Source organism: Novosphingobium sp. BL-A-41-Hi4A-0G (genome assembly GCF_055521735.1).
Genome location: NZ_CM145501.1, coordinates 1391570 through 1619658 on the forward strand (window position 1 = coordinate 1391570; position 228089 = coordinate 1619658).

At 63.4% G+C, this 228089-nt stretch carries 208 protein-coding genes, 1 pseudogene and 1 riboswitch (2 of these 210 running past the window's edge); of the genes and pseudogenes, 92 read left to right on the plus strand and 117 right to left on the minus strand.

Annotation, left to right across the window (positions count from 1 at the left end):
* Positions 1–965: the 5' portion of a DNA methyltransferase gene (locus ACZ1JX_RS06820; protein WP_465125997.1), read on the minus strand. 178 nt of this gene lie to the left of the window's left edge; only the first 965 of its 1143 coding nucleotides appear in the window; the start codon lies at positions 963–965; its stop codon lies off the left edge, out of view.
* Positions 966–1172: 207 nt separating this feature from the next.
* Positions 1173–1763 (minus strand): ribonuclease HII, encoded by a 591-nt coding sequence (locus ACZ1JX_RS06825; RefSeq protein WP_465125998.1) that lies wholly within the window; start codon positions 1761–1763, stop codon positions 1173–1175.
* 49 nt (positions 1764–1812) lie between these two features.
* On the opposite strand from ACZ1JX_RS06825, the gene ACZ1JX_RS06830 reads away from it, so the two are divergent.
* Complete coding sequence (locus tag ACZ1JX_RS06830) at positions 1813–2934, plus strand: PQQ-dependent sugar dehydrogenase (protein ID WP_465125999.1); 1122 nt, start codon at positions 1813–1815, stop codon at positions 2932–2934.
* On the opposite strand, the gene ACZ1JX_RS06835 is transcribed toward ACZ1JX_RS06830, so the two are convergent.
* Positions 2931–5114 carry a S8 family serine peptidase gene (locus ACZ1JX_RS06835; protein WP_465126000.1) on the minus strand — a complete coding sequence of 728 codons (2184 nt, stop codon included), beginning with the start codon at positions 5112–5114 and terminating at the stop codon, positions 2931–2933. The genes ACZ1JX_RS06830 and ACZ1JX_RS06835 overlap by 4 nt on opposite strands.
* A gap of 245 nt (positions 5115–5359) precedes the next feature.
* On the opposite strand from ACZ1JX_RS06835, the gene ACZ1JX_RS06840 reads away from it, so the two are divergent.
* From ACZ1JX_RS06840 to ACZ1JX_RS06890, 11 genes are all read left to right on the plus strand, one after another.
* Positions 5360–6049, plus strand: a complete 690-nt coding sequence (locus tag ACZ1JX_RS06840; RefSeq protein WP_465126001.1) for a pyrimidine 5'-nucleotidase — start codon at positions 5360–5362, stop codon at positions 6047–6049.
* 46 nt (positions 6050–6095) lie between these two features.
* Positions 6096–6932: a 2,3,4,5-tetrahydropyridine-2,6-dicarboxylate N-succinyltransferase gene (gene dapD / locus ACZ1JX_RS06845; RefSeq protein WP_465126002.1), complete on the plus strand. Its 837-nt coding sequence runs from the start codon at positions 6096–6098 to the stop codon at positions 6930–6932.
* Positions 6933–7042: 110 nt separating this feature from the next.
* On the plus strand, positions 7043–7201 hold the full coding sequence (locus ACZ1JX_RS06850) for a hypothetical protein (protein ID WP_465126003.1): 159 nt from the start codon (positions 7043–7045) through the stop codon (positions 7199–7201).
* A 25-nt stretch (positions 7202–7226) separates the two neighbouring features.
* Positions 7227–7586 carry a hypothetical protein gene (locus ACZ1JX_RS06855; protein ID WP_465126004.1) on the plus strand — a complete coding sequence of 120 codons (360 nt, stop codon included), beginning with the start codon at positions 7227–7229 and terminating at the stop codon, positions 7584–7586.
* Between the two features lie 35 nt (positions 7587–7621).
* The gene (locus ACZ1JX_RS06860) at positions 7622–8053 is read left to right on the plus strand and encodes a cupin domain-containing protein (RefSeq protein ID WP_465126005.1); all 432 of its coding nucleotides are present in this window, start codon (positions 7622–7624) and stop codon (positions 8051–8053) included.
* Positions 8050–8454 (plus strand): DoxX family protein, encoded by a 405-nt coding sequence (locus tag ACZ1JX_RS06865; protein ID WP_465126006.1) that lies wholly within the window; start codon positions 8050–8052, stop codon positions 8452–8454. Before ACZ1JX_RS06860 ends, ACZ1JX_RS06865 begins: the two co-directional genes overlap by 4 nt.
* A 4-nt stretch (positions 8455–8458) precedes the next feature.
* A complete protein-coding gene (locus ACZ1JX_RS06870; RefSeq protein WP_465126007.1) occupies positions 8459–9208 on the plus strand; it encodes a sulfite exporter TauE/SafE family protein in 750 nt (249 codons plus the stop codon).
* Between the two features lie 52 nt (positions 9209–9260).
* The gene (locus tag ACZ1JX_RS06875) at positions 9261–9563 is read left to right on the plus strand and encodes an alkylphosphonate utilization protein (protein WP_465126008.1); all 303 of its coding nucleotides are present in this window, start codon (positions 9261–9263) and stop codon (positions 9561–9563) included.
* A 260-nt stretch (positions 9564–9823) separates the two neighbouring features.
* Positions 9824–10114, plus strand: a complete 291-nt coding sequence (locus ACZ1JX_RS06880) for a hypothetical protein (protein ID WP_465126009.1) — start codon at positions 9824–9826, stop codon at positions 10112–10114.
* 207 nt (positions 10115–10321) lie between these two features.
* Positions 10322–10636: a hypothetical protein gene (locus ACZ1JX_RS06885; protein ID WP_465126010.1), complete on the plus strand. Its 315-nt coding sequence runs from the start codon at positions 10322–10324 to the stop codon at positions 10634–10636.
* 53 nt (positions 10637–10689) lie between these two features.
* Positions 10690–11082 carry a hypothetical protein gene (locus ACZ1JX_RS06890; RefSeq protein WP_465126011.1) on the plus strand — a complete coding sequence of 131 codons (393 nt, stop codon included), beginning with the start codon at positions 10690–10692 and terminating at the stop codon, positions 11080–11082.
* Here the strand turns inward: ACZ1JX_RS06890 and ACZ1JX_RS06895 are convergent.
* From ACZ1JX_RS06895 to ACZ1JX_RS06905, 3 genes are all read right to left on the minus strand, one after another.
* Complete coding sequence (locus ACZ1JX_RS06895) at positions 11060–11467, minus strand: hypothetical protein (protein ID WP_465126012.1); 408 nt, start codon at positions 11465–11467, stop codon at positions 11060–11062. The genes ACZ1JX_RS06890 and ACZ1JX_RS06895 overlap by 23 nt on opposite strands.
* A 50-nt stretch (positions 11468–11517) precedes the next feature.
* Positions 11518–11913, minus strand: coding sequence for a YybH family protein (locus ACZ1JX_RS06900; protein WP_465126013.1), 396 nt, complete (start codon positions 11911–11913; stop codon positions 11518–11520).
* A 75-nt stretch (positions 11914–11988) separates the two neighbouring features.
* A complete protein-coding gene (locus tag ACZ1JX_RS06905; protein WP_144906949.1) occupies positions 11989–12195 on the minus strand; it encodes a cold-shock protein in 207 nt (68 codons plus the stop codon).
* 246 nt (positions 12196–12441) lie between these two features.
* On the opposite strand from ACZ1JX_RS06905, the gene ACZ1JX_RS06910 reads away from it, so the two are divergent.
* Complete coding sequence (locus ACZ1JX_RS06910) at positions 12442–12909, plus strand: YaiI/YqxD family protein (RefSeq protein WP_465126014.1); 468 nt, start codon at positions 12442–12444, stop codon at positions 12907–12909.
* Positions 12910–12975: 66 nt separating this feature from the next.
* On the plus strand, positions 12976–13110 hold the full coding sequence (locus ACZ1JX_RS06915) for a hypothetical protein (RefSeq protein WP_465126015.1): 135 nt from the start codon (positions 12976–12978) through the stop codon (positions 13108–13110).
* Positions 13111–13152: 42 nt separating this feature from the next.
* Here ACZ1JX_RS06915 and ACZ1JX_RS06920 read toward each other — a convergent pair whose 3' ends face one another.
* Entirely contained in the window at positions 13153–13635 is a 483-nt protein-coding gene (locus ACZ1JX_RS06920) for a glycine zipper 2TM domain-containing protein (RefSeq protein WP_465126016.1), read from the minus strand.
* A gap of 140 nt (positions 13636–13775) precedes the next feature.
* On the opposite strand from ACZ1JX_RS06920, the gene ACZ1JX_RS06925 reads away from it, so the two are divergent.
* The gene (locus ACZ1JX_RS06925) at positions 13776–14270 is read left to right on the plus strand and encodes a hypothetical protein (RefSeq protein WP_465126017.1); all 495 of its coding nucleotides are present in this window, start codon (positions 13776–13778) and stop codon (positions 14268–14270) included.
* 69 nt (positions 14271–14339) lie between these two features.
* Here the strand turns inward: ACZ1JX_RS06925 and thiC are convergent, their stop codons facing one another.
* On the minus strand, positions 14340–16223 hold the full coding sequence (gene thiC / locus ACZ1JX_RS06930; RefSeq protein ID WP_465126018.1) for a phosphomethylpyrimidine synthase ThiC: 1884 nt from the start codon (positions 16221–16223) through the stop codon (positions 14340–14342).
* Positions 16224–16272: 49 nt separating this feature from the next.
* Positions 16273–16380, minus strand: a riboswitch (TPP riboswitch).
* Between the two features lie 15 nt (positions 16381–16395).
* Between thiC and ACZ1JX_RS06935 the strand changes: the two genes are divergently transcribed.
* Complete coding sequence (locus ACZ1JX_RS06935; RefSeq protein ID WP_465126374.1) at positions 16396–16815, plus strand: hypothetical protein; 420 nt, start codon at positions 16396–16398, stop codon at positions 16813–16815.
* Here the strand turns inward: ACZ1JX_RS06935 and ACZ1JX_RS06940 are convergent, their stop codons facing one another.
* From ACZ1JX_RS06940 to ACZ1JX_RS06950, 3 genes are all read right to left on the minus strand, one after another.
* Complete coding sequence (locus ACZ1JX_RS06940; RefSeq protein ID WP_465126019.1) at positions 16816–18987, minus strand: hypothetical protein; 2172 nt, start codon at positions 18985–18987, stop codon at positions 16816–16818.
* 504 nt (positions 18988–19491) lie between these two features.
* Positions 19492–21015, minus strand: a complete 1524-nt coding sequence (locus tag ACZ1JX_RS06945; RefSeq protein WP_465126020.1) for a flavin-containing monooxygenase — start codon at positions 21013–21015, stop codon at positions 19492–19494.
* Positions 21016–21155: 140 nt separating this feature from the next.
* Positions 21156–21749, minus strand: a complete 594-nt coding sequence (locus tag ACZ1JX_RS06950) for a DUF2585 domain-containing protein (protein ID WP_465126021.1) — start codon at positions 21747–21749, stop codon at positions 21156–21158.
* Positions 21750–21847: 98 nt separating this feature from the next.
* Between ACZ1JX_RS06950 and crtY the strand changes: the two genes are divergently transcribed.
* From crtY to ACZ1JX_RS06980, 6 genes are all read left to right on the plus strand, one after another.
* Entirely contained in the window at positions 21848–23044 is a 1197-nt protein-coding gene (gene crtY / locus ACZ1JX_RS06955; RefSeq protein WP_465126022.1) for a lycopene beta-cyclase CrtY, read from the plus strand.
* Positions 23041–24519: a phytoene desaturase gene (locus ACZ1JX_RS06960; RefSeq protein ID WP_465126023.1), complete on the plus strand. Its 1479-nt coding sequence runs from the start codon at positions 23041–23043 to the stop codon at positions 24517–24519. Before crtY ends, ACZ1JX_RS06960 begins: the two co-directional genes overlap by 4 nt.
* Entirely contained in the window at positions 24516–25097 is a 582-nt protein-coding gene (locus ACZ1JX_RS06965; protein ID WP_465126024.1) for an LOG family protein, read from the plus strand. Before ACZ1JX_RS06960 ends, ACZ1JX_RS06965 begins: the two co-directional genes overlap by 4 nt.
* A 4-nt stretch (positions 25098–25101) precedes the next feature.
* Complete coding sequence (locus ACZ1JX_RS06970) at positions 25102–26085, plus strand: phytoene/squalene synthase family protein (protein ID WP_465126025.1); 984 nt, start codon at positions 25102–25104, stop codon at positions 26083–26085.
* A 77-nt stretch (positions 26086–26162) separates the two neighbouring features.
* Complete coding sequence (locus ACZ1JX_RS06975) at positions 26163–27008, plus strand: cytochrome b/b6 domain-containing protein (protein ID WP_465126026.1); 846 nt, start codon at positions 26163–26165, stop codon at positions 27006–27008.
* Positions 27005–27754: a molybdopterin-binding protein gene (locus ACZ1JX_RS06980; protein WP_465126027.1), complete on the plus strand. Its 750-nt coding sequence runs from the start codon at positions 27005–27007 to the stop codon at positions 27752–27754. Before ACZ1JX_RS06975 ends, ACZ1JX_RS06980 begins: the two co-directional genes overlap by 4 nt.
* Here the strand turns inward: ACZ1JX_RS06980 and ACZ1JX_RS06985 are convergent.
* The 3 genes from ACZ1JX_RS06985 to pgi form a co-directional block, all read right to left on the minus strand.
* Positions 27751–28767, minus strand: a complete 1017-nt coding sequence (locus ACZ1JX_RS06985; RefSeq protein ID WP_465126028.1) for an NAD-dependent epimerase/dehydratase family protein — start codon at positions 28765–28767, stop codon at positions 27751–27753. The two genes, ACZ1JX_RS06980 and ACZ1JX_RS06985, sit on opposite strands and share 4 nt — an antisense overlap.
* Before the next feature lie 174 nt (positions 28768–28941).
* Positions 28942–30324, minus strand: a complete 1383-nt coding sequence (gorA, locus tag ACZ1JX_RS06990; RefSeq protein ID WP_465126029.1) for a glutathione-disulfide reductase — start codon at positions 30322–30324, stop codon at positions 28942–28944.
* Positions 30325–30412: 88 nt separating this feature from the next.
* Complete coding sequence (pgi, locus tag ACZ1JX_RS06995) at positions 30413–31936, minus strand: glucose-6-phosphate isomerase (RefSeq protein WP_465126030.1); 1524 nt, start codon at positions 31934–31936, stop codon at positions 30413–30415.
* Between the two features lie 156 nt (positions 31937–32092).
* Here pgi and lepB point away from each other — a divergent pair, with 156 nt between their 5' ends.
* From lepB to ACZ1JX_RS07020, 5 genes are all read left to right on the plus strand, one after another.
* The gene (lepB, locus tag ACZ1JX_RS07000; protein WP_465126375.1) at positions 32093–32956 is read left to right on the plus strand and encodes a signal peptidase I; all 864 of its coding nucleotides are present in this window, start codon (positions 32093–32095) and stop codon (positions 32954–32956) included.
* Positions 32911–33627, plus strand: coding sequence for a ribonuclease III (gene rnc / locus ACZ1JX_RS07005; RefSeq protein ID WP_465126376.1), 717 nt, complete (start codon positions 32911–32913; stop codon positions 33625–33627). The genes lepB and rnc overlap by 46 nt, the downstream gene beginning before the upstream one ends.
* A gap of 66 nt (positions 33628–33693) precedes the next feature.
* Entirely contained in the window at positions 33694–34599 is a 906-nt protein-coding gene (gene era / locus ACZ1JX_RS07010; RefSeq protein ID WP_465126031.1) for a GTPase Era, read from the plus strand.
* Positions 34587–35417 carry an SGNH/GDSL hydrolase family protein gene (locus ACZ1JX_RS07015; protein ID WP_465126032.1) on the plus strand — a complete coding sequence of 277 codons (831 nt, stop codon included), beginning with the start codon at positions 34587–34589 and terminating at the stop codon, positions 35415–35417. The genes era and ACZ1JX_RS07015 overlap by 13 nt, the downstream gene beginning before the upstream one ends.
* Before the next feature lie 183 nt (positions 35418–35600).
* The gene (locus tag ACZ1JX_RS07020) at positions 35601–37187 is read left to right on the plus strand and encodes an ArnT family glycosyltransferase (RefSeq protein WP_465126033.1); all 1587 of its coding nucleotides are present in this window, start codon (positions 35601–35603) and stop codon (positions 37185–37187) included.
* Here the strand turns inward: ACZ1JX_RS07020 and topA are convergent.
* The 3 genes from topA to plsY all read right to left on the minus strand — a co-directional run bounded on the left by topA (position 37171) and on the right by plsY (position 41528).
* Complete coding sequence (gene topA / locus ACZ1JX_RS07025) at positions 37171–39747, minus strand: type I DNA topoisomerase (protein WP_465126034.1); 2577 nt, start codon at positions 39745–39747, stop codon at positions 37171–37173. The genes ACZ1JX_RS07020 and topA overlap by 17 nt on opposite strands.
* 87 nt (positions 39748–39834) lie before the next feature.
* Positions 39835–40950 (minus strand): DNA-processing protein DprA, encoded by a 1116-nt coding sequence (gene dprA / locus ACZ1JX_RS07030; protein ID WP_465126035.1) that lies wholly within the window; start codon positions 40948–40950, stop codon positions 39835–39837.
* Positions 40947–41528 carry a glycerol-3-phosphate 1-O-acyltransferase PlsY gene (plsY, locus tag ACZ1JX_RS07035; protein WP_465126036.1) on the minus strand — a complete coding sequence of 194 codons (582 nt, stop codon included), beginning with the start codon at positions 41526–41528 and terminating at the stop codon, positions 40947–40949. The genes dprA and plsY overlap by 4 nt, the downstream gene beginning before the upstream one ends.
* 82 nt (positions 41529–41610) lie before the next feature.
* Here plsY and murI point away from each other — a divergent pair, with 82 nt between their 5' ends.
* The 4 genes from murI to ACZ1JX_RS07055 all read left to right on the plus strand — a co-directional run bounded on the left by murI (position 41611) and on the right by ACZ1JX_RS07055 (position 45550).
* A complete protein-coding gene (murI, locus tag ACZ1JX_RS07040) occupies positions 41611–42423 on the plus strand; it encodes a glutamate racemase (protein ID WP_465126037.1) in 813 nt (270 codons plus the stop codon).
* A 43-nt stretch (positions 42424–42466) separates the two neighbouring features.
* Positions 42467–43387, plus strand: coding sequence for an MBL fold metallo-hydrolase (locus tag ACZ1JX_RS07045; RefSeq protein WP_465126038.1), 921 nt, complete (start codon positions 42467–42469; stop codon positions 43385–43387).
* Positions 43388–43527: 140 nt separating this feature from the next.
* The gene (gene hemA, locus ACZ1JX_RS07050) at positions 43528–44748 is read left to right on the plus strand and encodes a 5-aminolevulinate synthase (RefSeq protein ID WP_465126039.1); all 1221 of its coding nucleotides are present in this window, start codon (positions 43528–43530) and stop codon (positions 44746–44748) included.
* Between the two features lie 121 nt (positions 44749–44869).
* Entirely contained in the window at positions 44870–45550 is a 681-nt protein-coding gene (locus ACZ1JX_RS07055) for a nitroreductase (RefSeq protein ID WP_465126040.1), read from the plus strand.
* 66 nt (positions 45551–45616) lie between these two features.
* Here ACZ1JX_RS07055 and ACZ1JX_RS07060 read toward each other — a convergent pair whose 3' ends face one another.
* The 5 genes from ACZ1JX_RS07060 to ACZ1JX_RS07080 form a co-directional block, all read right to left on the minus strand.
* Positions 45617–46840 (minus strand): type III PLP-dependent enzyme, encoded by a 1224-nt coding sequence (locus ACZ1JX_RS07060; protein WP_465126041.1) that lies wholly within the window; start codon positions 46838–46840, stop codon positions 45617–45619.
* Between the two features lie 171 nt (positions 46841–47011).
* Positions 47012–48238 (minus strand): serine hydrolase domain-containing protein, encoded by a 1227-nt coding sequence (locus ACZ1JX_RS07065; RefSeq protein WP_465126042.1) that lies wholly within the window; start codon positions 48236–48238, stop codon positions 47012–47014.
* A gap of 41 nt (positions 48239–48279) precedes the next feature.
* Complete coding sequence (locus ACZ1JX_RS07070) at positions 48280–49479, minus strand: carboxynorspermidine decarboxylase (RefSeq protein WP_465126043.1); 1200 nt, start codon at positions 49477–49479, stop codon at positions 48280–48282.
* Between the two features lie 58 nt (positions 49480–49537).
* Positions 49538–49927 carry a GxxExxY protein gene (locus ACZ1JX_RS07075; protein ID WP_465126044.1) on the minus strand — a complete coding sequence of 130 codons (390 nt, stop codon included), beginning with the start codon at positions 49925–49927 and terminating at the stop codon, positions 49538–49540.
* A gap of 54 nt (positions 49928–49981) precedes the next feature.
* Positions 49982–51187: a saccharopine dehydrogenase family protein gene (locus ACZ1JX_RS07080; RefSeq protein ID WP_465126045.1), complete on the minus strand. Its 1206-nt coding sequence runs from the start codon at positions 51185–51187 to the stop codon at positions 49982–49984.
* Between the two features lie 78 nt (positions 51188–51265).
* On the opposite strand from ACZ1JX_RS07080, the gene ACZ1JX_RS07085 reads away from it, so the two are divergent.
* From ACZ1JX_RS07085 to ACZ1JX_RS07105, 5 genes are all read left to right on the plus strand, one after another.
* Positions 51266–52255, plus strand: coding sequence for a threonine ammonia-lyase (locus ACZ1JX_RS07085; RefSeq protein ID WP_465126046.1), 990 nt, complete (start codon positions 51266–51268; stop codon positions 52253–52255).
* Positions 52256–52420: 165 nt separating this feature from the next.
* Complete coding sequence (locus ACZ1JX_RS07090) at positions 52421–53578, plus strand: BtaA family protein (protein ID WP_465126047.1); 1158 nt, start codon at positions 52421–52423, stop codon at positions 53576–53578.
* A 2-nt stretch (positions 53579–53580) separates the two neighbouring features.
* Complete coding sequence (locus tag ACZ1JX_RS07095; RefSeq protein ID WP_465126048.1) at positions 53581–54225, plus strand: class I SAM-dependent methyltransferase; 645 nt, start codon at positions 53581–53583, stop codon at positions 54223–54225.
* A 62-nt stretch (positions 54226–54287) separates the two neighbouring features.
* A complete protein-coding gene (locus ACZ1JX_RS07100) occupies positions 54288–54719 on the plus strand; it encodes an MAPEG family protein (RefSeq protein ID WP_465126049.1) in 432 nt (143 codons plus the stop codon).
* Between the two features lie 27 nt (positions 54720–54746).
* Positions 54747–55181, plus strand: a complete 435-nt coding sequence (locus ACZ1JX_RS07105; RefSeq protein WP_465126050.1) for an MAPEG family protein — start codon at positions 54747–54749, stop codon at positions 55179–55181.
* A 68-nt stretch (positions 55182–55249) separates the two neighbouring features.
* Here the strand turns inward: ACZ1JX_RS07105 and ACZ1JX_RS07110 are convergent, their stop codons facing one another.
* From ACZ1JX_RS07110 to ACZ1JX_RS07140, 7 genes are all read right to left on the minus strand, one after another.
* Positions 55250–56455 (minus strand): class I SAM-dependent RNA methyltransferase, encoded by a 1206-nt coding sequence (locus ACZ1JX_RS07110; protein ID WP_465126051.1) that lies wholly within the window; start codon positions 56453–56455, stop codon positions 55250–55252.
* A complete protein-coding gene (locus ACZ1JX_RS07115; protein WP_465126052.1) occupies positions 56452–57897 on the minus strand; it encodes an NAD(P)H-hydrate epimerase in 1446 nt (481 codons plus the stop codon). The genes ACZ1JX_RS07110 and ACZ1JX_RS07115 overlap by 4 nt, the downstream gene beginning before the upstream one ends.
* On the minus strand, positions 57881–58237 hold the full coding sequence (locus tag ACZ1JX_RS07120; RefSeq protein ID WP_465126053.1) for a hypothetical protein: 357 nt from the start codon (positions 58235–58237) through the stop codon (positions 57881–57883). The genes ACZ1JX_RS07115 and ACZ1JX_RS07120 overlap by 17 nt, the downstream gene beginning before the upstream one ends.
* Positions 58237–60084 carry a dihydroxy-acid dehydratase gene (gene ilvD, locus ACZ1JX_RS07125; RefSeq protein ID WP_465126054.1) on the minus strand — a complete coding sequence of 616 codons (1848 nt, stop codon included), beginning with the start codon at positions 60082–60084 and terminating at the stop codon, positions 58237–58239. Before ilvD ends, ACZ1JX_RS07120 begins: the two co-directional genes overlap by 1 nt.
* Positions 60085–60218: 134 nt before the next feature.
* Positions 60219–60941: an N-formylglutamate amidohydrolase gene (locus ACZ1JX_RS07130; RefSeq protein WP_465126055.1), complete on the minus strand. Its 723-nt coding sequence runs from the start codon at positions 60939–60941 to the stop codon at positions 60219–60221.
* On the minus strand, positions 60938–61741 hold the full coding sequence (locus tag ACZ1JX_RS07135; protein ID WP_465126056.1) for a 4-(cytidine 5'-diphospho)-2-C-methyl-D-erythritol kinase: 804 nt from the start codon (positions 61739–61741) through the stop codon (positions 60938–60940). The genes ACZ1JX_RS07130 and ACZ1JX_RS07135 overlap by 4 nt, the downstream gene beginning before the upstream one ends.
* A 69-nt stretch (positions 61742–61810) precedes the next feature.
* A complete protein-coding gene (locus ACZ1JX_RS07140; protein ID WP_465126057.1) occupies positions 61811–63460 on the minus strand; it encodes an electron transfer flavoprotein-ubiquinone oxidoreductase in 1650 nt (549 codons plus the stop codon).
* Between the two features lie 129 nt (positions 63461–63589).
* Here ACZ1JX_RS07140 and ACZ1JX_RS07145 point away from each other — a divergent pair, with 129 nt between their 5' ends.
* The 4 genes from ACZ1JX_RS07145 to ACZ1JX_RS07160 are packed head-to-tail and all read left to right on the plus strand — an operon-like array spanning position 63590 to position 67784.
* Complete coding sequence (locus ACZ1JX_RS07145) at positions 63590–64363, plus strand: uracil-DNA glycosylase family protein (RefSeq protein WP_465126058.1); 774 nt, start codon at positions 63590–63592, stop codon at positions 64361–64363.
* Positions 64339–66135 carry a lytic transglycosylase domain-containing protein gene (locus ACZ1JX_RS07150; protein WP_465126059.1) on the plus strand — a complete coding sequence of 599 codons (1797 nt, stop codon included), beginning with the start codon at positions 64339–64341 and terminating at the stop codon, positions 66133–66135. The genes ACZ1JX_RS07145 and ACZ1JX_RS07150 overlap by 25 nt, the downstream gene beginning before the upstream one ends.
* The gene (gene moaB, locus ACZ1JX_RS07155; protein ID WP_465126060.1) at positions 66125–66652 is read left to right on the plus strand and encodes a molybdenum cofactor biosynthesis protein B; all 528 of its coding nucleotides are present in this window, start codon (positions 66125–66127) and stop codon (positions 66650–66652) included. Before ACZ1JX_RS07150 ends, moaB begins: the two co-directional genes overlap by 11 nt.
* A gap of 52 nt (positions 66653–66704) precedes the next feature.
* Positions 66705–67784 carry a PA0069 family radical SAM protein gene (locus ACZ1JX_RS07160; protein ID WP_465126061.1) on the plus strand — a complete coding sequence of 360 codons (1080 nt, stop codon included), beginning with the start codon at positions 66705–66707 and terminating at the stop codon, positions 67782–67784.
* A gap of 955 nt (positions 67785–68739) precedes the next feature.
* On the opposite strand, the gene ACZ1JX_RS07165 is transcribed toward ACZ1JX_RS07160, so the two are convergent.
* The 9 genes from ACZ1JX_RS07165 to ACZ1JX_RS07205 form a co-directional block, all read right to left on the minus strand.
* Positions 68740–69153, minus strand: a complete 414-nt coding sequence (locus tag ACZ1JX_RS07165) for a DUF1330 domain-containing protein (RefSeq protein ID WP_465126062.1) — start codon at positions 69151–69153, stop codon at positions 68740–68742.
* A 2-nt stretch (positions 69154–69155) separates the two neighbouring features.
* Positions 69156–70772 carry a long-chain fatty acid--CoA ligase gene (locus ACZ1JX_RS07170; RefSeq protein WP_465126063.1) on the minus strand — a complete coding sequence of 539 codons (1617 nt, stop codon included), beginning with the start codon at positions 70770–70772 and terminating at the stop codon, positions 69156–69158.
* 20 nt (positions 70773–70792) lie between these two features.
* A complete protein-coding gene (gene dnaE / locus ACZ1JX_RS07175; RefSeq protein ID WP_465126064.1) occupies positions 70793–74383 on the minus strand; it encodes a DNA polymerase III subunit alpha in 3591 nt (1196 codons plus the stop codon).
* A gap of 73 nt (positions 74384–74456) precedes the next feature.
* Entirely contained in the window at positions 74457–74945 is a 489-nt protein-coding gene (locus ACZ1JX_RS07180; protein WP_465126065.1) for a glutathione peroxidase, read from the minus strand.
* On the minus strand, positions 74942–75175 hold the full coding sequence (locus tag ACZ1JX_RS07185) for a hypothetical protein (RefSeq protein ID WP_465126066.1): 234 nt from the start codon (positions 75173–75175) through the stop codon (positions 74942–74944). The genes ACZ1JX_RS07180 and ACZ1JX_RS07185 overlap by 4 nt, the downstream gene beginning before the upstream one ends.
* A 73-nt stretch (positions 75176–75248) precedes the next feature.
* Positions 75249–75512: a hypothetical protein gene (locus ACZ1JX_RS07190; protein ID WP_465126067.1), complete on the minus strand. Its 264-nt coding sequence runs from the start codon at positions 75510–75512 to the stop codon at positions 75249–75251.
* 50 nt (positions 75513–75562) lie between these two features.
* Complete coding sequence (locus ACZ1JX_RS07195) at positions 75563–76237, minus strand: ABC transporter ATP-binding protein (RefSeq protein ID WP_465126068.1); 675 nt, start codon at positions 76235–76237, stop codon at positions 75563–75565.
* Positions 76230–77471, minus strand: coding sequence for a lipoprotein-releasing ABC transporter permease subunit (locus tag ACZ1JX_RS07200; RefSeq protein WP_465126069.1), 1242 nt, complete (start codon positions 77469–77471; stop codon positions 76230–76232). Before ACZ1JX_RS07200 ends, ACZ1JX_RS07195 begins: the two co-directional genes overlap by 8 nt.
* Positions 77472–77589: 118 nt before the next feature.
* On the minus strand, positions 77590–78528 hold the full coding sequence (locus tag ACZ1JX_RS07205; RefSeq protein WP_465126070.1) for an MASE1 domain-containing protein: 939 nt from the start codon (positions 78526–78528) through the stop codon (positions 77590–77592).
* A 266-nt stretch (positions 78529–78794) separates the two neighbouring features.
* Between ACZ1JX_RS07205 and purF the strand changes: the two genes are divergently transcribed.
* From purF to ACZ1JX_RS07220, 3 genes are all read left to right on the plus strand, one after another.
* Complete coding sequence (gene purF / locus ACZ1JX_RS07210) at positions 78795–80285, plus strand: amidophosphoribosyltransferase (protein ID WP_465126071.1); 1491 nt, start codon at positions 78795–78797, stop codon at positions 80283–80285.
* A 1-nt stretch (position 80286) separates the two neighbouring features.
* Complete coding sequence (locus ACZ1JX_RS07215) at positions 80287–80994, plus strand: SDR family NAD(P)-dependent oxidoreductase (protein ID WP_465126072.1); 708 nt, start codon at positions 80287–80289, stop codon at positions 80992–80994.
* 92 nt (positions 80995–81086) lie between these two features.
* The gene (locus ACZ1JX_RS07220; RefSeq protein ID WP_465126073.1) at positions 81087–81440 is read left to right on the plus strand and encodes a PilZ domain-containing protein; all 354 of its coding nucleotides are present in this window, start codon (positions 81087–81089) and stop codon (positions 81438–81440) included.
* Position 81441: 1 nt separating this feature from the next.
* On the opposite strand, the gene ACZ1JX_RS07225 is transcribed toward ACZ1JX_RS07220, so the two are convergent.
* A complete protein-coding gene (locus tag ACZ1JX_RS07225) occupies positions 81442–82710 on the minus strand; it encodes a class I SAM-dependent methyltransferase (protein ID WP_465126074.1) in 1269 nt (422 codons plus the stop codon).
* A gap of 37 nt (positions 82711–82747) precedes the next feature.
* Positions 82748–84127 carry a cryptochrome/photolyase family protein gene (locus ACZ1JX_RS07230; RefSeq protein WP_465126075.1) on the minus strand — a complete coding sequence of 460 codons (1380 nt, stop codon included), beginning with the start codon at positions 84125–84127 and terminating at the stop codon, positions 82748–82750.
* Positions 84128–84199: 72 nt separating this feature from the next.
* Between ACZ1JX_RS07230 and ACZ1JX_RS07235 the strand changes: the two genes are divergently transcribed.
* Complete coding sequence (locus tag ACZ1JX_RS07235; RefSeq protein ID WP_465126076.1) at positions 84200–84949, plus strand: phosphatase PAP2 family protein; 750 nt, start codon at positions 84200–84202, stop codon at positions 84947–84949.
* On the opposite strand, the gene ACZ1JX_RS07240 is transcribed toward ACZ1JX_RS07235, so the two are convergent.
* The 3 genes from ACZ1JX_RS07240 to ACZ1JX_RS07250 all read right to left on the minus strand — a co-directional run bounded on the left by ACZ1JX_RS07240 (position 84946) and on the right by ACZ1JX_RS07250 (position 88916).
* Positions 84946–85884, minus strand: a complete 939-nt coding sequence (locus ACZ1JX_RS07240; protein ID WP_465126077.1) for a metal-dependent hydrolase — start codon at positions 85882–85884, stop codon at positions 84946–84948. The genes ACZ1JX_RS07235 and ACZ1JX_RS07240 overlap by 4 nt on opposite strands.
* A gap of 84 nt (positions 85885–85968) precedes the next feature.
* Positions 85969–87021, minus strand: a complete 1053-nt coding sequence (locus ACZ1JX_RS07245) for a 2-oxoacid:ferredoxin oxidoreductase subunit beta (RefSeq protein WP_465126078.1) — start codon at positions 87019–87021, stop codon at positions 85969–85971.
* An 11-nt stretch (positions 87022–87032) separates the two neighbouring features.
* Entirely contained in the window at positions 87033–88916 is a 1884-nt protein-coding gene (locus tag ACZ1JX_RS07250; RefSeq protein ID WP_465126079.1) for a 2-oxoacid:acceptor oxidoreductase subunit alpha, read from the minus strand.
* Positions 88917–89119: 203 nt separating this feature from the next.
* Here ACZ1JX_RS07250 and ACZ1JX_RS07255 point away from each other — a divergent pair, with 203 nt between their 5' ends.
* A complete protein-coding gene (locus ACZ1JX_RS07255) occupies positions 89120–90073 on the plus strand; it encodes an alpha/beta hydrolase (protein WP_465126080.1) in 954 nt (317 codons plus the stop codon).
* Positions 90070–90561 (plus strand): RNA pyrophosphohydrolase, encoded by a 492-nt coding sequence (locus ACZ1JX_RS07260; RefSeq protein ID WP_465126081.1) that lies wholly within the window; start codon positions 90070–90072, stop codon positions 90559–90561. The genes ACZ1JX_RS07255 and ACZ1JX_RS07260 overlap by 4 nt, the downstream gene beginning before the upstream one ends.
* 92 nt (positions 90562–90653) lie before the next feature.
* On the opposite strand, the gene ACZ1JX_RS07265 is transcribed toward ACZ1JX_RS07260, so the two are convergent.
* From ACZ1JX_RS07265 to ACZ1JX_RS07285, 5 genes are all read right to left on the minus strand, one after another.
* Positions 90654–91160, minus strand: a complete 507-nt coding sequence (locus ACZ1JX_RS07265; RefSeq protein WP_465126082.1) for a tetratricopeptide repeat protein — start codon at positions 91158–91160, stop codon at positions 90654–90656.
* Between the two features lie 66 nt (positions 91161–91226).
* Positions 91227–92414: an RsmB/NOP family class I SAM-dependent RNA methyltransferase gene (locus ACZ1JX_RS07270; RefSeq protein ID WP_465126083.1), complete on the minus strand. Its 1188-nt coding sequence runs from the start codon at positions 92412–92414 to the stop codon at positions 91227–91229.
* A gap of 10 nt (positions 92415–92424) precedes the next feature.
* On the minus strand, positions 92425–93882 hold the full coding sequence (gene guaB / locus ACZ1JX_RS07275; protein ID WP_465126084.1) for an IMP dehydrogenase: 1458 nt from the start codon (positions 93880–93882) through the stop codon (positions 92425–92427).
* 70 nt (positions 93883–93952) lie between these two features.
* A complete protein-coding gene (locus ACZ1JX_RS07280; protein ID WP_465126085.1) occupies positions 93953–95464 on the minus strand; it encodes a M28 family metallopeptidase in 1512 nt (503 codons plus the stop codon).
* Positions 95465–95612: 148 nt separating this feature from the next.
* Positions 95613–96398, minus strand: a complete 786-nt coding sequence (locus tag ACZ1JX_RS07285) for a 3-hydroxybutyrate dehydrogenase (protein WP_465126086.1) — start codon at positions 96396–96398, stop codon at positions 95613–95615.
* 93 nt (positions 96399–96491) lie between these two features.
* Here ACZ1JX_RS07285 and ypfJ point away from each other — a divergent pair, with 93 nt between their 5' ends.
* Complete coding sequence (ypfJ, locus tag ACZ1JX_RS07290) at positions 96492–97349, plus strand: KPN_02809 family neutral zinc metallopeptidase (RefSeq protein ID WP_465126087.1); 858 nt, start codon at positions 96492–96494, stop codon at positions 97347–97349.
* 157 nt (positions 97350–97506) lie between these two features.
* Positions 97507–98100 carry a hypothetical protein gene (locus tag ACZ1JX_RS07295; protein ID WP_465126088.1) on the plus strand — a complete coding sequence of 198 codons (594 nt, stop codon included), beginning with the start codon at positions 97507–97509 and terminating at the stop codon, positions 98098–98100.
* 9 nt (positions 98101–98109) lie between these two features.
* Here ACZ1JX_RS07295 and ACZ1JX_RS07300 read toward each other — a convergent pair whose 3' ends face one another.
* The 4 genes from ACZ1JX_RS07300 to sdhC form a co-directional block, all read right to left on the minus strand.
* The gene (locus tag ACZ1JX_RS07300) at positions 98110–98820 is read right to left on the minus strand and encodes a hypothetical protein (protein WP_465126089.1); all 711 of its coding nucleotides are present in this window, start codon (positions 98818–98820) and stop codon (positions 98110–98112) included.
* 123 nt (positions 98821–98943) lie between these two features.
* Positions 98944–100755, minus strand: a complete 1812-nt coding sequence (sdhA, locus tag ACZ1JX_RS07305) for a succinate dehydrogenase flavoprotein subunit (protein WP_465126090.1) — start codon at positions 100753–100755, stop codon at positions 98944–98946.
* 3 nt (positions 100756–100758) lie between these two features.
* Positions 100759–101142, minus strand: coding sequence for a succinate dehydrogenase, hydrophobic membrane anchor protein (sdhD, locus tag ACZ1JX_RS07310; RefSeq protein WP_465126091.1), 384 nt, complete (start codon positions 101140–101142; stop codon positions 100759–100761).
* Positions 101143–101180: 38 nt separating this feature from the next.
* Entirely contained in the window at positions 101181–101606 is a 426-nt protein-coding gene (gene sdhC, locus ACZ1JX_RS07315) for a succinate dehydrogenase, cytochrome b556 subunit (RefSeq protein ID WP_465126092.1), read from the minus strand.
* A gap of 156 nt (positions 101607–101762) precedes the next feature.
* Here sdhC and bla point away from each other — a divergent pair, with 156 nt between their 5' ends.
* The 3 genes from bla to ACZ1JX_RS07330 all read left to right on the plus strand — a co-directional run bounded on the left by bla (position 101763) and on the right by ACZ1JX_RS07330 (position 104453).
* Entirely contained in the window at positions 101763–102623 is an 861-nt protein-coding gene (gene bla / locus ACZ1JX_RS07320; protein ID WP_465126093.1) for a subclass B3 metallo-beta-lactamase, read from the plus strand.
* 10 nt (positions 102624–102633) lie between these two features.
* Entirely contained in the window at positions 102634–103590 is a 957-nt protein-coding gene (locus tag ACZ1JX_RS07325; protein WP_465126094.1) for a 50S ribosomal protein L11 methyltransferase, read from the plus strand.
* A 65-nt stretch (positions 103591–103655) separates the two neighbouring features.
* Positions 103656–104453 (plus strand): enoyl-CoA hydratase/isomerase family protein, encoded by a 798-nt coding sequence (locus ACZ1JX_RS07330; protein WP_465126095.1) that lies wholly within the window; start codon positions 103656–103658, stop codon positions 104451–104453.
* On the opposite strand, the gene ACZ1JX_RS07335 is transcribed toward ACZ1JX_RS07330, so the two are convergent.
* From ACZ1JX_RS07335 to recN, 5 genes are read right to left on the minus strand one after another with little or no spacing between them, the layout of a single operon-like run.
* Complete coding sequence (locus ACZ1JX_RS07335; RefSeq protein WP_465126096.1) at positions 104438–104941, minus strand: CinA family protein; 504 nt, start codon at positions 104939–104941, stop codon at positions 104438–104440. The genes ACZ1JX_RS07330 and ACZ1JX_RS07335 overlap by 16 nt on opposite strands.
* A gap of 4 nt (positions 104942–104945) precedes the next feature.
* Entirely contained in the window at positions 104946–107012 is a 2067-nt protein-coding gene (ligA, locus tag ACZ1JX_RS07340; protein ID WP_465126097.1) for an NAD-dependent DNA ligase LigA, read from the minus strand.
* Positions 107009–107716: a GNAT family N-acetyltransferase gene (locus tag ACZ1JX_RS07345; protein WP_465126098.1), complete on the minus strand. Its 708-nt coding sequence runs from the start codon at positions 107714–107716 to the stop codon at positions 107009–107011. Before ACZ1JX_RS07345 ends, ligA begins: the two co-directional genes overlap by 4 nt.
* The gene (locus ACZ1JX_RS07350) at positions 107703–108086 is read right to left on the minus strand and encodes a putative quinol monooxygenase (RefSeq protein WP_465126099.1); all 384 of its coding nucleotides are present in this window, start codon (positions 108084–108086) and stop codon (positions 107703–107705) included. The genes ACZ1JX_RS07345 and ACZ1JX_RS07350 overlap by 14 nt, the downstream gene beginning before the upstream one ends.
* A complete protein-coding gene (gene recN / locus ACZ1JX_RS07355) occupies positions 108083–109747 on the minus strand; it encodes a DNA repair protein RecN (RefSeq protein ID WP_465126100.1) in 1665 nt (554 codons plus the stop codon). Before recN ends, ACZ1JX_RS07350 begins: the two co-directional genes overlap by 4 nt.
* A 147-nt stretch (positions 109748–109894) precedes the next feature.
* Here recN and ACZ1JX_RS07360 point away from each other — a divergent pair, with 147 nt between their 5' ends.
* From ACZ1JX_RS07360 to ACZ1JX_RS07370, 3 genes are all read left to right on the plus strand, one after another.
* Positions 109895–110806: a UDP-2,3-diacylglucosamine diphosphatase gene (locus tag ACZ1JX_RS07360; RefSeq protein WP_465126101.1), complete on the plus strand. Its 912-nt coding sequence runs from the start codon at positions 109895–109897 to the stop codon at positions 110804–110806.
* On the plus strand, positions 110803–111867 hold the full coding sequence (locus tag ACZ1JX_RS07365; protein WP_465126102.1) for a glycosyltransferase family 4 protein: 1065 nt from the start codon (positions 110803–110805) through the stop codon (positions 111865–111867). The genes ACZ1JX_RS07360 and ACZ1JX_RS07365 overlap by 4 nt, the downstream gene beginning before the upstream one ends.
* 89 nt (positions 111868–111956) lie before the next feature.
* Positions 111957–112913, plus strand: coding sequence for a DUF481 domain-containing protein (locus ACZ1JX_RS07370; protein ID WP_465126103.1), 957 nt, complete (start codon positions 111957–111959; stop codon positions 112911–112913).
* A 10-nt stretch (positions 112914–112923) separates the two neighbouring features.
* Here the strand turns inward: ACZ1JX_RS07370 and ACZ1JX_RS07375 are convergent, their stop codons facing one another.
* The 8 genes from ACZ1JX_RS07375 to ACZ1JX_RS07410 all read right to left on the minus strand — a co-directional run bounded on the left by ACZ1JX_RS07375 (position 112924) and on the right by ACZ1JX_RS07410 (position 123512).
* Positions 112924–113730, minus strand: coding sequence for an outer membrane protein assembly factor BamD (locus ACZ1JX_RS07375; RefSeq protein WP_465126104.1), 807 nt, complete (start codon positions 113728–113730; stop codon positions 112924–112926).
* Between the two features lie 51 nt (positions 113731–113781).
* Entirely contained in the window at positions 113782–114216 is a 435-nt protein-coding gene (locus ACZ1JX_RS07380) for an RrF2 family transcriptional regulator (RefSeq protein WP_465126105.1), read from the minus strand.
* 402 nt (positions 114217–114618) lie between these two features.
* Positions 114619–118011: a glycosyl hydrolase gene (locus ACZ1JX_RS07385; protein WP_465126106.1), complete on the minus strand. Its 3393-nt coding sequence runs from the start codon at positions 118009–118011 to the stop codon at positions 114619–114621.
* A gap of 35 nt (positions 118012–118046) precedes the next feature.
* The gene (locus ACZ1JX_RS07390) at positions 118047–119336 is read right to left on the minus strand and encodes a sugar isomerase (protein ID WP_465126107.1); all 1290 of its coding nucleotides are present in this window, start codon (positions 119334–119336) and stop codon (positions 118047–118049) included.
* Positions 119333–120256: an alpha/beta hydrolase gene (locus ACZ1JX_RS07395; protein ID WP_465126108.1), complete on the minus strand. Its 924-nt coding sequence runs from the start codon at positions 120254–120256 to the stop codon at positions 119333–119335. Before ACZ1JX_RS07395 ends, ACZ1JX_RS07390 begins: the two co-directional genes overlap by 4 nt.
* Positions 120257–120279: 23 nt before the next feature.
* Positions 120280–122388, minus strand: coding sequence for a bifunctional rhamnulose-1-phosphate aldolase/short-chain dehydrogenase (locus ACZ1JX_RS07400; RefSeq protein WP_465126109.1), 2109 nt, complete (start codon positions 122386–122388; stop codon positions 120280–120282).
* Positions 122389–122562: 174 nt separating this feature from the next.
* Entirely contained in the window at positions 122563–122976 is a 414-nt protein-coding gene (locus ACZ1JX_RS07405) for a c-type cytochrome (RefSeq protein ID WP_465126110.1), read from the minus strand.
* Positions 122977–123017: 41 nt separating this feature from the next.
* Positions 123018–123512 carry a MarR family winged helix-turn-helix transcriptional regulator gene (locus ACZ1JX_RS07410; protein WP_465126111.1) on the minus strand — a complete coding sequence of 165 codons (495 nt, stop codon included), beginning with the start codon at positions 123510–123512 and terminating at the stop codon, positions 123018–123020.
* Positions 123513–123705: 193 nt separating this feature from the next.
* Between ACZ1JX_RS07410 and ACZ1JX_RS07415 the strand changes: the two genes are divergently transcribed.
* On the plus strand, positions 123706–124242 hold the full coding sequence (locus ACZ1JX_RS07415) for a DUF3237 domain-containing protein (protein ID WP_465126112.1): 537 nt from the start codon (positions 123706–123708) through the stop codon (positions 124240–124242).
* Between the two features lie 4 nt (positions 124243–124246).
* Here the strand turns inward: ACZ1JX_RS07415 and ACZ1JX_RS07420 are convergent, their stop codons facing one another.
* From ACZ1JX_RS07420 to ACZ1JX_RS07440, 5 genes are all read right to left on the minus strand, one after another.
* Positions 124247–125713, minus strand: a complete 1467-nt coding sequence (locus ACZ1JX_RS07420) for a helicase HerA domain-containing protein (protein WP_465126113.1) — start codon at positions 125711–125713, stop codon at positions 124247–124249.
* Between the two features lie 74 nt (positions 125714–125787).
* A complete protein-coding gene (locus ACZ1JX_RS07425; RefSeq protein ID WP_465126114.1) occupies positions 125788–127719 on the minus strand; it encodes a glycoside hydrolase family 3 protein in 1932 nt (643 codons plus the stop codon).
* Positions 127720–127888: 169 nt separating this feature from the next.
* Entirely contained in the window at positions 127889–129448 is a 1560-nt protein-coding gene (ahpF, locus tag ACZ1JX_RS07430) for an alkyl hydroperoxide reductase subunit F (RefSeq protein WP_465126115.1), read from the minus strand.
* 178 nt (positions 129449–129626) lie between these two features.
* On the minus strand, positions 129627–130190 hold the full coding sequence (ahpC, locus tag ACZ1JX_RS07435) for an alkyl hydroperoxide reductase subunit C (protein ID WP_465126116.1): 564 nt from the start codon (positions 130188–130190) through the stop codon (positions 129627–129629).
* A gap of 4 nt (positions 130191–130194) precedes the next feature.
* Complete coding sequence (locus tag ACZ1JX_RS07440) at positions 130195–130512, minus strand: hypothetical protein (RefSeq protein WP_465126117.1); 318 nt, start codon at positions 130510–130512, stop codon at positions 130195–130197.
* A 20-nt stretch (positions 130513–130532) separates the two neighbouring features.
* Here ACZ1JX_RS07440 and ACZ1JX_RS07445 point away from each other — a divergent pair, with 20 nt between their 5' ends.
* The 6 genes and pseudogenes from ACZ1JX_RS07445 (at position 130533) to ACZ1JX_RS07470 (ending at position 135691) form a co-directional block, all read left to right on the plus strand.
* Complete coding sequence (locus tag ACZ1JX_RS07445) at positions 130533–131672, plus strand: HlyD family secretion protein (RefSeq protein WP_465126118.1); 1140 nt, start codon at positions 130533–130535, stop codon at positions 131670–131672.
* A 14-nt stretch (positions 131673–131686) separates the two neighbouring features.
* A complete protein-coding gene (locus ACZ1JX_RS07450) occupies positions 131687–133258 on the plus strand; it encodes a DHA2 family efflux MFS transporter permease subunit (RefSeq protein ID WP_465126119.1) in 1572 nt (523 codons plus the stop codon).
* Complete coding sequence (locus ACZ1JX_RS07455; protein ID WP_465126120.1) at positions 133258–134715, plus strand: efflux transporter outer membrane subunit; 1458 nt, start codon at positions 133258–133260, stop codon at positions 134713–134715. The genes ACZ1JX_RS07450 and ACZ1JX_RS07455 overlap by 1 nt, the downstream gene beginning before the upstream one ends.
* Before the next feature lie 93 nt (positions 134716–134808).
* Positions 134809–134988 (plus strand): hypothetical protein, encoded by a 180-nt coding sequence (locus tag ACZ1JX_RS07460; protein ID WP_465126121.1) that lies wholly within the window; start codon positions 134809–134811, stop codon positions 134986–134988.
* Positions 134939–135175, plus strand: a pseudogene (locus tag ACZ1JX_RS07465) (TetR family transcriptional regulator); the annotation flags it as partial. The gene ACZ1JX_RS07460 and the pseudogene ACZ1JX_RS07465, both read left to right, overlap by 50 nt.
* Before the next feature lie 153 nt (positions 135176–135328).
* A complete protein-coding gene (locus ACZ1JX_RS07470) occupies positions 135329–135691 on the plus strand; it encodes a hypothetical protein (RefSeq protein WP_465126463.1) in 363 nt (120 codons plus the stop codon).
* Here ACZ1JX_RS07470 and ACZ1JX_RS07475 read toward each other — a convergent pair.
* Entirely contained in the window at positions 135660–136925 is a 1266-nt protein-coding gene (locus ACZ1JX_RS07475; protein ID WP_465126122.1) for a YceI family protein, read from the minus strand. The genes ACZ1JX_RS07470 and ACZ1JX_RS07475 overlap by 32 nt on opposite strands.
* 121 nt (positions 136926–137046) lie before the next feature.
* Here ACZ1JX_RS07475 and ACZ1JX_RS07480 point away from each other — a divergent pair, with 121 nt between their 5' ends.
* A complete protein-coding gene (locus ACZ1JX_RS07480) occupies positions 137047–137880 on the plus strand; it encodes a TIGR00266 family protein (RefSeq protein WP_465126123.1) in 834 nt (277 codons plus the stop codon).
* A gap of 72 nt (positions 137881–137952) precedes the next feature.
* Here ACZ1JX_RS07480 and ACZ1JX_RS07485 read toward each other — a convergent pair whose 3' ends face one another.
* From ACZ1JX_RS07485 to ACZ1JX_RS07510, 6 genes are all read right to left on the minus strand, one after another.
* Positions 137953–140487, minus strand: a complete 2535-nt coding sequence (locus tag ACZ1JX_RS07485; RefSeq protein WP_465126124.1) for a TonB-dependent receptor — start codon at positions 140485–140487, stop codon at positions 137953–137955.
* Positions 140488–140578: 91 nt separating this feature from the next.
* Positions 140579–140776, minus strand: a complete 198-nt coding sequence (locus ACZ1JX_RS07490; RefSeq protein WP_465126377.1) for a YezD family protein — start codon at positions 140774–140776, stop codon at positions 140579–140581.
* A 317-nt stretch (positions 140777–141093) separates the two neighbouring features.
* A complete protein-coding gene (locus ACZ1JX_RS07495) occupies positions 141094–141303 on the minus strand; it encodes a hypothetical protein (RefSeq protein ID WP_465126125.1) in 210 nt (69 codons plus the stop codon).
* Positions 141304–141751: 448 nt separating this feature from the next.
* Entirely contained in the window at positions 141752–142819 is a 1068-nt protein-coding gene (locus ACZ1JX_RS07500) for a phosphotransferase (RefSeq protein WP_465126126.1), read from the minus strand.
* Positions 142819–144012 carry an acyl-CoA dehydrogenase family protein gene (locus ACZ1JX_RS07505; RefSeq protein WP_465126127.1) on the minus strand — a complete coding sequence of 398 codons (1194 nt, stop codon included), beginning with the start codon at positions 144010–144012 and terminating at the stop codon, positions 142819–142821. The genes ACZ1JX_RS07500 and ACZ1JX_RS07505 overlap by 1 nt, the downstream gene beginning before the upstream one ends.
* 39 nt (positions 144013–144051) lie before the next feature.
* A complete protein-coding gene (locus ACZ1JX_RS07510) occupies positions 144052–144813 on the minus strand; it encodes an SDR family NAD(P)-dependent oxidoreductase (protein WP_465126128.1) in 762 nt (253 codons plus the stop codon).
* Between the two features lie 183 nt (positions 144814–144996).
* Between ACZ1JX_RS07510 and ACZ1JX_RS07515 the strand changes: the two genes are divergently transcribed.
* Positions 144997–145611: a TetR/AcrR family transcriptional regulator gene (locus ACZ1JX_RS07515; protein ID WP_465126129.1), complete on the plus strand. Its 615-nt coding sequence runs from the start codon at positions 144997–144999 to the stop codon at positions 145609–145611.
* On the opposite strand, the gene ACZ1JX_RS07520 is transcribed toward ACZ1JX_RS07515, so the two are convergent.
* From ACZ1JX_RS07520 to ACZ1JX_RS07545, 6 genes are all read right to left on the minus strand, one after another.
* Complete coding sequence (locus tag ACZ1JX_RS07520; protein WP_465126130.1) at positions 145612–146133, minus strand: c-type cytochrome; 522 nt, start codon at positions 146131–146133, stop codon at positions 145612–145614.
* Positions 146134–146144: 11 nt separating this feature from the next.
* The gene (locus tag ACZ1JX_RS07525) at positions 146145–146687 is read right to left on the minus strand and encodes a methylamine dehydrogenase light chain (protein WP_465126131.1); all 543 of its coding nucleotides are present in this window, start codon (positions 146685–146687) and stop codon (positions 146145–146147) included.
* 37 nt (positions 146688–146724) lie between these two features.
* Positions 146725–147330, minus strand: coding sequence for a thioredoxin domain-containing protein (locus ACZ1JX_RS07530; RefSeq protein WP_465126132.1), 606 nt, complete (start codon positions 147328–147330; stop codon positions 146725–146727).
* On the minus strand, positions 147327–147899 hold the full coding sequence (locus ACZ1JX_RS07535; protein ID WP_465126133.1) for a MauE/DoxX family redox-associated membrane protein: 573 nt from the start codon (positions 147897–147899) through the stop codon (positions 147327–147329). The genes ACZ1JX_RS07530 and ACZ1JX_RS07535 overlap by 4 nt, the downstream gene beginning before the upstream one ends.
* Positions 147896–149071, minus strand: a complete 1176-nt coding sequence (locus ACZ1JX_RS07540; protein ID WP_465126134.1) for an amine dehydrogenase large subunit — start codon at positions 149069–149071, stop codon at positions 147896–147898. Before ACZ1JX_RS07540 ends, ACZ1JX_RS07535 begins: the two co-directional genes overlap by 4 nt.
* An 89-nt stretch (positions 149072–149160) precedes the next feature.
* Positions 149161–149841, minus strand: coding sequence for a TetR/AcrR family transcriptional regulator (locus tag ACZ1JX_RS07545; protein WP_465126135.1), 681 nt, complete (start codon positions 149839–149841; stop codon positions 149161–149163).
* A 184-nt stretch (positions 149842–150025) separates the two neighbouring features.
* Between ACZ1JX_RS07545 and ACZ1JX_RS07550 the strand changes: the two genes are divergently transcribed.
* Genes ACZ1JX_RS07550 through ACZ1JX_RS07565 form a run of 4 tightly spaced genes read left to right on the plus strand, consistent with a single transcriptional unit; the run spans position 150026 to position 154220 of the window.
* Positions 150026–150502, plus strand: coding sequence for a (2Fe-2S)-binding protein (locus ACZ1JX_RS07550; protein ID WP_465126136.1), 477 nt, complete (start codon positions 150026–150028; stop codon positions 150500–150502).
* Positions 150499–152661: a xanthine dehydrogenase family protein molybdopterin-binding subunit gene (locus tag ACZ1JX_RS07555; protein WP_465126137.1), complete on the plus strand. Its 2163-nt coding sequence runs from the start codon at positions 150499–150501 to the stop codon at positions 152659–152661. The genes ACZ1JX_RS07550 and ACZ1JX_RS07555 overlap by 4 nt, the downstream gene beginning before the upstream one ends.
* A gap of 10 nt (positions 152662–152671) precedes the next feature.
* Positions 152672–153649 carry an XdhC family protein gene (locus tag ACZ1JX_RS07560; protein WP_465126138.1) on the plus strand — a complete coding sequence of 326 codons (978 nt, stop codon included), beginning with the start codon at positions 152672–152674 and terminating at the stop codon, positions 153647–153649.
* A gap of 10 nt (positions 153650–153659) precedes the next feature.
* Positions 153660–154220 carry a nucleotidyltransferase family protein gene (locus ACZ1JX_RS07565; RefSeq protein ID WP_465126139.1) on the plus strand — a complete coding sequence of 187 codons (561 nt, stop codon included), beginning with the start codon at positions 153660–153662 and terminating at the stop codon, positions 154218–154220.
* Here ACZ1JX_RS07565 and ACZ1JX_RS07570 read toward each other — a convergent pair.
* From ACZ1JX_RS07570 to ACZ1JX_RS07580, 3 genes are all read right to left on the minus strand, one after another.
* Positions 154208–156337, minus strand: a complete 2130-nt coding sequence (locus ACZ1JX_RS07570) for a penicillin acylase family protein (RefSeq protein WP_465126140.1) — start codon at positions 156335–156337, stop codon at positions 154208–154210. The genes ACZ1JX_RS07565 and ACZ1JX_RS07570 overlap by 13 nt on opposite strands.
* A gap of 73 nt (positions 156338–156410) precedes the next feature.
* Positions 156411–157340, minus strand: a complete 930-nt coding sequence (locus ACZ1JX_RS07575; RefSeq protein WP_465126141.1) for a response regulator — start codon at positions 157338–157340, stop codon at positions 156411–156413.
* On the minus strand, positions 157330–160692 hold the full coding sequence (locus ACZ1JX_RS07580; RefSeq protein ID WP_465126142.1) for a hybrid sensor histidine kinase/response regulator: 3363 nt from the start codon (positions 160690–160692) through the stop codon (positions 157330–157332). Before ACZ1JX_RS07580 ends, ACZ1JX_RS07575 begins: the two co-directional genes overlap by 11 nt.
* A 369-nt stretch (positions 160693–161061) precedes the next feature.
* Here ACZ1JX_RS07580 and ACZ1JX_RS07585 point away from each other — a divergent pair, with 369 nt between their 5' ends.
* Entirely contained in the window at positions 161062–163509 is a 2448-nt protein-coding gene (locus tag ACZ1JX_RS07585) for a TonB-dependent receptor (protein WP_465126143.1), read from the plus strand.
* Positions 163510–163750: 241 nt separating this feature from the next.
* Here the strand turns inward: ACZ1JX_RS07585 and ACZ1JX_RS07590 are convergent, their stop codons facing one another.
* Positions 163751–165313 carry a tetratricopeptide repeat-containing sulfotransferase family protein gene (locus ACZ1JX_RS07590; protein WP_465126144.1) on the minus strand — a complete coding sequence of 521 codons (1563 nt, stop codon included), beginning with the start codon at positions 165311–165313 and terminating at the stop codon, positions 163751–163753.
* A 124-nt stretch (positions 165314–165437) separates the two neighbouring features.
* Here ACZ1JX_RS07590 and ACZ1JX_RS07595 point away from each other — a divergent pair, with 124 nt between their 5' ends.
* Genes ACZ1JX_RS07595 through fumC form a run of 3 tightly spaced genes read left to right on the plus strand, consistent with a single transcriptional unit; the run spans position 165438 to position 167430 of the window.
* A complete protein-coding gene (locus tag ACZ1JX_RS07595; protein ID WP_465126145.1) occupies positions 165438–165626 on the plus strand; it encodes a DUF3008 family protein in 189 nt (62 codons plus the stop codon).
* 3 nt (positions 165627–165629) lie between these two features.
* Positions 165630–166040, plus strand: coding sequence for a low affinity iron permease family protein (locus tag ACZ1JX_RS07600; RefSeq protein WP_465126146.1), 411 nt, complete (start codon positions 165630–165632; stop codon positions 166038–166040).
* Between the two features lie 13 nt (positions 166041–166053).
* Positions 166054–167430 (plus strand): class II fumarate hydratase, encoded by a 1377-nt coding sequence (gene fumC, locus ACZ1JX_RS07605; RefSeq protein ID WP_465126147.1) that lies wholly within the window; start codon positions 166054–166056, stop codon positions 167428–167430.
* Between the two features lie 10 nt (positions 167431–167440).
* Here fumC and ligD read toward each other — a convergent pair whose 3' ends face one another.
* Positions 167441–169963: a DNA ligase D gene (gene ligD, locus ACZ1JX_RS07610; RefSeq protein WP_465126148.1), complete on the minus strand. Its 2523-nt coding sequence runs from the start codon at positions 169961–169963 to the stop codon at positions 167441–167443.
* Positions 169964–169966: 3 nt separating this feature from the next.
* The gene (gene ku / locus ACZ1JX_RS07615; RefSeq protein WP_465126149.1) at positions 169967–170818 is read right to left on the minus strand and encodes a non-homologous end joining protein Ku; all 852 of its coding nucleotides are present in this window, start codon (positions 170816–170818) and stop codon (positions 169967–169969) included.
* A gap of 279 nt (positions 170819–171097) precedes the next feature.
* Between ku and ACZ1JX_RS07620 the strand changes: the two genes are divergently transcribed.
* Positions 171098–171727 (plus strand): hypothetical protein, encoded by a 630-nt coding sequence (locus ACZ1JX_RS07620; RefSeq protein ID WP_465126150.1) that lies wholly within the window; start codon positions 171098–171100, stop codon positions 171725–171727.
* On the opposite strand, the gene ACZ1JX_RS07625 is transcribed toward ACZ1JX_RS07620, so the two are convergent.
* The 10 genes from ACZ1JX_RS07625 to ACZ1JX_RS07670 all read right to left on the minus strand — a co-directional run bounded on the left by ACZ1JX_RS07625 (position 171717) and on the right by ACZ1JX_RS07670 (position 181910).
* Positions 171717–172766, minus strand: a complete 1050-nt coding sequence (locus tag ACZ1JX_RS07625; RefSeq protein ID WP_465126151.1) for a hypothetical protein — start codon at positions 172764–172766, stop codon at positions 171717–171719. The genes ACZ1JX_RS07620 and ACZ1JX_RS07625 overlap by 11 nt on opposite strands.
* A gap of 88 nt (positions 172767–172854) precedes the next feature.
* Complete coding sequence (locus ACZ1JX_RS07630; RefSeq protein ID WP_465126152.1) at positions 172855–174480, minus strand: AMP-binding protein; 1626 nt, start codon at positions 174478–174480, stop codon at positions 172855–172857.
* Positions 174477–175880: an aldehyde dehydrogenase family protein gene (locus tag ACZ1JX_RS07635; protein WP_465126153.1), complete on the minus strand. Its 1404-nt coding sequence runs from the start codon at positions 175878–175880 to the stop codon at positions 174477–174479. Before ACZ1JX_RS07635 ends, ACZ1JX_RS07630 begins: the two co-directional genes overlap by 4 nt.
* 43 nt (positions 175881–175923) lie before the next feature.
* Positions 175924–178131 (minus strand): TonB-dependent receptor, encoded by a 2208-nt coding sequence (locus tag ACZ1JX_RS07640; protein WP_465126154.1) that lies wholly within the window; start codon positions 178129–178131, stop codon positions 175924–175926.
* A gap of 28 nt (positions 178132–178159) precedes the next feature.
* On the minus strand, positions 178160–178633 hold the full coding sequence (locus tag ACZ1JX_RS07645) for a cytochrome C (RefSeq protein WP_465126155.1): 474 nt from the start codon (positions 178631–178633) through the stop codon (positions 178160–178162).
* The gene (locus ACZ1JX_RS07650; protein ID WP_465126156.1) at positions 178630–179088 is read right to left on the minus strand and encodes a c-type cytochrome; all 459 of its coding nucleotides are present in this window, start codon (positions 179086–179088) and stop codon (positions 178630–178632) included. The genes ACZ1JX_RS07645 and ACZ1JX_RS07650 overlap by 4 nt, the downstream gene beginning before the upstream one ends.
* The gene (locus ACZ1JX_RS07655) at positions 179085–179642 is read right to left on the minus strand and encodes a methylamine dehydrogenase light chain (protein WP_465126157.1); all 558 of its coding nucleotides are present in this window, start codon (positions 179640–179642) and stop codon (positions 179085–179087) included. Before ACZ1JX_RS07655 ends, ACZ1JX_RS07650 begins: the two co-directional genes overlap by 4 nt.
* A 3-nt stretch (positions 179643–179645) precedes the next feature.
* On the minus strand, positions 179646–180233 hold the full coding sequence (locus ACZ1JX_RS07660) for a thioredoxin fold domain-containing protein (RefSeq protein ID WP_465126158.1): 588 nt from the start codon (positions 180231–180233) through the stop codon (positions 179646–179648).
* On the minus strand, positions 180233–180718 hold the full coding sequence (locus tag ACZ1JX_RS07665) for a MauE/DoxX family redox-associated membrane protein (protein ID WP_465126159.1): 486 nt from the start codon (positions 180716–180718) through the stop codon (positions 180233–180235). Before ACZ1JX_RS07665 ends, ACZ1JX_RS07660 begins: the two co-directional genes overlap by 1 nt.
* A gap of 1 nt (position 180719) precedes the next feature.
* Entirely contained in the window at positions 180720–181910 is a 1191-nt protein-coding gene (locus tag ACZ1JX_RS07670; RefSeq protein ID WP_465126160.1) for an amine dehydrogenase large subunit, read from the minus strand.
* A gap of 150 nt (positions 181911–182060) precedes the next feature.
* Between ACZ1JX_RS07670 and ACZ1JX_RS07675 the strand changes: the two genes are divergently transcribed.
* A complete protein-coding gene (locus ACZ1JX_RS07675) occupies positions 182061–182768 on the plus strand; it encodes a TetR/AcrR family transcriptional regulator (protein WP_465126161.1) in 708 nt (235 codons plus the stop codon).
* Here ACZ1JX_RS07675 and ACZ1JX_RS07680 read toward each other — a convergent pair.
* Complete coding sequence (locus ACZ1JX_RS07680) at positions 182722–183192, minus strand: Lrp/AsnC family transcriptional regulator (RefSeq protein WP_465126162.1); 471 nt, start codon at positions 183190–183192, stop codon at positions 182722–182724. The genes ACZ1JX_RS07675 and ACZ1JX_RS07680 overlap by 47 nt on opposite strands.
* A 142-nt stretch (positions 183193–183334) precedes the next feature.
* On the opposite strand from ACZ1JX_RS07680, the gene ald reads away from it, so the two are divergent.
* A complete protein-coding gene (gene ald, locus ACZ1JX_RS07685; RefSeq protein ID WP_465126163.1) occupies positions 183335–184450 on the plus strand; it encodes an alanine dehydrogenase in 1116 nt (371 codons plus the stop codon).
* Here the strand turns inward: ald and ACZ1JX_RS07690 are convergent, their stop codons facing one another.
* From ACZ1JX_RS07690 to mdlC, 3 genes are read right to left on the minus strand one after another with little or no spacing between them, the layout of a single operon-like run.
* On the minus strand, positions 184451–184939 hold the full coding sequence (locus ACZ1JX_RS07690) for an aromatic-ring-hydroxylating dioxygenase subunit beta (RefSeq protein ID WP_465126164.1): 489 nt from the start codon (positions 184937–184939) through the stop codon (positions 184451–184453). It lies immediately after the preceding gene.
* Positions 184936–186279 (minus strand): aromatic ring-hydroxylating oxygenase subunit alpha, encoded by a 1344-nt coding sequence (locus ACZ1JX_RS07695; protein ID WP_465126165.1) that lies wholly within the window; start codon positions 186277–186279, stop codon positions 184936–184938. Before ACZ1JX_RS07695 ends, ACZ1JX_RS07690 begins: the two co-directional genes overlap by 4 nt.
* Positions 186276–187832 (minus strand): benzoylformate decarboxylase, encoded by a 1557-nt coding sequence (gene mdlC / locus ACZ1JX_RS07700; RefSeq protein ID WP_465126166.1) that lies wholly within the window; start codon positions 187830–187832, stop codon positions 186276–186278. The genes ACZ1JX_RS07695 and mdlC overlap by 4 nt, the downstream gene beginning before the upstream one ends.
* Positions 187833–187863: 31 nt before the next feature.
* On the opposite strand from mdlC, the gene ACZ1JX_RS07705 reads away from it, so the two are divergent.
* Together ACZ1JX_RS07705 and ACZ1JX_RS07710 are read left to right on the plus strand one after the other, a co-directional pair.
* Positions 187864–188826: a LysR family transcriptional regulator gene (locus tag ACZ1JX_RS07705; protein ID WP_465126167.1), complete on the plus strand. Its 963-nt coding sequence runs from the start codon at positions 187864–187866 to the stop codon at positions 188824–188826.
* A 62-nt stretch (positions 188827–188888) separates the two neighbouring features.
* Positions 188889–189803 (plus strand): ketopantoate reductase family protein, encoded by a 915-nt coding sequence (locus ACZ1JX_RS07710; RefSeq protein WP_465126168.1) that lies wholly within the window; start codon positions 188889–188891, stop codon positions 189801–189803.
* A gap of 34 nt (positions 189804–189837) precedes the next feature.
* On the opposite strand, the gene ACZ1JX_RS07715 is transcribed toward ACZ1JX_RS07710, so the two are convergent.
* Together ACZ1JX_RS07715 and ACZ1JX_RS07720 are read right to left on the minus strand one after the other, a co-directional pair.
* Positions 189838–192411 carry a TonB-dependent receptor gene (locus tag ACZ1JX_RS07715; protein WP_465126169.1) on the minus strand — a complete coding sequence of 858 codons (2574 nt, stop codon included), beginning with the start codon at positions 192409–192411 and terminating at the stop codon, positions 189838–189840.
* 111 nt (positions 192412–192522) lie between these two features.
* Positions 192523–194151, minus strand: a complete 1629-nt coding sequence (locus ACZ1JX_RS07720; protein WP_465126170.1) for a sulfotransferase family protein — start codon at positions 194149–194151, stop codon at positions 192523–192525.
* A gap of 58 nt (positions 194152–194209) precedes the next feature.
* Here ACZ1JX_RS07720 and ACZ1JX_RS07725 point away from each other — a divergent pair, with 58 nt between their 5' ends.
* Positions 194210–195514 (plus strand): amino acid permease, encoded by a 1305-nt coding sequence (locus ACZ1JX_RS07725; RefSeq protein ID WP_465126171.1) that lies wholly within the window; start codon positions 194210–194212, stop codon positions 195512–195514.
* Here the strand turns inward: ACZ1JX_RS07725 and ACZ1JX_RS07730 are convergent.
* Both ACZ1JX_RS07730 and ACZ1JX_RS07735 read right to left on the minus strand, forming a co-directional pair.
* Entirely contained in the window at positions 195468–197069 is a 1602-nt protein-coding gene (locus ACZ1JX_RS07730; protein ID WP_465126172.1) for a phytoene desaturase family protein, read from the minus strand. The two genes, ACZ1JX_RS07725 and ACZ1JX_RS07730, sit on opposite strands and share 47 nt — an antisense overlap.
* Positions 197070–197096: 27 nt before the next feature.
* Positions 197097–198296 carry an aromatic ring-hydroxylating oxygenase subunit alpha gene (locus ACZ1JX_RS07735; RefSeq protein WP_465126173.1) on the minus strand — a complete coding sequence of 400 codons (1200 nt, stop codon included), beginning with the start codon at positions 198294–198296 and terminating at the stop codon, positions 197097–197099.
* A gap of 61 nt (positions 198297–198357) precedes the next feature.
* Between ACZ1JX_RS07735 and ACZ1JX_RS07740 the strand changes: the two genes are divergently transcribed.
* A complete protein-coding gene (locus ACZ1JX_RS07740; protein ID WP_465126174.1) occupies positions 198358–198963 on the plus strand; it encodes a TetR family transcriptional regulator C-terminal domain-containing protein in 606 nt (201 codons plus the stop codon).
* Here ACZ1JX_RS07740 and ACZ1JX_RS07745 read toward each other — a convergent pair.
* From ACZ1JX_RS07745 to ACZ1JX_RS07760, 4 genes are all read right to left on the minus strand, one after another.
* Positions 198953–200350 carry a M20/M25/M40 family metallo-hydrolase gene (locus tag ACZ1JX_RS07745; protein WP_465126175.1) on the minus strand — a complete coding sequence of 466 codons (1398 nt, stop codon included), beginning with the start codon at positions 200348–200350 and terminating at the stop codon, positions 198953–198955. The two genes, ACZ1JX_RS07740 and ACZ1JX_RS07745, sit on opposite strands and share 11 nt — an antisense overlap.
* A 136-nt stretch (positions 200351–200486) precedes the next feature.
* Positions 200487–201341, minus strand: coding sequence for a p-hydroxycinnamoyl CoA hydratase/lyase (locus tag ACZ1JX_RS07750; RefSeq protein ID WP_465126176.1), 855 nt, complete (start codon positions 201339–201341; stop codon positions 200487–200489).
* Between the two features lie 47 nt (positions 201342–201388).
* Positions 201389–202789 (minus strand): aldehyde dehydrogenase, encoded by a 1401-nt coding sequence (locus tag ACZ1JX_RS07755; RefSeq protein ID WP_465126177.1) that lies wholly within the window; start codon positions 202787–202789, stop codon positions 201389–201391.
* Between the two features lie 385 nt (positions 202790–203174).
* Positions 203175–204155, minus strand: a complete 981-nt coding sequence (locus tag ACZ1JX_RS07760) for an NADPH:quinone oxidoreductase family protein (RefSeq protein WP_465126378.1) — start codon at positions 204153–204155, stop codon at positions 203175–203177.
* 467 nt (positions 204156–204622) lie between these two features.
* Here ACZ1JX_RS07760 and ACZ1JX_RS07765 point away from each other — a divergent pair, with 467 nt between their 5' ends.
* Positions 204623–204937 (plus strand): UrcA family protein, encoded by a 315-nt coding sequence (locus ACZ1JX_RS07765; protein WP_465126178.1) that lies wholly within the window; start codon positions 204623–204625, stop codon positions 204935–204937.
* Between the two features lie 120 nt (positions 204938–205057).
* Here ACZ1JX_RS07765 and ACZ1JX_RS07770 read toward each other — a convergent pair whose 3' ends face one another.
* From ACZ1JX_RS07770 to ACZ1JX_RS07780, 3 genes are all read right to left on the minus strand, one after another.
* Positions 205058–205975, minus strand: a complete 918-nt coding sequence (locus tag ACZ1JX_RS07770) for a response regulator (protein WP_465126179.1) — start codon at positions 205973–205975, stop codon at positions 205058–205060.
* Positions 205962–207407, minus strand: coding sequence for an ATP-binding response regulator (locus ACZ1JX_RS07775; protein ID WP_465126180.1), 1446 nt, complete (start codon positions 207405–207407; stop codon positions 205962–205964). The genes ACZ1JX_RS07770 and ACZ1JX_RS07775 overlap by 14 nt, the downstream gene beginning before the upstream one ends.
* 165 nt (positions 207408–207572) lie before the next feature.
* Complete coding sequence (locus tag ACZ1JX_RS07780; RefSeq protein ID WP_465126181.1) at positions 207573–207776, minus strand: hypothetical protein; 204 nt, start codon at positions 207774–207776, stop codon at positions 207573–207575.
* A gap of 225 nt (positions 207777–208001) precedes the next feature.
* On the opposite strand from ACZ1JX_RS07780, the gene ACZ1JX_RS07785 reads away from it, so the two are divergent.
* From ACZ1JX_RS07785 to glgX, 7 genes are all read left to right on the plus strand, one after another.
* Positions 208002–208541 carry a cytochrome b gene (locus ACZ1JX_RS07785; protein WP_465126182.1) on the plus strand — a complete coding sequence of 180 codons (540 nt, stop codon included), beginning with the start codon at positions 208002–208004 and terminating at the stop codon, positions 208539–208541.
* A 319-nt stretch (positions 208542–208860) separates the two neighbouring features.
* On the plus strand, positions 208861–211272 hold the full coding sequence (locus ACZ1JX_RS07790) for a glycogen/starch/alpha-glucan phosphorylase (RefSeq protein ID WP_465126183.1): 2412 nt from the start codon (positions 208861–208863) through the stop codon (positions 211270–211272).
* An 8-nt stretch (positions 211273–211280) separates the two neighbouring features.
* A complete protein-coding gene (glgB, locus tag ACZ1JX_RS07795; protein WP_465126184.1) occupies positions 211281–213446 on the plus strand; it encodes a 1,4-alpha-glucan branching protein GlgB in 2166 nt (721 codons plus the stop codon).
* A 22-nt stretch (positions 213447–213468) separates the two neighbouring features.
* Positions 213469–214728, plus strand: coding sequence for a glucose-1-phosphate adenylyltransferase (glgC, locus tag ACZ1JX_RS07800; protein WP_465126185.1), 1260 nt, complete (start codon positions 213469–213471; stop codon positions 214726–214728).
* Positions 214725–216203: a glycogen synthase GlgA gene (gene glgA, locus ACZ1JX_RS07805; RefSeq protein WP_465126186.1), complete on the plus strand. Its 1479-nt coding sequence runs from the start codon at positions 214725–214727 to the stop codon at positions 216201–216203. The genes glgC and glgA overlap by 4 nt, the downstream gene beginning before the upstream one ends.
* Positions 216200–217828: an alpha-D-glucose phosphate-specific phosphoglucomutase gene (locus ACZ1JX_RS07810; protein WP_465126187.1), complete on the plus strand. Its 1629-nt coding sequence runs from the start codon at positions 216200–216202 to the stop codon at positions 217826–217828. The genes glgA and ACZ1JX_RS07810 overlap by 4 nt, the downstream gene beginning before the upstream one ends.
* Positions 217825–219642 (plus strand): glycogen debranching protein GlgX, encoded by a 1818-nt coding sequence (gene glgX / locus ACZ1JX_RS07815; RefSeq protein ID WP_465126188.1) that lies wholly within the window; start codon positions 217825–217827, stop codon positions 219640–219642. Before ACZ1JX_RS07810 ends, glgX begins: the two co-directional genes overlap by 4 nt.
* On the opposite strand, the gene ACZ1JX_RS07820 is transcribed toward glgX, so the two are convergent.
* Both ACZ1JX_RS07820 and ACZ1JX_RS07825 read right to left on the minus strand, forming a co-directional pair.
* The gene (locus ACZ1JX_RS07820; protein ID WP_465126189.1) at positions 219595–220245 is read right to left on the minus strand and encodes an RBBP9/YdeN family alpha/beta hydrolase; all 651 of its coding nucleotides are present in this window, start codon (positions 220243–220245) and stop codon (positions 219595–219597) included. The genes glgX and ACZ1JX_RS07820 overlap by 48 nt on opposite strands.
* A gap of 115 nt (positions 220246–220360) precedes the next feature.
* On the minus strand, positions 220361–221257 hold the full coding sequence (locus ACZ1JX_RS07825; RefSeq protein ID WP_465126190.1) for a helix-turn-helix domain-containing protein: 897 nt from the start codon (positions 221255–221257) through the stop codon (positions 220361–220363).
* A 108-nt stretch (positions 221258–221365) separates the two neighbouring features.
* Here ACZ1JX_RS07825 and ACZ1JX_RS07830 point away from each other — a divergent pair, with 108 nt between their 5' ends.
* On the plus strand, positions 221366–222556 hold the full coding sequence (locus ACZ1JX_RS07830) for a cytochrome P450 (RefSeq protein WP_465126191.1): 1191 nt from the start codon (positions 221366–221368) through the stop codon (positions 222554–222556).
* Between the two features lie 160 nt (positions 222557–222716).
* Complete coding sequence (locus ACZ1JX_RS07835) at positions 222717–223319, plus strand: murein L,D-transpeptidase catalytic domain family protein (protein ID WP_465126192.1); 603 nt, start codon at positions 222717–222719, stop codon at positions 223317–223319.
* Here ACZ1JX_RS07835 and ACZ1JX_RS07840 read toward each other — a convergent pair.
* Positions 223312–224172, minus strand: coding sequence for a LysR family transcriptional regulator (locus ACZ1JX_RS07840; protein ID WP_465126193.1), 861 nt, complete (start codon positions 224170–224172; stop codon positions 223312–223314). The two genes, ACZ1JX_RS07835 and ACZ1JX_RS07840, sit on opposite strands and share 8 nt — an antisense overlap.
* Positions 224173–224270: 98 nt before the next feature.
* On the opposite strand from ACZ1JX_RS07840, the gene ACZ1JX_RS07845 reads away from it, so the two are divergent.
* The 4 genes in view from ACZ1JX_RS07845 to ACZ1JX_RS07860 are tightly spaced (at most 33 nt apart) and all read left to right on the plus strand, a layout consistent with a single transcriptional unit that may run on beyond the window.
* A complete protein-coding gene (locus tag ACZ1JX_RS07845) occupies positions 224271–225434 on the plus strand; it encodes an isovaleryl-CoA dehydrogenase (protein ID WP_465126379.1) in 1164 nt (387 codons plus the stop codon).
* 33 nt (positions 225435–225467) lie between these two features.
* On the plus strand, positions 225468–226466 hold the full coding sequence (locus ACZ1JX_RS07850) for an alpha/beta hydrolase (RefSeq protein WP_465126194.1): 999 nt from the start codon (positions 225468–225470) through the stop codon (positions 226464–226466).
* On the plus strand, positions 226463–228064 hold the full coding sequence (locus ACZ1JX_RS07855) for a carboxyl transferase domain-containing protein (protein ID WP_465126195.1): 1602 nt from the start codon (positions 226463–226465) through the stop codon (positions 228062–228064). Before ACZ1JX_RS07850 ends, ACZ1JX_RS07855 begins: the two co-directional genes overlap by 4 nt.
* Positions 228065–228069: 5 nt before the next feature.
* Positions 228070–228089, plus strand: partial view of a nuclear transport factor 2 family protein gene (locus tag ACZ1JX_RS07860; protein ID WP_465126196.1) — the start only. It continues 451 nt past the right edge of the window; 20 of the gene's 471 nt are visible here — the first part of the coding sequence; its start codon is at positions 228070–228072; its stop codon lies off the right edge, out of view.

Below are 228089 nucleotides of genomic sequence, written 5' to 3' on the forward strand. Positions count from 1 at the left end.
ACGGTCGCGGTGAAACGACCCTTCTTCGCCGTCAGACGCGTGCCGGGAGCCAGATAACCGCTCTCCACCAGCGCCCCGAAGGCGACCTTGGGAGCAGAGCGCTTCGACTGCATCGTCACCAGCGAGGACTCGTCCAGCGGCAGTGCCAGCTCGATGCGCTCCAGAGCGACCTCAATGTAGTCGTCCTCGCGCTCGCAGCCGATCCAGTCACGGCCGAGGCGCTTGGCCACAGCACCTGTCGTGCCGGTGCCGAAGAATGGATCGAGCACCACGTCGCCCTTGTTCGTCGTCGCCAGCATCACGCGATAGAGTAGCGCCTCGGGCTTCTGCGTGGGGTGCGCCTTGGTGCCGTTGCGGCGGAGGCGTTCGGGGCCGGAGCAGATCGGCAGCACCCAGTCCGAACGCATCTGCAGCTCGTCGTTCAGCGTCTTCATCGCGCGATAGTTGAATGTGTATTTCGACTTCTCGCTCTTCGACGCCCAGATCAGCGTCTCGTGCGCGTTGGTGAAGCGCGTGCCCTTGAAGTTGGGCATCGGGTTGGCCTTACGCCAGATGATGTCGTTGAGGATCCAGAACCCCAGATCCTGCAGGATCGTGCCGACGCGGAAAATGTTGTGGTAGCTGCCGATCACCCAGATCGAGCCATCGGGCTTGAGCAACCGGCGGGCCTCGGTCAGCCACTCGCGGGTGAACTGGTCATAGACGGCAAAGCTGGAGAACTTGTCCCAGTCGTTGGTCACTGCATCAACATGACTGCCATCGGGGCGCGCTAGATCGCCGCCAAGTTGCAGGTTGTAGGGCGGATCGGCAAAGATCATGTCGATCGAGGCATCGGGCAGCTTGCGCATTTCCGAAATGCAGTCACCACGCAGGATCTGGTTCACCGGCAGCGCAACATCCGCCTTCAGCACCTTTGCCGGTGCCGCGCGCAGAGCCTTCGCCCGTTCCTTGACTGCAACTGCCATATCTAGTCCCTGACCCCTTGTGGATAAGGGCACCGTTTGAGTCATCACGGACTCGCCGTCAAGCCGCGACTCGCCGGAATACGGCGAGTCGCGTGGGGTGCGGGATGAGAACGAAACGAGTCTATTTCGACATGTTGAGTCTCGTGATGCCACCCGGACTCAACATCTAGTGGTGTGCCTGTACGGACTCACCGGCAAATTTTTTCGTCAGAGCAACTGCAACTGCGCCACCGGAGCGAAACTGCGACGGTGCAGCGGGGTCGGTCCATGCTCGCGCAGGGCCGCCAGATGCTCGGGCGTGCCATACCCGGCATTGCGCTCCCAGCCATAATGCGGATGCGCCAGCGCCGCCTCGCGCATGATCCGGTCGCGGTGCTCCTTGGCGATGATCGAGGCCGCCGAGATGCAGGGCTCCAGCGCGTCCCCGCCAACGATCGGTCGCGCGGGCCAGCACCACTCCGGTCGTCGCCCGTGCGGTGTCAGGTTGCCGTCTACCAGCACCTCGCCCACGGCCTCGTCGTGCGTGATCTGTTCGCACAGCGCCTGCACGGCAAGCGTCATTGCCAGCATCGTCGCGCCGAAGATGTTGAGCCGGTCGATCTCCTCGGGCTCGACCACGCCCACCGCCCAGCGGCAGCGCCGCTTGATCTTCTCTTCCAGTTCCGCCCGACGCGCCGCGCTCAGCTTCTTGGAGTCATCCAGCCCCGAAGGTCGCGGCTTGCACAGCACCACCGCCGCCGCCACCACCGGCCCCGCCAAAGGCCCACGCCCCGCCTCGTCCACGCCGATGGTGACCATGGACGAAAAGGAGGTGGCACAACTGGCGTTCAGAGGCATTGTGGGCTGCATGACGAATCCGATCCTGCGCTCGCTATCGCCTCTCGCCCTGCTCCTCGCAAGCTGTTCCGCCCAAGGAGCCGATCCGGACGAGGCGGGGCTAGCGGTGACCGACGTCGCCACTTTCGACGAGCCCTGGGCGATGACCTTCCTGCCCGGCACCAATCAGGCGCTGATCACCGAAAAGAAGGGCAAGCTCAAGCTCTGGACCGAAGGCACCGACAAGACCGTCGACATCTCGGGCACCCCCTCCGTCGACTATGGCGGACAGGGTGGCTTCGGCGATGTCGTCGCCGCGCCCGATTTTGCGCAGAGCGGCATGGTCTATCTCAGCTGGGCCGAAGCGGGCCAGAACGACACGCGCGGCGCGGTCGTTGCGCGGGCCAGGCTGGTCATGGGCGATGCCCCCCGCCTCGAAGGCCTAAGCGTGATCTGGCGGCAGTTCCCCAAGGTCACCGGGCGGGGCCACTATTCGCACCGCATCGCCTTCTCACCCGACGGCAAATACCTGTTCATCTCCTCGGGCGAGCGGCAGAAATTCACCCCTGCCCAAGACCTGAACGCAAACCTCGGCAAGGTCATCCGCCTGCTGCCTGACGGCACCCCTGCCCCCGGCAACCCGTTCGAAAGCAAGGGCGGCGTTTCGGCGCAGGTCTGGTCCTACGGCCACCGCAACCTGCTCGGCCTCACCTTCTCGCCCGATGGCCGCCTGTGGGACATCGAACACGGCCCTGCTGGCGGTGACGAGATCAACCATGTGGAACCTGGCAAGAACTACGGCTGGCCGCTGGTGTCGGACGGCGATCACTACGACGGGAAGCCGATCCCCCGCAACAAGACCCGCCCCGACCTCGCCCAGCCCGCCATCAGCTGGAACCCTGTCATCGCGCCGGGCGACATGATCTTCTACACCGGCAAGGCCTTCCCCAAGTGGCAAGGCCAGGCCCTGATCGCTGCATTAGGTGCAGGCGGCATCGTCCGCGTGAAGATCGACGGCGAGAAAGCCACCGAACTCGAACGCATAGACCTCGGCAACCGCATCCGCGAGATTGAGCAAGCGCCGGACGGGACTGTGTACGTGTTGGAGGATGGTGAGGGAGCGAAGTTGCGGCATGTGGTGCCGAAGTCCTAGAACCCCCGCGACCACCGCACCGCAAACCCGCCATCATCTGCCGCACCGGCAAAATGCCCCGGCTCCTTGCGGAAGAACACGCTGGCCGAGGCATCGCCGCCCCACAACGCTGTCACCCACATCAGTTCGGCATCAAGCTCGCGGCCTCTTGGCGCCAACGACAGGGGCGTCCGGGAGAACTCTGCGCGTTGCGTGGCATAGTCCCACACCACTGGCAGGTTCAGTTGCAGCCCGCCCTTCTCGATCCGCATCGGCTGGGCGAGCCGGAACGCCAACCTGTCGCCATCGCGAAACACATCGCGGTGGGAGACATCGAAAGACCACGACGAAGAGACCAGTCTTGACCCCGAAAGCACCACGGCCCCGGTGTCCAGACGCGACAGACCGAGGTTGCCCGACGCTCCGATCGTGATGTTTCGTGCCGGTCTCCAATCGATGGCGGTGGATACTGTCGCGGTTGTTGCACCGCCTCCTCCCAGCGCATCGGCAAACCGCGCACCAAGCACCGTGTTGTCTTCACGCATCAGGTCGAGGCCGAAGCGCCAGCCAAAAGCGCGCTGCGCTCCACCGTCGATCATCACACCGACCCGTCGCATCCAGTCCGTCCGACGCTCGCGCAAGGGATCGTTGCGCAACAGGACGCTGCGCTCACCGGAAATCGTCAGACCCACACTGCCAAGGCCCAGGCCATCCAGTCGATACCGCGTGGCCAGTGCGGTCTCAGGACGTGCAAGAACGCCATCGTTCATGCCCGCCACGACGAACGGCAGGTTATCGCGCCCTTGCAGCTGCGAAACCAGATTGTCCGCAGCGATCCTCCATCCGACCGCAAGATCGAGCGACCGGCCAAGACGCGCGACGGCGGACGTCGCCAGAACCCGCGCGCGTTCCCCCTCGCCCGCTGCCAATCGCAATGGCACCACACCGAAACGACGGTCCACGGAGAATGCCATCGACACTCCCGGTGCCCCGATGGTGACTGGACGTTGCCCCCCTGCAAGCGCCTCATAAAGCGGCAGGCGTTGGCGTGAAACCCGAAGACCCGTAGCAAGATCAAGACTGTAGGCCCGGCCGTAGCTATCCAGCATCACTGTGCCGAGCGAAGCCCCGGTCAGTGCGTCACCCATCGCCCCGCTGCTCGTGCCAGAAAGGCTGTCAAGCGACACCGCCACCTGCGTGCCCGCAAGCCCTGTCGATCCCTGCGGCGAAAAGGCCCGCGCAATGTCGAGAATGCCGCGCCCATATGTCGCATCCGTCCCCGCCGGCCCTGCATCGCGCGCGGTGCGCAGCAGCAGGTCGACGATCTGTGTTCCGGTCAGGTTCGGAAAGGCCTGAGCCAGCAAAGCCACCGCGCCCGAAACCTGCGGCGCGGCAAAGCTCGTCCCGTTGACGACGGTCACGAACGTCCCTTGCGCATTGGTCGTCGTCTTGATCGTGCTGCCCTCATAGACGCAGCAGATTTCCTCGCCCTGTGCCATCAGCACCGATGCCGCAGACGCGCCCGCCTTGTTGCTGAAGTCCGAGGCAAGACCGCTCGAATTAACCGAGCCAACCACGATCACATTGCTGCTGCCCGCCTGCAGCACCGACACGGCAAAAGGATCGGGATTGTTGGGATCGACCGCCGGGTCCGTACTCTTGCCCTCGTTCCCTGCCGAAACGATCACGACCACGCCCGCCGATGCTGCCCTGCCCACGGCAGCCCGCAAGGTCGCGTTGCCTGGATCGCCGCCCAGCGAAAGATTGATCACCCGCGCTCCCGCGCCCACCGCCGCGTCGATGCCTGCAGCGATGTTCTCGTCCGAGAATGTGCAGCCATCGCTCCCGGTGCAGCTGCCCGGCGTATCGGCCCGCAACATCTGCACCGTCGCGTTCCACGCGATGCCCATCATCCCCGAATTGTTGCGCGCAGCGGCAGCCGTCAGGGCAACCTGCGTGCCATGGTCGTCATCCGCATTAAACAGCCCCCGCGTGCCTGCCACGTCGCGCGAGGCCGACGAGATGCGCCCCGCGAACTCGGTATTGGCGGTATTGATGCCGGAATCGACGATTGCAATGGTCGTCCCCGCGCCGTTCGCCCCGGCCTGCCAGGCCGTTACCGCTCCGTGCAGCGAAGGTCCGTCTGACCGCCGGAACTCGGCCGTATCGAAACTGGTCGCACTGGGCGTTGGCGTCGGCACCGGTGCGGGGGTCGGAGTTGGAGTTGGAGTTGGAGTGGGCGCAGGCACTGGTGTCGGCGTACTCGAAACACCTCCACCGCCCCCACACCCTGTCAGCACAACGGCAAGCGACACTATCGCGGCATGACCAACCCAGCGAATTCTCGACATCACCGCACCTTGGCTTCGGTAGCTTTGCTCAAGTCTTGCTGATAACCCCGCCATCGTAAATGCCGAATGACACAGGTCCGGACTGGAATACGCAAATGCCCTTCGACCCCCAAATCGTCGATTGCTGGATCTTCGATCTCGACAACACGCTTTACCCGCCCTCCACCCGCCTGTTCGATCAGATCGACCTGCGCATGGGCCTGTTCATCCAGCAACTGCTCGGCTGTGACGAGATCGAGGCGCGGCGCGTCCAGAAGCTCTACTTCCACGATCACGGCACCACGCTGTCGGGCCTGATGCACTACCACGCGACCGACCCGCACGAGTTCCTCGGCTTCGTCCACGATATCGACATGGCACCCCTGGCTGCCGCCCCGCGCCTTTCCGAAAGGCTCGCCGCCCTGCCCGGCCGCAAGATACTCTTCACCAACGGCGACGATGCCTATGCTGCCAAGGTGCTGGCCGCGCTGGATCTTTCAGACAGCTTCGATGGTATGTGGGACATCCATGCAATGGCCTACAAACCCAAGCCCGAGCCTTCGGCCTACACCAGCATGGTCGAAGCCTTCGGCATCACGCCCGAAACCTCCGTGTTCGTCGAAGACATGGCCCGCAACCTCGCCCCCGCCAAGGCGCTCGGCATGCAGACGGTCTGGCTCGACCTTGCGACGGACTGGGGCGATCGCGCCAAGGACGACGCCGCGATTGACGTGGTCACCGACGACGTGGTCGCGTGGCTCGATCATACGATTGCAAGCCTTGCCGATCAGGCATCGCTGGGCTAGTCGCCACGCAATTTTGTTCCATACCGATCCCGCACGGAGAAACGCCATGACTGAACAGCTGCAGGCTGCCATCGAAGCCGCCTGGGAAGACCGCGCCAATGTCACCCCGGCCAGTGATGCCGTGCGCGAGGTGGTCGAGGCCGCGCTCGAACTGCTCGACAGCGGCAAGGCCCGCGCCGCCGAGAAGGTGAACGGAGAATGGCGCGTCAACCAGTGGCTCAAGAAGGCCGTGCTGCTCTCGTTCCGTCTGAACGACAATGCCGTGATCGAGGCCGGTTCGGGCGGCGCTCCTGCCTTCGACAAGGTGCCTTCGAAATTCGCCGGCTGGGACGATGCCCGGTTCCGCGATGCAGGTTTCCGGGTCGTCCCCGGTGCCGTCGCACGCAAGGGCGCGCACATCGCCAAGGGCGTCGTCCTGATGCCGAGCTTCGTCAACATCGGCGCCTTCGTCGATGAAGGTACGATGGTCGATACCTGGGCCACCGTCGGCTCCTGCGCCCAAATCGGCAAGAACGTCCACATCTCGGGCGGTGCCGGCATTGGCGGCGTGCTCGAACCGCTGCAGGCAGGCCCGGTCATCATTGAGGACGGCGCTTTCATCGGCGCGCGTTCGGAAGTGGCCGAGGGCGTGATCGTCGGCGAAGGCGCAGTGCTGTCGATGGGCGTGTACCTCGGCGCTTCGACCAAGATCGTCGACCGCGCGACCGGCGAGGTCCACATCGGTCGCGTGCCGCCCTACGCCGTAGTCGTCCCGGGTGCGATGCCCGGCAAGCCGCTGCCAGACGGCACCCCCGGCCCCTCGCTTTACTGCGCTGTGATCGTCAAGACGGTCGACGCGCAGACCCGCAGCAAGACCGGAATCAACGAACTGCTGCGCGACTGATCGAGACCTGAGAACATCTGATCCGGTCCTGTCCATCTGGGCAGGACCGGAACGAGGCGCGTCTCTGCGCGTAGAGTCGGCAAGCACGGTTCTACCGAAGGAGAAACGCCATGGAACGTCACGGCGAAGAGACGCATATCACCACCGAGGAAGCGCGTGGTGGCACCGGCCTCAACGTGATGCGCTGGGTCCTGCTGATCAGCCTGCTCTTGGCGATCGGCGCATTGACAATGATCTGGGTGACAGGGGCACTTACCACGCCCCAATAGAAGTCTGCCCACTGAAGCCTTGTGGATGGATATGACGGTCGGCTGGAAACTCGATGCCCAATGCCGCGAGGATCTGCTGGCCGTCTATCCGCCGCGCTATACCCGTACCGTCGCCGATCACGTCACCCTGTCGGTATCCGGCACGGAAGCTCCGCAGCCTGTCGAGGAAGCATTCATCATCGGCCATGCAGACGATGGATCGGGCGTGGAAGCCTTCATTGTCGCCATTGCAGGATCGACTGCGCGCCCGGACGGCGGAACCTGGCACGTCACCTGGTCGCTCGCCGAAGGGCGTGCCGCGCGGGAAAGCAATGACGTGATCGCCCAGGGAGATTGGACCTCTGTCCCGGCCACCGCCCTTTCCCTTCATCCTGCGCTCTGGTGATTGACACGCCCCGGCCCGGCGGCAATCGTCCGGCAATGTCCGCCGCTCAAGACCTCATCGCCCAGCTAGGCCTGTCGCCCCATCCCGAGGGTGGCTGGTATCGCGAAACATGGCGCGCTCCTGCCGCTGCGGGTGCACGCCCTTCCAGCACGGCCATCCTCTTTCTGCTCGGCACTGGCGATCGCTCCCACTGGCATACGGTTGACGCGGACGAAATCTGGATCTGGCAAGGCGGAGATCCCGTTGCCCTGCAACTCTCGCCAGACGCCGGCACAGCTTCCCGGACCATCATTCTGGGCCCTAGGAGCAGCCACAGCTTGCAGGCAGTCGTCCCGACAGGCCAATGGCAGGCAGCATCCACTGTCGAGGGGCCGCACGGCTACGCTCTCGTGTCCTGCGTTGTCGCCCCCGGCTTTGATTTCTCGGGCTTCGTTCTGGCCCCACCGGGGTGGGAGCCTGGCGCATGACCCGCTCGGTCCTGCGCTGGGTGCTTGCCCTGTTCTACTTTGCGGCGGGCGTGATCCATATCGTCGCACCTGCCCCCTTCCTCACAATCATGCCCGCGTGGGTGCCTGCTCCCGAAGCCACCGTGCTGTGGACCGGCATCGCCGAACTTCTCGGGGCCATCGGTCTCGCCCAGCCCTTTTCCGCCCCGTTGCGCCGCGCCGCCGCTGTCGGGCTTGCCGCCTATGCGGTCTGCGTCTTCCCCGCAAATATCCACCATTTCGCGCTCGATATGGCCAAGGTCGATCACGGTGCGGGTCTTGCCTATCACGTGCCTCGCATGTTCGCGCAGCCGCTGCTGGTGTGGCTGGCCTTGTGGACAGGCGGCGTCACCGAGTGGCCATGGAAAAAGCGAGCCAGCTGACCCCATGCTCCTGTCCGATCCTGCAACGCTTGCCGCCTGCGTCGCGGCCGTCATCCTCGTCGGCATGGCCAAAGGCGGCTTCTCGGGCCTTGGCGCCTTGGGAACGCCGGTTGCCGCACTGGTCCTACCTCCGTCGACAGCCGCAGCAATCCTCCTGCCCATCCTGATCGTGCAGGACGTTGTCAGCGTGTGGTCGTTCCGCCATGCCTGGGACCGCTGGATTGTCGCCTGGATGCTGCCCGGCGCGTTCCTTGGTGTCGCGGCAGGATGGGCCATCGCGGCGAGCATTGACGAAAAGGCGCTGATGGGCGTGCTCGGCGGCATAACCCTGCTGTTCGGCGCCTACCGCCTCTGGGTTGAACGCGGCAACCGTGTCGTAGCAGCGTCCACTTCACCCGGTTGGGTCGGAGCGCTGTTCGGCGTGGCGACGGGCTTCACCAGCCAGGTCGCCCACGCTGGTGGCCCTCCGTTCCAGATGTGGGTCACGCCGCGCAAGCTGCCGCACCTCACATATGCCGGAACCAACGCGATCCTCTTTGCCGCGATTAACTGGCTCAAGGTGCCGAGCTACATTCTGCTGGGTGCATTCACCCACGAAGTCGTGATAACGGCCGCACTGCTTGTCCCGCTGGCGATCGCCACCACGCTGGTCTCGGTTCGCGTGGTCAAGGTCCTGCGCCCGGAACGTTTCTACACGATAATCTATCTGCTCATGGTCCTGCTCGGCGGAAAGCTGATCCTCGATTCCCTGTAGGACTGGTCAATCCCTGCGCGACCTGCCACGGCAATCAGCAAAGGAGATGATCATGAGCGACGACGATTACGTCTATGACGAAGACAGCGGCGAATGGATGCCCGCATCCGAACTGGCCGCCAAGCGCACTGCCGAGAGCACTGTCGAAGTCCGCGATGCGGTTGGCAACATCCTCGCCGATGGCGATCAGGTGACGCTGATCAAGGATCTCGAGGTCAAGGGCGCTGGCCAGACGCTCAAGCAGGGCACGCTTATCAAGTCGATCCGCCTGACCGGCGATCCACAGGAGATCGACTGCAAGTACCCCGGCATCAAAGGCCTTGTCCTGCGCGCAGAGTTTGTCCGCAAGCGCTGATTCCCGCACATCGATTGTGCACTGCCAGACGCCAATCCGACTCAAACCTCAGCGCATGACTACGTATGTTTGGGCAGGCCGGAATCCGGCACAGCAAATCATCATATTGAATCTAAACCGAAAGAGTGACGATTGCAAAACATGCAACCAGGGCTCCGGCAAATACAATTGCGGCGCTGCACACGATTTGTATGCTGCAACGCAACAAGATAAGGGTGCTGCTGAAGGCAATCTTTCCTTATCTTCCAGGAGACATTGCCATGTTCAAGACTATCCTCGCCGCCGCCGCTGCCGTGCTCGTCGCCACCCCCGTGTTCGCTGCCGAACCTGAAACCGGCTCGTTCACCTATCAGGGCGTGAAGTACGACTACACCGCCGAACAGCAGGGCGACGTCAAGGTTCTCAAGGGTGCTGCCTATGCCGGCAAGGTGCCTTTCGAACTGAAGGTCACCAAGCGCTCGGTCACCGGCCGCTTCAACGGTCGCCCGGTCGCCTTCGACGTCAAGGACGTCAAGAAGATCACGAGCAAGGCCGCTGCCAGCAACGATTGACTGCCCCGCAACACGGGACTGCCCACCAATCTGGCTCGTAAGGGCCAGTTGGCGAGCAGCGCCTCACCCGTGAACCGCGCCAGCTTCGCGCTGAACCGGTAGTCTCGAAAAGGGCGCTTCCCTCGCGGAGGCGCCCTTTTTCGCGTCGCTAACGCTGCAATAAGGATTTCCCCTTAAACTCCTTGGCGGACATTGAGGGAGGACAGGATGTTTGCCATTGCACGCGCCGTTGCGCGCCGCCCGTTGCCAGCGCTCTGCGTGGTCGGGGTAATCGGATTTCTTGCATTCGGGCAGACGCCCGAGAAAAAGCCCACTGACCCGTGGGGTTCTGCCCCTGCGGCGGCCGAAGCTGACGCCACGGCGAAGGACTCTGTGCTGGCCAAGGCCGTCGACAGCGCTGCCGACTACGTCGAAAAGGCCGACAGCACCGGGACGGTAGCCAAAGTCCGCGGCACGGTGGAAACTACCGCCAGCGGCCTGGACAACTCCGCAAACGAAGTGGCCAAAGCCACCGGGAACTGATCCGCGAGCTCCGGCTTTCCTCTGCATGACGGGGGAACGTCGGAGACTACGCGATGGAGCCGAACAGGATTGCAGCGCTGTTGCTCGTCGCAGGCGGCGCGATTGGTCTGGCCTGCGCCAACCTTGTGCCAACCCGTGCGGTATCGGCTCCTGCATCGTATCCTTCGGCCTCGGCCGACGACTATCCCGAGATTACCGCTGTCTCGTACGAGAACATCCCCGTCCCGGTCGCGCCAATCATCCGCCGCGGGCCCATGCAGCTTGCATCGTGGGAGAAGCCCTGGCTCGAACCGCCACCGCTCCCGCCTGAAACAGCTTACCCTCGTGCCGAAGACGACGATGCGAACGCAGACCTGTCGCCTGCGGACGACCTCGATCAGTATGAAGACGCTGAACTGGTCGACGAGCCTGTGGAAATGGCGATCACCCTCGCGGGCCACCCATGACGCGCACATCGAGCCCGCTTCCGACAGCCTTGGCATCATGCGCCGCGATGACTTCCTCAAGTCTGGTCGCAATCGCGTCATCATCAGCGCTACCATCCACAGGGTAACGCGCGATCACCATGCCATCGGCAACGCTGGTCACGCAGATGTAGCGAATGGTCGAGCGGGCAGCCAGCTCGTCAAGATCCACGCCGTCGGCAAGCCGCCACGATTTGCCCCCATGCGACCGGATCGGACGCAGGCAATGCCGACAGATCGAATGCAGGGCACCATCTTCCTCGCGCGACCTTTGCGCGACCGGCAAATGAATGCGCGTGTACCAGCATTGCGTCAGCGTATTCGATGTGGCGGGGCGGATGAGCATGCCACCACCATGACCGTTCATGGTTGGTAACCCGTCAAATGCGCCTTACGCAAAAGAACGAGGGGCCTAGGTCAGGCCAGCGTAACGAAAATCTCCGCCACCAGCACCCACAGCCCACCCGACTGCCGCCATTTGGCCGCAAATGTTCCGGACGCAAGTTCGGTTTCCGTTCCCTCGATAATGCCACGCCAGCGCCCATGCTCCATGGCAATCGGCTCGACGGGAGAGGCAACGACCGTTTCGGTGCTGCGGGTGTAGATGGTTCGTGGCCGAGCGCTGAATTCGCGCTTCCAGGCCTGAAGCTGGGCCTTGCGCCCGGCAATCACCGCACTGTCCGTACCGGTGACAAGGACCGCATCGGGGCCGAGGATCTGCCCGATAACGGGAAGGTCCGCCTCTGCCAGCGCGCGGTTGAACGCGGCGCGGCGGAGGCGGACCTGAAGTTCGGCGTCAGCGACTGTAGACATTCCAGCGCAATGGCAGATGCCATGCGATCTGAAAACCGTTCAGCCGACTGAAGCCTTGCAATCCGTACCGATCAATCAGGCCGAAGCGAGATTGACAGCCGAAGCCTTGCCATTGCGGCCGGTTTCGACTTCGTAGCTAAGGCGCTGGTCCTTATCGAGGCTCGACATGCCGGCAGCCTGAACGGCCGAGATGTGAACGAAGCTGTCCGCGCCGCCGTTGTCAGGCTGGATGAAGCCATAGCCCTTTTCGGTGTTGAAAAACTTTACGGTGCCTACTGGCATGGGATGTCCTTTCAGGAACGATTGTTGCCCGGCAGCGAAAGTGCAGCCGGGCCGTGCGTCAAAATCGTCAATTGAAAGGAAATCGTCGTCGAAGGCCTCGCCTTGGCCGAAGCGCCAGCGTGGTAGTCAATACCGAAGTCCGTCGCAAAATTCGACGTCAGCGGCGCTGTTGTAGCACCCCGGTCCTGCTTTGGCGAACGTAATCGGATGGTGGCCCTCGTGGCGTCCCGAAGCTATGGCACCTGCATGAGCGAAGAGCCCCCCGAAACGCCGCACATTCTGGTCGATGGCGATGCCTGCCCGGTGAAGGAAGAAATCTACAAAGTCGCCTACCGCCGCAACGTTGCGGTGACGGTCGTCAGCAATTCCCCGTTCCGCGTCCCCGTCCATCCGCTCGTCCGCCGCGTCGTCGTCAGCGACGGGTTTGACGCAGCCGATGACTGGATTGCCGAGGCAGCCGGCCAAAAGACCGTCGTCATCACCGCCGACATTCTGCTCGCAGACCGCAGCCTCAAGGCAGGAGCAACGGTCCTTTCTCCTGCAGGCAAGCCCTTCACCACCAGTTCCATCGGCAGCCAGATCGCAACCCGGGCGATCATGGCCGACCTGCGCGCCGGAGGAGACATCATCGGCGGCCCCGCCCCTTTTTCGAAGACAGACCGCTCCCGCTTCCTCTCTGCTCTGGACGAAGCGCTGGCCCGCCTCGCACGTTAAAGTTCGCTATTGCACTCCAATGCGCCTAGCCCGGACCCCGGGCTACCGCCCGAATGGAGAACGATAATGGCGAAGAGCCAGAAAAAGTCGAACCGAGAGGCTCGCAAACCCAAGGCCGAAAAGCCCAAGAAACTCAACGCCTCCAACCCGTCGCAAAAGCCCGGCGTGGTCGCAGGCCTAGACAACATCAGGAACACCTGACGGACAGGTGGGCTCCACAAGGGAGCCCACCGTTCCCTTTATTCAGCGGCAGCGCACGTTACTGCGGTTGTCGCGGTTGTTGCGATTGCCACTGTGAATGGCAGCACCGATCGCCGCCCCGCCTATTGCACCGATGATCGCGCCGAGCGGCTTGCTGTCGCCCTCTGCGATGAGCGCACCAGCGGCCGCACCACCCAGACCGCCGATGATCAACCCGGTCGAACCGTCCGAGCGACGGCAATAGTACCGTCCGTCGCGCCCTCGATAGACCCGGTCATCGTAGGAAAGCTGGCGCTCGCGATAGCGCCCGTTCTCGCGGTAGTACCGATCCGCCTCATACCGGCCATAGCGCGGGTCAGGGTTGTTGTAGTCGTACCGCCCATAGCGGTCGGAATACCCGCGATCGTAATAGCCCCACTCGTCCGAACCGTCGGCATATCCCGGCCGGTCATAATAGCCATTGCTCGTGCAAGCCCCGGTCAGCGTCGCCGCTGCCAGAGCCGAAATCATGAGGGCCTTTTTCATTGCGCGTTCCCATGTGCTGAAAGGCACGATGAGCCGCGCCATGTCATGATGGCAATCGTCTCGCGCGGGGGATGTTCCCGCCTGCTCTGCGAGCGCAGCGACCTTGCTCGTCCGCAGGGTGTGCAATAACATTGCGCCCGATGGCATTCTTGTCTTTCCGCACCCGCCTCCGCGCGTTCCAGACCATGCGCTGCGATCCCCCAGACCCGGGCTTCATCGCCGATCTCGAATTCCTGGAGAATCGCGACCTTGATCTCTCGGTGCGGCTGGGTGCGATGCTCGGATTCAACGCCTTGCTTATCACCATCGGCACTCATCCGATTTCGGCCAGCCCCGGCGCACCCCTCTCGCTTGATGCGCCCAGCCAGCCCGGCTTCGTTCTGGCGAACCTTGCCGCGCTGATGCCGCTCGTGATCTCATGCGCGCTGGCCCTGCGCGCGATGCTTCTAGGCGAAGAGTTCGACGCCGATGGGCTGGAAGGAGATACGGCGCTCCGCCAGCGCCTCTTTGCCACCTTCGTGCGTTCGATCGATGCCCAGGCGCGGCTGCTCTATCACGCCGTACGCTGGACACTTGCAGGCGGCGTGCTCAACCTGGTGCTGTGGGCGGCGATCCTCTACGCCAAGATGCACTGAAGCCGGATCGCACGAGGCGATCCGGCTTCATGGGGGTGATGACCGGCGCAGATAACCGCGCCGGCATAATCAATCGTGCTCACGCCCGCCTGCGCCGATGTAGAGCTCGCGGCCCATCTCGTCGTACTTAGCGCTCATGGCCTTCATGCCGGCTTCGGCTTCTGCCTCGTCAGCAGCCACGAACGTTTCGAACGGCTGGTTCTGCTTGGCGGCGAATTCGCGCACTTCCTGGCTGATCTTCATCGAGCAGAACTTCGGCCCGCACATCGAGCAGAAGTGCGCCGACTTGGCACCCTCCGCCGGAAGCGTCTGGTCGTGGTACTGCTCGGCGGTATCGGGATCGAGCGAGAGGTTGAACTGATCGCGCCAGCGGAACTCGAAGCGCGCCTTGCTCAGCGCATCATCGCGCACCTGCGCTGCCGGGTGCCCCTTGGCAAGGTCGGCCGCATGGGCCGCCAGCTTGTACGTCACCACACCGACCTTCACGTCATCGCGATCGGGCAGACCGAGGTGCTCCTTGGGCGTGACGTAGCAGAGCATCGCCGTGCCGTACCAGCCGATCTGCGCCGCGCCGATGCCGCTGGTGATGTGATCGTAGCCCGGCGCGATGTCCGTCACGAGCGGCCCGAGCGTGTAGAACGGTGCTTCGCCGCAGGCTTCGAGCTGCTTGGTCATGTTCTCCTTGATCTTGTGCATCGGCACGTGGCCGGGGCCTTCGATCATCACCTGAACGTCCTGCGCCCACGCCCGCTTGGTCAGCTCGCCCAGCGTGTAGAGTTCGGCGAATTGCGCTTCGTCGTTGGCGTCGTAGATCGAGCCGGGACGCAGGCCATCGCCCAGCGAATAGGCCACGTCATAGGCCTTCATGATCTCGGTGATCTCGTCGAACCGTTCATAGAGGAACGATTCCTTGTGATGCGCCAGGCACCACTTGGCCATGATCGACCCGCCACGGCTGACGATGCCGGTCATGCGCTTGGCCGCAAGCGGAATGTAGGGCAGGCGCACGCCCGCATGGATCGTGAAGTAATCGACGCCCTGCTCGGCCTGTTCGATCAGCGTATCGCGGAACACTTCCCAGGTCAGGTCTTCGGCCACGCCGCCGACCTTCTCCAGCGCCTGGTAGATCGGCACCGTACCGATCGGCACCGGCGAGTTGCGCAGGATCCATTCGCGCGTGTCGTGGATGTTGCGGCCCGTCGAAAGGTCCATCACGGTGTCCGCGCCCCAGCGGATCGACCAGACCATCTTGTCGACTTCGCTGGCAACGTCCGATGCCACCGCCGAGTTGCCGATATTGGCGTTGATCTTCACCAGGAAATTGCGCCCGATCGCCATCGGCTCGCTCTCGGGGTGGTTGATGTTCGAAGGAATGATCGCGCGGCCGCGCGCCACTTCGTCGCGCACGAACTCGGGCGTCACGTAATCGGGGATCGAGGCGCCCCAGTCCTGTCCGTCACGGATCAGCGCTTCCCTGGCCTGCTTGCGACCAAGGTTCTCGCGGATCGCAACGTATTCCATCTCGGGCGTAATGATGCCCTTGCGGGCGTAGTGCATCTGGCTGACGTTCTGTCCGGACTTGGCGCGCAGCGGACGCTTCACCACGTTGGGGAATGCCGGCACGCCTGCCGAACGATCCGGCCCCTTCAAGCCATTGTCCTCGGGCTTCGTTTCGCGCCCGTCGTATTCCTCCACGTCGCCGCGCGCCAGGATCCAGTCACGGCGCAGCTTGGGCAGACCCGCAGCAATGTCGATTGCCACGCGCGTATCGGTGTAGGGACCCGACGTGTCATAGACCCGCACCGGCGGCTCGCCACTCGAAGGCTCGAGCGAAATCTCGCGCATCGCCACGCGCACGTCCGGGAAGCGCAGGCTTTCGACATGGATCTTGCGGCTGCCACGGATCGGCCCGGTGGTAACGCCGATTTCCAGCTTGGAGTTGATGTCGGCCATTGAAGCGCTCCTCTGGTGGACGGTCCGGGAGCGCGTGTGCCGTAGCCGAGGCCTGCGGCACTGCCCTTCCCTCCGCCCGTGCTAACGGGTTCAGGTTCGACGGGTCGGGCTGCGTGACCAGCCCCTCTCAGCCACACTGGCTCCCCGGGGTATGACGTTCTTTTAGAGCGGTATTCGGCAATGGGCAACCGGCTACGACATCCGCTTCCCGTTCTTCGACAATCCCGCGCTCACCGCTGATGCCGACAACCGCCCTCCGCCGCTGTTCAAGCGCATCATGAAGCCTGAAGTGCCCGACCTCTTCTACGTCGGCCTCGCCCAACCGCTGCCGACGTTGGTCAACTTCGCCGAACAACAGTCCAAGCTCGTCGCCGCCTACCTCGCAGGGACATATGCTCCATCGCCGTCCACCGAAATGCACCGCGTGATCGCAAAGGAGGAAGCCTACTATACCGGCCAATACTACGCCGCCCGCAGCCACACGATCCAGCTCGATTTCGATCACTACAAGCGTGCTCTGGCAAAGGAACTCGCCAAGGGAGCCAAGCGCGCCAGGGCAAAGGCAGGCGCTGCCCGGTCCCAGCCACGCTGATCACCTCGCAACCGCACCTGGCACATCGAGGTCCGCTCTTCTGCGCCCCTTTGCATCCCACGCGAGGCAAGGTCGGCTAAGCGACGACAGCAGAGCGCCAGCTGGTGTGAAGTCTCCAGCCGCTTCCCTCGGCCAGATCTCATCTTCCGTCCCACCCATCGTGGTTCCGCTTGCACCCGCTGGCGGTGAAGTCATCGCAAAGAGATGATTGTTCGCAATTCTGATGTGCTCATTCGGCGCCCCTCTCCAGGTCACACTTGGTGCGACGTTATTGGCAAACAGGCAGTAATCGTCGATCTCCATCCCGTCTTCTGTCCTGAAGGCCCAGGCCTGCGTCATCGAGTTGTGGGCGAATACGAGATGGGACTTCCGCCCGGATCGCGCGATCTGGCTCGCGATGTAGTCCTTGCGACTATACTGACCGAAGACCTTCTTGGCTGCGAAGCTGTTGTTGACGAACACGAAATCCCGGGCCTGTGCGGGTGATGAAACAAAGAAGCATTGCCCCACAAACTCACGCACGACGTTGTCGGTGACGATGACATTTTCCTCGATGCCCTCGAAGAGATGCTGCCAGAAGTCCGCATGCAGATCGAGCATGGTAACAACTTGCAGAGTGACGCCTTTCACGTTCGTCGGCCCGAATGCGGTCCCTTTCATACCGTTCAACGAACACATCGTCGCCCTGCGGGTGTTGTTCTGAAGCGAGGCGGCAAAGCCGGGAATCCCGTTGAGCCAGTCCACCACCGCCGAACAAGGTGTGATGCGACCAGCAGCCTTGGTGACCTCAAACGTGCTCACCACCGCATCGTTGACGCGGGCCGTAAAAGTCCGCGTGGCCGCATCCGAGTAATCGGAAAGTTCGATCGTCGCGGATGCCGCTTCGCCGCTGTAGGAAACGGTGAAAGCAGGTACGTCCTTTGCCCAAACCGCGCATTGATCGAAATTCTCGACCAGATTGCCGATCACACACCGCGCATCGGTGAAGGCATCGCCAAGTCCGTCGGATAGCCTACACCCACGCGCCAGGCTCGCGCCAACTGCCATGTTCGGCAGACTGCTGATGTCACACTCGGTAAACCAGGGATTGTTGCGGGCGACGCCATAAGGCTTCGGTCCAAGCGTTTCCGGATTGCAGTATGCCGACCCGCCGCTCACCATGATCGTCATGCCATCGAACCAGTGCTGGTTACCCCGGCCCTCCTGGTGGATGATCTCCATATCGCGATGGTCGATGGTGATGTTGCGTCCGCGGAAGTGCAATCCGTCGTAACCCGTTCGCGGCGCGCCGGGAACGTACGATGTAGCCTTGATCGTGACAGGAACGCTCGCCTCGATCGTCGCATAGCCCTTGGCGCTGGTGTAGCGTGTTCCTATGGCCTCCAGCGTGTAATCGTCACGCTGTTCTACCAGCAGGATGCGTGGCCGGTGAGCCCCCTTGCTGGCGGCGTAAGCAAGCGCGTTCCGGATGGAACTGTACCGCGATCCCGCGATCTCCGGTTGCGACGGAGCAATCGTCACCTCAAGATCATGCAAATTCTGCGATGGCATGAACAGGTAGGGGCCCATGACCCGGTTCTGCATTGTCGCGTCGCGTGGAATGGCCTCGAAGAACAGATTGGCATCACCATGCCTGCCATCGTGCTTCAACCGTACCCACCACCCCAGATACTTGACCAGTCGGCCGTTCGCATCGTCGAACGTTTGGTACGAAGGCTGACCGATCTCGACCTTGTTGCCTTCATAATGAACGATGACCGACCGGATTCCGAGATTCTCCAGCATCGAGCCGCCATCATTGGCAAATGCGGATACGCCGACCAGCACGCTGTCCGTATAAGCCTGGTTCGGCGGAACAATCAGGCGCATGGCTGGCTTGGCAGTCAGCCGGACCGGATCTGTCGGCGCGGACGCAAAACCCGATCCGGCAGTGCCGGTCCAGCCCTGTGCAGGCCAGAGCCCGTCGATGCTCGCTGCAGACTGCGTTGCAATCGCCTGCGGTTGCTGCGTCGGTGTCGGAGTAGGCAGCAGGACCGGAGTGTTGCCGCTCGTACCGCCGCCGCCACATGCGGACAGCATCACGGTCATCGAAACCCCGGTCAGAAACGACCTCCGACTGAAATTCTTGTCAACCGTGGGAAGAGAACGACTATAAACCAGGCGATCAAACACAAATTGCAATCCCGCAACACCCTGAAAACACAAGGCGAATGCAGTGATTTGCTGACGGTTTGATAGATCGTTTTTGGTCTAAGTATATGTCTTATAGAGTAATATTTGGGGTCACAGCGGGATGCGGAGAAATTTCTTTCAGATCGCTTAATACCGCGAGACGTTCGCAGTTATTTTTACAAGGAAAGTTTCAGTGCCGTAAGCATACGGAGATTTCTGCAGTGACCCGCGCCTGAACGCCCCTTGTGCTCACCGCAGCGCTTCCGTCATAAAAATGACAGGCAGTAGAAATCCCCCACGCCGCCGCATCGGTACGAAGCGAATCATTCGCTGCCGCGACCACGGAATCCTCTAGGAAACGCCTGCAGCCCCAATGCCGCCGCACTGAAACGCTTCCAGGGTCAGGAGCCACGACGCCGTCTCGCGCAAGAGACATCCGATGAGCCAAAGGCTCACCAACATTACTCCCGATAACGCCGCCTTTGCCAGAGCGGTACGTTGCTCCTACTCCGCCGCCTCCGCCAGCGGCGCATCCCGCCGTACCCCATCATAGACGAACTCCTGCCCGTCCAGATCGATCGCCGGAAACGCCTCGCGCTCCAGCCAGTAGTTCTGGTTGTGCCGCCAGACGTCGTTGGACCCGCGCCGTGGCAGCTTGTCCATGTCGCGCATCAAGTAGCCGGGATTGAAGTTGTCCTCCTCGATCCACGGCAGCACCTCCATGCCGGCGTCCTCGTCGCGGAAAGCCACTTCCACCTTCTTCGCACCGCGCGCGTCCATGTGGTTGAGCAGGTGACAGACGAAATCGGCCATCATGTCCACGCGCAGGGTCCAGCTTGCCCGGAAGTAGCCGAAGACCCAGGCCATGTTGGGAACGCCGGTGAACATCATGCCGCGATAGGTCACCGTCTCGCCCCAGTTGACCGCCTGGCCGTCCACTTCGAACGGAATGTCGCCCAGAACCTTCAGCCGGAATCCGGTGCAGGCCATGATGATGTCCGCCTCGATCAGTTCGCCCGAACTCGTCAGCACGCCCTTGTCGGTGAACCGGTCGATCGTGTCGGTCACCACCGAGGCGTTCCCCGCCACGACATGCTTGAACAAATCGCCGTCCGGCAGTTGCGCAAGCCGCTGCTGCCACACGCGATAGCGCGGGGTGAAGTGCGGTTCGAACTGGAAATCCTCGCCAACATAGCCGCGGATCAGCGCGCGCAGGTCCTCGGCCATGGCCTCGGGCTCTTCCCGGCTGCGGCGGTCCATTTCGTAGAAGTTGTGGATGTAGTCCTGCCGAACCACCCGGTGGATGGTGGGCTCGTCGATCCCGATCGTGCGCAGCCGCTCGGCCAGTTCGCTGACATTGGGTGCGCAGTAGAACCATGTGGGCGAGCGTTGCAGCATCGTCACCTTGGCGCCCTGATCGCACAGCGCCGGGACCACCGTCGCCGCCGTCGCCCCCGATCCGATCACCAGAACGCGCTTGCCCGCAACGTCGGTCGCCGGGTCCCATAGCTGGGCGTGGACGAACAGGCCCTTGAAGTCCTGCGTACCCTGCCACTCCTTGGGAATGTAGGGCACCTGATGGTCGTAGTAGCCCTGGCACATCCACAGGAACCCGGCGGTGAAGGTGATTGTCGCGCCGTCCTTCGTCCGCGCATCGAGCGTCCAGCGGTTCGTCCTGCTGTCAAACTTCGCGCTCGTGATCGTGTGGCCATAGCGGATGTGCCGGTCGATCCCGCCTTCCTCGATCACCTCGCCCATGTAGTCGAGGATCGCCTGCCCGCTGGCGATCGGCGTGCCGACCCAGGGCTTGAAGCGATAGCCGAAGGTATAGAGGTCGGAGTCCGAACGCACGCCGGGATACTTGTGCGTTTCCCACGTGCCGCCAAAGGTGTCCTTGGCCTCGATGATCGCATAAGTCTTGCCCGGACACTGCTCCTGCAGGTGCCATGCCGAGCCTATCCCGGATATGCCTGCGCCGACGATCAAAACGTCAAAGTCGCCGCCCGATGCTGCCTGTTCGCTCATCATGCCTCTCCATGGTCTGACGCCATATGCGGCCGTTTTCGGCTCGTCCTAGAAAGTGACATTGATCGGTATCAACTTGCAACCGGGTGCGCCCTTTCATGAGGCGTTCGGTCAAGAAAATGAAACGCTTGGGGCATGCGTGCTCAACCGCCAGCCTGCCACTCCCGCACCGCGTCGAGCGGCCATGCGAGCATCAGCACGTTGAGTGCCAGATTGTCGCGGATCATAGCCAGCGTGAACAGCTCGAAGGCGATCGCCATCACCACCGTCACCATCGCCGGCGCCCTGCTCGCAAATACGAAGCCCAGCGCCATGAAGGCCATGTCGCAGAACGAGTTCAGCACGCTGTCGCCCGAATAGCCCCACGAGATCGTCACCGCGCGGTAGCGGTCGATGATGATTGGCGAGTTCTCGAGAATCTCCCACGATCCTTCGACCAGCACCGCCAGCGCCAGCGCCCATGTCGGCGAGATCGCCTTGAACCCCGCCCGCTGCCACAACAGATGCGCCGCGCCATAGAACAGGAAGCCGTGGATCACGTGGCTGAAGCTGTACCAGTCGGAGATCTGCTGGCTGTTCTCGGCCGATTCCACCACGCCCTGCCACAGCCGGATCGTCCCGCACGGGCAGATCGGCGGACGGTGCATCCCCAGCAGGATCACCACGATCCCCAGCGCCACGCCCAGCGCCGCAATCGCGCCTGCGCGCCCTGGCCGCAACGTCACCAATCCCGTCATTCGCTCCCCCTCAAATCCATGCCCTTTCTGACGGGTGAACCTGACAGTCACAAGCCCATGGTTGCACCGGCAACTGCATGGCCCTAAGCGCTTGTCCCATGAAAGTGCGGCAGTGTGACATCGCGATCCTTGGTGGCGGCCTTGCCGGCGGCCTCGTCGCATTGGCGCTGCGCCGGGCCCATCCCGAACTGTCGCTGCTGCTGGTCGAACAGGGCGAGGAGATCGGCGGCAACCACGTCTGGTCGTTCTTCGGCACCGATGTCGGCAAGGCCGGGCGCGACCTGCTCGACGGCATGATCATCGCCGCCTGGCCGGAATACACCGTCCACTTCCCCCGCTTCGAACGGCGGCTGAAGACCAGCTACTACTCGATCAATTCCGCCCGCTTCGACAGGATCGTGCGCGAACGCCTGGGCAATGATGCGATACTCACCGGAGTCCGGGCACTCGCCTGCAGTTCCACCAACGTCACGCTTTCCAACGGCACCCGGATTGAGGCTGGCGCGGTGATCGACGCCCGCGGCTTGCGCAGCGTCTCGGACCTTACCGGCGGCTGGCAGAAATTCGTCGGCCGCCGCTTCCGCCTCTCCGCCCCGCACGGTCTCGACGCCCCCATCGTCAAGGACGCCACGGTCGAGCAGATCGACGGCTATCGCTTCGTCTATTCGCTCCCCTTCGCAGTCGACGAGATCTTCGTCGAGGACACCTACTATTCCGATGGCCCCGCCCTTGATGCCGACGCTATCCGCGCCCGCATCGATGCCTATGTCGCCGCGAAGGGCTGGCTGGTCGCCGAAGTGCTCGAGGAAGAGCAAGGCGTCCTCCCCGTTGTCGCAGGCGGAGATTTCGAAGCGTTCTGGCGTGCAAGCGGTGGCCCGGTCGCCCGCGCAGGTGTACGTGCCGGGCTGTTCCAGGCCGTCACCAGCTATTCGCTGCCCGAAGCCGTGAAATACGCCCTCGCCCTCGCCCGCCAGCAGGACCTTTCCGGCGAAGCCCTCGCCCGGTTCAGCGAAGACTGGTCGCGCAAGCACTGGGCCCACTCTGCCTACCTTCGCCAGCTTTCCGCCCTGCTGTTTGCAGGCGCTGAGCCGGACAAGCGCTACCGCGTGCTCGAACGCTTCTACAGCCTCAGTCACGGGCTGATCGAGCGGTTCTACGCCGGCAAGAGCACTGTTTTCGACAAGGCCCGCATCCTTGCTGGCAAGCCACCGCTGCCAATTACCCGCGCGCTGGGCGTATTGACCGGGCTGGGCGCCCGCCCCCAACCCCTCTCGCATTCAGGAAACTTACGATGAAGCGCGCTTGCGTAATCGGCTCCGGCTTCGGCGGTCTTGCCCTCGCCATCCGCCTCCAATCGGGCGGCATCCAAACCACCGTGATCGAAGCGCGCGACAAGCCCGGCGGCCGCGCGTATCACTGGGTCAAGGACGGCTTCACCTTCGACGCGGGCCCCACCGTTGTCACCGATCCCGCCTGCTTCGAAGAACTCTGGGCGCTCTCTGGCCACCACATGGCCGAAGACGTCGAACTCATGCCGGTAACGCCGTTCTACCGCCTCAACTGGCCCGACGGCACCAACTTCGACTATTCGAACGACGAAGCCCAGCTCCGCGCCGAGATCGCCAAGCTCAATCCGGCCGACGTCGCCGGGTATGACGAGTTTCTGCGATATTCCGCCGGGGTTTACGAGGAAGGCTACGTCAAGCTCGGCTCGGTCCCGTTCCTCGATTTCGCCAGCATGATCAAGGCCGCCCCCGCCCTTGCCCGCTATCAGGCATGGCGCTCGGTCTATTCGATGGTCTCGAGCTACGTGAAGGACGAGCGCCTGCGCCAGGCCTTCAGCTTCCACACGCTGCTCGTTGGCGGCAATCCGATGAACACCAGCGCGATCTACGCCCTGATCCACAAGCTGGAAAAGGACAGCGGCGTCTGGTGGACCAAGGGAGGCACCAACAAGCTCATCGAAGGCATGCTCACCCACTTCCAGCGCCTCGGCGGCGAAGTGCGGATCGGCGATCCGGTCACCCACATCGAAACGCTCGGCACGCGGGTAACCGGCGTCACCACCAAGAGCGGCTGGTCGGCGAAGTTCGACGCAGTCGCCTCGAACGGGGACATCATCCATTCCTACCGCGATCTGATGCCTGACAATCCACATGCACAACGCCGCGCAAAGTCTCTTGCCAAAAAGAAATTTTCCCCCGGCTTGTTCGTCGTGCACTTTGGCGTTGAAGGCACCTGGCCCGGAATCCCGCACCACATGATCCTGTTCGGCCCGCGCTACAAGGGCCTGCTGGACGACATCTACAAGCACGGCGTCCTGCCGGAAGACTTCTCGATCTATCTCCACCACCCGACCGTGACCGATCCGTCCGTGGCGCCTGAAGGCATGAGCACGTTCTACGCGCTCGTCCCCGTCGCCAACATGGGCAAGCTCCCGGTCGATTGGGACGAGATCGGCCCGATCCTCGAAAAGCGGGTGCTGGACGAAGTCGGCCGTCGCCTGATCCCGGACATCCATTCGCGTATCGTAACGAAGTTCCACTACGCCCCGGATGACTTCAAGGCTGATCTTTCCGCCCATCTCGGCAGCGCCTTCAGCCTCGAACCGCTGCTCACGCAGAGCGCATGGTTCCGCGCGCACAACCGTGACGATACGATCTCGAACATGTATCTGGTCGGCGCCGGCACCCATCCGGGCGCTGGCCTTCCCGGCGTGGTCGGCTCAGCCAAGGCCACCGCGAAGCTGATGCTGGAGGACCTTGCTTGAAACGCCTTGCCGTCTATTGCGGCTCCGCCTCGCCTGCCGATACCCGTTACGTAACCCTTGCCCGTGAGATCGGCGCCGAACTCGCCCGGCGCGGCATCGGCGTCGTCTATGGCGGCGGCAAGCTCGGCCTGATGGGCGCGGTCGCCTATGGCGCGCTCGATGCCGGTGGCGAGGTTATCGGGGTAATCCCCGAAGCACTGGTCAACAGCGAAGTCGCCAACCCGGACTGCACCGAACTTCATGTCGTCCCCGGCATGCATGAGCGCAAGAAGGCCTTCACCGACCTCTCCGACGGCTTCCTAACCATCCCCGGCGGCGTCGGCACGATGGACGAGCTGTGGGAAGCGGTCAGCTGGGCGCAACTGGGCTATCACGCCAAGCCGGTGGGCCTGCTCAACGCCTTCGGCTTCTACGATCACCTGCTCGCCTTCAACCGCCACATGATCGACGTCGGCTTCATCCGTGAAGCCCACGCCGGGATCATCATTGCCGAGCCGGACCTTGATCTGCTGCTGGCGCGCATGGCAGCGCACGTCCCACACAAGCCGATCTTCGCGATGAAGGCGGACGATCTGTAACGGCATGCTTGATCGCAAGGCACTCGTTACTAACGCCCGCACGTCGATCCTGAAGGGCTCGAAGAGCTTCGCTCTCGCCAGCCACCTGTTCGACCGTGAGACCCGCGAGCGCGTCTGGCTGCTCTACGCATGGTGCCGCCGCTGCGACGACATCGTCGACGCGCAAGACCACGGCGGCGCGCTCGGCGATCAGGCGGGTGCCTACGAACGGCTTGCTCTGGTGCGCGAGAAGACCGCCTTGGCCTTTGCCGGCAAGGAGAGCGGAGACCCGGCATTCGACGCCTTGGGCCTCGTCGCCCGCGAAACCGGCCTCACGCTCGACATGGCCCGCGCCGTGATCGACGGTTTCGCCCTCGACGCCGCCGAATGGCAGCCACACAGCGAAGCCGATCTGATGCGCTACTGCTGGCACGTCGCAGGGGCCGTCGGCGTGATGATGGCCGTGGTCATGGGCGTCTCGCCCGATGACGAGGACACGCTCGACCGCGCCTGCGACCTCGGCCTCGCCTTCCAGCTCGCCAACATCGCCCGCGATATCGAGGAGGATGACGCCGCCGACCGTTGCTACATCCCGCTTGACTGGCTCTCCGAGGAAGACATCCCGCCCGGCGAGCAAATGAAACCGCACTACCGCCCCGCGCTCACTCGCCTGATCGCACGCATGTGCGAAACCGCCGAGATCCATGAGTGCTCCGCCCGCATCGGCGCGTCCCGGCTCAAGGGCCGCCAGCGCTGGGCCATCCTCGCTGCCGCTGGCATCTACGGCGAAATCGCCCGCGAAGTCGCCCGCCTTGGCGAGCACGCCTGGGACCACCGCACCGCCGTTAGTAACGCCCGCAAACTCGGCTTCGTCAGCAAGGCCGCATGGGCCGCGATGCGCCCGGTCCCGCGTTCCTGCATAGCCAAGGCGAGCATGCGCCGCTTCAACCGCGCAGACCTGATCGCGCTCGCCGCGCGCCAGCCTGCGGGTCATCCCTCCAACGCATAAGTCATATCGCTCTGCAGGTCCCTTGCTTCCCGCGCTGACTGTGGCACTCTCGCGCCAGGACAGGAGCAAAACCCGCCGTGGAAGCTGCAAGCTCTATCGTTACGTCACAGGATGACGCCCCCCCGGAAACCAGCCCGCTCGTCTACCGAACCCGCCTGCCGGTGCGCATCTGGCATTGGGTCAACGCCATCACGATCTTCGTCATGCTGATGAGCGGGGCGACGATCTTCAACGCCCATCCGCGGCTCTATTGGGGCAAGTACGGTGCCACCTTCGAAACCCCATGGTTCGAAATCGGGCGCCAAGGCCAGCAGGGTTTCCTTCGCCTCGGGAGCTTGCAGATCGACACCACCGGCTTCCTCGGCCTGACCGAGCATTCGACAAAGGCGTTTCCTCCGCTGGTCACGATTCCCAATTATTACAGCTTGGCCGAAGGTCGCCAATGGCACTTCTTCTTCGCGTGGGTGCTCGTTCTCTCGATCATCGCTTTTGTCATTTATGGAATTATTTCCAAACATTTGACACGTGATCTTGCGCTTTCACGTGAAGAATGGAAACCCTCGCACCTGTGGCATGACATCAAGGAACATGCCCGCCTGCGTTTTCCCACTGGCGAAGCGGCAAAGGCCTACAACCCCTTGCAGAAGATCGCCTACCTCGGCGTGATCTTCATGCTGATCCCGTTGGTCGTGCTTACTGGCATGACGATGTCGCCCATGCTCAACGCCGCGTTCCCGTGGTTGCTGGACATCTTCGGCGGCAGGCAATCAGCGCGCTCGATACATTTCCTTTGTGCATCAGGCTTTTTAGCCTTCATCTTCATCCATCTCCTCATGGTCGTGCTGGCGGGTCCCTTCAACGAACTACGCTCAATCATCACGGGCTGGTATCGCCTGCCCGCAGCACGGGAGGACAAGGCATGACCATTCTCACCCGCCGCACCGCGCTTGTTGGCGCAAGCGGCCTGCTGCTGGCCGGTTGCGAGAAGATCACGACTTCGCCCACCGTGCGCAAGGTGCTGACACTGGGCGAAAAAGCCAATCTTTCAGGGCAACGCCTGGTAACAGACCGCAACGCGCTGGCACCTGAGTTCACCCGCGCCGACATCTCGCCAAAGTTCCGCATGAACGGCAACCGCATGCCTACCTCGGCGGAATATCAGGCGCTCATGGCCAATGGGTTCGCCGACTGGAAGCTCGAGATCGGCGGAAAGGTCGCCCGCCCGTTCAGCCTGACCCTCGCCCAACTCAAAGCCGCACCGCAGCGAACGCAGATCACGCGCCACGATTGCGTCGAAGGGTGGAGCGCCATCGGCGAATGGACCGGCGTCCCCCTCGCCCTGCTCCTGCGGCAGGCACAGGTTTCCTCATCAGCTCAATACATTGTCTTCCATTGTGCAGACGACTTCTCAGGTAATCCCTATTACGAAAGCATCGACCTGATCGATGCTCTCCACCCGCAAACGATCCTCGCCCACACCATGAATGGCCAGCCCCTGCCCGTAGGCCACGGCGCCCCGATCCGCCTGCGAGTCGAACGCGCACTCGGCTACAAGCAGGCCAAGTACGTGATGAAGATTGAGGCGGTCGAAACTTTGGCCGGCATCTACGGCGGCGGTGGCGGTTACTGGGAGGACCACTCCGGCTACCAGTGGTTCGCCGGCATCTAGACCTTCACCACGCCCCGCTCGATCAGGCTCCGCGCGCAATCGAGGATCGAATCCTCCACCGGACGCATCGTCCACCCAAGCCGCGCCTGCGCATGGGCGGAACTGGCCCCACGCACATTCCCGAGTTCTCCGGTCACCTGCCGGATCACAGGATTGAACAGCGCCACAGTTCTGACCAGCCAGTCGGGCAACCGCCGTGTCGGCACCTTGCGAGCCTGTAGCCCCATGTTTGCCTTAAGCACTTGCGCCACATCGATAATCTTGAGGAACGGCCCCGACGCAATGAAGCGTTCGCCCGCCAGACCCGGTGTTGTCAGTGCACGGAAATGCAGATCCGCAACGTCACGCACGTCAACCAGCCCAAAGCCAATGTCCGGACACCCCGGCAACGCACCCGACAGAAGCTGGTTAACCACTTCAATCGAAGGCGAAAAATCGCTCGACCAGACCGGCCCTAGCACCGCCGCCGGATTGACCGAGACGAATTCCATCGCCCCGCCCTCAGCCGCCACCCACTCCCGCGCTGCGCGTTCGGCAATGGTCTTGGACTTCACGTAAGCGTAAACGTCTGATCCGTTTAGATTTGTCCAGTCCTTCTCGGTGAACTCAAACGTCCCCTTGCCATGGCCATAGGCAATCGCGGCGACCGAGGAAGTCTGGACGAAGCGCGTCACCCCGGCATCGCGGGCATAATGTAACGCGCGCAACACACCTTCCCGTGCCGGAACAATGAGTTCGTCCTCATGCTTGGGTGCAGTCGTGGTGAAGGGCGAGGCCACGTGAGCGACATGGCTGCACCCTGCCATCGCCTCGGCCCACCCGGCATCGGTGGTCAGGTCGGCGGCGAAAAAGCGCAGGGTTTCAGCGGTTCCACCGAGCAGAGGCCGCAGTTCGGCTTCGCGCTTAGCCGAGCGGACGGTGGCGTGGACGGTCCAGCCCTCGGCCAGAAGCTGCCGGATCAGGTATCCGGCGATGTAACCGCTGCCACCTGTAACAAGGACCTTGCCTGCCATTGTTCACGCCTCCCACCCGTTCATTATCGGAGAAGGATAGCGTGAGTAACGAGCGGCACCAAACGCCTTCGTCAGTATGGCTCCGGCAGGGCGTTTGCCTGCGGGAGTTGGGGGGGAGTCAGGGGGGAGTTGCCGGTTTGCCTCGGAGAGTTGGAAACCGGCAATTTTTCCCGATTATCGCATCAAAACAAGCTCTTCGGCCATCGACGGGTGCAATGCGACCGTCGCATCGAAGTCTGCCTTGGTCAGCCCCGCCTTCACCGCAATCGCCGCCGCCTGCAGGATCTCAGGGCTGTCAGGGCCGATCATATGGATGCCCAACACCTTCTCGGTCGAAGCATCGACGATCATCTTGTAAAGCCCGCGCTCGGGCCGGTGGCCGAAGATGTTCTTCATCGGGCGGAAGTCGGACGAGTAGACCTTGATGTTGCTGCCAAATGCCTGACGCGCTTGGCTTTCCGTCAGGCCAACGCCCGCGAGAGGCGGCTGCGAGAACACCGCGCTGGGGATGCAATCGTAGCTGACCGAGGTGTCCTTGCCGCCAAACACGCGGTCGGCAAAAGCCTGACCCTCGCGGATGGCGATGGGGGTAAGTTGCACGCGGTTCGTTACGTCACCGACGGCGTAGATGCTGTCGCACGCGGTCTTGCCGTGATCGTTGACCGGGATCTCGCCCGCAGAACCCAATGAAATCCCTGCGTTTTCAAGCCCCAGGCCATCCGTCTTGGGCCGCCGCCCCGTCGCCACCAGCACCACATCGGCATGGAGCGGATCCGGCTGCTTGCCAAGGAAGACGTCCAACGAACCATCGTCCCGCTTCTCGACGCGGTCGAACGGGCAGTTGAACTTGTATTCGATCCCGCGCGCCATCGTGATCTGCAGCAGGCGATCGCGCAGGGATTCATCGTAGCCCCGCAGGATCGTCTCGCTGCGGTTGACCACCGTTACGTGACAGCCCAGCGCGTTGAAAATCCCTGCAAATTCCATCGCGATATAGCCCGCACCGGAGATGACCACGCGCTTGGGCAGGCTTTCGAGATGGAACACCTCGTTCGACGTGATGCAGTGCTCGCTACCCTGAAATTCGGGCATGACCGGCCAAGCGCCGGTGGCGATGAGGATGTACTTCGCGCTGATCTCGCGCCCCGAGGCAAGGCGTACAAGGTTCGGCCCGGCAACGGTCGCACGCTCGAGGAAGCGCTCTACCTTGTTGTTTTCCAACGTGTTCGTGTAGGCGCTATTGAGCCTGTCGACATCCTTGAGGACCGCGTCACGTAACGTCGGCCAGTCGAAGGTCATCTTCTCGACCGTCCAGCCATAGTTGGCCGCGTCCTGCAGTTCCTCGGCAAAATGCGAACCATAGACCAGCAGCTTCTTGGGCACGCAGCCCCGGATCACGCAAGTCCCGCCGACCCGGTACTCCTCGGCCACGGCTACCCGCGCCCCATGGCTCGCCGCAATGCGGCTGGCCCGCACGCCGCCTGACCCTGCGCCAATCACGAAGAGATCGTAGTCGAAGTCCTTCCCGGAAACCTGCCCAGATACCTGCTCAGCCATATGCGCTCCTTGTCTCAGGCGAGCATATGGCCTCTGGTCCGCGCCAAGACCAGAGGCATTCCCTGCAATAGTCCGTTACGCGAAAGGTTCAGCCACCGATGCCCGCCGCCGCGAGCAGTGCCTCGGTCGAAGGGTCGAAGCCCTCGCCGCCGCCAGCCTCGATCTGCTTGGCGATGGCCTTGCCGAGTTCCACGCCGAACTGGTCGAACGGGTTGATGCCGAGCATCGCCGCCGAGACGAACGTGCGGTGTTCGTGAAAGGCGATCAAAGCGCCGAGCGTGGCGGGATTCAGATCCTCGCACAGGATCGTCGCCGATGGACGGTCGCCCGGATAGGCCCGCGCGCCATCGTCGGACGCCTTGCCCGCCATCAGCGCTGCCCCTTGCGCAAAGCAGTTCGACAACAGGATTTCGTGATGAGCCGGGTCAAGATCGTGCCCCTGCGTCTTCACCGCAAGGAAATCGACCGGGATCAGATGCGTGCCCTGGTGCAACAGCTGGAACACCGCGTGCTGGGCATCGGTGCCGACCCCGCCCCAAGTCACCGGAGCGCTGGCGCGGGTCAGCGGCGAGCCATCGGCCAGCACGCGCTTGCCGTTGGATTCCATCTCGAGCTGCTGGAGATAGTCGGGCAGCAGCTTCAAACGCTCGTCATAGGCGAAAACCGCGCGCGACTGGCAACCGCGCACTTGTGTGTAATAGAGATCGGCAAAGGCGGCGCGGACGATGACGTTCTCGGCAAAGTCCACGTCGATGAAGTGACGGTCGATCGCGGCGGCACCATCGAGAAACTCGGCAAAGCCCTGCCAGCCCAGCGCCATGGCGACGGGAAAGCCGATCGACGACCACAGCGAATAGCGCCCGCCAACGGTTTCCGAAAACGGCAGAATGCGGGTTTCATCGACGCCCCATTCCACCGCCTTGTCTGGCGCGGCAGTGAGCGCGATGACCTGGCCGTAGGGATCGGTCACCCCGCCTTCACGCAGCCATTCGAGTGCGGAATGGGCGTTGGTCAGGGTTTCAGTCGTAGTGAAAGTCTTGGAGGCGAGCGCGATCAGCGTGGTCTTCGGATCGCAGGCTTTCATCGCCGCTTCAAGCGCGCAGCCGTCGATGTTCGAGACGACATGGACGGCGACTTTCGCTCCGTCGCGGGTCAGTGCGTCGATGGCGAGCGCGGGGCCGAGCGCCGAGCCGCCGATGCCGATGTGGATCAGGCTCTTCACCTCACCCAGCGCGCCTTCGTGGATTGCCTCGACCAGCATCTGCATGCGGGCGTGGAGCGCTTCGGCTTCCTCAACGCTGGTGTCCTTGCCAATGCCTCGCTCGGCGGTGTGCTCGGCCGCGCGGCCTTCGGTGTTGTTGATCTTTTCGCCCGAGATCAGCGCATCACGGCGCCCTTCCAAGTCCATCGCTGCCGCCACAGCGCCCAGCAAGGCGTCGACTTCGGGTGAAAGGTGCGTCTTGGACCAGTCGAAGATCACCGGGCCGCCGGGCAACTCTAGCGTGGTGGAATAGCGCGAAAGACGCGAACTGTCGGCGAACAGCTCTTTCAGGGTCGGCTTGGGCAGACCTTCGAGTGCGGTCCAATACTGCTTTGCCTCGCTTGCGGACATGTCCAACCTCTTCCTTTCGCAACTGCGTAATCGCTCTAATGCCCGCCCGAGCGCGTCTCGCCAAGCGCGCTGTTCATCGACCGGCAAGCTGCGCAGACGTATTTCAGCCACTGTATTAGACAAACAACACACTTGACGAAGGGGCCTGCTGGCAACATGACCGCGACGATGAACGACACGCCCGACGCCAGCAGCCCGACGCCAGCGGATCAAGCCGCCCCCGCTTCTCCCGCAAGGAAGGAAAAGAAGGAGGACAGCTTCCCGGTCTTCCTGATCAAGCTGGTGCTGGTCGTGGCGATCTTTCGCAGCTTCATCTTCTCGCCGTTCAACATCCCGTCGGAATCGATGCTGCCGCGGCTTGAGAACGGCGACTACCTGCTCGCCGCAAAATGGCCGTTCGGCTACAGCAGCTACTCGCTGCCGTTCAGCGCACCGCTGTTGCCAAAGCGCATTTTCGCCAGCCAGCCCGAGCGCGGCGACGTGGTGATCTTCAAGGCCCCGCCGGGCAACGATATCGACTATATCAAGCGCGTGATCGGCCTGCCGGGTGACACGGTGCAGATGATCGGCGGCGTGCTCCACCTGAATGGCAAGGCCGTACCCAAGGTTAAGGTCGAGGATTTCGTCATCCCCGTCAGCCCGAACACCGATTGCCTTTCGATCGAGTTCGCGGTGACCGAGGCCGATGGCAGCCAGACCTGCCATTACCCGCAGTACCGCGAAACGCTGCCCTCGGGCAAAAGCTACAATGTCCTTGATATGGGCCAGCGGGCGGTTGACGATACCGCGCCGGTGATCGTGCCCGAGGGCCATCTGTTCATGATGGGCGACAACCGCGACAACTCGATGGACAGCCGCTTCCCGGCGATGGAAGGCGGCGGCATCGGGCTGGTGCCACAGGACAACCTCGTGGGCCGCGCGACGATCATGATGTGGTCGACCGATGGCAGCGCCAACTGGTTCCTGCCGTGGACCTGGTTCACCGCAGCGCGCTGGAACCGGATCGGGGGCACGTTCTGAGCGCGCTTTCCGCAGAGACAACCGCGTTCCTGACGCAGATCACCGGCTCTGCGCCCGCGCGGCCTGATTTGTGGGCAGAGGCGCTGACGCATGGCTCGATGGGCGAGGCGCGCGATTACCAGCGCCTCGAGTTTCTGGGTGACCGGGTGCTTGGGCTGGTGATCGCTGACTGGCTGCACGAGAAGAGCGATGCCGCCGAAGGCAAGCTTTCGCAGCGGCTCAACGCGCTGGTCAGCCGCGAGACCTGTGCCGATGTGGCACGGACGATTGCGCTCGCTCCCCACATCCGCCTTGGCAAGCAGGCGCGGGATGATGGCGGCGCACAGAGCGACAATATCCTGGGCGATGTGATGGAAGCACTCATCGGCGCGCTGTTCGTTGAACGCGGCTTCGATGCTGCGCGTGATTTTGTGCGCAAGGTGTGGGACAAGCCGATGGCTTCGGGCACCGGGCAGCGCAAGCATCCCAAGGCTGCGCTGCAGGAATGGGCGGCAGGCAACCGGCGCAAGCCTCCGGTCTATACCCTCGTCGCACGAGAGGGGCCGGACCATGCGGCCAAGTTCACCGTTTCGGTTGAAGTGAAAGGCGTCGGCGATGCCAGGGCGACCGGATCGAGCAAGCAGGAAGCCGAGACGGCGGCCGCGCGCGCCTTCATGCAGGCATTTGGCTGACGCGAAACTGGCGGCTGGGGCGCAATTCGCCTAAGGTGGCCGCAACTTTCAAAAAGAATTGGAATAATGACCGAAAAATGTGGCCTCGTGGCCGTTCTTGGCGCCCCGAACGCCGGCAAGTCGACCCTCGTCAACGCGCTGGTCGGACAGAAGGTGGCGATCGTCTCGCCCAAGGCGCAAACCACGCGCGCGCGCCTGATGGGCATCGCGCTGGAAGACGTGGGAGAGGACAAGGCGCAGATCATCCTTGCCGATACCCCCGGCCTGTTCGAGCCCAAGCGCCGGCTGGACCGCGCCATGGTCAGTGCCGCTTGGGACGGTGCGCACGAAGCGGACGCGATCCTGCTGGTGGTCGATGCCCGCAAGAAGAAGCGCGACTATCTCGAGCCGATCCTCGAAACGCTGAAGGAGCGGCCCGAGCGCAAGCTGCTGGTGCTCAACAAGGTCGACTCGACGCCCAAGGAACCGCTGCTGGTCATGGCTGAGGCCCTGACGCAGGAGGCGGCGTTTGACGAGGTGTTCTTCGTCTCGGCCCTCACCGGCGATGGCGTGCCCGAACTCAAGCAGCGCCTTGCCGCTCTCATGCCGGAAAGCGCATGGCACTATCCCGAGGATCAGGTGTCCGATGCCAGCGAGCGGCTGATGGCGGCGGAAATCACCCGCGAACAGCTCTACCGCCAGCTTCATGACGAACTGCCCTATGACAGCACGGTGCGCCCGGAAAAATACATCCAGCGCAAGGACGGCTCGGTCGAGATCCACCAGCAGATCGTGATCACCCGCGAAACGCAGCGGGCCATCGTGCTCGGCAAGGGCGGTGCGCGGATCAAGGCTATCGGCGAGGCGGCCCGCAAGGAACTGGCGCAGTTGCTCGAAACCAAGGTGCACCTGTTCCTCCACGTAAAGGTGGACGAGCGCTGGGCCGATGCCAAAGAAATCTACGAGGAAATCGGGCTGGAATGGGTGAAGTGAGGTTGCGCGCGGCACTGCTCGTTCTGGCCACACTGCTGGCCACGCCTGCACTGGCCAAGCCTGCGCCCGTACCCGAAGGCGCGCGTTACGTGGCGCTCGGCAGTTCCTTTGCCGCTGGGCCTGGCGTCGGTCCGAATACGCCGGGCACGCCGCCGCGCTGCGGGCGCGGAACGTTGAACTATCCGAACCTGCTCGCGGCCAGGCTCAAGCTTTCGCTCACCGACGCGACCTGTAGCGGCGCGACGACCGAGCACGTGCTGGGCCCCTGGAACGAGGTCCCGCCGCAGATCGAAAGCGTGACCGCAGACGCGCGGCTGGTGACGATCACCATCGGCGGGAACGATGTGAACTTCGTCGGCAATATCTTTGCCGCCGCCTGCGAGAAGATGGCGACGCCCGACCCGCGCTGCCAGAAGTGGCGCGAGATCAGCGAGGCTGAATGGAAGGGCGACGAGGAGCGCATGCGCAAGATCGTGCGTGAGGTTCGCCTGCGCGCGCCCGATGCGCGGATCGTGTTCGTCGATTACATCACCGTCCTGCCGCCTAAGGGCGCGTGCGCCGCCGTTCCGATCTCTGAAGAGCGGATGGCCTACAGCCGGGGGGTGGCAAAGCGGCTGGCAAAACTGACTGCCAAGATCGCGCGGACGGAGAAGGCCGAGGTATTCCGCTTCTCCGCACTTTCGAAGACCCACGCTCCATGCTCGGACGAACCGTGGAGCAATGGCCTGACAGCGCCGCAGGGCGACGGCATCCCGGTTCACCCCAATCGGGCAGGTCACGAGGCTGCGGCGACCGCCCTCGCCAAGTATCTATCGTAATCTCAGAAACATAAACTTCTGACGGGCGCTTGCGCGCCACGCTCCGTCGCAAGGGCGGCCCAGTTCGCGCGCGCGCGCGGAACCCGACATCAAAGGTTCAAGTTGCGCCCCTAGTCGGGTCGCGAAGGGTCCGGGCGGTTCGCCCGTTAACATCCCGGGTGCCATGATGGACGGAGCGCGGGAATGAGCGATAGCGGCGGCGTGTTGACAGTGGGCGCCGTGCGCCCGGCCACCGACCAGACTCTCCGGCCATTTCAGCCCCTCCCCGTTCCGGCTTCGATTAGCCGGACGCTGATGGAGGCGCTGGCCTTTCTGTTCCTGTTCCTCGCCACCCGCAGCTTCCTGTTCGGGAACCCTGTCGTCCACATCGACGAACAGTTCTACCTGTTCGTGGCCGAGAGGATGCGCGAGGGGGCCGTGCCCTATGTCGACATCTGGGATCGCAAGCCGATCGGCCTGTTCCTGATCTATGAAGCGCTGGCCGCCCTGCCTTTCGACCCGGTCATCGCCTACCAGATGGGATCGGCACTTTCAGCCACGCTGACGGCGCTGGTGATCAGCCGCCTCGCCCGCGAGATCGCCTCGCCCACAGCCGCATCGCAGGCGGGCGCGGCCTATCTCCTGTTCATGCCGATCTTCAATGCCGGGATGGGACAGGCTCCGGTGTTCTACAACCTGCCGGTCGCGCTGGCGGCGCTGGTCGTGGTCGAAGCGTTCAAGCGACAAGAGGCGCCGGGGCTGGTCTGGCGCGGCTGCGTGGCCATGCTGCTGCTCGGCCTTGCCATCCAGATCAAGTACACCGTGATCTTCGAGGGCGCTGCCTTTGGCCTGATGCTGCTATCGCGCGGATTTGCCGACGTCTGGACCTATCGCAAGCTCGGTGCGGCCGCAGCCTTGTGGATCGGCGTGGCCCTCCTGCCGACGGTCGCGGCGCTCCTCTGGTACGTGGGGATCGGGCAGGCCGATGCCTTCGTCTATGCCAACTTCGTCTCGGTGTTCGAGCGCGGGTCGGACGGCTGGAAATCGTACTGGCGGCTGACCAAGGAAGTCGCCGTGATGATCCCGTTCTGGCTGGCGATCTTCCGTGCGCCGCGCAAGTTCGATACCTCGGGCGGAACCCACCCCGCATCGCTGCGCGTGATCCGGCTGTGGGCCATTGCCGCCTGCATCGGCTTCCTGATCTTCGGCACCTGGTACGACCACTACGTTTCGCCGCTGCTGGTGCCGCTGTCAGTCCTTGCCGCACCGGCGCTGGCACGGGTCCGCGATGGCGAGCGCTGGTACGGCAGGCTCTTGCTGGGGTTCGGCGCCATCGCCGGTCTCGCAGTGATGATGTACCAGTACAACCAGCACGGTTCGACGCGCCAGTACGAGGCGATGAACGCCGCCATCGCGCAGGAAATGCGCGGCGGCTGCCTGTTCATCTACGAAGGCGAGATGGCATTCTACCGCACGACCCACAGTTGCCTGCCGACGACGCGCATCTTCCCCAACCACCTCAACACGTATGTCGAAGCTCCGGCAATCGGCGTGGATGCAACGGCGGAAACGGCACGAGTGCTTGCCTCGCGGCCGACGGTGATCGTGATGCGGGGCAAGAAGTTCAACCTCTACCTGCCCAACATGGACACGCGCCGCATGATCAAGGCCGCCCTGGCCCGCGACTACGAGCGTTACGCGGCGGTCCCGCTCGGCAACAAGGAATACTGGCTCTACCGGCTGCGCAAGCCCGCAACCGGTAGAGCCCCGCTCCTTAATCCTCGGCCTTAGTCGCCTTCTTGGCCGGAGCCTTCTTTGCGGCAGGCTTCTTGGCTGCGGCCTTCTTTGGTGCGGCTTTCTTTGCCGGAGCCTTCTTCTTGCCCTTCGCGGGCGCCTTTGCGGCACGCTCATCGATCAGGACGATGGCTTCTTCGAGCGTCAGCGCCTCGGGCTGCTTGTCCTTGGGCAGGGTGGCGTTGGTGGTGCCATCGGTGACGTAGGGACCATAACGGCCAGCCATGAGCTTGATCTCGCCGCCCGATGTGGGATGCGCGCCGAAAACCTTGAGCGGTTCAGCGGCGGTGCGACTGCCGCGCGCGCCTGCCCCCGCCGCTGCAGCAGCAAGGTGCATGACGGCGGCGTTCATGCCGGTTTCGAACACTTCCGCAGTCGAGCGCAGTCGCGCGTATTTGCCGTCATGGGCAAGGTAAGGACCGTAGCGGCCAATGCTGGCGGTGATCGGCTTGCCGCTTTCAGGATGCGCGCCAACCTCGCGTGGAAGCGAAAGCAGTTTGAGCGCCCATTCGAGATCGAGTTCGGCAATGTCCTTAGGGATCGAAGCGCGCTTGGCTTCCTTGCCTTCGCCCAGCTGGATGTAGGGGCCGAACCGCCCCGCCTTGCGCACGACCTCGAGGCCCGTCACCGGGTCCTTGCCGAGAACGCCATCTTCCGCGCCATCGCCCTCTGCCCCACCGGGCTGGGCGAACTTGCGGGTGTACTTGCACTCGGGATAGTTCGAGCAGGCAACGAACGCGCCATAACGGCCACCACGCAGTGACAGGCGGCCTGCCTCGCACTTGGGGCACAGGCGCGGATCGGTGCCATCCTCGCGCGGCGGGAACAGGTAGTCGGAGAGGAACTCGTCAAGTTCGGCAGTGACCTCGCTCGGCTTCTTCTCCATGACCTCGTCGGACTTGGGCTTGAAATCGCGCCAGAACGCGGCGAGCACCTTCTTCCATTCGGCGCGCCCGCCCGAAACGTCATCGAGTTCCTCCTCCATCCCGGCGGTGAACTGATAGGCGACGTAGCGCGAGAAAAATCGTTCGAGAAACGAAGTGAGAAGTCGGCCCGATTCTTCTGCTAAGAAACGGTTTTTCTCGGTTCGAACGTAACTCCGATCCTTGAGCACCTGCAAGGTCGAGGCATACGTCGAAGGACGGCCAATGCCGAGTTCCTCAAGCCGCTTGACCAGGCTCGCTTCCGAATAGCGCGGCGGCGGCTGGGTGAAGTGCTGCGTCGCATCGACGCCGCGCTTGGCCGGCGTATCGCCGGTCTTCATGTCCGGCAGCAGGCTTGCATCCTCGTCGTCGCCATCGGCCTTCTGGTCACGTCCTTCCTCATAGACGGCAAGAAAGCCGGGGAACTTCACGACTTGCCCTGTGGCGCGTAGCTCGTGCTTGCCAGTGCCATCACGCAGGGTCACGCTGGTGCGCTCGATGTTCGCAGACGCCATCTGGCTTGCCATCGCGCGCTTGTAGATCAGGTCATAGAGCCGCGCTTCGTCCGCCGAACCATAACGGTCCTTGCTGAAATCCGTAGGCCGGATAGCTTCATGCGCTTCCTGAGCATTCTTCGCCTTCGTCTCGTAATGACGCGGTTTTTCCGGAAGATAGTGCCCGTCATAGCGGTCCGAAATCGCTTTGCGCGCGGCCGAAATGGCGCTCGGATCCATCTGCACGCCATCGGTACGCATGTAGGTGATCGCGCCTGCCTCGTAGAGCGTCTGCGCCACCCGCATCGTGTGGCTGGCCGAGAAGCCGAGCTTGCGCGCTGCTTCCTGTTGCAGCGTCGAGGTGGTGAACGGCGGATAGGGATTGCGGCGGGTCGGCTTGGTCTCGACCTCCTCGACGCGGAAGGTGCCCGCTTCGACCACGGCCTTGGCCTTCGTCGCCGCGCCTTCGTCGCCCAGCGTCAGCTTGTCGAGCTTCTGGCCATCGAACTTTACCAGGCGCGCGGCAAACTCAGTGCCGCCCTGTTCAAGCCGGGCAATGACCGACCAGTATTCCTGGGCCCGGAACGCCTCGATCTCGCGCTCACGCTCGACGATCAGGCGCAGCGCGACCGACTGCACGCGCCCTGCCGACTTGGCTCCCGGAAGCTTGCGCCAGAGGACCGGCGAGAGGGTGAAGCCGAACAGGTAATCGAGCGCGCGGCGGGCGAGATAGGCATCGATCAGGTCCTGATCCAGCTCGCGCGGACGCTTCATCGCGTCGGTCACCGTCTGCTTGGTGATCGCGTTGAAGGTGACGCGCTCAACTTCCTTAGGAAGTGCCTTACGTTTCCTGAGCAACTCCCTGACATGCCAGGAAATTGCCTCACCTTCGCGATCAGGGTCAGTCGCGAGAATCAGACGATCGGCGTCCTTGGCCGCATCGGTGATCGCCTTCACGCGGGACTGCTTGTCGCCGTACAGTTCCCAGTCCATCGCGAAGTCCTCGTCCGGGCGGACAGAGCCGTCCTTCACGGGCAGGTCGCGGATGTGACCATAGGAGGCGAGCACCTTGTAGCCGGGGCCAAGATACTTCTCGATGGTCTTGGCCTTGGCCGGAGATTCTACGATGACAAGCTGCATGATCTGAAAAAGCAGTCCTTACGTGTACGTGTGCGCGAGGGTGGGGACTACCGGACAGGTTCGTCAAGCGGCAGCGTGGGCAGTCATTCAGGATTGGAGGCTGACGCGCCCTCCTGCATGACGCTGCAAGTGCCCTGCAAGTTCCATCTCCAGCAAGGCCATCTGCACCGCACCCGCGCTCGCACCGCTTTGCCGGATCAGTTCGTCGACGCCGATCGGCGCAAGCGTGAGCAATCCGGCAATGTCCGCCGGGTTTTCCTCGATCTCCGGTGCCCAGGAATGCTGGCCCTCGCGGAAGCTGGACCGGGGCTGGCCTTCGAAGCCGAGCAGCAGTTCGATCACGTCCTCAGGCGACTGCACGAGGATCGCCCCGTCGCGGATCAGCTGGTTGCAGCCGTGCGAGCGACTGTCGAGCGGGGAGCCGGGAATGGCCATAACCTCGCGCCCTGCCTCAGCGGCAAGCCGCGCAGTGATCAGCGAGCCTGACTTGGGCGCGGCCTCTACCACCAGAGTCCCGGTCGCCAGACCTGCAATGATGCGGTTGCGATGCGGGAAGTGGCGGGCGAGCGGTTCTGTGCCCGGTGGCATTTCGGCGATGAGCAGGCCTTCGCAAGCCACCTGCTCCTGCAGCTCGGCATTCTCGGGCGGGTAGCTGATGTCGATGCCGCTGGCGATCACGCCTACTGTGCCTCCGCCCTCAGCCATGCCCGCCAATGCACCGCGATGGGCGGCTGCATCGATCCCACGCGCCAGACCGGAAATGACCGCATAGCCCCTGGCGCTCAGCGCCGTCGCGAAATCGCGCGAGAGCTTCACCGCCGCTGCCGAAGCATTGCGGGCACCCACCACCGCTACCGAAGGCCGCGACAGCAGGCTGACGTCGCCCCGCACGGTCAGGATCGGCGGCGGGCTTTCCAGCGCGGCAAGGAGCGCCGGATAGTCCGGTCCGTCATGAAACAGATAGCGCGCGCCAGCCTTGCGGACTGCGGCAATCTCGCTCTCGATCCGCTCGACCGTCGCAGGGCGATAGGGCGCACCGCCTCGGGCGGCGAGATCAGGCAGTGCTTCGAGCGCTGCCTCCGCCGTGCCGAAGCGTCGCAGCAACTGATTGTAGCTGACCGGGCCGATGTTGGGCGAGCGCAGCAGCCGGATACGGGCGAAAGCCTCCCCCCGCGAAAGCGTGGCCTGCGCCGCCTCGCTCACTTCTTGCTGCCGACCCTGGGTTCGGTCCCGGCGCGCAGACGGCCGATGTTCTCGCGATGGAGGAAAACGACCAAGAGGGCGAGGAGAGCGAGAACCGGCACGTAGGCGGTGTAACCCAGCAGAAGCGCGGCAATCGGAGCCGCGACGGCGGCACTCATGCCGCCCAGCGACGAGATACGGCTGGCGAACAGCACACCCAGCCAGACGACCGCGTAGGCAAGGCCGATGGGCCAGGCGAGGCCGAGCGAGATCCCCATCATCGTGGCAACGCCCTTCCCGCCCTTGAACCTGAGCCAGACCGGGAAGCAGTGGCCGAGCACCGCGGCGAGCGCAGCAAGCGGCTCAGCCGAGGGCCAGAAGTGCCGGGCGATCAGCACGGCCGCGATTCCCTTGCCCATGTCCAACAGCAGCGTGGCCGCAGCGACGCCCTTCTTGCCGGTGCGCAGGACATTGGTTGCGCCGATGTTGCCCGAACCGATCGCACGCAGATCGCCTCCTCCGGTCAACCGGGTTAGGATCAGGCCGAAGGGCACGGAGCCGAGCAGATAGCCGACGAGCAGGGGCAATAGCGTTTCCACAGAACGCTCATATCCTCACACGGCACAAAAGCGAAAGAGGCCACTTCCCATTTTGCTGCCATTCCCGATACAAGCACCGGCAATGACCGACAGCCACCCGTCCGATCCTGCCGCCCCGCTTCTGCTGTTCGATTCGGGCGTGGGCGGACTTTCGGTCCTGTGCAAGGTGCGCGCAGTGCTGCCGCAGGCGCCGGTGATCTATGTCGCCGACAATGCCGGGCTTCCCTATGGCGAAAAGACCGAGGCCCAGATCGCGGCGCGTGTTTCCGGGCTACTGGGACGACTGACCGAACGACTGCGCCCGCGCCTCGTCTGCATCGCCTGCAACACCGCCTCGACCATTGCGCTGGCATCCGTGCGCGAAGTGCTCGAAGTGCCAATCGTCGGCACGGTTCCGGCAATCAAGCCTGCCGCTGCAATGACCAGGACCGGTGTGATCGGCCTCCTCGGCACGGCTGCGACGATCCGGCAGAGCTACGTCGACCGGCTCGAGGCCGAGTTCGCATCGGGCAAGACCCTGCTCCGCCACGGCGCGCCCGAACTCGTCGCCGCCGCCGAGGCCAAGCTGCGCGGCGAAGCGGTGGACCCTGCCGTCTATGCCCGCGCGGCACAGGCCCTGCGTGACATGCCCGGCGGCGAGCGTATCGACACTGTGGTCCTTGCCTGCACCCACTTTCCGCTGGTCCAGGACGAACTGGCCAAGGCGTTTGGTCCGGGCGTCGCCTTCATCGACGGGTCGGACGGGATCGCCCGGCGCATCGCCCACCTCACGCAAGGCCAGCCCAGGCGGCGCGAGCAGCCCGACCTTGCACTTTTCACCCGTGGGGGCGCGGAGATCGACCAGTTGCGACCGGCACTGGCCGAGCACAGGCTGGACCGGGTAGAGGTATTCTGACGATGAAGATGCTAACGGTGGAGATGGTAACGGGGGCCTTCGCGTGAGTCGCTTTTCCAAGGTCTTGATCGTCCTGCTGCTGGTGCTGGGTCTTGCCTACTACTGGCTGCTGGTGAATGCCGGTCCCTCGAACGTTCCGGCGCGAAAGTTCGATCTGGCCGTGCTGAGGCAGGCAGCGGAAGCGATTCCGGGCGACAAGCCGACCGCGATCACCTTCGCGCCCGTCGCCACGCGCTATGTTCCCGGTGCGGCGCTCGCGGCGGGGACCGGTTTGCGGACCGTGACATCCGGGGTCTTCGCGTGGAAGCTGACAACGCCGGGCGGCGGGATCGTGATCGATCCGGGCCTGTCGCGCACAGATGCGCTGGCGATGGGCTTCCGGCACTATGACGACAATGCCCGCAAGCTGGTCGATCGCTGGATGGACCAGGCGGAACTGATCCTGCTGACACACGCCCACATCGACCACGTCGGGTCTTTCCTCGATCATCCGCGTTTCGAGGAGATCGTCGACAAGGCCGTGATCACGCCGGGAATGCTCGGCAATATCAACTCGCTGTGGCGCGAGAATGCCCGGCTGATCAGCGAACCGCGCGAGCTCAAGCCGATCGAGGCCGTGGCGCCCGGCGTCGTGCTGATCCAGACGCCGGGGCACACGCCGGCTTCGGAGATGATCTACGTGCGGCTGGCATCGGGCCGCGAGTACATCTTTGCAGGCGACACCGCTTCGCTCTCGGCCAATGCCGAGATCCCGACGCCGCGCTCCCGCCTGCTGGCGGACTGGATGGCACCTGAAGACCGGCCTGCCGTGATCGGCTGGCTGAAGGGCCTGAAGGCCTTGAAAGAGCAGCACAAGGACCTCGTGATCCTGCCATCGCACGATGTCGACTGGACCATCTTCAACGCGCCGAAGAACGGCCTGACCCCCGCCCCCGAACTCATTCCTGCCCGAAAGGCCGAATAGCTCCGACTTTCGGGCAGTTACCCCAAATCCTGCTGGCAAAGCGAAAACAACAGGCGTAGAAGCCGCCCATTCGCCGGAGGGCCCAACGGGATCGGGCTCCCAAGGACGGAAACGTCCTTGTTGCAGGAAGGAGCGGCGGGGTGAATTACGATCAGGTTTTCGATTCTGCCATCGAGCGCTTGCACTCCGAAGGCCGCTACCGCGTTTTCATCGACATCCTGCGCAACAAGGGGGCCTACCCCAACGCGCGCTGCTTTGCCGGACACAACGGGCCCAAGCCGATCACGGTGTGGTGCTCGAACGATTACCTTGCGATGGGCCAGCACCCCAAGGTCATCGCCGCCATGGAAGAGGCGCTGCACAACGTCGGCGCGGGCTCGGGCGGCACGCGCAACATCGGCGGCAACACGCACTACCATATCCAGCTTGAGGAAGAGCTGGCCGACCTGCACGGCAAGGAAGGCGCGCTCCTGTTCACCAGCGGTTACGTCTCCAACGACGCCACGCTGTCCACGCTCGCCAAGATCCTGCCCGGCTGCGTGATCTTTTCGGACGAGCTGAACCACGCCTCGATGATTGCGGGCATCCGCAATTCGGGCGCGGAAAAGAAGGTGTTCCGCCACAACGACGTCGAGCATCTTGAAGAACTGCTCGCCGAGACCGATCCGAACGTGCCGAAGCTGATCGCGTTCGAAAGCGTCTATTCGATGGACGGCGACGTCGCCCCGATCCACGCCTTCTGCGACCTTGCCGAGAAGTACAACGCGCTGACCTACATCGACGAGGTTCACGCGGTCGGCATGTACGGCCCGCGCGGCGGTGGCATCACCGATCGTGACGAAGCGGCGCACCGCATCGACATCATCGAGGGTACGCTGGGCAAGGCGTTCGGCGTCATGGGCGGCTACATCGCGGCCGATCGCAAGATCATCGACGTGATCCGCTCCTACGCCCCCGGGTTCATCTTCACCACCTCGCTCTCGCCGGTGCTGGTCGCAGGCGTGCTCGCCTCGGTCCGTCACCTCAAGGGATCGAGCGAGGAGCGCGAAGGCCAGCAGGCGGCGGCCACCTACCTGAAGAAGGCTTTCGCTGACGCAGGCCTGCCGGTCATGCCCTCGACCACGCACATCGTGCCGCTGATGGTGGGCGACCCGGTCCGCGCCAAGAAGATCGCCGACATTCTGCTCGCCGAGTACGGCGTCTATGTGCAGCCGATCAACTTCCCGACCGTGCCGCGCGGCACAGAGCGTCTGCGCTTCACTCCCGGCCCCTCGCACACCCAACCGATGATGGACGAGTTGACCGAGGCGCTGGTGGAAATCTGGCAGCGCATGGAACTGGAACTGCGCAAGGCGGCGTAAGACCCGTTGCCGCCAACCAAAGAGCCCTCCCCTGATCCGGGAGGGCTTTTCGTTGGCGTCGGCGTTGCCTTTCCCAGAACGGACGCTAATCTTAACCGGACAGTTAAATCCGGGAGAGTTCATGCCTGCGCAGACGTACGACGAAGTGGTCCTTGGTCGCCGCTCGATCCGTGGCTATCTGGATAAGCCCGTCCCGCGTGCGCTGATCGAGGAGGTTCTGATCCTCGCCATCCGCTCGCCGACCTCGATGAACACGCAGCCCTGGCACTTCCACGTCATCACCGGCGAACCGCTCGACCGCATCCGCAGGGGCAACACCGAGCGCATCCTTGCGGGCGAACCCGACAGCCGCGAGTTCCGGCGAGGCGAGCCGTTTGGCGGGGTCCACCGCGAGCGGCAGGTTGAAGTCGCCAAGCAGCTGTTCGGCGCCATGGGCATCGCCCGCGACGACGCGCCTGCCCGTCAGGACTGGGTCCTGCGCGGCTTCCGCCAGTTCGACGCCCCGGTCTGCGTAATCGTGACCTATGACCGCGAGCTCGCTGGCAGCGACGACACGGCATTCGACTGCGGCGCCGTAACAACTGCACTCGTCAACGCGGCATGGTCGCGCGGGCTTGGCTGCGTGATCAACTCGCAAGGAATCATGCAATCTCCGGTCGTGCGCGAACACGCCGGCATCCCTGACGATCAGGTAATCATGAAGGCCGTAGCTCTCGGATGGCCCGACCCGGACTTCCCCGCCAACGCCGTCATCAGCACCCGCAAGAGTGTGAACGAGGCGGCACGGTTCGTGGGATTCTAAAAGCCCTACGAGAAAGGCCCCACCTTCCGGCAGGGCCTTCTCCAATTCAGTCAGCCGCAGCAAAAATCAGCGCAGCGAAACCACGTTGTCCGAAACGCGCGGATCGCGGCGGTCGCCACGGTACTGGCTTGCCATCGGTTCGTCCGAGACTTCGAACACTTCAGTAGCGCCAAAGCCGTTGAACGCGGTCTTCATCGCCGCGCCATAGGCGCCGAGCATGCCGATCTCGATGTAGTCACCCACCTTCACGTCCACCGGCAGTTCGAACGGGCCTTCCATGTGGTCCATGTCGTCGCAGGTCGGGCCGTAGAAGCTGAACGGCTCCAGCTCGATCTCGGTCTCGACGTCGTTGGCCACCTCGTCACGCAGCACGCGCACCGGGAAGCGCCAGCCAACGTGGGCCGCATCGAACAGCGCGCCATAGGCACCGTCGTTGATGTACAGCTCGGTCCCGCGGCGGCGTTCGACGCGCACGATCATCGAGTTGTATTCCGCGCACAGAGCCCGGCCCGGCTCGCACCACAGTTCGGCCGAGTACGATACCGGCAGCGATTCATAGGTGCGATCGATCACGCCGAAGTAGTCTTCGAGCGGCGGCGGTTCCATGCCTGGGTAGATCGACGGGAAGCCGCCACCCACATCGATGATGTCGACGAGGACCGAAGCATCGACGATGGCGGCACGCACGCGCTCGAGCGCCTGGACATAGGCGTGCGGGCTCATCGACTGGCTGCCGACGTGGAAGCAAACGCCGAGCGAGTCTGCCACCTGACGGGTCGCCTGAAGCAGTTCTGCTGCATTCGCCAGATCGCAGCCGAACTTCGACGCGAGGCTCAGCTCCGAATACTCCGACGAGACCCGCAGGCGCACACACAGCGTCAGGTCTTCGGGCACGTTACCATCGGCGTCGGCTGTTGCCGCCTTGATCTTCTCCAGCTCCTCGATCGAATCGAGGCTGAACACGCGCACGCCATAGGTGTGATAGGCTTCGCGGATCGCTGACGGTGCCTTCACCGGGTGCATGAAGCACAGCACCGCCTCAGGCAGCGTTTCGCGCACCAGACGGACTTCAGCGATCGAGGCGACGTCGTAATGCGTAACGCCCGAATCCCACAGGATGCGGATCAGGTCTGCCGACGGATTCGCTTTCACCGCATAGAGCGACTTGCCCGGAAACTTCTCGACGAAGAATCGGGCAGCGCGCGCTGCGGCGTGCGGACGGTTCAAAATGGCGGGTTGTTCAGGCGCGGAGGCGCGAACTACAGCCAGTGCGTCAGGATGATGGTGCAACTCAAGGGACCCCCAAACGGAACGTTGAACGAAGCTGCCTTGCGGTTTGGAAGTCCCCATGGGGCAGCGAGAGGGGGGTAATAAGGCCCTGTGTCTGAATCTCAAGTGAAAATAACGCCGGTCAAAACAACTGTCAGGAAAATGAAACAATTCCAAAGGGTCTCAAAGATTTCAGCACTTTAGTGCATCGGCAAGTGCAGCCCACGCGGGCAAGGAAAGCGGGTCGTTTGCGCCGTTAGCCGCCGTGGGATGCGATGCGAATCGTGCAACGGTCATTTCAGCCGCCGGATCGACCCAAACGGTCTGCCCGTGGATGCCCCTGCCGGAGAAGCAACCGCGGTTGTTGTTGCTGATCCACCACTGGCTGCCATAGCTCCAGCCGGGCAGTTGCGGATAGCGATTGCGGTCGAAATGCGCGGGGTCCCCGCCGTGGGTTGCGCGCTGCGCCACGCTCTCGGGAATGACGCCAAGCCCGCCCAGCCGCATCGCCTCGCCAAAGCGCGCCAAGTCCTCAAGCCGCAGGTTCAGGCCGCCACCAGCAAAGGCGGTGCCTGCCTGATCCACGATCAGATCGGCATCGCCCAGCATGCCCAGCGGCTGCCACAGCCGTTCGCTCAGCACATCGGCGAAATGCTTGCCCTCGATCCGCGAGATCATCCACGCCAGAACCTCTGTGTTCGGCGTACGGTAGGTGAAGCCCACACCATGCTTCCCAGCCTTGCCGATGGTCGGCAGGTACGAGCACAAGTCGATCGGCCCTGCATAGTCATCCGGCCTCGGCGTCAGGCCCAGAGCGGCACTGTAAGCACCGATACCCGAGTTGGGATCGGCATAGTCCTCCGAGAAATCGAGCGCCGTGGTCATGTCGAGCACCTGCCGCACGGTCGCGTCGCCAAAGCCGCTGCCGATCAGTTCCGGCAGGTAGTCCGACGCCAGCGCAGCCGGGTCCAGCCTGCCCTCCTCGACAAGCATTTCGGCAATCGTGCCGACGAAGCTCTTGGTGACCGAGAACGCAATGTGCCGCGTCTCCGGCCGGGTCACGCCGAACCAGCGCTCGAACACCACCTTGCCGCGATGGAGGACGAGGATGCCGTCGGTAAAGGCCTGCGTCAGCGATTGCTCGAGCGTGACGGGCGCATCCGCATTCAGCGGCACGAACGAAACCTGCCCAAGATCATCGCGCAGATCCCGCTCGAACGGCACGCCCTGCCCCGATGCCGCAACCCGGCGCGAGGGCACGAACTGGCGCATGTTGGAGTAGGACCAGCGGATCATCGGAAAACGCATGTGATCCGCGCGCGAGGCGAGCAGCAGGCGGTCGGCAGGCGGCGGGTTGCCTTCCATCCAGCCCATGCGCACCGGATCGCTGGTCATCCCATCGAGCACTTCCCCCGCCATTGCACTCTCCCGCCTACATCTTTGTCAGCAGGCAGCATGCATCAGGAAAGACGGTCGCGGAAGTCCTCGTAAGTGAAACCCTTCACCTTCTCGAGGCGGTCGCTCTCGCTGTCCCACAGCCAGATCGAAGGCAGCGGCACGCCGTTGAAGGTCGTCGTCTTGACCATCGAGTAATGCGCCTGATCGAGGAAGGCAAAGCGTGTGCCCGGCTCGGCCAGCCCCGGCTTGCGATAATCGCCGATGACGTCCCCTGCCAGGCACGAAGGGCCGCCCAGACGGACCGGAGCCTCGCCCTCCCCGCCGTCCTCGTACTCGTCGATCGGCTGCTCGCCCAGCATGGCCGGGCGATAGGGCGCCTCAATCACGTCGGGCATGTGGCATGTCGCGGAGATATCGGTGATGCCAAGCTGCATGCCGTTCCAGTGCGTATCGAGCACGGTGCCCACCAGAATGCCCGCGTCCAGCGCCACGGCCTCGCCCGGCTCCAGATAGATCTCGCAGCCGGTGCGCGCCTTCACGTCGCGCAGGAACGCCACCAGATCATCGCGCTGGTAATCGGCGCGGGTGATGTGATGGCCGCCGCCGAAATTCAGCCACTTGAGCTGCCCGAAGTACGGAGCGATGTGGGCTTCGAGTGCTTGCCAGGTGCGCTGGAGCGGCTCGAAGTCCTGCTCGCACAGCGTATGGAAGTGCAAGCCTGAAACACCGTCGAGATGCTCCGCCGTTAGTTGGTCCACCGGAAACCCGAGACGCGAATGCGGCGCGCAAGGGTCATAGCGCGGCACCTCGCCCTCGGCATGGAGCGGGTTGATACGGAGGCCGATGTCGAACGCCTCGCCCGCAGCCCGCGCCGCCGCAATCTCACCGGCAAACCGCGAATGCTGTCCCGGAGAATTGAAGATCACATGGTCGGAAAGCCGCAGGATTTCAGGCAGATCCTGCGCCTTGTAAGCCGCACAATAGGTCGCGATCTCGCCCGAATAGTGCCCGGCTGCCAGCTTGGCTTCCCACAAGCCGGACGTGCAAACCCCGTCGAGATACTCCCCGACAATCGGCGCGACCTTCCACATCGAAAACGCCTTGAGGGCCGCCAGCACCTTGATCCCGGCCCGGTCCCGCACGTCGGCCAGCACCGCCAGATTGGCTCGCAGCTTTGCAGAATCGACGACAAAGGCAGGGCTATCCACCCGCCCAAGATCAAACTGCACAAAAGCGTCCGGATCGCCCGCTCTGGTTTCCATATTGATACCTCGTTTGGTTCACGCAGAGACGCGGAGAAAGAAGAAGAGGCGCAGAGAGTTAGTCAGGTTTGTAATCGTTGACCACTCTTCGGATGCCGTCCTTCAGGGTAGCCTCGGAGAAATTGAGAAGCAGCCCGACGGGCTGCTTCAGCAATCTCAGATAAGTCAGCAACTGCTTCGCGTGAGCCTTGCTCAATTGCTCCACAGCCTTGATCTCAAGCACCAATCTTTCGTCTATCAGCATGTCGATCTTGAACGCGGGATCGTATGTAACTCCATCGAAGATGGCTTTCACCTGCACCTGCCGCTCGACCTTGATCCCCTGCTGCCGCAACCGCCCCGTCAACACGGATTCATAGACGGCTTCATACAATCCGGGGCCAAGCTCCCTGTGAATGGCAATAGCCTCCGCAAGGACGATCGAGCACAACTCGTCAATCGAAAGCACGGCCCCCTCCGCGTCTCTATTCTCTTCTCCGCGTCTCTGCGTGAAACAGAAAGATCAAAACGCCAGCGGCCCCGCCAGTTCCTTCACCTGCCACGGCAACCCGTGCTTGTTCAGCATGTCCATGTAGGGATCGGGATCGAACTGTTCCATGTTGAACACGCCCTCGCCCGACCAGATGCCCTGTACCATCATCGCTGCGCCGATCATGGCGGGCACACCGGTGGTGTAGCTCACCGCCTGGTTGCCGGTCTCGCGATAGGCGTCCTCGTGGTCACAGATGTTGTAGATGTAGAAGGTCTTCTCTTCCCCATCCTTCAGGCCGGTCGCAATGTCGCCGATGTTGGTCTTGCCCTTGGTCGTGGGACCAAGCGAGGCCGGCTCCGGCAGCACGGCTTTCAGGAACTGCAGGGGGATGATTTCCTGTCCGTTGTAGATCACCGGGTCGATCCGGGTCATGCCCACGTTCTGCAGCACGGTGAGGTGCGTGATATAGGCGTCGCCGAAGGTCATCCAGAAACGGATGCGCTCGATCTCGGGCAGGTGATGCGCGAGGCTTTCGAGTTCCTCGTGGTACATCAGGTAAATGTTCTTCGGGCCGACTTCCTCGAAGTCGAACTGCTGGCGGATGGTCAGCGCGGGCGTCTCCACCCACTCACCGTTCAGGTAATGGCGCGCAGGCGCAGTCACTTCGCGGATGTTGATTTCCGGGTTGAAGTTGGTGGCAAAGTGCTGGCCATGATCGCCGCCGTTGCAATCGAGAATGTCGAGTGTGCGGATCGTGTCGAGCTTGTGCTTCTTCAGCCAGGTGGCGAAGACGCTGGTCACGCCCGGATCGAAGCCCGAGCCCAGCAGCGCCATCAGGCCTGCTTCCTTGAACTTGTCCTGATAGGCCCACTGCCACGAATATTCGAACTTGGCCTCGTCGATCGGCTCGTAGTTTGCAGTGTCCATGTAGTTGACGCCCGCGGCAAGGCAGGCATCCATGATGTTGAGGTCCTGATAGGGCAGCGCGAGGTTGACCACGAGGACCGGCTTGACCTCGTTGATCAGCGCGGTCGTCGCAGCCACATCGTCCGCGTCGATCTGGTAGGTGTCGATAGCAACGCCGGTGCGCTCCTTCACCGAAGCGGCAATCGCGTCGCACTTGGACTTGGTGCGGCTTGCGAGCGCAATGCCGGTGAAGATGTCGGAATTCATCGCCATCTTGTGGACTGCGACCGAGCCGACGCCGCCTGCGCCGATGACGAGAACTTTTGCCATGATAACTCCAAGTGTCTTTTTGCGCCCCGCTGCGATGCTGCGCAGGACATTCATGGGCAGCGCCTTTAGAGTAGTGGCATGACAAACCCAAGTCCTTCTGTCGCCAAGCGCCTGCCTACACGGGAAGGCGTGCTGCGCGCGGCAGACAAGATCGCACAGTTGCTGCCGCAAACACCCGTTCTCCCGCTGGAACTGCCCAATGGCGCGATGGTCTGGTGCAAGGCCGAAAGCCTGCAGCCCGTTGGCGCCTTCAAGATTCGCGGAGCCTGGCACCGCCTGACCGACCTTGACGAAGACGAGCGGGCCCGAGGCGTGGTCGCGGTATCGAGCGGCAATCATGCGCAAGGAGTCGCCTGGGCGGCGCGCAGGCTGGGCATAGCCGCGAAGATCGTCATGCCGAACGACGCGCCTGCGGTGAAGCTTGCCGCGACCCGTGCGCTGGGTGCCGAAGTGGTACTATACGATCGGCCCGGGGGAGAGGACCGCGACGAAGTGGCCCTTCGTCTGACGTCCGCAAGCGGCGCAACGCTCGTTCACGCCTATGGCGATCCGTGGGTGATCGAAGGACAGGGCAGCACCGGCATCGAACTGGCAGCGCAGATGGAATGCCTTGCCGGTAGCCCGCCCACCCGCGTCGTCACCCCATGCGGCGGCGGCGGACTCGCGTCGGGCCTCGCACTGGCGCTGCCCGACGCGCGGATCGTGCCGATAGAACCCGAAGGCTGGGACGATGTGGCTCGCAGCCTTGCATCGGGCGCAATCCAGCGGGTGGCCGCCGATGCGCCCAAGACTGCCTGCGATGCCCTGCAGACGCCTGCGACCTTTCCCATCAACTTTGCCGTCATGGCATCGCGCGGCTTGCAGGGCCTCAGCGTTTCCGAGGCCGAAGTTCGTGCTGCGCAACGCTATGCTTTTGCCAAATTGCGGCTGGTAGTGGAACCGGGCGGCGCGGCAGGACTGGCCGCAATTCTTGCCGGAAAGGTTGCCACTGACGGCGACACTGCAGTGATCCTGTCGGGCGGCAATGTCGATCCTGCAGCCTTTGCTGCGGTGATTTCAGAGGGTTGAGCGCGCGTCTTACAGCTTGCGGACAATCCGCGGTCAACTGCCACACAGACGCAATGGTCACGTTCTAGCCGCACTCCCGAACAGTCTTCTTCGGGGATCTTGCCAATGCTGGAACGTGCCCGTTCCCATCCGATCACACGCTCCGTTGTCCGCCGGGGCTCCGGCATGGCCAACCGCGTGCTCGACCATGCCTTTGCGCTCGCGTTCCGTGGTCTTGTCTATGCGCAGATCTGGGAAGACCCCGACGTCGATATGACGGCGCTGCAGATCCGGCCCGACAGCCGCATCATCGCCATCGCCAGCGGCGGCTGCAACGTCCTGTCCTATCTCACGGCAAATCCCGAAGCGATCACGGCGGTCGATCTCAACACCGCCCACATAGCGCTCAACAAGCTCAAGCTCGCCTCGGCACAGCACCTGCCCGATCACGCGCACTTCCGCCGCTTCTTTGCCGAAGCCGACAGCGCCGCCAACATCGCCGCCTATCGCACCTACGTTCTGCCACACCTCGACGAAACGACGCGCCGCTATTGGGAAGGTCGTGACCTGTCCGGCCGCCGTCGTATCAGTGGCTTCACCAGCAACATCTACAAGCGCGGGCTGCTCGGCAACTTCATCGGCGTCGCACACCTCCTCGCCCGCCTCTACAAGATCGATCTTTCAGCGATCCTCGCCGCGCGCGACATTGCCGAGCAGCGCCGAGTGTTCGAGCGCGAAATGGCTCCGGTATTCGACAAGCGCTTCGTGCGCTGGCTGACCGACCAGCCCGCCTCGCTGTTCGGCCTCGGCATCCCGCCTGCCCAGTTCGAAGCCCTTGCCGGGAACGAGCCGATGGCCGAAGTCCTGCGCCGCCGTCTGGAAAAGCTCGCCTGCGATTTTCCGGTAGAGGACAACTACTTTGCCTGGCAGGCCTTCGGACGTGGTTATGGCCGAGGCGACCGCTCCCCGCTGCCGCCCTATCTGCAAGCCGCTAACTGGCAAACCGTGCGCGAGCGGGCAAACCGCATTGACGTGCGCCACGCCAACCTGACCGAGCACCTCACCGCCCAGCCCGCTGCCTCGCTCGATCGTTATGTCCTGCTCGATGCACAGGACTGGATGACCGACGACCAGTTGAATGCGCTGTGGACGCAGATCACCCGAACCGCCCGTCCCGGCGCACGCGTCCTGTTCCGCACTGCCGCCGAACCGAGCCTCTTGCCCGGTCGCGTGAACGAGGCACTGCTCTCCCGTTGGCGTTATGACGAGGCCCTGTCTACGGATTGCACGGCGCAGGATCGCTCGTCGATCTACGGCGGCGTCCACCTTTACGAACTGGCCTGAAAATGGCTTCTGCCGCCTCACACTCTGCACATGGTGCGCTGATGGATGCCGTCTATCGCCACCAGAAGCACATCTACGACGCAACCCGGAAGTATTACCTGTTCGGACGCGATGGCCTGATTGCAGGCTTGGACGCGGCCCCGGGCAAGGCTGTGCTGGAAGTGGGCTGCGGAACGGGACGCAACCTCGCCTGCATTGCCCGCCAATGGCCGGGTGCGCACCTGTATGGCCTGGACATTTCCGATGAGATGCTCACTGTCGCGCATAAGCGGCTCGCAGGCAGCTGCGCCCTTGCGCACGGCGATGCGACGGATTTCGATGCCGCTGCCCTGTTCGGCAGGGCCTCGTTCGATCGCGTGGTCATTTCCTATGCTCTCTCGATGATCCCGCAGTGGCAGCAGACCCTGGAACATGCTGCCAGCCTGCTTGCCCCCGGCGGTTCAATTCACATCGTGGATTTCGGCGACTTTGACGGCCTCCCGCGTCCGCTTGCCCAGCTGATGCACGCTTGGCTCGCGCGGTTCCACGTCACGCCCCGTGCCGATCTTGCCACCTTCGCAACACGGATCGCGGCCGAGCGCCAGCTTGGCCAGCGCACCTTGCGGGGACGCTACGGCTACTTCCGCCGGATCACGCTGCGACGATAAGTTGCAATTGACAATCCAAGAGACACCTTTCACTCTCCCGAAAATCTCGGGGGAGATCTCAAATGATGGCGCAAATCCTGACGCCCGCAGCCGTGCTCGTGCTGTGGTCGATCGTAATGCTTTTCTGGATGGCGGGCACCCGGCTGCCTGCACTCAAGCAACTGGGCGGACTTGGCAGGGCCAAGCCTGGCGGGCGCGGACAGGACCTTGACGGTGTGCTGCCTGACGAGGTCAACTGGAAGGCACACAATTACGCGCACCTGATGGAACAGCCGACGCTGTTCTACGCCACGGTGATAATCCTTGCGATCATGGGGGCTGGCCGTCTCGATGTGGCGCTGGCGTGGTCCTATGTCGGCCTGCGCATCGTGCATTCGATCTGGCAGTCCACGGTGAACCGTGTGCCTGTGCGCTTTACCTTGTTCCTGCTGTCGACGGTGTGCCTCACGATGCTGGCGCTGCGGGCACTGGGAGCCACGCTTGGCCAGGTCTGAGTTTCAAAAAAGAAGGGGGAGAATGCCATGACGATTGCCAAGATCCTGCAGCCCGCCGTCGCCCTGATGGCGTGGACCATGGTCATGTGGCTGTGGATGTATGCCACGCGCATCCCGGCGATGAACGCCGCCAAGCTCGATCCTGACAGCCTGGCCCGCGATCCGTCGAAGACGCTTGACGATATCCTGCCGGCGAACATCCAGTGGAAGGCGCACAACTACAACCACCTCCACGAAGCGCCGACGCTGTTCTACGCGGTATGCCTTGTGCTGGCCGTCGCGGGCATGGGGAACGGGACGAGCGCAACGGTGGCCTGGGCCTATGTCGGCCTGCGCGTCATCCACTCGCTGGTACAGGCGACCGTGAACAAGGTCATGGTTCGCTTCATCCTGTTCTCGCTGTCGAGCGTCGCACTTATGGCGTTGATCTACCACGCCGCTCGCGTGGTCTTCGCGGCCTGATCGCTGCATACAGACACCTTGCGCCCCCGCGAAGGCGGGGGCGCAAGGTGTTGTTACCAAACGCTGATTCAATCCCGCGTAAACAGGCTCGCCAGTTCTACATGCGTCGACCAGCGGAACTGGCCAACCGGCCGCAGCTCCGCCAGCCTGTAGCCGCCCGTGATCAGCTTCACCGCATCGCGAGCCCAGCTCGCCGGGTTGCAGCTGATGTAAACCACGCGCGCTACCTTGCTCAGCCCGATCTGCTCCACCTGCTCCTGTGCCCCGGCGCGCGGAGGATCGAGCAGGACGCCTGCGAAACGATCCAGTTCCTCCACTCGCAGCGGATTGCGGAACAGATCGCGGTGCAACGCATGGACCGGCCGCCCGTTCATCCGCGCCGCAGCCTGACAAGCCATGAAGGAATCGCGCGCAGCCTCGACTGCCAGTACCTTGGTCTGCGGCCCTGCCAGTGCGAAAGCGAACGTGCCAAGGCCCGAAAACAGGTCCGCGACCGTCGCGGCTCCAGCCAGCCACTCCCGCGACGCGCCGACCAGTTCAGCCTCACCATCAAGAGTCGCTTGCAGGAAAGCCCCCGGCGGCAACGAAACCGGCGTCTGCCCGAGCGTCACGGTTACCGGCTCAGGCTCCCACAAACCTTCAGGCCCATAGCCTGAATCGAGCGTCAGCCGAGCCAGGCCGTTTTCGCGAGCAAAATCGAGCAGGGCTTCGGTTTTGGCGAGCCCTTCGGCCGCTATGCCCTTCAGGCTCACCGAAACGCCCTGATCTGCCAGCGCCATTTCGATATCGACGTTGAGCTTGCGCTCGCCCCAGCCTTCGAGCAGCCGACGCAGCGGCTGGACCAGCGCAAACAGCGGCGGCGCGAGCACATGGCATTCGCGCATGTCGACAATCTTGTGCGAACCCTGCTCGCGAAAGCCGATGACCACCCGCTTGCCGATCGCCTGCGCATGAAGCGTGGCGCGGCGCCGCGAATGGGGCGGGGAAACGTGCGCAGGCTTGGCGGGAACCTCGGCAATGTCCTGCCCCTTGGCCGCACCGACCACGCGGTCGAACACGTAATCGGTCAGCGCACTTTCTGACAGGTGTTGCAACTGGCACCCGCCGCAGGCCGGGAAGTGGCGGCAGGGCGGATCGACATGGTTCGGCCCATGCACCAGCGTGCCATCGGCCTGCAGCATGTCGCCCGGAGCGGCCAGCGCGGCGTACCTGCCATCGGCGGTCGCGCCTTCTCCCTTGGCGGCAACGCGCACGATCAGACCGGCATCACTCATTCAAGACATTCCTTCAACGCCGCTTGCACGGCATGGGCCAGCTCACCGGCCGTAAACGCAGCCCCGCACAGGCGGGCCGCTTCGGCGTGGAGCCATAGGCCTTCTTCCGCCGCGCGCAAGGCTTGCCCCAAGTCTTGGCCCAAGGTTTGGCCCAAGGTTTGGCAATGCGTGGCAAGCCGACTGGCAATGGCCCCGGCCAGCACGTCCCCGGTCCCCGCAACCGAAAGCCACGAAGACGCGCGGGGGGCGACGACCGCGCTTCCATCGGGCGCGGCAATCACCGTATCCGGCCCCTTCAGCACGACCACTGCGCCTGAAACCCGGGCCAGAGCCAACGCCCGCTCCCGCCGCAATCCTTCACCAGAAAGCCCGAACGCCCGCTCCAGCGCCGCCATCTCGCCCTCGTGCGGCGTCAGAACGGTCGGCGACGATCCCAGTATTGCCGGGCGCAGCAATACCAGCGCATCGGCGTCGATCACACTCGGCAGCCCTGCGTGAAGCACCCTCGTCAGCAACCGAGCCGCCTGATCGGACCGCCCAAGCCCCGGTCCCACAAGCAACGCAGCCACGCGCGGATCGCCGAGCATTGCCGCAACGTCGCCGGTCACCACCAACTCCGGCGGAACGTTCGAGGGCGCATCCGGCGCGACGAGCTTCACGTACCCCGCCCCCGCCCTCAATGCAGCGGTCGCCGCCAGCAGGCTTGCACCGGGCATCTCTCCTGCCACGATCCCCAGCATTCCGCGCCGGTACTTGTGCGCATCGGCCGCAGGTGCCGCCACCCTCGGTCTGGCCAAAACCCGCGCCGCCCCCGGCACGGCAGCCACACCGATATCGACCAGCCTCAACGCCCCCATCGACACACAAGCGGACATGGCAAAGTGCGCATGCTTCCACGCACCCAGCGCCACGGTCATTGTCCACTCTGGAAGACCAGCATTGAGCGCAGCGCCGCTGTCGCTCTCGATGCCGCTCGGAAGGTCTATCGCAATGCAATGCCGATGCCGCCCGGCCAGCGCGCAGAGCAGGCCGAACAGGTCCTCCGGCAGAGCCCGCGTCAGCCCGCTGCCGAACAGACAATCGACGAAGACATCACCCGACGGCACGCCATCCGCCCCGACAATCGCGCCGCGATACAACGCCTTGGCATTGCGTGCCGCATCGGTCGCAGGCGCCCGCGCCTCGACCACCTGCACCGTATTGCCATGTTCGCGAAGGTATTCGGCGATGACCCAGCCATCGCCACCATTGTTGCCCGGCCCGCACAGCACGGTGACCGAACCGCCGCCCGCGATCCGCCGCACCCACTCGGCAGCGCCGCGCCCGGCCACCTGCATCAGCGCGTCGACACTCGTGCCCGCCGCAATCAGCGCCTCCTCCGCCTCGCGCATCTGCGCCACGGTAAGGACTTGCGAAAGCACGGCGTCACGGCTGCGGGGCATCGTCCTTCATCCTTGCCGGAAAGCGGTAGCGGTCCCCCGCCACCGAAACTTCGAGCACGCCTTGCGACGACCACTGCGCGGTCGCCTCATCGGCACCATCAGCCGATACCACGCCGCGCCCGTCGTCGACCATCTCGAACCGGCGGAAGCCCCCGGCCTTGTGCCGCACGGTCAGGAAGCGCTTGTCGCCCACGCGCGAGTCCTCGACGAAGCATTCGGGCAGGAACTTTGCCGAACCTCCCACCGCGCAATCGATCACGCGGCCCTTGGGCGCTTCCTCGGCCTTCGAACAGGCCGCCAGCGCCACACAAAACAGCAACGCTGGCAGGCCCGCTCGCATCAGTCGATGCCAAGCTGCTTGAGATCGCGCACCGCGCCACGCGCCGCGCTGGTGGTCATCGCGGCGTATGCCTTGAGCGCGGTCGAAACCACGCGCGGACGCTCCTGCGCAGGCTTCCAGCCCTTGGCGTCCTGCGCCGCACGACGGTGTGAAAGTTCCTCGTCGCTCACCGCGAGGTGGATGGTGCGATTGGGAATGTCGATCTCGATCACGTCGCCGTTCTCGACCAGCCCGATCTCGCCCCCCTCGGCTGCTTCCGGCGAGGCATGGCCGATCGACAGGCCCGAGGTGCCGCCCGAGAAGCGCCCGTCGGTCAGCAGCGCGCAAGCTGCGCCCAGCCCCTTCGACTTGAGGTAGCTCGTTGGATAGAGCATTTCCTGCATGCCCGGACCGCCCTTGGGCCCTTCATAGCGGATCACCACCACGTCACCGGCTACGACCTGCCCGGTGAGGATCGCGGTCACCGCCGCATCCTGGCTTTCATAGACCTTGGCTGGGCCGGTGAACTTGAGGATCTTGTCGTCCACGCCTGCCGTCTTCACGATGCAGCCATCGCGCGCGATGTTGCCGTAAAGCACGGCAAGCCCGCCGTCCTTGCTGAAGGCGTGCTCTGCCGAACGGATCACGCCGGTCTCGCGGTCGAGGTCCAGTTCCTTCCAGCGTCGGTCCTGCGAGAACGCGACCTGCGTAGGCACGCCGCCCGGTGCCGCCTTGAAGAATTCCTGCACGCTTGGCGAAGTCGTCCGCTTGATGTCCCAGCGATCCAGCGCCTCGGCCAGCGTGCGGCTGTGCACGGTCGGCAGGTGCGTGTGGATCAAACCTGCACGATCCAGCTCGCCAAGGATCGCATAGATCCCGCCCGCGCGGTGGACATCTTCCATGTGCACGTCCGACTTAGCCGGAGCGACCTTGGACAGGCACGGCACGCGGCGGCTCAGCCGGTCGATGTCGGACATCGTGAAGTTCACGCCCGCTTCGTGCGCAGCGGCCAGCAGGTGCAGCACGGTGTTGGTCGACCCGCCCATTGCAATATCGAGGCACACCGCGTTCTCGAAGGCATCGAAGCTGGCGATCGAGCGCGGCAGGACGCTGGCATCGTCCTCCTCGTAATAGCGCTTGCACAGATCCACCGCGAGGCGCCCCGCTTCGAGGAACAGGCGCTTGCGATCGGCATGGGTTGCCAGAGTCGAGCCATTGCCCGGAAGCGACAGGCCCAGTGCCTCGGTCAGGCAGTTCATCGAGTTTGCGGTGAACATTCCCGAGCAAGAACCGCAGGTCGGACAGGCCGAACGCTCGATCGCGGTCACTTCCTCGTCGGTGTACTTCTCATCCGCAGCGGCAACCATCGCGTCTACCAGATCGAGCGCGTGCTCCTTGCCATTGAGAATCACCTTGCCGGCTTCCATCGGCCCGCCTGAGACGAACACCACCGGAATGTTGATCCGCATTGCCGCCATCAGCATGCCCGGCGTGATCTTGTCGCAGTTGGAGATGCAGACCATCGCGTCGGCGCAGTGCGCGTTGACCATGTACTCGACGCTGTCGGCGATCAGGTCGCGGCTCGGCAGCGAATAGAGCATGCCGTCGTGGCCCATGGCGATGCCGTCATCGACCGCGATGGTGTTGAATTCCTTGGCGACCCCGCCCGCAGCCTCGATCTCGCGCGCGACCATCTGGCCAAGGTCCTTGAGGTGGACATGGCCCGGCACGAACTGCGTGAACGAGTTGACCACCGCGATGATCGGCTTGCCGAAATCCTCGTCCTTCATCCCCGTTGCGCGCCACAATCCGCGCGCGCCGGCCATGTTGCGGCCGTGGGTGGTGGTGCGTGAACGATACGGGGGCATGGTGTGAACTCCGGTCAGGGAATCAGTTTTTGTGGGCGACTTGGGATCGTTCCCTAGCCCACGGAATCGGCCGCTGTCGAAAGTATTAATTACAACTATGCCAGTAATCCCGACGCCCGAAACGCCCGGAAAACCTAGCTGATTGCAACGGCAACCTGATTGGCGATCCGCGCCAGCCGCTCGGCCCACTCGGCCTGCCCGTCCGGGTGCCCGATCAAGTCCTGACGCACCTCGATGCCGAGGTAGGGCCGACCATCGGCTTCGGCATGGCGGTTCATCGTCGCATTCAGCAGCCTGCCCGAATAAGGCAACTGGTCCCCTACGCACAGGCCCTCTGCCTCAAGCAGCGCAATGGCAATCCGCGCCGCCCGGTCATCCTCGTTGTAAAGCACGCCCACGTGCCACGGCCGGGGCTCGTCGCTCGAAGCCAGTTGCGGCGTAAAGCTATGCAATGAAACGATAAGTGACTGCGGAACGTCCGCCAGAAGATCCGCCAGCGCATCGTGATAGGGCCGGAAGAAGCGCGCCAGTCGCGCCTCATGGCCTGCATGGTCGAGCGCATTGCCGGGAATTGCGTGCCCGTCGCTCGCAATCGGCACCACGGTCGGCAGATGCTCGTCACGGTTGAAATCGCACACAAGCCGGCTCACCCCGCCCTGAAACGCCGCGATGCCCGGCCGCTGTGCCATCAACGCGCCCACTTCGGCCACGCCAATGTCCACCGCAATGTGCTGGCTCAGCAATTCAGGCGCGATGCCCAGATCAATGTCATCGGGAACGAGGTTCGAGGCATGATCGGAAACGACCAGAATGCCCCCGAACCGCGGGTTGCCAATGATCCGATAGGCCTCGCTCACCGCAACGCTCCAGCCAAAGTCCACCACCCGGCAAGCATGGCCGCCTGCGCTGCATCACGCTCCTCCACGCTGTCATAGAGGGCAAAACAGGTTGCCCCCGAACCTGACATACGCGTCAGCCAAGCACCCGTTTGCGCCAGAGCTTCCAGCACTTCACCTATTTCTGACACAAGCGTCAGCGCCGGAGCTTCAAGGTCGTTGCGCCCGAAAAGCGCTATTTCCCTGAGGTTGGCGCCCTCCATCGGCCCGCGATCGACCCCGTCCCAGGCCTTGAACACCGGCCCTGTCGCCAGTGGAATGCACGGATTGACCAGCAGCACCGGGGTTCCCGCCAGATCGTTGGCAATCGGCTCAAGTTCGGTCCCGGTCCCCCGCCCGATGCAGGCCACGCTCTCGACGCAAGCCGGAACATCGGCACCAAGCTCTGCTGCACGTGCATGCCAATCCTCCGGCAAACCATGGCTGTCCCGAACCATCCGGAAGATCGCCCCGGCATCCGCCGACCCACCGCCAAGCCCCGCCGCCACCGGCAGGTTCTTCTCCAGCGTCACCGCCCAGCCCGGCCCATGCGGCAAGGATTGCAAGGCCTTGGCCACGATGTTCCCAAACGGATCGTCCAACGCCCCACCGAACTCGCCGACAACGCGCAGCGAGTCCGCCGACGCTGGCGAAACGCTCAGCTCATCCCCCGCATCCACGAAGGCAAACAGCGTCTCCAGCTCATGATACCCGTCATCACGTCGCCGCCGCACATGCAGCGCAAGGTTGATCTTGGCGTAGGCTGTCTCTCGCAAGGTCATACCCTTCCCTGAAACGGAAGAAGCGCCGGAGCAAGCCCCGGCGCCTCCTGATATCGTTGCCCGTTCAAGTTACATATTCGGATAGTTCGGCCCGCCGCCACCTTCGGGAGTCACCCATTCGATGTTCTGGGTCATGTCCTTGATATCGCAGGTCTTGCAGTGGACACAGTTCTGCGCGTTGATCTGGAGGCGCGGGTTGCCTTCTTCCACGCCCACGTACTCATAGACCCCCGCCGGGCAATAGCGCTGCTCAGGCCCTGCGTAGAGCGGCAGGTTGATCCGCGTCGGCACCGTCGGGTCCTTCAGCACGAGATGGCTCGGCTGGTCTTCCTCGTGGTTGGTGTAGGAGAACGAGACGCTGGTCAGACGGTCGAAGGTGATCACGCCATCGGGCTTGGGGTACGCGATCGGCTTGAACAGGTCGGCGCGCTGCGTGGCCTCGGCGTCCTTGTGGTGCTTCATCGGCTTCCAGATGCCGAAGCCGCCGATTGTGCGCAGCCACATGTCCGCGCCCGCCAGCACCGTGCCCAGCTCGCCGCCGAACTTGGCGACCAGCGGCTGCGCGTTCTGGACCTTCTTGAGCTCCTTGGCGATCCAGCTTTCACGGACGGCCGAGTCATACTCGACCATGTCGTCCTTCTCGCGGCCCGCAGCGATGGCCGCCGCGATCGACTCCGCCGCCAGCATCCCGCTCTTCATCGCGGTGTGGCTGCCCTTGATGCGCGGCACGTTGACGAAGCCCGCCGAGCAGCCGATCAGCGCGCCACCGGGGAACGACAGGCGCGGCACCGACTGCCAGCCACCCTCGTTGATCGCACGCGCGCCGTAGGACACGCGGCGGCCGCCTTCCAGAATCGCGCGGATTTCCGGATGCTGCTTCCAGCGCTGGAATTCCTCGAACGGATAGACATAGGGGTTGGCGTAATCGAGCGCGGTGACGAAGCCCAGTGCCACCTGGTTGTTGGCCTGGTGGTAGAGGAACCCGCCGCCCCACGAATTCGATTCCGAAAGCGGCCAGCCTTGCGTGTGGATCACGCGGCCCGGAACGTGCTTTTCGGGATCGATGTCCCACAGTTCCTTGATGCCGATGCCATAGACCTGCGGCTGGCAATCGCGCTCGAGATCGAAGTGCGCCTTAAGCCGCTTGGTCAGGTGCCCGCGCGCGCCTTCGGCAAACAGCGTGTACTTGGCGTGGAGTTCCATGCCGGGCTGGTAGTCGGGCTTCTTGGAGCCGTCCTTGGCAATGCCCATGTCGCCGGTGGCAACGCCCATCACCGCGCCGTTCTCATCGAACAGCACTTCCGCTGCCGGGAAGCCGGGGAAGATCTCGACGCCCAGTTCCATCGCCTGCTCGGAAAGCCAGCGGCACAAGTTGCCAAGGCTGCCGGTGTAGTTGCCCTCGTTCGACATGAACGGAGGCATCGGCCAGTGCGGGACGGACATCTTGCCCTTCTTCGACAGGACCCAGTGCCAGTTGTCCGTCACCGGCACTTCGGCCATCGGGCAGCCCTGCGTGCGCCATTCGGGCAGCAGCTCGTCCAGCGCCTTGGGATCGACGACCGCGCCCGAGAGAATGTGCGCGCCGATCTCCGAGCCCTTTTCGAGCACGCAGACCGAGATTTCCGGGTTGACCTGCTTCAACCGGATCGAGGCCGCCAGCCCCGCAGGTCCGCCGCCGACGATAACGACGTCATACGGCATCGATTCCCGTTCGCTCATGCCCCGATAACTCCCGACTTTATGCCAATTGCGCGTTTGAATTCGCATTGTGCCTTGAAAGAGCCTACCGGCAAGGTCAAGACCACAAATCGGACTGCGAGGAAGCACAGGTTGCCTGATAGCGCCAACATGCATGACACTGGCCTCGGCACTGACATGGGCCCTGCCCTTACGGCAGCGCTGGCGTGGTGGCGCGATGCCGGCGTCGATCACGCATTCATAGATGATCCGCAGGATTGGCTGGCACAGGCCCGGCAGGAGTCCCCTCCCCCCGCCCCTGCACCGATGAAACCCTTGCGCGAACTCGCCGCAGAACGCAGCGATTCGCCGGTCATCGTGAAAGTCGCGGATCGCAGCGGATGGCCGCAGGACCTTGCCGCATTTGCCGACTGGTGGCTCACCGAACCCGCCCTCGCGCCTGCAGGCCTCAAGCGTCTGGTGCCCACAGGGCCTGCCAATGCTTCGCTGATGATCCTCGTACCGATGCCCTCGGCTGACGATGGCGATGCTCTGCTGACGGGACGCGCAGGCAAGTTGCTTGATGCGATGCTCGGCGCGATGGGCATAGACCGGGCGCAGACTTACCTCGCCTCCGCCCTTCCAGCCCACCTGCCGATGCCCGATTGGGAGACCCTGCGCGCCGCCGGGCTGGGCGAGGTGCTGCTGCATCACATCGCTCTCGCGCGGCCTAGGCGGCTGCTGATCCTGGGCGGATCCGGCATTTCAGCGCTTCTCGGCCACGACCCGCCGAATTTGGCTCAAAGTTTACGGGCAATTAATCAAGAAGGGCCACCACTCCCTGCGCTGCCGGCGTGGGATCTCGAAGCCATGCTGCAACGCCCTGCCCTCAAGGCAGGTTTGTGGAGCCGCTGGCTCGAATGGACGGGGACCGAAACGATTTGAAGCTGGCTCACGCCACCAAGTACACGCTGCTGGCTTTTGCGACTTCGGTTGCAGCGCTCTCGGCTGTGCCCGCGCAGGCGAACAGCGCAGCGGTCGACTATTTTCGCGGCCGCGCCGATCGCACCGCCGTACCCTCGCTGCTCAGCCAGGATGACCGGAGCTACTACAAGAGCCTGTTTTCCGAGATCGAGCGTGAGGACTGGACGCAAGTGCAGGCCCTCTTCGCCCAGCGCACAGACGGACCGCTGCACACGGTTGCCCGCGCGCAATACATTCTCGCGGCCACTTCGCCCAAGGCCGAACTCGCGCCGATCACCGACGTCCTGAACAAGGCGCCAGACCTGCCATGGGCTGAACAGCTTGGCCGTCTCGCCCTCAAGCGCGGCGCAACCGAGCTACCCAGCCTGCCGCAAGCGCAGCGCCTCATGGCTCTGCCCAACGTCTCGAAGCGTATCCGTCCCCGCTCGATCGATGACGGCACGATGCCCGCCAGCGTCGCCGCTGCAATTCAGGACCGCATCAAGTTCGACGATCCCGTCGGCGCCCGCGTGCTGCTGGATGGCGTCGACGCCACGCTCTCGTCCGACGCCCGGGCCGAATGGCGCCAGAAGATCGGCTGGGCCTTCTATATCGAGAACGACGACGCCACCGCACGCGCCATCGCGCTGACCGCCGCCGAAGGAACGGGGCCTTGGGTCTCCGAAGCCTACTGGACTGCGGGCCTTGCCAGCTGGCGCCTGGGCGATTGCGTCGCGGCGGCCGACGCGTTCGAGAAGACCGCAGGCTTGGCGCAGAACGACGAACTGGCCTCTGCCGCGCATTACTGGGCAAGCCGCGCGTGGCTGCGCTGCCGCAAGCCCGAGAAGGTATCCGCGTCGCTGCGCAATGCCGCCCGCTTCCGCGAGACGCTCTACGGCATGATGGCCTCCGAAGCGCTCGGCCTGCGCGAAAGCGCGCCGCCGGTCGCCCCCGATTTCTCGCTGGCTGACTGGCAGCAGCTGCGCGACGTGCCCAACATCCGCACCGCCGTGCAGCTTGCCGAGATTGGCGAGGACGGCCTTGCCGACGAAGTGCTGCGCCATCAGGCCCGCATTGGCGCGCCCGGCCAGTATGCCCCGCTCTCGCGCCTCGCCCGCGATCTCGGTCTGCCCTCAACCCAGCTGTGGATGGCCTACAACGCCCCGTCAGGCGCCCGTCCGGATGAAGCCGCGCGCTTCCCGGCGCCGAAGTGGACCCCGGCAACCGGCTGGAAGGTCGACCCAGCGCTGCTCTTTGCGCACTCGCTGCAGGAATCGAACTTCCGCACTGCTGTCACCAGCCCTGCAGGTGCGAAGGGACTCATGCAGGTCCGACCCGGCACTGCCAAGGACATGGCCCGCTTAGAGCCACTGATGGCAGGGCGCGATCGACAGCTCGACCTGCCCGACGTCAACCTCGCTTTCGGCCAGCAATACCTTCAGCAACTGCGGGATTCCGATGCGACGCAAGGCCTCCTGCCGAAGGTCATGGCGGCGTACAATGCCGGACCTCTGCCCATCGCGCGCTGGAACACCGAAATCCGCGGCGGCAACGACCCGCTGCTGTGGATGGAATCGATCCCTTACTGGGAAACGCGCGGCTACGTTTCGATCGTGATGCGCAACTACTGGATGTATGAGAAGCAGGCTGGTGGCCCGTCCGAAAGCCGCCTCGGCCTCGTCCAGGGCCTATGGCCGAAGTTCCCCGGCCTGACCGGTGCAGAAAACATAAGGATCGCCTCGCGTGGCAATTGATACTTCGCGCGAGTTCAAGCCGATCAACATCGCCCTGCTCACCGTTTCCGATACGCGTGGGCCCTCCGAGGACACCTCGGGCGATATCCTTGCCGAACGCATCAAGGCCAAGGGCCACAAGCTCGCCGCCCGCGCCATCGAAAAGGACGATGCCGACCGCATCGTCAGCCGCCTCAACAACTGGATCGATGACCGCACGGTCGATGCCGTGGTCATCACCGGCGGCACCGGCCTGACGGGACGCGACGTCACCCCCGAAGCGCTCGACCGGGTAAAGACCCGCGAGATCCCCGGCTTCGGCGAACTGTTCCGCTGGCTCTCCTTCAAGACCATCGGCACCAGCACGATCCAGTCCCGCGCCTGCGCTGTCGTCGCCCGCGGCACCTACATCTTCGCCCTGCCCGGATCGAACGGCGCGGTGAAGGACGGCTGGGACGGCATCCTCGACGAACAACTCGACAGCCGCAACCGCCCGTGCAACTTCGTGGAACTCATGCCGAGGCTGCTGGAAAAGTAGGCTTTTCCCAAGCCCACTTGCATTTCTGTTCCACTTATGTTCCAATCTCACCATGGCAGTCCATGGCAGAGGCGCGCAATCGGCAAGTGTCCCCACCCGCTTCGGCCTCGCCACGCGCGAGGCTGACGGCGACTGGCTCGACGCGCGCGAGGATATCGACGGCCCCGGCCCAAAGCTGCGCACGACGGTAACCGAGGAACACCCCCGCGCCATCCTCACCTTCAACCGCTCGCCCGACATTCCGTTCGACCGTTCGGTAAACGCCTATCGCGGCTGCGAGCATGGCTGCGTCTATTGCTACGCCCGCCCCACCCACGCATACCACGACCTGTCACCCGGCCTCGATTTCGAAACGAAGCTCTTCGCCAAACCCGATGCGGCCAGACTCCTGCGCGAAACCCTCGCCAAGCCCGGATACAAACCCGCGCCCATAGCCATGGGCACCAACACAGATCCTTATCAGCCGATAGAAGCCCGCTACCGCATCACGCGAGAGGTGCTGGAACTCTGCCTCGAACTGCGGCACCCGGTCACGATCACCACCAAATCGGCCCGCGTGCTGGATGATGTCGATCTGCTGACAGAACTCGCCCGCCACCACCTCACCGCCGTCGGAATCTCCGTAACGAGCCTCGACCCGCGCCTGTCCGGGCTGCTCGAACCGCGCGCTTCCTCACCTGTCAAGCGGCTGGAGGCATTGGAGAAACTGGTCGCAGCAGGCGTGCCAACGCACGTCTCAGTTGCGCCGGTAATCCCTGCGATCACCGACGAATTCATGGAAGGCATTCTCGAAGAGGCGGCGAGGCGCGGCGTGCGCTCGGCCAGCTGGATCATGCTGCGCCTTCCCCACGAAGTCGCCCCGCTGTTCCGCGAGTGGCTGGACACCCGCTTCCCCGACCGCGCTTCGAAGGTCATGGCCATCGTCCAGGCAGTGCGCGGCGGGAAGGACAATGACGCGCAATTCTTCACCCGCATGAAGCCGAACGGCATCTGGGCCGACCTCATCCGCACCCGCTTCCGCATAGCATGCCGCAAACACGCCATCGGCAAGGCCCACGTCGATCTCGACTGCTCGCAGTTTCGCAAGCCCAGCCCGAACGGCCAGCTGGACCTGTTCGCTCCCACCACCTAACCCAACGATCACGTCGCCCCGGGCGTGACCCGGGGCTGGGCTTTTCTTCTGCGCTCCGCTTGAAGCCAAAAAGCCGGGTCCCGTATCAAGTCCGCGACGACGACAAATGAGCGGGTGCGTTCTACGCGGTTACGCGAGCAAGCACCCAACTCAGTCGTCTTCCCCGCACCCCTTCGTCATTCCCGCGCAGGCGGGAATCCAGCGACAAACAACCCCGTCGCCCCGCGACGACATTTCTTGCGCCATCTGGACCCGCCTGCGCGGGAATGACGAGAGAGGGGGTGGGGAGCGACGACGCGTGCTGCGTTCCATCTTGACAAAACGAACCATATAGGTTATACGCCCCGCCCACAGGTCAGGAGAGGGCAAAAGGCCAACCCGCTCCTCTCCCTTCGGAGGTCAGGCTGTTTGCCGAAGCCTCCGGCGCGATCGGTGCGGCAGGTGCGCGTGGGTTCAATGCGGGGCGTTAAGCCCAAGACCCACCGGGCAAACCCTGTCGTGACCCAAGGACAGACAGGACAACCCAAGGCTGATAGCACGGCGCCGAACCCTGAGCGACGCTGCGGATGCGGAACCCGCCATGATTGTGCGACAGTGTCAGCACAAACGACAGGTTCTTTTCACGCAGCCGCTTGCCAGAAGCCAAGGCAGCACGCGAGCCGCTGCCAAGGCTTCGTCCTTTCACATATGTCCGCCCTCAGGCTGAGCCGACAAGGGGTCCGGAACCGCCCCCCGGCCACTCGCAACCGGTCCCGCGCCCTCCCCGCGCGTGCCACGACGGCACCGCACCGGTCGCGCGATCTGTGCCTTCCCCCGGCGTTACCGTCCGCACTCGCCAGCGGATCATCCCTCATATCGCGTGTCCGCGATGCCCAGCCCCAGCTGCTTGACTTGCGGTGCCGAGGGCGAGGCTAGTCGCAGCGAGGGGACACCCCGTTGCCAAGCCACAGAAAGGCTAAGTCCCCCGAAACCGAATCAACCGGCTGTTCGCCACCGCCGCCGTCCGGTGCGGCAAGGCATCGCGCGCATAGGCCTCATCCTTCACCATCGCGAAGAACGCTCCTGCATCGGGGTAGCCCATGACGAACGCCTCGTCCCACTCCCCTTGAGGGCCAGTGACGACACATTCCATCGGCGCATGCCAGACCATCGCCGCGCCGAAATCCTTCACTAGCGCCTGAAACGCGTCCTTGTAGATCGCGTAAGCTTCGCGCCCGGTCAGGCCCTTGCCATGGTTGGGATGACCTTCCGGATACTCGGCCAGTTCGCGGAACTTGATCAGGTTGAGCATGTGCAGCGGCGTATCGCGTGGTAGCGACTTGAACACATCGAAGTTCTCGCGGCTCGGATCGATATAGACTTCGGACATGCTCAAGCCACCTTGTCCCACGCGAAAGTGCGAAACTGGTCGCGCAGGTCCTTCTTGCTGATCTTGCCGGTGCCGGTGTGCGGGATCTGGTCGACGAAGACCACCGCGTCAGGCACCCACCACTTGGCGACATGACTCGCGAGGAACCCGCGAATCTCGTCCTGAGACACGTCCTTGCCCGGCTTCTTCACCACCACCAGCAGCGGCCGCTCGTCCCACTTGGGATGATAGACGCCGATCGCCGCCGCCTCTGCCACCGCCGGGTGCCCGATCGCAGCGTTCTCCAACTCGACCGAACTGATCCACTCACCGCCCGACTTGATCACGTCCTTGGTCCGGTCGGTCAGTTGCAGGGTGCCATCGCCATGGATCACGCCAACGTCACCCGTATCGAACCACTGTCCCGCCACGACCGCATCGGCCTCGGCCTTGAAGTAGCGCTTGATCACCCAGGGCCCGCGCACCTGCAATGCTCCCGCCGTCACGCCATCGCGCGGCAGGACCTTGTCCGGATCATCGAGATCGACGCAGCGGATCTCCACCCCGAACGGCGGACGCCCCTGCATCGCCTTGACCGTCACCTGCTCGTCGAAGTCCAACTCGTCCCAGTTCCACGTCTCGGCCCCGGTGGTGCCGATGGGCGAGGTTTCGGTCATGCCCCAGGCATGGGCGACGCGGCAGCCTGCGCGCATGAAACGCTCGATCATTGCGCGCGGCATGGCAGAGCCGCCGGTGACGATGGTCTGCAGGCTCGCCGGAATCTCGCCGCCGTTGTGCGCGTCGACATGCTGGAGCAAAGCCAGCCAGACCGTCGGCACGCCGGCCGAGCAGGTCACCTTCTCGCGGTTCATCAGCTCGCACAGCACCGCGCCATCGTTCACCGCCGAATAGACGAACTTCGCCCCCGCCGCCGCGCCCGCCCATGGCAGGCCCCAGCTTGCAGCGTGGAACATCGGCACGATCGGCAACATGACCGAGCGACAATCCATGCCAAACACCGGCGGGCTGATCGCGCTCAGCGCATGCAACATGGTCGAGCGGTGCTCGTAGAGCACGCCCTTGGGATTGCCGGTGGTGCCGCTGGTGTAGCAGAGCATGCACGGATCGCGCTCGTCCCCGTCGTGCCACTCGGTCTGGCCATCCTCGCCGCCAATCCACTCCTCGAAGTGCAAGGCAGGCTCGCTGCTGTCGAAGCAGATATAATGCTCGACCGTCGGCCAACGCGGCTTCATCCGCTCCACGATCGGCGCCCACTGCTTGTCGAACAGCATCACCCGATCTTCGGCGTGATTGACGATGTAATCGAGCTGATCGTCGAACAGCCGCGGGTTGAGAGTGTGAAGAATACCGCCGACGCCTACTGCGCCGTACCACGAGACGAGATGCCGGTGATGGTTCATCGCCAGCGTGGCGATCCGGTCGCCCGGCTGCACGCCCAGTTTGCGCAAGGCCTGCGTCATCCGCAGCGCGTCGTGGCGGATGCCCGCCCAGTTTGTCCGGGTCTCGCTGCCATCGGCCCAGCGGCTGACGATTTCGCGCTCCGAATGCTCGCGCGCGGCGTGGTCTATCAGATGTGTGACCCGCAGCTTCCAGTCCTGCATCGCGCCCAGTTGCTGCATCGCTCTCTCCGTTCGTTTTCTTATTCGACGAGCCGCAGATGCCTTTCCGGTCTTGCGGTCAGCGCCACATTGGCAAGTCCATCTATGGGAATCAATCGTTCGATTAAGTCGCTGTCCAGTTTAAAATCATTGCCGAGCCTGACGAGTGGCTCCTTCGGCCCGCCGGTGCGCAGCCGCGCCAGGACTTCGCCCTTGCCGCCGGGTTCGCGCGGCAGCAGCATCGCAAGTTCGGAAATCGCCTCAGGCTTGCTGACGTCGAGCTTCAACTGCATCCGCGAGGCACTCGTCACCGATGCCAGCGGACGCGCCCCGCGCACCGTCACGCGCGGCGCTTCGTCGGGATTGGGCCGGTCCAGCTCGACGTTGAGCAGTACGCAAGTGCCATCGCGCGCCCACTGCTGGAACGGCTCGACCAGGCTCTCCTCGAAGCACGAGGCCGAGAACAGGCCCGAACTGTCGGAGAAGTCGGCCATGACGAAGTCCTTGCCCTTCTTCGTCTTGCGCTTCTGCACGTTCTCCACCAGCGCCGCCATGACCGCGCCCGAGCGCCCGCCCGGCTCGCCGCTGCTGGTCATCAGGCTGCCATAGGAGCGCGCGCCATTGGCCGAGGCGACCGCGCGATATTCCTCCACCGGATGCGCCGCGAAATAGAACCCGAAGTTCTCCCGCTCCGCCGCCATCTGGTCGGCCCGGCTCCACGGCTTGGTCTCGGCAAGGCGCGTCGCGGGCGTGGCGTGATCGTCCCCGCCGAACAACCCGCCCTGCCCCGACGTGCGCGATCGCGCGGCCTCGTCCGCCACCGCCATCAGCAGTTCGGCATTGGCGATCACCTGGGCGCGGTTCGGTTCGAGGCAATCGAGTGCCCCGCCCGCCGCCAGCGCTTCCAGCTGCCGTCGGTTCATCGATCCCGCCGGAATGCGCCTGAACAGATCGTCAAGCGAGGCATAGGGCCCGTTCGCCTCGCGCTCCTCGACGATCTGCTCCATCGCCTTCTCGCCCACGTTGCGCAGGCCCGCCAGCGCATAGCGCACGGCAAAGCCGTCCTGCGTCCGCTCGACGGTGAACTCGGCCTCGGAATGGTTGATGTCCGGCCCGGCCAGCGCCACCCCGTTGCGACGCATGTCGTCAACGAAGACCGAGAGCTTTTCCGACTGGTGCATGTCGAAGCACATCGATGCCGCATAGAATTCGTGCGGATAGTGCGTCTTCAGCCACGCCGTCTGGTACGCCAGCAGCGCATAGGCCGCAGCGTGGCTCTTGTTGAAACCATAGCCCGCGAACTTGTCGATCAAGTCGAACAACTCGTTGGCCTTGGCCGCCGGAATGTCGGACACGGTCTTGCAACCATCGACAAAGCGCTGGCGCTGCGCGTCCATCTCGGCCTGAACCTTCTTGCCCATCGCGCGGCGCAGCAGGTCGGCATCGCCCAGCGAATAACCCGCCAGGATCTGCGCGGCCTGCATGACCTGTTCCTGATAGACGAAGATCCCGTAGGTCTCGGCCAGGATGCCCGCCAGCTTCTCGTGCGGATACTCGATGCTTTCGAGGCCATTTTTGCGCCGCCCGAACAGCGGGATGTTGTCCATCGGGCCGGGACGGTAGAGCGAGACGAGCGCGATGATGTCGCCGAAGTTGGTCGGCTTCACCGCCGCCAGCGTGCGCCGCATCCCTTCGGATTCCAGCTGGAACACGCCGACGGTATCGCCCGATTGCAGCAGCTTGTAGGTCTGCTCGTCATCCCAGGCGAGCGCGGACAGATCGATCTCGATCCCGCGCTTGCCCATCAGGTCCACCGCCTTGCGCAGGACCGAGAGCGTCTTGAGGCCGAGGAAGTCGAACTTCACCAGCCCCGCATCCTCGACATGCTTCATGTCGAACTGCGTGACCGGCATGTCCGAGCGCGGATCGCGGTAAAGCGGCACCAGTTGCGCCAGCGGCCGGTCGCCGATGACCACGCCCGCCGCGTGAGTCGAACTGTTGCGCGGCAGGCCTTCGAGCTGCATCGCGAGGTCAATCAGCCGCTTGACCTCGGGATCGCGGTCATACTCGCGCTTGAGCTCCAGCACGCCATTCAGCGCGCGCGGCAGCGGCCAGGGGTCGGTCGGATGGTTGGGCACCATCTTGCACAGGCGGTCGGTCTGCCCATAGCTCATCTGCAGGATGCGCCCTGTATCGCGCAACACGGCGCGGGCCTTCAGCTTGCCGAAAGTGATGATCTGCGCGACGTGGTCCAGCCCGTACTTGCGCTGAACATAGCGGATCACTTCGCCACGCCGGGTTTCGCAGAAGTCGATATCGAAGTCCGGCATCGAGACGCGTTCGGGGTTGAGGAAGCGTTCGAACAGCAGGCCCAGCTTGATCGGATCGAGGTCGGTAATGGTCAGCGCCCAGGCGACCAGCGAGCCTGCGCCCGAACCACGCCCCGGCCCCACCGGAATGCCTTGCTCCTTGGCCCACTTGATGAAGTCGGCCACGATCAGGAAGTAGCCCCCAAAACCCATGCGGTTGATGATGCCGACTTCGAACTCAAGTCGGTCACGATAGCCGAGCACTTCCTCCCACACGCCCGCGACATTGAGCTGCGGGTAATCGGCGGCGTCCGGCTCGGCGTCGGGGCCGAGGCACAGCACGCGCTCAAGTTCTGCGTGCGCAACCTCGGGGTAATAAGGCTTCAACCGCAGAACGAGGCCCTTGCGGCTGTCTTCGGCACACATCCGCGCCTCGCCTTCCTGATCGCCGGCAAGGCTGGGCAGGATCGGCTTGCGCTTGGGCGGCATCACCGCGCAGCGCTGCGCCACGACGAGCGTATTGGCGAGCGCTTCGGGCAAGTCCTTGAACAGCTCCTCCATCACCTCGGCAGGCTTGATCCACCATTCCTTGCTGGAACGCGGGCGGTCAGTGCTGTCGACATGGGTGGAACTGGCTATGCACAGCATCGCATCGTGCGCATCGTAGAACCCGCGCTCGGCAAAGCAGGCGGGATTGGTCGCCACCAGCGGCAGGTTGCGGGCATAGGCAAGGTCGATCAACGCCTCTTCGGACGCTTCCTCCACCGGCTCGTTCCGTCGCGCGATCTCGATGTAGAGCCGCTCGGGGAACAGCTCCTGCAACCGGTCGAGATAGGTCTCGGCGGCACTTTGCTGCTGCCCGCCCAGCAGACGCGCCAGCGCGCCCTCGCCCGCAGCCGTCAGGCAGATCAGCCCATCGGTGTGCCCAACAAGGTCTGCGAGCACGACATGCGCCTCGAACTCCAGCGGCCGATCAAGGTGCGCCCGGCTGACGAGATGGCACAGGTTGTCATAGCCCCGCGCATCCTGCGCATAGAGCGCCAGCCAGTCCACGGTGGGCGCTGCAGGCCCGAACCCGGTCGCCGCGCCGTCGCGATCAGGCCGTGCCACGGCGAGCATCGTGCCGATGACCGGCTGCACGCCCATATCCTTGCACGCCTTGGCATAGGCGACGCTGCCATAGAGCCCGTTGCGATCGGTAATCGCCGCCGCCGGAAACCCCCGCTCCGCCGCCGTCTTGGCAATAGCCTTTGGATCGATCGCCCCATCGAGCATCGTGTAGGACGAGAAGATGCGAAGCGGAACGAAGGGGGCGTGGGGCATCCCTTCAAGGTAGGAAAAAGGCCGCGCTCTTGCGAGAGGCGCGGCCTGTTTTTCCCCCGAACCGTCAGCGTGCTCAGAGCAGCTTTTCAATATCCTTCGCAATGCTCTCCGGCTTGTCGGTCGGCGCATAGCGGCGCACCACCTTGCCGTCGCGGCCGATCAGGAACTTGGTGAAGTTCCACTTGATGGCCTTGCTGCCGAGAATGCCCGGCGCCTCCTTTTTCAGCCAGTCGTAGAGCGGGTCGGCGTTGTCACCGTTGACCTCGATCTTGGCCATGAGCGGGAAGCTGAGGCCGAAGTTGACCTTGCAGAAGCTCTCGATCTCGTCCGCCGTGCCCGGCTCCTGCTTGCCGAACTGGTTGCAGGGAAATGCCAGCACCTCGAAGCCCTTGTCGCCATAGTCCTTCCACAGCTTCTCGAGCCCATCGTACTGCGGGGTGAAGCCGCACTTGGATGCGGTGTTGACCACCAGCAGGACCTTGCCCTTTTTCTCGGCAAGGTCGATCACTTCGCCGTTGGGCTTCTTCGCCTTGAAATCGGCGATGGTTGCAGGTCCGCTCACGCGATCCCTCCCTTGGCTGCGAGTTCAAGGATTTCGACCACGTTAAGCGACTTGCCGCCCGCCACGTCGATGACCAGACGCGCCCGCTGTGCAGCATCCATCGCAGCAACCTCGGCGACAAGTTCGCGCAAGGTCCCCTTCTTCAGCGCATTGAAATTGTACTGAAGTTCCGAGCCGCCATCGTCGCGCTCATGCAGTGTTCCCTGCGCATCCCAATCAAGACCGGACATGAATTCTCCCCTTGTCGCGCAAATGGTTCGCACGACAAGGGGACCGGATCAACGGCTAATCATCAGGGGCAAATCAGGCAGGAAAGTCGATGCGGTGCGACAGCGCAAGGATTTCGGCCGGGCCGTACTGCCGGTCGCCCGACTTCTCGATCACCAGCGTAGCGCGTTCGGCTTCAGGCATCCGGGCGACCATGCGAACCATGTCGGCAAAAGTCCCGGCGTGGAGCGAGGCGAAGCCGTGAAAGACGCCGTCTGCCGCTTCCCGGCGCAGCACGACGGCATGGTCGTTCCAGAACGATGCAGCATCGGCCGCCTCGGCGCGGATCGTTGTATTCATGATACGATCTCCTTCTGCCCGTGAAAACGCGTGCAGGAGACGATGTATCCCTACTGCAAAACGCCTTCGTGCAGCCGAACCACGCGGTCCATGCGCAAGGCGAGACGCTCGTTGTGGGTCGCGATCAGCGCCGAACTGCCTTCGCCGCGCACCAGCTTGAGGAACTCCTCCAGCACGCGGTCGGCAGTCGCCTCGTCGAGGTTGCCGGTCGGCTCGTCGGCCAGCACCATCTCGGGCCGGTTCGCCAGAGCGCGCGCCACGGCAACGCGCTGCTGCTCGCCGCCGGAGAGCTGGCTTGGCCGGTGGTCGAGCCGCTGCGCAAGGCCCAGCGCCGAAAGCAGCTCCCGCGCCCTGCCCTCGGCCTGCGCCCGATTCTTGCCCGCCACCAACTGCGGCAGCACGACGTTCTCCATCGCGTTGAAATCGGGCAGCAGATGGTGGAACTGGTACACGAACCCGAGGTGATCCCGCCGCAGCGCAGTGCGATCATCGCCCGAAAGCTTCGAAGCATCGGTGCCCGCAATCTCGATCAGCCCGGAAAAGCCGCCTTCGAGCAGGCCGATTGCCTGAAGCATGGTCGACTTGCCCGAGCCGGAAGGCCCCAGCAGCGCAACGATCTCGCCCGGACGTATCTCGAGATTCACGCCCCGCAGGACGTCGATGGTAACGCCCCCCTGGCTGAACGAACGGCGCAAGTCGCGCAGGCGGACTACTGGATCACTCATAACGCAGCACCTGAACCGGGTCCGTACTCGCGGCCTTGAGCGCCGGGTAGAGCGTGGCGAGGAAGGAGAACAGCAGGGCCATCAGGCTGATCGTGGTGATCTCCACAGGGTCGGACCGGCTCGGCAGTTCGGTAAGGAAGCGGATCGAGGGGTCCCACAGGTTCTGCCCCGTCAGCCACTGGATCGCGTTGACGATGGGCTGGCGGAAGAACAGGAACACGAAGCCCAGCGCAAGGCCCGACAGCGTGCCCAGCGCACCGATCACGAAGCCGATCGTCACGAAGATCTTGAGCAGGCTCTTCCGCGTCGCCCCCATCGTGCGCAGGATCGCGATGTCGCGGGTCTTGGCGCGGACCAGCATGATCAGCGACGACAGGATGTTGAACACCGCCACCAGCACGATGATCGAGAGCACGATGAACATCGCCACGCGCTCCACCGCCAGCGCCTCAAACAGGCTGGCGTTGATCGTCTTCCAGTCGGTGACGACTGCAGTGCCTTCTAGCTGCTTCGTGATCGGAGCCAGCGTCTCCGAGACGGTATCGGCGTTGGTCGTAGTCACTTCGATCATGCCGATGGAGTCGCCGGTCAGCAGCAGTGTCTGCGCATCGGCAATGGGCATGACAACATAGGCATTGTCGTAGTCGTAGATGCCGACTTCGAAGATGGCCGAGACGGTGTAGGCAATCTCGCGCGGGACAGTGCCGAACGGCGTTGCACGACCTTGCGGGTTGATGATGGTGATGCTGTCTCCCACACGCGCGCCGAGGTTCTGTGCGAGGCGCGAGCCAAGGGCGACATTGCCTGAACCCGGTCGCAACGAGGCGATCACGCCATCGACACGCTTGTCGTCGAGCCGCTTGATGTCGTCGGCGGTGTTGCCCCGCACGAGGATCGCCTCGACCCGGCCGTTGAAGCTTGCCAGCAGCGGCTGCTCGATAAGCGGAGAGGCATGGGTGACGCCAGGCGTCGCCTCGACCTTCTTGAGGATGTCCTGCCAGTCATCAAGCCGCCCGCCGTAGGCCTGGATGATCGCATGGCCGTTGAGCCCGACGATCTTGTCGAGCAGTTCGGCGCGAAAACCGTTCATCACGCTCATCACGATGACGAGCGCGGCCACGCCGAGCATGACCGCGACCAGACTGATGCCCGCAACAAGGGCGATGAACGCTTCCCCTCGCCCCGGCAGCATGTAGCGCTTGGCGATGGTCCATTCGAATGGAGACAGGATCAAGCAGGGGTCCTTTGGCAGGAAGACGGCCTAGAGATGGATCGAGCGCCAAGCGCCGCAACCCCGGCCGATGTAGGCCGGAGCGGGGCAAACGGCAATGCTTGCGCTGAGATGCGTTGCTCTAGCCAAACGTGGGCAGGGAGCGCTCGAGTTCGGCAATGCGCGATTCCATCGCGCGCTTCTCGACGATCCTGCGATGGCGCTCGCACGACAAGGGTAACGCCGCCAGCACGGTCACGCCGACGTAAAGCTGGAAGAACTGGATGCGATCGCCGAACCCGATGTCCATTCCGGCAATGGGGCCATGGCCCATGACGGTCATCGTGCCCCCGATCACGATCAGCAGCAGCGGCATCAGCGTCGTGATCGCTGCGGGCGCAAGGGCAGAGGCGATCACCAGAAACACCAACGGGAAGACCAGCAAGGCGCGCATGTCCAGCGCGAAGACGAGCACGGTCAACAGCATGAATGAACCGAACACCAGAGTCGCCAGAGGCCACTGGCTGGCAGGGGGCAGGAAGCTGCGCCCTCGGGAAAGCCGGTGATAGACGAAATGAAACACCGGCAGGCAGGCGACGAGCCCGAGCGCGTGGCCGATGATCCACCGCGTGAAGTTCTCGACCGGTGGCTGATCCAGAACAAGCCACGCAACCAGCGAAGCGGCCGCGCCTGTCAGCGAGGGCACGGTCAGGCCGATGCCAATATAGAAAGACCCCACCCATTCGAGGATGTCGTGCGGCCAGAACGCCCTTGTGATCGATCGCCACAGCAGCGCCACGAGCACGGCTTCTGCCATGTTGATGAGGGCAAAGGGAAAGGCACAGGCCCAGCCGAGGCCAAAGAAGCCGGTGACTGCCATGCTTGCGATTCCGCAGAGCACCAGCCATCGCCACCACTCGCGCGACGGTTCGTGGACCAATCGTGCCGACAGCACCGCGCTGGCCAGCCAGACCATCGCGACGCCGCCGGTGAAGCGCCCGAAATGCACCGCACCATAGGCCAGCACCGCGTAGGCGATGGCTGTGCTGACGGGTCCTGCCAGGATCTGTGCGAGGCGCATGCCCCTGGATATCGCGCATGGTAGTTAAGAATTCCCGTCCGTCGGATGCATGTCTTTGCTAGGCTGGCATAATCCGCAAGGAGAGCGGCTGACCGGAATGCCGTGTCGCGGCTGCAACTACGCACGAGATGTGTCGCGGTTCCACGCCTCGGTTGCCTGCTTCGGCGGGACTCGCGAACCTTGCCCTTGCCATTGGCGGCAAACGTCGCCATTTGGGCGCCAGCAATCGGCCGGCGCGCACGCGCCCACGCGAGTCCACGGGACCCATGACCACAGATCAAGAATTTCGCGACGCAGCACCGTGGGATATCGGTGCCGATGACGACAAGCTGCGCGAGGAGTGCGGCATCTTCGGCGTACTCGGCGTTCGTGACGCCGCTGCGACAGTCGCGCTCGGCCTCCACGCCCTGCAGCATCGCGGGCAGGAGGCTGTCGGCATCACCAGCTTCGACGGGCAGGAGTTCTACCAGCGCAAGGGCATCGGCCACGTCGCGGCGAACTTCTCCACCGGCTCGGCTATTGCCGAACTGCCCGGAACGATGGCCTCGGGCCACGTCCGCTATTCGACCACCGGCGGTGCTGGCTTGCGCAACGTGCAGCCGCTCTTTGCCGATCTCGCCTCGGGCGGATTCTCGATCGCCCACAACGGCAACATCTCCAACGCCACTTTCCTCAAGCGCGACCTCGTCCGCAAGGGCGCGATCTTCCAGTCAACCTCCGACACCGAGGTGATCATCCACCTCGTCGCGACGAGCCGCTACCCAACCCTGCTCGACCGCTTCGTAGACGCGCTGCGCCTGGTCGAAGGCGCATACTCGCTGATCTGCATGACGCCGCAAGGCATGATCGCCTGCCGCGACCCGCTCGGCATCCGTCCACTGGTGATGGGCAAGCTCGGCGATGCGGTAGTGTTCGCCAGCGAGACCGTTGCGCTCGACGTGGTCGGCGCTGACTTCGTGCGCGAAGTGGAGCCGGGCGAACTGATTCAGGTCGATCTGGATGGCAACCTCAGCACACACCGCCCGTTCGGCACGCCCAACGCCCGCCCCTGCATCTTCGAGCACGTCTATTTCAGCCGTCCGGATTCGGTCATGGGCGGCAGCTCGGTCTATCAGGTGCGCAAGGCCATCGGCGCGCAGCTGGCGATGGAAAGCCCGGCAGACGCCGACCTCGTCATCCCCGTGCCCGACAGCGGCGTTCCTGCCGCGCTCGGCTATGCCCAGCAGTCGGGCATTCCGTTCGAGCTTGGCATCATCCGCTCGCACTATGTCGGCCGCACCTTCATCCAGCCCTCGGACGGCGCGCGCAACGCGGACGTGAAGCGCAAGCACAACGCCAACCGCGCGCTCGTTGCCGGCAAGCGCATCGTGCTGATCGACGATTCGATCGTGCGCGGCACCACCAGCCTCAAGATCGTGCAGATGATGCGCGATGCGGGCGCGGCCGAAGTGCACATGCGCATCGCCAGCCCGCCAACCGAGCATTCCTGCTTCTATGGCGTCGATACGCCCGAACGCTCGAAGCTGCTCGCCGCGCGGATGGACGTGGCCGCCATGGCCGAGTTCATCCACGCCGACAGCCTTGCCTTCGTCTCGATCGATGGCCTCTACCGCGCCGTAGGCGAGGCAGAGCGCAACAACGCCTGCCCGCAATACTGCGACGCCTGCTTCTCGGGCGAATACCCGACCAAGTTGACCGACCTTGCCGAGCGCGACAATCCCGACCAGCTCTCGCTGCCGGTCGGCAAGGTCGCCTGACATGAGCCTGCAGGGGCAACTGGCGCTGGTAACCGGCGCAAGCCGGGGCATCGGCGCGGCCACAGCCAAGGCACTGGCCGCACAGGGCGCGCACGTCATCCTCGTCGCCCGCAACGCCAAGGACCTTGAAAAGGTCGAGGAAGAGATCTTCGAGGCTGGCGGCAGCGCCACCATTGCCCCGGTCGATCTTGGCGAGCCTGAAGGCATCGCCCGCCTTGCCACGGCCATCGGCGGGCGCTGGCCCGCGCTCGACGTGCTGGTCATCAATGCAGCTGTCCTGCCTACCCTGACCCCGGTCTGGCAGATCGACGCGGGCGAGTTCAACAAGGCGCTCACGCTCAACGTACTGGCTACGCAGGCGCTTCTCGCGGGGTTCGACGTCATGCTGCGCAAGAGCAAGGACGCTCGCGTGATCGGCGTGACCAGCAGCGTCGGCGCCACACCGCGCGCTTATTGGGGCGCCTATGGCGCCTCCAAGGCCGCGTTCGACAATCTGCTCAATTGCTACGGGCAGGAAGTGCGCAACACCGCTTCTATCCGTGTCGCCGTTGTCGATCCCGGTGCCACTCGCACCAAGATGCGCGCCCGCGCCTATCCCGGTGAAAACCCCGAAAGCGTCAAGCCGCCCGAGGTCGTTGCTGACCGGATCGTTACGCTTCTTGGTGAACAGTTCACCAGCCCGCACCGCATCCGCGTTAACCAGGACTGATAGGCCTGAATTAACGAAATACCGCGATTCTCTGCAATGGTTTGTCACGCGTCGTGACGGGCCCCACGCAGCAGAGGGTCGAGGTGTCCGGCATGACGACGACGGACTGGAACACGAACATTTACGGGCAGGCCGCGCTCGAAGATCGCAGCGCACCGCGCCAGCGCGTCAACATCCCGGCGACCCTGCGGCCTTCCGGCGGCAAAGGCTTCCAGACCGTGGTGCTCGACCTGTCGCTCGGCGGCTTCTGCGCCAATGCCCTGCAACGCCTGCACCCCGGCAACCGTTGCTGGCTCACGCTTCCCGGCATGGAAGCGCTGCAGGCCGAAGTCATCTGGTGGGATTCAGGCCGCGTCGGCTGCGCCTTTGCCAACCTGCTGAGCCCGATCGTCCACGACAACATCCTCGCCCGCTATCGCGGCGATGGCGTGTTCAGGCGACCCTGAGTCAGGTCTTTACCAGCGTCACCTGGCTGACGTTGATCCCGCCGCCCCGGAAACCGCCCTCGCAGTACATCAGGTAGTAGCGCCACAGATCGACGAAACGCTGATCGAAACCTGCGGGCAGACGCCCATCCACCACCGCCCGGTCCAGCGCATCGCGCCACAGCTTGAGCGTTCGTGCGTAATCGAGGCCGAAGTCCTCGCGGTCCTGCCAGGTCAGCCCACGCTCGCCCGCCAGCCTTGCAAACTCGCGCTCGCTGATCAGAAGGCCGCCCGGGAAGACATAGGCCTGGATGAAGTCCGCGCTGGCGGCATAGGCATCGAACAGGTCGTCGCGGATCGTGATGTATTGCAGCGCTGCCCGCCCGCCCGGCTTGAGGCACCGCGCGAGGCAATCGAAGTAGGACGGCCAGTATTCACGGCCCACCGCCTCGACCATTTCGACGCTGGCGATGGCATCGAACTGGCCTGCGACATCGCGGTAGTCCTGATGGCGGTACTCGATCCCCGACAGGCCGGACGTCGCCAGCTCACGCCGCGCCCATTCGAGCTGCTCGTCCGAAAGGCTGATCCCGGTCACCCGCGCGCCATAGGTCTGCGCGAGTCTGCGGGCCAGGAAACCCCAGCCACAGCCGATTTCCAGCACCTCGCTGCCCGGCTTGAGATCAAGCCGTCCACCCAGCCTGTCGACCTTGTTCGCCTGCGCTTCGGCCAACGGAGCATCTGGCGCGATGCCGTCCCACAGCGCGCTCGAATAGCTCATCGTCTCGTCGAGCCACTGGCGGTAGAAATCGTTGCCGAGGTCATAGTGCGCGGCGATGTTGCGCCGCGCCTGCGCCTTGGAGTTCTTGCGCAGGAAATTGAGCGCCTTGCCCGCAAGGCGCCAAGGCCCCTTGGCCCGCCCGACATCGCCAAGCGTCGCCGCATTGCGCATGAACAGGTCGAATATCGGCACCGGATCGGGACTTTCCCATTCCCCGGCAGCCCAGGCCTCGTACCACCCGATCGAACCCGCCGTCGCCAGTCGCATGATCGCGTTCCAGCTGCGCAGGTGGATGCGAGCGACAGGCCCCTCGCCCCGCCCCCCCACGGTGCGCTGGCTGCCATCGGGCAGGATCGCGTGAATCGTCCCACGGACAAGTCCACGGTCGATCCGCTCGACCACTGCGTCGAACCGACCGGCAAAAATGCGTGCGATCCAGCGTCCGGCGGCGGAGATGTTCCAGCCCCCGGCGACCAGATGCCTCCCCCTCGTTGGCGTCTGCGCGTTCATTGCGTGGATATGCGGTGGAGAAGCGGTGCGCGCAAGGTCAGGCTTGCGCCTTCATGGCATCATGCGCGGCAAGCGCCCGTGCGCGGGCCTCGGCGTGGGGCACGATCTTGCGCACATAGCCCTGCGGCGGAAAGGTGGGATCATGAATCTCGGCGTCCGATAGCCGGCGAAGCTCGGGCACCCACTTGCGGATATAAGCCGCCGCGTCAAATTTCGGCGATTGCGTCAGCGGCGCCATGATCCGCACGAACATGTTGGAATCGACGCCGGTGCCCGCCGTCCACTGCCAGTTGACCGCGTTCGAACCATAGTCGGCATCGACCAGCGTATCCCAGAACCAGCGCTCGCCCTCACGCCAGTCGATCAGCAGGTGCTTCACGAGGAAGCTTGCCGCGATCATGCGCACGCGGTTGTGCATCCACCCGGTGTGCCACAGCTCGCGCATTCCCGCATCGACGATGGGGTAGCCGGTGCAGCCCTGCTGCCACGCCTGCAGACCTTCCGGATCATCGCGCCATTGCAGCCGGTCATAGGCCTCGCGCGCGTTCTTCGAGCCGTAGTCGGGGAACTGCACGATCACGTTCTGCGCATAGTCGCGCCAGCCAAGTTCGCTGAGGAACACATCGACCGAACCACCCACGTCGGCGACGCGGTGCCAGATGGTGGCCGGCGAAATCTCGCCGAAATGCAGGTGCGGCGAGAGACGCGAAGTGCCTTCGATCGAAGGCAGGTTGCGGCACTGCTCGTAGCGTGCGGCGCGGGCGACAAAGTCATCAAGCCGTTCAAGCGCGCCCGGCTCCCCAGGCGTCCATTCCTCGCGGAAGCCGCCGGCCCAATCGGGCGCAGTGGGCAGGAGCTTCCAGTCGTCCAGCTTGTCGCTCGCCGGCCAATGTTCGGGAGCATCCAGTGTGATCGGCGCCGCAGCCGGATGCGCGGGCGGCATCCGCTCCTTGAGCGCATGCCAGAACGGCGTGAATATCTTGTAGGGCGCGCCGCCGCCGGTCTTCACGGCCCCGGCAGGCGCAAGGTAGTTTCCGTCATGCAGGACTAGCCGCATGGCCTTGTCGACGGCCTTTTCGGCGTTGCGCCACCACGGTTCGTAGTGGTGCAGGGCATGGACCGTGCGCGCGCCGGTCTCGCGGCGGATTGCCGCCAGTTCCTCGTGCACCTTGCCTCGGCGCAGGATCAGCTTCGATCCGACCTTGCGCAGGTCCCTGTCGAGGCTGGCGAGGCTGTGGTGCAGCCACCAGCGCGAAGCTGCGCCCATGCGGCGATGCTTCGGTGTGTCGTCATCGAGGATGTAAACCGGAATGACCGGCCCCTCGGCCGCAGCAGCGAGCAGCGCGGCCTGATCGGCCAGACGCAAGTCGCGGCGGAACCAGACGATGGACGGCTCACCTCCGCTCTCAAGCGACACGCATACCCTTTCTTCACATCGGTGACGCGATAAACTATTGATGAGGAACAAGCATTGCGCTTGCCTCGTTCCATGGAACCGATGATCCAAGCCGCCCCCGAAAGACACCTGCCCCAAAGGGCACGCAGCTGGCGCATTTCGCCGCAGCACGCCCTGATTGCCGCGGCAATCTGCTGGCTGGGGTTCATTGTGGTGACCGTTCTGGTGCTCGGCGGACGCAGCAGCCGCGTGGACAATGCAGGCCTGATGTTCTGGCGACGCGGAGCGGAACTTGCGCCCGCAGGCCCACAATGGCTGCTTGAAGCGGTGCGCGACCTCACCTCGCTCGGCGGCGTACTCCTGCGCAATCTGATCCTCGCAGGCGTGCTCGCCGCCCTGCTGTTCCTGCGCCTGCGCCGCGAGGCCGTGCTGCTGGCGGCAACCGTCGTCGGCGGATGGGTGGTCAATTCGCTGGTGAAGTTTGCGGTCGGACGCCCGCGCCCGCTGATCGTCCCGCACCTTACCGAGGCTGGAGGACAGAGCTTCCCGAGCGGCCACAGCTTCAACTCGGCCGTCGTCTATATCGCCATCGCACTCGCCTTTGCCGCGATGAGCCCAAGACGAGACGTGCGCTGGACGCTGGTGGCGACGGCCATCTTCCTGAGCCTGGCCATCGCGGTCAGCCGGGTCTGGCTCGGCGTGCATTTCCCCACCGATGTCGCGGCGGGCTGGCTTGGCGGCGCAGGCTGGGCGTTCCTCGCCTCGGCCCTGCTTCACCGTCCGGCCAAGGCCGTGGCCGAGCAGGCAGGCGACATGCTCGATACGCTGACGCCGCGCGCCTAGCAGGTCTTGAGATCGACCACCGTATTGAAATTCCGGGCCATGGCGGGACCGGTAAAGCGCGCGTCGGCGAAGGTCACCGTGGCCCGGCAACCGGAATGCTCCACTTTCACGATCGGCATCTGTGACCACGCGAGGAACTTCACTGCCTCAGGCGTTGCGACGGCAGCCTTGCGAACAAGCGGATCGCTCATGTTGTCAGGTACCGGATCGTCGAAGGCCGCAAGACCGCCAAGTCGCAAAAGCGGATCGTAGCGACCGAAGGCGATCATGCCCCTCTCCCGCCAGACCACATCGCGCCGCCAGAACCGCAGTGGTTCGGGCGCAGCGAACACGCGGTCGGGATTGGCATAAGGCGCATCTGTGCGCGGTGCCTCCCACGCCAGCATCGATATGCCGACATTGAGCAGGATAAAGGCTCCGCTGATCACCAGCGAAATCATCGCGAATGCCCCGGCGGCAAACCGCCGCGCCGCCCATATACCTGCGCCAAGCATGGCCAGCAGCCATGGCGAGACGATGAACAGGCCATCGGCGTGGAACCACTGCTCGCTCCATGGCGACATCAGCTGAACCGCATAGACGGTCTGGAGATCGAGCAAGGGATGCGTGATCGCGCCAAGGTAACTCAGCAGCACCAGCCAGCCCAAGCGTAGCGGTGGTGCACCCTCCACGATCTTCCCGCGAGAGGCCTGCCAGCGATCGAGCAGCCACAGCAACCCCGCCAGCAGCGGCGACATGAGCAGCACGCCACCGACCAGCCCATGGGTAAACCCGCGATGCATGGCGAGCGGCGCCCACGGCGCCCAACCGAAGAAAACGTCGATATCAGGCATATTCGCCGCCAGCACCAGCGCCGCCAGCCCCTTGCGCGTCCTGTGCTTCAGCCCGCTCTCCGCCAGCGCCCACCCGGCAAGGCTATGCGTCAGATTGTCCAAGCGATGACCTCAAACAGAAAGGCCGCAAGGGCACGACCCAAGTCGCATCCTTGCGGCCTTTGATGCCTTAGGGAAACCCGGCAATCAAACCGGATCGGCAGCCGTTCCGCTGACGGTCCAGGTCTGGCCTTTGCCGAGGAGCTTGGCGAGGTTGGCGTCCTTGCCCTTGCGGGCCTGTTCGTCCTGGCCGAGCAGCACGTCTTCGTAGGAAGGTCGCGCGTCGTCGTAGATCACGCCCAGTGCCATCGGGAACGGGCCGAACGGCATTTCCACCAGCATGTGCGCGAGCGCGCGGTTCTTGACGTTGTGGACGATCACGCCCGCGGCCTGCCAGTCGCCATCTACAACGTCGACGACCTTGAGGCTCAACGTCTCCATGTCGAGCGCGATACCCTTCACCCCACCCGACTTTTCCGAACCGAACAGCATCGGCTCGCTATCGGTCAGCCAAAGCTGGTTCTGGTCGGCCACGCCCTTGGCGACGAAATCGTCGAAGCGGTCCTTGTTGTAGACGATGCAGTTCTGGAAGATTTCGACGAAGGCCGCGCCCTTGTGGGCATGGGCCGCCTTGAGCACGCCGGGCAGGTTCTTCGACACGTCATAGGCCCGCGCGATGAAGCGCGCGCCCGAACCCAGCGCGAAAGCGCACGGGAGGGCGGGACGGTCGACCGAGCCGAGCGGCGATGTCGGCGAGTTGGTGCCTTCGCGGCTGGTCGGCGAGAACTGGCCCTTGGTCAGGCCATAGATCTCGTTGTTGAACAGCAGGATCTGCACGTTCACGTTGCGACGCAGGATGTGCATCGTGTGGTTGCCGCCGATCGACATGCCATCGCCATCGCCCGTCACCAGCCAGACATCGAGGTCAGGATTGGCGAGCTTGATGCCGGTGGCAAAGGCAGGCGCGCGGCCGTGGATCGTGTGGAAGCCGTAGCTTTCCACGTAATAGGGGAAGCGGCTCGAGCAGCCGATGCCCGAAACGAACACTGTGTTCGAAGGATCGGCGCCGATCTCCGGCAGGGTGCGCTGCACCGCCTTAAGGATCGCGTAGTCGCCGCAACCCGGGCACCAGCGCACTTCCTGGTCGGTTTCCCAGTCCTTGAGCGTGGTCTGGACCGCGATCTTGGTCATCTCGTTCATGTTCGTAACCTTTATGCGAGCGCAGCTTCGATCGCGGCTTCGATTTCCGCGATGGTGAAGGGCTGGCCGCTGGTCTTGTTGAGCGGCTGGGCGTCGATCAGGAACTGGTCGCGCAGCACCGTCTTGAACTGGCCGGTGTTCATCTCGGGCACCAGCACCTTGTCATAGGACTTGAGCAGGTCACCCAGGTTCGACGGCATCGGCCAGATGTGGCGGACGTGGACGTGGCTGACGTCGAGGCCCTTGCGGCGGGCGCGGCGCACGGCCTGGTAGATCGGGCCATAGGTGCTGCCCCAGCCGACGACCACGAGCTTGCCCGAAGCCTCGCCGTGGTTGACTTCCTGCAACGGGATCGAGTTCGCGACGCCTTCGACCTTGGCCTTGCGGGCGTCGGTCATGATCTGGTGGCTGGCGGGCGAGTAATCGATGTTGCCGGTGCCGGGGTTCTTCTCGATGCCGCCGATGCGGTGCATCAGGCCGGGGGTACCGGGCTTGATCCACGGACGCGCGCCCTTTTCATCGCGCGCGAAGGGCAGCAGTTCGCCATTGGGGCCGTTCTTCGCTTCGAGGAACGTGACCGGGAACGGCTTGAAGCTTTCAGGATCGGGCACCTTCCACGGCTCGGCCGCGTTGGCGATGTAGCCGTCGGTCAGGAGCATGACCGGGGTCATGTACTCAACCGCGATACGGCAGGCCTCGATGGCGACCTCGAAACAGTCCGAAGGGCTGCGCGAGGCGATCACCGGCATCGGCGCGTCACCATTGCGGCCATAGACGGCCTGATAGAGGTCCGACTGCTCGGTCTTGGTCGGAAGGCCCGTGGAGGGGCCGCCGCGCTGCGAGTTGACGATGACCAGCGGCAGCTCGGTCATGATAGCAAGGCCCATCGCCTCGCCCTTGAGCGCAATGCCCGGGCCTGACGACGAGGTCACGCCCAGCTGGCCCGCATAGCTTGCGCCGATGGCCGAGGCGATTGCCGCGATCTCGTCTTCCGCCTGGAAGGTGGTGACGCCGTATTCCTTGAGCCGGGCAAGGTTGTGCAGGATCGCCGAGGCGGGTGTGATCGGATAGCCACCGAAGAACATGTGCAGGTCGGCCAGCTGCGCGCCCGCGACGAGGCCAAGGCTGATCGCTTCTGCACCGGTGACGGTGCGGTAAAGGCCCGCTTCGCTCTCGACCGGGGCGATGTGGTACTGCTTGAGCGGGCCCGACAATTCGGCGGTTTCGCCATAGGCGTGGCCTGCGTTCAATGCGGCGACGTTAGCTTCGGCCAGAACCGGGTTCTTGGCGAACTTGGCGTTGAGCCAGTCGATCAGCGGCTGGCGGTCACGGTCGAACATCCACAGGGCAAGGCCCAGCGTCCACATGTTCTTGCAGCGCAGCGCTTCCTTGTTGCCAAGGCCGAAGGGCTTCACCGCCTCGAGTGTCAACGCCGAGATATCGAACGCGAGGAGCTGCCACTTTTCGAGGCTGCCGTCCTCAAGCGGATTGACCTCGTACTTGGCCTTCTCGAGGTTGCGCTTGTTGAACTCGCCAGTGTCGGCAATGATCAGGCCACCGGCCTTGAGCGCGCCGACGTTGGTCTTGAGCGCAGCCGGGTTCATCGCCACGAGCACGTCGGGCTGGTCGCCCGCAGTGTCGATCTCGGTCGAGCCGAAGTTGATCTGGAAGGCAGAGACGCCGAACAGCGTGCCTTGCGGCGCGCGGATTTCCGCCGGAAAGTCCGGGAAAGTGGCAAGATCGTTGCCCGCGAGCGCGGTCGAAAGCGTGAACTGACCGCCGGTCAGCTGCATCCCGTCGCCCGAGTCACCGGCAAAGCGCACGACAACCGCTTCGGGAGCCTGCGTTTCCTTGCCGCCCGTCAGCGCGTCCGGTCCATCAACTAGTGTAGCCATATCGTCCTCTGCTGCGCCCGGGATTCTCACCCAGTGCTGACACGCGCCTATGCCCCTCCCGTTCCGTTCGCAAAGAAGAAAATCTGCGCGAGCGGAAAAATCCTTCTGCGCTCTTGATTCCCGATGCGCTTGCCAGTCAAGTTGCAAAAGCCAACTTACCACGGTGTTTATAACGAATCCTGTCAACAGGGCGAGGAACAGTCATGACCGAGCAGAAGACCCATTACGTACGCCCCGATGTCCAGGGCTTCCTGGCGTTCCTCAACGGCACCGATGCACCGCCGATGAGCCAGCTCGGGCTTGAAGCCGCGCGCGCCAGCTACATTGCCATGGGCCAGCTAGCCGAAGCCGATCCCCGCGAACTGGCCGTGATCCGGGACCTGACCTGCCCCGGACCTGCCGGTGACATTCCCCTGCGCCTCTATGACTTGCGCGAAGTCCGCGAGCCGGGCCCTGCCGTCATGTTCTATCACGGGGGCGGATTCGTGATCGGCGATCTCGACAGCCACCACAGCCTCTGCACCGAAATCGCGGCCGAGCTCGACATGCCGGTGATCGCTGTGGACTACCGCCTCGCCCCTGAGCACCCCTTCCCCGCCGCGCCCGACGATTGCGAAGCCGCCTCGCGCTGGGTCGCGGCAAACTCCGCTGCGCTGGGGCGCGAGATCACCGGCCTGATCCCGATGGGCGACAGCGCGGGCGGCAACCTCGCCATCGTCGTCACGCAGGCGCTGGTCGAGGAACCCGCCGCCGTGCCGGTGATCATGCAGGTGCCGATCTATCCCCTCTCGGATGACAAGCCCGACCACCAGTCCTTCCTCGATTTCGCCGAAGGATACCTGCTGACGGCAGACACGATGCAGTGGTTCGGCAATGCCTATCAGGCGGTCACCGGCCACAAGCGCGCCTACCCGATCTACGGCGAGCACTCGACCACGCCGCCAACGGTGCTAGTGACGGCAGGACTCGACCCGATTCGCGATAGCGGACGGGTCTATGGTGCGGAATTGATCCGTGCCGGGGCCGAGGTCGTGTTCCTGGAAATGAAGGGCACGATCCATGGCTTCACCCAGGTGCGCAAGGCTATCCCGAGCGCGCAGGCAGACATGCAGTCCATCTTCAAGGCCGTGAGATTGCTGCTGGAAAGGTTGAAATGACAGACGAATTTGCCGGGCTTCCCTACCGTCCCTGTGTCGGTGTCATGCTTGTGAACAGCGCCGGGCGCGTGTTCGTGGGCAAGCGGATCGACAACAAGGAAGTGAATGGGGACGCCTGGCAGATGCCGCAGGGCGGGATCGACGACGGGGAAGAGCTCCACCCCGCCGCCCTGCGCGAGCTGGCCGAGGAAACCGGCGTCTCGCCCGATCTCGTGACGATCATCGCCGAAAGCCGGGAGGAGCACTTCTACGACCTGCCCGATTTCCTGATGGGCAAGCTGTGGGGCGGCAAATACCGGGGTCAGCGCCAGAAGTGGCTGCTGATGCGCTTTGGCGGCGAGGATTCGGACATCAACCTCGAAGCGCACGAGCATGCCGAGTTCGAGGCGTGGAAGTGGGTCGAGCCCGAACTGCTGCCCGAGCTGATCGTGCCGTTCAAGAAGCGGGTCTATCGCCAGGTGGTCGAGGAATTCCGCGAGTTGATTTGAAGACTAGCGAGGCGCACCCGCGTAGGCGGGGGCCTCAGTCGGTTTCAAAAGAGATTCCATTACAACACCAAGATCCCCGCCTGCGCGGGGATTCAGTTCGTCTCGACCTTTTCGGTCGGCATGACGGCCTGAGCCGAAACCACTTTCGGCGCAGGGCCGCGCGCAATGGCGGCGGAGAGTTCGGCGGTTTCCGCGCAAGTCTTGCCACACAGCCCTTCGAGGCGGGTAAGGTTCCGACGGGCCTTTTCCAGCGCGCCCTTCTCCACCATCGCCCCGCCTTCGCCGGAAATGGCGACGACGTTGTTCGGCTCACGCGAAAGGACTTCGCGGTAATAGTGGATCGCCTTGCCCTGCAGGCCATCGCGGCGGGCCGCGTCAGCCAGAGCCAGCAGCGTGGCGTTGCTGGCCGGATCGATCGCCAGCGCAGCCTCGAAACTGTCGGTCGCCGCAGCGACATCACCCTTGGCCAGCGCGGCGCGGCCGTCCTTGAGCAAGGCTTCGACGCGCGGATCGGAGGATACCGGGTTCTTCGCCACGCCCATGCTTCCGGTCACGCCGACAACCAGCGACAAGGCAAGAGCAAAGGGGGCGTAACGCATCAGCAACTCCTTGGGGTGTCTGGCTTGGCGCAGACCATTACTGAATGAACCATCGTCCATGACGCTTCAGTTAACACGGCGTACGAGCGTTGCGAAGAAAAACCCGTCCGTGCCATCCCCAAAGGGCGTAAGACGGATGCCCTCGCCGCGCGGACGCCCTGCAGGCAGCGGCGGCATCTGCACTTGCCAATCCGGGTTGGCGGCAAGGAAGGCGTCGACCCGGTCCGCCCCTTCGGCATCGAGCAGCGAGCATACCACGTAAGTCAGCCGCCCGCCGGGCCGCACCAGCGACGCTCCGATGTTCAGCACATTGGCCTGCATCGCGCAGTATTTGTCGATGGCCTTGGCATCGAGACGCCAGCGCGCTTCGGGATTGCGCCGCCAAGTGCCGGTGCCCGAGCACGGCGCGTCGATCATCACCGCGTCGGCCTTGCCCTGCCAGTCGGCCAGCATCTCGGCCTCACGCTCTGGATTGAGCAGGCGCGTTTCGACCAGCACGCCCGCGCGGGCCGCGCGCTCGGGCAGGCGCGACAGACGGGGACGGTCGATGTCACAGGCGAGCAGCTTGCCGCGATTGCCCATCGCCGCGCCGAGCGAGAGCGTCTTGCCTCCCGCTCCGGCGCAAATATCTACCACCGCCTCCCCCGGCTGCACGCCAAGGGCCATGCAGGCGATCTGGCTGCCGGCGTCCTGTACCTCGAACAGGCCCTCGGCAAATTCGGGCCAGGATTCGACGGCGGTGCCCGATGGCAGGCGCAGACCCTGCGGTGCAATTGCCGGTTCCGCCTCCACCGGCAGGCGGGCGCGCAGATCGTCGCGCGTGATCTTCAGCGCATTGGCCCGGATATCGAGCGGCGCCCTGCCCAGCAGCGCAGCCTGTTCGTGATCATCCAGACCCGATGCCGCCAGTCGCTTGGTCAGCCATGCGGGCGCGGTCCCGCCGGGCGCCACCGTTTCGCCTGCCTCTATCGGCGCTGGCCCATAGTTCGAACCATCGAACAGACCCGCCAAGGCTGCATCGTCCTGCGCCAGACGCAGCATCGCAGCACGTCCGGACACCGGCGCCTCGCCACAGGCCCGGATCGCATTCCACACCAGTTCGCGAATGGCGCGACGGTCCTTCGAGCCGACGTAACGCCGCGCCCGGAACCAGTCCGCCGCGATACGGTCAGCTGAGGCACCCTGCCCGCGCGCCGCCGCAATCACCGCATCAAGCAGGTCGATCGCGGCCTGAACCCGCGCCGCAGGCGTCATTCAGCGGCCCTCAGCCAACCTTGTAGTTCGGTGCCTCGCGCGTGATCGTCACGTCGTGGACGTGGCTTTCGCGAAGCCCGGCGTTGGTGATGCGGACGAACTGCGCGCGCTTGCGCAGGTCTTCGATGGTCTTGCTGCCGGTGTAGCCCATCGCGGCCTTCACGCCGCCGACGAGCTGGTGGACCACATCCTTGGCCGGTCCCTTGTAGGGCACCTGGCCTTCGATGCCTTCGGGCACCAGCTTCATCTGGTCCTTGATGTCCTGCTGGAAATAGCGGTCGGCCGAGCCGCGCGCCATCGCGCCGACAGAACCCATGCCGCGATATGACTTGTAGGCGCGGCCCTGATAGAGGAACGTTTCGCCCGGCGCTTCTTCGGTGCCTGCCAGCATCGAACCGATCATCACCGAGCTTGCGCCGGCAGCAAGCGCCTTGGCCGCATCGCCCGAGGTGCGCAGGCCGCCATCGGCGATCACGGGAACGCCCGACTTCTCGGCTTCCTCGGCGCATTCCATCACGGCGGTCAGCTGCGGCACGCCGACGCCCGCGACGATGCGCGTGGTGCAGATCGAGCCGGGACCGATGCCGACCTTCACGCCATCAGCACCCGCATCGATCAGCGAGCGCGTGGCTTCGGCAGTGGCGACGTTGCCCGCGATCACCTGCACCGAATTGGACAGCTTCTTGGCCGCTTCGACGGCGCGGGCGACGTCGCGGTTATGACCGTGCGCGGTATCAATGATGACCACGTCGCACTCCGCCTCGACCAGTGCCCGCGTGCGCAGCAGGCCCTTTTCTCCGACCGTGGTCGCAGCAGCAACGCGCAGGCGACCGGCGGCGTCCTTCGTGGCATCGGGGAAAGTCACGGCCTTCTCGATGTCCTTGACGGTGATAAGGCCGATGCACTTGAACGCATCGTCAACCACCAGCAGCTTCTCGATCCTGCGCTGGTGCAGCAGGCGGCGGGCGTCGTCACCGCTCGCGCCGAGCTTCACCGTGGCGAGGTTCTCGTGCGTCATCAGTTCGCGGACGGGCTGCTTGGGATTGTCGGCGAAGCGCACGTCGCGGTTGGTGAGGATGCCGACGAGCTTGCCCGAGGCCTCGACCACCGGAATGCCGCTGATCTTGTGCTGGCGCATGAGCGCATTCGCCTCGCCCAACGGCGCATCGGGCGAAATCGTGATCGGGTTGACGACCATGCCGCTTTCGAAGCGCTTGACCGCGCGGACCGCAGCGCACTGCTCTTCGATCGAAAGGTTGCGGTGAAGGACGCCGATCCCGCCAAGCTGGGCCATGACGATGGCCATGTCTGCTTCGGTCACGGTATCCATCGCCGAGGACAGGACCGGGATGTTGAGGCCGATGCCCTTGGTCAGTCGCGTGCGCGTATCGGCCATCGAAGGCACGATGTCCGACTCGGCAGGACGCAGCAGCACGTCGTCGAAGGTAAGGCCGAGAGGGATATCCATGATGCGCGCCACTTCCATGAGGTCCGGGTAGATTCGTGGCGGCCCATGTAAACAGGAAGGTGCGGATGCGCTAGGGGGTATTCGGACGCTTTGGCGGCGCGGTTCCCGACCTGCCCGGATAGCGTTTCGGATCGGCAAAGGCGCGGACCAGTTCCACCTGCAGGTTCACGTCATCCGCCATGCCGGCATAGTCAATCGGCTCTCCCGGCTGGTCGCTCGGACGGTGGTAGGTGTCCTCCATGAACCGCTCGATCCGGTCCATGTCGCCATAGGAATTGCTGACCATGACCGTGGGCACATCGTGCTGCATCAGGATCCAGCTGTCCTGCCGCCGGATGTAGGCGTTGGGTCCGTCACCCGCAGCCAGCTTGCGCTTCATGCGCTTGACCACGTCGGCGATCAGCGGGTCGAGCGGAGTCAGCCCCTTGCCCACCACGCCTATCGGACCACCCGGCGCAACAAGTCCGGTGCTGTCGACATTGAAGGCGGCAACGAAACGGTCGAGCGGGATCGGCGGGTTTTCGGCAAAGGCCATGGCGCCCAGCAGGCCCAGCTCTTCCCCGGTGGTCGCGAGGAAATATACGTCGCGCTCCATCGGTCGCCCGCGCGAGAGGATGCGCGCTGTCTCGGTCAGCACGGCAAGGCCCGAGGCGTTGTCGATCGCGCCGTTGCAGATCACGTCCTCGGCAGGAGCGGCACCGCACTCGCCGAAATGGTCCCAGTGCGCCATCATCAGCACCGCACCTGCCGCCGGATTGCGCCCTTCGAGCTTGCCGATGAGGTTGTGCGTCTTGATGCGCGTCTCGCGGCTGGTCGCCTCGAACGTGCCGGTCAGGCCAAGCGGATAGGGGGCAAAGCCGGGCGCTGCAGCATCATCGCGCAGCCGGGCAACGGTGGGGCGGGTCGTTCCGGCAAGCATCAGGTCAGCCGTTGCGGGGGAGACGAAGGCCTCGATCTCGCTGCCGATCGTCTCGCCTGACACGGCATAGCCAGCGCGGCGGCGGCGGGCGATAACGTCCTCCAGCCCGCGCTGGTCATCAAGCACCGTCAGCACGGCGAGTGCGCCTGCGTCGAGCAGCTTGCCTGCCCGGTCGCCCACCGTGGCAGGGTCGGCACCCACGGGGAGACTGTCGAGCATGACGGCAACGCGCCCGGCCAGTTCGGCGCGAGGTAGTGCCGGAGTCGCCGCGTGGCCCACGAACAGCAGCGGCGCGTCCTGCACGAGACTGCGCAAGCCCGAGGTTACCACAAACACGCTATCGGCAGGCAGGTTCACCCGCTTGCGCCCGCGCATGAAGCTCGCACGCGAAAGAACCGGCTCGCGTTCGACCAGTTCGACCGGCGCGAACCAGCCACTACCGGGGATGTTGGTGCCCGCCTCCATGCCGATGTCGAACCACTGGCGCGCAAGATAGCGCAGCGTCTTGGTCTCGCCCTCGGTGCCCGGTTCGCGTCCGTCAAAGTCGTCGCTCGCCAGTGTTTCGACATGGGTGCGCAGGGTCTGTTCGAGGGGAGTCGGCTTGCGGGGCGCAGGCCTGGCGGCGACGAGCATGAGCGCGCCGAGGACCAGGGCCCCCGTCATCGCAGTCCGCAAGCCCCCCAAACGCTTCATCGCCGCCCTCAAACGCTTCGTCGCAGACCCTTGCTCTCAAAAGCGCGAGCGCAGCGCAAGTTCCCATTTGAGCGGGCGCGCATGAACAGAAGTTTACGCAGCAGCTTGGGGGCCAACCTTATTGCGCCACCCAGCCACCATCGACGTTGTAGTTCGCGCCGGTAATGTTGCGCGCCGCATCCCGGCACAGAAACACCGCAAGCGCCGCCAGCTCGTCAGGCTGAACGAACTGCTTGCTGGGCTGGCGCTCCAGCATCACGTCGTTGATCACCTGCTCGCGCGTCAGGTTCCGCGCCTTCATCGTGTCGGGGATCTGGTTTTCGACCAGCGGCGTCCAGACATAGCCGGGGCTGATGCAGTTGGCGGTCACGCCATGGGTTGCGAGTTCCAGCGCCAGAGTCTTGGTCAGCCCGGCAATGCCGTGCTTGGCCGACACGTAAGCCGCCTTGAATGGCGAGGCAGTGAGCGAGTGGGCCGAAGCGGTGAACAGGATGCGTCCCCAGCCCTTGGCCTTCATCCCGGGAATGCACAGGCGGCAGGCATCGAACGCGGAGGTAAGATTGAGCGCGATGATCGCGTCCCACTTTTCGACCGGGAAATCCTCGACCGGCGCCACGTGCTGCATGCCCGCGTTGTTGATCAGGATGTCGACCGCACCAAACTCTGCAAGGGCGGTCGCCACCATCGCTTCAGTGCCCTCGCGCCTGGTCAGGTCGCTTGCCGCAAAGATCGCTCGGCCTCCGCTGATTGCAGCCAGTTCAGCGCAGATTGCGTCGATCTGGTCGGCATCGCCGAAGCCGTTGAGCACCACGTTCGCGCCCTCTGCTGCCAGCGCCCGTGCATAGGCGAGGCCGATGCCCGAGGTGGAGCCGGTCACGAGCGCGCACTTGCCCTTCAGGAACATTCGATTACTCCGGGGTTTCTGGATGGATTGTTCGCTCTGGCATTGCGGGCGCTGCCCCGCTTGTCCAGTCGCAATTTCAAAAAGGGTGAAGCTATGCGGCTCGACGATTTCGACAATTCCATCAACGTCGAAGACCAGCGCGGCGGGGGCGGTTTCCCGCTCGGCGGCGGGGGCAAGGTCGGCTGCGGCTCGATCGTGATCGCGCTGATCGCGGCGGTTGTCTTCGGGGTGGACCCGATGCAGATGCTCGGCTCGATGCAACAGGGACATGTCTCGGCACCGGTCGAACAGCAGGGAGGCGCGTCGGTGGCCGAAAGCTGCACGGTCAACGAATTCAGCAAGGAAAGCTGCAACGCGCTGTCATCGCTCAACAAGACCTGGGGGCCGCTGTTCAAGCAGGCCAACATTCCCTTCGAGGCACCCAAGCTGGTGTTCTATGCGCAGAACGGCAATTCCGGCTGCGGCGCGGCGCAGAGTGCGATGGGGCCGTTCTATTGCCCTAGCGACGGCGGCATCTACATCGACACCGACTTCTACAGCGAAATGGACCGCCAGATGGGCGCAGGCGGTGATTTCGCCCGCGTCTATGTGATGGCGCACGAATACGGCCACCATATCCAGAACCTGCTCGGCACGTCAGACAAGGTGCGCCAGTTGCAGCAGCGCAGCCCGAGCCAGGCCAACCGCTACTCGGTTGCGCTGGAACTGCAGGCGGATTGCTACGCAGGCGTCTGGGCAGGCCGCAACCGTGACCGCATCGAGGCGGGCGACATCGAGGAAGGCATGCGCGCCGCGCACCAGATCGGCGACGATACCCTGATGAAGGCTGCGGGACGCCGTCCGGTGGAAGATGCCTTCACGCATGGCAGCGCGGCGCAGCGGATGCAGTGGCTGCGCAAGGGTCTGGAGACAGCCGACGAGGACCAGTGCGACACTTTTGCCGCGCTCTGACCGCAGTCGTTAACATTAATTCACGGAACCGAAAGGTCCCCTGTGGCTTCATCCGCTAAACAGGGGAAGAAATATGAAGTTCACCAAGGCCCTTCGGTTCGCAACGATACTGCCTTGCACGCTCGCTGTCGCCTTTCCTCTTTCCGCACAGACTGCGGTGTCTGAGGAAAAGGTGACGGCGGGCGATGTGGTTACAAAGCCTTTGTCGGACTTCAACATCAAGAAGGACGAAGTGCCCGAGGTCCTCGTCGCTGCGCGGCAGAAGCCCTATGCACTGACCGGCCTGAAGAAGTGTCCGGCTATTGCGGCGGAAGTCGCGAAGCTCGATGCGGTCCTGGGGGACGACATCGACGTTGCCCGAGACGATGGCAATTCGACGATCAGCATGGGCAATATCGCCAAGTCGCTAGTTGGCTCTCTTATTCCCTTCGGTGGCGTGATCCGCGAGATCAGCGGGGCCAATGCCCAGCAGCGCAAATGGAACGAAGCGATCTACGCAGGGTCCGTCCGCCGCGCTTTCCTGAAGGGCGTGGGCGAGCAGCGCGGCTGCAAGTACCCCGCCCGCTCGGCCACGCCGAAGGACGTCTCCGCCCTGTGGGCCGCGCGCGACGCGGCAGAGAGCAAGGGCAACGCCGCGAAGAATGGCGAAGACAAGAAGGACGAGGACAAGAAGGACGGCAAGGGCAAGAAGGACAGCAAGTCCGAGCCGACCCGCTTCGAAAGCAGGCCGGTCGTCCAGCGCACACCCTAAGGGCTGAGATCAGCCCTTCGCCTTCAGCTTGGCCATCTCGGCATCAAGCTCTTCAAGGACCTGCTTGCGGATCGAATCGGAGAGCGACTTGTCCCGGGCGATTTCCTCGCGCGCCTCGCGGATGCCCTTGAGGGCTTCGGCCATGGCGTGCTTTTCGATCTCGGCTTCCGTGCCGCAAGTGCGGATGCGCACGCGGGTGACCTTGCCGTCGCGCTCTTCGGAGGTATCGACATCCGAAAGCATGGCCTTGCCCTTGCAGCGATCTCCGGTTTCCGTGACGATGTCGGTGACGCCGTTGTTCTCGCCATCGATCACGATCACGCGCTGCTGCATCCTGCGCTCACCCTTACCCGCCATGGGCGGCACCGGAGGTACGGGAGGAATGCCTGCCTCGGCGCGTGCGATCTTCGCCTCGACATCGGCATCGGACATCGCCTTGTCGCTCTTGAACACGAAGGTCTTGCCATCGCGGGTGACGGTGCGCACGTATTCCTGACCATCCGATCCGCCATGCTTTTCGACGATGACGATCTGGTGCGCCATGCCCGGTTCGGGTGGCGCAGGAGGGGCAGGCGGTGCCGGAGGAGCGGGTGGCACTGGTGGTGCTGGCGGCGGTGGCGGCATGTCCGTCATGCCTTGCGCCATGGCTCCGGCCGCCGTGACGACCAGCGCAGCACCGGCAATCAGCGCCACCTTCGAATGCTTCCAACCGTTCTTCATCGAACTGCCTCCCCAGGCGGCCCATTTCGAAGGGCCCAAAATGACTGATGCCGAGGTATCACACCCCGGCATCACATCATTTCATCATCGACGAACCGCCAGTCCCGATGGACCAGCGTCAGGTCAGTACACGCGCTTTTTGGGCTTGATGTACTCGACGTCGTCGGTGAGCGTGTATTCGTGGACCGGACGGTAGTCGAGCTTGACCTCGCCGCCCTTGCCGCCCCAACCGTTGAACCAGGCTGCGGTGTGCTTCATCCACTCGGCATCGTTGCGATCGGGGAAATCCTCGTGCGCGTGAGCGCCGCGGCTTTCCTTGCGGTTGTGGGCCGAATGCATCGTCACCGAGGCCTGGCTGATCAGGTTGTCCAGTTCGAGCGTCTCGACCAGGTCCGAGTTCCAGATCAGCGAACGGTCGGACACGTGGATGTCCTCCATGCGCTTGTAGGTGTTGGCGAGCTTGACCTTGCCTTCGGCCATCAGCTCATCGGTGCGGAACACTGCGGCGTGGGCCGACATCGTGCGCTGCATCTCGATGCGCACTTCCGCCGTGGGCGAGCCGCCCTTGGCGTGGCGGAAGTGGTCGAGGCGGGTCAGCGCGAGGTCGGCGCTGTCCTTGGGTAGCGAGTTGTGCGAGGTGCCCGGCTTGATCAGTTCCTTGAGGCGCAGACCGGTTGCGCGGCCGAACACGACAAGGTCGATCAACGAGTTCGAGCCGAGGCGGTTGGCGCCATGGACCGAAACGCAGGCCGCTTCACCCACCGCGAACAGGCCGGGGACGACCGTTTCGGGGTTGCCGTCGGCACCGATGGTGACGACTTCGCCATGGTAGTTACAGGGGATGCCGCCCATGTTGTAGTGGACGGTCGGAACCACCGGTAGCGGCTGACGCGTGAGGTCGACGCCAGCGAAGATCTTGCCGCTCTCGGTAATGCCCGGAAGACGCTCGGCCAGTACGCCTGCATCGATGTGATCGAGGTGCAGGTAGATATGGTCCTTGTGCGGGCCGACGCCGCGACCTTCGCGGATTTCCATGGCCATCGAACGCGACACGACGTCACGCGAGGCGAGGTCCTTCGCCGACGGGGCATAGCGCTCCATGAAGCGCTCACCCTCGGAGTTGGTGAGGTAACCGCCCTCGCCGCGCGCGCCTTCGGTGATCAGCACGCCAGCACCGTAGATGCCGGTCGGGTGGAACTGGACGAACTCCATGTCCTGCAGCGGAAGACCTGCGCGCAGGACCATGCCGCCGCCGTCACCGGTGCAGGTGTGGGCCGATGTCGCAGTGAAGTACGAACGGCCATAACCGCCGGTTGCCAGCACGACGGCGTGGCTGCGGAAGCGGTGGATCGAACCATCGTCCATGCACAGCGCGATCACGCCACGGCATTCACCGTTCTCCATGATCAGGTCGATGGCGAAGTATTCGATGAAGAAGTCCGCGTCGTACTTCAGCGACTGCTGGTAGAGCGCGTGGAGCATGGCGTGACCGGTACGGTCGGCTGCGGCGCAAGTGCGCTGGACCGGCGGGCCTTCGCCCATGTTCTGCATGTGGCCGCCGAACGGGCGCTGGTAGATCGTGCCTTCGGGGTTTCGGCTGAACGGCACGCCGGCATGCTCGAGTTCATAGACCGCAGCCGGGGCTTCGCGCACCATATATTCGATGGCGTCCTGGTCACCCAGCCAGTCCGACCCCTTGACGGTGTCGTACATGTGCCAGGTCCAGTGGTCCGGCGAGTTGTTGCCGAGCGAGGCGGCGATGCCGCCCTGCGCCGCCACAGTGTGCGAACGCGTCGGGAAGACCTTGGTGATGCAGGCAGTGCGCAGGCCAGCCTGGGCAGAACCCATGGTGGCGCGCAGGCCCGAACCGCCGGCACCGACGACGACAGTATCGTAGGTGTGGTCGATGATCTTGTAGGCAGGCTGAGTCGTCATGTCTTATGCGCCCCCGAGCGCAATGCGCAGAACCGAAAGAATGCCGAAGGCGGCAGCCGCGAAGGGCACGATGTTGACCAGCAGCCAGGCTGCGATCTTGCCACCTTCCTCGTGAACATAATCCTCGAGCATGACCTGCACGCCCATACGGGCATGAGTGAAGGTGTTGATCATGATCAGGATCATCGCGATTGACGGCAGCGGCCGGGCGACCCAGCCACGCACGGTGGCGTAGGCATAGTCGGGCAGCAGCGCGAGGCTGACGAGGAGGAACGAGATCAGGACGAGGTTGCCGACGGCGGTGAGCCGCGCGGTGAGCCAGTGATGCGTTCCCTGATGGCTGGAGCCCAGCCCGCGAACGCGGCCAATGGAGGTGCCGTTACCCATGGGTTTTAGCCTTCCTTGCTATGCAATCGTGCCGGCGCTCAGCGCAGCAGCACGAAAGCCCAGAATGCGATGGTGAGAAGGATCGAGATGACGATCGTCAGGCTCGACCAGCGGGCGTTCGTCTCAAGCTCGTAGCCTGCGCCGATGTCGAGAATCAGGTGACGGATGCCCGATGCGGCGTGCTGGAAGAAGGCCCAGGTCAGGCCGACGAGCACGACCTTGCCGAGAATCGACGTCACGGCCTGAAGGCCACCGCCTGTGCCAAGCCAGACGTAGTCCAGGAAGGTCTGATAGGCTTCCGCCCCGCTTGCCAGAGCACCGATCCACCACAGCAGCAGCCCGAGTCCTGCGAATGCAAGGCCGTTGCCGGTGACGCGGTGCAGGATCGAAACCAGCATGGCCGGGCCCCAGCGCCAGATCTGGAGATGCGGAGAAATCGGCCGTGCCTTGCGCGCCTGCGCCATGAACATACCCCCTCGACTAGGTATAGGAACGCAAGGGTACCCCTGCGATGAATGCCGAGTCCTATTAGTCGAAAAGACCGCCCACGCAAGCGTATGCGGGATGTAAAAAAGGACAGCCGGTTGCGCTTGCGCAGGACGGTGCCTAGACGCACTTGCATGAGCATCACCCTTGCCGTCCTCGCCGCCGCAACCGCAGCGGCACTCACCCCGGCAGACCCAGCCGCCGCGCGCGCAATCGTCCACCAGTGCGAGGGTAAGGAAAGCTTCTCCGACCCTGCCTCGCCTGCCCGCATCTTCGGAAACGTCTGGTACGTCGGCACCTGCAACGTCACTGTGCTTCTGGTCACCGGACCGCAGGGGCACATCCTTGTCGATGCCGGCATGGAAGACTCGGTGCCCCAAGTCCTCGCCAACATCCGCAAGCTGGGCTTCAATCCGAAGGATATAGGCCTGATCGTTTCAAGCCACGAACACTTCGACCACATTGGCGGCCTCGCGTCTTTGCAGAAGGCGACAGGCGCTCGCTTCGTCGCGACGTCCGATGCGGCGAAGGTCATCCGCAGCGGCAAGGTCAGCCCTGCCGATCCGCAGGCGCAGGAGATTCATGGCAGCCGCCCTGCCCGCGTCGACTTCATCCTGAAGACGGGTGACGTGTTCAGCGTCGGCCCCCTCAAGATCACTGCCTTCGCAACACCCGGCCACACCGAAGGATCGACCAGCTGGCACTGGAAATCGTGCCAGGGGCAGGACTGCCGTACCATCACTTACGTGGACAGCCTGACCGCTTTGCCACTGGGCACTTATCGCTTAGCCGATCATCCTGAGCGCGTGGCGATGTTCCGCAGCACCTTTGCGCAAGTCGAAGCGCTGGAATGTGGCATCCTCCTTACGCCGCACCCTTCCGCCAGCGAGATGTTCGCGCGAATGAGCGGGAAGCAGCCGCTGGACGACCCAAAGGCTTGCAAGACGCTGGTGGCCGGAGCGCGCGACCGTCTCGAAAAGGCCATGGCAAAGTGAGTGCGGCGAAATGAGCTGGAAAGTCACCGTTTTCGCCCCGCGCGACATCATTCAGGCCGCGCTGATCGCGCATGAAGACGCTTGGGACTGGGACCACGACATCGTCATTGCCGGCAGCGAGATCGCAGAGGACAAGCCCGACGACTGGCAGTTGGAGGCCTGGCTCGACCGCAAGCCGACCAAGGCCGACCAGAACGCCATTGCCGACCTGTTCGAGGGCACACCGCCAAAGCTGCATGTCGAGAAGCTGCCTGAAACCGACTGGGTGACGCTGAGCCAGCAGGGCGTCGAGCCGATCCGCGAGGGCGTGTTCCATGTCCACACGCCGGAGTATCCTCAGCTGAATCAGCCGGGCGTGCGCGACTTCGTGATTCCCGCCAGTCAGGCCTTCGGCACCGGCCAGCATGCGACGACCGCCGGGTGCCTCGCCATGCTCACCCACATGAAGCGGCAAGGTGTGACCGTGCGCAATCTTGCCGACATCGGCACCGGCACCGGCCTTCTGGCTTTCGCAGGCCTGCACCTGTGGCCCACCGCCCGCGCCATCACGAGCGACATCGATGCGGTGTGCGGGCCGGTGGTGGCGGAGAACGCTGCAAACAACGGCGTGCCAATCGGCGATGGCAGCGGGCGCATGGCCATGGTCATCGCGGCGGGGATGGATCATCCGCTGCTGGAGGCGGCGGGGCCTTATGACCTCCTGATCGCCAACATCCTTGCCGGGCCGCTGGTCGAGCTGGCTCCGGAGTTTGCCCGTGCAGTAGTGCCCGGCGGCAGCGTGCTGCTGGCCGGTCTGCTCGAGACTCAGGAGGCGACGGTGCGCGCCGCCTATCGCAAGGCAGGCTTGCGGCTTGCGGCGCGGATGGTGCGAGGCGACTGGTCGATCCTGTGGCTGCGGCGGCGGGCTGGTGGGCGCGTGCGCTCGAGCCGGGTCGGTGTCCTGCCGGAGTGGTCGAAGCGCTGGTAAGGCGCGAAGGCACTTGTGCATCGCGCGCTCTCGCTTAAGCATTCGGTTAAAGTGGGAGATCAGAGATGGGCTACGAGACCTTCACTGTCGAAAAGCGTGGGGCTGCGGAGTGTGTGACGCTCAACCGGCCCGAAGTGCTCAACGCCATTTCGCTGCAGATGGTGCACGAACTCAGCGAATATTTCGGCAAGCTGTTCCATGATCGCGAGACCCGCGTGGTGGTCCTGCGCGGGGCTGGCAAGGCGTTCTGTGCTGGCCTCGACATCAAGGAGCGTGCGGAGAACCGCGAGCAGATTCCATTTGCGGGCGGGTACAGCTTCCAGGGCTATCTCGCGGACGTCTATATCAGGATGCGCCGATGCCCGCAGCCGATCGTGAGCCTGGTTCATGGGGCAGCCTGCGGCGGCGGCTTCTCGTTCGTGCTGGCATCCGACATCCGCATCGCGGGCGAAAGCGCGAAGATGAATGCGGCCTACATCAAGCTGGGGCTCTCGGCCTGCGACATGGGCTGCAGCTATTTCCTGCCGCGCCTTGTCGGCACTTCGGTGGCGAGCGAACTGATGCTGACCGGGCGCTTCATCCATGCGCCGCGCGCGCTGGCGACCGGACTCGTCTCTGAGGTAGTGCCGGACGACCAGCTCGAAGCGGTGGGGCAGACTTATGTCGACGACCTGTTGGCGGCCTCGCCAATGGGGCTGCGGATGACCAAGGAAGGGCTGAACCTTGCCATCGATGCACCCAGCCTCGAAGCGGCCATGGCAATCGAGAACCGCAACCAGCTGATGACCTCGGCCAGCCCGAACTTCCGCGAGGGAATGCAGGCTTTCCTCGAGAAGCGCAGGCCGAACTACGTGGTGGAGTGAGCCGCCAGCGTATCGCGCAACAGGATCAGCGCGGCGCGGGCAAAGACCTGCATGTTGGCCAGGCGGTCGTCGCTTTCGTTGACGACGACGGTCGAATCCTCGATCCCACCGGGCCCGACGAGGCCGATGGCACTTGTCCCCGAGGCTACACCGAGCGGATGTGCGCTGCCGCCTGACGCGCCGGTTTCGGCAATGCCCCAGTCCCCCCCGAGCCGCTCGCGAATCAGGCGGGCCTGCGCGAGCGCATAGGGTTCGGTCGCCGAGGTGAAGCCGCGCAGCGAACCAGGCTCGTGGCCCAACGCGATGCGGCGGCCTTTCAGCGAGTAGATCACCGAGCCGCCAAGGAAGAAGGCCGATGCGCCCGGCATGGCGAGGAGGCTCGCCGAAATCAGGCCTCCAGTCGAACCGTCGACGACCGCAATCGTCTGCTTGCGCGCCTTGAGCAGTGCGCCAGCCTCAGCGCCGATTCCAGCCAGTTGTTCGAGCATGTCGTTATCCTGCTTGTCTGACGATCTCGGCCCATGCCGCTTCGTCGATCACGTCTATTCCGAGTGCTGCCGCCTGTTTCAGCTTCGATCCCGCACCCGGTCCGGCGACGACAAGGTCGGTCTTGGCCGAAACCGAACCTGCAGCGCGGGCGCCGAGAGCTTCGGCCTGGGCCTTTGCTTCGTCGCGGCTCATTGTCTCAAGCTTGCCGGTGAACACGATGGTCTTGCCGGCAACCGCGCTGTCCTTCGTCTCGACCACGTAGGGTGGCGGCGTGACTTCCGAGAGCAGATCCTCCCAGACGGCGACGTTGTGGGGTTCGTGGAAGAAGTCGCCTAGTGCCTCGACAACGACGGGGCCGACACCCTCGATCGAGAGCAAGTCCGCAGTCGCATCGCCGCCTTCGCGCGCCGCGACTGCAGCGTCGCGCAGAGCAGGCAGCGTGACGAACCGCTTGAGCAAATCCCGCGCCGTGACCGCGCCGACGTGCCGGATGCCGAGTCCGAACAGGAGGCGCGCAGCGTCGGGTTCGCGCTTGGCTTCTATGGCGGCGAGCAGATTGTCGACCGACTTGTCCTTCCAACCCTCGCGCCCGACGATATCGCTGCGGCGTTTGCGCAGGCGGAAGATATCGGCGGGACTCTCGAGCCAGCCCAACTGGAAGAACTCTATGATGGTCTTCTCGCCCAGACCTTCTATGTCAAGCGCGGCGCGGCTGACGAAGTGCTTGAGGCGCTCGACGCGCTGGGCGGGGCAGATCAGGCCGCCGGTGCAACGGACGTCGACTTCGCCTTCCTCGGCCACGGCTTCGGACTGGCATTCGGGGCAATGGTCGGGGAAGTGGTACGGCTCGCGCAGGGTGTCGCGCGTCAGGTTCTCGACGACTTGCGGGATCACGTCGCCTGCGCGCTGCAAGACAATGCGGTCGCCGACGCGAAGACCGAGGCGGCCGATCTCGTCGCGGTTGTGCAAGGTGACGTTGGTGACGGTTACGCCGCCAACCAGCACCGGCTTGAGTCGACCAACAGGCGTCAGCTTGCCGGTACGGCCGACCTGAATATCGATAGCTTCGAGCGTGGTTTCTGCCTGTTCGGCGGGGAACTTGTGGGCGATACCCCAGCGCGGAGCCTTGGCGACGAAGCCAAGGCGTTCCTGCCAGTCGAGCCGGTCAACCTTGTAGACCACGCCGTCGATGTCATAGGGCAAATCGGCGCGCTGCTCCCCGATGGAGCGATAGTGCGCTACCATCTCTGCCGCCGACGAGCAGCGCACGAGAAGAGGCGAAACCGGCACGCCCCAGTCCGCGATCTTGCGCATCATCTCGAACTGGGTGACAGCCGGAACCTCGCTCGCCGCGCCCCAGCCATGGGCGAGGAAGCGCAACGGGCGGGCGGCGGTGACGGTCGCGTCCTTCTGGCGAAGCGATCCGGCTGCAGCGTTGCGCGGGTTGGCGAAGACTTTGTCGCCCGCCTCGGCCTGACGCGCGTTGAGGGCGAGAAAGTCGGCCTTGGCCATGTATACCTCACCGCGAATCTCGAAGACGGCGGGTATGTCGAACAGCCCTGCCCCCTTCAGTTCCTGCGGAATGTCGGCAATGTGTGCGACGTTGGCGGTGACATCCTCGCCAACCTGCCCGTCGCCTCGCGTTGCAGCGCGGACGAGCCTGCCGTTCTCGTAGCGCAACGAGCAGGACAGACCGTCGATCTTGTCCTCGGCGGTCATCACCACTTCGGCACCTTCCGGCAACGCCAGGAAGCGGCGAACGCGGGCGACGAAGTCCTCGACCTCCTCGTCGGTAAAGGCGTTGTCGAGGCTCATGATGCGAACCTCGTGCGTCACCTTGCCGAGCGGAGAGGATGCAACTTCGTGGCCCACTTGCGCGCTCGGGCTATCGGGCCGGATCAGGTGCGGAAATGCGGCCTCAAGCTCGGCATTGCGGCGAACAAGCGCGTCGTATTCGGCGTCGGAAATCTCCGGCGCGTCCTCGGCATGATAGAGCCGGTTGTGCTTGGCGATCTGCCTCGCGAGCCGCATCAACTCATTGGCGGCTTCGGCTTCGGAGATATCGGTCATTGCACAGGTCCAAGGAGGGTAGCGACCATTTCGCGGCGGGGGCGGAAGCCGAGGCTTTCATAGAGGCGAATGGCCGACGCATTGGTCGCGTAGCTGTGGAGATAGGGCAATTCCCCGCGTACGGCCATACCCGCCATGACCTTGCGGATCAGGCGGGCGGCGAGGCCCCTGCCCCGGAACTCGGGCCAGGTGCAGACGCCGCTCACTTCGGCAAGGTTGGCAGCAGGGCGCATGCGCTCCCCGGCCATCGCGGCAAGCCTTCCTTCGATGCGAATTCCATAAAACTGGCCGTATCGCCATGTTTCTGACGCCCAAGGGCCTGGCTCGGTCGCAAGCGCCAACTCTGCCATCTCTGCCGCATCATCGGACCCGAGGGGGATTATCTCCTTATCGTCGAAAGGGACAATCGGCCCGTCAGCGATCATCTGGAGCAGCGGGGCTACGCGCAGCACTTGCAGGCCCGCAGGTGCAGGCATCGCCTTGGCTTCGACCAGCCAGATTTCTCCGCCAACAAGGTATTCGGCAAGTTCGGCTTCGCGGCCCGGTTCGGCGGAAGCGAAAGGGCCGTAGGCCGGGTCGAGACGGCGCACAGCGCCTTGCCCGACATCGAGAGACTTCTGCGGGCCTCCCAGCGAGTTCCAGACAGGGCGATCAAGAACGTCGAAGGCGGTACTCTGCATCACGTTGACGTCAGTGCTTGCCACCAGCAGGCTCCACTTCAGCCCGGGCGCCAAAGCCCGCGATGATCGGGCGGGCCCTGCGGATGGCTTCCTGCACCTGGGGCAGCGCGAGGCTGGCCTTGTGCGAGGCTTCGTCCTTCCACACCTCGGTGATCCAGATGCTGTTCTCGTCCGCCTTGTCGCGCCAGATCTGGTAGGCGAGATTGCCGGGCATGGTGGCGCTGCCTTCGGCCAGGTAGCCGATCAGCTCTTCGCGCTTGCCCGGAGCGGCAAGCATCTGGCCGATGATGGCATAGACGTTTTCGGTGTCGATCTCTTCCAAGGCCGTGACCTTCGTGGGCAGGAGCAATGCCGCAGCGGCACTGCCGAGAAACATGCGGCGTTCGAGCATCATGCGCGCTCAAGCAGCCGGTCCGCCTGCGCGCGCGCTTCAGCGGTGACTTCCGCGCCGGACAGCATGCGGGCGATTTCCTCCTTGCGGGCGGCGGCATCGAGCAGGCCGACCGAGGTACGGGTGACGGTGCCTTCGGAGGACTTTGCGATCATGTAATGCCGGTCTCCGCGCGCGGCGACTTGCGGGCTGTGGGTGACGGCCAGCAGTTGACCACCGCTGGCAAGGCGCGAGAGACGCTCGCCAATGGCGCTGGCGACGGCACCGCCCACGCCACGGTCGATCTCGTCAAAGATGATCGTGGCGGCACCGCCCTCTTCGGCCAGCGCGACCTTGAGCGCGAGGATGAAGCGGGAGAGTTCGCCGCCTGAGGCGATCTTGCCGAGCGGTGCAAAATCCGCGCCGGGGTTGGTCGAGATGAGAAACTCCACCGCATCCATGCCGCCAGCACCCCAACGGTCTTCGGGCAGACGCAGGACTGCGGTGTGGAACTTCGCGGCGTCGAGCTTCAAGGGCGCGAGTTCGGCGGCGACCGCCTTGTCAAGGCGGCGGGCGGCTTCGGCGCGCTGGACTGACAGCGTTTCGGCCTTGGCCTGATAATCGAGGGCAGCCTCGCGGGCGGCGCGTTCCAGCCCGGCGATCTGCGCCTCTCCCCCTTCGATGGCATCGAGTGCGGTGCGCATCTCGGCCATCTTGTGGGGGAGTTCGTCGACCGTGCAGCCATGCTTGCGGGCGGCGGCGCGCAAGTCGAACAGGCGGGTTTCTATACGATCGAGCAGTGCAGGATCGTGCGCAAGGGCCTCGGCGGCGCGGGCAAGCTTGTCCTCTGCCTCGCCCGCTTCGATGACGGCACGGTCAAGCGCTTCGAGCGCGTCGGTGAGCAAGGGGTGTTCGGCAGCAATGCGATCGAGGCGCCGCGCAGCGCTGCGCAAGGTGGCGAGCGCGGAATCCGAGCCTTCCCATAGCCGCTGCAACTCGACGAGATCGCCCGATAGCCGCTCGCCCTTCTGCATGTCGGCGCGCTGGCCCGCAAGTTCCTCTTCCTCGCCGATCACCGGCGCAAGCGCCGTCAGTTCGGCGAGGTGAGCGAGAAGCAGATCCTGTTCTTCGGCAGCGCGGGTAACTGCAGCGCGAGCGCTTTCGAGAGCGTCTTCGGCGCGGCGCCACTTGATCCAAGCCGCTTCGACGCTGCCCGAATCCGCCCCGGCGTAGCGGTCAAGCAAAGCACGGTGTCCGCGGGCATTCACAAGGCCGCGATCATCATGCTGGCCGTGGAGTTCGACAAGGCTGCGGGCAAGCTCGCGCAGGAGGGCGACGCCGACTGGCTGGTCGTTGACGAAGGCCTTGGAACCGCCATCGGCACGGACGCGGCGCTTGACGATCAAGGGTTCGCCCGGCTCGACGTCCACTTCGGCTTCGGCAAGCGCCGAGCGGATCGCGGGCGGGAGGCGGTCAAATTCGAAAGTGGCGGTGACGCTGGCCTGATCCTCGCCCGCACGGACCAGGCCGCTGTCGGCGCGATCGCCGAGCACGAGGCCAAGGGCATCGAGCAGGATCGACTTGCCCGCGCCGGTTTCGCCCGTCAGCACGCCCAGCCCGCCGGCAAAGCTGAGATCGAGCGCCTCGATGAGTACGACGTTGCGGATCGACAGGCTGGTGAGCATCGCGCGATTCTCTAGCCGGTTGTGTGGCGCTCGTCCACGCAAGGCTGACGTCTTCGTTCACCACTTGTTTCATTGCAGTGACACAGTGCCACACGCGCGCAACGCGAATCCGGCAGGGCCTTATCCGACATGGAGAAAGGTTCGCTGATGGCATCCCGTGCGAAGCTAGACGGCAAGTCGCCGTTCAAATCCGCCGCCGATCTGGTTTCCTCGGCTCCCGCGTGGCTCGACTTGCCCGAACCACGCGGCTTCCGGCCCAAGCGCAAGTACCGCACGGTGTGGATTTCCGACGTCCACCTTGGCACGCGTGGCTGTAACGCCGCGCTGCTGCTGGATTTCCTAACCGCCATCGAATGCGAGACGCTGTATCTTGTCGGTGACATCGTCGACGGATGGCGGCTGAGCAAGGGGTGGTACTGGCCCGACGCGCATAACGAAGTCATCCGCAGAATCCTCAAGATGGCGCATCGCGGCACTCGGGTGATCCTCATCGCCGGCAATCACGACGAAATGCTGCGCCCCTATGCCGGCATGAGCTTTGGCGGGGTGGAACTGGCTCTGGAGACGATCCACGTGACCGCGGACGGACGCCGCCTGCTGGTGACCCATGGCGACGGTTTCGACGGTGTGGTGCTCTACGCCCGCTGGCTCGCCTTCCTCGGCGACAAAGCCTATTCGCTGCTGCTGCGGGCGAACGTGCTGTTCAATGCGGTGCGCCGCCGGATGAAGATGCCGTACTGGTCGCTTTCGGCCTATCTCAAGAAGAAGGTCAAGAACGCGGTCCAGTTCGTCTGCGATTTCGAGGAAGCCGTGGCGCACGCCGCGCGCGACATGGGCGTGGACGGGGTGGTCTGCGGCCACATCCACTGCGCCGAGATCCGCCAGATCGGCGACATCACCTATTACAACGACGGCGACTGGGTCGAAAGCTGCACGGCTTTGGCTGAAGATTTCGATGGTGCGATGTCGATCATCGACTGGGCCGAGGAAACGCGCCGGACCGTGGCGCTGAAGGCTGTACTCAAGCCCATCCCGCAACTTGAGGAGGAACCCGCATGAGGATCGCCATCTGCACCGACGCCTGGCACCCGCAAATCAACGGTGTTGTCCGCACGCTGGCAGCGACGGTCGACCGGCTCATCGCGCGTGGTCACGAGGTTGAGCTGGTCACTCCAAGCCAGTTTCGCACGATGCCGTTGCCTGGATACAGCGAGATCCGTCTGGCGATGCTGCCGCGTTTCGGCACCCGTCGCACGCTGTCAGACTTCGCGCCCGAGGTGGTCCACATCGCCACCGAAGGCCCGATCGGCTGGAGCGCTCGGAGCTGGTGCAAGGCCAACGGCGTGCCGTTCACCAGTGCCTTCCACACGCGATTCCCGGAATATGCAGCTGTGCGCACAGGCCTGAGCGTAAACCGCTTCTGGCCGTTGATGCGCCGATTTCATGGGCCGAGCCGGGCGGTGCTGGTCTCCACGCCAAGCCTTGCTGACGAACTGGCTCAACAGGGAATCACGCAGACGCGGCTGTGGACTCGCGGCATCGACCGGGATCTATTCGTGCCGGGGCATGAGCCGCTGCCCGAGCTGGCGGACTTGCCGCGACCGATCCTCCTGAACGTTGGCCGCGTGGCGATCGAGAAGAACCTTGTGGCGTTTCTCGAGGCAGACGTGCCGGGAACGAAGGTCGTCGTGGGCACAGGGCCAGATCTGGCGCGGCTGCAAGCGCGCTTCCCCGACGCGGTGTTCCTTGGCGCACGGCATGGAGAAGAACTGGCGCGCGCCTATTGCTCGGCGGATGTCTTCGTCTTCCCAAGCAGGACCGACACGTTTGGTCTGGTGATGATCGAGGCACTGGCTTGCGGCCTGCCCGTCGCGGCATATCCTGTGCCGGGTCCGCTGGATGTGGTCGGTGCCAATGGGCATGGTCCCGCCGATGACCTGCCAATGCAGATCGGTGCGGTCGACGAAGACCTTGCACTCGCCATCCACAAAGCGCTGCGCTGCGACCGGATCGCTGCAGCGGTTCAAGGTGCGCGCAACAACTGGGACCGTGCGACCGACCAGTTTCTCGCAGCGGTGAGCCAAGCCGTCGAACCGGTCAAAGAGATGGAACACGCCTGACCATGATCACGATTACCTCATGATAACAGAGCATTGCCGACAAAGCGGTAGAAAGGCCGAGCACGCGCGTGTTAAGGGCGCGCAATGGAATGGTCTCACTCATGATTGGCATTGCAGGACTATCGGCAGCCATCGTCGCGGCGGCCGCAGCGCCAGTTGTAAGCGATGCAGCGTTCCCAGCAGGCGTAGCAGAAATGATCGACGCGGCGCTGTCTTCGGGCGATCAGGCCGAAGTCGAGGCGGTGCTGCGCGCGGCGCGGCGTGCATATCCTTCGGCTGGCGAAGCGATCGAACAGCGCGTCGCCGCGTGGAAGGCAACGCGATTGGTGTCGGCTACCGCGACTGTCACAGCTGAGCCGGTCAAGACCGCAGATTCCGCCTCGGAGACGCCCGCGCAGACACGTTTGGTCAAATGGACCGGCGAAGGCGAGGCCGGGGCCTTTGCCAACACCGGCAACGCACCGGGGATCGGACTGGTCGGCGGGTTCAAGTTGCTAGTCGAAGGGGCGAACTGGCGGGTCGGCACGACGGCACGGGCCGACTATCAGGAAACTGACAGCGTGGTGACGCGCGAGCAGTACCGCTTCTCTGCCGAACCCAACTACAAGTTCGATGATCGCGGGTATCTCTACGGGCTCGGCCAGTATGAGCAGGACCGCTTTCAGGGCTTTGCTTCGCGCTACAGCATCTCGGGAGGCCTCGGCTACAGCGTGCTGAAGGACGAAGGCGCGAAGCTGAGCATCAAGGCAGGGCCGGCATGGCGCGTCACCAATGCCGTCGGTGGCGAGCGAGAATCGGTCGTGGCAGGTCTTGCCTCGCTGGAAGCCAAGGTGAAGCTCGGGTCTGGCCTCGAGTACAGCCAGGATGCCAGTGCATATGTAGATGCGCAGGGCAGCACGTTCTACACGCTCGCCGCGCTCGATTCGCGTCTGATCGGCAAGCTCAAGGCGCGGCTGTCCTACATGGTTCAGCACGAAACCGCCCCGGAACTAGGGCGGCTGGGAACGGACACGACCAGCAGGCTAACGCTGGTTTACGGCTTCTGAGAGACCGGCTTCAGACCGCCTTGGTGCCCGGAGCGTACTTGTTCATCAGCTCGTAGGAGCGCTCGTACCACTTGCTGCCGGGATAGTTGGTGCCGAGGACTGCAGCAGCCTTTTGCGCTTCCTCAGGCAGGCCCAAGGTCAGGTAGCTTTCCACCAGACGATAGAGAGCTTCGGGCGCGTGGCTGGTGGTCTGGTACTTCTCCGCGACCGTGCGGAAGCGCAAGGTGCCCGCGAGCCACTTGCCGCTGCGCTGGTACATGCGCCCGATTTCCATCTCCTTGCCCGCAAGGTGATCGTTTATCAGGTCGATCTTGAGGCGCGCGTCGGCGGCATAGTCGGTGTTGGGATAGCGGCGGACCAGCTCGTTCATCGCGGTCAGCGCCTGCTGGGTGATCTTCTGGTCACGCGTAACGTCCGAGATCTGCTCGTAATAGCACAGCGCGACGAGGTAGTAGGCGTAAGGGGCGTCCTTGTTGCCGGGGTGGATCGACAGGAAGCGCTGCGCCGACTGGACCGACTTCGAATAGTCGCGCGCTGCGTAATAGCTGAACGCGCTCATCAACTGGGCGCGGCGGGCCCAGGGCGAATAGGGATGCTGGCGTTCGACTTCATCGAAGAGCGCGGCGGCCTGCTTGGCATCGCCGCGATCGAGGCGGTCCTTGGCAGCGGTGTAGAGCGTATCAACGTCACGCGCGACGTAGGCCACGTCCTTCTTCTTGTTTCCGCCGCCTGCACAACCGGCAGTGACGCCCATGGCGACGGTGGCTGCAGCAAGGACGGCGAAGCGCATGGAGCGGCGCATGTCGAGGACGTTCATGCCGACCCTATAGCCAGCCGGTTCCTGAACGCCAAGTGAAGTTACTGCGATTTACGCCTCGGCGAAGGGCGCTTCGACCGCGATCGGATCGGCAAGGGTAATCCTGTCGAGAATCGCGGCCGTTTCGTCACGAAGTTGCAGCATGAGACCGCGCAGGCGGCACTCGGCCTCGGGCAGGCAATTTGTGCAGTGCTCATGGGCGTTGCGTGCGGCGCAAGGGACCAACGCGAGGCTCCCGCGAGTGAGTCGGATAATGTCGCCATAGCGAATGTCGACCGGCGGAAGCGCGAGTTCGTACCCACCATCCCTGCCGCGATGCGAAATGACGATGCCTTCGCGCGCCATTTCCGAAAGGATCACGGTCAGAAATTTGCGCGGAATATTCTGTGCTTCGGCAATCGCATCCAGGCGCACCGGCCCCTGGCCGAAGGTGTCGGCAAGGTGTTGCAGAGCCCGGATCGAGTATCGCGTCTTTTGCGAAAGCATGGGAAAGACATGAACACTCGCGCGCGAATGTCAACGTGGGCGGTAGAATTACCTGTTCAGGCGCCTCCGTATGCACGGACACGCGCTGCCACGGCGCAATGCGGCACTGGGAAGCTGGCTTAAAGGAGTTGCCTTCAGTGGACGATTGCGGCGACGAACGTGACGCGTCCGGCCAACCCGGAATTTCCAGATTGGGCGCCACACGCCCGTCTCCTCAGCAGGACCGGGCGTGTGGCGAAATTGCCTGGGTGCGACCCGTCAGGCTCTAACTGCCGAGCCGACGCATTCCCATGAAATCGAGGTGGGCGCGATATGTATCTTCGACATGGTATGCTTCGATTTTGGCTACGCCAATAACCGTGAGAGCACCCACCTTTCGGGCGTGGCACTATCTGCCTCGGTTCACCTCTGCCCTTCGAGCGTCACCGGACCAATCAAGCCGGACGGGCGCAGCGGGGCATCAGCGGAGTACGTCGGGATCGCGGTCCACGTTACTTTCGTCGCGCCAGCTTGCGCATCGCCGATCAGGCGGTTGACCCAGAGGTTGGCAACCTTGACCTCGATGGCGTTTTCCCCCTTCTTCACGAAGGCCGAGACATCGACGCGATAGGGCTTGTGCCAGGCATATCCGGCGTGGCGACCGTTGACGGAAACCTCGGCGATCTCGCCGACCTCGCCGAGGTTGATCCACAGCGACTGACCGGGCTTCGCGCCTTTGGGCAAGGTGAATGTCGACGAATAGGTGGCAAGGCCGGAGAAGTACTTCACCCCCGGATCGGCCTGATCCGTCAGCGATGCGAGCTTGGGCAGCGTAAGCGACGGGGGCGCGCCGCGACCGGGTTGCAGGGCGACTTTCCACGCACCCCCAAGGGTCGACAAGGTTACGGGAGCGAGCTTCTTGATCGCCAACGCATCGGCCACGGCAGGCTTGCGGAACACGACAAAGACCGAACCTTCCGGCTCGAGGTCAAGCGGCACGATCGTCTGGCCGTTCTCGATGCGGTAGGAGACGGCTTCGGTGCGGCCGGTGTCTGCGTGCCACAACTCGGGCTGCTTGCCTGTGACGCGGAAGCGGGCTTCTACGGTTTCTGGAGCCGCCTTGCGGTTGTTGAGGAACCAGACTTCGCCATCGCTGACCGCCCGGTGTACGAACAGAATCTCGGCATCATCGGACTTGCCGGCAAGCACGAGGTCAGGCGCCACTCCCGCGCCTGCGAGTGCATCATCGATCGACGATGAGGCTATGACCTGACCCGTGCCGACCCTCGTCGTCGGAGCACCGCTCCAGAGCTTGCCGACGAGCGCCGCGAACTCGGCCGGATCATCGCCCAATGCTGGCGATGCAACCGGTGCCTTGCCGACAAGCGTGGCCCCGGCCTCGACCAGTGCCGCAAGACGACGCAGCGTGGGCAGGGTCATCTTCTGCGACGACCCGCCAAGCTGGATCGCCTTGTAGCGCGCTCCCCCCTTGCTGACGACTTCGCCCCCCTGCACTTCGACCGCATCGAACAGCGCATCGCGGTTGATGAAGTCCCATGCGTGGACCTTGGGCGCGTCTGCGATGGGCTTCTTGCCGTAGAGCGCGGTTATCGGGCCCTCTTCGCCATAGAAGTAGGCAACATCGGCAACGTTGCGACCTGCCTGCAGCAGCAGCGAGGAACGCGCCATGTAGTCGACCCATGGCCGGGCCAGTTCCGCCCAAGCTTCATGCCGGTTGAAAAACTGGCCAAAGATCATCAGCGACACGCCCGGCACCTTGTCGTCGACCGGTTGGTGCACCGAAGTGTGGACGACAGGCCGGTTGATACCGCTGGCAAATTCGAGGTCGATGATCCGCCGCAATTCGTTGGGCGCGTAAGCCCATGGGGCGAGCGCGGAGGTCATTGATTCTGCCGCTACGAGGTTCTGGCCGTAGATATGCGCGACCGAGGCCGCGCCCTTCATGTCCGCGATATAGCTGGGGTTCGGGCCGGTCTTGCGGCCGAATGTCCACAGCGCCGCCATAGGCACGTCCGCGTGCGACCGCATCGCGATGTCGTCCCCAAGCGAGGGGCGGTTGTCTTCCAGCGCTTCGCCATAGACCTTCAGCCCGTTCTTATGCGCGACCTTGGCGACTGTGCCGTAGTGCTCCGACGCCATAAGATCGGCCAGCGTCTGGCGGTAATCACGAAGGAAGCGATCCGACTGTTCGCGAGTGCCGATGAGCACGCCTGCCAGGGTCGGAAGGTACGGCGTCGGATCGTAACCTCGCAGGCGTTTGAACTGCTCAACCATCTTCGGCGTCCAGTTCGCTGCGCCGACCTCGATTGAATCGGTCAGGATCGCCCTCACCCCGCGCTTGCCGATCAGGTCGGGCCCGGCGGCGTCGCGATACATGCCGATGTAGTGTTCAAGATAACGGCGCACGGCAGCGCCGTCGAACTTGTCGACTTCGAGTCCCGTGGCTTCGGGCGGCGCAGGGTGGTTGGTAGTCCCGAGCAGGCTCGCGCCGAGGCGGATGATGCGCCAGTTGCCCTTGGGCGGCGTCCAATCGAGCGAGCCGTCGCTCTTGAGCTTCGACGTCAGGTCGATGACCTTGGCTGGATCGATGCCGATCGTGCCGCTCTCTGGAACTGAAAGGGCGTCATAGTCCTGCACGACTGCGAATCCGGCCTTGCTTTCGAACTGGTCGATCTGCGGTTCGGACGAGAGGCGGAACTGGCGGATGTCGAAGGGCGCGCGGGCGGCGGCGGCCATCATCTCGACAAAGCCACCGGCGGGTGCAAGGCCGGGCACGGGATCGCCCATGTTGGAGCCGCTGAACGGCAACGGGGCCAATACAAGACGGAAATCTTTCGCGATTACCGGTGCGAAGCCGACCGTCGAAGGCGCGGCGGTGATCGGGAAATCCGCAATCTTGCGCCAAGTCTGCCCGTCATCGCTCGCTTCGAGACTGGCTGCGACGGTGGGGCCGGAGAAAATGCCCTTGGCGCCGGGAATGGCGATGGTTGCAGAGTGAATGGTTTGTGGCTTTGCGTAGGTCGCGGTCAGAGTAGTCGGCGCTTCTGGCGTTCCGCGCGGGACAGTCACACCGCTGAGGAGAGAACTGTCGGACAAGACCGCGCCATCGAGCGCTTTGCCGGCCGAAGCATACGTCGGCACCGCTTCGAAGGTGCCAATATCTGGTAACGCGAACACAGCGATGTCGCGGTAATGCTCCGGTGCCTTGAAGCCATGCTCGCCCGTCAGCGCTGCAAGCGGATCGGAGATCGGCATGTCGAGAAACGGGCCGGTTGCAGTAGGCGGCGGCACGAGCTTGCCAGTGAAGCGCTTCCCCCCCTTTAGCCGCGTCTCACTCCAGACGACCTTCTTCAACCCATCCTCGGCCTTGACCCAAGGCCCGCCGGTTTCCGACCAACCCGGCGAGGCGGCAATCGCAAGTTCGAGGCCGAGCCGGTCGGCTTCGGTGGCGGCAAAGTGGAAGGCGTCCTTCCATTCGGGCGTCATGTAGACGAGGCGCTTGTCGACCACCTGGGGGGTATCGAGTCCGGCATCGAAGTTCTGCAGACCACCGATGCCGACGCGCTTCATCCACGCGAGGTCCTTGGCGATGCCGTCCTTGGTGACGTTGCCGTTCATCCAGTGCCACCAGACGCGGGGGCGCGCTTCCATCGGCGGATCCTGGAACTGCTGTTCGAGGGTGTCAGCAGGGCTAGCCGCCTGCGCAGGCGCGGCGCTTTGGGCATATGCTGCCGGAGTGAGCAACGTGGTCGTGGCAAGGATCGTGGCGACCGTCAGGCCCCGGCGAATGGTCATGCTGCTCTCTCCGATTTTCTTTTGATTTTCAAACGTCAGACGATGCCGGCACCGAGGCCGACCGCTTTGCGCTCCTGCGCCTTGCGGCTGCGGTACTGGCTGAGACGATAGGCTTCGAGCACGTCGATCGCCCCGCCCGCTTCCAGCCTTGCCTTGGCAAGGACAGGGGCGACATCGATGTTGTAGGCGCGGCGCAGGGCCTGGAAGGCCATCATCGTGTCGTTCGATGCCTGCGCTGCATGAAGGGCCTCGCGGTCGACCAGTTGCGCTTTTGCGAAGCACTGAGTGATCGTTTCCGCCGACGACAGCATGGATTCGATCGGGTCGGTCACGTTGTGCGACTGGTCGATCATGTAGCTGGGATTGAAGCCATCCCGAGGGTTGAGTTCCGCCTCAACCAGTTCGTTGAATACGAGGAACAGCTGGTGCGGGTTGATCGAGCCGCTGTCGAGATCGTCGTCGCCATACTTGCTGTCGTTGAAGTGGAAGCCGCCGAGCTTTCCGAAGCGGTGGAGGCGCGCCACGATCTGCTCGATGTTCACGTTGGGCGCGTGGTGGCCAAGGTCGACAAGGCACTTGGCCTTGGGGCCGAGTTCCTGCGCGGCGAGGATGGAAGAGCCCCAGTCGCTGATGACAGTCGAATAGAAAGCCGGTTCGAACATCTTGTGTTCGAGCAACATGCGCCAGTCATCCGGCAGCGCGGCGTAGATCTTCGAGGCAGCCTCCAGATAACGGTCGAGGCTGCGGCCTAGATCCTGCTGGCCGGGGAAGTTGGTCCCATCGCCGACCCACACGGTAAGGTCGGTGGAGCCGAGCTGGACGCCGATCTCGATGCATTCGATGTTGTGATCGACAGCCTGCTGGCGCGTGGCGGCATCCTGCGCGGCGAGTGATCCGTTGGCGTAAGTGTGAGCCTGGCCCTGCTGGTCCTGAAAGGTGTTGGAATTGACCGCATCGAAGCCGAGACCGAGGCTAGCGGCCTCTTCGCGCAATGCCTTGTAATCGCTGACCTTGTCCCACGGGAAGTGCGGGCTGACGCGCGGGGTCACGCGGCCAAGCTGCTGGATGACGGCGCAGTCCTCCAGCTTCTCGTGGATGTTCGTCGGCTCGCCGGGGATCGGGAACTTGGCAAAGCGCGTGCCACCGCGCCCTGCACCCCATGACGGGACCGCGACCGAAAAGTCCGCAACGCGGTCCTTGATCGCATTAATGTCGATTCCGGTGCGCGAGAGCTTGCGCCCGAGCGCGGCGTAGTCGTCTTCCAGGGCTTCGGCATGGGCAGCATTGCGCTCGGCGATCAGGTCGGCGGAAATAGGAAGGGTCATTTGCTGTCCTTTGGCGTGAGGAAGCCCTGCATGCGCAGCCACGCGGTAAATTCGTCGATCATCAAAGTGGTGGTCGTGCCCGGCACCCCGAGACCGAAGCCGTGGTCCCCGGTCTGGTAGCCGTGGATTTCCACTGGGCGCTTGGCTTCAAGGTAGCTCTGCGCGATGGCGAAGCCCTTGTTGGGGAACAGGCTGTCGTTGAGCGCGATCGCATCGAACATCGGCGGTGCATCGACGGGTACGGGCTCGGCGTCCTGCGGACCGTAGATGTAGCCGAGGAACGCAGGCCGCGATTGTGTATCGGCATCAAGGCCGACCCGGCGCGTGGTCATCGCGCCGGCTGAAAAACCCATCATGCCGACGCGCGCGGGATCAATGCCGTACTTCGCCGCATTGGCGCGCACCCAGGCAATGGCGGCCTTGCCATCGGCAGGCGCCATCGACTTGCCGAGAAGGTCACCCGCCATCGGACGGCAGACTTCCTTCATCAGCGCCTCGCTCATGTACCTTCCGGCCTCGGCCTCGTCCTTCGGGGTCGGGTTGAGGCGGTACTTCAGCACAAATGCGGCAATGCCGCGATCCGCCAACGCCCGGGCGACGTTCCAGCCTTCGTGATCCATCGCGAGGATCATGAATGCACCGCCCGGCGCGACCACGACAGCGGCACCGGTGGCCTTGGCCGGATCCGGCAGAACCGGCGTTATGGTAGGCCGCGTCACGTTGCGAGCAGCAAGATCGCGGCCCATGAACTTGACCCATTGCTCTGTGGCCGCCGAGCCGGGAGTCTTGTCACCGTAAAGCGGAATAGCATCCGGCTCAGCCGGAGCAGCAACCGGGACCGACGGTGGCGGGCCATTCTGCGCGAAGCCCGGGACTGCAATGCCAAGTGCCAATGCTGCCACAAACGATTTCTTTTTCATTGCCTTGTCCTCTCACGAAGGCGTCAGCGCGTGAAAGCCTGCGCATTCCCGGCGTCGACGTTGATCATGTTGCCGGTCGACTTTGCGCTCATGTCCGAAGCGAGGAAATAGACGGCTTCGGCAATGTCCTCGGGCAGCACATCGCGCTTGAGCATCGAGCGCTGGCGATAGTGCTCTTCCAGTTCCTTGCCGCTGTCGATGCCGTGGGCGCCTGCGCGTTCCTTGCGCCAGTCGCCGTCCCAGATGCGGCTGCCCTTGATCACCGCGTCGGGGTTGACGACGTTGACGCGGATACCGTGGGGCGCGCCTTCAAGGGCAAGGCAGCGCGCAAGATGGTTTGCTGCGGCCTTGGCCGAGGCGTAGGCGCTGGCATTGGTGGCGGCGGCGACGCCGTTCTTCGAGCCGATGAACACGACGGATGAGCCGCCCTGAGCCTTCATCCGCTTGAGCAGCGGCCAGGCCGCGCGGCTGGTGAGGAAGTAGCCTTGCGCCAGCACGTCGTAATTGCGGTTCCACAGCTCGAGCGTGGTGTCCTCAAGCGGGGCCGAACTGGCGATTCCGGCATTGGCGACGAGAATGTCGAGGCCGCCGAACTCGCGCGCGGCGAGGTCGAAGGCGGCCTGGACCTGTGCTTCGTCGGTTACATCGCAGACGGCAGCGCGCACGACATCCTTGCCAAACTGCCTTGCGAACCCGGCGCGTACGTCCTCGACCGCAGCAGCATCACGGTCAGCCAGAACAACGCAGGCTCCATCGCGCAGCAGGCGGGCGGCGGAGGCGGCGCCGATGCCCCCTGCCCCACCGGTCACGAGCGCGATCTTGCCGACCAGTGGCTTGGGCGCGGGCATGCGCTGTAGCTTGGCTTCCTCGAGCAGCCAGTACTCGATGTCGAAGGCTTCCTGCTCGTCGAGCGCGATGTATTCGCCAATGGCTTCAGCCCCGCGCATCACATTGATGGCGTTGCCGTAGAACTCGCCAGCAAGGCGAGCGGTGGTCTTGTCGGTGGCGAAAGTGATGCGGCCGACGCCTGGCACCAGCACGACGACCGGGTTGGAATCCCGCATTGCAGGCGAGTTAGGCCGCTTGCAGCGCTCGTAATAGGCGGCATAGAGTTCGCGATAGTCCGCGATTTTCTGCTGGAGATTGGCATCATCCTGCAGCCTTGCCGGATCGAGCGTCAGCGGGGCTATCTTGGTGCGCAGAAAGTGATCGGGGCATGAGGTTCCGAGTGCGGCAAGGCGCTCGAAATCGACACTGCCGACGAACTCCAGTGCTTCTGCATCGTCCGAGAAATGGCTCAGCTTCTGTCGTGCGCCGGTCATGAAACCACGCAGGCGAGGCATGAGGTCGGCAGCGATGACGGCGCGATCTGGGTTGGCCGCAACAGCCTGACCTCCGAAGGCAGGCTTGCCTGCCAGCTTGCCATTCAGATAGTTCGCGGCATCGGCGATCAGCTGGAGGGTGTGTTCGTAGCAGGCCTTGGCGCTATCGGCCCAGCAGATGATCCCGTGGCCCGCCAGCATCACGCCTTCCACTTGCGGATTGGCTTTCACGTAATCGCGCAGCATCACGCCGAGGGTGTAACCGGGACGCTTCCATGGCAGCCAGCCGATCTTCCCGCCCCAGATTTCGTGCGTCGCCGCTTCGCCGCCCGAGGAAGCTGCCAGCGCGATGATCGCATCGGGGTGGACGTGATCGACATGCGCGAACGGCAGCAGCGAGTGCAGCGGCGTGTCGATCGACGCGGCACGACCATTCAGGTTGAACGTGCAGTGCGGCAGAAAGCCGACCATCTTGTCGTCGTCATCAGGGCCCGAATAGTGCGCTTCGAGTCCCAAAAGCTTGGACTGATAGAGCGTGGCAAAGCCATCGAGCTTCATCGAGCCGATGTCGCCGCCAGATCCCTTGACCCACAGGACCTCGACCTTCTCGCCGGTCAGCGGGTCAATTTCCTCAAGCTTGGCGGACGTATTGCCGCCGCCGAAGTTGGTGACCGTGAGATCTGAACCGAGCAGGTTCGAGCGGTAAAGCAGCAGTTCTGCGGGCGATAGCGAAGCCGCAACGGTATCGTCCCACCGGCTGGACGGAACGGCAAAAGGCAGTGCGGCGGCAATCGGAGTGTGGGCGTTCATGGCATCCCTGCAGACAAATGGGCGCACTCTCGCGCCGTCGCAGAGTCGATAGCATCATGCGCATAAACGATCAAGAATGATCATTTATGATTGTTTGATTTCTCCACGCACAAAAAATGCCCTCGTAACCCGAAGGATGCGAGGGCCCGCAGCGATTGGTAACGGATTTGGGACTCAACGCGCCGATTGCTGCAGGAACGCGATCAGATCTGCCCGATCCTGAGGGTTGGCAAGCGGCGGAAAGGCCATGCGATTGCCGGGCACATACTTCGAAGGACCGGACAAAAATGCGTCGAGAGAGGTAGCGTCCCAAACGACGGCCTTGTCTTTCAAGGCTTGCGAGTAATTGAAGTTCGGCATCGTGCCGGAGGTACGCCCGACAACGCCCTTCAGCGAAGGACCCAATCGCGTCGCACCGGTATTGAGATCATGGCAGGCCGCGCAGCGCGCATAGACCGACTTGCCCCGCACAGGATCACCCGCCGCGCCGCCTGCAGACTGCGCCATCGCGCCACCCGCAGCAGCAAGGGCAAAGGCCGCAACAACGCCGGGCACGAACTGCTTCATCGAAGGGAATCCTTTGAACATCGCTGCGGGATAGCGACGATGTGATGTCCCGAGCCTGAACGTCAATCCTTGGCCGGAGCCGAGAGATAGAGCTTCATCAGAATGCGGAAGAGTTCGGACTTTTCACGTGCCGTCAGGGCTGTCGTCAACTGCTCTTCGTGTTCGGCAATGGCCTGACGTGATTTGGCCAGAACCTCGCGCCCTTCATCGGTCAGCCACAGGCCACCGGCACGACGATCGAGCTTGGATGGTTCGTTGAGCAGAAAGCCGTTCTTGATCAGTTGGCGCACAAACTGGTGAACGGTGGGTCGTTCGATCTGGAAGAAGCGTGAAAGGTCTGTCTGCTTCACGCCCGGATTGGCATTGACCAGCCAGAGGATCGCGACCTGCTTGGGCGTGACGCTCAGCGGATCGAGCCGCTTTTCAAGCCGGCTCACGAACAGCGTGTTGACCGTGCCGATGTGCAGCCCGAGAACGGAGTCGAGGTCATCGAGATCAAGCTCGGGGACGACGGACTGACGGGTAATCTCTGCCGTGGCCACGGACGGTCCTTCCAACGCAAAATGCGCGCAGCTTTCGGCAAATTTCACAAATCCGGAAGGAAAGCGCGCGGCGAACGGAATTTCCATTAGTAAAGCATACAAAGAGTGCAAAGCCTTTTGTAATCCGACAAGCATGTGGGCCGTGAATCTGCGGACTGTCACTCTGCGAAATCGGCGTGCCAACGCCGTTTGCTAAGGGAGAAAAAGATTGAAGTTCAAGTACTTGTTTATCGCGGCAGCGCTGCTGGTACTGGGATCGTCACTTCACGCTGACGATGGCCCGAACGCGCCCGCACCGACGCTTACTTACGCCTTTTCAGTGCGTGCAACGCTGGCACCCGCTATCGAACAAGGTGAAGTGGACCAAGGACGCAAGCGCTTCGTCGCGATTACCGGAGGTTCCGTCAGCGGACCGAAGCTTGCAGGTGAAGTGCTTCCGGGCGGCGGCGACTGGCAGGTCATTCTGCCCGGTGGCCTCACCAGTATCGAGGCACGCTACTTCCTCAAGACCACCGACGGCACCGTCATCGAAGTGACGAACCCCGGTGTGCGCATTGCAGCACCCGAGGTCATCGAGAAACTGGCCAAGGGCGAGAACGTCGATCCGGCGGCCTACTATTTCCGCACGACTCCGCGATTTTCGGTCAAGGCTGGCGCTTACGAGTGGCTTCGGCGCAAAGTGTTCGTTGCCCGCGGCATCCGCAAGCCCGACAGTGTCGTGATCGACTTCTACAGCGTGGAGTAAGGCTTCAGGCCTCGACCGGCGCCGTGGTCAGGCCCAGCGCAGGAATGCCGACCGAGCGCCTGCCACCGTAATCGGTACGCACGACGATCAGGTTGCTCTTCTCCAGGTGCTCGAGCAGTCGGCGGATGCGGCCCGACGAGCGCGTGCCGTAGATCTCGGCAAGGCGCTCGTCATCGGGGCACGGTGCGCGATCGACAGCGGCGCGCGCGAGCGTGAGGAACGGCGCAAGCAGGTCGTCGGGCACGTCCTTGCCGATGCGCAGGAGGTCCTGCCATTCTGCAGCCTTGTCGTCGGCGATACCGGCCACAGCCATGGCAAAGCGACGCCTGAACGCCCCGAGGTCCATGCCCGGCAAAATTCGCAGCATCCGGCAACGCACCGTGAAGTCCTGATAGAGCTGCGCGGCAGGTTGGAAGGTGCAGTCCGGCTCGGCGGCCATTTCCGTCAGGATCGAGGCAATGCTGGCGGCAGTTTCCTCGGCCTCGAACAGGCTGGGCGCAACCGGAGGCTCGACCTGCTCGGCGGCAGGCACGAAGCCCTCGATCTGCTCAAGCAGTTCACCGCTTTCGGGCACGACCAGTTCCGGCTCGGGCGGGCGCGGCACGGGTTCCATGGCGAGGGGTTCTGACAGAAGGATCGATTCCATTTCCGCCCCGCCCGCATTCGGAAGCGGCATCAGGCCCTGGATGACATTGCGCGCACGGGTCTGGACATCGGCAATGCGCACGCCGACCGGACGGCGGGCAATGGCCGGGCCAAGTCCGAGGAAGTGACCGCGTTCGAGATCGCGGATCGTCTCGGCCTGCCGCCGCTCCATGCCGAGCAGGTCCGCAGCGCGGGCCATGTCGATGTCGAGAAAGGTACGGCCCATCAGGAAGTTGGAGGCTTCCGCCGCCACGTTCTTGGCCAGCTTTGCGAGGCGCTGCGTGGCGATGACGCCTGCCAGTCCGCGCTTTCGGCCACGACACATCAGGTTTGTCATGGCCGAGAGGCTGAGGCGGCGCACTTCGTCGGACACGTCGCCCGCCGCAGCGGGTGCGAACATCTGCGCTTCGTCGACCACCACCAAAGCCGGGTACCATTCGTCGCGGGGCGCATCAAACAGGGTGTTTAGGAACACGGCGGCGCAGCGCATCTGTGCTTCGAGTTCCAGCCCATCGAGCGTCAGGATTACCGAGGCACGATGCTTGCGGATGCGGGCGGCGAGCTTGGCGATTTCTGCGCCATCGTAAGCCGAACCATCAACCACGACATGCCCGAACGCATCGGCAAGCGTGACGAAATCGCCTTCGGGATCGATGACTACTTGTTGGACGATACTGGCGCTTTCCTCCAGCAACCGGCGCAGCAGGTGCGACTTGCCCGACCCGCTGTTGCCCTGCACCAGCAGGCGGGTGGCAAGCAGTTCCTCGACGTCGATCCTGACGGGGGCGCCGGAACGGTCGGCGCCGATGACGATATTTGCGCTCACGCAGAAGGCTCTGGCGAAGCCCACGAGAGTCGGCAAGGCCGCGGCATGGCGATTTCCCCGGCCTAGATTGGATTTCAGGGCAGAACGATGCCGTCACCACGCTTGTAGAGCGGCATGGCGCTATCATCGGGACGACCGGGGTGCTGGTCTTCCACCGCCTTGGCCGACGACGGCAGTTCGAACGGCAGGCGTCCGCGCGACTTGGCCTTGCCAGTGACGAGATCGACCAGCACGGCGTCGCTGGCACCGAAGAGACCGTAAAGCGCGCTCGCCTTGTCCTTGAGCAGGGTAAGCACCGCCGGACGATCAAGATCGACAGCGACGATGGTCGGCACCTTGGCAGCCGCCATCGCCACGGTCTTCGTAGGCTCGTCATCCGCGCGGAAGTCGAGACGGCCTTCGTGCTGGCGCGAGCCGAAGAAGTGGTTTGGATGCAGATCCTCGAACGGCGTGGCTACGCGGACCAGTGCGACGTCTGCCTGATCGAGATTGTCGACCACCGTCAGCCCCCTCGCCCGCGCAACATCAGCCGAGACGCCCGAGAGCCAGACTTTCTGCCCCTGCGAAAGAGGCAGAAGGTTGTGCTTGTTCTCCAGCAGGACCTGAGCCGCGCGCTGGGCTTTGTCAGCCTCGTCCTGGGTTGCCGGATCGCCGATCACCTGCGCAGCCCGTGCGACATCGACATAAGGATTGTCGAACAGGCCAAGCTCAAATTTCAGCGCGAGCACGCGGCGCGCAGCCTGATCGATGCGGGCGCGCGACAGCTTCCCGGCCTTGTATGCGGCAATCAGCGGGGCGGGATCGTCGACACCCCCGAACTGGTCGATGCCAGCGTTTGCCCCGAGAGCATAGCGATCGATTTCCGAAAGGTTCTCGACGCCCCATGGCATCGCGATGTTATAGCCTTGCGGCTTTTCGGCGGTTGGCCGCATGCACTGCTCAAGGCAGGTATTGGTGATCGCCCAGTCAGAAATAACGATTCCGCCGAACTTGCGGGTCTTGCGCAGGAGACCATCGATCAGCGGTTTGCTGAAGCCGGCACCCACCTGCGGCAGCGATTTGCCATTGATAGTGACGCCCTCGGCAATGACATAGGTCGGCATGACACCAGCCGACTTGGCAGCCAGCGCCCCGTCAAACGCGGCGACGTGCTGCGCGAAGCTTGCGTTATCGAGCTTGGCGATGCGGCCATAGTAGTTATGCCCGTCGAAGCCTTCGGGCTGGGCTCCGTAACCAACCCAGTGCTTGACGACGGTGGCGACGCCTGAGCGCACCAGCCCGTTCGGACTCCCCTGGAACCCACGCACATAGGCACCGGCAAGGCGCGAAACCATTGCGGCATCAGCACCGAACGTCGCCACGCCACGCGGCCAGCGCGGCTCGGTGTAGAGGTCAGCCTGAGGACTCAGTGCTATGTGGATGCCGACCGCGCGATACTCTGCTGCCACCAGCCTGCCGAAGCGCTCGACCAGCTTCTCGTCCCCGATTGCCGCCATGCCGAGCGTCTCGGGCCACTGCGAGAAGCCTCCGCTGGCCGAGCTGACGCCGACAGTGATTTGGAAGTGGTTGCGCGGGTCCGTACTGATCGTGGCGGGAATGCCGAGGCGCGTGGCCTCAGCCATCTTCTGGATCGTGTTGTTCTCTTCGGCAAAAGCCTTGGGGTCAGGCGACAGGCGGGTGATGAAGCTGTTGACACCGCGGGCCAGCAACGCCTGAGCGGCAGGCTTGTCATAGGCTGTGCCCACACCGATCCGCGCCCCGTTCTCGGCCGCGAGCGTGCCGTGCAGCATCAGCGCAATCTTTTCCTCGATCGTCATCTGCCCGAGAAGGTCGTCGACCCTCTTTGACGTGGCGAGCACCGGGTTCTCGTAAGGATCGAGCCGACCATTGTGGTTCAGATCGCGATGGGGCGTATCGGCAACGGCCGGCCCGTTCAGCCCGACCAGCGCCGCGACCGTTGCCAGCAGACCGGATGCGATTCTCCGCGTGAGCCTTGGAAACGCCATTTCTCTCTCCCGACATATTTTGACAGCGCAAGACATAGCGATGCCTAAGCGAGCTTCCCACTGAACGCAATGTTCAAAGCAAGAGCGGCGACGCAATTGTCTTGCGCCGCCGCCTTTGCGACCCGTCGGGCTTAAAATGAGGGTAACCCTAAGGTTTTGGTTGTGAAACTTATCCCTGTCGGATGAGGTAGTCGAAGGCAGAAAGCGCAGCTTTGGAACCTTCGCCCATGGCGATGATGATCTGCTTGTAGGGCACCGTGGTGGCATCGCCCGCCGCAAAGATCCCCGGAACGCTGGTCGCGCCGCGCGCGTCGACCTCGATCTCGCCGCGCGGGCTTAGATCGATGGCACCCTTGATCCACTCGGTATTCGGGACAAGGCCGATCTGCACGAAGATGCCTTCGAGCTCGACCGTGTGCAGTTCGTCGCTTTCGCGATCCTTGTAGACCAGCCCCGTAACCTTCGCGCCATCCCCGAGCACTTCGGTGGTGAGCGCCGACGTCACGATCGTAACGTTGGGCAGCGAACGCAGCTTGGTCTGCAGCACGGCGTCGGCACGAAGCTGATTGTCGAACTCGATCAGCGTGACGTGGGCGACGATCCCGGCAAGGTCGATAGCTGCCTCGACGCCCGAGTTGCCGCCGCCAATCACAGCCGTGCGCTTGCCCTTGAACAGCGGGCCATCGCAGTGCGGGCAGTAGGCGACGCCCTTGTTGCGATATTCGTCCTCGCCGGGCACGCCCATCTGCCGCCAGCGGGCACCGGTGGAAAGGATCAGCGTCTTTGCCTTCAGGCTCGCGCCGTTCTCGAGCGTGATCTCGTGCAGGTTGCCGTCACTACAGGGGAGCAGCGTGGTCGCCTTCTGCAGGTTCATCACGTCGACTTCGTATTCCTTGACGTGGTTTTCCAGCTGCGCGGCCAACTTGGGGCCTTCGGTGTGCTGGACCGAGATAAAGTTTTCGATGCCCATGGTGTCGAGCACCTGTCCACCAAAGCGCTCGGACACAACGCCGGTGCGGATGCCCTTGCGCGCCGCATAGATCGCAGCAGCAGCGCCAGCGGGCCCACCGCCGACGACGAGCACGTCGAACGGCTCCTTCGCAGCAATCTTCTCGGCAGCGCGTGCCGAAGCATTGGTATCGAGCTTGGCGACGATCTGCGCGAGGTCCATGCGGCCCGAACCGAAAGGCTGGCCGTTGAGGAACACGGTAGGCACGGCCATGATCTGGCGCCGCTCCACCTCATCCTTGAACAGCGCGCCGTCAATGGCGACGTGCGTCACGTTCGGGTTCAGCGCTGCCATGATGTTGAGCGCCTGGACCACGTCGGGGCAGTTCTGGCAGGTCAGCGAGAAGAACGTCTCGAAGTGCAACGGGCCTTCGAGACCGCGCACCTGCTCAAGCAGTTCAGCGTCTTCCTTGGGCGGGTGTCCTCCGACATGCAGCAGCGCGAGAATCAGCGAGGTGAACTCGTGGCCCATCGGAAGCCCTGCGAAGACCGCCTCCGCCCTTCCCTCGTCCGCGCGAATAGCAAAGCTCGGCGCGCGCTCGTCGGTGCCGTCGAAGCGCGTGGTGACCTTGTCGGACTGCGCGGCAACCTCCTCGACAAGGCTGCGCATCTCTGCAGACTTGGGGCTGTCGTCGAGGGTTGCAACCAGCTCGATCGGCCGGCGCAGGTTGCCGAGGTAGGCCTTGAGCTGGGCGGTGGTGGCGGCGTCGAGAACGGGCATGGTCACTTCCTTTGGACAACAGGGCCCGCGCGTCACCGAAAGGTCGGCGCACGGGGGATCATCTCAGTTGCATGATCGAGGGCGTGGAACCGGCGGGCCGCCCGTAAGCGGCACGGCCCGTCCGGCGGTTCTTGGCAGGACGTTCAACCCCACGCGGTGAACGTCCTGCCGGATTGGATCAGATCTTGCCGACGAGGTCGATCGACGGAGCCAGCGTGGCCGCGCCTTCTTCCCACTTGGCCGGGCAGACCTGGCCGGGGTTTTCGCGCCAGTACTTGGCAGCCTTGATCTTGCGCAGCAGTTCCGCAGCGTTGCGACCCACGCCCTCGGGGGTGATTTCGACCAGCTGAATGGTGCCGTCCGGATCGGTCACGAAGGTACCACGGTCAGCAAGTCCGACGCCTTCGCGCAGAATGCCGAAGTTGTTCGAGATCGTGTGGTTCTGGTCGCCCAGCATGTAGTAGTTGATCTTGCCAACGGCCGGCGAGGTTTCGTGCCATGCCTTGTGGCTGAAGTGGGTGTCGGTCGATACCGAGTACACTTCGACGCCGAGGCCCTGCAGCTCGCCATAGATGTCGGCGAGGTCTTCGAGCTCGGTCGGGCAGACGAAGGTGAAGTCGGCCGGGTAGAAGAAGAACACGCCCCACTTGCCGACGACGTCGGCGTCGCTGACATCGACGAACTTGCCCTGGTGGAAAGCGGTTGCCTGGAACGGCTTCAGCTTGGTTCCGACGATCGACATAGACTCAAATCCTTCTCGTTGTGGATGGGTGAACCGTGGTGTGATTGGCGAGGTAGTGCATGGGCAGCCCTTTTTCCAATGAGCAAATTCGCCCTGTTTGATTTACTGCCTCGATCAATAGCCCGACATTGATGGTCCATTCATAGAGGAAATCGGCGGCCTGACCTAATGGGCAGGCGATGATCGATTGCCGGAACATGGCCGTTTTCCGCACGTTGCGCCGACAACATGCAGATTTTGCACGATGCCTCGCAATTTCAGCACTTGAATTTCTCCCCGCTCTAAACCAAGTGGCAATCCGCAACGGAACGATTTCGTTCAATTCTTCCGAATGGACCTCAGATGGCTGCCTCGACCGACTCCACGCCCGCTCCGACGACAGATGCAACCGAAGGCCGTCGCAAGACGATTGGCCGGATCGCGGTTGGCGTACTGGCCGCTGGCGCTCTTTATGGCGCGTGGACGCTCTACGATTACGAGACGGTGGGCCGCTATATGCAGGAGACTGAAGACGCATACGTAAAAGCGGACGGCGTCACGATCAGTTCCAAGCTCGGAGGCTACGTGCGGCGCGTTTCCGTGGCCGACAACCAGTCAGTCGAGCAGGGAACCCTGCTCGTCCAGATCGACCCGACCGATTACAGCACCCGCCTCGCCCAGAGTACCGCGCAAGTCGATGTCGCCCGGGCAACCGAAGCGGCAGCGCTGGCAGCCATTCAGGAAGCGCAGTCGGCCACCGGTCAGGCCCGCGCAGCACTGCAGGCATCGCAGCGCGATCTTGCCTACCTCAACGGCGAAGTCGCCCGCATGCGACCGCTGGTGGCCAGCGGCGCAGAGCCGCGGCAGGCCTTCGACCAGCTTGTTGCCAACCGCGACAAAGCTGCAGCTGACGTGGCCGCCAAGCAGGCCGCGCTGGCCGCTGCCAATGACCGCGTTACCAGTGCTCGCGCACAAGCAGGACAGTCCACCGCCCAGATCAAGGCCGCGCAGGCCCAGCGCGAAGCGGCCAGCACCGACCTTGCGACGACCCGTATCATTGCGCCCATCGGCGGCAAGGTGGGCAACTCCACCGTCCGCCTTGGTCAATTCGTCCAGCCCGGCCAGCGCCTGATGACGATCGTGCCGACGCAAGCGATCTATGTCGAAGCGAACTTCAAGGAAACGCAGATCGGCCTGATGCGTCCCGGGCAGCCGGTTACCGTCCACGTCGACGCCCTGCCCGATGTCGAATTCCATGGCACGGTCGAGAGCATCACTCCGGGCACCGGCGCGAACTTCTCGTTGATCCCGCCGCAGAACGCGACCGGCAACTTCACCAAAATCGTGCAGCGCGTGCCCGTACGCATCCGCATCAACGCCGGCCCTGAATCGCGCAAGGTTCTGGTCCCCGGCCTTTCTTTGTCGGTGGAAGTGGACACGCGCTCGGCCAAGTCCGCAATAGACGCGATCCGCGACGAGCAGGAACGGGCACAGGCCAAGTGAGCACAGTGGCGACCATGGATGAAGATTTGCCAAGCGCGCCTGCGCGGCCTTCGGACAAGGCAGATGTAGGTGCCTGGCTCGGCGTTGCAGCGGGCGCGATCGGCTCGCTCATGGCAACGCTCGACATCTCGATCGTCAACGCATCGCTGCCCACGATCCAGGGAGAGATCGGCGCATCCTCGAGCGAGGGCACGTGGATTGCCACCGCCTATCTCGTCGCCGAAATCATCATCATCCCGCTCACAGGTTGGCTCGAACGCGTGTTCGGCCTGCGCCGTTTCCTGCTGATCGCGGCTATCCTGTTCACGGGCTTTTCGGTCATGTGCGGACTGTCCACATCGCTGACCATGATGATCTTCGGCCGCGTCGGCCAAGGGTTCACGGCAGGCGCGATGATCCCGACTGCGCTGACCATCATCGCGACGCGCCTTCCACCAAACCAGCAGCCTATCGGCACTGCCCTGTTCGGCTTGACCGTGATCATGGGGCCGGTGATGGGCCCGCTCGTCGGGGGATGGCTGACCGAGAATTTCAGCTGGCACTATGCCTTTTTCGTCAACGTGCCGATCAGCGCGATCCTCATCACGCTGCTGCTCGTCGGCCTGCCCAAGAGCAAGATGCAACTAGGCGAACTGGTGAATGCCGACTGGCTCGGAGTCATCGGACTGGTTCTTGGCCTCGGCGGGATAACCGTGGTGCTTGAAGAAGGTCACCGCGAACAGTGGTTCGAATCCGCGCTGATCTGGAAGCTCTCGGCCGTGACCCTGCTCGGCTTTGTGCTTATCGCCGTCGGTCAGTTCACGGCAAAGCGTCCAGTGATCAAGCTTGCCCTTCTGCGCAACCGGGCCTTTGCCGCCGTGTTCACGCTGGCGCTGGTGCTGGGCGCGGTGATGTTCGGCACCGCATACGTCATCCCGCAATTCCTTGCCGCAATTGCAGACTACAACGCGATGCAGGCGGGCAAGATCGTCTTCATTTCAGGCATCCCGGCCATGCTGATGATGCCCATGTTTCCGATCCTCGTCGCCCGGGTCGACCTACGCCTGATCGTCGGCACCGGCGTCGTTCTGCTCGCTCTGTCCTGCTATCTCGATGTCAACCTGACGGCGCAATCGCGCGGGGGCGACTTCGTTGTCACGCAACTCCTGCGCGGACTAGGCACCGTATTCTGCATGCTGTTCCTGAATCAGGCGGCAATCAGTTCGGTCCCCGTCCATGATGCCGGCGATGCCGCCGGATTGTTCAATGCCGGGCGCAATCTCGGCGGCTCCATCGGCCTTGCCATGCTCGCCACGCTTCAGGACGAGCGCTGGGAGTTCCACCGCTGGTCCCTGCACAGTGCGCTCGAAGCCAATGATCTGAACATCCAGGACTGGGTGAGCCAACAAGCCATGACATATGGCGGCGGCCCCGATGGCATGGCGGCGGCATTGCGTTCGCTCGATGGCATGGTCCTGCGCGACGCGCTCGTCATGGCCTTCAACGATGATTTCATGGCGCTGACTGTCGGCATCCTGCTGGTGGCTCCGCTTGTCTTTCTCTTGCGCCCGCTTCCCAAGGGCTACCACGCAAAGGCCGCACACTGATGACTGGCACCTCTTCACTCCGTCGCATGGCCGGCATCACGGTACTGGCCGCGCTACTTGCTGGCTGCGCCACGGTGGGCCCTGACTACAAGGGTGCGCCGCAGGCCGCCCCACAGGCGGAAACACGCGGCGCATTCGTGCGTGCCGGCGACAAGGTGCAGGCGACTGCACCGACGGGCCGCTGGTGGGAGAGCCTTGGCGATCCAGTGCTCAACCAGTTGGTCGAGACAGCGCTTTCGGACTCTCCCGGCATCGCTGCCGCAAACGCCCGCGTGGCCCAATCGCGCGCCTCGCTCGCTGCCAGCCGCACAGCCGTGCTGCCGACCGTGAGCACTTCGTTCGCCGCGCCCTACATCAACGTGCCGGGCAATCTGGTCGGCAACGGTGGCGGACGTGACGAGATCAACGCCTACAACCTTGGTTTCGACGCGTCGTGGGAGATCGACCTGTTCGGCGGCACCCGGCGCAAGGTCGAAGCGGCCACTGCGCGAGCCGAGGCTGCCGAAGCTGGCGCGGCAGACGCACGCGTCACGCTCTCGGCAGAGATCGCCCGCGCATATGTCGGATTGCGGGCGCGACAGGCCATGGTCGGACTGCAAGACCGGCAGGTTGAAATCGACCGCGAGCTGGTCGCGCTGGCAAAGCAGCGTTTCGCTGCTGGCACCATTCCGCAGCAGCCAGTGAACGCGGCCGAAGCGCAGGCATTCGCCAGCGAAGCCGACGCCGCGAAGTCACGCGCCGAGATCGCCGTGCTCATGGACCAGATCGCAGTGCTGACCGGCAAGGAGCCGGGTGCGCTAGATGCCCTGCTCGGAACGCCCGCTGCGGTCCCTTTGCCCCCAGCTGTGGTTGCCGTTGGAGACCCGGCGCTGCTGTTGCGCAGCCGTCCCGACGTTCGCATGGCCGAGCGCCAACTGGCCGCAGCAAATGCCGATATAGGGGCACGCATCGCCGACAAGTTTCCGAAGATCTCGTTCCTTGGCCTGCTTGGCCTTGGCGGGCAGAACATCGGCGACGTGTTCGATCCGGGCAACATCGTCGGCATTGCGCTTCCGCAGATCAAGTGGAGCCTGTTCGACGGCGGACGCGCCGAACGTCAGGTCGAAGTGGCCAAGGGCGCATATGCCGAGAACGAGGCCAACTACCGCCGCACGGTCCTGTCAGCCTTGCAGGACGCAGAAGGTGCATTGGCACGCTTTGGTGCGCAGCGAATCGCGTTTGGGAAGGTGCTCGATGCTGAGGCGCGAGCGCACAAGAACGTCGATTTGCAGACGCAAAGGCTTGCAGCGGGGACCATCGGGCGGCCAGACAAGCTCGATACCGAACGCCAGGCGCTGCAACTCGCCATGGCCTCTGCATCGGCCAGAGCAGAGCTTACGACCCAGTTTATCTCGGTGGAAAAGGCACTTGGGCTTGGCTGGACTACCGACCAAAGTGCGTCTGGACAGGCTAAATGAAACGAAACCGCCCAATTTATAGTATATTGACTATCCAAACAGCTAGGGCACTCTGCTCCCACGATACGCCGCAAAGGCGAGAAAGTGGGAAAGATGCGCTGGATTACCGATGCGGGCCTCCGCTTCTGGCAGGCCTATCGCGAAGGACTGGAGATGTCCTGCCCGGTTCACAACCGGATTGCCGAAGCGCTGGCAGAACGCCTGTGCGAACGGGATCGTCCGCATGACAGTTCAGCACACGTCGCAGGAGCGGAGCAGCCCACCGTCCACTGAGCTGCCCTCAAAGGACGCTGACAAAAGCGATCAGTCGTCCACGTGCAAAGGTGTCGGCCGCAGAGGCCGTCCTTCGATAGAAGAAGCGCAACGCCTTCCAGCCCGCATTCTTGAGGCCGGATGGGAAGTACTGCGCGAACATGGCTTTGAAGCCTTCACATTCGACCGCGTCGCCCGCCATGCCCATATCGGCAAGGCCACCATCTACACCCGCTTCGCAGGCAAGCGCGAGTTTCTTGAAGCCCTGCTCGCACAGAAAACAGTCGAACGCCGGCTTCAGATCATGAAGCTCGGTGAAGGCCTGCCCCTGATCGAGTCCTTCTGCATTCGCGCGGCCGCCGTGATGCATGTGCTGCATTCGCCCGAAGGCCGCATGATGGAGAGACTGGTCGACTGGTGCGACCAGGAATTCGGCAACGGCGAAATGAATTATCGTCAGGCGATGTATGTCGATGCCCTGACCAACATCACCGACGAACTAGGGCAGGCCGCCAAGGCACAGGACATCGAGATCGCCGATCCCGAACTCGCGGCGAGATTCTGGCTTGAAGGCTTGCTCGGCCATGCACGGTTGGAGACTTCGGCTCAGACCGTCGATCCGCAAGCGACCGAGACTTGGGCGCGGGCCTACTCGGAGTTCTTCTTCGCAGGCCTGCGCCACAGCGGCGCGATCAGGGCGCCTTCCTCACCGCCTTCAGATTGAAAACGACGCCCACGGCATCCTTCAGCTGATCGGTGGCTGACCATTCCGCTTCACCAACGCCAAACGAAAGGCGCTGGAGCGTTGCGTTCCCCGAAGCCGTCGCGCGATTGCCGTCAATTTTCAGACTGAAGCGCAGAGCCACAGGCTTGCGCTGTCCATGGAGCGAAAGCGTTCCACTGGCCACGTAGCGCCCCTCACCCGCAGCGCGGATGCTGGATGAAACGAACTGGGCGGTGGGATGCGCACCGACGCCAAAAAAGCTTTCACTGCGCAGCATGTCATCGCGCTGGCTGTCGCCGCTGTCCACCGAGGCAAGATCGATTGAGGCGCGGATCGACGAGCCTTGCAGATCCTCGGGATCGAACACGATGGTGGCATCCCACCGGGAGAATGACCCCTTGATCGTTTCTCCACTGTATTCCGCCGTAAAACCGAGACGACTACCCTTTTCCAGCTTCCACGGCGTCGCCTTTGCCGAAGTTGCCGCTGCGTCAGAGGCCAAAGCGGACGGTTCCGCCGCGATGTCTGACGCCACTTCGGATGGCATCGCCTCCATCGCGTCTGCCGAAGCGGTTTCCACTGGCGCGGGGGTGGCCTTGGTTGCCGGGAAGGAAAGGAAAAGGCCGCAGATCAGCGCGCCAGTGCCCAGCGCAATCGCCACGAAAGCAGCAATGCCGATCGAGCCATGCGAACGCACGGCTGTCGGCAGCATCCGCCCGATCACGTCCTCGCGTTTGAAATGATGGTAGAGCGCGCCTGCGACGTGCAGCCCGATCAGTATGATCCCGACCGTTCCCAGCGCACCGTGCAGAACCTCCGCAGGTTCATGCAAGCCCTGCCCGACCGGAAGGTCAGGCCATGGAACCTTGCCGAACAACATCGTCTGCAGTCGCACCTTCGCGGTCGAGACGATGAGCCATCCAGTCAGGGGACCGACGATCATTACAGCGTAAAGCAACACATGTACTGCCGAAGCCAGCAGCATCTGCGCCTTGCCGTCCTGCACTGGAGCCGGGCGTGGACGGACGAGGCGAACTGCCAGTCGCGCGAGACTCAGCAGCAGGATCGTGATGCCGATCGACTTGTGGAACTGATAGCCCGCGAACTGCACCGCGCCCTTTGGCAAGTCCTCAAGCGCCCAACCAAGTCCGATCTGGAACAACAGCAGCAGGGCAATGGCCCAGTGCAGCGCAATGGCAATTCCCGAATACCGTACCGGACGCAGTGTCGTCATACTTGTTTTCCCCTCGATCCGACGAGCGTCATAACAGCGCCGACGAAGACATGATATGCCCTCTCGCATCGGCGCGGTGGATTGCGACATCTGCGCTATTGCTTCTTTTCGGGAGACTTGAATGACCAATAGTCCATGGGCCCATCACCGCAGCGCTTCCATTGCCGACGACATCGATTTCGAGATCAAGGGCCAGGAACTGCAGTTCCTCGAGATCGAACTGGACCCCGGTGAAAGCGCCGTGGCCGAAGCCGGTGCCCTCGTTTGGAAGGACGGATCGGTCGGCATGACCACCGTGTTCGGCGATGGCTCGGGCGACCAGCAGGGTGGCTTCATGGGCAAGTTGCTGGGCGCGGGCAAGCGCCTCGTCACCGGCGAGAGCCTGTTCACCACGGTGTTCACCCACAATGGCTCGGGCAAGGCGCGCGTAGCATTCGCCTCTCCCACGCCCGGCGCGATCCTGCCGATCAAGCTGTCCGACGTCGGCGGCACCCTGATCTGCCAGAAGGACAGCTTCCTCGCTGCCGCACGCGGCGTGTCCATCGGCATCGCATTCCAGCGCCGGGTGATGACCGGCCTGTTCGGCGGCGAAGGCTTCATCATGCAGAAGCTTGATGGCGATGGCTGGGTCTTCGTGCAGATGGGCGGCACGCTCGTCGAAAAGGAACTGCGCCCCGGCGAGGAACTCCATGTCGATACCGGCTGCCTTGCCGCATACACGCCCGGCATCGACTTCGATCTCGTCACCGCAGGCGGCGTGAAATCGGTGCTGTTCGGCGGCGAAGGCCTGTTCTTTGCCCGTCTGCGCGGTCCGGGCAAGGTATGGATCCAGTCCCTGCCCTTCTCGCGCCTTGCCGGCCGGATGCTCGCAGCGGCCGGATCGCGCGGAGGACAGAACCGGGGCGAAGGCTCTATCCTCGGCGGCCTGGGCGATTTCATCGGCGGCAACAACTGACAAAGAAAGAGGCCGGTGGATCGCTCCACCGGCCTTTGAGTTCCGCATGCGCTGCGGGGTGGGAGAGTTCGTTCAGAACGTGGCTTTGATCGTCCCGCCAAAAGTGCGCGGATCGCCGATCTGTCCCGCGATCAGGCCGGTGTTGCCACCTGTGCCAGCCAACAGAAGTTCGACGTAGTTCTGGTTGAACGCGTTACGCACCCAGCCAAAGATGTCGAAGCGATCGGTACGGATGCCGGCGCGGAAGTTGTGCAGCGAATAACCCGCAACGTTAGTGTAGATCGAGGGCGACGGATTGGATGACCAGCTCGAACGATAGCTGGCATCATAGCCGAAGTAGGCCTGGCCCTCCTCGCCGAAAATCGGCGTCGGAAGGTTGAACTCGGCGCCCCAGGCCGCAGCCCACTTGGATACGCCCGGCAATGGCGAACCCGAGATGTCGACGAAGGGCGGGCTCACCGCACCCGGAGTACCTGCCGCACCGATCGTGCCGGTGTAGGTGCACTTGCCGGTCACGACGATTCCGGTGCTGGGACCACCGGAAAGCTCAGGCGGCGGCGGCGCGTCGCAGAACTTATCGAAGGTGGCGTCTGTATATGCTACGTTCGCATAAGTGCTGAACCGGTCGCTGGGACGAAGCGAGAGATCAGCCTCGACGCCGCGCGAGCGGACCTTTTCGGCATTGGCAAGATAGCCGCGGACGGTGCCCAGCTGGCCGTTGCTGACGCTGGCCTGGAAGTCCTTGATCTCGGTCCAGAACCCGGTGACGTTGAAAGTCGCCTTGCGATCCCAGAACTGCGTCTTGAAGCCCGCTTCGAAGTGATCGACCTTCTCCGGCTTGATCGTAAAGGCCGAAGCGATGGGCACGCCATTCGCATCAGCGGGAACGCCATTGAGGTTGATGCCACCCGTCTTGAACGAGCGGGCGTAAGTCGCATAGACGTTGATGTCCGGCGTGATCTTGTAACGCACGTTCACGTCGTACGACAGGTTCCAGGCGCTGAACGTCGGCTCAAAGAACTGCGAGGCCTGAATGCCGCGCAGCTGCGCGATCCATGCATCGGTGTAGTAAGGCGAGCCCGGAACTGGAGAGACGACCTGACGCGTGCCGTCCGAGGCGTTCCCGGTCACGACCGAATCGTAAAGCCCCTTCTTCTTGTCGTAGTTCACGCGAATACCAGGCGAGATAACCAACTGATCGGTCACATCCCAGTTCAACTTGCCGAACAGAGCCAGACTGGTGTTGTCGAGCCTGATATCGTTGATCGCAACGAGGTTGTTGGCAACGTTGGGGTCGTTCGAAAGGGCATTGGTCGGGTTGAGCAGCCACTTGCTCGCAGCCGTCCCTGTCTGCTGAATACCGCTGGTGCGGATCGACTGGTGGAAGCCGAACAGGCCGATCACGAAGTCATAGCCTGAACCCTTGTGGTTCCAGCGGAACTCCTGCGTGTACTGGTTCTGCTTCGTCGGGTTGTTGACCTTGGTGTAGACGGGCAGGCCGACATAGTCGCGGTCGTTCGCCGGGCCCCAGTCCCAATAACGCCACGCCGTGATCGAGGTGATCGTGTTGCCTTCATCAATATCCCACACAGCCTTGGCCGAAAGGCCGCCGTGCTCGTTGCGGGCTGTCAGCTGCGCATCAACATCGGTCAGACGATCAAAAGGATCGACGTTCGGCAGCGGGTAATCGGCGCGCGGGTAACCGGGGAAATAGGTCAGCAACGCGGGCAGCTGGCGATTGGCGGCACGCTGGGTTTTGCCATAGCTGTAGTACGGCAGGGCACAGCAGATCGGATCCTGCAGATTCCAGTCACCGGACAGCGTCACGCTAAGATCGGACCTGGGCTTCCACAGCAGTGCGCCACGCACGCCGATGTTGTCGATCGACTGGATATAGGTGTTGGTCGAGACATTGAAGATCGTGCCGCGGCGGCTGGTGGTCGAAGCGCTGATGCGCGCAGCCAGCGTGTCCGAGATCGGGCCCGTAATGGTCGCCTTGCCCTGCTTGAAGTTGAGGTTGCCCAGCGTCACTTCGGCCTTGCCGCCGAAGTCGAAGCTCGGCGGAGTGGTTGTGATATTGATCGCGCCGGCCGTCGTGTTCTTGCCGTAGAGCGTCCCTTGGGGCCCGCGGAGTGTTTCGATCTGCTGGACGTCGACAAAGTCTAGCGTCGCCGATGCGATGCGGTTGTAATAGACGTCGTCGATATAGATGCCGACACCCTGCTCGAACCCGTCGTTGGTCAGCCCGAACGGCGCACCGATGCCGCGAATATTGATGAAGGTGTTGCGCGGGTTCTGCGAATAGAACTGCAGCGTCGGCTGGATCTGGGTCAGGCGCGCGATGTTGAACGTGCCTTGCGCTTCAAGGCGGCCGGCGTCGACCACTGAAACCGCAATCGGAACAGTCTGGACGTTCTCCGTACGGCGACGCGCTGTCACCACGATGTCGCCGGGCGATCCTTCGGCTTCAGCCGGGACAGCCGTCACGTCAGCAGGGGCGGCCGCGTTCTGTTCGTCGGCAACCGGAGCAGGCTCGGCCGCCAGGGCGGCATGCGAGAGAAGAGCGAGCGGCGCAACGCCACCCGCGAGAAGGACGCGGAAATTCATCGTAGGACCTCATGTGTTCCCGAACGATGCTTCCGGTGGTCCGGTCAGCGGTTGCGGTTGTTCTGTTCTTGAAACCTGGTGCGTGGATCGATCAGTTCGGCTTGAGCCGTCGCTTCTCGGTCACGTCGATCTGGACGACACGTCCTTCATGGACGGTCAGTTGGATGGAGCCATAGCGCAGCCCGGTGAGGGCTTCTCGCACGCTGGCCAGGCTTTCCTCGAGTAGGCGTTCTGCCTCACCCGTGGTGCCGGCCCCAGTCCTCGCAGCTGTATTGGTGGGTTCGGTCATCGCCGGTTCGATCCTGTTGCCGCGCCGGGAGCCAGTCGATGATGCTTCCATTTTCGCACTGCCCCCTGCGCAATTTCCGGCGATTCGCGTCGCCGTTGAACGCTCTCTATACTCAACCAATTCACTAGACATTAAACTTCGTCTGTTCCGCCTCCAAGCTTTCCTATCAGGCTCGAAATGGGAGGCGCGGACGGACGACGCATTGCCCGCCGGACAATCGCGACCTAAAGTCTATTCAAATGATAGACAATTCGGCTGCGCCAGAACGCACGAAACTCCCGACGAGTCGTGCAACGCCAGCTACGGGTCGTCGCCAATCAGGAAGATGAAACCACCAGTCGCAGTTTCGGGGCGCGGCCTACGTCCTTGCTCTCGTCTGAAGTCGGCTCGACAATGCACTGCTTCAGGCAATCGACAGCCATCGCCAGATGCAGCGCCGCCATGGCCTCGCCGTGCTGGTCAAGATCGACAAGCGCATCGGAAAGGGTCTCGAACACTTCTGCGAGTGGCTTTGCTGCAACCGGCATTTGGCGACGCCTTATTCTGGGAGCGGGCGTTGTGCACCGTTCCGACATCCGTGGGCGTAGGTAACGCAGAAAGTGCGTGTTCAAAGGGAAGATTACACCGCTTATGAGCAAGCTGCAGACGAACCTGCCTGGCAGGTTGTGTGGGTCTGCGGATAATTACTTACCAAACTGTACGTTAGCAGATGCTCTTTCGAGCGTTTCAAAAATCCTGCAGGGATGTGATCTGTATCACAAACTGACTCCGCAATGGCCAGAGGTTGCAAAACGAGGTCCTGCGCCACTTCAGCACCCTTCGAGACCTCCGAATACGGCAATCGATTCGTCAGGCGGCGCGGGTCCGGACCGGGTGAGCGACTTGCCCCAATCAGACTTGGAAGAAGCAAGCCGACCACCGCCCCGATTGACGTGTGTTAACCTTCAGATCGAACCAATCCTTCGCGCGCGGTCGTCAGATGCAGCGCTCCATCGCTTCGCGCGCCAGCCTCGCCAGTACCGGAAATGCCTCCGCGCGATCCTTCGCGTGTGCCGAAGCAGCGGTCCCGCGCAGATAGCGCCCCTTGATTCCGTGAAAGATCGCGGCCAACCGGAAGAAGTTGAACGCCATGTAGAAATCCCAGGACGGAATCGTCTCGCGCCCGGTGCGGCGGCAATAGGCGGCAACATACTCCGCCTCGCTCGGGATGTTCAGCGCCTGCAGATCAGCCCCGACCAGCCCCGCCACGATATGCGGCGGCATGTGGTACATCATCGCGTGATAGGCAAAGTCGGCCAGCGGATGGCCGAGTGTTGAAAGCTCCCAATCAAGCACGGCGATCACGCGCGGCTCAGTCGGGTGAAAGATCATGTTGTCGCAACGGAAGTCACCATGGACCACGCTGGTCTCGTCCCCCTCGGGGATCGCCGTCGGCAGCCATTCCACCAGCGCATCCATGTTCGGATCGCGCCCGGCCAGTTCGTCCTCGAGATACTGCTTCGACCAGCGCCCGACCTGACGCGCGAAATAGTTACCGGGCTTGCCATAGTCGCCAAGGCCGACGGCTTCGTGATCGATCGAATGCAACTGCGCAATCGTCGCGTTCATTGCGTCGAAGTAGGCTGGGCGTTCTGCAGCAGGCACATCCGGGAAGGTCGCCTCCCAGAAGATGCGACCCTCGACCATTTCCATCACGTAGAACCAGCTGCCGATCACGCTCTCGTCGGTGCACAGCCCATAGACGTGCGCAACCGGAAAGCCGACCGAGCCGAGCGCCGAAAGGACTTTCGCCTCGCGCTCCACCGCATGGGCACCTTTCAGCACCGGCCCGGGTGGCTTGCGACGCAGGACATAGTTCCGCCCGGGGGTAAGCAGTTTGTAGGTCGGGTTGGATTGCCCGCCCTTGAACTGCTCTACCGCCAGCGGACCTGCAAAACCCTCGACGTTCGCCTCCATCCAGCGGTAGAGCGCAGCTTCGTCGAAGCTGTACCCCTCGCGGACCGGAGTCGTCCCGGCGTTGGCTTCCTGCGTCGCGGCCGACATTACTGCGCGCTCCCGGCCTGGGCGTGACGCCAGTCGCGGCGGATCTTCTTGGCAAGGCTCCACTTATGGACCTCGGTGGGGCCGTCATAGATGCGGAAAGCGCGCACTTCGCGGAACATCTGCTCCACGATGGTGTCTGTGGTGACACCTGATCCGCCCATGACCTGCACGCACTTGTCCGCCACGCGCATCAGCGCTTCGGAAACGGCAACCTTGGCCATCGAGCTTTCAACGGTGCCGAGCGAGCCTGTATCGAGGACGCCCGCGCACCAGTCGATCATCAGTTCGGCCTGCTTCAGGTCGATCATGTTCTCGGCGAGCATGAAGCCCACGCCTTCATGGTCGATCAGCTGCTTGCCGAACGCCATGCGGCGGTTGGCATAGTCGGACGCGATCTCCTGCGCACGGATGCAGCCACCCAGCCAGCGCATGCAGTGCGACAAGCGCGCGGGGCTGAGGCGCACCTGCGCGTACTTGAAGCCCTCGCCCGGCTCGCCAAGCATCTGGTCTGCCGAGACGCGCAAGTCCTTGATGTCGATCACCGCGTGGCCGCCAGGCATCGAGTTATCGATGGTATTGGGCACGCATACGATCTCGATAGCAGGGTCTGGCAGGTCGACTAGGAACATGCATGCGCCGCCCTCCTCGTCCTTGGCCATGATGATGCCGACCTTCGCGCCCTTGGCCCCGGTGATGAAGGCCTTGCGCCCGTTGATCACCCAGTGATTGCCATCGCGGCGGCAGGTAGTCTGCATCATCGAAGGGTCGGAGCCCGCGCCGCCTTCGCTCGCCGGCTCGGTCATGAAGAACGCCGAGCGCGATTCCCCTGAGACGAGTTGCTTGAGGAAGCGCTCCTTCAGTTCCGGGCTGCCGACTTTGCCGAGAAGGTACATGTTGCCCTCGTCCGGCGCCTGCGTGTTGCAGGCCAGCATCCCCAGCGGCGAAAGCCCCGAGCGGATAAGCACGACTGCCGTCTCGCGCTGGTTGAGATGACGGCCATCGGACAGGATATGCGGCGTCAGCACGCCTGCCTCGCGCGCCAGGCCACGCAGTTCCTGCACCAGTTCATCCGTCGGCGCGCCGTGATCGTCGCGGCGCGGGTCGCTCTCATAGGGAACAACGACCTCGCGGACGAACCGCTCAACCCGATCCGCGATCTCCAATGCGGCGTCCATGCCGATGCCATTTGCCATTATGTGTCTCCTGTATCGCGGGATCGGTTGGTAAACGTGTCAGCGCGGGGCCATGCGGATCGCGCCGTCGAGGCGGATCACTTCGGCATTGAGCATCGGGTTGACGACAATGCTCTCGACCATGCGCGCGTATTCCTCGGGCTTGCCGAGGCGGCTGGGGAACGGCACCTGCGCCCCGAGCGAGTCCTGCGCGTCCTGCGGCAGCGACTGCAGCAGTGGCGTCAGGAACAGACCGGGCGCGATGGTGTTCACGCGGATCCCGTAGCGGGCAAACTCACGGGCGATCGGCAGAGCCATGCCGACGACCCCGCCCTTGGATGCCGAATAGGCCGCCTGCCCGATCTGTCCTTCGAACGCCGCCACGCTGGCGGTGTTGATGATCACGCCACGCTCTTCGCCTACCTGCTCGGCATCGAAAATGCGGGCAGCGAACTTGGAGAGCACGTTGAAGGTGCCGATCAGGTTGATCTGGATGATCTTGCTGAAATCCTTGAGCGGGATCGCCTTGCCATCGCGGCCGATGACCTTGGCCGGCGGGCCGATCCCGGCGCAGTTCACCAGAATGCGCGCCTTGCCGTTCATCGCCTCGGCTTCAAGGATGGCGTTGTCGACCGCGTCCTCGTCGGTCACGTCGACCTTGAAGAACGTACCACCGATGGCTGCTGCATGGGCCTGCCCCAACTGCTCGTTAAGATCGAAGATGGCGACCTTGGCGCCAAGCTCGGCGAGTCGCGCAGCGGTAGCTCCGCCCAGACCCGAAGCGCCACCCGTAACGATTGCGGCAAGACCATTGATTTCCATGACAAAATCATCCTTCCGGTCACTGGCAAACCACCTTTCGGAAACCAGTGAGAACAATATCTACTTATGAGTAAGTATTGTCCGAATGGGTATGGTGTCAATCGCAAGATTGCCCTACCCTGCCCGGATCAAAGACCCGGCACGTCCGGCTTTCCAACTGGCACATCACGCAGGTATCCGCATTTGGCCGAACGATCGCCCTTCAAGACCCCCGCCGAACGCACCGAGGAACGCGAGGCCAAGCGCATGGCCGTGCTCAGCGCAGCCGTGCGGATGTTCAACGCGCGCGGCTACCACCAGACCTCGCTTGACGACGTGGCCGCCAGCCTCGGAATCTCGAAGCCGACCATCTACCATTACCTTGGCAACAAGGAGCAGGTGCTGGTCGAATGCCTGACCATCGGCATGAACCAGTTGCTTGCCGCATCGGACGATGCCCGCGAAGTCCACGGTCGCGGCATCGATCGCCTCCGTGCCTTTCTGCAGGGTTATGCCGAAGTGAACATGGAAGACTTCGGCCGGTGCAACATCCTGACCGCAAACGAAGCTCTGTCACCCGACGCGCGCGAAACGATCCGGCTGCTCAAGCGCCGCATCGATGGGGTTCTGCGCGAACTCGTGGAACAGGCGATAGCGGACGGCTCGGTCGCGCCGTGCGATCCGAAGCTCGCTGCGCTAACTCTAGCGAGCGCGCTCAACGGCCCCGCCCGCTGGCATCGGGCGGATGGCCCGCAATCGCCGCGGGAGATCGCGAAGACGCTCGTCGATTTCCTGGTAGCGGGCCTCGCCCCACGCTGATCAGGGATTGCGGTAGAAGTCCTTGAACGAAGCCGGCGCGCCGCACTTTGCAATCGCGGTGACCACATGGCGCTTGCGCTCGCTCACCAGCGAGGCCGACGTCAGCGCGAACTGCCGCTCGTACCCCACTTCCCTGGCTGTGAATGGCTGCGTCCCCGGCAACACGCTTTCCCCACCAAGGCCAAACACCATGAAGTTGAGCATGTCGGCCAGCTGCTGATTGTCGGATATCCGGCTCTTTGCGATGTTGGGCAGGCGCAGCAGATAGGCGCGCGTTGCAGGCGTGCACATCATGTAGCCCACCCGTCCGCGCAATTCCGGCAACCTGGCGGGCGCTGACAGCCCCTGCACGCCATGGCAACCGGCACAGTGCTCTACATAGTCTGCCTTTGCCAGTTCCGGATCGCTGATAGCGGACAGCCCGCGCGCCACGGTTTCAGCGCGCGGATCACCCTTGGCCGCAAGCCCCGGCGCCACGATGGCAAATACAGCTATCAGTCCTGCCAGAGCCAGCGTGCGCACAGCCGCCTCCGTCAGGCCGCGCCGATCATCATCGCGGTCGAGCAGTGATACTCCATGCTGCTCGTGCCGAAGCACCAGATGACGTTGTTGTTGAGCTGCGGCAGATAGAGCTGCGTCTCACGGTCGGTATTGTCGCAGCCGCACTGGCCGCAGGCAGGCTTTCCGCAGCAATCGCGATAGGCGATCATGTAGGCCTTCCCGTCATCGGGGTTGATGCAGGAACCCACCCACGAAACCGGCGAAGGCTCCGCCCCTGCAGGGCACGTATGAATGCCGCCGCCGCAGCAGGTGCACAGCGCGCCGTCGATGGCGCAATAGCGCCAGTAGTTGCACTTGGTGTAATCCTTGGTCTGGGCAGTGCGCGCAAACGCGGTCTTGGCCTCGGGCGAGCGGTCCGGCTTGGCCGCTTCGGCGCGGCTCACCGGAAGCAGCGGAAAGACCGGCGCGGCCACCAGCGCTGCACCAAGGCGCGACAGGATGCTTCGGCGGGACGTGCCACCGGCAAGGCGGCGCAACAGCTTCTCGCCCATCGCATCGGGATTGAAACGCTTCATCAAATGCCCCCTTCTAACGCTTTCCCGGCGCGACCGATCAGGCCGCCTCGACCTTCTTCAGCTTGCCGATATAATCCTGCACCGTGGCGATGCCCATTTCGTGGGCGACGACGAGGCTCTCGAGATGCTCGCGGCTATTCACCAATCCCTTTGACAGGATTGTACCCTCGGCATCGAGCAGCACCGCATAGGGCAGCTTGCCCACCTCGAACGCCTGTCCAACTTCCGGCCCATTGATGAAGCGGTAGCTTTCCAGCCCCTGCGCCGCGATCAGCCCGCGCTGGACATGCACGTCGTCGTCGCCGACGAAGGTCAGTTCCACGCGCTCATCCTTGGCAAAGGATCGCGCAGCCGGGATCAGGCCCTTGCACAGCGGACACGTCGCCGAGACGAACATCAGCAAGCGCAGCGGCACGGTCTTGGAAGGACCGCCCACAATCACGTCCTTGCCGTCAAGCGTTTGAGCAGGAACTGCCGGAGCCTTGCCCCCCACCGCCGGTCCACCGCTCGTCTGCAGCGCGCCTGCCGGTGCAACCCGCATGTGCAGCACACCAACCTGGCGTGCCAGCGCCAGCAGCGTCACGACCAGTGCGAGAATGACCACCCAGGAAAGCACCTGGGCCACGATCAGCGCCGTCATCATCGCATATTCCTTTCCATGGCAAGCGGGCCCTTCGCCAATGCCGCAAGGGCATTGACCAGCAGGGTCATGAGATAGAGCGCAGCACCGCTTGCAAGTCCGATCAGCCAGCCCGCAGACCCCGGCGCTGGCAGTTGCCCCAACGCAGGCAACAACAGCGCCGCCAGCACGAAGTTGCGGATTACGAGCGTTGCACTCAATGTCTGGCGCAATTCGGAGCGACCGCATCCGCAGTCTATATGCGAACGCCCACGACGAATATTGACGGCCATCGCCGCTGCGAACAGCAGCAACAAAGCGGCAGCCGGAATTGCCGCGAGGCTTATTCCGGCGATCAGGAAAAGTCCGATTGCCACCTCTGCGGGCGGGAGCAGACTGGCGACCGTCCCCACCAGCGCTGGCGGCAGCAGGCGGTAGTTCGCGACAACACCCGGCAACACCCGCCGATTGCGCAGCTTGGCGATTCCGGCCGTGAGGAACACTGCCCCGACACCGAACGCGGCTGCATACCCGGCTATCCCCAGCGCTGCGCCGAGATTTAAGCCGAGAGTCGGGGCCATCTCGATGATCACATCGGCTCCACGACCGTGATCAGGCCGCTTCCGCCATTCTCGATCTTGTGCTTCACCTCGCCGGTCTTGGAATCGATGATCACGGCATCCTTGCCGCCGCCGTTGACCATGATCATCGCCGCATCATCCTGCGTGATCTGGATGTTGCTGGGCTTGTCCTCGACCGGGTAGCGCTTGACCACCTTTTTTGCTGCAAGATCAATGCCCCAGATTTCCTCGGCACCTTCCTTGTGGCTCCAGTATTCGCCCTTGTGCATGAGCACCCAAAGTACGCCTGTGGGCCGGTGCAGCGCCATCGGCTGCATCCCGCCGGGATACCACGCGATGTCCAGCGGCTTCACATCCGCCGCCCTCATCCCTCCTGCTTCCTGAATGGAAAACGGCGCCCCCACTTCCACCTTGGCCCCGACCGTCGCGGTGCGAACCATGCCGGTGTAGCTGAGCATCACGACCTGCTTCTTCTTGCGGTCATAGACGGTGTTCGACCAGATCGGGTCCGCCGCTGCATCGAAGAAGGGTTCGGTACGGGTGATATCCTGCGTCGCCCCCTTGATCGCCACAGTGGCAATCGTCCCGTCGGCACAGAGCGATGAGAAGCCCACCCCGGGATTGGGGATCATCCCTGCACACCCCGGAAGCTCGATCGCCCGCACGAATTTGCGCTTGGCCAGATCGATGATGTTGACCGAAGAGGCCGGGTCGAAGTTGTAGTCGTAGGCAGTCTTCCCGTCGTCGGTCAGCACGAAGTTGGTGGAGAACCCGCCAACGATCAGGCGTCCCGGCGTCGGGATCTCGCCCAGAAGCTTCAACGTCTTGCTGTCATAGACCGAGACGAGGTCCTGCCGCGTGCCCCGGTTGACCTTGGACCACATCGTTTCGGCCACGTAATAGAACTTGCCCGCCGGATCGATGCCAAGGTCCGAGTCCCGGCTGGTGGCGATCATGCCGACCATCTTGCCGGTGCCTGCATCGAAGATGCTCGTCCCGGCAGAGCCCCAGCCACCGCGCACGAAGAACCATGTCGGCTTGGGCGGCTCCATCGTCATCACGCCCGGCTCTTCGGCCTCGGGCACGACGGCTTCGGCCGATGCCACCGCGGCGTTCATGGTGGCGAGCGAACCTGCCATCGCCGTTCCGATCAGAACCCGCGCCAACTTGCGTCCAAGCGTCATTCCGGCCCCCTTTGCCTAACCGACGGCAAGAGACTTGACGACTGTCCAGATTCGGTCAACGCCTTTTTTTGCGCCTGCGAAGAGAACGGCTATTTGCGGTCGGCCAGACCAGCAATCTCTGCCGACGTCACCGTCTTGGCAAGCGAAACAAGCGCATGGGTAGCAATCGCGGTAAACGCGCCCATTCGCGAAGCCCAGGGCTTCTCGTAGCCAAGGAACGGAGTCGCCCCCTCCATCGAAGCGCTGATGTAGAGCGCAACGTCGCGCACTTCCTGCGCGCTCAGCGCCGGGTTCAGTTCGGCGACGTATTCGGCGATGAAATCGTGGACGCGCTGATAGAACAGCCGCACACGATCGGCGACAAACTCGTTGTGGTTGGCCAGCGCCCACAGCTCGGTGAACAGCCGCGTGGTTCGCTTGCCCGCGATATCGTCAAGGCACATCACCACGATCAGACGCAGCCGCTCCTCGGCATCGAGGCCCGGCTGGCGCACCGTGCGCTCGAGCAGCTTGTCATAATTGCCGATGATATCGTCCAGCAGCGTCTGGATCAGCAGTTCCTTCTTGGGGAAGTGATAGCTGACATTGCCGACCTTCATCCCGCACTCGGCGGCGATGCGGCGGATGGTGAAGGCACCCGCCCCTTCATCGATCAGGACGCGCAAGGCCGCCTTGATGATCGCGTCGACCGTTTCCGTGCCACGCGCATAAGTGCCCGGACGCGGGGCGGACGGAAGGTCCGTGTCGAGAGTATCCGGTCGGGCAGCCATTGTCAGACGCGCATAACACCACCTGTCGCCAAGACCAAGGACGCGCATCACCGGGCGATCAAAGCGTTCGATTGCCCAACAAGGCGCTTGACCGGCCCTTGATGGCTGTCCAGATTCATTCGTGCGCGACATGGCTGTCCACGTCCGCGATCCCGGCATTCGGAAGACCCAAGGATTTGAGACGATGAGCATTTCCCTCACCGTGAACGGCCGCAAACGCATCGTTGAAACCGATGCCGACAAGCCCCTGCTCTGGGTCCTGCGTGAGGATCTCGACATGCCGGGCACCAAGTTCGGCTGCGGTGCCGGGCTGTGCGGTGCTTGCACCGTCCACCTTGATGGTGACGCCGTACGCTCTTGCCAGACGCCCATCGCCGATGCCGCAGGCAAGTCGGTCACCACGATCGAGGGCGTCGGCCTCAACGACATCGGCAAGCGCGTGCAGGAAGCGTGGATCGCGCTCGACGTGCCGCAGTGCGGCTATTGTCAGGCCGGCCAGATCATGTCCGCTACCGCCCTGCTCAAGCAGAACCCCATGCCCACGCCCGAGGACATCGACGGCTGGATGAGCGGCAACATCTGCCGCTGCGCCACCTACATGCGCATCCGCGCCGCGATACGCACCGCCGCAGGCCTGCCCACCGAGGAGTCCGTGGCATGAGCGACGCAATTTCGCTTTCGCGCCGCTCCTTCATCGCCACCTCGCTTGCCGGCGGTGCAGTTCTGACGCTCGATGCCTCGGTCGTCCTCGCCGCAGCAACAACCGCGGCTCCTGCCGACGTGCTGAACGCCTTCGTCCGCATCAACGCCGACAACACCGTCACCATCGGCGCCAAGAACCCCGAAATCGGCCAGGGCGTCAAAGTCATGCTGCCGATGCTCATCGCAGAGGAAATGGATCTCGACTGGGAGCAGGTTCGCATCGAGCAGACCGATGCCGACGAAAAGCGCTACGGCCCCCAGGTCGCCGGTGGCAGCACCGCCACTCCGCGCAACTGGCTGCCGATGCGCCAGGTCGGAGCGGCTGCCCGTGCCATGCTCGTGGCCGCAGCGGCAAAGAAGTGGGCCGTCGATCCGTCCAGCCTTTCAACCGCCAAGGCCGCCGTGATCCACGCAGCCTCCGGCAAGAGCGCCACTTACGCCTCCCTCGCAAAGGCCGCCGCCACCGAAACTGCGCCCGATCTTGCCAAGGTCCCGCTCAAGGACGAGAAAACCTTCACGATCATCGGCAAGTCCAAGCCCGGCGTCGACGTGCCCAAGATCGTCAAGGGTCAGCCCCTTTACGGGATCGACACCCGCCTGCCCGGCATGGTCCACGCCGCCGTGGTCAAGTGCCCCGCCCACGGCGGCACCGTCGCCTCGATCGATGATGCAGCCGTCAAGGCAATCCCCGGCGTCCTCGCCGTTACCGCCGTCAACAGCGGCTTCGTGCCCGAAGGCAAGTCCGACACTGTCGTGATCATCGCCGACAGCTGGTGGAAGGCCAGCAAGGCGCGCGAAAAGCTTGGCGTGAAATGGGACGATGCCGCCGTCACCGGCTTCACCACGGCAAAGTACGAAGCCGACGCTGCCAAGCTGGTCACCAGCGCCCCGCAGGCCAGCCTGCTCAAGACCGGCGATGCCGATGGCGCGCTGGCCAAAGCGGCCAAAGTGATCAAGGCGGACTACGACTATCCCTTCCTCGCCCACGCCCCGCTCGAACCGCAAAACTGCACCGCGCTGTTCAAGGACGGCAAGCTCGAGATCTGGGCGCCCAGCCAGAATCCCGGACAGGGGCGCGCCGAAACTGCCAAGCTCTGCGGCCTGTCGCCCGATGACCTTACCATCCACCTGACCCGCATGGGTGGTGGCTTCGGCCGCCGCCTGATGAACGATTACATGGTCATCGCAGGACAGGCGGCAAAGGCCCTCCCCGGCAAGCCGGTCAAGGTCCTCTATGACCGCACCGACGACTTCCGCCACGACTTCTACCGCCCCGCTGGCTGGCACCGCTTTACCGCAGGCCTTGATGCCAGCGGCGCACTGGTTGCCCTCAAGGACCACTTCGTCACTTTCGGCAAGGACGGCAAGCCGATCCGCGCCGCGCAGATGGCGCCGACCGAGTTTCCCGCACCGGTCGTGCCCAATGTCGATCTCGGCATCAGCTACATGGCGACCAACCTCGCCACCGGCTGGCTCCGCGCGCCCACGTCGAACGCGATGTCCTTCGTATGGCAGTCGTTCATGGACGAGGTCGCCGAAGCAGCCGGGCTTGATCTTCCCGAATTCATGCGCCGCACACTGGGCCCCCCGCGCGAGATTCCCGGCGAGCGGGTCAGCTTCCACACCGGTCGTGCCCGCGGCGTGATAGACGCCGTATGCAAGTCTGCCAGCTGGAAAGGGCGCGAAAAGGGACGTGGCTTCGGATTCTACTTCAGTCACCTTGGATACTTCGCTGAAATCGTTGACCTTTCCATGAAGAACGGTGCTATCAGCATCGACAAGGTCTGGGTCGCCGGAGACATCGGTGCGCACGTGATCAACCCGATCAACGCGATGAACCAGGCGCAGGGCTGCGTCATCGACGGGATCAGCCAAGCGCTCATAGGCCAGAAGATCGTGCAGGAAGCCGGGGCCATCACCGCCGAGAACTTCGGCGATTTCGCGCTCATGCGCATCGATGCCGCTCCGCGCGCCATCGCCGTCGAGTTCGTGAAGACCGATTTCCCGCCAACCGGACTTGGCGAACCCGCCTTGCCACCGGTCATTCCGGCGCTGGCAAACGCGGTCTATTCGCTCACCGGCAAGCGGCATCGCCGACTGCCGCTGGAGATGGTATAGCCCGCGATCTATGGTCGCCACGACTCCGCTGGACATCCTGAACTTCCTCGCCGCCCGCGCGGAAGAAGGCATTGATTGTACGCTGGTCACGCTCGTTGCCGTGACCGGCGGCTCTTCGCGTGCGGTCGGCGCACAGATGGCCGTGGCCGCTGACGGACGACGGATCGGCTCCTTTTCGGGCGGATGCGTCGAGGACGCCGTCGCCGCCGAAGCGATCGACGCTTTGCGCGAAGGCTGGGGCCATGTCGTGCGCTATGGCGTGGGCTCGCCCTATATCGACATCCGTCTGCCCTGTGGCGGCGGGATCGATCTGCTGTTCACCCCGCGCCCCGATCCTGCGGCAATCAGCCAGGCCATTGCGCAGCTCGCAGCGCGCCATCAGGCAGTTTTGCGCATCGAATGCGACAAGGTCGTTCTCGCCGATCCCGCCGATCAGTCCGCTTGGGACGGCATTGCACTCACGCATTGCTACCAGCCACCGCTCATGGTCCATGCCTTCGGCCAGGGTGAGGATCTCACGGCTTTTTGCCGTCTGGCCAAGGCTTTCGGCACCACAGTTCATGCGCTATCTCCCGAAACCGAAACTTGCGCGAGCCTTGAGGCCGAAGGCGTAGCCGCAACGCTTCTCCACACCCGGAACACCATGCCTTTGACGGATGTTGACCCGTGGTCTGCCATCGTCTTCCTGTTCCACGGGCGTGACTGGGAGGAAGGCCTGCTTCCCCAGACACTGGCTTTCCCGGCGTTCTATCACGGTGCCATCGGCAGCCGCCGGACCCATGCCGCGCGCCTTGATGCCATGCGCGCTGCAGGCATCTCCGAGGAACGGATCGCAACGCTTCGCGGCCATATCGGCCTGATCCCCGCTACGCGAGATCCTGCAACGCTGGCGCTTTCGGTCCTTGGCGAGATCGTCGCCGAATACAATGCCCTCGCCAGATGGACTTACTGGACCGGAGCCCCACTGGAAGCCCAAGCCGCCCAATGAGCGTGAAGGCATGAGCGCCGAAGGCATTGCGCTCGTCCTGCTCGCAGCCGGGCGCGGATCGCGTTTCGGCAGCGCAAAGCTGGCCGCGTTGCTCGGTGGTAGGCCGCTGGCCCATCACGTGGCAGAAAGCCTTTCCGCCCTGCCCTTTGCCCGCCGCCTTGCGGTCTGCTCGCCAATGACGCCCGACCTGCCGGGGTTCGAGAGGGTCCTGATCGACCCACCCGACGCACCGCTATCCCGTTCGATCGCTACCGGAATTGCCAGCGTGCGGGATGCACAAGCTGTGCTGTTCGCGCTGGCAGATATGCCACTGGTGCCAGCAAGTCACTTCGCCCTCCTTATCGCCGAGTTCGATGGCAACCGCATCGCCACACAGGTCGGGTTGCTGACAATGGTCCCCGCCATCTTCGGCGCAAGCCACTTCCCGGCGTTGCAGTCGCTTCAGGGGGATCGCGGCGCAGGCGCGCTCCTCCGCGATGTTCCGTCCGTTGACCTCGCCGAAGATCTTGCCCTCGATATCGACAGGCCCGAAGACCTGCAGCGCGCCGAAGACATGCTTCAAGGGCGGTAACTGCGCTCCACATGGCCTGCGAGATCTTCAGGGTAGAAGTACACTGGTCGCATCCCGCCCGAGGCATAGAGCCCAGCCTGATCGTTGAAGTGCAGTGATCCCTCTCGCCCGCTCGCTCCGCCGGACGACACTGCCATGGCCCGCACCTTCGCCCCGAACTCCACCACCGCGACAAAGCTGTTGCCGCTTGTGCCATACCAGCGCCGCGTGCCCGGATACTGCTTGGCCCCGAACGAGGCGAGCGAGCCCCAGCGCGCCGAGGCGAAGGCCACAGGAAGGCTCGGTTTGTCGTCCGCGAATTGCTGGACGATGGCCGAGGTCGTCCGCTGATAGCGATTGACCTCGCCCCAGGGCACCTGCCACCCGCCGAAATCTGCCGTCAGCTTTGCAACGGCGCGCGCCAGTGCATCCCGGCGCTGTGCCGGTGACGTCCGCCGCATCTCGTCGAACACGTTGCCGTGCCGGGGCAACGCGGTCTGAACGCTCGCGCTCAACTCCTCGCCCCAATAGTTGGCAAGGCTCATGGCCTGCGAATCCATCGACCAGCGCCGGTCCCACCCTTTTAGCAGCGCCACCGGCCCTGCCAGCGGATCGCCTGCGGCAACCTCGGGCAGACCGGGGATCAGGTCCTCGAACAATGGCATGTGCGGATCGTAAGCCAGCGTGCGCAGCGTATCGAGATCGAGCGACTTGGCCTTGCCCAGAAGTTCCAACGCGTGGTCCCCGCGCGGATTGGCGCCGACCTGATCGAACGTCGCCGCCCAACGTGCCGGATCAACCGTCCCTTCGCCAGCGGCACGCCATGGCGCATCGTTGGAATTGTACAGCCAGCCCGCTGCCGGATTGAGCACATCGGGTCGTTCACTTGCCTGATAAACCCCGCGCCAGTCCGCTGCCGGATTGCTGCCGTCCACCGGATCGCGATAGTCGAACCGTGCATCCCGTCGCGGCGCGAACTGCGGCAGCAACAGCGCGATATTGCCCGCCCGATCGGCAAAGAGCGTGTTGTTCGAGGAATTGGCCTTCAGCTCCGCCGTCTTCAGAAACTCCGCTTGCGTCCGCGCCTTGGTCCGCAGCCATGACTGGCTGAGCGCTGCCACCGGCCGGTGCATCAGTGACAGGGCGATCCAGTTGCCCTTGCTGTCACTTCGCACGACCGGCCCATGCACGCTTGCAAAAGTGGTGAAGGTCTTTTCACCCAGACTTCCATCCAGTTTCCTGTAGCGCAGGGTCACCGGCTTCTCAGCAAATGGCTTCAGGACATTTCCACGCCTGTAGAACCACTTGCCAGACTTTCTTGATACCGTCTCGACAAACTCGTCGACATTGTCGGCGCCGCTGGTCGTATGCATCCAGCCAAGGTTCTCGTTGAACCCCTGGTAAATGAAGAATTGCCCCCAGGTCGACGCGCCATAGGCATGAAGCCCCTCGTCGCTGCGCATCTCCAGCTCCGAGCGGAAAAACAGGGAGGTGTGGGGGTTTATCAGCAGGAGTGCATGTTCATTGGCAGACATCTTCGGCGCGATTGCAATGCCGTTCGATCCACGCGGCTCGTTGTCGCGCACGGTCTCCATCGCCAGCGCCAGCGGGCTTGCCTCGCCTCCATAGAATGCGGCGAGCGGCTTGAGCGGGGCCTTCTCGATGTCGCCACCGATCGAGCCTTCGGTGAACGACAGCGCCATCCACGGCTCGAACCGTGTCAGCACTTTGGGCCGATCTTCCGGATGCGTGGCAATGTAGTGGTTGAGCCCCGCCGCCCATGCGTCCATCAGCCTGCGCAACCACGCGGGTGAGCTTGCATAATCGCGCTTGAGCGCTTCCGGATCGATCCACAATCGCTGGCGCAGGTCCTGCCAGAGGAAGTCCTCGCCCTCTGCCTCTGCACGCCGCCCCAGCGCGGTCAGCAGGTTTGCCTCCACGCGCGGAAAATCGTCCTCGGCTTGGGCATAGATCGCACCGAACACCGCGTCCGCATCCGTCTTGCCGCGCACATGGGCAATGCCCCAGTCGTCGCGGGTAATGCTGACGTCATGCCGTCGAGCTTCCGCAGCCGATGCAGGCACGCTGGTCAGCAGGAGCGCCGCCAAGGCGCTGCGGGAAAGGGGCTGGATCCTCATCCGAAGATCATAGCGCCTTTCCCGCAGCTTGGCGAAGGAAGAGGGAGAGAGCGGCCCCCTTCGCCAAACCGGTTCATGCAATCGTCCGCACTGCAAACGCCGCCGCCGCCGCGCGCGTTTCCACGCCCAGCTTCTCGAACACCTGCTCCAGATGCTTGTTAACCGTGCGCGGGCTGATCCCGAGAATCTCGCTGATCACGCGGTTCGGCTTGCCATAGCTGATCCACAGCAGCACTTCGGCCTCGCGCTGGGTCAGGCCATAGCGCTCGCGCAAGCGCTCCACCTCCGCCCCCTCACGGATCAGGTTGAGCCGGATCAGCAACTCCCGCCCGCCCGCGTCATCACCGCGCATCGGGCCGACCATGACCAGTTCGATGGTCTGCCCCGCCGCATCGAAGCGCAGTGAAGCTTCCGGATTGTCCCGCTGAGCCAGCAATCGGGCGACGGGCGCCGCGAAGTCCGCCGGCAGCCCTTCCCCTTCGCCCATCCCGCTCATCAGCCGCTCGACCTGCGGCGTGGCCCAGAGCAGTTGCCCGGCCCGGTCGACCGCAAACAGATGCCGCCCCGTGGCATCCAGCGCCGAGCGCCCCGCCTGCGAAACCCGCGCCGCCGCCAGATGCACCCGCATCCGCGCCAGCAATTCCTCAATGGCGATAGGCTTGCGCACGTAGTCGACCCCGCCCGCATCGAGCGCGCGCACCGCATGCTCGGTCTCGGTCAGGCCGGTCATGAAGATCACCGGAATGTCGGCTAGACGCGGCTGCTTCTTGATGGCCCGCGTCGTATCGAACCCGTCCAGCCCCGGCATGATCGCATCGATCAGGATCAGGTCGGGCGCGACGTGCTCCAGCAATTCCAGTGCGTTGCTGCCATTGGTAGCGATCAGCACGGTCATGCCGGCGCGTTCGATCGTGTCGATCAGGAAGTGCAGCGATTCCGGATTGTCGTCGACGACAAGCACCGTATCGCGGCCCGCCTCCCCGCTCAGACCTTCACTGAACATGGACGACACCTCGTCGGAGGGCCTCGCGCAGGCCCTTGAAATCGAAGCATTCGAGACTGGTACGCAAGTGTGCGACGAAACGGGCTGCATCGGGAACGGCATCCTCAAGTTCGGAAAGACGGTTCTGGATCGCGCGGACGTTGCCGATCCGGGCGAGGCTTTCGATTTCGGGTACGAAGGGCAAGGCGGCGGCAGGCAGGTGCAGTTCGACCGCCGAGGTGGCAGGCATCGCCTTGCGCGGGCTGCCGTCCTCGACGGTCCAGGTCACGTCCAGCTGCCACGACAGCGCATCGAGCAAACTGTCGAGTTCGATCGGCTTGGTCAGGAACATGTCGTGCGGATCGTGCCCGTCCCCACCGCGCCGGAACTGGTGCGCATCGGCCGAGACCATGACGATGCGCAAGCCGCTGCCATGCGCCGCCCGTAGCAGCCCTGCCGTCTCCCAGCCGGTCTTGCCCGGCATCGAGATGTCCATGAGCACGATGTCCGGCCGCGTCGCCGCCGCCAGCGCAATCGCCGTATCGCCATCGCGCGCGCCAACAACCGTGAAGTCCAGCGGCCGCAGCAGGTTCTCGATCACAGCTGCCTGCGCTGCATCGTCGTCCACCACAAGAACCCTGCGCCGCTCGCCTTCATAGCCGGTGATCACGTCCGCGCGGTGGCTCTGCACCGGCTGCGTCACCGGGCGCGAGAGCATCAGGCGCAGCGCAAACCGCGTCCCTTCACCCAGCGTGCTGTCCACCGTCAGGTCCCCGCCCATAACGTGAACCAGCGTCGAGGTGATCGCCAGCCCCAGCCCGATCCCCGGCTGCCCCGCCACCGAATTGCTGTTGCCCCGCTCGAACGCGCCGAAGATCCGGTCCATGTCCTCGGGCGCGATGCCGATGCCGGTGTCGATCACCTCGAACGTCGCGATCTCCCCGCGCCAGCCGATCCGGAACGTCACTGAACCTGCGGGCGTGAACTTGATCGCGTTCGAGATCAGGTTGATCAGCACCTGCCGCAAACGCTTCTGGTCCCCACGCACAAACTCGGGCAACTGCTTGGGCGTTTCCAGCTGGAACTTCAGCCCCTTGGCCTGGGCCTGTGGGCGAAACATGTTGGCGATCTGCTCGACGAAGGCCGGCAGGCGGATCGTGTCGCGCGACAGGCGAAGCACGCCCGCTTCCACCTGCGCGATGTCCAGCAACCCGTCGACCAGATTGGACAGATGCTCGCTAGACCGGCAGATCACGCGCCCCGCATCCTCGGGCTTCAGATCGCTCCCCCGCTCAAGCAACTGGGCATAGCCGTAGATCGAATTGAGCGGCGAGCGGATCTCGTGGCTCACCGATACGAGATACCGGCTCTTCGCCGCATTCGCCGCCTCGGCCACCTCGCGCGCCTTCTGCAAGGCCGCATCGGTCGCCTCATGCGCCGCGATTTCCTGCTCCAGCTCGCCAAGGTGCCGCCGTGTCTCGTCCTGCGCCGCGCGGCGGCTCTCGTGCGCCAGCACGATGAACCAGCTCCCCACGCCCGACATGAAGAAGAACACCAGAAACACCGCGAACAGGATAGACCAGACATGCGTCGCCAGTGCAGGATAGACCCGCGCATACTCGCGCCCGATCAACCCGAGCACCAGCATGTTGGCCAGCGTGAACGCGCCAGCGACACCAACGAAATGCCCGGTCGTTGTGTGCACGTATCGTGCCAGACGCTGCGGCAGCATTCGCTCGGCAAGGTTGGTGAACTGCTCGGTCGCCCGGCTGCCCTCCTTGCAGATGTCGTGGCAGCGCGTCTCGAGCGTGCAGCACATCGAGCAGATCGGCCCCGAATAGACTGGGCAATGCGCGGTATCGCCGCGCTCGAAGCGGTTCTCGCAGTTCACGCAAGTCTGGATCGCCGCTTCGCAGGGCGTACGCTTGCGGGCAATGTAGTACTGCCCCTTGGTCAAGATCGCGAGCATCGGCGCTGCTACAAATGCCACAAACAAACCGATCACCGGCGCGAACGCCTGTGCCACTTCTCCGGCAAACCCGAGCTGGCACAGGGCTGAAGCGACCAGCGACAGCAGAATCGCGCCCATACCGACCGGATTCACGTCATAGAGGTAGGCGCGCTGGAACTCCGTGTCTTGCAGCCTCAAGCCCAACGGCCCCGACACCAGAAGGTCCGCGCTCAAGGCACCGATCCAGCCTGCCGCAAGGCTGGAATAGAGCATCAACACGATCTCCATCGAGCGGAAGATGCCGAAGAACAGCAGGGTTGTCGCCAGCCCGACATTGAACGCCAGCCATACCGCACGTCCGGCATAGCCATGGGTCAGGCGCGAAAAGACATTCGACCAGGCAATGGCCCCGGCATGGGCATTGGTCACGTTCACCTTGAGCTGGCAAACGATCACCAGCACTGCGGTCATCACCAGTCCACCGCGCGCAGACCCGGTCAGCGGGCCGAACACCTGCCCGAACATCGCATCGGGCGTACCGGCGATGTCAGGCGCAATGCCCGAAGACACCGCCCATGCCACAAGCACGGACCCGAGCAGCAGCTTGCCCCCCCCGATCAGCAACCAGCCCGGTCCGCCCAGCACCACCGCTGTCCACCACCGCCTTGCGCCAATCACTTCGCGCGGCGGCATGAAACGCAGATATTCAACCTGCTCACCAATGCGGGGCAAGAGCGATAGCAGCACCGAAAGCGCAAGGCCGAACGAAACCAGCTGCGTTCTCGGAGCGTAGATCCCGGTAAAGTCCACCCAGGCCGTGATCACCTCGTCACCGCGCCACAGCACATAAGCCAGCGGGATCAGCTGCAGCACGATCCACAGTGGCTGGGTCCATGTCTGAAAGCGCGCAATCGTCCGCATTCCATGAAGCGCGATGGGAAGCACCACGAGCGCACAGACGATATAGGCAAGCTCGATCCTGATCCCGGTCAGCGCCTGCAAGGCCACCGCCATGATGCTCGCCTCGAGCGCAAACAGCAGGAACGTGAACGAGGCATAGATCAGCGAAGTGATCGTCGAACCAAGATAACCGAAACCCGCGCCGCGGGTGATCAGGTCAATGTCGAGCCCCTTGCGGGCCGCGTGCACGGCAATGGGCAGGCTGACGATGAACATCAGCAGACACCCTGCCAGGATCGCCGCGACGCTGACCCCCATGCCGTAGAACAAGGTGATCGTCGCGCCGATGACTTCGCAAACCAGTGAAGCGCTTGCGCCGAGCGCGGTCTGCAACACCACGCCGGTCGACCAGTGACGGGCAACTACGGCGGTCTGGCGATGGGCATGGTCGTCAAGCGTCTGTCCGGTGACCCACTGGTTGTAGGATCGCCTCTCGGAAACGATGGTGACAGCGCGCGGCACCGCCTCAGGTGGCCCCGGCCGACTTGATGACCCGCTCCGCGATGACAGTTGCAAGCCGCCTCAAACCCCCGATGGGCGAGAATTCTGTCGGCATATCAATGTCCGTCGGCGGCACTGTGTCCATGCCTTGATAGTGCCGGTCTGCGACGCTCCCGAGGATGGGCCGATTTACGTACGCCCCTTGGTGCGAACGCTCTCACTCTACGTCAAATGACCCATAGGCTCCCTTCAGCAAGCGTTTAGCCTTGTAATCACTCTGGATGAAAGTGCCGGGCCAGAGACATGTCGGGTCAAGAAGGCTCCAGAAAAAGAGAGCCACCGGCGGGGATGACTGAAGCCACGAGACAAGAACAACACAGTGAGGGTTTCATGCAATTTTCCCTGAAGCGCGCAGCGCTCCTCTCGGCCAGCGCGCTCGCCGGTCTCGCCGCCCTTCCCGCGTTTGCGCAGGAAGCACCTCAGGCTGACGCCACCGCTGCCGAAGCCGGTGAAGATCCCGGTTCCACGATCGTCGTAACCGCCACCCGCCGCGCCGTCTCGCTTCAGGACGTTCCCATCAATATCACTGCGGTCTCGGGCTCCGACCTAACCGAAAAGCGCATCGACGACGTACGCGGTCTTGCCGCGTTCACGCCGGGCCTGACCATTCTGGACACAGGTCCGCGCTCTACCGGTGCCATTGTCATGCGCGGTCTCTCGGCGGCGGACGTCGGGGTAACCGGCGCCAACTCCGACAGTGCCGTCGCAATCTACCTCGGCGAAGTGCCGCTCTATCAGGACTTCAAGCTTCTCGACATCGCCCGCGTCGAAACCCTGCTCGGGCCGCAGGGCACGCTTTACGGCGTCGGCACTCTCGCCGGTGCCATCCGCTACATTCCCAACCGACCGGACCCGACGCGCTGGACGGCGGATTTCCACGGTCGCGTCTACGATGTCGCCCACGCCGACGATCCGGGCTTCCAGGTCGATGCCACCTTCAACATCCCGATCGTGACCGACAAGGTCGCGCTGCGCTCGACCGTCGGCTACTACAACGATCCGGGCTTCATCGATTATGTCGCGCTGCTGAAGGAGCCTGGCGTTTCGCTGCCACAGCCCGGCGGCCCCGCCACCTCGCGCACCGCGCCGCTCGGCACGCCCGAACAGATCGCGGCTAACCTCTACACCTACAAGGATGCCAACTTCGAGCATACCTTCACCACGCGCAACACGCTGGCTCTGTTCCCGACCGAGACGATCGGCGTCTACATAAACTATGCCTACCAGAACACCTCGACCAACGGCCGCCAGGTCAATGGTGCCGGCGTGTTCGGCACCGGCAAGTATGAAGCGGTCGGTCGCTATCTCGAGCCGTCCAAGCGTCAGGTCCACCTCGTCAGCGGCGAAGTCCAGATCGAGCTGGGTGACATTGCCCAGATGGTTTCGGCTACGGCCTGGTCACACCAGAAGATCCGCTCGTCGAATGACGTGACCGACCTGCTGCTCGACCTCGACTACGGCTACGAACTGTTCCCGCAGTTCTCGGGCTTCACCCGCTCGGCTACCGATATCAAGCAATTCAACCAGGAAGTCCGCTTCGTTTCCACGCACGGCGGCCCGTTCAGCTGGGTGTTGGGCGGTTTCTACAACGAGCGCAAGACCAAGGGCACTTACCGCGAAGTCACGCCCGGCCTGCCGGAATTCTACTTCGGCCCGGTCACCTACTCGCCCGCCTATCCTGAGCCGATCGAGTACGCCAGCTTCAACGACAGCAAGGTCATCGAAAAGGCGGTCTTCGGCGAAGGCACGTTCGAGATCACGCCGAAGTGGCAGGTCACCGCAGGCGGCCGCTATTTCAGCTACGACGCCAAGACCAACGGAGGCATCACCTTGCCCCTACTCGAACCGGTGCCGGTGCTGCGCTTTGATACGGGCGGCGGTGACTCCGGGAAGAATGGCGTCGTCTGGAAGTTCAATACCTCCTACAAGATCACGCCCGATCTTATGCTTTATGGCACCTACAGCGAAGGCTACCGCATCGGCGGCCCGAACAGCGTGCCACCGTGCCCCGAGAATCTTGACGATGTGCAGAATGCCTGCGCCCTGCCCAACGAACAGTTCTACGGCCCGGACAAGACCCAGAACAAGGAAATCGGCGTCCGCGCCACCCTGTTTGGCGGCAAGCTCCAGACGACGATCTCGGGCTATCATATCAAATGGCAGGGCATCCAGCTGGCCTCGCAGACCCAGTACGGCATCGCCGGCATCACCGCCAACGGCGGCTCGGCAGTGTCCAAGGGCCTCGAAGCGACGTTCAATGCCAAGCCGATCGACGGCCTGACCATTACCGGCAGCTACTCGTACAATGACGCGAAGCTGACGCAGGACGTGATCGGCCTCCTGACCATCCGCAACCAGAATCTCCGGGCACGTCCAAAGAACATCCGCGTCAACGTGCTGGCAGGGGATCGCCTCCCCGGTACCGCACGTCACACCGGCAGCCTCGGCGTGACCTACGATGCCAACGTCGGCTCGGATGCGGTTGTCTCGACCAACTTCACTGCCACCTACCAGGGCGAAGTGCTCTCGCGCATCGGTGCACGGGCCGGCGGCGAAGTGATCCCGGATTACATCCTGGCTCGTGCCTCCATCGGCTACCGCCGCGACAAGTACGAAGTGCGCATCTACGCCGACAACCTGTTCAACAAGTTCGCGGTATCCTCGGTCGGCGAAGACCTTTCGCGCCGTATCATCAACGACGGCATCGTTTCGCGCTACTACAGCAACGCGGTGATCGCCCCGCGCAAGGTCGGCATCGAGTACTTCCTGCACTTCTGAGACTTCGCCGGTCCGCGTTTGCGGACCGGCACCCGACTTCCTGCGAAGACTGGGCCGCCGATCGCAAGACCGGCGGCCCTCTTTTCCTTAGCGGATCAACCCCACGCTACTTGCATATCCTTCGTCATTGCGAGGAGACGCAGTCGACGAAGCAATCCATAGCCCTCGCAGAGCCGCCCCGGATTGCTTCGCTCCGCTCGCAATGATGAACCTGAAGAGCCGCCCGAAAGCGGCGGAAAAATCAGTCCAGCGGAATACCGTTGGCGGTGAAGAAATCCATGACTTCGCCAAGGTGCTGCTCGTACTGCCTCCAGCGCCCGACCGAGCGGGCATTGATCGGCACACGCACCTGCTGCGCGCTGGGTGTCGTGACAGCAGCGGCATTCTCGTGGAACGCAAGGCACGCTGGGTCCCATTCGAGCCCGCAGCTGGCGAGCATGCGCCGCGTCTCCACTTCCTGGTCGGCGACCAGCCACTCGTAGGTAACTTCGTGGATTCGCCCGGGAAACCGTTGGCGCCAGAAGGCCATCAAGCGCTGGAACGACAGCACGTAACGCGCCGTGTCCATCAGGTCGTAGGACCAGCGATAGTAGGGCGATCCCGTGGCAAAGAGGTGCTTGTAGTTGCTCCACACGCTGTCCATCGCGCCCCGCCGCAGGCAGACAACACTGGCGTGCGGGAAGGCCTGAAGTATCCAGCCTATGTAGAGGAAATTCAGCGGAAACTTGTCGGTAAACCGCCCTTCCCTCGCCCCGGCATTCTGCCGCGCCCGGGCAAGGTAAAGTTCTCCCAGCTTCTGCGCCGAAATCCCGCCCAGCGCTTCGACCGTCGGCACATCGAGCACCAGCCGCGACGAGGTTCCGGCAAGCTGCTTGACCGCCAGCGGCATCGCCTGCAATTCCCCCGCAGATGTGATCTGCGCATGGGACGAGAGGATGCGGTCGACCAGGGTCGTGCCGGTGCGCGGCAGACCGACGACGAAGATCGGGGCGTCCTCGAGCTGGCTGTCGGCGACCAGCGGAAGGTCGCGGGCGAAGGTCCGGCGGATACCTTCGAACACCGCTTCGTCACTCTCGAACTGGTAGCCGAAGTTGGCCCTGAGTTTCGCGCTGGCGAGCGAGAGTTGCCCGAATGCCTCCGAGAGTTGCCCCTCTGCCTCGGAGAGTTGGACAATTGCAAATCGCAGCCTGACCTCTTCAATCGGGTCGGCAATACTGCCCATAACCTCTTGAATTCGCTCAACTTCTCCACCGGTTGGCTTGCGCCGCAGTCCCGCCAGGCCGAGGTGCGCGCGGCCATGGCCCGGTTCGATGGCAAGAATCGCCTCAAAGGTCTCAGCCGCCTCGTCCACGCGCCCGAAGAAGCTCAGGGTGCTTGCCAGATTGAACAGGAATTCAACACTTTGCGGCGCCCCCGCCACCGCTCTTTCGAATAACGGCAAAGCTTCGTCATGCGCCCCCAGTCGCGCAAAGACGCACCCGATCGTATCCAGCACCAACGGGTCCTCACTACCCGCCAAAACCGCCATCCGCGCGGCTTCCAACGCCTCTGCTTCGCGCCTTGCGAGCAGCAGAATGCGCGCTTGCTGGGCGAGATACTCGGTGTTTTTTGGCGCAACTTTTACAACGGCGCCAATGGCTTGCATAGCATCGGCCACGCGCCCGCTCTCAGCCAAGGCAACCGCCGCGACGAACCCCGCCTCGACATCTCGTGGATCACGCGCCAGCGCTTTACCCGCTTCGGCGAGAGCGTCGGACATCCTGCCAGAGGCAAGGAGTTCGCGAAGGGTGCTGCCGGACGCCATGACGCAAGCCTAGCCGCGCGAAGCACGACTAGCGCTACGCAAATTGACGCAATCGCAGATGCTCGGTCCGGAACGGGGCACCTGCCCGAACGTTCAGACGGGGAACCATTCCGGGAGAACCGCAATGCCCGCAAAATCCGCTGCCCAGCAGAAAGCCGCAGGTGCCGCCCTGTCGGCCAAGCGCGGCGAGACGCCGAAGAAGGATCTCAAAGGCGCCTCGCGCTCAATGGAAAAATCGATGAGCGATAAGGAGTTGGAGGATCTTGCCGCAACAAAGCGCAAGGGCAAGCCCGAACACGTGCGCAAGGATTGAGTGGTGGAGCAGACCTTCACCACCATCGCCAACAAGGTCTCCGGGCTCGCCGGCCGACCCGCAACGTTCATCGTCGCGCTCGCCATCATCATCGGCTGGGGGCTGAGCGGACCTCTGTTCCAGTGGAGCGATACCTGGCAACTGGTGGTCAACACCGGCACCACGATAATCACCTTCCTGATGGTCTTCCTGATCCAGAACAGCCAGAACCGCGACGCTGCGGCGATGCAGGCCAAGCTGGACGAACTGATCCGCGCGGTAGACAAGGCCCGCGAAGGATTCGTCGGGATCGAGCATCTGACCGACGACGAAATCTGCCGCCTGCGCGCCGCGCTCGAACGCGAAGTGGGTGCAACAGGCGACAAGCAAGCTACAGCAGGGGAAACGGTGGAGCGCTTGCTCGACCGAACCTGACCGGAGAGCACAAATGCAGCGGATCGAAAGCGACAGCCTCGGCGAAGTGCGCGTGGACGCGCAAGCCTATTGGGGGGCGCAGACGCAGCGCAGCATAGAGAACTTCCCATTCGGTACGATGGAACGGATGCCGGTCGGGATCATCCATGCGCTGGGCGTGATCAAGCAGGCCGCCGCCCAGATCAATCGTCGGCATGGACTGGACACCGGACTTTCGGATGTGATCGACCAAGCCGCAGCGGAAGTCGCGAGCGGCAAGCTCGACGATCAGTTCCCGCTGGTGATCTGGCAGACGGGAAGCGGCACGCAGACGAACATGAACGCGAACGAGGTGATCGCCGGCCGCGCCAACGAGATGCTTACGGGGAAGCGAGGCGGCAAGAGCCCGGTGCACCCCAATGACCATGTAAACATGGGGCAATCCTCGAACGACACCTTCCCCACGGCTCTTCACGTTGCCGCGGTCGAAGCGCTGAACAGTGAGCTGATTCCTGCACTCGACAAGCTGTCAGGCGCATTATCCGGCTGCGCGATTGCGTGGAAGGACGTGGTCAAGATCGGGCGCACACACCTGCAGGATGCGACGCCGCTGACCCTGGGGCAGGAGTTCTCAGGCTACGCACAGCAACTGCGCAACGTTTACGACCACTTGCGGCACGTGGAGCTGCATCTGCTGCGTCTGGCGCAAGGCGGCACTGCGGTCGGCACCGGTCTCAATGCACCCGAGGGCTTCGCCGAGGATATGGCGGCGCAGATTGCCGAGCTGACCGGCAGGCCCTTCTCTACCGCTCCGAACAAGTTCGAGGCGCTGGCATCGAACGATGCATTGGTGCAGCTTTCGGGGACGCTTTCGACGCTGGCCGTGGCGCTGACGAAGATAGCCAACGACATCCGCCTGCTCGGCTCCGGCCCCCGCTCGGGTCTTGGCGAGCTGGAGCTTCCGGCCAACGAGCCGGGCAGCTCGATCATGCCGGGCAAGGTCAACCCGACGCAGGCGGAAATGCTGACGATGGTCGCCGCGCAAGTGATCGGAAACCATCAGGCGGTGACCGTCGGCGGACTGCAGGGTCATCTCGAACTCAACGTGTTCAAGCCGATGATCGGCGCGGCCGTGCTGCGTTCGATGCACCTGCTGAGCGTGGGCATGGAAAGCTTTGCCAAGCGCTGCGTCGAGGGCATCGAGCCGGACCGGCGGCGGATTGCCGAACTGGTCGAGCGCTCCTTGATGCTGGTGACGGCGCTGGCCCCCGAAATCGGGTACGACAACGCGGCGAAGATCGCCAAGCATGCCCACGAGCATGATCTGAGCCTGCGGCAGGCCGCGCTCGCGCTTGGGCTGGTTGATGAGGCGACGTTCGACCGGCTGATCCGGCCAAGGGATATGGTTTGAAACTGCGGGCTCAAACATCCGGCAGAGATTGCTCCGCCATGCCCCAACCGCGCAACAATTTGCTTTCGCTGCGTTTCAGCAGTTCTTCTGCATCGCTGATGGTAAAGGCATGGGCGCTCTCGAAGTCCTCCAGTTCACCCCAGTCAATCGGTGTGGCAACGGGGGCATTGGCGCGGGCGCGGGCGGAATAGGGCAGGACGGCCGTGCTGCCGCGCTGGTTGCGCAACCAGTCTATGAAGATGCGGCCCTTGCGTTTGGCCTTGCTCATCGTGGCGACATAGCGATCGGGGTCGGCCATGCCCAGGGCCTTGGCGAAGCGTTCAGCAAAGTTGGCGTGCGCTTCCCAAGAGTGATCGCGGCGGAGCGGCAGGACCACGTGGATGCCCTTGCCACCTGACAGCATTGCGAAACTGACAAGGCCAAGGTCCGAGAGACGGTCGCGGATGTCTTTTGCCGCGCGCTTCACGTCGGCAAAATCGAGTCCTTCGTCGGGATCGAGATCGATCACCATCCGATCGGGCGTTTCGACATCGTCGGCCTTTGCGCACCAGCCATGGAATTCGATCGTGCCCATCTGCACGCAGGTGATAATGCCGGCGGCGTCCGCAACGAAAAGGTAGTCTTCTGAATTGCCGTCCTTTTCCTTGATCGACACATGGTGGACATGCTCACCGAACGAGCCGCTGTCATGCTTCTGGAAGAAGCACTGCTTGGCCCTCCCTTGCGGACAACGGACGAGACTTACCGGGCGATTGGCAAGGAATGGCAGCATCGCGGGCGCCAGCATGGCATAGTAATCGGCAAGGTCGCCCTTGGTCTGCCCGCTTTCAGGGAAGATCACGCGACTGCGATTGCTGATCGCAACGGTTTGCATCTGCGGTTCGATATGGACAGCGCGTTCGGGTATCACGTCCTCAGCCTTCTTGTCCTCGCGCAAGGCGACGAAGCTGGCATGGCGCACTCTGCCATCGCCGGTGAATTCGGCAAAGGCCACTTCGGCGACAAGTCTGGGCTCCAGCCATAGTGCGCCACGCGCTTCGGTCTTCGGCACCTCGAGCACGCGCTCCTCGCGACGGAGCGGCTGTAAGCGGGTGGCGAGATCATCGAGCAAATCCGCATCGAAACCGGTGCCCACCTTGCCCTTGTAGACGAGTTGATTGCCCTTGCGCTGGGCGAGGAGGAGCGAGGCAAAGGGGCGACGTCGCGCAGTCGATTTCGTCATGCCGACGATGACGAATTCCTGACGCAGGATGCATTTGACCTTGAGCCAGTTCTGCGTGCGCCTAGGTACGTAGGGCGCATCGGCGCGCTTGGATATGATGCCTTCCTGCGCGGCGCTGCACATTGACTGAAACAGCTTTTCACCGCCGCCGATGATGTGATCGGCCACGTGTATGGGAGGGGGCGCGGACGCAAGGAGCGCGGCGAGGAGTTGCTTGCGCTCGATATTCGGGAGGGGTTTGAGGTCATCGCCGTCGATTTCGATCACGTCGAAGGCATGGAACGAGAGCGCGTCGTGCTCACCCTGCTCGCCGTGGCCGCGTTTGAGGACGTTCTGCAGACGCGAGAAGTCGGGATTGCCTTCGTCGTCTGCGGCCGTGATCTCGCCGTCGATCAGGCAGGACGGCAGATCGAGCGCGGCCAGGTGCCGAACCAGAGGCGCGAACTTCTCGGACCAGTCGAGCCCGCTGCGGGTGTAAATTCGAACGTCCTTGCCCTTGGCGGCAACAAGAGCGCGGTACCCATCGAACTTGATCTCGTGGAGCCACTGGCTGCCTTCGGGAACGCCATCGACCAGCGTGGCGAGTTGAACCGGCTGGAAGGCGGGCAGCGGCGCGTTGCGCGGCCTGCGCTTGGGCGACGCCTTGGAGACTTTTGCATTGTGACTGCTCGCGGCCTTCATTTCCGCCGCAAAGTCCTTGCCCTTCTTGCCCTTGAGCGAATGGCTGCCACGCTTGTCGGCGGCGATCTCGGCCATTGTCCGGCCAGTGAGCACGCTGGTAAGCGCACGCTCCACCAGCAGGTCGCCCTCGGCAGCAAAGGTATCCTCGATCTTGCGCAACAGCCAATTGTCGCGCTTTTCGTTGCCGCGTCTTTTCAGACGGATGAGCAGCCATTCGCCTTTCATCCGCTCTCCATCCAGGCGGAAATGGAGGTGGCCCCTTTCAAGGTCCTTGGCGCTCTTGCCCTCGACCGGCTCCCATGTGCCGCGATCCCAGAGCATGACCGTGCCGCCGCCATATTCGCCTTCCGGGATGGTTCCTTCGAACTCGGCATAGCTCAGCGGGTGGTCTTCCGTCTGCACGGCAAGGCGCTTGTCCTCGGGATCCGGGCTGGGGCCTCGGGTTACGGCCCAGCTCTTCATCACGCCATTGACTTCGATGCGGAAATCCCAGTGGAGCCGGGTGGCATCGTGCTTCTGGACGATGAACAGGTTGCCGCTCTTGCTCGACTGCAGCTTGCCCGAAGGCTCGGCCGTGCGGGCGAAGTCACGCTTGGCGTTGTAGGCCTCGAGGGGATCGCGCCTCGCCATGGGTCAGGCCCGCTTCCGGCGCGCGGGAGCCGAACGCTTTCGCGGCGGGCCTTCACCTTCGTCCTTGTCGCTGCCCAATGACTTCTTGAGCGCGGCCATGAGGTCGATGACATTGCCACCCTTGGGCACTTCGTCGGCATCGGGATCTTCGATGATCCGCTTGCCCTTGGCCTTGACCTTCTTGTCGATCAGCGCGTGGAGCGCGTCGACGTAGCGATCATGGAACTTGTCGGGAGCAAACTTCGCGGTCTTCTTCTCGATCAGGCTGGCGGCAAGGTCGAGGAGCTCGGGATCAGCGTCGCGTGCGGGGATGTCGCGGAACCAGTTCTGGGCGCGCTGGACCTCGTCGGCATAGCGCAGCACTTCCATGATCAGGCCGCGCCCGCAGGGTTTTAGCGAGACAAGTTGCTCGCGCCCGCGCACCGACAACTGGCCAAGGCCAACAGTGCGCGTCTTGCGCAAGGCTTCTCGCAGGACGATGTAGGCGTCTTCGGCCAGGTCGTCCGCCGGCACGACGAAGTAGGGCTTCTCATAGTACAGCACGTCGATCTCGTCGGCGCCGACGAACTGGACGAGTTCGAGCGTCCTGCGGCTTTCGATGCGGACAGATTCGATTTCCTCGTCATCGAGCAGGACGTAGTTGCCGCGCGAGACTTCGTAGCCTTTGACGATGTCCTCGCGGTCCACCGCACCAACGCCAGCAGCGACCTTTTCGTAGCGGATGCGCTTGCCGCTGGGCTCGTGGATCTGGTGGAAGCTGATCGCCGCGCCGCTGCGCGTGGCCGGATAGACCTCCACGGGGATCGAGACGAGGGCGAGGCGCAATTGTCCCTGCCAGAATGCACGGGCGGCCATGGATGGCTTCCTTCCGAAAAGACTGGCACGCATGGAAGGGCGCACCGGCTTCACTTCCTCTATACATCATCAGCAGCGAGGTTCCCGGCGCCGCCAAATGATGCGCCCAAGACCAGCCAGATCGCCGAGGGCTCTGCAGCCGGAGAGCCCGGTCCGACCCTCGCGCTATCAGGAGCAAGTCACCGTGCCTGAAAGAAAAGCACTCCGGCCCTAAGTGTTATGACCGACTTAACCTCGTTTCTTGGATCGCTGCTAAGCGGTGGATGATCATATGACGCCATGACGATCAGAGCAGCACCCATCCTCGTCCTTGCCGGCATGGCCTTTGCCATACCGGGAAGCATCACGGCGGCGCCATCCGGCGTTGCCCGACACGACGAGACAAAGGTTGTCCGGTTCGGTGCGTTCGCGCTGGTTTCTGCAGATAGGGCGCGGCTGGTAGGGGTGACCGACGGGAATTCGCCGTCCGATTTCATAGCCATGATGGAAGCGCATCCGGGCATTCGCGCGCTGGAGCTGGTGAACTGCCCCGGCACGAGAGACGACATCGCCAACCTGCGGCTCGGCCGCATCATCCGGCAGCACGGGATTGTCACGATCGCGCCCGCAGGCGCCTCGGTGCGCTCGGGCGCGGTGGAGATCTTTCTTGCCGGGACGACCCGCAAAGCTGCATCGGATGCACGCTTTGCCGTGCATTCCTGGCTTTCCGCCGATGGAAGGCAGGCGTCCGGCTCTCGCGGTGACGATCCCGCTCGCGCTGCATATGAACGCTACTACCGCGACATGGGGCTGACCGAGGCAAGAGCGCGAGCGTTTTACGACCTCACGGTTTCGGTACCCAACAACCACACGCTACAGTTGGCTCCACAGGACCTTGCGCGCTACGCCAAGGTGTCCGTCACGACCTGACGCGCTGCGAAGCGCCGCATGCCTGTGCGAGCGCAAGGATGCTGGAGGGACCGTCACTGCCTCCGAACTCGATCGTCGTCCGGTCTGCCGCAACAACGATCTGATCGAACTGCATCAGCGCCTGCAATTCCTTTGCCGTGAGTGGGTGGCCGCGACCGTCCTTGCCCGGTTCAACCGGGAAGCGTGCCAGCATACGGCCGCCACCATATACCTCGGCAACGTTTGACGGGCCATTGACGGCATTCATGAACGCGCTGGTGCTTTGAGCGGCCGCACCTTTGACGCTGGAATGGACCGAGCCGTTGCGGAAAAGTGCGTGGAGCTGTCCCGCTCGGCAGGTCACTTCAAAATTGAAGCTCGCCAGTTCGTTGCCGGGAAAGCCGGAGACTGAAGAGAATGCCTGATAGGTGCCGCGGGCCGGATCGGGCGTCAGCAAGCCTGGCGCAAACACCCAGCGGGATTTGACCGGCGGACGCGGACGGCCTGTATCCTCAAGCGCCATGCGGCTTGCGCGGATTGGCGATGTACTGCCGCAGACGAGCGCATTCGTGGCGGTCAATGAACCATTGCCGGTGAACCAGAATGCCTTTTCGCCGACCTTTACCGTCACGGAGCGCGCCGACCGGATTAGGCCGTACTGTTCGGCTGAAAGATAGCCGGCGACGTAGTCGGCCACACCGGTCAGACCGAGTTGCCCCCTGCCCTCGAGCGCGACGGCGAACTCGGCCCAGGCGGACTGGGATTCGACCGAAACCTTGATGAGACGCGGACGGCTGGTGCTGATGGCCTTGAGCAAGCCGCCGACGTCTTCGTTGCGGTACGCCCCAAAAATCAGCCGCCGGCCGCGGAAGTCGTTCGGGTCGCATTGCACGCCGAGCATGGCACCCGACTGGGGGCGCCCAGCCGACACGAGCGCCGTGCTGCCGGCCTCGGCCAGACGCCAGTCCGACTGGGAGGAAACGATACCTTCGGCCAGGGCCTGGCCCGAAGCCAAGGCCGTTGCGGCCAGTGCTGCGCAAGTAGCTGCAAAACGTCGCATTGTGATCAACCCCCAACTCAATCTCGATTGAGGCTGTGTTAACCACTTCCAGCAAGCAACTGCTTACCAGATAAATGCGTAGTCACCCTTATCCTGCCAGCTCCGCTTCCATTATCTTGCGCATCTCGAACTTCTGCGCCTTGCCGGTTACGGTCATGGCAAACGCTTCGACGATGCGGATGTGGCGTGGGACCTTGTAGTGGGCGATACGGCCCCTGCAGTGGCTCAGGACGTCGTCAGGCCCCAGAGACTCCCCTGCCCGCGCGATGATCCAGGCACAGACTTCCTCGCCGAACTTCTCGTCGGAAACGCCGAACACTTGTGCGTCCTGAATGGCGGGATGCGTGAGGAGGAATTCCTCGATCTCGCGCGGGTAGATGTTCTCGCCGCCGCGGATGATCATGTCCTTGATCCTGCCGGTGATGCGGACATAGCCATTCGCGTCCATCGTCGCGAGATCGCCCGAGTGCATCCAGCCTTCGGCATCGATCGCTTCGGCAGTCTTTGCCGGATCGTCCCAGTAACCGAGCATGACCGCGTAGCCGCGTGAGCAGTATTCGCCCTGCTGGCCAATCGGCAGCGTCTCGCCATCGGGACCGACGATCTTTGCCTCAGCGTGTGGATGCACCCGACCGACCGTACCGACGCGCTCGTCGATGGGATCGTCGGTCGCGGTCTGCGTGGTCAGCGGACTGGTCTCTGTCATGCCATAGCCAATGGTCACCTCGGTCATATTGAGGCGGTCCATGACCTGCCGCATCGTGGTGACGGGGCATGGCGATCCGGCCATGATTCCTGTGCGCAAGGTGCTTACGTCATAGTCGTCGAGGTCCGGCTGGGCGAGGATGGTGATGAACATCGTCGGCACCCCATAGAGCGCGGTGCAGCCCTCCGCCTGAACCGCTTCGAGTGCCAGCTTGGGATCATAGGCCTCGCCCGGATAGACCATGGCAGCGCCGCTGGTCAGCGATGCAAGATTGCCGAGGACCATGCCGAAGCAGTGATAGAGCGGCACCGGGATGCAGATGCGGTCCTTGTGGCCGATCTTGATCGTGCGGGCCGTGAAGTGGCCGTTGTTGAGAATGTTGCGGTGGGTGAGCGTCGCGCCCTTGGGGAAACCGGTGGTGCCGCTGGTGAACTGGATGTTGATCGCATCGTTCTGGTGAAGCGTTCTGGCGACCGCATCGAGCCGCTCCATGTCCGGCTGGGCGCGCAAGGCTTCCCATGGCTCGAAGCCGTCATACTGCTGTGAGCCTAGCGCGACCATGCCACGCAGCATCGGCAGCTTTTCGGGTCCCAGTTCACGCAGCATCGCTACGTAGTTGCTGGACTTGAAACTGGCTGCGCTAACAAGAAAGGTGCAGTCGACCTTGTTCAACGCGTACTCGACCTCGCTGGTGCGATAGGCCGGATTGATCGTGACGAGGATTGCGCCGATCCGTGCGGTCGCAAACTGCAGGACGGTCCATTCGGCGCAATTGGGTGCCCAGATGCCGACGCGGTCGCCCTTGGCCACGCCGCGATCGAGCAAGCCTGTGGCGATGCGATCGACTTCATCGTCAAGCTGACCCCAAGTCCAGCGAATGCCCTGATGGCGCGAGACCAGTGCCAGATCCTCGCCCCATAGACGGGCGGCGTCTCGCAGCGCCTGCCCGATGGTCTTTTCCAGAAGCGGCTCGTCAGTCGCGCCCTTGGCGTAGGAAAGCTGCGTCATCGCTTGATGTTCACCACCTGGGTCTGAGTATATTCGGCAAGGCCTTCGACCGACTGTTCTACGCCGAGACCGCTGGACTTGAAACCGGCCATGGGAATGTGCGGGCCGATGGCGATGTGCTGATTGACCCAGACCTGACCACTCTCGATGCGCGACGCAATGTCGGCCGCGCGGCCGACGTCCTTCGACCAGACCGAACCGCCAAGACCGTAGTCGCTGGCATTCGCACGCGCGATCACGTCCTCCACATCGTCGAACTTGATGATCGGGAGGATTGGGCCGAACTGCTCCTCGTCGACGATCTTGTCGCCATCGGTCACGTCGCGCACGATGGTCGGGCGGATGAAGTATCCGGCACGCTCCATCACTTCGCCGCCTGCCACGATGGTTCCGTCCTGACGCGCGGCTTCGAGGAAGCCCTTGACCTTCTCGAACTGCATCGCGTTCTGGATCGGACCAATCTGGGTGCCCTGCTGGAGACCGTCGTCGACAACGGCGGCTTCGGCAAGGCGGGCCAGTTCGCCGCACATCGCGTCATAGATGTCGGCGTGGACATAGGCGCGCTTCACCGCGAGGCAGACCTGACCGTTGTTGAAGAAGGCATTGCCGAAGATGGCCTGCGCGGTCTCGCGCACATCAACGTCCTCGAGCACGATTGCCGGGTCGTTGCCGCCAAGTTCTAGCGTGACGCGCTTGAGCGTGTCGGCACCGCTTGCAGCGATGCGTTTGCCGGTGGCGGTGGAACCGGTGAAGCCGACTTTGGCGACATCGGGATGGGCAGTGAGGTGCGGGCCGAGGTCGTTTGCGTCCGTGATGATGTTGACCACGCCTGCCGGAAACACATCGCGACAGATTTCGCCAAGGATCAACGCGCAAACCGGGGTTGTCGGCGCTGGCTTCAATACGATGGCGTTCCCGGCGAGCACGGCCGGGCCGATCTTCCAGCAAGCAACAAGCAGCGGGAAGTTCCACGCGATGATGCCCACGACAACGCCCAATGGGCGGTGCTTGACGGCGATATAGCCGGTATCGTCATCCTGAATGACGCGGTCGGGCAGTTCGAGCGTCGCGTAGTGACGAAGATAGGCGTCCGTCATGCCGAGTTCGCCGATGGCTTCTGCGAGAGGCTTGCCCTGCTCAAGGGTAAGCGCGCGGGCGAGTTCGTCCTTGCGGGCGGCAATGGCGTCGGCAAGCTCGATCAACTTTGCCTGCCGCCCGGCCCAGGGAACGGCGGACCACCCCGGCACTGCAGCCTTTGCCGCAGCGATGGCAGCGTCCGCCTGAGCCGCAGAGGCGCGGGGAACCGTGCAGAACGGCTCCCCGGTTGCCGGGTTGATGACGTCCATCGTCATGTCGCCATCGACGAGGTTGCCGCCGATGAGCAGCTTGTAGTCAGCCATTGTCCTCTCCCGGCTGCTGTGGCGCAGCCTTGTTCAGGTTATCTCAGAACTTCGCGCCAACCGTCACGCCATACATGCGCGGGTTGCCGATGTGGTTGTAATCGAAGCCGAATCCGGCGAGGAGATCAACGCGGGAGGTGAAGTAGAACTTGTCGGTCAGGTTCTTGCCCCAGATCGATGCGTTGAACTTGCCGTCGGCGCTTTCCCAATCGATGTGACCGCCGACCAGCGCATAGGACGACTGGCGCAGGCGGGGCACGTTGAGCACTTCGAAGAACTGGCTCGACTGATAGGCGATGTCAGGATGGAGCGAGAGCTTGCCCATGTCACCGTCGAACACGGTCAAATCGACCGTCGCGTTGAAGGTGAAGGTCGGAGCGTTCGAGAGCCGGTTACCTGCCACGTTCACGCCGCTGACGCTGCCGCGCTGGATCTTGGTCGCGAGCACGCCCATGCCGCTGTGAATCGTCAGGCGGTCACTGGCGCGGATCGTCAGCTCTGCCTCGCCGCCGTAGATGCGCGACTTGGGAATGTTGAGCAGGGTCTGCGCGGCTGACGACGGATCGACGTTGATGAACTGCTGGTTGCGGTAGTCGTAATAGAAGCCGGCAACGTTCAGCGTGACCTTGCGGTCAGCAAACTGGGTCTTGGCACCGACTTCGTAGGACGTGACCTGCTCCGGCTTGGCAATCGACAGTTCCGATGGGTCGAAGAAGGCCTGGGCATTGAAGCTTGGCGCGCGATAGCCTCGGCTGACGCTGGCATAGAGAAGGTTACCGTCGGCCAGCTTGTAATCGAAGCCGATCTTGCCCGAGACGTTATCTTGCGAGTAGCGCAGCGACGAGAGTGGGATCAGGTTGACGATCAGCGAGTTATCCACGCCCAGTGCGTCGGACTGGAAGCCGCTCTGCACGCCGGTGTCGTGGGTGTAGCGCAAGCCGCCGCGCATCGTGACCGCATCGGACAGTTCGTACTTCACGTCGGAATAGATCGCGTAGCTCTTCTTGAGCTGGTCGAAGCGGTTGCGGAACAGGCACGCGAACGGCAGGCCGACGGCGCAATCGTTGGCGGTGATGCCGGGAACGCCATCGGAATCGATGTCCTTGCCGATTTCGAATGCCGTCTCGTTGAACACCTTCTCGCGATGGAAATATCCGCCGAGGATGAAGTCAAACGCTCCGCCGAAGTCGCTGGTCAGGCGCAGGTCCTCGGCAAATTGGGTGGCGCGATCATTGTAGGGAATTTCGAGCAACTGGCTCGCGGTGCCGTCGGTGTCTTCGTAGAAGAACAGGCTTCCCTTGTCCCAGGCGGTGATGCTGGTGACGGTGAGTGCGTCGGAGATATCGAACGTGCTGGTCAACGCGACCGAATAGGTCCGCGCGCGTCGCTTGGTATCAATGTTCGACGCAATCTCGCGCTTGCCGAGTCCGGGGCGGTTGACCGCTTCGGGTTGAGCATAGATGCCGTAGTTCTGCGGGTTCTGGAAGCTGGTCGAAGCGCGCAGGACGAAGCGGACAGTCTCGCTCGCCTCGACGTTCAATGTGGCGCGGATGGCGTATTCATCGGTCGAGGCAAGGTCGGGCTTGCCGGGGACGACGTTCTTGAACCAGCCATCGGCCTTGGCATACGTGCCAGCCACGCGCAGCGCTGCCTTGTCGCCCAAAGGCACGTTGACCGCACCATTCAGATCGACGCGATTGTAGTTGCCATAGCCCGCATTGAAGTAGCCGCTGGTCTCGCCGAGCTTGGCGCTGTTGGCGATGATGTTTACCGCACCGCCGGTGGTGTTCTTGCCATAGAGTGTGCCCTGCGGCCCGCGCAGCACTTCGACGCGCTCAAGGTCGTACATCGCCACGCCAAGGAAGGCGAAGTTGCCCTTGTAGACTTCGTCATAATAGGTCGCGACGGGGCTCGCCTGATTGAGGCTGTAGTCCGACATCGACACGCCGCGCAGCGAGAAGATCGGCGTATTGTCACCCACGATCGAGGTCAGCTGCAGGTTGGCGACCTTGGTGACGAGGCTGTCGACGTTGACGATGCGTGATTTCGAAAGCGTTTCGCCACCGATGGCCGAGACCGAGATCGGGATGGATTGCAGGCTTTCCGCGCGCTTCGTGGCGGTAACGACAATCTGGCCGTCCGGCACGGCATTCTCGGCCTGCGCATCCTGCGCCAAAGCGGGCGTTGCTGCGAAAATGGATGTTGCGGCTACCCCAGCCAGCGCGATCCCGCGAAAAAGACGTTCCCTCATTGTCTTGCCTCCCATTCAGGGCATGTTTTTACGGATTGCTCGGTCTTGTTTTTTCCTGCGCAAAACCTGCGACCAGTTGCGCCCTCATCGGAGCCCTTTCCAGCCGCAGGGGGTGGCGCCGCAGCTGACCGATTTCCTTGGCCGTGTAGGGCCGGAAATCGGTCGGCATGTGCGCCGGGTCGAAAGTGTAGAGAGTCCAGTTCAGCAGATTTGCGAGCCGTACCTCGTCGAGGTCCACGGTCGATACTCCAGGCACACGGCCGAGGAACTCACGACCGCCAGGGACACTGAGGAACCGCGCGACGATGTGCTTCATCGGTGGGTTGGAGCGGTCGTCGCCGCTGCCGTCAGGGCGGTGACAGCCCTGGCACTTGAGCATGTAGTCGATGCGAGCCTGCTGCGGGTTGCTCACCCCGCGCATGACCGGTTCGCTCGCCCGGACGCCGAAGCCCGCTGCAATGGCAGCGAGAAGGACGACCGATGCGAGCGCAATCCGCTTCATTTGCCGCCAGCCCCTTCGTGGAGCTTGGCCACGTCAGCCGCAGAAAGTGCAGCGCCGGACGCCCGGTGCGCGGCGACCTCCTTGTCGGTGAACGGCTTGAAGGCCGGGCCGGTCTTGGCGATCTGGGTGCCGACATGGTTCAGGACCGCCGCGGTTGAAGCATCGTCCAGCACCTGCGCAGGCATGACGCCACGATATGGCTTGCCTTCGACGGTCAGAGGCCCGGAAAGGCCACGCAAGACAGCAAGGGCAATGTATCGCCGTCCAGCGGGCTTGGCTGCGAGAGCGCGGAAATCCGCGCCGAGCGGAGGGTAGGCTCCCGGCACGCCGGCACCGGTCTTGGTATGGCATGCTGCGCATCGCGCGAATACCGCTGCACCATCGGGAGCGGCAACGGCAGGCAGTGCGAACGCCGCAACGGCCATCACCGGCACAAGGCCGAGCAGGATCTTCATTTCAGCGCGTCCAGCGCAACGCCGACGATCACCGCTGTCGAACAGTTGTAAACGCTGCTCTCGGTGCCGAGGCACCAGTTGTAGTCGTTGTTGGATTGCGGCCGGACCTGCGGGCGATCACCCTCATTGCGGTTGCACAGGCACTGGCCACACGAAGAGGTGCCACAGCAATCGTTGTAGCTGATCACATAGGCGCGGTTGTCAGCCGGATTGGTACACGTGCCGATCCAGGTGATCGGCGACATTTCGGTGCCTGGAGGACACGTGCTGACCGAACCGCCGCAGCACGAGCACAGGAAGCCGTCGATCGCGCAATAGCGCCAGTAGTCGCACGCAGCCTGATCGCCGGGGTCCTGCGGATTGCCCGAGGAGATCGGTGCATGACCGCCCCCTCCCCCATGCGGACTGCCGCTGGCAGCGCGAGCCACCGGGAGAACCGGAAACACAGCAGCTCCGGTTATCGTCGCACCGAGCCATGCCAGCGTGCTGCGGCGTGAGGTGCTTCGCGCTATGCCGCGGGTCAGGCGTTCCGTCCATTTGTCTAAACCAGCCACAACTCAGGCTCCCTTACGACGGGCGAGAAAATCCTGGATCGAGGCAACGCCCCGCTCCTTGGCTTCGAACAGGCTTTCAAGATGTTCGCGGCTGTTGACGAGGCCGAGCGAAGCGACCTTCCCGTGCTCGTCCAGCAGGACGGCATAAGGGAGCTTAGATACACCGAACGCCCGGCCAAGAGCTTCCGAAAGGACCATCGGCACCCGCTCAAGCGCATGGAGTTCACGCAAGCGCTGATACTCCGCCTTCGAACCATCACCTGCCACTATGATGTCTAGCCAATCGGCTTCGGCCCCTGCAGCGGATCGCACAACAGGCAGCAGCGATTTGCAGACCGGGCAGTCGGGCGAGGCAAAGAACAGCAGTTGGCTGCGTCCGTCCCGCTTGCCGCCGATTTCCACCGGCGAACCTTCGATGGTGGTCAGGGTCATCGGGCTGGCCACTTCGCCGACCTCGACCTTCTGATGCAGCGTCAGAGCGCCTGCCGGAGCGATGCGTTCATGAAGAATGCCGACCTGCCGCGCGAGTGCCGCGATAAGCAGCCCTTCTACGATCACGGCGGTCCACAACAGGATCTGGGATGTCAGCATCACGACTTCCTCCAGCGAGGATGGGGAATGGCGAGCAGCTCTGAAGCCGCAAGATAAAGCGCAAGAAGTCCGGCGGCGGCGAAAGGCGCATCAATGCCGATCGGCGCCGCCGGCAGGGTGGAAACAAAAGCGGCCATGGCTGCAAGAACAGCAGGGCGTGCGATCAAGGGCCAATCAACCGGCTTCTCGCGGACCACGAGGTCGCACCCGCAATCGAGCGTTTCGCCGCGGTGCCGCAGCAGCGCGACTGCATAGGCCGACCAAACTGCGGCGGCGAGAAGCGAGCCCGCATTGCGAAGGTCCGGCAAGACCAGACACGCTGCAGCCACCGCTTCGAGCGTGCCTGCCAGAATCAACACCGTGATCCCTTGGGCACGCAGGCCGGTCAGACGGCTCGCGACGCTTGCGAGCCGGTCATGCGCGGTGGCCTTGTGCACGGCCGAACCAGCCAGAAGCAGGGCGAGAAAGAGGGCAACCGGGACCATATCAGGGCGCCGTTATCAGGATCGGGTTGGCACCACCGGCAGCTCCGAGCGAGCGAAGGAAAGCGCCCGAAACCGGATCGTGCACGTCGACCTCGCCATCGCCGCGCGCGACGATCAGGCGGGGCTGCGCTTCCTTGGTCAGGGAAATGGCCGTGGCTACTCCGCGCAACGCAATGCGTGCGGTGCGCGCCTTGGCAACGGGATCGACGACCCACACTTCCGTACCGCCATCCTTGTGGCTGCCTTCGCGACCGGCGGGGCTCATGAGCACGTAAAGCTTGCCAGCCGAATCTGCAGCAATGACTTGCCAGCCGCCAGGACGCCATTCCGGCGTGGCACCTTCGGCAGTACCCACGTTGAAGGTTCCAGGCAGCGCCTTGCCGACTTCTCCCGAGAAGTCGAACGCCTGTATCTGGCCATGATAGCTGACAAACCAGGCAGTCTTGCCGACCCAGGCAGGCGTGCTGAAGAGTGGCTGGTTATCGATGTCCTGGACCTTCTCGACGGTCTTCGAAGACACGGCCTGTCCATCAGGCCCCAGCTTGACGCTGAAGAGCGAGCCATCGGCGCAAAAGCTTGAGAAGCCACGGTCGCCGGTCGGGTATATCTGGGCGCAGCCCGGGAGATCGATCTCTGCAATGACCTTGCGTGCATCAAGGTCCAGAACGCTAACCGATTGTGCAGGCGTAAAATTCGCGACAAGTGCCCATTTGTCTGCGTTGGTGAACTGGAACAGTTGGGGGTACGTTACGGACTGCTGGCGCTTGCCGCCCGGCAACACGATTTCACCCTTGGGCTGGAGTGTAGCCATGTCCCAGATTGTAACTGCATCGGTGCGTTCGCCGCGCGTAAGGCGCGAGTAAAAGGTTTCCGAGGTGAGCACCTCGCCTCGCGTGGGAGAGACGAGCATGTTTGCAAACTGCGCTGCGCGCACCATCCCCTTTACCGGGCGGTCGGCGGCGGTCGTATCGACCAGCATCACACGCCCGTCGACGATCGCGTTGAAATGGAAATCGTGGATCAGGACCCAGCTCGCCGGCCACTGCGCCGGCAGCTTCGCCACCGCAGGAATGGGTTCTTCAGGCAGCGCCTTTGGGAATGGCGCTTTTGCTGGAGCGGGCGCGGCGAGCGCATCACCACCAAGGCATGTCCCGGTCGCCAACAGGGCCAGGGCCAAAGCAAAAAACCTCATGCGAGCACTCCCCTCGCTAACCGAAGTACCTCTCCGGCCGCACCGACATAGTCTCAAATAGGCAAAAAACCTGTCAAGTGACCTATTTTTGTCGTATGACAGGTTTTCAGATTTTTGGTATCAAGCAGGCGAGTTCAAGGACTTTTCTCAATGAATCAGGTAGATGATACCCCAAAATTCGTAACCGACATGATCATGCCGGAACGCGAAGGTGGCTATCTGAAAGGGCAGGAAACGCGCGAACTGATCCTGCGCACCGCCCTCTCGATCCTGATCGAGGAAGGCTATCGCGCCATGTCGATGCGCCGAGTCGCGACTGCCTGTGGCATGAAATTCGGCAACCTCACCTATCACTATCGCAGCCGCGAGGACCTCGTGCGCGAGCTGATGGAAGCGGTTATCAGGAGCTACGAAGTCGAGTTCGTCGAGATCGTGCACATGCCGGGCGTTCCCGCCGAAGAACGCCTGCGCCGCGTGTGCAACCTGATCCTCGACGACATCCGATCGAAGAAGACCACGAACTTCTTTCCAGAACTATGGGCGCTGTCCAACCATGACCCGTTCGTGCTCGAACGCATCCAGGAACTCTATGTGCGCGCTCGCGCTCCGCTCGTGGAAATCATAGCGGAAATGCGGCCGGACCTCGACGAGAAGTATCGCGAAATCGTGGCCCTGTTCATCTCGGGCTCGATGGAAGGCATGACCATCTTTGCCGGACACGAAAAGCCGTTCGAAGCGCGCATGCCGCAGATCGAACGGATCGCCGCGCACTCGTTCGTAACACTGGTCAAGACGATTACCGAGGACGAGATCAGGGGGCTCGCACGCTCCGAACAGGGTACCCCCGCATCTGCTTGATCCGCCGAAGGGAGAAGCTGGAGCGCATCGAGGACACGCCTGGCAGGCGGGCGAGGCATTCGCGATGAACCCAGTCGTACTGGTCAAGATCGCGCGCAGCCACCCGTAGCAGGTAGTCCGCTGTGCCGGACATCAGGTGGCATTCGAGGATTTCGTCAAAGTCGAGAACCGAACGTTCGAACCTGTCCATCGCTTCGCGGCTCTGGCTGGTCAGGGTGATTTCAACGAAGACCTCGACCGACAGCCCGAGCAGTCGTGGCTCAAGCCGGGCACCATAGCCCGCAATGACGCCTGACTGCTCGAGCGCCTTGATCCGGCGATGACAGGCTGAGGAGGACAGCGCGACCTTTTCTGCCAGTTCAGAAATTGACAGCGACGAGTCGCTCTGCAGCGCTTCAAGCAGGGCAATGTCAGCACGGTCCATGCAAAAACTTACCGATTATAAGCAATATTCTGGGAAATATCACCGTTCATGCCGCAGGCAAACGCCAAAATAGACAAGAACTGCCGGAACCGCCGGGATAATCTTGCGTCATCTGGTAGAACTCGATCCTCAGGAGCGTTCCATGCGCGTCGGCACCGTAAAGGAAATCAAGAACCACGAATACCGCGTCGGTCTGACACCGGAAAGCGTGCGTGAACTCGTCGCACATGGCCACGAAGTTTGGGTCGAAACGGGCGCGGGCAATGGCATAGGTGCGAGCGACGCCGATTACGAAGCGGCCGGCGCAGCTATCAAGGCTGATGCGCGGGTCGTGTTTGATGGCTGCGAGATGATCGTGAAGGTCAAAGAGCCGCAAGCCGTCGAACGCGCGATGCTGCGCAAGGGCCAGATCCTATACACCTACCTGCACCTCGCACCCGATCCTGAACAGACTGCCGACCTAGTGAAATCCGGCGTGACGGCCATCGCCTATGAAACCGTGACCGGTGCAGGCAACGCCCTTCCCCTGCTCAAGCCGATGAGCCAGGTTGCTGGACGCATGGCGATTCAGGCCGGAGCCACTGCGCTCGAGAAGGCGCATGGCGGGCGCGGCGTCCTGCTTGGTGGCGTTCCCGGCGTGTTGCCTGGCAAGGTCGTGGTGATCGGTGGAGGTGTCGTCGGTTTCAACGCTGCGCAGATGGCCGTCGGCCTCGGCGCGGAAGTGACCATCCTCGACCGCGATCCGGACGTGCTTGAAAAGCTTGACAATCACTTCGAAGGCCGCGCCCGCACGCTTTATTCGGGCAAGGCCGCGCTGGCTTCGCTGGTGGCCGAAGCGGATCTGGTAATCGGTGCGGTGCTGATCCCCGGTGCCGCAGCACCGAAGCTGGTTACGCGGGACATGCTTTCAACGATGAAGCCGGGTTCGGTGCTCGTCGACGTGGCGATCGACCAGGGCGGTTGCTTCGAAACTTCAAAGGCGACAACCCATGCCGAGCCGACTTATGTCGTCGATGGCGTCGTTCACTATTGCGTCGCGAACATGCCGGGCGCGGTCGCCCGGACCAGCACTTACGCGCTGAACAACGTCACCCTGCCTCACGCCTTGCGCATTGCCGACAAGAGGTGGAAGGCTGCTCTGCGTGCTGATCCGAACCTTGCGGCCGGCCTTAACGTCCACGAAGGCAAGGTTACATACGAAGCTGTCGCCCGCGAACTGGGCTATGACTACGTGCCGGTCGCAGACGTCATCGTCTGATCAGATCGCATTGATGTCCACCACCGTGGGGATTGTGTCATTGAGAAGAATGATCTTCTTGCGCGCGATCCGCCACGAGTTGTCCAGTCGAACCAGTCGATACTCGTAGCGGCCGAAGAAGCAGTCCGAGCGGTTCATCCGCACATCGAAGCGATGGCAGGTGAACGCCGCCGACACTTCCCCCTCCCCCGTGACACGCACGTTCGTCACCTGATGGACAACGCGGGGTAGCGGGGCCGAAGCGGTCGACAGGCCCGAGGTAAGGCGCATGACCCGGTCCTCGAGATTGCGCCGCCCCTTGTAGTATATCAGCGACAGCTCGCGATCGGGGTCTTGCGTCGGCGTTACCTCATCGCGCCATGCGGGCATCCAGAATTCGGCGTCGGCCGTGAACAGTTCGAGCCACTCGGCGAAACGGCTTGCGTCGATCAACATGGCCTCGCGGTAGAGGAGGTCCTCGGCTTCGCTGCGGGTCAGCGCGCCACTCATGCTGCGAATTCCCCGGCCATCCGGCGTGCCCATGCGCGATAGTAGCTGTGATACAGAGTCTCATCACACAACTGTGAGTCCGCAAGCACGCTGCGTTCCGGGAACAGGTCGATGCGGTCGGCAAAGCGGTTTCCGCCCGCGACGCTTGCGGTCATGCCGCGGGCGTATCCTTGAAGCCATGGCTCGACGGCTGCAGCAAAGCCGATCTGGCAGTTCTCGTATGACACCGTGTCGTCAGGCGTGGCCATGCCGGTGGGGTTGAAGAAGTCCTCGTACTGACGGATGCGCTGGCGGCGAGCGGCGGCGCCCTCGCCCTTGGGGGCAATGCACCATGTTCGCATTTCGGTGAGACCCGGCGCCAACGGACGGATCACCCGCAATTGGCTCGATGCGTTCTCTGCAACCTGAAGGTTGGGGAAGATCGTGAGGTTGCGCATGTTGAACATCCAGTCGCGCTTGCCTTCCCCGTGTCGCTCGGCAAGCTGCGCGGCACGTTCGTAGAGCGGGATCGCCGGTGTCACGCCGAACACGCCCCAGTTCAGCACATGCCCGTTGGCAAAGCTGAAACTGCCGCCGCCAACGCCCTGCGTGTCCTCTTTCCAGTAGTCGCTGTTCTCCCAGACGGAAGCGACGACGTCTTCGCTAAGTTCCTTCTGCCGTCGCTCCAGCACGCGGATGTACGAGGGATGCGCCGAGGTGAAGTGATAGGCGTCCGAGCAATTCTCGAGCTGAAGCTTCCAGTTTGCCTCGTAAGTAAAGGTCACCTGCCCTGGAACCAGTTCCATACCTTCGTCGCTCTGATCCGCCACGAGATCGAGCAGCTTGGCCGCCTCGCCGAGATAGTCAGTCAGGGTTGGAACGTCGGAGACCAGACTGCCGAAAAGGAACCCCCGATAATTCTCGAAGCGCGGAAGCACTGCGAGGCCGTGATCATCGCGATCGAATGCTTCGGAATAGCAGCCAGCCGACTTCCACTTCACCGCCTTGTTGCGTCCTGCGCTGTCGAAGCTCCAGCTGTGATAAGGGCAAACGTGCAAGCGAGCATTGCCCTGCCGTAACTGCGCCAGTCGAGCGCCCTTGTGCGGGCAGGAATTCACGAAGGCCCGCAGGATACCCTCGCCATCGCGCTGGACCATGACCGGCACGCGCCCGGCAAGGGTGGTGAAGAAATCGTGCGGCTCCGGTGCCTGACTCTCGAGGCCGAGGAATATCCAACCACCTTCGAACAGATGGCGCATCTCGGCCTCGAACACGCGCTGGTCGGTGAAGATTGCGCGACTGACGCGGAACACGCCCTCGTCAGGACGGTCATCAATGAGGTCTGCGAGGGACAAGGTCATAGCACAACTGCTTCCACGAGAGTTGGACCCGAGGCACCGAGCGACCATGCCAGCGCATCGTCCAGTGCCGCAGCGTCTGTTGCTCGTCGAGCGGCCACGCCGTGGCCCTCGGCCAGCTTGCAGAAATCGAGTTCAGGAAATTTGGTGCCGACAAGTTCCTGCATGCCGAAGTGGCGACCGAAGTGGTGGAGCGCTTCGTAACGGTTGTTCTTGATCACGATGAAGCTGACGGACAGGCCGTGCTGGACCGCTGCATGGAGGCCCTGGATCGCATACATTGCAGACCCGTCGCCCAACACCGCAATCACCTTGTCATGCGGCCTGGCCATGGCCATGCCTACCGCAGCGGGAAGACCGTGGCCCAGCCCTCCGCTTGCCGTAGTGTAGAACGTGTCCTTGCGCAGGATGGGCAGAAAATCGTGCATCGGCCCACGGCTCGATGGCGCCTCTTCGACGATCACGCTCTCGGGCGTGCGAAGGGCAGCTAGGCGCTGCAGGACGTAAGCGTCCGTCATCGCCCTGCCGTCGAGCAGCGGCGCGGGATTGCGGGGGGCTGGCTCGGGGCGAACAGGATTTCCGGCTTTCGCCAGCAGTGCCGCAACCGCATCCTTGCATCCTGCGACGATGGCAGTGCCTGCCGGTGCCCATGCGGCATGAACATGGTTGTCGCCGATCAGCCAGACTTCGCACGTTTCGGGAACATGCCGCCCCTGCCCCTCGACGTGGTAAAGGCTCATCGGCCCCCCCAGCGCCAGAACGAAATCGTAGTGGGAGAGCGCTTCAACGATCGCCTTACGTCCTGCCGTGAGAAAGCCTGCAAACAGTGGGTGATCCTCGGGGAAACTGCAACGGGCCGACATCGGTGCGACCCAGACCGAAGCATTCTGCTGCTCCGCCAGTGCAATGACATCATCCCACGCGCCGTCCCGCGCCACACCGGCACCGACGACAATCGCAGGCCGTTTCGCGGCTGCCAGACCCTTGGCGCAGGACGCTATGGCTGCACCATCTGCCTGACGCGCAGCGAAGACCTTGCGCGGGGTAAACGGCTCGCATTCACGGTCCCAGTCATCGATGGGGATCGAGACGAACGTCGGCCCGCAGGGCGGCTCCATCGCAACCAGCCATGCGCGATGGATCGCGGCGGGCACATCCTCGGCCCGCGCGGGTTCGCAAGACCATTTGACGAACGGACGTGGAAACTCCGCGGCTCGCTCGGCAAACAGGAACGGCTCGTATGGCAGGATCGAGCGCGCCTGCTGACCGGCCGTCACTACGAGCGGGGTCTGGTTCTTGAACGCGGTGAACAGGTTGCCCAGAGCATGGCCCACGCCGGCAGAGCTATGCAGATTGACGATTGCCGCCCGCCCGGTGCCTTGCGCATAGCCATCGGCCATGCCGAGCACGACGCTTTCCTGAAGGCCCATGACGTAACGGAAGTCGGCTGGAAAGTCCCGGAACATCGGCAATTCCGTGGAGCCCGGATTGCCGAACACCGTCGTCATCCCGAGTTCTCGCAAGAGGCCAATGGTTACGGCGCGCACTGTCAGCATGACTCTCCCCGCTTTTTGATTGTGCCGGAGAGTGAACCTGCAGCCCTTGCGAAACAATTGCATTCTTCAGGCAAAGTCATACGTTTTGCGCATGAATTTTGACGAACGCCAACTTCGCGCCTTTCTCGCCATTGCGGAGACCGGAAGCCTCGGTCGCGCAGCCCGCGTTGTAAACCTCACGCAGCCCTCTCTCAGCCGTCAGGTCCAGGCGATGGAGCAGCGCCTTGGACACCGGTTGTTCGAGCGCGGTGGCAAGGGCATGGCGCTCACCGAAGCCGGACGGCTGATGCTTCCTCACGTTCGCCACCTGATCGGCGAGATGCAGAACACGCGCGACGAATTGGCCGCATTAGGCGGACTCAGGCGCGGCACCGTACGCATCGGGGCGGTTGCCGCCGTGCAGCGCACGCTGGTTGCCGAAACGGTCGGACGGGTACTCGCCGAGACACCGCTGCTCACATTCGAGATGATTGAGGCGGTGGACGGCGAATTGCTCGAAGCGTTGCTCACCCGGCGAATCGACCTCGCCATCACGTCCCGACCGCTATCGCACCGAGACGTGAGCACAGTTGGACAATGCGACTACACCGACTCCTTTGCGGTTTTCTGTGCCGCAAACCATCCATTGCCGACGACCGCAAGCTTGCGCGACGCCCTCGCCTGCGGCTGGGTTATGCCGGGTCCTGCCTTCACGCCACGCACCCTGTTTGAAGAACTTGTCGAGCGATCAGGCATGCCTGCTCCGCGGATCGTGGCGGAGAGCAGTTCGGTCGAAGCGATGATCGCGGTTGCCTCGCGCAGCGAACTCCTGTGTTGGTTGCCAGAGCCCCTGCTCTCGCCTCACATCGCCAATGGCACCGTTCGGAAACTCGCAATTCCGGAACTGGCCATGAACCGCCGCTTCAGCCTGCACCGTCGCCGCTCTGGCATTTTGCCCGAAGCCGCCACCCAGTTTGTCCGACATTTTCCGCTTTTGCGAGATGGACAGGGTTGACCTGACTTCTCCACGGTCGGGATACTCGCGCGCACATGCACGTACGTGAGGGAATTTCCACGATGGAGAGAGTTGTTGTCGTCGGCGCTGGAGCGATGGGATGTCTCTTCGCTGCTCGCCTGGCACTGTCTGGCAGCGAAGTGACGGTGGTGGACGTTGATCGTGAACGGCTCAGCATCATTGCCGACCAAGGAATCCATTTGCACGACGAGACAGGCGAGCATGTCGTCAAGGTGAAGGCCTGTATGGCAGCGGACACCGACGGCGCAGATCTGGTACTGCTGTTCACCAAGGCGATGCACAGTCGCGCTGCCATCGCGTCGGTAGCTCACCTGGCCGATGGCGCATGCTGCGCTCTGACCCTGCAAAACGGTCTGGGCAACGCCGAAGCCATCGCAGAAGTATTCTCTCCTGCAAACGTGATTGCCGGAGTGACCGATTGGCCTGCCGATTTTGCGCCGCCGAATGGCGTCGCGGCACACGGCACGGGTCATGTGTGGCTTGGAGCCTTCGATCCGGCGGGTGAAGCGTCAGCCCGGACTGCGGTGGAGTTACTCAATGCTGCACGCATGGGGGCGCAACATGATTCGCAAGTGCTTGCCACCATTTGGGAAAAGGCGGCGTTCAATGCAGCGCTGAATGCGCTATCCACGATCCTGAATCTGCCGGTTGGCGGGCTAGATACACAGGAAGGCCGCAGCATTGCGACTGCCGTCATCGACGAAACCATCGCCGTTGCTGCCACCAAGGGCATTGCCATGGATCGTGCGCGACTGCTGGCCAAGACGGACTTCGCGCTCGCCAATCACAAGGCGCACAAGCCCTCGATGCTGCAGGATCGTCTGGCAGGCCGGCTGACCGAGATTGACGCGATCAACGGTGAAATCGTCAAAGCAGCGCAGACTGGAGGCATCGCGGCACCGGTGACTTCAACCTTGGCTGCGCTGGTCAGGATGGGCGAGCCCGGGCGGAACTGATCCGCACCAGGCTCAACCACATATCTTCATCGCATCAGAACTTCGCACCGGCACGCACGCCGAATGTGCGTGGCGTGTTGGGCACGATGTAGGGCCGCTGGGTGCAGGCACCGCACTGTACGAAGCGCGAAAGCTGCCCACGCTCATCCGCAAGGTTCCGGACGAATGCTTCGATGGAGTAGGTCGACCATTCCGCGCCGATTGCGAGGTTGACCTGCGCAAAGGCCGGAAGCCTGCCCTGAGCCGCAGCAAAGTCGACACGAAGGTCCGAGCTTGCCGAACCCTGGTAAGTGGCGTTGACCTGCCCGTAAACTTTCCCAGCCCCCATCGGAACGGTGTAGCGCGCCGTACCGCTCATCTTCCACTGCGGCGTGATCGGCAGGCGCGTGCCCGCGGGAGCGCTGATGCTGTTGTCGGGGTCCGAACAGGTAAAGGTCGGGTCTACCGCAGCGCAAAGATTGTTCCTGATCTTCGCATCGGCATAGGCGCCCGAGACGTTCAGGCTCAACCTGTCCAGCGACAGCGACGCATCGATATCAAAGCCACGAATGCGGGCATTCGGTCCGTTGGTGATGATCGTGAAGCTGTTGGGGCCAAGGTAGGCGAACTGGAAGTTCTTCCAGTCCTGCTGGTAGATAGCCCCGTTCAGCCGAACCAAGCCATTGGCCAACGTCGTCTTGAAGCCGATCTCGTAGTTGGTGAGGTAATCGGGCTGATAGGCACCGAAATCGCCTCGACGGTTGATGCCGCCGGGACGGAACCCGCGCGAAACCGTCGCGTAAGCAAGGATATCGCTGTTCGGCTTCCACGTCGCGTTGAAGCGGTAGGTGCCACCAGTGCCCGATGCCTTGACCGGCTTGACGCCGTCGGTCGTGAACACGCCAAGGTTGGTGCACGGGCCGCCTGCCACTTCGGCCGGAAGCAGCGTCGTGTCCGTCTGCCCGGCAAGCTGGGCATCACGCAGGCGGAGGCCCGACTGGGTGAAGCAAGCTGCCACGCCGGTGCGCGAAGAGCCCGCAGCGTTGGGCGGAGGATTGTCGTCCGCGCCCTGGATGAAGGCAGGATTACGTCCGAACCCGAAGAAGCCGACCAGCGTGTTGTCGTAGATGAACACGCGGCCGCCGGCGGTCAGCGTGACCGTGGGCGAAACATCGAGGCTGAACTCGCCGAAAGCGGCATAGTCCTGATCGACGCGCTTCTGCTGCGTGAGCCACAATGTGCCGGGCTGACCATTGACCGAGAGGAGCGGTCCAAGGTTGGCGATCTGGTAATCCTGATGGATCAGGTTCGACTGGTACTGATAGAACAGACCACCGACGAACCGGAACGGCTCGCTCTGCGGCGAGGATACGCGGAACTCCTGGCTCAGCTTCTTGAAGTGATCCGTGCCGATGACCTTCTGTCGCGGATCAATCGTGTTGCCGAGAGAATCCTGATAATAGAAGTAGTTGGCGAGGCCTCCGTACGATTGGTACAGCGAGTCATACGCTTCCGAGTAATCAGTATAGTCGCTCGACTGGAAGGTCTTGCGATCGAGGTAAGCACCGGCATAGGTCACGTCCCAGTTGCCGAACTTGCCTTCGATGGTCAGCGCCGCCTGCCAGAACTTGTCGTTGCGGAATTCCGGGAAGAAGTGCTGGACCTGGAGGTCACCGACCGAGGGATCGAAACCGTAGGAGCCGCGGCTTTTGGTTTCCTGGTACATGAACTGCGGGGTGACCGTCCAGTTCTCGTCCAAATCGACCTTGAGCGCCGCGCGACCGCCGTAGATATCGGTGTAGTTGTAGTCCTTCTTTACGAAGGCTGCATTGTTTACGCTGATGCCATCCTTGATGCAGCCGTCGATATTGTCATCTGCATCGCGGGTGGGCGTACCGCAGAACGTGCGCGTACCCGGAACGTTGTCAATGAAACCGGCGTCGCGCTGATACCAGCCGACAATGCGGAACGCCGCCGACGACGAGATCGGCGCGTTGATCATGCCTTCGAACTTGTAGCCCTGCCCGCCCTTGTTGACGGTGTTCACCTCGCCATCGACGCTGCCATAGAAGCTGCTGGTGTCGGGCTTGTTGGTGATGATGCGGATCGTGCCGGCTTCGGACGATGCGCCGTAGAGCGTGCCCTGCGGCCCGGAGAGGCTTTCAATGCGGGCGATATCATAGACGTGAACGTCAAGGTTGCCGCCGATCGTGGTGACGGGCTGTTCGTCAAGATAGACGCCAACCGAAGGCAGCGAGCCGGAGTGGTTACCATCACCGCCCGATGCAACGCCACGCATATACACGACATTGGTACCGGGCGTGCCACCGAGCGCCTGGAAAGTAACTGCGGGCAGTTGCTGCGCGTAGTCGGTGAAGCTGGCAACGCCGAGCTGCTCGAGCTTCTGCGTGCCAAGCGCCTGAATGGAGATCGGCACGTTCTGCAGGTTTTCGCTGCGCTTCTGTGCCGTCACGATGATCACGTTGGGATCTGAGTCGGTCGCCTCCGACTGTGCTTCCTGCGCCATGGCAGGCATACTGATCGCAGTGCCTGCAAGAAGCAGCAGCCGCGCAAATCGTCCATTGCGGTTGGTCTTGGAATTCCGGCGCATGGCAGAATGTACCCTCATGTTTCTGTTTTGCGACGCAATGCTGCTCCGCAGCAGGGCGGATCGTCAAGCCGCATGGCGCGGGAAACGATTGTTAACTCAGCGGCGTGGCTAATTTACAACGATGTTGGTTCAGAAGTTACGAGGCGCGTCCGGATAGCAATCAAGCACTTCGCCCAGCGCAGTCTTGAGCGGCTCGAGCCAAGGTCCGAACGGCTTCCAAGCCTCGGTGCCTTCGCGGAAGATCGGACGGCGCACCTGCTCCGAGCTTGCCGTGCGTACGGCCCGTTCGGTCTGATGGAACGCGAGGCAGGCTTCCTCGAACGGGAGACTGCAATGCTGCAGCAAGGCACGCACTTCCGCTTCCGTGTCATCCACCATTCGCTCATAGATCACGCGATGCACAACGCCCGGCAGGACACGATCATAATGCGCCATGGCTCGCACATAATCACGGTAGTAGCGCCCCATGTCGTCGAGCGAATAGCTGAAGCCCTGCCCTCTCGCGAAGTGCTGCTTGAAGTTCGAAAAGCAGCAGGCGAGCGGATGCCTTCGCGCGTCCACGATCTTCGCATTCGGCAGGATCAGGTGGATGAATGGCACATGCAGCCAGTTGTTGGGCATCTTGTCGATGAACAACGGGCGCGAGGTATGGCGCTGCACGCGCGTGCGCGCAAGGTAGGCTTCACCCCGCTTAAGCAACTCACCCGACGGCAGACCGGCCAGTGCAGCCGGATAGCCATCAATGTTGCGCGCGAGGAAGCCGATATCGGAAAGCTCGCTGGTGCCTTCGACTTGCGAATGGCTGGCAAGGATCTGCTCGACGAGAGTCGATCCGGCGCGCGGCATTCCGAGCACGAATATCGGGTCGGGTGCCGGACAGCCTTGTCCTGCAAGCCTTGTAAGCAACGCGGGCGTGAATGTTGCGATCGCAGCGTCGACACTTTCGGTTGTATCTTCAGCCTTGTAAGGCATCCTGCGACGTCGCAGTTCGTTGCCCGCGGCATAGTGACGAAACGCAGCCTCTGCCTCGCCCCGGTCCTCGAACGCCTTGCCAAGCGAGAAATCAAGGTGCCAGCGGTCTTCGGGCGTCAGATCATCGCGCTTCAGCGCAGCTTGCATCGCGGCAATGTCGTCATCCGAGAACTTCACAGTCTTGAGATTGGCAAGGCTCCACCAGGCCTCGCCGAGCACAGGCAATAGCTCGATTGCCTTGCGATAGGCGGCGATACCATCAGCCTGCCGCCCCACGGTCTTGAGCATGTGGCCATAGCTCATCCACACGCGCGGCTGGTTCGGCGCTTGTTGCAGGACCTGCTCGTAAAGCGCCAGCGCCTCATCGAACTCGCCGAGACGGCCATAGGCAGCGGCCTGCAGATTGGCATGGCCGACGTTGTCCGGATCGTCAGCCGTGACCTTGGCCAGTTCCTCCAGCGCTTCGGGCGCGCGATTGGTGCGATAGAGAACCAGCGCGAGATTGGCGCGTGCAGGCGTGAATTGCGGGGCAAGTTCAATGGCGCGCCGCAAAAGGTTTTCCGCATCGGCATAACGCCCGATACGTCCTGCCAACTCGGCAAAAAGACGGATCGCGCGAACATCGAATGGATCGTCCTTAAGAAGCGAACGCAGCAAGGGCTCTGCCGTCGGCAGATCGTTCTCGTTCATCGCGACGGCCGCACGGACCAGGCGCGGATCATAGGCAGGTGCGGCAGCGCGGCGGGGGGATGTGGTGACGTTGGCCATTGTGCGCATCACAAACATGGTGACGGCTCGCGATCAAGCGTTACTCTTCACAAGTGTCGTTTCCGGAGAACTGCAAATGCCCTCGCACAAACGCGGCTTAGGTTTCTGGATGACGCTCGCGCTGGTCGTCGGCAACATGATCGGCTCGGGGATCTACATCCTGCCGGCAACGCTCGCCCCGCTTGGTTACAACCAGTTGATCGGCTGGGCCGTAACGCTTGGCGGAGCACTCTGTCTCGCTTTCAGTTTCGCCCGTATGGGCGCGCGTCTGCCGCTTGCGGGCGGGCCTTATGCTTATGCGCAGTCGGCGTTCGGTCCGATCCTCGGCTTCGTGACGGCTTGGTCCTACTGGACCATGCTCTGGGCGGGCAACGGTGCCGTTGCCGTGGCAGTGGTGAGCAATCTCAGCCTGCTCTTCCCATGGATCGGCAAGACGCCCGCCGTGCCTGCCCTGCTCTCGGTGGGCTGCGTCTGGCTGCTGACGCTGGTCAACATCCGCGGCGTTCGCGCTGCGGGCGATGTTTCGGTGGTGACCACAGCGCTCAAGCTAGTGCCCCTCGCGGGCCTCAGCGGCCTTGCCGTCTGGCTGCTGGTGAGTGGCGCGCCTCCGGTTGACCAGCCTGCCGTTGCCCTCTCCGGCGGCGTGGTTGCAACGGCAGCGGGCCTCACCTTCTGGGGCTTCCTCGGCCTCGAATCCGCCACTGTTCCGGCTGACAAGGTGGAAAACGCCAGTACGGTCGTTCCGCGCGCAACGCTGATCGGCGTTGTACTTACGGGACTCGTGTACATGGGCATCTCGGGTGCCTTCGCACTCTACATGCCCATGGCCGAAGCTGCCGCCTCCCCCGCCCCCGTCGCCGATTTCCTCGCCAAGTTCTTCGGATCGGGCATGGGCCAGATCGTAGCCGTGTTCGCCGCAATCAGCGCATTCGGCACGCTCAACGGTTTCATCCTTCTACAGGGCGAAGTTCCTTGGGCGATGGCACGAGGTGGCGTGTTTCCCCGTTGGTTCGCGGTCGAGGGCGCACGCGGCACGCCTGTCCGCTCGCACGTCGTGTCGAGCGTCCTGTTGAGCGTGGTGACCCTGCTGAACTACGGCCGCGGGATGGGCGATCTGTTCGCCTTCATCGCATCGGTGAGCCTTGCGGCGGGCATGCTGTCGTACTTCATCGCCATGCTCGCCGCCGTGCGCCTGCTCCCCGACGAGCGCGTCCTTGTCGGCGCAGCGCTGGTCGGAGCGGCGTTCATTGGCTGGGCGGCATGGGGCCTTGGCCTCGAAGCCCTCACCTATGGCGCGGGCTTCATCGCGTTGGGCTTGCCGGTGTACCTGCTAATCAGGCGCGATGCAGCAGCTTCCACAGCATCGAGCGATCCCGGATGATCTCGGCCGCTGCATTGTGCCCCGGCGCACCGGTCACACCGCCGCCGGGATGCGTGCCCGAACCGCACATGTAAAGGCCCTTGATCGGCGAACGGTAGTCGGCATGCCCCAGCACCGGACGCGCAGCCCACAGTTGGTCGAGGCCCATCGTGCCGTGGAAGATATCGCCCCCGATCAGCCCGAACTTGCGCTCCAGATCGAGCGGCGAATGGATCTGCCGCGCGATGATGCTGCCCTTGAAGTTTGGCGCATGTTCGGTGACCGTATCGATGATCAGATCGGCCACCTTCTCGCGGTGCTTGTCCCAATCAACGTTCGGATCGAACTGCTGGCAGAACAGGCTGGCCACATGCTGTCCCGGAGGTGCGAGGCTGTCGTCCACTGTGCTCGGAATCTTGATCTCGACGATTGGCTTCTTCGACCAGCCGTGCTGCTGCGCATCGATGAAGGCCTGATCCATGTAGTCCATGCCCGGCGCGATGATGATCCCGGCGGTGTGGTGCTCGGCCTGCGCCTTGCCCGGCAGCACGGTGAAATCGGGCAGCTCGGATAGCGCCACGTTCATGCGGAACGTGCCTGATCCGGTCTTGTAGCTCTTCATCCGACGGTTGAAATCCTCATCGAGATCCGAGGAATCGACCAGTTGGCGGTAAAGCAGCGCTGGGCCGACATTCGCAGCGATGATCGGCGCATAGAGCTCCTCGCCACCTTCAAGCTTCACGCCAGCGGCCTTGCCATTGTTCACCAGCACCTTGGAGACCGGCGCCTCAAGGCTGATTTCCACGCCCACGTCGGCACAGGCCTTGGCCATCGCCTGGGTGATCGCACCCATGCCGCCAACCGAGTGGCCCCATGCGCCCAGCTTGCCGTTCACTTCGCCGAACACGTGGTGCAGCAGCACGTAGGCGCTGCCCGGCGTGGAAACGCCCGCGTAGTTGCCAACCACCGCATCGAACGCGAAGGCGGACTTCACGTGATCGTCCTCGAACCAGCCATCGAGAAAATCGCGGGCGGACTTGGTGAAGATGTCGAGCAGATCACGCTGCGTGGCGATGTCCAGCTTGGCAATCGGCCAGCCCTGCATCGCGGCAGACTTCAGCGCAGCCATCCCTCCACCGACGTTCGGTGGCGTCTGCAGCGAAATTTCGCGCAGCACGTTGGCGACCTTCTCCAGCGCAGCGTCGTACTTGGGATAAGCCTCGGCGTCCTTCTTGGAAAAGCGCGCGAACTCCGCTTCGGTGCGGCCCGGGCCGCCACCAAGTTTCAGGTAGGTATCAGGGAACGGGAAGAAGTTGCTGATCGTCCGCTCGATCACGCGATAGCCATAATCGTGCAGCTTCATGTCCGCGATCACCTTGGGCCGCAGCAGGCTGACGGTGTAGCTCGCGGTAGAATTGCGGAAGCCGGGATGGAACTCCTCGGTCACCGCTGCGCCGCCGACTATATCGCGCCGCTCCAGCACGCGCACCTTCATCCCCGCCTTGGCAAGGTAGAAGGCGCAGACAAGGCCATTATGGCCGCCACCGATGATGAGAGCGTCGTAACGGTTGGACATGCGGTAACTCCCCGAAAATTCTCGTGATTACTTCTTCGACCAACCGGCCGGAGGTGCCCTGTGCAGGCGTGCCTCGGGCGTGATCGCGCGGATCTTGCGGGCAAAGCTGCGCAGGCAGACCTCGCTCCGTCCGATTGGCCCAGCGCCATAAGTCTGCGAGGCCATGCCCTGCTGGATACGCTCGATCAGCCAGGTGTCTTCCTTGTTGACCACCCGATTGATCCGCCAGTTGGCATAGCGGACCAGCTTCATCTCCCGGCGTTTTCCTTCAGGAGTAAAGGCATCTGGCAGCGCGTAGCACATCTCGCGCAGCACCGTTGTCGTTGGCGTCAACGGCAGCCACTGCATGAAGTCGATCTGGTCGGCGTAGATGTCGAACGCAATGTTCGGCCAGAGCTTGTAATAGAGCCAGCGGCGCTGCGACTCCTTCGAGAGGTGCGGCACTTCGGGCAGGTGCGCCTGATAGAACCGTTCCCAGAAATTTGCGGAGGGCTTCTCGACCAGATCACCCTTCATCCGGTCAGCCCAGCCATGGTCCGAAATCTCGTAGGACTTGCCGAAGATGCGCGTCAGGCCATCATGCGCCACCGGAATGTGCAGATTGTCCGAATAGTTGTCGCCAACGTTCTTCCAGTTCACCTGCCGCTCGCGCAGGCGCACGTCGCCGATCCGCCGCATGTCCTCGAAACGATATGGCGCAACCTCCTCCTCGAACGGCGCCATCATCTCGGCCACGCTCGGAAAGCCACCATCGACCAGCCGCACGAAGACGAAGCCGCGCCAGATCTCGACCGAGACAGCCACGAGCCCGTTCTCTTCAAGCTTCAGCGCCGGATAGTCCGACTTCATCGGCACGCCTGAAAGCCGCCCATCCGGCTCGAATGTCCAGGCGTGATAAGGGCAGACCAGCTTTTTTGCGCAACCGGAAGGTCCCTCGACCAGACGCATGGCGCGGTGGCGGCAGACGTTGGCAAAAGCGCGGATCACGCCATCATCGCCCCGGATCGCAATCACGCTTTCGCCCAGATAATCCAGCGTGCGGTATTCACCCGGCTGGGCGATGTCGCTTTCGTGGCAGACGATCTGCCACGAAGGGCGGATCACCCTTTCCATCTCCACGCCGAAATACTCGGGATCGGTATAGAGCCAGCCCGGCAGGCTCCAGTCCGCATCCGGATCGACTTCGTCCGATGAGATGTGCCGGAATGCCCCGGAGAGATCGCCCATATGCCCGAATCCAGATTTGCTTGTTGAACAATCGTACAACAACGGGCAGAATGTTCAAGAGATGAGCGAAGCAGAATCCTCCCCCGCCTTTCGCCGTACGGAACCCGATGCCCGGCGGCTCAGCCTGATAAAGGCCTGCGCCCGCGTCCTCGCGCGCAGCGGAGCCGCAGGGGCCAGCGTTCGCGCGATCGCGCAGGAAGCGGGAGCATCCGTCGGTCTCGTTGGTCACTACTTCGGTGGTGTGGATGCGTTGGTCGCGGCAACCTACGATCATGTAGATCGGCGCGTTGCCGAGGCGCTTGATGGTGCCGTGAACGCTGCCGGTCCTGCTCCGAAGGACCGGCTCGAAGCCTTCGTCACTGCTTCCTTCGCACCGCCCATCGCGGACCCTGCGCTCCTCGCCACCTGGATCGCATTCTGGAGCCTTGTCACCGCACGCAAGGACATCGCCCGTCAGCACGACGAACAATATGCAGGCTACCTTGCCCGGCTTGAAGCCTTGCTGGACGATTGCAGCGTGCCGCAGCACAACCAGCGACGTCACGCGATCGCCATCACCGCCTTGGTCGACGGACTCTGGCTTGAACTCTGCCTCTCACCCGGATGCTTCACGGCCGAGGAAGCGCGAGACATTGCCCGCGACTTCCTCGCCACGATCATTTCGTGAGATCGGTGATCAGGCTGAGGTAATAGGTGATGCCGGGGCGGATATTGGACAGCCGCGTCCGCTCGTTCAACCCGTGCGAGAAGTCTTCCGAGTCCTTGGAGAACGACGGGCTCAGGCCATAGCTTGGCACGCCCAGCGCGCGGAACCACATCGAGTCCGAAGCGCCCGAAGCCTGTGACGGGATGAGCGGCACGCCGGGATAGGCCTTGCTCATGGCTTTCGAAACCGCAGCCACGACGTCGGCCCGCACCGGCGATGCTGGCGTGGCGACCGAACCAGCCGTCACGTCGGTGATCTTGACTGCAGGATCACCGATCACGCCAGCCAGTTCCGCCATGATGGCTTCCTTGGAATGGCCGGGGAAGATGCGGCAGTTGATATTGGCAAAGGCACGTTGCGGCAGCGCATTCTCGGCATGGCCACCGCCCAGCATGGTCGGCACGCACGTCGTCCCGACCTTGCCCACCATCGAAGGGTCGGCGCGCAAGGTTGCCAAGGCCTTTTCATCCGCAGGATTGGCCGCGAAGGCGCGCATGGCCGCAGCGATCTCCGGCCGATCGGTAAATGCAGCCGCCTTCTCGAAATAGCCCTTGGTAATTTGGTTCTGCTCGGCCTTGAACTTGTACGCCCCGACCTTCACCAAGGCCTGCGAAAGCTGGACGATGGCGTTGTCCGGCCGTGGTGCCGAGCTGTGGCCGCCCGGGTTGGTCACCTCAAGCCGGTAATCCGCGTAAGTCTTTTCGGCACCCTGCCAGGTCCAGTAAAGCGGCTTGCCGGTTACCTCGTCTAGCGCTCCACCACCACCGTCGACATTGATCACCAGTTCAGCGTTCTTAAGCTTCTCGGCGATGATCGCGCTGGTCTTCATCGTCGTTTCTTCGTCACCGGAAAACTCGATGACGATCGTACGCTTCGGCTTGTAACCCTGCCGGCGCAGCTCAATCAGGGTCGACAGCGCCAGTGCGCCGTCGAACTTCATGTCGCTTGCACCGCGGCCGTAGAGGATGCCGTTCTCGACCACAGGTACGAAGGGATCGCGCTCCCAGTCCTCGCGCTTGGCCTCCACCACATCCATGTGGCCCGAGATGACCAGAGGCTTGAGCGCCGGGTTCGTGCCTTTCCACGTTGCAATGAAATAGGCTGTGTCGTCGATCGGCGTGATTTCGATGTCAGATGCGCTCCAGCCGCCTGCCACGAGCGCATCGCCGAACAACTTCGCCACATCGATTGTCTTGTTGCCCTCACCCCGCACCGAACGGATGGCGATGGCCTTCTGCGCCAGATCGAGGACCTGCGTTTCAGCTTTGGGATATGCCGCTTCCTTGGCAACAGCAGGCATCGAAAGCGCTACCGATGCAGCGAGGGCAATTCTCAACTTCACAGCCATGAGTGCGACTCCTTTGTCGCATAGCTGGCCGCAACACCCTGCGCTGGCAACAGCTTTCACATGACATTTCAAAACGCAAAGGCCCCGGACGCTTCAGCGACCGGGGTCTTCCGTGATTACCATCAGGCTTGAAAGATCACGCCTTGACCTTGCTCGTATCGAACGTGCCGAGACCAGGCTTGAAGCTCTTCTCGTCGAGGAACTGGCGCGTCGCTTCCTTGCGAGCCGCTGCACCGCCAAAGCTGTGCAGCGCTTCCTGCGCGCGGATCTGGTATTCGAGGCCATTGTCGTAGGTCATGTCGACCATGCGGCGGACAGTCCACTTGGTGGCACGAAGGGCGTGGCCGTCCTTCTTCTTGAGCGCCTCACAGATTTCCAGCACACGGGCCTTCAGACGGTCCGCCGGGACGGCTTCCGTCACCAGTCCCTGCTCCTCGGCCTGCTTGCCGGTGAGGTTTTCGCCCATCATGGCGTGGTACATCGCCTTGCGGAAAGGCATCAGTTCCTGCGCCACCTTCGAAGCACCACCGCCCGGCAGGATGCCCCAGTTGATTTCGGAAAGCCCGAACTGCGCGTCTTCCGAAGCGATCGCGATGTCGCAACCGAACAGCGGGCCGTAGCCACCGCCAAAGCACCAGCCGTTGATCATGGCAACGGTCGGCTTCTCGTACCAGCGCAGGCGCTCGAACCAACCATAGCTTTCACGCTGCGACTGGCGCACCGCGCCAAGACCCTTGGCTTCGTTCTCGCGGAAGTATTCCTGAAGGTCCATGCCGGCGGTCCAGGCATCGCCCTCGCCGGTCAGCACCAGCACCTTCACGTCTTCGCGGAACTCCAGTTCCTCAAGCACCGCCTTCATCCGGCGATTGAGCTTGGGGCTCATGCAATTGCGCTTCTCTGGGCGGTTGAACTTCACCCAGGCAATGCCGTCTTCGACGGTGAAAGCGACGGTGTCTTCTTCCGCGCGCTCGATCTTCTGCTTTTCGGTCATGGTCGTTCCTCTAGGGTAATCGTGTCAGTTCAGATCGGGAAATGGCGTCAGATCGGGAAGTGTCCGGGCTCGGTTTCCATCGTGATCCAGCGCAGTTCGGTGAAGCTGTCGATCCCGGCCTTGCCCCCGAAGCGGCCGTAACCGGATGCGCCCACGCCGCCGAAGGGCATCTGCGCCTCGTCGTGCACGGTCGGGCCATTCACGTGGCAGATGCCGGACTTGATCTGGCGGGCAACGCGAAGTCCGCGTGCGGTGTCACGCGTGAACACAGCGGCCGACAGGCCATATTCGGTGTCGTTGGCCAGTTCGACCGCATGCGCCTCGTCACGCGCCCGGATCACGCCAACGACCGGACCGAAGCTTTCATCGCGGAACAGCTTCATGTCCTGCGTCACGCCATCAACGACATGCGCGGGCATCAGCACGTTGTGCGTAGTTTCGCCGCCTGTCAGAACTTTGGCACCCTTGGCTACGGCATCGTCGATCAGGCTCTGGCAATGCGCCACGGTCTTCGCATCGACAACAGCGCCGAGCGGCGTCGTACCTTCACGGGGGTCGCCCACCGCAAGCGTGGCAACCTTGGCCTTGAACTTCTCGGCAAAGGCATCGGCCACAGCATCGACGACGATGATCCGCTCGGTCGACATGCAGATCTGGCCCTGGTTCATGAAGGCACCAAACGCGGCGGCCTTCACGGCCTCATCAAGGTCAGCATCTTCCAGCACGATCAGCGGAGCCTTGCCGCCCAGTTCGAGCAGGCAGGGCTTGAGGTGCTCGGCAGCGCGCTTGGCGATAATCCGGCCGACTGCGGTCGAGCCGGTGAAGTTGATCCGCTTCACGTCCTTGGCGTCGATCAGCGCGCCGACGACATCAGCCGCGTCCTTCGGCGCATTGGTGACGACGTTGACCACACCTTCCGGGAAGCCCGCCTCGGCAAAGGCCTCGATGATCAGCGCGTGGGTGCGCGGGCATTGTTCAGATGCCTTGAGGATAACGGCATTGCCGCAGGCCAGAGGCACGGCGATCGCACGCACGCCAAGGATGATCGGCGCATTCCACGGCGCGATGCCGAGAATCACGCCAACCGGTGCGCGCAGAGCCATCGCCAAGCAACCCGGCTTGTCGGACGGAATGACTTCGCCCGAAATCTGGGTGGTAAGCGCGGCCGCCTCACGAACCATCGAGGCCGCGAGGCCGAGATTGAACAGCGCCCAGCCCTTGGTTGCGCCGATCTCGCCCATCATAGCCTCGACAAAGGCATCGGCCTTCGCCTCAAGCGCACTTGCGGCCTTCATCAGCACGGCACGGCGCGCGTTCGGCCCCATTGCGGCCCAGGCCGAAAAGGCAGCGCCAGCCTTGGCCGCAATCGCCGGAATGTCAGATGCCTGCATCGCCTCGGCGGTTGAAGCGACAGCACCGGTCATGGGGTTGATGCGTTCGAATTGCATGTCAGCTCTCCCTATCTGTTATGATCTATAGCAATTTCAGATTTGCCTCGCAACTGGCGAAATCAGGGCGGATGCCCCCTGTTCTTTTGTGCAGGAAATGCATTCGAAAGGGCACGTCAAAGCTTGCCTCGAAACGAAGCCCAACAAGCTGTATTATCCTAATTTCTTGGCAAATATCCTCTGCCCATCCTGGGCATGAGCGGTTAGTGCCAGAACGGCTAGTTGCATTTATTGCAACTGCGTACGTATCTTTCGCACTTGCACAAAACCCGGCCCGAGCCCATTTCGGTCAGGCCTTTCAGGCATCCTCTCCCAAACTTTTCAGGGCCGCCCGGCAACGGTGCGGCCCATTTTTTTGCTCTGAAAGCCTGAAGATAGCGGGCAATCAGCCTTGGGGAACAATCACGCTTCGCCCGATCACACTGCGTGATTCCATGGCGCGATAGGCCTTTGCCCAGTCCGCCAAGGCGAAGCAGGCATGCACATGCGGCATGATGACACAATCCGACGCCAGTTTGCGGATGCTCTCCAGATTCTCGGCGCCTCTCTCCGGGAAGCGCCTGCCATATTCGCCTGCGCGAACCCCCACAACGGAAAATCCCTTTATCAGCGGTATGTTGGCGCCAACTTGGGGAATGCGCCCCGCCGCAAAGCCGATTACCAGAAGACGCCCGTCGAAGGCGATGCATCTGGTCGACTCGTCAAAGACATCCCCGCCGACAGGATCGAAGATGAGATCTGCGCCGCGGCCGTCGGTCAGCGCCAGAACCTGTTCGCGAAAGCCTGCGCTCCCGTCGATTACATGCGCGGGTCCATAAAGCCGGGCGATCGCCTCACGCTTCGACTCGGACGACGCGACCGCGATGACCCGCAAACCCAATGCCTTGCCCAAGTCCACAGCGGCGAGTCCGACGCCCCCTGCCGCCCCATGCACCAGCAACCATTCACCCGCCTGGGCCTGCCCACGACGAACAAGGGCGACCCATGCCGTCAGATACGCCGCCCGCAACGATGCGCCCTGTGCCATCGACAGGCATTCCGGCAGCTGAATCAAAGCGTCGTCAGCGAACACGCCGTATTGCGCGACGCCGCCAGTCAGCCCGCCCGCGATCACGCGATCTCCCACTCGCCACCGACTTCCCGCTGCCGCCTCGACTACAATTCCGGCCGCCTCCATGCCGGGGACGAACGGAAGTGGTGGCTTGGCCTGATAACCACCACGCGTCATCAGCAGGTCCGGAAAGCCCAGAGCGGCAGCCTCGATCCTGACGAGGACTTCTCCCGGACCAACTTGCGGAACCGGCAGTTCCACAAGACCCATCCCGCGAAGGTCTTCGGCGAGTTCGTGCACCAGAAGGGCCAGCATCTTTTCCATGCAAATTCTCCCGGAACGACACTGAACGATTCTGCTTGGCGCACCAAGCTGCCCCTTCTTGACCGATCACTGCAAAAAAGTTCGTCCAGGATGCTGCAGTGCACCGGGAGCAATCGGCAAGGAGTACCCGAGCAGCGTCTGTCAGGCAGCAGCGTCGCAGGCCCGCCTGCAACTCGCTGACATCGGCCATAAATTTGAACACCTGTCCTAAGTCGGTCAGGCAACGGGCTCTTTCATTGCAGAACAGAGCTGGTTTCAATGGCATTCAAATTGCTGCACGGCACAAGCCAAAACCCCTGAAAACCAACGCTTTCCGCACCAAATGTGCTTGTTCAAAGCCTGACTGAGGTCTATTTTATGCATGGATCGAACAAGCGGGGCAAACCCGGCGGTCCAAAATAAAAGGGGAGGTCAGCAAACGGCCTTCACCAAAAAGACAATACGCAGGAGAATACCCCATGAAGATCCTTTTCGCCGCCACCGCGGCGGTCGGCTTGCTGTCTGCGCCGCAGATTGCATTCGCCGCTCCCGCTCCCCAGACCGTGAACATCTCCGTTTCGGCCGACGGCCTCGACCTGACCCGGCCTTCCGACATGCGTCGCCTGCGCAATCGCATCGCCGACGCCGCTGCCGAAGCCTGCGATCCATCGGATCGCATGATCACCACGCCGATGCCTGATTACCAGTGCCGCCGTGTTGCCATCGCCAGCGTCGAACCGATGGTGCAGGAACTGGCTCAGGCCGCTCGTAGCGGAACCATGGCACGCCGCTGATGCGCCAAGGTTGATGCCCCGCCGATCAGCGCGCGCCGTTCCCTGGACGCGCGACGATCCAAGGCATGCACGCCCAGCGCCGGACGTGGAGGCATGCCCCTCCCGGCCGGCGTTGTCGCATCAGGTGCCCAGCACCTTGATCGCCACGGCGGCAGCTGCAGCGCGCGTTTCAACGCCGAGCTTTTCGTAGATCCGCTCGAGGTGCTTTTGCACTGTGCGCGGGCTGATCGCGAGGACCTCGGAAATCATGCCGTTGGACTTGCCATAGCTGATCCACAGCAGGACTTCGGCCTCGCGGTCCGTCAGCGCAAGGCGCTGCTGCAGCTTGCCCACGTCAGCCCTCGGGTTGAGCTCGTTGAGGCGGATAAGGACTTCAGTCTCACGGTACTGGGCAATAACCACCAGCTCGAGGGCACCTTCTTCCTGCTCGATCCGCGCCGTCGCCCCCAAGGCATTGCGCCCGATCAGACGCGTCAACGGTCCACGCAGGATATCGGGCAGAGGCCCCTGCTCCTTGTTCCAACCCGGGCTGACGCGACTGATCGCCTGCTCAGCCAGCGGCGTGCACCACAGCAGCGAGCCCTGCGTGTCGGTCGCCATCATCAACCGTCCGGTCGCATCAAGGCCCGCAGCGCCAGCTTGCATCGCTCGCGCATGGCCCAGATGGACGCGAACGCGGGCGAGCAGTTCGTGCACGTTCACAGGCTTGCGCAGGTAATCGACCCCACCGACCTCGAACCCCTCGATGACATGCTCGCTCTCGGTGAGCCCGGTCATGAACATTACCGGCACGTGCACAAGTTCCGGCCGTGCCTTGATCCGCGCAGTTGTTTCGAAGCCGTCGATCCCAGGCATGACCGCATCCATCAGGATGAGGTCGGGCGTGATGTGTTCAAGCAGGTCGAGCGCGGCCGTGCCCGAAATCGCCACGAGCACGGTGATGCCCGCCCCCTCCAACGTATCGGTCAGGAAGCGCAGCGAATCCGGCTCGTCGTCCACGACGAGAACGGTATCGCGCCGTGCGCTAACGCCACTCATCGGGCAACTCCTCAAGCATGCGCCCCATCGCGGCAAGATCGAACCGGTCGAGGCATTCGTAAAGTTTGGCAGCCAGGGGGGCCGCTGCAGGGTCGGCCTGCTCCAGATTCCTGATCTCGCCTTCAAGTGCGCGCACATGACCGATGCGCACAAGCGATTTGAGTCGCTCGGCATGCTCGCGCGCTGCTGCGGTGATGCCCTCGCCACTGCGCAAGAGCGTGGCGCGCCGCCGGCAATCTCCACTGTCCGCGTTGATCCACTCCAGGCTCAAGTGCCGGCCAAGGGAATCGATCAATGCCCCCAGCTCAACCGGTTTGAGCAGGAACGCATCATGGTCAGCTTCGCGTCCTGACTGGCCGTGCCGCTCGAACGCATTGGCCGACAGCATCAGTATGGCAAGCGAGCGACCATGGAGAGCACGAAGATGTGCAGCAACCTGCCACCCGCTCATGCCCGGCATGCTCACGTCGCAGATCACGGCATCGAACCGCCCTTGTTCGGCAAGAGCGATTGCGGTCTGCCCGTCGCTGGCCTGCGAAACCTCGAAGCCCACTTCCGTCAAGGTCGTCCGCAGGACGCTCAGGTGGTCGAGATCGTCGTCAATCAGCAGAATCGAACGACGTGCGCCATGGTAGCCCACCGGTCGCGTGCGTTCGTTGGCGCGCTCGACCATGCCAGACACCTGCGGGGCCATCAGACGGATGCTGAAGCAGCTACCCTCGCCTACCCGGCTTTCAAGCGTTAGCTCGCCGCCAAGCATGCGCACCACCGCACTTGTGATCGCCAGGCCAAGGCCTGCGCCGGCACGCTCCGCTTCGCCATCGACATCGGCCCGCTCATAGGGTGCAAATATCCGCTCCTGGCGTTCGGGTGCAATGCCTGGCCCGGTATCGTGCACCTCGAAAGTCGCGATCTGGCCTGACCACTTGAGCACAAGCCGTATCGCGCCCGTCGGTGTGAACTTCACCGCATTGGAGACCAGATTGATCAAGGCCTGCCGCACCCGCCGCTCGTCCATGCGCACGAACTCGGGCAGCCGGTCTGGCAACTCGCATGAGAACGCCAGCCCCTTCTGCGTTGCCAGTGGCGCAAACATCTCGGCCACCTGCTCCACCAGCGCGCCGATACGGATCACGCCATTGTCGATACGCACCACGCCCTGCTCGACCGATGCGATATCGAGCAGTCCTTCGACAAGGTTCGTCAGGTGCTCTGCGCTCCGGCGGATCACCCGCGCCGCGTCTTGCGGATCGACGCCCGCCCCTCGCTCCACCAGTTGAGCGTAGCCATAAATGGCGTTGAGGGGCGAGCGGATTTCGTGGCTAACGTTGGCGAGAAAGCGGCTCTTTGCGCTATTGGCGGCCTCGGCCGCAGCAAGTCTTGCTCGCAGATCCTCGACATCGCAACCGGTCTGCGAGGAGCGCAGGCGCAACAAAGCGCCCGCTTTCTTGATCAGTCTGTTTCCGCCCTCACGGAAAGTGACCATTGCAACGACCTCGCGTGCCCGTGTTGTTGTATGGGGCACTTACGGTTTGTGCACTGCAACGGAAACAAACTCAAGCCCTGCCCTCGGTTTGCGCAGCAGGTATGTGAGCGTTCAAATAAGCTGGTCGCGCTGCAGGCGCTGCAACAGCCGTTCTGCCACAGAGTGACGGATCGCCTTCCCCTCGCGCAGCTTGACCCATGTGTTGAGGCCGATTCCGAAGTGGTTCTGGATCACTTCGGGCTTCTGGCTCTTGAGCATCGAAGCCATCTTGTGGACGACTGCAGGCTCGACTTGTGTGAGACGCGGCGTTGTCATGTTCCCTCACGAACTATGGTTTCTGCCGACACCATATTTTTTGCAGTGCACGAGAGGACATACGTCAAATGCCGCATGGCATTCCTTGACGCCTGTCATAATTTGAAATGCTACCGTTGGAGTTGGCGACGCAACTGGAGTTGGCGACGCAACGCACTCTACGCGCGTGACGAATCCAGTCCGCAGCCCTAAAGTCCTCGCGGAAGCAGGAATCGGGGATTCACGATGGCGACACTGGCGGCAAACGATCAATTGGTACGCTACAACGCGGTAGCCCGCGCCTTTCATCTCGTGATCGCCGCGATGGTCATCTTCAACCTCGTCACCGGGATTGCCGGAGATGCGATTGAAGACATCTGGCAGCCGTTCCCCGCGCACAAGGCAACCGGCATACTGATCCTGCTGCTTTCGCTGGGTCGTCTCGGCTGGCGCTTCACCTGGACCATGCCCGACTGGCCAAGCACGATGGGTAGCCTGCAACGCAAGATCGCGAGGGTCACGCACGTTGCGCTCTACTCTCTCATGCTGATCGTCCCGCTGACCGGTTGGATCTTTTCGTCGGCTGGCAAATACCCCCTATCGATCTACGGCCTGTTCGACTGGCCCAAGCTTGCCGTCGCCAAGGGCTCTGCCCTCGCCGATGCCGCGCATGAGGGCCACGAAGTGCTAGGCTTCCTCATGGCTGGCCTGGTTGTGCTGCACATTGCCGCGGCCTTGCATCACCATTTCGTCATCAAGGACAATGTCTTGCGCCGCATGCTCTGATGCGCAGACGTATTCTGGCCGACAGCGAACGACATACCGCCTAGAAGCCGCTCGACAAGAATGGTCGGTGGGGCATGCGATCAGGCAAATCTGCTGCAAGAGTTGGCGCACGCAATCGCCGCTTGCCCATCATGGGCAGGCTGGCCTACCCATTGCTGCGGGAGTTCGATGCAAGGTCATGCAGCCTGAAGCCGACCGGTAGCAAGCCGCGCGGTGCAACAACTCGGCGCTTGGCATGGAAAGGCCGGTGCAACGGGCACGGGCATGCGGCGATGAATTCTCGTCGGAACCTCGCGCCAAACAGGGTGGAACTTGGCGCATGAGCCTCGATACGAATTCCAGAGCCAGCGAGATCGACGCGAAGATCATCGACGTGCTGCGTCATCGCGTCGGCAAGGACGAGCGGGCTGCAAAGCCACACGACTGGTACACGGCCACGGTTCTCACCCTGCGCGATGCGATCATCGATCAGTGGATGGAATCCACCCGCGAGACTTACGAGAAGGGCGGCAAGCGGGTCTATTACCTCAGCCTCGAGTTCCTGATCGGTCGCCTGCTGCGCGATGCCCTTTCTAACATGGGCCTGACCCGCGACATGGAAAAGGCCCTGCGCGAGCACGGGTTTGACCTTGCCGCACTCGAAAACCTCGAACCTGACGCAGCGCTGGGCAACGGCGGTTTGGGCCGCCTCGCCGCCTGCTTCATGGAAAGCCTCGCCAGCCTCGGCATCCCCGCCTACGGCTATGGCATCCGCTACGTTAATGGCATGTTCCGCCAGCGGATCGACGATGGCTGGCAGGTGGAACTGCCCGAGACCTGGCTCTCCCACGGCAACCCCTGGGAATTCGACCGCCGCGAAAGCGCCTACATCATCGGCTTCGGCGGCGAAGTGGTCGAGACCGGCGACGGCGTCGAATGGCGCCCCGCCGAAAAGGTCGAGGCAAGCGCGGTCGACACGCCTGTCGTCGGCTGGCGCGGCAAGCGCGTCAACACGCTGCGCCTGTGGACCGCCCACGCCTTCGATCCGCTGCGCCTCGATGCCTTCAACGCCGGTGACCACATGGGCGCCATGGCCGAGCAGGTCCGCGCCGACAGTCTCGTCCGCGTGCTCTACCCGGCTGACTCAACCCCCGCCGGACAGGAGTTGCGCCTGCGGCAGGAGTACTTCTTCACCTCTGCCTCGATCCAGGACATCGTTCGCCGCCACGTCCAGTTCCATGGCGACATCCGCACCCTGCCCGACAAGGCCGCGATCCAGCTCAACGACACGCACCCTGCCGTTGCCGTTGCCGAACTGATGCGCCTGATGGTCGATGTCCACGGCCTCGAATTCAACGAAGCGTGGGAAGTCACCAAGGCCACCGTTGCCTACACCAACCACACGCTACTGCCCGAAGCGCTCGAATCCTGGCCGCTGCCGCTGTTCGAGCGTCTGCTGCCGCGCCACATGCAGATCGTCTACGCGATCAACAGCCGCGTCCTGCGCGAGGCGCGCAAAGCCGGGATGGACGATGCCGCAATCGCCGCAATCAGCCTGATCGACGAAGGTGGCGAACGCCGCGTGCGCATGGCCAATCTTGCGTTCTCGGGCGCCCACAGCGTCAACGGCGTGGCAGCGCTCCACACCGATCTGATGAAGACCACCGTCTTCTCCGACCTGCACAAGCTTTACCCCAACCGCATCAACAACAAGACCAACGGCGTCACCCCGCGCCGCTGGCTGCAGCAGTGCAATCCCGGCCTGACCTCGGTCCTCAAGGACGCCATCGGCCCCGCCTTCCTCGACGATGCCGCAAAGCTGTCTGACCTCAACGCGCTCGCGGATGACGCGCCGCTGGGTGAGCGCATTGCCGAGGTCAAGCGCTCCAACAAGATCGCTCTCGCCAAGCACATCAAGGAACTGATGGGCGTCCGCCTCGATCCCGACGCCCTGTTCGACGTCCAGATCAAGCGCATCCACGAATACAAGCGCCAGTTGCTCAACCTGGTCGAAACCGTCGCGCTCTACGACCAGATCCGCAGCCACCCCGAACGCGACTGGGTGCCGCGCGTGAAGATCTTCGGCGGCAAGGCCGCGTCCAGCTATCACAACGCCAAGCTGATCATCAAACTGGCCAACGACATCGCCCGCCGCGTCAATTCCGATCCTTCGGTCGGCGGACTGCTCAAGGTCGTGTTCGTGCCGAACTACAACGTCAGCCTTGCCGAGAAGATCATCCCGGCCGCAGACCTGTCCGAACAGATCTCCACTGCGGGGATGGAAGCCTCAGGCACCGGCAACATGAAGTTCGCCCTCAACGGCGCACTCACCATCGGCACGCTCGATGGCGCGAATATCGAGATCAAGGACCATGTCGGCGATGCCAATATCGAGATCTTCGGCCTCACCGCCGATGAAGTCGAAGACAAGCGCGCCAACGGCTACAATCCCCGCGAAGTGATCGAAAGCTCGCGTGAATTGCAGCAGGCCCTTGCCGCCATCGCCACCGGCGTGTTCTCGCCCGACGATCCGGACCGCTACAAGGGCCTGATGGGCGGCATCTACGACCACGACTGGTTCATGGTCGCCGCCGATTTTGACAGCTACCACGCCGCTCAGCGCAACATTGATCGCCGCTGGGAACAGCAGGCGGCATGGCGCGCTTCGGCTATCCGTAACATCGCCAACGTAGGCTGGTTCTCGTCCGATCGCACGATCGGCGAATATGCCCGCGATATCTGGGGGGTCTGACGACCGCAATGAAACCACCGGCGAGCGCCATCGAAGCCCTTCTGGACGGGACGCACGCCGATCCTTTCTCGCTTCTCGGCATCCACGAAGGGCCGGACGGCGCATTCGCCCGTGCCGTCATGCCCGGCGCGCAAGAGGCCGTGGCCTGGTCGCTCTCGGGCAAGAAGCTGGGCAAACTGGTGCGCGTTGATGGGCGCGGGCTGTTCGAAGGCAAAGTCACCGGCCCCCGCCAGCCCGTTCGCTATGCCTGCAAGGCGGGCGCGCACGAATGGCTGGTGACAGACCCTTACTCGTTCGGCCCCGTCCTTGGCCCGCTGGACGATCTCCTGATCGCCGAGGGCACCCACCTGCGCCTGTTCGACAAGATGGGCGCCCATCTGATCGAGCATGAAGGCGCAAGCGGCGTCCACTTCGCCGTCTGGGCACCCAACGCGCAGCTTGTCAGCGTCGTCGGCGATTTCAACGATTGGGACGCCCGCCGCCACCCGATGCGCCGCCGGGTCGATATCGGCGTCTGGGAAGTGTTTATCCCGGACATCGGCGAACATCGCACTTACAAATATCGCGTCGTCAGCGCGGACGGCACCGTCCTGCCCCTCAAGGCCGACCCCTTCGCGCAAGCCGCCGAGTTCCGCCCTAGCACGGCCTCGATCACCGCCCATCCGGTCAAGATGGACTGGGGCGATGCCGACCACCGCGCCCACTGGGCGAGCATCGACGCCCGCCGTCAGCCCATGTCGATCTACGAGGTCCACCCCGGATCGTGGCAGAAGCCGCACGACGAGGGCTTCTACACCTGGGACGAACTGGCCGATCGCCTGATCCCCTATGTCACCGAGATGGGCTTCACCCATATAGAGTTCCTGCCCGTCTCCGAACACCCTTACGACCCGTCATGGGGCTACCAGACCACCGGCCTCTATGCCCCGTCGGCACGCTTCGGCCCGCCAGAAGGCTTTGCCCGCTTCGTCGATGGTGCGCATCGCGCAGGCGTCTCGGTCCTGATCGACTGGGTGCCCGCACACTTCCCGACCGACGAACACGGCCTTGTCCGATTCGACGGCACCGCCCTTTACGAACACGAAGATCCGCGCCTCGGCTTCCACCCCGATTGGAACACGCTGATCTACAACTTCGGCCGCCGCGAGGTCGTCAGCTTCCTCGTCAACAACGCCCTGTTCTGGGCCGAACGCTACCACGTCGACGGGTTGCGCGTGGATGCCGTCGCCTCGATGCTCTACCGCGATTACTCGCGCAAGGCGGGAGAATGGATCCCCAACGAGGAAGGCGGTCGCGAGAACTGGGAAGCGGTCGAGTTTCTGAAGGCGATGAACCGCGCGGTCTACGCCAGCCATCCCGGCTTCCTGACCATCGCCGAGGAATCGACCTCATGGCCCGGCGTCAGCAAGCCCGCCTTCGCCGAAGCCCCGCGTGAGCATCTGGGCTTCGGCTTCAAGTGGAACATGGGCTTCATGCACGACACGCTCCAGTACATGGCGCGTGATCCGATCCACCGCCGTTACCACCACAACGAAATCACCTTCGGCCTGACTTATGCCTTCAGCGAGAACTTCGTCCTGCCGCTGAGCCATGATGAAGTGGTCCACGGCAAGGGCTCGCTCCTCGCCAAGATGAGCGGCGATGACTGGCAGAAGTTCGCCAACCTGCGCGCCTACTACGGCATGATGTGGGGCTATCCCGGCAAGAAGCTGCTGTTCATGGGACAAGAGTTCGCCCAGCGCCGCGAATGGAGCGAAGCCCGCTCGCTCGACTGGGATCTGCTCAACGCCCCCGCACACGAAGGCGTGCGCCGCTGGGTGCGCGATCTCAACCGCATCTACACCACCCGCCCTGCTCTCCACGCCCGCGATTGCGAGGGCGAAGGCTTCGAGTGGCTGGTAGTCGACGATGCGCAAGGGTCGGTCTTCGCCTGGGTGCGGAAGGCGCCGGGAGCAAAGCCGGTGGCGGTGATCTGCAACATGACGCCGCAAGTCCACGACAGCTACCGCCTGCCCCTGCCCCACGATGGCGCATGGCGCGAAGTGCTAAACAGCGATGCGCAGGACTATGGCGGCAGCGGCATCGGCAATCTCGGGCAGGTCACGGCAGAAGGCGGCGCGGCATTCGTCGTGCTCCCGCCATTGGCCACGCTCATGCTGGAATTCGAAGGTTAGAAAAGAGGACGGAGAACAGGGGATGCGCGAAACTTACTCTCAGCCGCTGGCGCGCGATGCGATGGCGTATGTCCTTGCCGGTGGCCGTGGCAGCCGGTTGAAGGAACTGACCGATAACCGCGCGAAGCCTGCGGTCTATTTCGGCGGCAAATCGCGCATCATCGACTTTGCGCTGTCCAATGCGATCAACTCGGGCATTCGCCGCATCGGCGTCGCCACGCAGTACAAGGCGCACTCGCTGATCCGCCACATGCAGCGCGCGTGGAACTTCATGCGCCCCGAACGCAACGAAAGCTTCGACATCCTCCCCGCATCACAGCGCGTTTCGGAGGATCACTGGTACGAAGGCACCGCCGATGCCGTGTTCCAGAACATCGACATCATCGCCTCCTACGCGCCCAAGTACATGGTCATCCTTGCGGGCGACCACATCTACAAGATGGACTACGAATTGATGCTCCGCCAGCACGTGGAAAGCGGCGCAGACGTGACGATCGGCTGCCTCGTCGTGCCCCGGATGGAAGCCACCGGCTTCGGCGTCATGGCGGTCGACAAGACCGATTCAATCACCGATTTCATTGAAAAGCCTGCCAATCCTCCAGGTATCCCCGGCAACGAGGAGATGGCTCTGGCCTCGATGGGCATCTACGTGTTCGAAACGAAGTTCCTGTTCAAGATGCTGCAGGAAGATGCCGACGATCCCAATTCGAGCCGCGATTTCGGCAACGACATCATCCCCAAGATCGTCAAGAACGGCAAGGCGGTCGCCCACCGCTTCACCAATTCCTGCATCCGCGCAGCCGAGGAAATCGAGGAATACTGGCGCGATGTCGGCACGCTGGATGCCTACTTCGAAGCCAATCTCGACCTGACCGACGTTGTGCCCAAGCTCAACATGTACGACCGCGACTGGCCGATCTGGACCGACCAGATCATCGCCGCCCCCGCCAAGTTCGTGCATGACGAGGATGGTCGCCGCGGCATGGCGATCTCCTCGCTGATCAGCCAGGATTGCATCGTCTCGGGAGCCGTCGCCAAGCGCAGCCTGTTGTTTACCGGCGTAAAGATGGGCTCGTTCTCCTCGTGCGAGGAAGCCGTCATCCTGCCCTATTGCAACATCGGCCGTGGCGCGCGGCTCAGCCGCGTGATCCTCGATTCCGGCGTGCGCATCCCCGAAGGCCTCGTCGTCGGCGAAGACCCGATCCTCGATGCCAAGCGCTTCCGCCGCACTGACAGCGGCGTTTGCCTGATTACCAAGCGGATGATCGACCAGCTGGCATGAGCGTGAAAGTCTTCTCCGTCGCCTCCGAGGCCGTGCCGCTGATCAAGACCGGCGGCTTGGCCGACGTGGCGGGTGCGCTGCCTTCGGCAGTGGCCCCGCACGGGGTGGAGATGACGACCATCCTCCCCGGCTATCCCGCTGTCATGAAAGCACTTTCCCGCCCCCGCGCCGTGCATGCGTGGGACAGCCTGCTGGGCGAGAAGGCACGCTTGGTGGGTGGCAAGATCGACGGGCATCCTTTGCTGGTCGTTGACGCTCCCGCCTATTTCCAGCGCGATGGCGGCCCCTATGTCGACAGCTCAGGACGCGACTGGGCGGACAACTGGCGCCGTTTCGCGGCCTTCGCCAGAGCGGCTGCCGATGTCGCTGGCGGCGCGGTAAAAGGCAAACGATTCAACGTCGTACACGCGCACGACTGGCAGGCGGCAATGACGCTGGCCTACCTGCGTTTCGCCCTGCCCGCCGGAGGCAAGCGCATCCCCTCGGTCATGACCATCCACAACATGGCGTTCCAGGGCCACTATAGCGCGGACCTGTTCCCCGCGCTCGGCCTCCCGGCTCAGGCCTGGGCGATGGACGGGGTGGAGTATCATGGCGGCGTCGGCTTCCTGAAAGCGGGGCTCGAGGCCGCGAGCATGATCACCACGGTCAGCCCGACCTATGCCCGCGAGATACGAACGGCCGAATTTGGCATGGGACTTGAGGGACTTATCGTCAGTCGCGGCGATCGCGTGAGGGGTATCGTCAACGGGATCGACACTGCCCAGTGGAACCCTGCGACCGATCTCCAACTCTCCGAGGCATACGGGCAACTCTCGAAGGCAAACGGGCAACTCTCCCTGGGCAAACGGGTAACCAACAAGCGCGCGCTGGAGGCAGAGTTCGGACTCGACGAGGGCGACGGCCCCCTCTTCATCGCCATCACCCGCCTCACCTGGCAGAAGGGCATCGACGTCCTGCTGGAGTGCATCGATCACCTCGTCGGCCTCGGCGGACGCCTCGCCCTCCTCGGCTCGGGCGACAAGGCCATGGAGAACGCGTTCCACGCCGCCGCCCTGCGCCACCCCGGCAAAGTCGGCGTGCGCATCGGTTATGACGAGGGGCTTTCCCACCGCATGCAGGGTGGCGGAGACGCGATTCTGGTGCCTTCGCGCTTTGAGCCTTGCGGCCTCACCCAACTCTATGGCCTCGCCTATGGCTGCGTTCCGGTGGTTTCGCGCACCGGGGGCCTCGCCGACACCGTGATCGATGCCAATCTGGCGGCGGTGATGGGCGGCGTGGCGACTGGGGTGCAGTTTGATGGCGTCAATTACGCGAGCCTTGCCGACGCGATCAGTCGGACTGTAACGCTTTATGGGCAAAAGGATATCTGGCTGGCGATACAGCGCGCCGGGATGAAGACCGATTTCTCGTGGAGCCGCTCGGGCAAGGCCTATGCGGATCTCTATGCCAGCCTGATCGCGGAGGACCAATGACCCGTACCGTTGCGTCGACACCTTATGCAGGGCAGAAGCCCGGCACTTCCGGCCTGCGCAAGAAAGTGAAAGTTTTCCAGCAGGCTAACTACGCGGAAAACTTCATCCAGGCGGTGTTTGACGTGGTGGAGCGGAGCCCCGGCAGCACGCTCGTCGTCGGCGGAGACGGACGCTACCACAACCGCACGGTGATCCAGCAGACCATCCGCATTGCCGCTGCCAATGGCTACGGTAAAGTGCTGGTGGGGCAAGGCGGTATCCTCTCGACGCCAGCCGCATCCAACGTGATCCGCAAGTATGGCGCGTCTGGCGGCCTGATCCTTTCCGCCAGCCACAACCCCGGCGGGCCGGACGAGGACTTCGGGATCAAGTACAACATCGCCAACGGCGGCCCCGCGCCCGAGGGCGTGACCGAGGCGATCTATGCCCGGACCCAGACGATTGACCGCTGGCTGACGGTTGATGCGCCCGATGTCGATCTCGATACGGTGGGCGCAACGCAGGTTGGCGATCTTACCGTCGAAGTGATCGATTCCGTGGCCGACTATGCTGAGCTCATGGAATCGCTGTTCGATTTCAATACTATTCGGGCCAATGTTCAGGCTGGTTTTACAATGGCGTTCGACGCGATGAGCGCCGTTACTGGCCCATACGCCACCGAAATCCTCGAAACCCGTCTTGGCTTCCCGAAAGGCACCGTGCGCAACGGCGTGCCGCTTGAGGACTTTGGCGGGCATCACCCCGATCCGAACATGGTCCATGCGCACGAACTGTTCGAGACGATGTTCGGCGAGGACGCACCCGATTTCGGCGCCGCTTCCGATGGTGATGGGGACCGCAACCTGATCGTCGGCAAGCATCGCTTCGTCACCCCGTCCGACAGCCTCGCCATGCTGGCCGCTAACGCCCATCTTGCCCCCGGATATGCAAACGGGCTCAAGGGTATTGCCCGCTCGATGCCGACCAGCGCCGCCGCCGACCGCGTGGCCGAGGCACTCGGCCTGCCGTGCTTCGAGACGCCGACGGGGTGGAAGTTCTTCGGCAACCTGCTCGATGCCGGGATGGCAACGATCTGCGGCGAGGAGAGCGCCGGGACCGGCAGCGACCACGTGCGCGAGAAGGACGGGCTGTGGGCCGTGCTGCTCTGGCTCAACATTCTTGCCGTCCGCAAGATCAGCGTGGACCAACTGGCGCGCGAGCATTGGGCGAAGTTCGGGCGCAACTACTATGCCCGTCATGACTATGAGGCCTTGCCCACCGACAAGGCCGATGCGCTGATGGACGAACTCAAGGGTTCGCTGGCAAGTCTGCCAGGCAAATCGTTCGGTACGTTGGAAATTGCCGAGGCAGACAACTTCTCCTACCTCGATCCGGTCGATGGTTCGACCAGCAGCAATCAGGGCGTGCGCGTGCTGTTCGCGGGCGGATCGCGCGTGGTGTTTCGCCTGTCCGGTACCGGCACCGAAGGTGCGACCTTGCGGGTCTATCTCGAACGCTACGAGCCGGTCGGTGGCGATTTGGACCGCGAGACGCCGGACATGCTGGCCGACCTGATTGCGGCGGCAGACGCGATTGCGGGCATAACCCGCCATACGGGACGTACCGCGCCTGATGTGGTGACGTGACGCCGGGAGTCGAGATCAAGGACGGTCGAACCCGCTTCACCGTCCGCTCCCCCCGCGCCCAAGCCCTGACGCTCTGCCTGTTTGATGGCGACGCCGAGCAGCGCTTGGCGATGGCGCGGGACGGCGAGAACTGGACCATCGAAATTGCGCAAGACTTGCGCGGTGCCCGCTACGGCTATCGCGCTGAGGGTGAGTGGAATCCCGCGAACGGTCTGTGGTTCGATCCCGCAAAGTTGCTGGTCGATCCCTATGCGCTCGAACTTGACCAGCCCTTCGCGTTCGATGTGAGCTTGTCGGCCTATGGGGCTGATACGGCTGCAATTGTTCCGAAGGCTATAGTCACCACGCCTGAGCCCGTTGCGCCTGCTGCGCCGCTCTTTCGCCATGGCGGGCTGATCTACGAACTCAACGTGCGCGGCTTTACCAAGCTGCACCCCGAGGTGCCGCAAGCGATGCGGGGCACAGTCGCCGCGCTGGCCCATCCTGCGGTGGTGAAGCACCTCAAACGCCTGCATGTCTCGGCGGTGGAACTCATGCCCATCGTCGCGTGGATCGACGAGCGGCACCTGCACCCGCTCGGCCTGACGAATGCGTGGGGCTACAACCCCGTTGCCATGATGGCGCTCGATCCGCGCCTGTGCCCCGGCGGCGTGGCGGAACTGCGCGATACGGTGGCAGCGCTGCGTGCGCATGGCATCGGCGTGATTCTCGACGTGGTGCTGAACCACAGCGGGGAGTCCGACGTTCTCGGCCCGGAGATATCGCTGCGCGGGCTGGACGATGCGGCCTATACCAAGGCACCGGACGGGTCGCTGATCAATGATACCGGCTGCGGCAACACGCTGGATTTCGGAAATCCTGCGGTGCGTGAACTGGCGCTCGATACCTTGCGCCACTTCGTCAGGCACTGCGGCGTTGACGGATTCCGCTTCGATCTGGCGCCGATCCTTGCGCGAAGCCCCGGCTTTGCCGCCGATGCGCCGATCTTTGCCGAGATTGCCGGCGATCCCCTGCTGGCCGACCGGGCCATGATTGCCGAACCCTGGGACATCGGTCCTGGCGGATACCAGCTGGGAGCTTTCCCGCCCAACTGGCTGGAATGGAACGATAGATTTCGCGATGACGTTCGTCGGTTCTGGAAGGGCGAGGCTGGCGTGAATGTGCTGGCGACGCGGATCGCTGGCTCAGCCGACCTGTTCGGCAAGGCCTGTCGTTCGGTCAACTTCCTCGCCGCGCATGACGGCTTCACGCTGGCGGACATGCTGGCTTACGAGCAGCGCCACAACCACGCCAATGGCGAGGACAATCGCGATGGGCATGGCGAAAACTTCAGCTGGAACAACGGCGTGGAAGGACCGACCGACAATGCGCAAGTCCTTGCCCGCCGTGCGGCCTATGCGCGCGCGATGCTGGGCACCCTGTTCGTTTCAACCGGCACGATCATGCTCACGGCGGGCGACGAGTTCGGGCGCAGCCAGCAGGGCAACAACAATGCCTATGCGCAGGACAACGCGATCACGTGGATCGACTGGGAGGGTCGGGACCGGGCGCTGGAGGCCCATGTCTTTGCGCTTGCAGCATGGCGCAGCGCGCGAATCAAACAGTTTGCCAGCTTCCCGGACAATGGGACATGGCGCAGGCTCGATGGGCCAGACATGCATCCCGGCGACTGGGAGTGGCAAGAAACTCCAGGATTCTCGTGGCAATGCGAAGGCTATGGCTTCCGGGTCGACCGGACCGTGCCGCATGCAGGTCCGGTCGAAAGTTCAGGCACCGAGACGGCGCAAGGCGCGGTCGGGGTGGAAGGCGCCTAGCGGAGCGCGCTGGCTGCTTTCGAGCGCGATGGGCTTGGGCAGCAGCTGGTTGAGCAGCAGGCGGCCGAACGTCCATTCGCCAAGTCCGGATTCAGCATTGATGTGGCCGACCTCGCCCGCATCGGCAAAGCCGCTGCCCCATGCGCGCGCCAGATGGCGGGCCTGTCCGATGCCCATGTAGGGATCGTTGCGGCTGGCGACGAGGATCGACGGGAACGGGAGTTCGCCGTGCGGGAACGGCGCGAAACGGGTCAGGCGGCGGTCGATCGGGCGCACTTCTACGTCTGGGGGCGCGACCAGCAGCGCACCGAGAACCTTGCCATCGGCGGGCTTTTCGAACTCTGCCCACCACGCGACGGCGAGGCAGCCGAGGCTGTGCGCGACGAGGACGACGGGCCGTTCGGAGCGATGGACCGCAAGGTTGATCTTGTTGACCCAAGTGTTGCGGTGCGGATCGTCCCACAGGCCGAGGTCGACGCGGCGGCAGTCGGGCAGGTCCTGCTCCCACTGCGTCTGCCAGTGACCGGGGCCGCTGTTGCCGAGACCCGGGACGGTAAGGATCAGCGGGTCCTGCCCCGCTGCGAACGAGCGTTGTTGAGTCATGATGCTGTCTCCTGAAGCGGAAAGCCGGTCGACTCGGTCTACGTCCCGACAGCCTCAAAATAACTCAACTGATTTGATAGACAAGAGGCCTGCGCCAGATTGCAGGCGGCTTGCGTCAAGCCGTTGACGGCATGCCCCATGCCCGCTCCTTGCGGAATGCGCCCGCCGTCTGGCCGGTGCGAGCCTTGAAGAAGCGGGCGAAGTAGGCGGGGTCAGAAAAGCCCAGCGCATAGGCGATCTGGGCGATGCTCGCGCCCGAAAACGCAAGGTTGCGGCGGGCTTCGAGGACAAGGCGGTCATGCAGGATCTCGGCCGGCGGCTTGCCGGTGAGCAGGCGGGTGGCGCGGGTCAGCGTGGAGGCTGTGGTGCCAAGCTTGGCGGCATACTCGCTGATCGGAAGGTGATCACGATAGTGCTGTTCGGCCAGCGTGCGGAAACGGGCGACCAGCGGCTCGTGCCCGCTTCCACTGCGGGTGCCGTGATCGTGCGACGCCGCCTGCGCCGCGATGGCAAGGATCAGCGCGACTTGCGCCAGCAGGGCCGGGCCGACCGCATTGCCCTGCCCGAGCTGATGCGACAGGTCTGCGAGAAGCCAGCCGAGACGTTCGATGGTCTGCGGCTGGGCACCAAGGGAAGCGGCCAATGCCGAACCGCCGATCTGCTGCAGGTCTTCCAGCAGGCCTGCCAGGCGCGGATCGTTGGCGAGGTCGGCGGCGAGCGAGAGGACCCACCCCTCGGCCCCTGCGTCGAAGCGGAAGGCGTGGACGCAGGAGGGCGGCACGATCACCTGCGCGGGGGCTTCGAGGCAATGCTCGGCCTGCTCGCCGTGGAGCGTGACGCCGCCGGATTGGAGCAAAAGGAGCTGGAGCATCTGCGGGTGAGCGTGCGGCTCTATTGTCCATTCATGAAAGGTGGCGCGATCGCGGATGCGTTCAAGGTGGACGAACTCCGGAGGCAGGGAAATGCCCTGTTCTCCGTAAAGCGTGTAGCGACTGAAGCTTTTCGCCTGCATGGACCGCACTGTCGCAGGTTGCGCGAAAAGTGCAAGAATTTGCGCGCAGGCTGCGTCGCCTCGAATGCCCCGGCCGGGCATCATCCGCGGCAAGAGAGGAGACTTGCCATGGCAACCGTGATTGATCGTACAGCGTTCCGCTTCGATCCTTATTCCCCGGCCATCGATGCCGATCCGTTTCCGGCTTACAAGACGTTGCGCGATGAATATCCGTGCTTCTGGTCCGAGGATGCCGGGAAGTGGGTGCTTTCGCGCTATGCCGATGTGCTGGGTGCCTTGCAGGACTGGCGTACCTATTCCTCGGCCAAGGGCAATCTGGTCGACGAGTTTCCGGGCCGTGCGAGATCGACGCTCGGGTCAAGCGATCCGCCGCGGCATGACCGTCTGCGGGCGCTGATCCAGTCGGCAGTGACCAAGCGGGCGCTGGAGCACATCGTCGAACCGGCGCGCGCAGCGGCGCGGGCGCATCTGGCCGAGATTGCGGACAAGCCGGTGTTCGATCTGGTGGGGGACTACACCTCGAAGTTGACGGTCGATCTGCTGTTCTACCTGTTTGCTCTGCCGGAAGAGAATGCGGACCTGGTGCGCCACAACGCGGTGCTGATGGTCCAGACCGATCCGGTGACGCGGCAGAAGAGCCCTGAACACCTCGCCGCATTCCACTGGATGGCGGAATATGCCGAAAAGCTGGTGCAGGCGCGCAAGGCCAATCCGGGCGACGACTTGCTGTCGAACTTCATTACCGCCGAGATCGACGGCGAGAAGCTGCTCGACAAGGAAGTGCAGCTGACTGTGACCACGCTGATCATGGCGGGGATCGAGAGCCTTTCGGGCTTTATGGCGATGTTCGGACTGAACCTTGCCGACTATCCGCAAGCGCGGCGGGCGCTGGTTGCCGATCCTTCGCTGATCCCCGATGCCATCGAGGAATCGCTGCGGTTCAACACTTCGGCACAGCGCTTCAAGCGGACCCTGACGCGGGACGTGGAACTGCACGGGCAGGTGATGAAGGCGGGCGATGCGGTGATCCTTGCCTATGGCTCGGCCAATCGTGACGAGCGGATGTTCGAGAACCCGGACGTCTATGACATCACCCGCAAGGCGAAGCGGCATCTGGGCTTTGGCGGGGGCGTGCACGCGTGCCTCGGATCGATGATCGGACGGCTGGCGACGCAGATTGCCTTTGAGGAACTGCTGAAGGTCGTGCCGGAGTTCAGCCGCGTCGACGAGACATTGGACTGGGTCTCGTCATCGAACTTCCGCAGCCCGAAAGTGCTGAGGCTCGTCAAAGGGGCTTGAAGGGGCGCAGGGCTCAGCAGGTGGCGGGTCATGCACGGCTCGTCGCAAGGGAGCCCTGCAGCACTTGCAGGTGTGATGCGGTGCATACAATTTGCGGACCAATGGATGATAACTGGGGTCTCGCATAATGGTTCCTGATCGGCGCCAGTTTTTGGGCGCCATGGTTGCAACGCTGGGCAGCATGGCCGTATCGGGCCAGCCTGCACTGGCAGTCACGCCTCCCAAAGAGTTGGAAGTCTCCCCTTTCGCGCAGCCGACGCCGCCGTTGCTGGTGCAGCGCGCGATTGCGGCGCTGGATGCGCACGGGGCGCATATCCGGCACCGTGACCTCGTCGGACTGGTCGATTTCGGCAAGGCTTCGCGCGAATCGCGGTTCCATCTGGTCGACATCGAGGCCGGCAAGGTCGTCTCCTCGCACCTCGTTTCGCATGGCAGCGGGTCTGACCCGGCCAACAGCGGTTGGGTGCAGCGGTTTTCGAACCGCTACGGCTCGAACGCATCGAGCCCCGGTGCTTTTCTCACTGGCGTGACCTACTACGGCAAGCATGGCCGTTCGCGTCGTCTGATCGGGCTGGAAGATGCCAACAGCGCCGCGCTCGAACGCGGCATCGTGATCCACGCGGCAAGCTATGTCAGCGAGGACATGGCGGCGACACAGGGGCGGATTGGGCGCAGCCAGGGCTGCTTCGCCTTTTCGAACAGTGACATCAACGGCGTGCTGGAGCGTCTTGGTGAGGGCCGCCTGCTCTACGCGGTCAAGTAAAAGCGGCACGCGCGGCTTCAGCCAGCGCACTTGAATCGACAACAAGATCCGGACGCTCCCGCGCAGCGATCAGCCCGATGGTGCGCCTGAAATCGTAATCAGCCAGCGGCACCGCGACGACCCCGTCCCGCGCCAGCGATTGCGGTGCGGTTGTCACACCCATCCCGGCTCTCACCATCTCGATGCAGCGATCATCGTTGGACGATCGCAGGAAGAACGGCGGGCGCACGCCGCGCTGGGTGAACCAGCGACTGGTCTCGCCCAGTATCTCGCAGGAGCGGCGGGCGATCATGGTCTCGGTGGCGACATCGCGAGCATCGAGCAGCGCGGCTCCGGCAAGGGGGTGGCCTTCGGGCATGAGCAGGCGGTAGCCTTCTTCCAGCAGCGTGAGCGAGGGCCGGTCGGCGTCTTCGGGGCGCAAGAGCGTGAGGATCGCATCGATCTGCCCTTCTCCTAGTTTGCGGCGCAGTTCTGCGTCGGTGCCTTCGGAAAGGCTCAGCGGCTGTGGACCGGTAAAGCGGCGGACCACGCCCGAGAGCATGGGCGTGGCCACGGAAGGCAGAACGCCCAGACGCAAGGGACTAAGCGGGATCGGCGCATCGGCGAAGGCGGCTTCGGCGGCGCGGAATTCGCGCTCTATGGCGCGGGCGTGGGTGACGAGACGGGCGCCCGCATCTGTCAGGCGGACCTGGCGCTTGTCGCGCATGAACAGGCGTGTCCCGGCAAGGCGCTCAAGCTCGGCAATGGCAGCAGACAGTGTCGGCTGCGCCACGCCAAGGCGCTCTGCCGCGCGAGTGAAATTCCCCGTTTCGACGAGGGCAAGGAACTGGCGGAGATGGGCGCGTTTCATCATAGGTAAAATCTATCGCAGGGCGCACGATAAATCAATTTTGAGCGATGGTTTTGCGATGATACCTTTAGACGCGAAAAAGCTTGCAGAGGATGCCCGAGATGCGCGCCACGCCCGATTTCGACTTCGGCCTGACCGAAAGCGCCCTGATGATCCGCGAGGCGGCGGGTCGCTTTGCCGATGAGCAGATCGCCCCCCTCGCCGCCGAGATCGACCGCAACGACCGCTTCCCGCGCGAGTTGTGGGAGCCTATGGGCGCGCTGGGCCTGCATGGCATCACGGTGGAGGAAGAGTTCGGCGGGCTTGGGCTCGGCTATCTCGACCACGTCATTGCGGTAGAGGAAGTCAGCCGCGCAAGCGGGTCGGTCGGCCTGTCCTATGGCGCGCACTCCAACCTCTGCGTCAACCAGATCCGCCGCTGGGGCAGTGACGAGCAGAAGGCGAAGTACCTGCCCAAGCTGATCTCGGGCGAGCACGTGGGCAGCCTTGCCATGTCTGAGGCGGGCGCTGGATCGGACGTTGTATCGATGAAGCTGCGCGCCGAACCTGTTGCGGGCGGATTCCGCCTGAACGGCACCAAGTTCTGGATCACCAACGGCACTTATGCCGACACGCTGGTGGTCTATGCCAAGTCCTCTCCTGATGCAGGCAGCCGGGGCATCACCGCATTCCTGATCGAGAAGGACATGCCCGGCTTCTCCATCGGCCAGAAGATCGACAAGATGGGCCTGCGCGGATCGCCCACCTGCGAACTGGTCTTCGACGATTGCTTCGTGCCGGAAGAGAACGTGATGGGGCCGCTGCATGGCGGGGTGGGCGTGCTGATGAGCGGGCTGGATTACGAGCGCGTGGTGCTGGCGGGTATGCAGATCGGCATCATGCAGGCGTGCCTCGACACGGTCATCCCCTATGTCCGCGAGCGCAAGCAGTTCGGCCAGCCGATCGGCACGTTCCAATTGATGCAGGCCAAGGTGGCCGACATGTACGTCGCGATCCAGTCGGCGCGAGCCTACGTCTATGCCGTGGCCAAGGCTTGCGACGCCGGGCAAACCACGCGCTTTGATGCGGCAGGGGCGATCCTGCTAGCCAGCGAGAACGCGTTCCGCGTTTCGGGCGAGGCGGTGCAGGCGCTGGGCGGTGCAGGCTATACCAAGGACTGGCCGGTGGAGCGCTACCTGCGCGATGCCAAGTTGCTGGACATCGGTGCAGGAACCAATGAAATCCGCAGGATGCTGATCGGGCGTGAACTTATCGGAGCGCGCTGATCGGCAAACGATAGTGACCTTGTGGAGAGATCGATGCGCCTGAAAACCCTTGTTGCCTGTGCCGCCCTGCTCGGGCTTTCCCATCCGGCACTTGCGCGGATGGAGAAGACTACGGTCCACAGCGCATCTGTCGAAGGCAATCTGGAGGGCAACTCCGCCGAGCGCACGGTCTACGTGTTCCTGCCCGACAGCTACGACAAGGCCAAGGGCAAGCGCTATCCGGTGATCTATTTCCTGCACGGGTACAATTCGACCGCTGACCAGTATGTCGAGCGCAATGACTTCGATGCGGCGCTGAAGGCATCCGGCGTCGAGGCGATCATCGTCGTGCCCGACAGCATGACCAAGTGGGGCGGATCGATGTATTCGAACTCACCGACGGTTGGGAACTTCGAGGATTTCGTGGCGGTCGATCTGGTGGCGTGGACGGACAAGCACTTCCGCACGATTGCGACGCGTGAGGCGCGCGGCCTCGCCGGGCATTCGATGGGCGGCTATGGCACGCTCAAGCTAGGCATGAAGCGGGCAGACGTGTTCGGTGCGCTCTATGCGATGAACCCCTGCTGCCAGATCCCGCGCCCCGCCTCTTCGGCCGATCCGAAGTACGAAGGCTGGTCAGTGGATCAAGCCCTTACGGCTGACTGGATGAGCCGGGGCAACTTTGCCGTGGCGGCAGCATGGTCGCCCAACCCCGCCAAGCCCCCGTTCTACGCCGATCTTGGTACGAGCGATGGCAAGGTCAACGAACTGGTCATCGCCAAGTGGGCGGCCAATTCGCCGGTGGCAATGGCCTCGCAATACCTGCCCTCGCTGAAAGGGATGAGCGGCATCGCCATCGATACCGGGGATAGCGATTTCGTGAGGGCGGACGACGAACTGATCCACGACACGCTGACCCGGTTCAGCATTGCGCACGACTGGGAAATCTATGTGGGCGACCACGGCAACCGGGTGAAGGAGCGGTTTCGCACGCATGTGCTGCCCTTTTTCTCCCGCCATCTTAAACCGCACCTGAAAGGCAGCACGCGTTGAGCGCTCCGGTCCTCTCGAGCAACATCGAACTCAACTCCGAACAGGCGCGGGCACGCGCGGCGCACAACCGTGCGCTGGCTGCCGAACTGCGGGATCGGGTCGCCAAAGCCGCGCTGGGCGGTGACGAGCGCAGCCGGGAACGCCACGTCTCGCGGGGCAAACTGCTCCCGCGTGACCGGGTTGAACGGCTCCTCGATCCCGGCTCGCCGTTCCTCGAGATCGGGCAGCTCGCGGCGGGCGGCATGTATGGCGACGAGGTGCCCGGCGCTGGAATCATCACGGGCGTGGGCCGCGTTTCGGGCCGACAGTGCATGGTCTTTGCCAATGACGCGACGGTCAAGGGCGGCACCTACTTCCCGATGACGGTGAAGAAGCACCTGCGTGCGCAGGAGATTGCGCAGGAGAACCGCCTGCCCTGCGTCTATCTGGTGGACAGCGGCGGCGCGAACCTGCCCAACCAGGCAGAGGTGTTCCCGGATCGCGATCACTTCGGGCGGTTCTTCTACAACCAGGCCAACATGAGCGCGCTGGGCATCCCGCAGATCGCCAGCGTGATGGGATCGTGCACGGCGGGCGGCGCCTATGTTCCGGCGATGAGCGATGAATCGGTGATCGTAAGGGATCAGGGCACGATCTTTCTGGCCGGGCCTCCGCTGGTTAAGGCAGCGACGGGCGAGGAGATCACCGCAGAAGCGCTTGGCGGTGGTGACCTTCATGCGCGCAAGTCTGGCGTGGTCGATCATCTGGCCGATAGTGACGAGCACGCGCTGACGATCGTACGCGATATCGTTTCGCACATCGGCTCTGCAGGCGATGCGGGCATTGCACGGCGGGAGCCTGTCCCGCCGAAGTACGATGCGGAAGAGCTCTACTCGATCATTCCCGAGGACGTGCGCGCACCCTATGACGTGCATGAGGTCATCGCGCGGATCGTCGATGGCAGTGAGTTCCACGAGTTCAAGGCGCACTACGGCACCACGTTGGTCTGCGGCTTTGCCCATATCCACGGGCTTCCAGTAGCGATCCTCGCCAACAACGGCGTGCTGTTTTCTGAAAGCGCGCAGAAGGGCGCGCATTTCATCGAACTCGCCTGCCAGCGCCGCATTCCACTGCTGTTCCTGCAGAACATCTCGGGCTTCATGGTTGGCGGCAAATATGAGGCAGAGGGCATCGCCAAGCACGGCGCCAAGCTGGTGACTGCGGTAGCGACGGCACAGGTCCCGAAGATCACCGTGCTGATCGGCGGGAGCTTCGGCGCAGGCAACTACGGCATGTGCGGCCGCGCCTATCAGCCGCGCTTCCTGTTCACATGGCCCAATGCTCGCATCTCGGTGATGGGCGGTGAGCAGGCCGCAAGCGTGCTGGCGACGGTGCATCGCGATGCAGACAAGTGGTCGCCGGAGGAAGCAGAAGCCTTCAAGGCGCCGATCCGCCAGAAGTACGAAGACGAAGGCAATCCCTATTACGCCACGGCGCGGCTGTGGGACGATGGGGTGATCGATCCGGTGCAGACAAGGGATGTGCTGGGGTTGGCCCTAGAGGTTTGCCTGCAGGAACCGATTGCGGAGGCGCCCCGCTTCGGGGTGTTCAGGATGTGATGGCAATGATCAGCATGATCCTCTC

Bases quoted from the DNA above. Each gene is read 5' to 3' on its own strand.
- ACZ1JX_RS06825 (WP_465125998.1), bottom strand. From the start codon at position 1,763: ATGGTCACCATCGGCGTGGACGAGGCGGGGCGTGGGCCTTTGGCGGGG.
- ACZ1JX_RS06830 (WP_465125999.1), top strand. From the start codon at position 1,813: ATGACGAATCCGATCCTGCGCTCGCTATCGCCTCTCGCCCTGCTCCTC.
- ACZ1JX_RS06840 (WP_465126001.1), top strand. From the start codon at position 5,360: ATGCCCTTCGACCCCCAAATCGTCGATTGCTGGATCTTCGATCTCGAC.
- dapD (WP_465126002.1), top strand. From the start codon at position 6,096: ATGACTGAACAGCTGCAGGCTGCCATCGAAGCCGCCTGGGAAGACCGC.
- ACZ1JX_RS06850 (WP_465126003.1), top strand. From the start codon at position 7,043: ATGGAACGTCACGGCGAAGAGACGCATATCACCACCGAGGAAGCGCGT.
- ACZ1JX_RS06855 (WP_465126004.1), top strand. From the start codon at position 7,227: ATGGATATGACGGTCGGCTGGAAACTCGATGCCCAATGCCGCGAGGAT.
- ACZ1JX_RS06860 (WP_465126005.1), top strand. From the start codon at position 7,622: ATGTCCGCCGCTCAAGACCTCATCGCCCAGCTAGGCCTGTCGCCCCAT.
- ACZ1JX_RS06865 (WP_465126006.1), top strand. From the start codon at position 8,050: ATGACCCGCTCGGTCCTGCGCTGGGTGCTTGCCCTGTTCTACTTTGCG.
- ACZ1JX_RS06870 (WP_465126007.1), top strand. From the start codon at position 8,459: ATGCTCCTGTCCGATCCTGCAACGCTTGCCGCCTGCGTCGCGGCCGTC.
- ACZ1JX_RS06875 (WP_465126008.1), top strand. From the start codon at position 9,261: ATGAGCGACGACGATTACGTCTATGACGAAGACAGCGGCGAATGGATG.
- ACZ1JX_RS06880 (WP_465126009.1), top strand. From the start codon at position 9,824: ATGTTCAAGACTATCCTCGCCGCCGCCGCTGCCGTGCTCGTCGCCACC.
- ACZ1JX_RS06885 (WP_465126010.1), top strand. From the start codon at position 10,322: ATGTTTGCCATTGCACGCGCCGTTGCGCGCCGCCCGTTGCCAGCGCTC.
- ACZ1JX_RS06890 (WP_465126011.1), top strand. From the start codon at position 10,690: ATGGAGCCGAACAGGATTGCAGCGCTGTTGCTCGTCGCAGGCGGCGCG.
- ACZ1JX_RS06895 (WP_465126012.1), bottom strand. From the start codon at position 11,467: ATGAACGGTCATGGTGGTGGCATGCTCATCCGCCCCGCCACATCGAAT.
- ACZ1JX_RS06900 (WP_465126013.1), bottom strand. From the start codon at position 11,913: ATGTCTACAGTCGCTGACGCCGAACTTCAGGTCCGCCTCCGCCGCGCC.
- ACZ1JX_RS06905 (WP_144906949.1), bottom strand. From the start codon at position 12,195: ATGCCAGTAGGCACCGTAAAGTTTTTCAACACCGAAAAGGGCTATGGC.
- ACZ1JX_RS06910 (WP_465126014.1), top strand. From the start codon at position 12,442: ATGAGCGAAGAGCCCCCCGAAACGCCGCACATTCTGGTCGATGGCGAT.
- ACZ1JX_RS06915 (WP_465126015.1), top strand. From the start codon at position 12,976: ATGGCGAAGAGCCAGAAAAAGTCGAACCGAGAGGCTCGCAAACCCAAG.
- ACZ1JX_RS06920 (WP_465126016.1), bottom strand. From the start codon at position 13,635: ATGAAAAAGGCCCTCATGATTTCGGCTCTGGCAGCGGCGACGCTGACC.
- ACZ1JX_RS06925 (WP_465126017.1), top strand. From the start codon at position 13,776: ATGGCATTCTTGTCTTTCCGCACCCGCCTCCGCGCGTTCCAGACCATG.
- thiC (WP_465126018.1), bottom strand. From the start codon at position 16,223: ATGGCCGACATCAACTCCAAGCTGGAAATCGGCGTTACCACCGGGCCG.
- ACZ1JX_RS06945 (WP_465126020.1), bottom strand. From the start codon at position 21,015: ATGATGAGCGAACAGGCAGCATCGGGCGGCGACTTTGACGTTTTGATC.
- ACZ1JX_RS06950 (WP_465126021.1), bottom strand. From the start codon at position 21,749: ATGACGGGATTGGTGACGTTGCGGCCAGGGCGCGCAGGCGCGATTGCG.
- crtY (WP_465126022.1), top strand. From the start codon at position 21,848: ATGAAAGTGCGGCAGTGTGACATCGCGATCCTTGGTGGCGGCCTTGCC.
- ACZ1JX_RS06960 (WP_465126023.1), top strand. From the start codon at position 23,041: ATGAAGCGCGCTTGCGTAATCGGCTCCGGCTTCGGCGGTCTTGCCCTC.
- ACZ1JX_RS06970 (WP_465126025.1), top strand. From the start codon at position 25,102: ATGCTTGATCGCAAGGCACTCGTTACTAACGCCCGCACGTCGATCCTG.
- ACZ1JX_RS06980 (WP_465126027.1), top strand. From the start codon at position 27,005: ATGACCATTCTCACCCGCCGCACCGCGCTTGTTGGCGCAAGCGGCCTG.
- ACZ1JX_RS06985 (WP_465126028.1), bottom strand. From the start codon at position 28,767: ATGGCAGGCAAGGTCCTTGTTACAGGTGGCAGCGGTTACATCGCCGGA.
- gorA (WP_465126029.1), bottom strand. From the start codon at position 30,324: ATGGCTGAGCAGGTATCTGGGCAGGTTTCCGGGAAGGACTTCGACTAC.
- pgi (WP_465126030.1), bottom strand. From the start codon at position 31,936: ATGTCCGCAAGCGAGGCAAAGCAGTATTGGACCGCACTCGAAGGTCTG.
- lepB (WP_465126375.1), top strand. From the start codon at position 32,093: ATGACCGCGACGATGAACGACACGCCCGACGCCAGCAGCCCGACGCCA.
- era (WP_465126031.1), top strand. From the start codon at position 33,694: ATGACCGAAAAATGTGGCCTCGTGGCCGTTCTTGGCGCCCCGAACGCC.
- ACZ1JX_RS07015 (WP_465126032.1), top strand. From the start codon at position 34,587: ATGGGTGAAGTGAGGTTGCGCGCGGCACTGCTCGTTCTGGCCACACTG.
- ACZ1JX_RS07020 (WP_465126033.1), top strand. From the start codon at position 35,601: ATGAGCGATAGCGGCGGCGTGTTGACAGTGGGCGCCGTGCGCCCGGCC.
- topA (WP_465126034.1), bottom strand. From the start codon at position 39,747: ATGCAGCTTGTCATCGTAGAATCTCCGGCCAAGGCCAAGACCATCGAG.
- murI (WP_465126037.1), top strand. From the start codon at position 41,611: ATGACCGACAGCCACCCGTCCGATCCTGCCGCCCCGCTTCTGCTGTTC.
- ACZ1JX_RS07055 (WP_465126040.1), top strand. From the start codon at position 44,870: ATGCCTGCGCAGACGTACGACGAAGTGGTCCTTGGTCGCCGCTCGATC.
- ACZ1JX_RS07065 (WP_465126042.1), bottom strand. From the start codon at position 48,238: ATGGCGGGGGAAGTGCTCGATGGGATGACCAGCGATCCGGTGCGCATG.
- ACZ1JX_RS07070 (WP_465126043.1), bottom strand. From the start codon at position 49,479: ATGGAAACCAGAGCGGGCGATCCGGACGCTTTTGTGCAGTTTGATCTT.
- ACZ1JX_RS07080 (WP_465126045.1), bottom strand. From the start codon at position 51,187: ATGGCAAAAGTTCTCGTCATCGGCGCAGGCGGCGTCGGCTCGGTCGCA.
- ACZ1JX_RS07085 (WP_465126046.1), top strand. From the start codon at position 51,266: ATGACAAACCCAAGTCCTTCTGTCGCCAAGCGCCTGCCTACACGGGAA.
- ACZ1JX_RS07090 (WP_465126047.1), top strand. From the start codon at position 52,421: ATGGCCAACCGCGTGCTCGACCATGCCTTTGCGCTCGCGTTCCGTGGT.
- ACZ1JX_RS07095 (WP_465126048.1), top strand. From the start codon at position 53,581: ATGGCTTCTGCCGCCTCACACTCTGCACATGGTGCGCTGATGGATGCC.
- ACZ1JX_RS07100 (WP_465126049.1), top strand. From the start codon at position 54,288: ATGATGGCGCAAATCCTGACGCCCGCAGCCGTGCTCGTGCTGTGGTCG.
- ACZ1JX_RS07105 (WP_465126050.1), top strand. From the start codon at position 54,747: ATGACGATTGCCAAGATCCTGCAGCCCGCCGTCGCCCTGATGGCGTGG.
- ACZ1JX_RS07110 (WP_465126051.1), bottom strand. From the start codon at position 56,455: ATGAGTGATGCCGGTCTGATCGTGCGCGTTGCCGCCAAGGGAGAAGGC.
- ACZ1JX_RS07115 (WP_465126052.1), bottom strand. From the start codon at position 57,897: ATGCCCCGCAGCCGTGACGCCGTGCTTTCGCAAGTCCTTACCGTGGCG.
- ACZ1JX_RS07120 (WP_465126053.1), bottom strand. From the start codon at position 58,237: ATGCGAGCGGGCCTGCCAGCGTTGCTGTTTTGTGTGGCGCTGGCGGCC.
- ilvD (WP_465126054.1), bottom strand. From the start codon at position 60,084: ATGCCCCCGTATCGTTCACGCACCACCACCCACGGCCGCAACATGGCC.
- ACZ1JX_RS07135 (WP_465126056.1), bottom strand. From the start codon at position 61,741: ATGACCTTGCGAGAGACAGCCTACGCCAAGATCAACCTTGCGCTGCAT.
- ACZ1JX_RS07140 (WP_465126057.1), bottom strand. From the start codon at position 63,460: ATGAGCGAACGGGAATCGATGCCGTATGACGTCGTTATCGTCGGCGGC.
- ACZ1JX_RS07145 (WP_465126058.1), top strand. From the start codon at position 63,590: ATGCATGACACTGGCCTCGGCACTGACATGGGCCCTGCCCTTACGGCA.
- ACZ1JX_RS07150 (WP_465126059.1), top strand. From the start codon at position 64,339: ATGGACGGGGACCGAAACGATTTGAAGCTGGCTCACGCCACCAAGTAC.
- ACZ1JX_RS07160 (WP_465126061.1), top strand. From the start codon at position 66,705: ATGGCAGTCCATGGCAGAGGCGCGCAATCGGCAAGTGTCCCCACCCGC.
- ACZ1JX_RS07165 (WP_465126062.1), bottom strand. From the start codon at position 69,153: ATGTCCGAAGTCTATATCGATCCGAGCCGCGAGAACTTCGATGTGTTC.
- ACZ1JX_RS07170 (WP_465126063.1), bottom strand. From the start codon at position 70,772: ATGCAGCAACTGGGCGCGATGCAGGACTGGAAGCTGCGGGTCACACAT.
- dnaE (WP_465126064.1), bottom strand. From the start codon at position 74,383: ATGCCCCACGCCCCCTTCGTTCCGCTTCGCATCTTCTCGTCCTACACG.
- ACZ1JX_RS07185 (WP_465126066.1), bottom strand. From the start codon at position 75,175: ATGTCCGGTCTTGATTGGGATGCGCAGGGAACACTGCATGAGCGCGAC.
- ACZ1JX_RS07190 (WP_465126067.1), bottom strand. From the start codon at position 75,512: ATGAATACAACGATCCGCGCCGAGGCGGCCGATGCTGCATCGTTCTGG.
- ACZ1JX_RS07195 (WP_465126068.1), bottom strand. From the start codon at position 76,237: ATGAGTGATCCAGTAGTCCGCCTGCGCGACTTGCGCCGTTCGTTCAGC.
- ACZ1JX_RS07205 (WP_465126070.1), bottom strand. From the start codon at position 78,528: ATGCGCCTCGCACAGATCCTGGCAGGACCCGTCAGCACAGCCATCGCC.
- purF (WP_465126071.1), top strand. From the start codon at position 78,795: ATGACCACAGATCAAGAATTTCGCGACGCAGCACCGTGGGATATCGGT.
- ACZ1JX_RS07215 (WP_465126072.1), top strand. From the start codon at position 80,287: ATGAGCCTGCAGGGGCAACTGGCGCTGGTAACCGGCGCAAGCCGGGGC.
- ACZ1JX_RS07220 (WP_465126073.1), top strand. From the start codon at position 81,087: ATGACGACGACGGACTGGAACACGAACATTTACGGGCAGGCCGCGCTC.
- ACZ1JX_RS07225 (WP_465126074.1), bottom strand. From the start codon at position 82,710: ATGAACGCGCAGACGCCAACGAGGGGGAGGCATCTGGTCGCCGGGGGC.
- ACZ1JX_RS07235 (WP_465126076.1), top strand. From the start codon at position 84,200: ATGGAACCGATGATCCAAGCCGCCCCCGAAAGACACCTGCCCCAAAGG.
- ACZ1JX_RS07245 (WP_465126078.1), bottom strand. From the start codon at position 87,021: ATGAACGAGATGACCAAGATCGCGGTCCAGACCACGCTCAAGGACTGG.
- ACZ1JX_RS07250 (WP_465126079.1), bottom strand. From the start codon at position 88,916: ATGGCTACACTAGTTGATGGACCGGACGCGCTGACGGGCGGCAAGGAA.
- ACZ1JX_RS07255 (WP_465126080.1), top strand. From the start codon at position 89,120: ATGACCGAGCAGAAGACCCATTACGTACGCCCCGATGTCCAGGGCTTC.
- ACZ1JX_RS07260 (WP_465126081.1), top strand. From the start codon at position 90,070: ATGACAGACGAATTTGCCGGGCTTCCCTACCGTCCCTGTGTCGGTGTC.
- ACZ1JX_RS07265 (WP_465126082.1), bottom strand. From the start codon at position 91,160: ATGCGTTACGCCCCCTTTGCTCTTGCCTTGTCGCTGGTTGTCGGCGTG.
- ACZ1JX_RS07270 (WP_465126083.1), bottom strand. From the start codon at position 92,414: ATGACGCCTGCGGCGCGGGTTCAGGCCGCGATCGACCTGCTTGATGCG.
- guaB (WP_465126084.1), bottom strand. From the start codon at position 93,882: ATGGATATCCCTCTCGGCCTTACCTTCGACGACGTGCTGCTGCGTCCT.
- ACZ1JX_RS07280 (WP_465126085.1), bottom strand. From the start codon at position 95,464: ATGACGGGGGCCCTGGTCCTCGGCGCGCTCATGCTCGTCGCCGCCAGG.
- ACZ1JX_RS07285 (WP_465126086.1), bottom strand. From the start codon at position 96,398: ATGTTCCTGAAGGGCAAGTGCGCGCTCGTGACCGGCTCCACCTCGGGC.
- ypfJ (WP_465126087.1), top strand. From the start codon at position 96,492: ATGCGGCTCGACGATTTCGACAATTCCATCAACGTCGAAGACCAGCGC.
- ACZ1JX_RS07300 (WP_465126089.1), bottom strand. From the start codon at position 98,820: ATGAAGAACGGTTGGAAGCATTCGAAGGTGGCGCTGATTGCCGGTGCT.
- sdhA (WP_465126090.1), bottom strand. From the start codon at position 100,755: ATGACGACTCAGCCTGCCTACAAGATCATCGACCACACCTACGATACT.
- sdhD (WP_465126091.1), bottom strand. From the start codon at position 101,142: ATGGGTAACGGCACCTCCATTGGCCGCGTTCGCGGGCTGGGCTCCAGC.
- sdhC (WP_465126092.1), bottom strand. From the start codon at position 101,606: ATGGCGCAGGCGCGCAAGGCACGGCCGATTTCTCCGCATCTCCAGATC.
- bla (WP_465126093.1), top strand. From the start codon at position 101,763: ATGAGCATCACCCTTGCCGTCCTCGCCGCCGCAACCGCAGCGGCACTC.
- ACZ1JX_RS07325 (WP_465126094.1), top strand. From the start codon at position 102,634: ATGAGCTGGAAAGTCACCGTTTTCGCCCCGCGCGACATCATTCAGGCC.
- ACZ1JX_RS07330 (WP_465126095.1), top strand. From the start codon at position 103,656: ATGGGCTACGAGACCTTCACTGTCGAAAAGCGTGGGGCTGCGGAGTGT.
- ACZ1JX_RS07335 (WP_465126096.1), bottom strand. From the start codon at position 104,941: ATGCTCGAACAACTGGCTGGAATCGGCGCTGAGGCTGGCGCACTGCTC.
- ligA (WP_465126097.1), bottom strand. From the start codon at position 107,012: ATGACCGATATCTCCGAAGCCGAAGCCGCCAATGAGTTGATGCGGCTC.
- ACZ1JX_RS07350 (WP_465126099.1), bottom strand. From the start codon at position 108,086: ATGATGCTCGAACGCCGCATGTTTCTCGGCAGTGCCGCTGCGGCATTG.
- recN (WP_465126100.1), bottom strand. From the start codon at position 109,747: ATGCTCACCAGCCTGTCGATCCGCAACGTCGTACTCATCGAGGCGCTC.
- ACZ1JX_RS07360 (WP_465126101.1), top strand. From the start codon at position 109,895: ATGGCATCCCGTGCGAAGCTAGACGGCAAGTCGCCGTTCAAATCCGCC.
- ACZ1JX_RS07365 (WP_465126102.1), top strand. From the start codon at position 110,803: ATGAGGATCGCCATCTGCACCGACGCCTGGCACCCGCAAATCAACGGT.
- ACZ1JX_RS07370 (WP_465126103.1), top strand. From the start codon at position 111,957: ATGGTCTCACTCATGATTGGCATTGCAGGACTATCGGCAGCCATCGTC.
- ACZ1JX_RS07375 (WP_465126104.1), bottom strand. From the start codon at position 113,730: ATGAACGTCCTCGACATGCGCCGCTCCATGCGCTTCGCCGTCCTTGCT.
- ACZ1JX_RS07380 (WP_465126105.1), bottom strand. From the start codon at position 114,216: ATGCTTTCGCAAAAGACGCGATACTCGATCCGGGCTCTGCAACACCTT.
- ACZ1JX_RS07385 (WP_465126106.1), bottom strand. From the start codon at position 118,011: ATGACCATTCGCCGGGGCCTGACGGTCGCCACGATCCTTGCCACGACC.
- ACZ1JX_RS07390 (WP_465126107.1), bottom strand. From the start codon at position 119,336: ATGACCCTTCCTATTTCCGCCGACCTGATCGCCGAGCGCAATGCTGCC.
- ACZ1JX_RS07395 (WP_465126108.1), bottom strand. From the start codon at position 120,256: ATGAAAAAGAAATCGTTTGTGGCAGCATTGGCACTTGGCATTGCAGTC.
- ACZ1JX_RS07400 (WP_465126109.1), bottom strand. From the start codon at position 122,388: ATGAACGCCCACACTCCGATTGCCGCCGCACTGCCTTTTGCCGTTCCG.
- ACZ1JX_RS07405 (WP_465126110.1), bottom strand. From the start codon at position 122,976: ATGTTCAAAGGATTCCCTTCGATGAAGCAGTTCGTGCCCGGCGTTGTT.
- ACZ1JX_RS07425 (WP_465126114.1), bottom strand. From the start codon at position 127,719: ATGGCGTTTCCAAGGCTCACGCGGAGAATCGCATCCGGTCTGCTGGCA.
- ahpF (WP_465126115.1), bottom strand. From the start codon at position 129,448: ATGCCCGTTCTCGACGCCGCCACCACCGCCCAGCTCAAGGCCTACCTC.
- ahpC (WP_465126116.1), bottom strand. From the start codon at position 130,190: ATGTCGATCGTCGGAACCAAGCTGAAGCCGTTCCAGGCAACCGCTTTC.
- ACZ1JX_RS07445 (WP_465126118.1), top strand. From the start codon at position 130,533: ATGGCTGCCTCGACCGACTCCACGCCCGCTCCGACGACAGATGCAACC.
- ACZ1JX_RS07450 (WP_465126119.1), top strand. From the start codon at position 131,687: ATGGATGAAGATTTGCCAAGCGCGCCTGCGCGGCCTTCGGACAAGGCA.
- ACZ1JX_RS07455 (WP_465126120.1), top strand. From the start codon at position 133,258: ATGACTGGCACCTCTTCACTCCGTCGCATGGCCGGCATCACGGTACTG.
- ACZ1JX_RS07460 (WP_465126121.1), top strand. From the start codon at position 134,809: ATGCGCTGGATTACCGATGCGGGCCTCCGCTTCTGGCAGGCCTATCGC.
- ACZ1JX_RS07475 (WP_465126122.1), bottom strand. From the start codon at position 136,925: ATGACGACACTGCGTCCGGTACGGTATTCGGGAATTGCCATTGCGCTG.
- ACZ1JX_RS07480 (WP_465126123.1), top strand. From the start codon at position 137,047: ATGACCAATAGTCCATGGGCCCATCACCGCAGCGCTTCCATTGCCGAC.
- ACZ1JX_RS07485 (WP_465126124.1), bottom strand. From the start codon at position 140,487: ATGAATTTCCGCGTCCTTCTCGCGGGTGGCGTTGCGCCGCTCGCTCTT.
- ACZ1JX_RS07490 (WP_465126377.1), bottom strand. From the start codon at position 140,776: ATGACCGAACCCACCAATACAGCTGCGAGGACTGGGGCCGGCACCACG.
- ACZ1JX_RS07495 (WP_465126125.1), bottom strand. From the start codon at position 141,303: ATGCCGGTTGCAGCAAAGCCACTCGCAGAAGTGTTCGAGACCCTTTCC.
- ACZ1JX_RS07500 (WP_465126126.1), bottom strand. From the start codon at position 142,819: ATGTCGGCCGCGACGCAGGAAGCCAACGCCGGGACGACTCCGGTCCGC.
- ACZ1JX_RS07505 (WP_465126127.1), bottom strand. From the start codon at position 144,012: ATGGCAAATGGCATCGGCATGGACGCCGCATTGGAGATCGCGGATCGG.
- ACZ1JX_RS07510 (WP_465126128.1), bottom strand. From the start codon at position 144,813: ATGGAAATCAATGGTCTTGCCGCAATCGTTACGGGTGGCGCTTCGGGT.
- ACZ1JX_RS07525 (WP_465126131.1), bottom strand. From the start codon at position 146,687: ATGAAGCGTTTCAATCCCGATGCGATGGGCGAGAAGCTGTTGCGCCGC.
- ACZ1JX_RS07530 (WP_465126132.1), bottom strand. From the start codon at position 147,330: ATGATGACGGCGCTGATCGTGGCCCAGGTGCTTTCCTGGGTGGTCATT.
- ACZ1JX_RS07540 (WP_465126134.1), bottom strand. From the start codon at position 149,071: ATGACGCTTGGACGCAAGTTGGCGCGGGTTCTGATCGGAACGGCGATG.
- ACZ1JX_RS07545 (WP_465126135.1), bottom strand. From the start codon at position 149,841: ATGGCTGCCCGACCGGATACTCTCGACACGGACCTTCCGTCCGCCCCG.
- ACZ1JX_RS07550 (WP_465126136.1), top strand. From the start codon at position 150,026: ATGAGCATTTCCCTCACCGTGAACGGCCGCAAACGCATCGTTGAAACC.
- ACZ1JX_RS07555 (WP_465126137.1), top strand. From the start codon at position 150,499: ATGAGCGACGCAATTTCGCTTTCGCGCCGCTCCTTCATCGCCACCTCG.
- ACZ1JX_RS07560 (WP_465126138.1), top strand. From the start codon at position 152,672: ATGGTCGCCACGACTCCGCTGGACATCCTGAACTTCCTCGCCGCCCGC.
- ACZ1JX_RS07565 (WP_465126139.1), top strand. From the start codon at position 153,660: ATGAGCGCCGAAGGCATTGCGCTCGTCCTGCTCGCAGCCGGGCGCGGA.
- ACZ1JX_RS07570 (WP_465126140.1), bottom strand. From the start codon at position 156,337: ATGAGGATCCAGCCCCTTTCCCGCAGCGCCTTGGCGGCGCTCCTGCTG.
- ACZ1JX_RS07575 (WP_465126141.1), bottom strand. From the start codon at position 157,340: ATGTTCAGTGAAGGTCTGAGCGGGGAGGCGGGCCGCGATACGGTGCTT.
- ACZ1JX_RS07585 (WP_465126143.1), top strand. From the start codon at position 161,062: ATGCAATTTTCCCTGAAGCGCGCAGCGCTCCTCTCGGCCAGCGCGCTC.
- ACZ1JX_RS07590 (WP_465126144.1), bottom strand. From the start codon at position 165,313: ATGGCGTCCGGCAGCACCCTTCGCGAACTCCTTGCCTCTGGCAGGATG.
- ACZ1JX_RS07595 (WP_465126145.1), top strand. From the start codon at position 165,438: ATGCCCGCAAAATCCGCTGCCCAGCAGAAAGCCGCAGGTGCCGCCCTG.
- fumC (WP_465126147.1), top strand. From the start codon at position 166,054: ATGCAGCGGATCGAAAGCGACAGCCTCGGCGAAGTGCGCGTGGACGCG.
- ligD (WP_465126148.1), bottom strand. From the start codon at position 169,963: ATGGCGAGGCGCGATCCCCTCGAGGCCTACAACGCCAAGCGTGACTTC.
- ku (WP_465126149.1), bottom strand. From the start codon at position 170,818: ATGGCCGCCCGTGCATTCTGGCAGGGACAATTGCGCCTCGCCCTCGTC.
- ACZ1JX_RS07620 (WP_465126150.1), top strand. From the start codon at position 171,098: ATGACGATCAGAGCAGCACCCATCCTCGTCCTTGCCGGCATGGCCTTT.
- ACZ1JX_RS07625 (WP_465126151.1), bottom strand. From the start codon at position 172,766: ATGCGACGTTTTGCAGCTACTTGCGCAGCACTGGCCGCAACGGCCTTG.
- ACZ1JX_RS07630 (WP_465126152.1), bottom strand. From the start codon at position 174,480: ATGACGCAGCTTTCCTACGCCAAGGGCGCGACTGACGAGCCGCTTCTG.
- ACZ1JX_RS07635 (WP_465126153.1), bottom strand. From the start codon at position 175,880: ATGGCTGACTACAAGCTGCTCATCGGCGGCAACCTCGTCGATGGCGAC.
- ACZ1JX_RS07640 (WP_465126154.1), bottom strand. From the start codon at position 178,131: ATGAGGGAACGTCTTTTTCGCGGGATCGCGCTGGCTGGGGTAGCCGCA.
- ACZ1JX_RS07645 (WP_465126155.1), bottom strand. From the start codon at position 178,633: ATGAAGCGGATTGCGCTCGCATCGGTCGTCCTTCTCGCTGCCATTGCA.
- ACZ1JX_RS07650 (WP_465126156.1), bottom strand. From the start codon at position 179,088: ATGAAGATCCTGCTCGGCCTTGTGCCGGTGATGGCCGTTGCGGCGTTC.
- ACZ1JX_RS07660 (WP_465126158.1), bottom strand. From the start codon at position 180,233: ATGCTGACATCCCAGATCCTGTTGTGGACCGCCGTGATCGTAGAAGGG.
- ACZ1JX_RS07665 (WP_465126159.1), bottom strand. From the start codon at position 180,718: ATGGTCCCGGTTGCCCTCTTTCTCGCCCTGCTTCTGGCTGGTTCGGCC.
- ACZ1JX_RS07670 (WP_465126160.1), bottom strand. From the start codon at position 181,910: ATGAGGTTTTTTGCTTTGGCCCTGGCCCTGTTGGCGACCGGGACATGC.
- ACZ1JX_RS07675 (WP_465126161.1), top strand. From the start codon at position 182,061: ATGAATCAGGTAGATGATACCCCAAAATTCGTAACCGACATGATCATG.
- ACZ1JX_RS07680 (WP_465126162.1), bottom strand. From the start codon at position 183,192: ATGGACCGTGCTGACATTGCCCTGCTTGAAGCGCTGCAGAGCGACTCG.
- ald (WP_465126163.1), top strand. From the start codon at position 183,335: ATGCGCGTCGGCACCGTAAAGGAAATCAAGAACCACGAATACCGCGTC.
- ACZ1JX_RS07690 (WP_465126164.1), bottom strand. From the start codon at position 184,939: ATGAGTGGCGCGCTGACCCGCAGCGAAGCCGAGGACCTCCTCTACCGC.
- ACZ1JX_RS07695 (WP_465126165.1), bottom strand. From the start codon at position 186,279: ATGACCTTGTCCCTCGCAGACCTCATTGATGACCGTCCTGACGAGGGC.
- mdlC (WP_465126166.1), bottom strand. From the start codon at position 187,832: ATGCTGACAGTGCGCGCCGTAACCATTGGCCTCTTGCGAGAACTCGGG.
- ACZ1JX_RS07710 (WP_465126168.1), top strand. From the start codon at position 188,889: ATGGAGAGAGTTGTTGTCGTCGGCGCTGGAGCGATGGGATGTCTCTTC.
- ACZ1JX_RS07715 (WP_465126169.1), bottom strand. From the start codon at position 192,411: ATGAGGGTACATTCTGCCATGCGCCGGAATTCCAAGACCAACCGCAAT.
- ACZ1JX_RS07720 (WP_465126170.1), bottom strand. From the start codon at position 194,151: ATGTTTGTGATGCGCACAATGGCCAACGTCACCACATCCCCCCGCCGC.
- ACZ1JX_RS07725 (WP_465126171.1), top strand. From the start codon at position 194,210: ATGCCCTCGCACAAACGCGGCTTAGGTTTCTGGATGACGCTCGCGCTG.
- ACZ1JX_RS07730 (WP_465126172.1), bottom strand. From the start codon at position 197,069: ATGTCCAACCGTTACGACGCTCTCATCATCGGTGGCGGCCATAATGGC.
- ACZ1JX_RS07735 (WP_465126173.1), bottom strand. From the start codon at position 198,296: ATGGGCGATCTCTCCGGGGCATTCCGGCACATCTCATCGGACGAAGTC.
- ACZ1JX_RS07740 (WP_465126174.1), top strand. From the start codon at position 198,358: ATGAGCGAAGCAGAATCCTCCCCCGCCTTTCGCCGTACGGAACCCGAT.
- ACZ1JX_RS07745 (WP_465126175.1), bottom strand. From the start codon at position 200,350: ATGGCTGTGAAGTTGAGAATTGCCCTCGCTGCATCGGTAGCGCTTTCG.
- ACZ1JX_RS07750 (WP_465126176.1), bottom strand. From the start codon at position 201,341: ATGACCGAAAAGCAGAAGATCGAGCGCGCGGAAGAAGACACCGTCGCT.
- ACZ1JX_RS07755 (WP_465126177.1), bottom strand. From the start codon at position 202,789: ATGCAATTCGAACGCATCAACCCCATGACCGGTGCTGTCGCTTCAACC.
- ACZ1JX_RS07760 (WP_465126378.1), bottom strand. From the start codon at position 204,155: ATGCTGGCCCTTCTGGTGCACGAACTCGCCGAAGACCTTCGCGGGATG.
- ACZ1JX_RS07765 (WP_465126178.1), top strand. From the start codon at position 204,623: ATGAAGATCCTTTTCGCCGCCACCGCGGCGGTCGGCTTGCTGTCTGCG.
- ACZ1JX_RS07770 (WP_465126179.1), bottom strand. From the start codon at position 205,975: ATGAGTGGCGTTAGCGCACGGCGCGATACCGTTCTCGTCGTGGACGAC.
- ACZ1JX_RS07780 (WP_465126181.1), bottom strand. From the start codon at position 207,776: ATGACAACGCCGCGTCTCACACAAGTCGAGCCTGCAGTCGTCCACAAG.
- ACZ1JX_RS07785 (WP_465126182.1), top strand. From the start codon at position 208,002: ATGGCGACACTGGCGGCAAACGATCAATTGGTACGCTACAACGCGGTA.
- ACZ1JX_RS07790 (WP_465126183.1), top strand. From the start codon at position 208,861: ATGAGCCTCGATACGAATTCCAGAGCCAGCGAGATCGACGCGAAGATC.
- glgB (WP_465126184.1), top strand. From the start codon at position 211,281: ATGAAACCACCGGCGAGCGCCATCGAAGCCCTTCTGGACGGGACGCAC.
- glgC (WP_465126185.1), top strand. From the start codon at position 213,469: ATGCGCGAAACTTACTCTCAGCCGCTGGCGCGCGATGCGATGGCGTAT.
- glgA (WP_465126186.1), top strand. From the start codon at position 214,725: ATGAGCGTGAAAGTCTTCTCCGTCGCCTCCGAGGCCGTGCCGCTGATC.
- ACZ1JX_RS07810 (WP_465126187.1), top strand. From the start codon at position 216,200: ATGACCCGTACCGTTGCGTCGACACCTTATGCAGGGCAGAAGCCCGGC.
- ACZ1JX_RS07820 (WP_465126189.1), bottom strand. From the start codon at position 220,245: ATGACTCAACAACGCTCGTTCGCAGCGGGGCAGGACCCGCTGATCCTT.
- ACZ1JX_RS07825 (WP_465126190.1), bottom strand. From the start codon at position 221,257: ATGCAGGCGAAAAGCTTCAGTCGCTACACGCTTTACGGAGAACAGGGC.
- ACZ1JX_RS07830 (WP_465126191.1), top strand. From the start codon at position 221,366: ATGGCAACCGTGATTGATCGTACAGCGTTCCGCTTCGATCCTTATTCC.
- ACZ1JX_RS07835 (WP_465126192.1), top strand. From the start codon at position 222,717: ATGGTTGCAACGCTGGGCAGCATGGCCGTATCGGGCCAGCCTGCACTG.
- ACZ1JX_RS07840 (WP_465126193.1), bottom strand. From the start codon at position 224,172: ATGATGAAACGCGCCCATCTCCGCCAGTTCCTTGCCCTCGTCGAAACG.
- ACZ1JX_RS07845 (WP_465126379.1), top strand. From the start codon at position 224,271: ATGCGCGCCACGCCCGATTTCGACTTCGGCCTGACCGAAAGCGCCCTG.
- ACZ1JX_RS07850 (WP_465126194.1), top strand. From the start codon at position 225,468: ATGCGCCTGAAAACCCTTGTTGCCTGTGCCGCCCTGCTCGGGCTTTCC.